Source organism: Peribacillus sp. NPDC058075 (assembly GCF_042885195.1).
Taxonomy (GTDB): Bacteria; Bacillota; Bacilli; order Bacillales; family DSM-1321; genus Peribacillus.
The window spans coordinates 91,525-322,210 of sequence record NZ_JBHVSL010000003.1 but is presented as its reverse complement, the minus strand read 5'-3'; the positions used below and the strand labels follow the sequence as shown (position 1 = coordinate 322,210).

General features: G+C 40.5%; 220 protein-coding genes, 4 pseudogenes, 5 riboswitches and 1 other annotated feature (2 of these 230 running past the window's edge). Of the genes and pseudogenes, 155 read left to right on the top strand and 69 right to left on the bottom strand.

What is annotated here, in order from left to right:
- Positions 1-475 carry the 3' portion of a hypothetical protein gene (locus ACFVS1_RS22320; RefSeq protein WP_387550559.1) on the top strand. 29 nt of this gene lie to the left of the window's left edge, so 475 of the gene's 504 nt are visible here — the last part of the coding sequence; its start codon lies beyond the left edge, outside the window; its stop codon occupies positions 473-475.
- 70 nt (positions 476-545) lie between these two features.
- Positions 546-779 (top strand): hypothetical protein, encoded by a 234-nt coding sequence (locus tag ACFVS1_RS22315; protein ID WP_387550556.1) that lies wholly within the window; start codon positions 546-548, stop codon positions 777-779.
- Positions 780-793: 14 nt separating this feature from the next.
- Here ACFVS1_RS22315 and ACFVS1_RS22310 read toward each other — a convergent pair whose 3' ends face one another.
- From ACFVS1_RS22310 to ACFVS1_RS22300, 3 genes are all read right to left on the bottom strand, one after another.
- Complete coding sequence (locus ACFVS1_RS22310) at positions 794-2,425, bottom strand: ATP-binding protein (RefSeq protein ID WP_387550553.1); 1,632 nt, start codon at positions 2,423-2,425, stop codon at positions 794-796.
- 114 nt (positions 2,426-2,539) lie between these two features.
- Entirely contained in the window at positions 2,540-3,196 is a 657-nt protein-coding gene (locus tag ACFVS1_RS22305; RefSeq protein WP_387550550.1) for a TVP38/TMEM64 family protein, read from the bottom strand.
- 123 nt (positions 3,197-3,319) lie between these two features.
- A complete protein-coding gene (locus tag ACFVS1_RS22300; RefSeq protein ID WP_048686195.1) occupies positions 3,320-3,805 on the bottom strand; it encodes a QueT transporter family protein in 486 nt (161 codons plus the stop codon).
- Between the two features lie 6 nt (positions 3,806-3,811).
- Positions 3,812-3,856: riboswitch (PreQ1 riboswitch) on the bottom strand.
- 170 nt (positions 3,857-4,026) lie between these two features.
- On the opposite strand from ACFVS1_RS22300, the gene ACFVS1_RS22295 reads away from it, so the two are divergent.
- Both ACFVS1_RS22295 and ACFVS1_RS22290 read left to right on the top strand, forming a co-directional pair.
- Positions 4,027-4,548, top strand: a complete 522-nt coding sequence (locus ACFVS1_RS22295; RefSeq protein WP_352926810.1) for a YbaK/EbsC family protein — start codon at positions 4,027-4,029, stop codon at positions 4,546-4,548.
- Between the two features lie 137 nt (positions 4,549-4,685).
- Positions 4,686-5,498: a hypothetical protein gene (locus tag ACFVS1_RS22290; RefSeq protein ID WP_241590112.1), complete on the top strand. Its 813-nt coding sequence runs from the start codon at positions 4,686-4,688 to the stop codon at positions 5,496-5,498.
- Between the two features lie 81 nt (positions 5,499-5,579).
- On the opposite strand, the gene ACFVS1_RS22285 is transcribed toward ACFVS1_RS22290, so the two are convergent.
- Positions 5,580-5,876, bottom strand: a complete 297-nt coding sequence (locus tag ACFVS1_RS22285; protein ID WP_101224982.1) for a DUF3892 domain-containing protein — start codon at positions 5,874-5,876, stop codon at positions 5,580-5,582.
- A gap of 275 nt (positions 5,877-6,151) precedes the next feature.
- Between ACFVS1_RS22285 and adhP the strand changes: the two genes are divergently transcribed.
- Positions 6,152-7,165 carry an alcohol dehydrogenase AdhP gene (gene adhP, locus ACFVS1_RS22280; protein ID WP_387550687.1) on the top strand — a complete coding sequence of 338 codons (1,014 nt, stop codon included), beginning with the start codon at positions 6,152-6,154 and terminating at the stop codon, positions 7,163-7,165.
- Between the two features lie 42 nt (positions 7,166-7,207).
- Here the strand turns inward: adhP and ACFVS1_RS22275 are convergent, their stop codons facing one another.
- Genes ACFVS1_RS22275 through ACFVS1_RS22265 form a run of 3 tightly spaced genes read right to left on the bottom strand, consistent with a single transcriptional unit; the run spans position 7,208 to position 11,420 of the window.
- The gene (locus ACFVS1_RS22275; RefSeq protein ID WP_387550544.1) at positions 7,208-8,638 is read right to left on the bottom strand and encodes a sigma-54-dependent transcriptional regulator; all 1,431 of its coding nucleotides are present in this window, start codon (positions 8,636-8,638) and stop codon (positions 7,208-7,210) included.
- Positions 8,639-8,642: 4 nt separating this feature from the next.
- A complete protein-coding gene (locus ACFVS1_RS22270; RefSeq protein ID WP_387550541.1) occupies positions 8,643-10,259 on the bottom strand; it encodes a GAF domain-containing sensor histidine kinase in 1,617 nt (538 codons plus the stop codon).
- A 12-nt stretch (positions 10,260-10,271) separates the two neighbouring features.
- Entirely contained in the window at positions 10,272-11,420 is a 1,149-nt protein-coding gene (locus ACFVS1_RS22265) for an iron-containing alcohol dehydrogenase (RefSeq protein ID WP_387550538.1), read from the bottom strand.
- A 271-nt stretch (positions 11,421-11,691) separates the two neighbouring features.
- Between ACFVS1_RS22265 and ACFVS1_RS22260 the strand changes: the two genes are divergently transcribed.
- From ACFVS1_RS22260 to ACFVS1_RS22185, 16 genes are all read left to right on the top strand, one after another.
- Positions 11,692-13,095: a M28 family peptidase gene (locus ACFVS1_RS22260; protein WP_387550535.1), complete on the top strand. Its 1,404-nt coding sequence runs from the start codon at positions 11,692-11,694 to the stop codon at positions 13,093-13,095.
- Between the two features lie 234 nt (positions 13,096-13,329).
- Positions 13,330-13,755, top strand: a complete 426-nt coding sequence (locus tag ACFVS1_RS22255) for a YwqH-like family protein (protein WP_387550532.1) — start codon at positions 13,330-13,332, stop codon at positions 13,753-13,755.
- On the top strand, positions 13,755-14,045 hold the full coding sequence (locus ACFVS1_RS22250) for a YwqI/YxiC family protein (RefSeq protein WP_352924892.1): 291 nt from the start codon (positions 13,755-13,757) through the stop codon (positions 14,043-14,045). The genes ACFVS1_RS22255 and ACFVS1_RS22250 overlap by 1 nt, the downstream gene beginning before the upstream one ends.
- A complete protein-coding gene (locus tag ACFVS1_RS22245) occupies positions 14,042-15,967 on the top strand; it encodes a ribonuclease YeeF family protein (protein ID WP_387550529.1) in 1,926 nt (641 codons plus the stop codon). The genes ACFVS1_RS22250 and ACFVS1_RS22245 overlap by 4 nt, the downstream gene beginning before the upstream one ends.
- A 15-nt stretch (positions 15,968-15,982) precedes the next feature.
- Positions 15,983-16,369, top strand: a complete 387-nt coding sequence (locus ACFVS1_RS22240) for a type 2 periplasmic-binding domain-containing protein (protein WP_352925173.1) — start codon at positions 15,983-15,985, stop codon at positions 16,367-16,369.
- A gap of 346 nt (positions 16,370-16,715) precedes the next feature.
- Positions 16,716-17,492, top strand: a complete 777-nt coding sequence (locus ACFVS1_RS22235; protein ID WP_387550526.1) for an RNase A-like domain-containing protein — start codon at positions 16,716-16,718, stop codon at positions 17,490-17,492.
- A gap of 17 nt (positions 17,493-17,509) precedes the next feature.
- On the top strand, positions 17,510-17,809 hold the full coding sequence (locus tag ACFVS1_RS22230) for a contact-dependent growth inhibition system immunity protein (protein WP_387550523.1): 300 nt from the start codon (positions 17,510-17,512) through the stop codon (positions 17,807-17,809).
- Positions 17,810-17,987: 178 nt separating this feature from the next.
- Complete coding sequence (locus ACFVS1_RS22225; protein WP_387550520.1) at positions 17,988-18,893, top strand: hypothetical protein; 906 nt, start codon at positions 17,988-17,990, stop codon at positions 18,891-18,893.
- A gap of 16 nt (positions 18,894-18,909) precedes the next feature.
- On the top strand, positions 18,910-19,344 hold the full coding sequence (locus tag ACFVS1_RS22220; protein ID WP_387550517.1) for a hypothetical protein: 435 nt from the start codon (positions 18,910-18,912) through the stop codon (positions 19,342-19,344).
- Positions 19,345-19,479: 135 nt separating this feature from the next.
- On the top strand, positions 19,480-19,710 hold the full coding sequence (locus ACFVS1_RS22215; protein WP_387550514.1) for an Imm59 family immunity protein: 231 nt from the start codon (positions 19,480-19,482) through the stop codon (positions 19,708-19,710).
- A gap of 205 nt (positions 19,711-19,915) precedes the next feature.
- Positions 19,916-20,155: a hypothetical protein gene (locus ACFVS1_RS22210; protein ID WP_387550511.1), complete on the top strand. Its 240-nt coding sequence runs from the start codon at positions 19,916-19,918 to the stop codon at positions 20,153-20,155.
- 388 nt (positions 20,156-20,543) lie between these two features.
- On the top strand, positions 20,544-21,563 hold the full coding sequence (locus tag ACFVS1_RS22205; protein ID WP_387550508.1) for an ADP-ribosylglycohydrolase family protein: 1,020 nt from the start codon (positions 20,544-20,546) through the stop codon (positions 21,561-21,563).
- A gap of 109 nt (positions 21,564-21,672) precedes the next feature.
- Complete coding sequence (locus ACFVS1_RS22200) at positions 21,673-22,101, top strand: hypothetical protein (RefSeq protein ID WP_387550505.1); 429 nt, start codon at positions 21,673-21,675, stop codon at positions 22,099-22,101.
- Positions 22,102-22,153: 52 nt separating this feature from the next.
- Complete coding sequence (locus ACFVS1_RS22195) at positions 22,154-22,432, top strand: hypothetical protein (RefSeq protein WP_387550502.1); 279 nt, start codon at positions 22,154-22,156, stop codon at positions 22,430-22,432.
- A gap of 24 nt (positions 22,433-22,456) precedes the next feature.
- Positions 22,457-22,843, top strand: coding sequence for a hypothetical protein (locus ACFVS1_RS22190; RefSeq protein WP_387550499.1), 387 nt, complete (start codon positions 22,457-22,459; stop codon positions 22,841-22,843).
- Positions 22,844-22,987: 144 nt separating this feature from the next.
- The gene (locus ACFVS1_RS22185) at positions 22,988-23,179 is read left to right on the top strand and encodes a hypothetical protein (RefSeq protein ID WP_352925165.1); all 192 of its coding nucleotides are present in this window, start codon (positions 22,988-22,990) and stop codon (positions 23,177-23,179) included.
- Between the two features lie 437 nt (positions 23,180-23,616).
- On the opposite strand, the gene ACFVS1_RS22180 is transcribed toward ACFVS1_RS22185, so the two are convergent.
- Positions 23,617-24,873 (bottom strand): DUF445 domain-containing protein, encoded by a 1,257-nt coding sequence (locus ACFVS1_RS22180; RefSeq protein WP_387550496.1) that lies wholly within the window; start codon positions 24,871-24,873, stop codon positions 23,617-23,619.
- Between the two features lie 279 nt (positions 24,874-25,152).
- On the bottom strand, positions 25,153-26,115 hold the full coding sequence (locus ACFVS1_RS22175) for a bile acid:sodium symporter family protein (protein WP_387550494.1): 963 nt from the start codon (positions 26,113-26,115) through the stop codon (positions 25,153-25,155).
- A 318-nt stretch (positions 26,116-26,433) separates the two neighbouring features.
- On the opposite strand from ACFVS1_RS22175, the gene ACFVS1_RS22170 reads away from it, so the two are divergent.
- The 4 genes from ACFVS1_RS22170 to ACFVS1_RS22155 all read left to right on the top strand — a co-directional run bounded on the left by ACFVS1_RS22170 (position 26,434) and on the right by ACFVS1_RS22155 (position 30,362).
- Positions 26,434-27,111, top strand: a complete 678-nt coding sequence (locus ACFVS1_RS22170) for a response regulator transcription factor (RefSeq protein WP_387550491.1) — start codon at positions 26,434-26,436, stop codon at positions 27,109-27,111.
- Positions 27,108-28,487, top strand: coding sequence for a sensor histidine kinase (locus ACFVS1_RS22165; protein WP_352925158.1), 1,380 nt, complete (start codon positions 27,108-27,110; stop codon positions 28,485-28,487). Before ACFVS1_RS22170 ends, ACFVS1_RS22165 begins: the two co-directional genes overlap by 4 nt.
- Before the next feature lie 97 nt (positions 28,488-28,584).
- Positions 28,585-29,688, top strand: coding sequence for an ABC transporter permease (locus ACFVS1_RS22160; protein ID WP_387550488.1), 1,104 nt, complete (start codon positions 28,585-28,587; stop codon positions 29,686-29,688).
- Positions 29,688-30,362: an ABC transporter ATP-binding protein gene (locus tag ACFVS1_RS22155; RefSeq protein WP_352925154.1), complete on the top strand. Its 675-nt coding sequence runs from the start codon at positions 29,688-29,690 to the stop codon at positions 30,360-30,362. The genes ACFVS1_RS22160 and ACFVS1_RS22155 overlap by 1 nt, the downstream gene beginning before the upstream one ends.
- Positions 30,363-30,766: 404 nt before the next feature.
- Here ACFVS1_RS22155 and bioC read toward each other — a convergent pair whose 3' ends face one another.
- From bioC to bioF, 3 genes are read right to left on the bottom strand one after another with little or no spacing between them, the layout of a single operon-like run.
- Positions 30,767-31,606, bottom strand: coding sequence for a malonyl-ACP O-methyltransferase BioC (gene bioC, locus ACFVS1_RS22150; RefSeq protein ID WP_387550486.1), 840 nt, complete (start codon positions 31,604-31,606; stop codon positions 30,767-30,769).
- On the bottom strand, positions 31,603-32,346 hold the full coding sequence (locus ACFVS1_RS22145; protein WP_387550483.1) for an alpha/beta fold hydrolase: 744 nt from the start codon (positions 32,344-32,346) through the stop codon (positions 31,603-31,605). Before ACFVS1_RS22145 ends, bioC begins: the two co-directional genes overlap by 4 nt.
- Positions 32,343-33,542: an 8-amino-7-oxononanoate synthase gene (gene bioF, locus ACFVS1_RS22140; protein WP_387550480.1), complete on the bottom strand. Its 1,200-nt coding sequence runs from the start codon at positions 33,540-33,542 to the stop codon at positions 32,343-32,345. The genes ACFVS1_RS22145 and bioF overlap by 4 nt, the downstream gene beginning before the upstream one ends.
- A gap of 411 nt (positions 33,543-33,953) precedes the next feature.
- On the opposite strand from bioF, the gene ACFVS1_RS22135 reads away from it, so the two are divergent.
- The 10 genes from ACFVS1_RS22135 to ACFVS1_RS22090 all read left to right on the top strand — a co-directional run bounded on the left by ACFVS1_RS22135 (position 33,954) and on the right by ACFVS1_RS22090 (position 43,761).
- Positions 33,954-34,793 (top strand): YitT family protein, encoded by an 840-nt coding sequence (locus ACFVS1_RS22135; RefSeq protein WP_387550477.1) that lies wholly within the window; start codon positions 33,954-33,956, stop codon positions 34,791-34,793.
- A 154-nt stretch (positions 34,794-34,947) separates the two neighbouring features.
- Complete coding sequence (locus ACFVS1_RS22130) at positions 34,948-35,133, top strand: hypothetical protein (RefSeq protein WP_309078962.1); 186 nt, start codon at positions 34,948-34,950, stop codon at positions 35,131-35,133.
- Positions 35,134-35,494: 361 nt separating this feature from the next.
- Complete coding sequence (locus ACFVS1_RS22125) at positions 35,495-36,784, top strand: ABC transporter substrate-binding protein (protein ID WP_352925146.1); 1,290 nt, start codon at positions 35,495-35,497, stop codon at positions 36,782-36,784.
- Positions 36,785-36,950: 166 nt separating this feature from the next.
- On the top strand, positions 36,951-37,811 hold the full coding sequence (locus ACFVS1_RS22120; RefSeq protein WP_241590091.1) for a carbohydrate ABC transporter permease: 861 nt from the start codon (positions 36,951-36,953) through the stop codon (positions 37,809-37,811).
- Positions 37,811-38,629 (top strand): carbohydrate ABC transporter permease, encoded by an 819-nt coding sequence (locus ACFVS1_RS22115; RefSeq protein ID WP_352925144.1) that lies wholly within the window; start codon positions 37,811-37,813, stop codon positions 38,627-38,629. Before ACFVS1_RS22120 ends, ACFVS1_RS22115 begins: the two co-directional genes overlap by 1 nt.
- Positions 38,630-38,686: 57 nt before the next feature.
- On the top strand, positions 38,687-39,721 hold the full coding sequence (locus tag ACFVS1_RS22110) for a LacI family DNA-binding transcriptional regulator (protein WP_387550684.1): 1,035 nt from the start codon (positions 38,687-38,689) through the stop codon (positions 39,719-39,721).
- Between the two features lie 227 nt (positions 39,722-39,948).
- On the top strand, positions 39,949-40,677 hold the full coding sequence (locus tag ACFVS1_RS22105; RefSeq protein WP_387550472.1) for a ThuA domain-containing protein: 729 nt from the start codon (positions 39,949-39,951) through the stop codon (positions 40,675-40,677).
- 13 nt (positions 40,678-40,690) lie between these two features.
- Entirely contained in the window at positions 40,691-41,713 is a 1,023-nt protein-coding gene (locus ACFVS1_RS22100) for a Gfo/Idh/MocA family protein (protein ID WP_387550469.1), read from the top strand.
- Between the two features lie 17 nt (positions 41,714-41,730).
- Positions 41,731-42,771 carry a Gfo/Idh/MocA family protein gene (locus tag ACFVS1_RS22095; protein ID WP_034305944.1) on the top strand — a complete coding sequence of 347 codons (1,041 nt, stop codon included), beginning with the start codon at positions 41,731-41,733 and terminating at the stop codon, positions 42,769-42,771.
- Between the two features lie 21 nt (positions 42,772-42,792).
- A complete protein-coding gene (locus ACFVS1_RS22090) occupies positions 42,793-43,761 on the top strand; it encodes a sugar phosphate isomerase/epimerase family protein (RefSeq protein ID WP_387550466.1) in 969 nt (322 codons plus the stop codon).
- Positions 43,762-43,800: 39 nt separating this feature from the next.
- Here the strand turns inward: ACFVS1_RS22090 and ACFVS1_RS22085 are convergent, their stop codons facing one another.
- Complete coding sequence (locus tag ACFVS1_RS22085; RefSeq protein WP_387550463.1) at positions 43,801-44,070, bottom strand: hypothetical protein; 270 nt, start codon at positions 44,068-44,070, stop codon at positions 43,801-43,803.
- A gap of 300 nt (positions 44,071-44,370) precedes the next feature.
- On the opposite strand from ACFVS1_RS22085, the gene ACFVS1_RS22080 reads away from it, so the two are divergent.
- The 4 genes from ACFVS1_RS22080 (at position 44,371) to ACFVS1_RS22065 (ending at position 46,759) form a co-directional block, all read left to right on the top strand.
- Positions 44,371-44,691 carry a PadR family transcriptional regulator gene (locus tag ACFVS1_RS22080; RefSeq protein WP_387550460.1) on the top strand — a complete coding sequence of 107 codons (321 nt, stop codon included), beginning with the start codon at positions 44,371-44,373 and terminating at the stop codon, positions 44,689-44,691.
- Positions 44,692-44,762: 71 nt separating this feature from the next.
- Complete coding sequence (locus tag ACFVS1_RS22075) at positions 44,763-45,116, top strand: DUF1048 domain-containing protein (RefSeq protein WP_352925135.1); 354 nt, start codon at positions 44,763-44,765, stop codon at positions 45,114-45,116.
- Between the two features lie 131 nt (positions 45,117-45,247).
- Entirely contained in the window at positions 45,248-46,009 is a 762-nt protein-coding gene (locus ACFVS1_RS22070; RefSeq protein ID WP_387550458.1) for an ABC transporter ATP-binding protein, read from the top strand.
- Positions 46,010-46,759 carry an ABC transporter permease gene (locus tag ACFVS1_RS22065; RefSeq protein WP_352925133.1) on the top strand — a complete coding sequence of 250 codons (750 nt, stop codon included), beginning with the start codon at positions 46,010-46,012 and terminating at the stop codon, positions 46,757-46,759. It abuts the gene before it with no gap.
- On the opposite strand, the gene ACFVS1_RS22060 is transcribed toward ACFVS1_RS22065, so the two are convergent.
- The 5 genes from ACFVS1_RS22060 to brnQ all read right to left on the bottom strand — a co-directional run bounded on the left by ACFVS1_RS22060 (position 46,717) and on the right by brnQ (position 51,295).
- Positions 46,717-46,920, bottom strand: a complete 204-nt coding sequence (locus ACFVS1_RS22060) for a hypothetical protein (RefSeq protein ID WP_387550456.1) — start codon at positions 46,918-46,920, stop codon at positions 46,717-46,719. The genes ACFVS1_RS22065 and ACFVS1_RS22060 overlap by 43 nt on opposite strands.
- A gap of 104 nt (positions 46,921-47,024) precedes the next feature.
- Positions 47,025-47,732, bottom strand: a complete 708-nt coding sequence (gene rluF, locus ACFVS1_RS22055) for a 23S rRNA pseudouridine(2604) synthase RluF (protein WP_387550454.1) — start codon at positions 47,730-47,732, stop codon at positions 47,025-47,027.
- 114 nt (positions 47,733-47,846) lie between these two features.
- Positions 47,847-48,746, bottom strand: coding sequence for a DMT family transporter (locus ACFVS1_RS22050; protein ID WP_387550452.1), 900 nt, complete (start codon positions 48,744-48,746; stop codon positions 47,847-47,849).
- A gap of 165 nt (positions 48,747-48,911) precedes the next feature.
- Positions 48,912-49,844, bottom strand: a complete 933-nt coding sequence (locus tag ACFVS1_RS22045) for an aldo/keto reductase (RefSeq protein WP_387550450.1) — start codon at positions 49,842-49,844, stop codon at positions 48,912-48,914.
- Positions 49,845-49,963: 119 nt separating this feature from the next.
- Entirely contained in the window at positions 49,964-51,295 is a 1,332-nt protein-coding gene (gene brnQ, locus ACFVS1_RS22040; protein ID WP_387550448.1) for a branched-chain amino acid transport system II carrier protein, read from the bottom strand.
- A 98-nt stretch (positions 51,296-51,393) separates the two neighbouring features.
- Positions 51,394-51,640: a binding site (T-box leader), on the bottom strand.
- 207 nt (positions 51,641-51,847) lie between these two features.
- On the opposite strand from brnQ, the gene ACFVS1_RS22035 reads away from it, so the two are divergent.
- The 5 genes from ACFVS1_RS22035 to ACFVS1_RS22015 all read left to right on the top strand — a co-directional run bounded on the left by ACFVS1_RS22035 (position 51,848) and on the right by ACFVS1_RS22015 (position 59,206).
- The gene (locus ACFVS1_RS22035; protein ID WP_164468807.1) at positions 51,848-52,021 is read left to right on the top strand and encodes a hypothetical protein; all 174 of its coding nucleotides are present in this window, start codon (positions 51,848-51,850) and stop codon (positions 52,019-52,021) included.
- A 449-nt stretch (positions 52,022-52,470) separates the two neighbouring features.
- Positions 52,471-55,212, top strand: a complete 2,742-nt coding sequence (locus ACFVS1_RS22030) for a GTPase domain-containing protein (protein ID WP_387550446.1) — start codon at positions 52,471-52,473, stop codon at positions 55,210-55,212.
- Between the two features lie 94 nt (positions 55,213-55,306).
- Positions 55,307-55,412, top strand: a riboswitch (SAM riboswitch).
- 115 nt (positions 55,413-55,527) lie between these two features.
- Positions 55,528-56,640: a sugar ABC transporter substrate-binding protein gene (locus ACFVS1_RS22025; RefSeq protein ID WP_241590077.1), complete on the top strand. Its 1,113-nt coding sequence runs from the start codon at positions 55,528-55,530 to the stop codon at positions 56,638-56,640.
- Positions 56,641-56,697: 57 nt separating this feature from the next.
- Complete coding sequence (locus ACFVS1_RS22020; protein ID WP_387550443.1) at positions 56,698-58,200, top strand: sugar ABC transporter ATP-binding protein; 1,503 nt, start codon at positions 56,698-56,700, stop codon at positions 58,198-58,200.
- A gap of 1 nt (position 58,201) precedes the next feature.
- Positions 58,202-59,206, top strand: coding sequence for an ABC transporter permease (locus ACFVS1_RS22015; protein ID WP_352925121.1), 1,005 nt, complete (start codon positions 58,202-58,204; stop codon positions 59,204-59,206).
- Positions 59,207-59,569: 363 nt separating this feature from the next.
- Here the strand turns inward: ACFVS1_RS22015 and ACFVS1_RS22010 are convergent, their stop codons facing one another.
- Positions 59,570-59,794 (bottom strand): hypothetical protein, encoded by a 225-nt coding sequence (locus ACFVS1_RS22010; RefSeq protein ID WP_387550441.1) that lies wholly within the window; start codon positions 59,792-59,794, stop codon positions 59,570-59,572.
- 262 nt (positions 59,795-60,056) lie between these two features.
- Between ACFVS1_RS22010 and ACFVS1_RS22005 the strand changes: the two genes are divergently transcribed.
- Together ACFVS1_RS22005 and ACFVS1_RS22000 are read left to right on the top strand one after the other, a co-directional pair.
- Positions 60,057-61,040 carry a ketoacyl-ACP synthase III gene (locus tag ACFVS1_RS22005; RefSeq protein ID WP_387550440.1) on the top strand — a complete coding sequence of 328 codons (984 nt, stop codon included), beginning with the start codon at positions 60,057-60,059 and terminating at the stop codon, positions 61,038-61,040.
- A 485-nt stretch (positions 61,041-61,525) separates the two neighbouring features.
- Entirely contained in the window at positions 61,526-61,978 is a 453-nt protein-coding gene (locus tag ACFVS1_RS22000) for a helix-turn-helix domain-containing protein (protein WP_387550438.1), read from the top strand.
- 141 nt (positions 61,979-62,119) lie between these two features.
- On the opposite strand, the gene ACFVS1_RS21995 is transcribed toward ACFVS1_RS22000, so the two are convergent.
- Entirely contained in the window at positions 62,120-62,476 is a 357-nt protein-coding gene (locus ACFVS1_RS21995; RefSeq protein WP_352925116.1) for a hydrolase, read from the bottom strand.
- Positions 62,477-62,663: 187 nt separating this feature from the next.
- Between ACFVS1_RS21995 and ACFVS1_RS21990 the strand changes: the two genes are divergently transcribed.
- From ACFVS1_RS21990 to ACFVS1_RS21955, 8 genes are all read left to right on the top strand, one after another.
- Positions 62,664-63,341, top strand: a complete 678-nt coding sequence (locus ACFVS1_RS21990) for a hypothetical protein (RefSeq protein ID WP_352925115.1) — start codon at positions 62,664-62,666, stop codon at positions 63,339-63,341.
- Positions 63,342-63,538: 197 nt separating this feature from the next.
- The gene (locus ACFVS1_RS21985; RefSeq protein ID WP_352925113.1) at positions 63,539-64,774 is read left to right on the top strand and encodes a S1C family serine protease; all 1,236 of its coding nucleotides are present in this window, start codon (positions 63,539-63,541) and stop codon (positions 64,772-64,774) included.
- A 562-nt stretch (positions 64,775-65,336) separates the two neighbouring features.
- Entirely contained in the window at positions 65,337-65,648 is a 312-nt protein-coding gene (locus tag ACFVS1_RS21980; protein ID WP_352925111.1) for a hypothetical protein, read from the top strand.
- Positions 65,649-66,673: 1,025 nt separating this feature from the next.
- Positions 66,674-67,603, top strand: coding sequence for a cytochrome aa3 quinol oxidase subunit II (qoxA, locus tag ACFVS1_RS21975; protein ID WP_352925109.1), 930 nt, complete (start codon positions 66,674-66,676; stop codon positions 67,601-67,603).
- A gap of 73 nt (positions 67,604-67,676) precedes the next feature.
- On the top strand, positions 67,677-69,623 hold the full coding sequence (qoxB, locus tag ACFVS1_RS21970) for a cytochrome aa3 quinol oxidase subunit I (RefSeq protein WP_387550434.1): 1,947 nt from the start codon (positions 67,677-67,679) through the stop codon (positions 69,621-69,623).
- The gene (gene qoxC, locus ACFVS1_RS21965; protein ID WP_387550432.1) at positions 69,623-70,219 is read left to right on the top strand and encodes a cytochrome aa3 quinol oxidase subunit III; all 597 of its coding nucleotides are present in this window, start codon (positions 69,623-69,625) and stop codon (positions 70,217-70,219) included. The genes qoxB and qoxC overlap by 1 nt, the downstream gene beginning before the upstream one ends.
- Before the next feature lies 1 nt (position 70,220).
- Complete coding sequence (gene qoxD, locus ACFVS1_RS21960) at positions 70,221-70,505, top strand: cytochrome aa3 quinol oxidase subunit IV (protein WP_096338881.1); 285 nt, start codon at positions 70,221-70,223, stop codon at positions 70,503-70,505.
- A 273-nt stretch (positions 70,506-70,778) separates the two neighbouring features.
- Complete coding sequence (locus ACFVS1_RS21955; protein WP_352925105.1) at positions 70,779-71,228, top strand: YfmQ family protein; 450 nt, start codon at positions 70,779-70,781, stop codon at positions 71,226-71,228.
- A gap of 282 nt (positions 71,229-71,510) precedes the next feature.
- Here the strand turns inward: ACFVS1_RS21955 and ACFVS1_RS21950 are convergent, their stop codons facing one another.
- Together ACFVS1_RS21950 and ACFVS1_RS21945 are read right to left on the bottom strand one after the other, a co-directional pair.
- Positions 71,511-71,768, bottom strand: coding sequence for a BA3454 family stress response protein (locus tag ACFVS1_RS21950; RefSeq protein WP_352925104.1), 258 nt, complete (start codon positions 71,766-71,768; stop codon positions 71,511-71,513).
- Between the two features lie 125 nt (positions 71,769-71,893).
- On the bottom strand, positions 71,894-72,730 hold the full coding sequence (locus ACFVS1_RS21945; RefSeq protein ID WP_352925102.1) for an EamA family transporter: 837 nt from the start codon (positions 72,728-72,730) through the stop codon (positions 71,894-71,896).
- A 154-nt stretch (positions 72,731-72,884) separates the two neighbouring features.
- Positions 72,885-72,930: riboswitch (PreQ1 riboswitch) on the top strand.
- 104 nt (positions 72,931-73,034) lie between these two features.
- Between ACFVS1_RS21945 and queF the strand changes: the two genes are divergently transcribed.
- Together queF and ACFVS1_RS21935 are read left to right on the top strand one after the other, a co-directional pair.
- Positions 73,035-73,535 (top strand): preQ(1) synthase, encoded by a 501-nt coding sequence (queF, locus tag ACFVS1_RS21940; RefSeq protein ID WP_061461394.1) that lies wholly within the window; start codon positions 73,035-73,037, stop codon positions 73,533-73,535.
- 203 nt (positions 73,536-73,738) lie between these two features.
- Positions 73,739-75,085, top strand: a complete 1,347-nt coding sequence (locus ACFVS1_RS21935; RefSeq protein ID WP_387550428.1) for an aspartate kinase — start codon at positions 73,739-73,741, stop codon at positions 75,083-75,085.
- Between the two features lie 412 nt (positions 75,086-75,497).
- Here ACFVS1_RS21935 and ACFVS1_RS21930 read toward each other — a convergent pair whose 3' ends face one another.
- Entirely contained in the window at positions 75,498-76,058 is a 561-nt protein-coding gene (locus ACFVS1_RS21930) for a nitroreductase family protein (RefSeq protein WP_387550426.1), read from the bottom strand.
- A 446-nt stretch (positions 76,059-76,504) separates the two neighbouring features.
- Here ACFVS1_RS21930 and ACFVS1_RS21925 point away from each other — a divergent pair, with 446 nt between their 5' ends.
- The 9 genes from ACFVS1_RS21925 to ACFVS1_RS21885 all read left to right on the top strand — a co-directional run bounded on the left by ACFVS1_RS21925 (position 76,505) and on the right by ACFVS1_RS21885 (position 88,857).
- On the top strand, positions 76,505-78,253 hold the full coding sequence (locus ACFVS1_RS21925; RefSeq protein WP_387550424.1) for an ABC transporter ATP-binding protein: 1,749 nt from the start codon (positions 76,505-76,507) through the stop codon (positions 78,251-78,253).
- Complete coding sequence (locus tag ACFVS1_RS21920; protein ID WP_387550681.1) at positions 78,207-80,018, top strand: ABC transporter ATP-binding protein; 1,812 nt, start codon at positions 78,207-78,209, stop codon at positions 80,016-80,018. Before ACFVS1_RS21925 ends, ACFVS1_RS21920 begins: the two co-directional genes overlap by 47 nt.
- Before the next feature lie 357 nt (positions 80,019-80,375).
- Complete coding sequence (locus tag ACFVS1_RS21915; RefSeq protein WP_352925196.1) at positions 80,376-82,433, top strand: carbon starvation CstA family protein; 2,058 nt, start codon at positions 80,376-80,378, stop codon at positions 82,431-82,433.
- A gap of 12 nt (positions 82,434-82,445) precedes the next feature.
- Positions 82,446-82,649: a YbdD/YjiX family protein gene (locus tag ACFVS1_RS21910; protein ID WP_241590054.1), complete on the top strand. Its 204-nt coding sequence runs from the start codon at positions 82,446-82,448 to the stop codon at positions 82,647-82,649.
- 303 nt (positions 82,650-82,952) lie between these two features.
- The gene (locus tag ACFVS1_RS21905) at positions 82,953-84,167 is read left to right on the top strand and encodes an ammonium transporter (RefSeq protein ID WP_387550421.1); all 1,215 of its coding nucleotides are present in this window, start codon (positions 82,953-82,955) and stop codon (positions 84,165-84,167) included.
- Positions 84,168-84,182: 15 nt separating this feature from the next.
- Complete coding sequence (locus ACFVS1_RS21900) at positions 84,183-84,545, top strand: P-II family nitrogen regulator (RefSeq protein WP_352925094.1); 363 nt, start codon at positions 84,183-84,185, stop codon at positions 84,543-84,545.
- 583 nt (positions 84,546-85,128) lie between these two features.
- Positions 85,129-85,779: a LytTR family DNA-binding domain-containing protein gene (locus tag ACFVS1_RS21895; RefSeq protein WP_098370453.1), complete on the top strand. Its 651-nt coding sequence runs from the start codon at positions 85,129-85,131 to the stop codon at positions 85,777-85,779.
- 131 nt (positions 85,780-85,910) lie between these two features.
- A complete protein-coding gene (gene scpC, locus ACFVS1_RS21890) occupies positions 85,911-87,437 on the top strand; it encodes a succinyl-CoA:acetate CoA-transferase ScpC (protein WP_352925091.1) in 1,527 nt (508 codons plus the stop codon).
- Positions 87,438-87,750: 313 nt separating this feature from the next.
- Complete coding sequence (locus ACFVS1_RS21885; protein ID WP_352925089.1) at positions 87,751-88,857, top strand: AI-2E family transporter; 1,107 nt, start codon at positions 87,751-87,753, stop codon at positions 88,855-88,857.
- Between the two features lie 54 nt (positions 88,858-88,911).
- On the opposite strand, the gene ACFVS1_RS21880 is transcribed toward ACFVS1_RS21885, so the two are convergent.
- From ACFVS1_RS21880 to ACFVS1_RS21860, 5 genes are all read right to left on the bottom strand, one after another.
- On the bottom strand, positions 88,912-90,330 hold the full coding sequence (locus ACFVS1_RS21880) for an NAD-dependent succinate-semialdehyde dehydrogenase (RefSeq protein ID WP_387550418.1): 1,419 nt from the start codon (positions 90,328-90,330) through the stop codon (positions 88,912-88,914).
- Positions 90,331-90,533: 203 nt separating this feature from the next.
- Positions 90,534-91,802 (bottom strand): dicarboxylate/amino acid:cation symporter, encoded by a 1,269-nt coding sequence (locus tag ACFVS1_RS21875; RefSeq protein WP_387550416.1) that lies wholly within the window; start codon positions 91,800-91,802, stop codon positions 90,534-90,536.
- A gap of 227 nt (positions 91,803-92,029) precedes the next feature.
- Positions 92,030-92,941, bottom strand: a complete 912-nt coding sequence (locus tag ACFVS1_RS21870) for a ketopantoate reductase family protein (protein WP_387550414.1) — start codon at positions 92,939-92,941, stop codon at positions 92,030-92,032.
- Between the two features lie 156 nt (positions 92,942-93,097).
- Positions 93,098-93,655, bottom strand: a complete 558-nt coding sequence (locus ACFVS1_RS21865) for a 3D domain-containing protein (protein WP_387550412.1) — start codon at positions 93,653-93,655, stop codon at positions 93,098-93,100.
- A gap of 619 nt (positions 93,656-94,274) precedes the next feature.
- Positions 94,275-95,339, bottom strand: a complete 1,065-nt coding sequence (locus ACFVS1_RS21860) for a M20 family metallopeptidase (RefSeq protein ID WP_387550410.1) — start codon at positions 95,337-95,339, stop codon at positions 94,275-94,277.
- Between the two features lie 163 nt (positions 95,340-95,502).
- On the opposite strand from ACFVS1_RS21860, the gene ACFVS1_RS21855 reads away from it, so the two are divergent.
- The gene (locus ACFVS1_RS21855) at positions 95,503-96,009 is read left to right on the top strand and encodes a general stress protein (protein WP_352925081.1); all 507 of its coding nucleotides are present in this window, start codon (positions 95,503-95,505) and stop codon (positions 96,007-96,009) included.
- Between the two features lie 49 nt (positions 96,010-96,058).
- Here the strand turns inward: ACFVS1_RS21855 and ACFVS1_RS21850 are convergent, their stop codons facing one another.
- The 3 genes from ACFVS1_RS21850 to ACFVS1_RS21840 all read right to left on the bottom strand — a co-directional run bounded on the left by ACFVS1_RS21850 (position 96,059) and on the right by ACFVS1_RS21840 (position 100,228).
- The gene (locus ACFVS1_RS21850) at positions 96,059-98,053 is read right to left on the bottom strand and encodes a methyl-accepting chemotaxis protein (RefSeq protein ID WP_387550408.1); all 1,995 of its coding nucleotides are present in this window, start codon (positions 98,051-98,053) and stop codon (positions 96,059-96,061) included.
- A gap of 208 nt (positions 98,054-98,261) precedes the next feature.
- Positions 98,262-99,734 (bottom strand): PH domain-containing protein, encoded by a 1,473-nt coding sequence (locus tag ACFVS1_RS21845; protein WP_387550406.1) that lies wholly within the window; start codon positions 99,732-99,734, stop codon positions 98,262-98,264.
- A complete protein-coding gene (locus ACFVS1_RS21840) occupies positions 99,731-100,228 on the bottom strand; it encodes a PH domain-containing protein (RefSeq protein WP_387550404.1) in 498 nt (165 codons plus the stop codon). Before ACFVS1_RS21840 ends, ACFVS1_RS21845 begins: the two co-directional genes overlap by 4 nt.
- A gap of 303 nt (positions 100,229-100,531) precedes the next feature.
- On the opposite strand from ACFVS1_RS21840, the gene dacB reads away from it, so the two are divergent.
- The 3 genes from dacB to bluB all read left to right on the top strand — a co-directional run bounded on the left by dacB (position 100,532) and on the right by bluB (position 103,576).
- Complete coding sequence (dacB, locus tag ACFVS1_RS21835) at positions 100,532-101,953, top strand: D-alanyl-D-alanine carboxypeptidase/D-alanyl-D-alanine endopeptidase (RefSeq protein ID WP_387550677.1); 1,422 nt, start codon at positions 100,532-100,534, stop codon at positions 101,951-101,953.
- Between the two features lie 290 nt (positions 101,954-102,243).
- A complete protein-coding gene (locus ACFVS1_RS21830) occupies positions 102,244-102,849 on the top strand; it encodes a uridine kinase family protein (protein ID WP_387550402.1) in 606 nt (201 codons plus the stop codon).
- Positions 102,850-102,934: 85 nt separating this feature from the next.
- Positions 102,935-103,576: a 5,6-dimethylbenzimidazole synthase gene (bluB, locus tag ACFVS1_RS21825; protein ID WP_352925075.1), complete on the top strand. Its 642-nt coding sequence runs from the start codon at positions 102,935-102,937 to the stop codon at positions 103,574-103,576.
- Between the two features lie 132 nt (positions 103,577-103,708).
- Here bluB and rpoN read toward each other — a convergent pair whose 3' ends face one another.
- Positions 103,709-105,070, bottom strand: coding sequence for an RNA polymerase factor sigma-54 (gene rpoN / locus ACFVS1_RS21820; RefSeq protein ID WP_387550399.1), 1,362 nt, complete (start codon positions 105,068-105,070; stop codon positions 103,709-103,711).
- Positions 105,071-105,446: 376 nt separating this feature from the next.
- Here rpoN and ACFVS1_RS21815 point away from each other — a divergent pair, with 376 nt between their 5' ends.
- The 3 genes from ACFVS1_RS21815 to ACFVS1_RS21805 all read left to right on the top strand — a co-directional run bounded on the left by ACFVS1_RS21815 (position 105,447) and on the right by ACFVS1_RS21805 (position 109,963).
- Positions 105,447-106,772, top strand: a complete 1,326-nt coding sequence (locus ACFVS1_RS21815; RefSeq protein ID WP_352925073.1) for an aminotransferase family protein — start codon at positions 105,447-105,449, stop codon at positions 106,770-106,772.
- Between the two features lie 18 nt (positions 106,773-106,790).
- The gene (locus ACFVS1_RS21810) at positions 106,791-108,224 is read left to right on the top strand and encodes an aldehyde dehydrogenase family protein (RefSeq protein ID WP_387550674.1); all 1,434 of its coding nucleotides are present in this window, start codon (positions 106,791-106,793) and stop codon (positions 108,222-108,224) included.
- Positions 108,225-108,442: 218 nt separating this feature from the next.
- Positions 108,443-109,963: an aldehyde dehydrogenase family protein gene (locus ACFVS1_RS21805; RefSeq protein ID WP_387550397.1), complete on the top strand. Its 1,521-nt coding sequence runs from the start codon at positions 108,443-108,445 to the stop codon at positions 109,961-109,963.
- A 104-nt stretch (positions 109,964-110,067) separates the two neighbouring features.
- On the opposite strand, the gene ACFVS1_RS21800 is transcribed toward ACFVS1_RS21805, so the two are convergent.
- Entirely contained in the window at positions 110,068-112,116 is a 2,049-nt protein-coding gene (locus ACFVS1_RS21800; RefSeq protein ID WP_387550395.1) for a molybdopterin oxidoreductase family protein, read from the bottom strand.
- Positions 112,117-112,267: 151 nt separating this feature from the next.
- Here ACFVS1_RS21800 and putP point away from each other — a divergent pair, with 151 nt between their 5' ends.
- From putP to megL, 4 genes are all read left to right on the top strand, one after another.
- Entirely contained in the window at positions 112,268-113,737 is a 1,470-nt protein-coding gene (putP, locus tag ACFVS1_RS21795; RefSeq protein ID WP_387550393.1) for a sodium/proline symporter PutP, read from the top strand.
- A 115-nt stretch (positions 113,738-113,852) separates the two neighbouring features.
- A complete protein-coding gene (locus ACFVS1_RS21790; protein ID WP_387550391.1) occupies positions 113,853-115,178 on the top strand; it encodes an ATP-binding protein in 1,326 nt (441 codons plus the stop codon).
- Between the two features lie 47 nt (positions 115,179-115,225).
- Positions 115,226-116,362 (top strand): DEAD/DEAH box helicase, encoded by a 1,137-nt coding sequence (locus tag ACFVS1_RS21785; RefSeq protein WP_352925067.1) that lies wholly within the window; start codon positions 115,226-115,228, stop codon positions 116,360-116,362.
- Positions 116,363-116,559: 197 nt separating this feature from the next.
- The gene (gene megL, locus ACFVS1_RS21780) at positions 116,560-117,735 is read left to right on the top strand and encodes a methionine gamma-lyase (protein WP_387550388.1); all 1,176 of its coding nucleotides are present in this window, start codon (positions 116,560-116,562) and stop codon (positions 117,733-117,735) included.
- Here megL and ACFVS1_RS21775 read toward each other — a convergent pair.
- Positions 117,732-118,469 (bottom strand): TspO/MBR family protein, encoded by a 738-nt coding sequence (locus tag ACFVS1_RS21775; protein WP_387550386.1) that lies wholly within the window; start codon positions 118,467-118,469, stop codon positions 117,732-117,734. The genes megL and ACFVS1_RS21775 overlap by 4 nt on opposite strands.
- A 293-nt stretch (positions 118,470-118,762) precedes the next feature.
- Here ACFVS1_RS21775 and ACFVS1_RS21770 point away from each other — a divergent pair, with 293 nt between their 5' ends.
- A complete protein-coding gene (locus tag ACFVS1_RS21770) occupies positions 118,763-118,981 on the top strand; it encodes a hypothetical protein (protein WP_352925064.1) in 219 nt (72 codons plus the stop codon).
- A 127-nt stretch (positions 118,982-119,108) separates the two neighbouring features.
- Here the strand turns inward: ACFVS1_RS21770 and ACFVS1_RS21765 are convergent, their stop codons facing one another.
- Positions 119,109-119,393, bottom strand: coding sequence for a CotD family spore coat protein (locus ACFVS1_RS21765; RefSeq protein ID WP_352925063.1), 285 nt, complete (start codon positions 119,391-119,393; stop codon positions 119,109-119,111).
- A 795-nt stretch (positions 119,394-120,188) separates the two neighbouring features.
- On the opposite strand from ACFVS1_RS21765, the gene ACFVS1_RS21760 reads away from it, so the two are divergent.
- The 5 genes from ACFVS1_RS21760 to ACFVS1_RS21740 all read left to right on the top strand — a co-directional run bounded on the left by ACFVS1_RS21760 (position 120,189) and on the right by ACFVS1_RS21740 (position 122,794).
- Entirely contained in the window at positions 120,189-120,446 is a 258-nt protein-coding gene (locus tag ACFVS1_RS21760) for a holin (protein ID WP_352925194.1), read from the top strand.
- Positions 120,447-120,668: 222 nt separating this feature from the next.
- Positions 120,669-120,929 (top strand): D-alanyl-D-alanine carboxypeptidase family protein, encoded by a 261-nt coding sequence (locus ACFVS1_RS21755; protein WP_352925062.1) that lies wholly within the window; start codon positions 120,669-120,671, stop codon positions 120,927-120,929.
- 31 nt (positions 120,930-120,960) lie between these two features.
- Positions 120,961-121,542: a cupin domain-containing protein gene (locus ACFVS1_RS21750; RefSeq protein ID WP_387550383.1), complete on the top strand. Its 582-nt coding sequence runs from the start codon at positions 120,961-120,963 to the stop codon at positions 121,540-121,542.
- A gap of 331 nt (positions 121,543-121,873) precedes the next feature.
- Complete coding sequence (locus ACFVS1_RS21745; RefSeq protein WP_387550381.1) at positions 121,874-122,287, top strand: hypothetical protein; 414 nt, start codon at positions 121,874-121,876, stop codon at positions 122,285-122,287.
- A 6-nt stretch (positions 122,288-122,293) separates the two neighbouring features.
- On the top strand, positions 122,294-122,794 hold the full coding sequence (locus ACFVS1_RS21740; protein ID WP_387550379.1) for a hypothetical protein: 501 nt from the start codon (positions 122,294-122,296) through the stop codon (positions 122,792-122,794).
- A gap of 308 nt (positions 122,795-123,102) precedes the next feature.
- Here ACFVS1_RS21740 and ACFVS1_RS21735 read toward each other — a convergent pair whose 3' ends face one another.
- Positions 123,103-123,417, bottom strand: coding sequence for a hypothetical protein (locus ACFVS1_RS21735; protein ID WP_387550377.1), 315 nt, complete (start codon positions 123,415-123,417; stop codon positions 123,103-123,105).
- 61 nt (positions 123,418-123,478) lie between these two features.
- Between ACFVS1_RS21735 and ACFVS1_RS21730 the strand changes: the two genes are divergently transcribed.
- On the top strand, positions 123,479-124,384 hold the full coding sequence (locus tag ACFVS1_RS21730; RefSeq protein WP_387550671.1) for a YolD-like family protein: 906 nt from the start codon (positions 123,479-123,481) through the stop codon (positions 124,382-124,384).
- Between the two features lie 103 nt (positions 124,385-124,487).
- Positions 124,488-124,709: a hypothetical protein gene (locus ACFVS1_RS21725; protein WP_387550375.1), complete on the top strand. Its 222-nt coding sequence runs from the start codon at positions 124,488-124,490 to the stop codon at positions 124,707-124,709.
- A 482-nt stretch (positions 124,710-125,191) separates the two neighbouring features.
- Here ACFVS1_RS21725 and ACFVS1_RS21720 read toward each other — a convergent pair whose 3' ends face one another.
- A complete protein-coding gene (locus ACFVS1_RS21720; RefSeq protein ID WP_309559627.1) occupies positions 125,192-125,344 on the bottom strand; it encodes an aspartyl-phosphate phosphatase Spo0E family protein in 153 nt (50 codons plus the stop codon).
- 231 nt (positions 125,345-125,575) lie between these two features.
- Between ACFVS1_RS21720 and ACFVS1_RS21715 the strand changes: the two are divergent.
- The 7 genes and pseudogenes from ACFVS1_RS21715 to ACFVS1_RS21685 all read left to right on the top strand — a co-directional run bounded on the left by ACFVS1_RS21715 (position 125,576) and on the right by ACFVS1_RS21685 (position 130,536).
- Positions 125,576-125,991, top strand: a pseudogene (locus ACFVS1_RS21715) (class I SAM-dependent methyltransferase).
- A gap of 167 nt (positions 125,992-126,158) precedes the next feature.
- Positions 126,159-126,455 (top strand): hypothetical protein, encoded by a 297-nt coding sequence (locus ACFVS1_RS21710; protein ID WP_352925054.1) that lies wholly within the window; start codon positions 126,159-126,161, stop codon positions 126,453-126,455.
- A gap of 2 nt (positions 126,456-126,457) precedes the next feature.
- Positions 126,458-126,655 carry a DNA-binding protein gene (locus tag ACFVS1_RS21705; protein ID WP_387550373.1) on the top strand — a complete coding sequence of 66 codons (198 nt, stop codon included), beginning with the start codon at positions 126,458-126,460 and terminating at the stop codon, positions 126,653-126,655.
- Positions 126,656-126,861: 206 nt separating this feature from the next.
- Positions 126,862-126,992: riboswitch (FMN riboswitch) on the top strand.
- Between the two features lie 145 nt (positions 126,993-127,137).
- The gene (gene ribE / locus ACFVS1_RS21700) at positions 127,138-127,776 is read left to right on the top strand and encodes a riboflavin synthase (protein ID WP_352925053.1); all 639 of its coding nucleotides are present in this window, start codon (positions 127,138-127,140) and stop codon (positions 127,774-127,776) included.
- A gap of 18 nt (positions 127,777-127,794) precedes the next feature.
- Positions 127,795-128,433, top strand: a pseudogene (ribB, locus tag ACFVS1_RS21695) (3,4-dihydroxy-2-butanone-4-phosphate synthase); the annotation flags it as partial.
- Positions 128,434-128,511: 78 nt separating this feature from the next.
- A complete protein-coding gene (gene ribH, locus ACFVS1_RS21690) occupies positions 128,512-128,982 on the top strand; it encodes a 6,7-dimethyl-8-ribityllumazine synthase (protein ID WP_048685088.1) in 471 nt (156 codons plus the stop codon).
- A gap of 387 nt (positions 128,983-129,369) precedes the next feature.
- A complete protein-coding gene (locus ACFVS1_RS21685) occupies positions 129,370-130,536 on the top strand; it encodes a DHH family phosphoesterase (protein WP_352925052.1) in 1,167 nt (388 codons plus the stop codon).
- Between the two features lie 62 nt (positions 130,537-130,598).
- Here the strand turns inward: ACFVS1_RS21685 and ACFVS1_RS21680 are convergent, their stop codons facing one another.
- From ACFVS1_RS21680 to ACFVS1_RS21655, 6 genes are all read right to left on the bottom strand, one after another.
- On the bottom strand, positions 130,599-131,465 hold the full coding sequence (locus tag ACFVS1_RS21680) for a YihY/virulence factor BrkB family protein (protein WP_352925051.1): 867 nt from the start codon (positions 131,463-131,465) through the stop codon (positions 130,599-130,601).
- A 122-nt stretch (positions 131,466-131,587) separates the two neighbouring features.
- Positions 131,588-132,031, bottom strand: a complete 444-nt coding sequence (locus ACFVS1_RS21675) for a hypothetical protein (protein WP_352925050.1) — start codon at positions 132,029-132,031, stop codon at positions 131,588-131,590.
- Between the two features lie 110 nt (positions 132,032-132,141).
- A complete protein-coding gene (locus ACFVS1_RS21670; RefSeq protein ID WP_352925049.1) occupies positions 132,142-133,368 on the bottom strand; it encodes a cation:proton antiporter in 1,227 nt (408 codons plus the stop codon).
- Between the two features lie 6 nt (positions 133,369-133,374).
- The gene (locus ACFVS1_RS21665; RefSeq protein ID WP_137017835.1) at positions 133,375-133,872 is read right to left on the bottom strand and encodes a cation:proton antiporter regulatory subunit; all 498 of its coding nucleotides are present in this window, start codon (positions 133,870-133,872) and stop codon (positions 133,375-133,377) included.
- Positions 133,873-133,924: 52 nt separating this feature from the next.
- On the bottom strand, positions 133,925-134,488 hold the full coding sequence (locus tag ACFVS1_RS21660) for a tyrosine-type recombinase/integrase (protein ID WP_352925048.1): 564 nt from the start codon (positions 134,486-134,488) through the stop codon (positions 133,925-133,927).
- A gap of 506 nt (positions 134,489-134,994) precedes the next feature.
- Positions 134,995-135,567, bottom strand: a complete 573-nt coding sequence (locus ACFVS1_RS21655) for a VanZ family protein (RefSeq protein ID WP_387550368.1) — start codon at positions 135,565-135,567, stop codon at positions 134,995-134,997.
- A gap of 818 nt (positions 135,568-136,385) precedes the next feature.
- On the opposite strand from ACFVS1_RS21655, the gene ACFVS1_RS21650 reads away from it, so the two are divergent.
- On the top strand, positions 136,386-136,586 hold the full coding sequence (locus tag ACFVS1_RS21650; protein ID WP_387550366.1) for a hypothetical protein: 201 nt from the start codon (positions 136,386-136,388) through the stop codon (positions 136,584-136,586).
- Positions 136,587-137,428: 842 nt separating this feature from the next.
- Here ACFVS1_RS21650 and mreBH read toward each other — a convergent pair.
- A complete protein-coding gene (gene mreBH / locus ACFVS1_RS21645) occupies positions 137,429-138,436 on the bottom strand; it encodes a rod-share determining protein MreBH (RefSeq protein ID WP_352925044.1) in 1,008 nt (335 codons plus the stop codon).
- 295 nt (positions 138,437-138,731) lie between these two features.
- Here mreBH and ACFVS1_RS21640 point away from each other — a divergent pair, with 295 nt between their 5' ends.
- Entirely contained in the window at positions 138,732-139,829 is a 1,098-nt protein-coding gene (locus tag ACFVS1_RS21640) for an AbrB family transcriptional regulator (protein ID WP_387550364.1), read from the top strand.
- A 20-nt stretch (positions 139,830-139,849) separates the two neighbouring features.
- Here the strand turns inward: ACFVS1_RS21640 and ACFVS1_RS21635 are convergent, their stop codons facing one another.
- Positions 139,850-140,071 carry a hypothetical protein gene (locus ACFVS1_RS21635; protein WP_387550362.1) on the bottom strand — a complete coding sequence of 74 codons (222 nt, stop codon included), beginning with the start codon at positions 140,069-140,071 and terminating at the stop codon, positions 139,850-139,852.
- A gap of 251 nt (positions 140,072-140,322) precedes the next feature.
- On the opposite strand from ACFVS1_RS21635, the gene motA reads away from it, so the two are divergent.
- From motA to map, 5 genes are all read left to right on the top strand, one after another.
- Entirely contained in the window at positions 140,323-141,114 is a 792-nt protein-coding gene (motA, locus tag ACFVS1_RS21630) for a flagellar motor stator protein MotA (protein WP_101224885.1), read from the top strand.
- On the top strand, positions 141,107-141,862 hold the full coding sequence (gene motB, locus ACFVS1_RS21625; RefSeq protein ID WP_241590007.1) for a flagellar motor protein MotB: 756 nt from the start codon (positions 141,107-141,109) through the stop codon (positions 141,860-141,862). Before motA ends, motB begins: the two co-directional genes overlap by 8 nt.
- 44 nt (positions 141,863-141,906) lie before the next feature.
- Positions 141,907-142,182 carry a late competence development ComFB family protein gene (locus tag ACFVS1_RS21620; protein WP_230177842.1) on the top strand — a complete coding sequence of 92 codons (276 nt, stop codon included), beginning with the start codon at positions 141,907-141,909 and terminating at the stop codon, positions 142,180-142,182.
- Between the two features lie 125 nt (positions 142,183-142,307).
- Entirely contained in the window at positions 142,308-142,823 is a 516-nt protein-coding gene (locus ACFVS1_RS21615) for a type 1 glutamine amidotransferase domain-containing protein (protein WP_350301150.1), read from the top strand.
- A gap of 105 nt (positions 142,824-142,928) precedes the next feature.
- A complete protein-coding gene (gene map / locus ACFVS1_RS21610; protein ID WP_101224883.1) occupies positions 142,929-143,675 on the top strand; it encodes a type I methionyl aminopeptidase in 747 nt (248 codons plus the stop codon).
- Between the two features lie 41 nt (positions 143,676-143,716).
- Here map and ACFVS1_RS21605 read toward each other — a convergent pair whose 3' ends face one another.
- From ACFVS1_RS21605 to ACFVS1_RS21590, 4 genes are all read right to left on the bottom strand, one after another.
- Positions 143,717-143,959, bottom strand: coding sequence for a DUF2164 domain-containing protein (locus tag ACFVS1_RS21605; RefSeq protein ID WP_352925040.1), 243 nt, complete (start codon positions 143,957-143,959; stop codon positions 143,717-143,719).
- An 11-nt stretch (positions 143,960-143,970) separates the two neighbouring features.
- A complete protein-coding gene (gene mobB / locus ACFVS1_RS21600) occupies positions 143,971-144,486 on the bottom strand; it encodes a molybdopterin-guanine dinucleotide biosynthesis protein B (RefSeq protein ID WP_352925039.1) in 516 nt (171 codons plus the stop codon).
- Positions 144,474-145,739 (bottom strand): molybdopterin molybdotransferase MoeA, encoded by a 1,266-nt coding sequence (locus ACFVS1_RS21595; RefSeq protein ID WP_387550357.1) that lies wholly within the window; start codon positions 145,737-145,739, stop codon positions 144,474-144,476. The genes mobB and ACFVS1_RS21595 overlap by 13 nt, the downstream gene beginning before the upstream one ends.
- A gap of 97 nt (positions 145,740-145,836) precedes the next feature.
- Positions 145,837-146,061, bottom strand: a complete 225-nt coding sequence (locus ACFVS1_RS21590) for a DUF1128 domain-containing protein (RefSeq protein ID WP_034305672.1) — start codon at positions 146,059-146,061, stop codon at positions 145,837-145,839.
- A 221-nt stretch (positions 146,062-146,282) separates the two neighbouring features.
- Here ACFVS1_RS21590 and ACFVS1_RS21585 point away from each other — a divergent pair, with 221 nt between their 5' ends.
- Both ACFVS1_RS21585 and ACFVS1_RS21580 read left to right on the top strand, forming a co-directional pair.
- Complete coding sequence (locus ACFVS1_RS21585; RefSeq protein WP_352925036.1) at positions 146,283-146,672, top strand: YtxH domain-containing protein; 390 nt, start codon at positions 146,283-146,285, stop codon at positions 146,670-146,672.
- 16 nt (positions 146,673-146,688) lie between these two features.
- Positions 146,689-147,528: a YihY/virulence factor BrkB family protein gene (locus ACFVS1_RS21580; protein WP_352925035.1), complete on the top strand. Its 840-nt coding sequence runs from the start codon at positions 146,689-146,691 to the stop codon at positions 147,526-147,528.
- Positions 147,529-147,762: 234 nt separating this feature from the next.
- On the opposite strand, the gene ACFVS1_RS21575 is transcribed toward ACFVS1_RS21580, so the two are convergent.
- Together ACFVS1_RS21575 and ACFVS1_RS21570 are read right to left on the bottom strand one after the other, a co-directional pair.
- Positions 147,763-149,682 (bottom strand): heavy metal translocating P-type ATPase, encoded by a 1,920-nt coding sequence (locus ACFVS1_RS21575; RefSeq protein WP_387550354.1) that lies wholly within the window; start codon positions 149,680-149,682, stop codon positions 147,763-147,765.
- A 330-nt stretch (positions 149,683-150,012) separates the two neighbouring features.
- Entirely contained in the window at positions 150,013-151,179 is a 1,167-nt protein-coding gene (locus tag ACFVS1_RS21570) for an MFS transporter (protein WP_352925033.1), read from the bottom strand.
- 189 nt (positions 151,180-151,368) lie between these two features.
- On the opposite strand from ACFVS1_RS21570, the gene cax reads away from it, so the two are divergent.
- Together cax and ACFVS1_RS21560 are read left to right on the top strand one after the other, a co-directional pair.
- The gene (gene cax / locus ACFVS1_RS21565) at positions 151,369-152,427 is read left to right on the top strand and encodes a calcium/proton exchanger (RefSeq protein WP_387550668.1); all 1,059 of its coding nucleotides are present in this window, start codon (positions 151,369-151,371) and stop codon (positions 152,425-152,427) included.
- A gap of 471 nt (positions 152,428-152,898) precedes the next feature.
- Entirely contained in the window at positions 152,899-153,711 is an 813-nt protein-coding gene (locus tag ACFVS1_RS21560) for a YfkD famly protein (protein ID WP_387550352.1), read from the top strand.
- Positions 153,712-153,745: 34 nt separating this feature from the next.
- Here ACFVS1_RS21560 and yfkAB read toward each other — a convergent pair whose 3' ends face one another.
- Complete coding sequence (yfkAB, locus tag ACFVS1_RS21555; protein ID WP_352925031.1) at positions 153,746-154,873, bottom strand: radical SAM/CxCxxxxC motif protein YfkAB; 1,128 nt, start codon at positions 154,871-154,873, stop codon at positions 153,746-153,748.
- Between the two features lie 150 nt (positions 154,874-155,023).
- Between yfkAB and ACFVS1_RS21550 the strand changes: the two genes are divergently transcribed.
- A complete protein-coding gene (locus ACFVS1_RS21550; protein WP_101224874.1) occupies positions 155,024-155,209 on the top strand; it encodes an SE1561 family protein in 186 nt (61 codons plus the stop codon).
- Positions 155,210-155,501: 292 nt separating this feature from the next.
- Positions 155,502-157,070, top strand: a complete 1,569-nt coding sequence (locus ACFVS1_RS21545) for a fumarate hydratase (protein ID WP_387550349.1) — start codon at positions 155,502-155,504, stop codon at positions 157,068-157,070.
- 48 nt (positions 157,071-157,118) lie between these two features.
- Here the strand turns inward: ACFVS1_RS21545 and ACFVS1_RS21540 are convergent, their stop codons facing one another.
- Complete coding sequence (locus ACFVS1_RS21540; protein ID WP_352925029.1) at positions 157,119-157,256, bottom strand: hypothetical protein; 138 nt, start codon at positions 157,254-157,256, stop codon at positions 157,119-157,121.
- 111 nt (positions 157,257-157,367) lie between these two features.
- On the opposite strand from ACFVS1_RS21540, the gene ACFVS1_RS21535 reads away from it, so the two are divergent.
- The 6 genes from ACFVS1_RS21535 to ACFVS1_RS21510 all read left to right on the top strand — a co-directional run bounded on the left by ACFVS1_RS21535 (position 157,368) and on the right by ACFVS1_RS21510 (position 163,369).
- Positions 157,368-157,553 carry a hypothetical protein gene (locus ACFVS1_RS21535; RefSeq protein ID WP_101224872.1) on the top strand — a complete coding sequence of 62 codons (186 nt, stop codon included), beginning with the start codon at positions 157,368-157,370 and terminating at the stop codon, positions 157,551-157,553.
- A 615-nt stretch (positions 157,554-158,168) separates the two neighbouring features.
- On the top strand, positions 158,169-158,954 hold the full coding sequence (pdaA, locus tag ACFVS1_RS21530) for a delta-lactam-biosynthetic de-N-acetylase (RefSeq protein ID WP_387550346.1): 786 nt from the start codon (positions 158,169-158,171) through the stop codon (positions 158,952-158,954).
- A gap of 121 nt (positions 158,955-159,075) precedes the next feature.
- The gene (locus ACFVS1_RS21525) at positions 159,076-159,960 is read left to right on the top strand and encodes a DNA-3-methyladenine glycosylase family protein (RefSeq protein WP_387550344.1); all 885 of its coding nucleotides are present in this window, start codon (positions 159,076-159,078) and stop codon (positions 159,958-159,960) included.
- The gene (rlmD, locus tag ACFVS1_RS21520) at positions 159,957-161,345 is read left to right on the top strand and encodes a 23S rRNA (uracil(1939)-C(5))-methyltransferase RlmD (protein WP_387550342.1); all 1,389 of its coding nucleotides are present in this window, start codon (positions 159,957-159,959) and stop codon (positions 161,343-161,345) included. Before ACFVS1_RS21525 ends, rlmD begins: the two co-directional genes overlap by 4 nt.
- A 406-nt stretch (positions 161,346-161,751) precedes the next feature.
- The gene (locus ACFVS1_RS21515; protein WP_352925025.1) at positions 161,752-162,714 is read left to right on the top strand and encodes a tRNA dihydrouridine synthase; all 963 of its coding nucleotides are present in this window, start codon (positions 161,752-161,754) and stop codon (positions 162,712-162,714) included.
- A gap of 127 nt (positions 162,715-162,841) precedes the next feature.
- Positions 162,842-163,369, top strand: coding sequence for a YehS family protein (locus ACFVS1_RS21510; RefSeq protein WP_352925024.1), 528 nt, complete (start codon positions 162,842-162,844; stop codon positions 163,367-163,369).
- Between the two features lie 167 nt (positions 163,370-163,536).
- On the opposite strand, the gene ACFVS1_RS21505 is transcribed toward ACFVS1_RS21510, so the two are convergent.
- Positions 163,537-164,436 carry a 3-hydroxyacyl-CoA dehydrogenase gene (locus ACFVS1_RS21505; protein WP_387550339.1) on the bottom strand — a complete coding sequence of 300 codons (900 nt, stop codon included), beginning with the start codon at positions 164,434-164,436 and terminating at the stop codon, positions 163,537-163,539.
- A gap of 285 nt (positions 164,437-164,721) precedes the next feature.
- Here ACFVS1_RS21505 and ACFVS1_RS21500 point away from each other — a divergent pair, with 285 nt between their 5' ends.
- Complete coding sequence (locus ACFVS1_RS21500; RefSeq protein WP_387550337.1) at positions 164,722-165,990, top strand: S-adenosylmethionine decarboxylase related protein; 1,269 nt, start codon at positions 164,722-164,724, stop codon at positions 165,988-165,990.
- A 225-nt stretch (positions 165,991-166,215) separates the two neighbouring features.
- Here the strand turns inward: ACFVS1_RS21500 and ACFVS1_RS21495 are convergent, their stop codons facing one another.
- Entirely contained in the window at positions 166,216-166,356 is a 141-nt protein-coding gene (locus tag ACFVS1_RS21495; protein WP_241589992.1) for a hypothetical protein, read from the bottom strand.
- Between the two features lie 371 nt (positions 166,357-166,727).
- On the opposite strand from ACFVS1_RS21495, the gene ACFVS1_RS21490 reads away from it, so the two are divergent.
- The 6 genes from ACFVS1_RS21490 (at position 166,728) to ACFVS1_RS21465 (ending at position 174,250) form a co-directional block, all read left to right on the top strand.
- Positions 166,728-167,918, top strand: a complete 1,191-nt coding sequence (locus ACFVS1_RS21490) for a glycine C-acetyltransferase (protein ID WP_387550335.1) — start codon at positions 166,728-166,730, stop codon at positions 167,916-167,918.
- A 44-nt stretch (positions 167,919-167,962) separates the two neighbouring features.
- Complete coding sequence (locus tag ACFVS1_RS21485) at positions 167,963-168,922, top strand: L-threonine 3-dehydrogenase (RefSeq protein WP_352925021.1); 960 nt, start codon at positions 167,963-167,965, stop codon at positions 168,920-168,922.
- Between the two features lie 330 nt (positions 168,923-169,252).
- The gene (locus tag ACFVS1_RS21480) at positions 169,253-170,647 is read left to right on the top strand and encodes an amino acid permease (RefSeq protein WP_241589990.1); all 1,395 of its coding nucleotides are present in this window, start codon (positions 169,253-169,255) and stop codon (positions 170,645-170,647) included.
- 178 nt (positions 170,648-170,825) lie between these two features.
- A complete protein-coding gene (locus ACFVS1_RS21475) occupies positions 170,826-171,119 on the top strand; it encodes an RNA polymerase alpha subunit C-terminal domain-containing protein (RefSeq protein ID WP_352925019.1) in 294 nt (97 codons plus the stop codon).
- Between the two features lie 95 nt (positions 171,120-171,214).
- Complete coding sequence (coaA, locus tag ACFVS1_RS21470; protein ID WP_352925018.1) at positions 171,215-172,135, top strand: type I pantothenate kinase; 921 nt, start codon at positions 171,215-171,217, stop codon at positions 172,133-172,135.
- 609 nt (positions 172,136-172,744) lie between these two features.
- Positions 172,745-174,250 carry a malate:quinone oxidoreductase gene (locus ACFVS1_RS21465; RefSeq protein WP_387550331.1) on the top strand — a complete coding sequence of 502 codons (1,506 nt, stop codon included), beginning with the start codon at positions 172,745-172,747 and terminating at the stop codon, positions 174,248-174,250.
- A gap of 352 nt (positions 174,251-174,602) precedes the next feature.
- On the opposite strand, the gene ACFVS1_RS21460 is transcribed toward ACFVS1_RS21465, so the two are convergent.
- Complete coding sequence (locus ACFVS1_RS21460) at positions 174,603-175,655, bottom strand: ion channel (RefSeq protein ID WP_352925016.1); 1,053 nt, start codon at positions 175,653-175,655, stop codon at positions 174,603-174,605.
- Between the two features lie 903 nt (positions 175,656-176,558).
- On the opposite strand from ACFVS1_RS21460, the gene ACFVS1_RS21455 reads away from it, so the two are divergent.
- From ACFVS1_RS21455 to ACFVS1_RS21440, 4 genes are all read left to right on the top strand, one after another.
- Entirely contained in the window at positions 176,559-177,896 is a 1,338-nt protein-coding gene (locus tag ACFVS1_RS21455; RefSeq protein ID WP_387550329.1) for a YjiH family protein, read from the top strand.
- 489 nt (positions 177,897-178,385) lie between these two features.
- Positions 178,386-179,162 (top strand): transporter substrate-binding domain-containing protein, encoded by a 777-nt coding sequence (locus ACFVS1_RS21450; protein WP_352925014.1) that lies wholly within the window; start codon positions 178,386-178,388, stop codon positions 179,160-179,162.
- 64 nt (positions 179,163-179,226) lie between these two features.
- Entirely contained in the window at positions 179,227-179,871 is a 645-nt protein-coding gene (locus tag ACFVS1_RS21445) for an amino acid ABC transporter permease (protein ID WP_076370951.1), read from the top strand.
- Positions 179,868-180,602 (top strand): amino acid ABC transporter ATP-binding protein, encoded by a 735-nt coding sequence (locus ACFVS1_RS21440; RefSeq protein WP_048685183.1) that lies wholly within the window; start codon positions 179,868-179,870, stop codon positions 180,600-180,602. Before ACFVS1_RS21445 ends, ACFVS1_RS21440 begins: the two co-directional genes overlap by 4 nt.
- 229 nt (positions 180,603-180,831) lie before the next feature.
- Here ACFVS1_RS21440 and ACFVS1_RS21435 read toward each other — a convergent pair whose 3' ends face one another.
- Positions 180,832-183,339: an NEW3 domain-containing protein gene (locus ACFVS1_RS21435; protein ID WP_387550326.1), complete on the bottom strand. Its 2,508-nt coding sequence runs from the start codon at positions 183,337-183,339 to the stop codon at positions 180,832-180,834.
- Positions 183,340-183,593: 254 nt separating this feature from the next.
- On the opposite strand from ACFVS1_RS21435, the gene ACFVS1_RS21430 reads away from it, so the two are divergent.
- Genes ACFVS1_RS21430 through argH form a run of 5 tightly spaced genes read left to right on the top strand, consistent with a single transcriptional unit; the run spans position 183,594 to position 190,221 of the window.
- The gene (locus tag ACFVS1_RS21430; protein WP_387550324.1) at positions 183,594-184,820 is read left to right on the top strand and encodes an ROK family transcriptional regulator; all 1,227 of its coding nucleotides are present in this window, start codon (positions 183,594-183,596) and stop codon (positions 184,818-184,820) included.
- A complete protein-coding gene (locus ACFVS1_RS21425) occupies positions 184,820-185,911 on the top strand; it encodes an extracellular solute-binding protein (RefSeq protein WP_387550322.1) in 1,092 nt (363 codons plus the stop codon). The genes ACFVS1_RS21430 and ACFVS1_RS21425 overlap by 1 nt, the downstream gene beginning before the upstream one ends.
- A 15-nt stretch (positions 185,912-185,926) precedes the next feature.
- The gene (locus ACFVS1_RS21420; RefSeq protein WP_352925010.1) at positions 185,927-187,036 is read left to right on the top strand and encodes an ABC transporter ATP-binding protein; all 1,110 of its coding nucleotides are present in this window, start codon (positions 185,927-185,929) and stop codon (positions 187,034-187,036) included.
- Complete coding sequence (locus tag ACFVS1_RS21415; protein ID WP_387550320.1) at positions 187,033-188,721, top strand: ABC transporter permease; 1,689 nt, start codon at positions 187,033-187,035, stop codon at positions 188,719-188,721. The genes ACFVS1_RS21420 and ACFVS1_RS21415 overlap by 4 nt, the downstream gene beginning before the upstream one ends.
- 15 nt (positions 188,722-188,736) lie before the next feature.
- Positions 188,737-190,221: an argininosuccinate lyase gene (gene argH / locus ACFVS1_RS21410; RefSeq protein WP_387550318.1), complete on the top strand. Its 1,485-nt coding sequence runs from the start codon at positions 188,737-188,739 to the stop codon at positions 190,219-190,221.
- Positions 190,222-190,951: 730 nt separating this feature from the next.
- Here the strand turns inward: argH and ACFVS1_RS21405 are convergent.
- The 3 genes from ACFVS1_RS21405 to ACFVS1_RS21395 form a co-directional block, all read right to left on the bottom strand.
- The gene (locus ACFVS1_RS21405; RefSeq protein ID WP_387550316.1) at positions 190,952-192,430 is read right to left on the bottom strand and encodes a sodium:solute symporter family protein; all 1,479 of its coding nucleotides are present in this window, start codon (positions 192,428-192,430) and stop codon (positions 190,952-190,954) included.
- Positions 192,427-192,627, bottom strand: a complete 201-nt coding sequence (locus ACFVS1_RS21400; RefSeq protein WP_048685209.1) for a DUF3311 domain-containing protein — start codon at positions 192,625-192,627, stop codon at positions 192,427-192,429. The genes ACFVS1_RS21405 and ACFVS1_RS21400 overlap by 4 nt, the downstream gene beginning before the upstream one ends.
- A 259-nt stretch (positions 192,628-192,886) precedes the next feature.
- Positions 192,887-194,230: an amino acid permease gene (locus tag ACFVS1_RS21395; RefSeq protein WP_387550313.1), complete on the bottom strand. Its 1,344-nt coding sequence runs from the start codon at positions 194,228-194,230 to the stop codon at positions 192,887-192,889.
- Between the two features lie 206 nt (positions 194,231-194,436).
- Positions 194,437-194,515, bottom strand: a riboswitch (glycine riboswitch).
- Between the two features lie 497 nt (positions 194,516-195,012).
- Between ACFVS1_RS21395 and ACFVS1_RS21390 the strand changes: the two genes are divergently transcribed.
- The gene (locus ACFVS1_RS21390; RefSeq protein ID WP_352925005.1) at positions 195,013-196,401 is read left to right on the top strand and encodes an amino acid permease; all 1,389 of its coding nucleotides are present in this window, start codon (positions 195,013-195,015) and stop codon (positions 196,399-196,401) included.
- A 157-nt stretch (positions 196,402-196,558) separates the two neighbouring features.
- On the opposite strand, the gene ACFVS1_RS21385 is transcribed toward ACFVS1_RS21390, so the two are convergent.
- Complete coding sequence (locus ACFVS1_RS21385) at positions 196,559-196,873, bottom strand: hypothetical protein (RefSeq protein ID WP_387550311.1); 315 nt, start codon at positions 196,871-196,873, stop codon at positions 196,559-196,561.
- 245 nt (positions 196,874-197,118) lie between these two features.
- On the opposite strand from ACFVS1_RS21385, the gene ACFVS1_RS21380 reads away from it, so the two are divergent.
- Positions 197,119-198,468, top strand: a complete 1,350-nt coding sequence (locus ACFVS1_RS21380) for an FAD-binding oxidoreductase (RefSeq protein WP_387550309.1) — start codon at positions 197,119-197,121, stop codon at positions 198,466-198,468.
- An 88-nt stretch (positions 198,469-198,556) separates the two neighbouring features.
- Here ACFVS1_RS21380 and bioA read toward each other — a convergent pair whose 3' ends face one another.
- Genes bioA through ACFVS1_RS21365 form a run of 3 tightly spaced genes read right to left on the bottom strand, consistent with a single transcriptional unit; the run spans position 198,557 to position 201,206 of the window.
- Positions 198,557-199,939 carry an adenosylmethionine--8-amino-7-oxononanoate transaminase gene (gene bioA / locus ACFVS1_RS21375; protein WP_387550307.1) on the bottom strand — a complete coding sequence of 461 codons (1,383 nt, stop codon included), beginning with the start codon at positions 199,937-199,939 and terminating at the stop codon, positions 198,557-198,559.
- Complete coding sequence (bioD, locus tag ACFVS1_RS21370; RefSeq protein WP_352925001.1) at positions 199,936-200,643, bottom strand: dethiobiotin synthase; 708 nt, start codon at positions 200,641-200,643, stop codon at positions 199,936-199,938. The genes bioA and bioD overlap by 4 nt, the downstream gene beginning before the upstream one ends.
- On the bottom strand, positions 200,622-201,206 hold the full coding sequence (locus ACFVS1_RS21365) for a biotin transporter BioY (protein WP_241589970.1): 585 nt from the start codon (positions 201,204-201,206) through the stop codon (positions 200,622-200,624). Before ACFVS1_RS21365 ends, bioD begins: the two co-directional genes overlap by 22 nt.
- A gap of 500 nt (positions 201,207-201,706) precedes the next feature.
- Here ACFVS1_RS21365 and bioB point away from each other — a divergent pair, with 500 nt between their 5' ends.
- From bioB to ACFVS1_RS21345, 4 genes are all read left to right on the top strand, one after another.
- On the top strand, positions 201,707-202,690 hold the full coding sequence (gene bioB, locus ACFVS1_RS21360) for a biotin synthase BioB (RefSeq protein WP_352925191.1): 984 nt from the start codon (positions 201,707-201,709) through the stop codon (positions 202,688-202,690).
- Positions 202,691-204,012: 1,322 nt separating this feature from the next.
- Positions 204,013-204,711 (top strand): polysaccharide deacetylase family protein, encoded by a 699-nt coding sequence (locus tag ACFVS1_RS21355; protein ID WP_387550665.1) that lies wholly within the window; start codon positions 204,013-204,015, stop codon positions 204,709-204,711.
- Between the two features lie 17 nt (positions 204,712-204,728).
- Complete coding sequence (locus tag ACFVS1_RS21350; protein ID WP_387550304.1) at positions 204,729-205,328, top strand: DedA family protein; 600 nt, start codon at positions 204,729-204,731, stop codon at positions 205,326-205,328.
- Between the two features lie 102 nt (positions 205,329-205,430).
- Complete coding sequence (locus ACFVS1_RS21345; RefSeq protein ID WP_387550302.1) at positions 205,431-206,597, top strand: MGDG synthase family glycosyltransferase; 1,167 nt, start codon at positions 205,431-205,433, stop codon at positions 206,595-206,597.
- A 94-nt stretch (positions 206,598-206,691) separates the two neighbouring features.
- Here the strand turns inward: ACFVS1_RS21345 and ACFVS1_RS21340 are convergent, their stop codons facing one another.
- A complete protein-coding gene (locus tag ACFVS1_RS21340) occupies positions 206,692-207,612 on the bottom strand; it encodes a substrate-binding domain-containing protein (RefSeq protein WP_387550300.1) in 921 nt (306 codons plus the stop codon).
- Positions 207,613-207,760: 148 nt separating this feature from the next.
- Here ACFVS1_RS21340 and modA point away from each other — a divergent pair, with 148 nt between their 5' ends.
- A complete protein-coding gene (gene modA / locus ACFVS1_RS21335; RefSeq protein ID WP_387550298.1) occupies positions 207,761-208,564 on the top strand; it encodes a molybdate ABC transporter substrate-binding protein in 804 nt (267 codons plus the stop codon).
- Positions 208,565-208,794: 230 nt separating this feature from the next.
- On the opposite strand, the gene ACFVS1_RS21330 is transcribed toward modA, so the two are convergent.
- The gene (locus ACFVS1_RS21330) at positions 208,795-209,577 is read right to left on the bottom strand and encodes a COG4705 family protein (protein WP_387550296.1); all 783 of its coding nucleotides are present in this window, start codon (positions 209,575-209,577) and stop codon (positions 208,795-208,797) included.
- Positions 209,578-209,912: 335 nt separating this feature from the next.
- Between ACFVS1_RS21330 and ACFVS1_RS21325 the strand changes: the two genes are divergently transcribed.
- The 16 genes and pseudogenes from ACFVS1_RS21325 to ACFVS1_RS21250 all read left to right on the top strand — a co-directional run bounded on the left by ACFVS1_RS21325 (position 209,913) and on the right by ACFVS1_RS21250 (position 223,526).
- Positions 209,913-210,611 carry a response regulator transcription factor gene (locus tag ACFVS1_RS21325; protein WP_352924995.1) on the top strand — a complete coding sequence of 233 codons (699 nt, stop codon included), beginning with the start codon at positions 209,913-209,915 and terminating at the stop codon, positions 210,609-210,611.
- Positions 210,612-210,614: 3 nt separating this feature from the next.
- Positions 210,615-211,976, top strand: coding sequence for a sensor histidine kinase (locus ACFVS1_RS21320; RefSeq protein WP_387550294.1), 1,362 nt, complete (start codon positions 210,615-210,617; stop codon positions 211,974-211,976).
- Between the two features lie 69 nt (positions 211,977-212,045).
- Positions 212,046-212,750 carry a polysaccharide deacetylase family protein gene (locus ACFVS1_RS21315; RefSeq protein WP_387550292.1) on the top strand — a complete coding sequence of 235 codons (705 nt, stop codon included), beginning with the start codon at positions 212,046-212,048 and terminating at the stop codon, positions 212,748-212,750.
- Between the two features lie 19 nt (positions 212,751-212,769).
- On the top strand, positions 212,770-213,369 hold the full coding sequence (locus ACFVS1_RS21310; RefSeq protein WP_387550290.1) for a DedA family protein: 600 nt from the start codon (positions 212,770-212,772) through the stop codon (positions 213,367-213,369).
- A 260-nt stretch (positions 213,370-213,629) separates the two neighbouring features.
- On the top strand, positions 213,630-214,796 hold the full coding sequence (locus tag ACFVS1_RS21305) for an MGDG synthase family glycosyltransferase (protein ID WP_387550288.1): 1,167 nt from the start codon (positions 213,630-213,632) through the stop codon (positions 214,794-214,796).
- 187 nt (positions 214,797-214,983) lie between these two features.
- A complete protein-coding gene (uptA, locus tag ACFVS1_RS21300) occupies positions 214,984-215,586 on the top strand; it encodes an undecaprenyl phosphate transporter UptA (RefSeq protein ID WP_214790074.1) in 603 nt (200 codons plus the stop codon).
- Between the two features lie 596 nt (positions 215,587-216,182).
- The gene (locus ACFVS1_RS21295) at positions 216,183-216,683 is read left to right on the top strand and encodes a hypothetical protein (protein WP_387550285.1); all 501 of its coding nucleotides are present in this window, start codon (positions 216,183-216,185) and stop codon (positions 216,681-216,683) included.
- Positions 216,684-216,828: 145 nt separating this feature from the next.
- A pseudogene (locus ACFVS1_RS21290) lies at positions 216,829-217,352 on the top strand (GrpB family protein).
- Between the two features lie 13 nt (positions 217,353-217,365).
- Positions 217,366-217,905, top strand: coding sequence for a GrpB family protein (locus tag ACFVS1_RS21285; RefSeq protein ID WP_387550283.1), 540 nt, complete (start codon positions 217,366-217,368; stop codon positions 217,903-217,905).
- Complete coding sequence (locus ACFVS1_RS21280) at positions 217,886-218,491, top strand: YdbC family protein (protein WP_387550281.1); 606 nt, start codon at positions 217,886-217,888, stop codon at positions 218,489-218,491. Before ACFVS1_RS21285 ends, ACFVS1_RS21280 begins: the two co-directional genes overlap by 20 nt.
- 107 nt (positions 218,492-218,598) lie before the next feature.
- Complete coding sequence (locus ACFVS1_RS21275; protein WP_387550279.1) at positions 218,599-219,354, top strand: AAA family ATPase; 756 nt, start codon at positions 218,599-218,601, stop codon at positions 219,352-219,354.
- Positions 219,355-219,415: 61 nt separating this feature from the next.
- Positions 219,416-220,240, top strand: a complete 825-nt coding sequence (locus ACFVS1_RS21270) for an SDR family oxidoreductase (protein WP_352924985.1) — start codon at positions 219,416-219,418, stop codon at positions 220,238-220,240.
- A gap of 167 nt (positions 220,241-220,407) precedes the next feature.
- The gene (locus ACFVS1_RS21265; protein WP_241589958.1) at positions 220,408-220,788 is read left to right on the top strand and encodes a GntR family transcriptional regulator; all 381 of its coding nucleotides are present in this window, start codon (positions 220,408-220,410) and stop codon (positions 220,786-220,788) included.
- Complete coding sequence (locus ACFVS1_RS21260; protein WP_387550277.1) at positions 220,785-221,471, top strand: ABC transporter ATP-binding protein; 687 nt, start codon at positions 220,785-220,787, stop codon at positions 221,469-221,471. Before ACFVS1_RS21265 ends, ACFVS1_RS21260 begins: the two co-directional genes overlap by 4 nt.
- Positions 221,468-222,298: a hypothetical protein gene (locus tag ACFVS1_RS21255; RefSeq protein WP_387550275.1), complete on the top strand. Its 831-nt coding sequence runs from the start codon at positions 221,468-221,470 to the stop codon at positions 222,296-222,298. Before ACFVS1_RS21260 ends, ACFVS1_RS21255 begins: the two co-directional genes overlap by 4 nt.
- A gap of 28 nt (positions 222,299-222,326) precedes the next feature.
- Positions 222,327-223,526 carry a hypothetical protein gene (locus tag ACFVS1_RS21250; RefSeq protein ID WP_387550273.1) on the top strand — a complete coding sequence of 400 codons (1,200 nt, stop codon included), beginning with the start codon at positions 222,327-222,329 and terminating at the stop codon, positions 223,524-223,526.
- Positions 223,527-223,586: 60 nt separating this feature from the next.
- Here ACFVS1_RS21250 and ACFVS1_RS21245 read toward each other — a convergent pair whose 3' ends face one another.
- Positions 223,587-224,786, bottom strand: coding sequence for an MFS transporter (locus tag ACFVS1_RS21245; protein ID WP_352924981.1), 1,200 nt, complete (start codon positions 224,784-224,786; stop codon positions 223,587-223,589).
- A 12-nt stretch (positions 224,787-224,798) separates the two neighbouring features.
- A complete protein-coding gene (locus ACFVS1_RS21240; protein ID WP_352924980.1) occupies positions 224,799-225,227 on the bottom strand; it encodes a MarR family winged helix-turn-helix transcriptional regulator in 429 nt (142 codons plus the stop codon).
- A gap of 166 nt (positions 225,228-225,393) precedes the next feature.
- Between ACFVS1_RS21240 and ACFVS1_RS21235 the strand changes: the two genes are divergently transcribed.
- Positions 225,394-225,795: a hypothetical protein gene (locus ACFVS1_RS21235; RefSeq protein ID WP_352924979.1), complete on the top strand. Its 402-nt coding sequence runs from the start codon at positions 225,394-225,396 to the stop codon at positions 225,793-225,795.
- Positions 225,796-225,962: 167 nt separating this feature from the next.
- Positions 225,963-226,265: pseudogene (locus ACFVS1_RS21230) on the top strand (VOC family protein).
- A gap of 104 nt (positions 226,266-226,369) precedes the next feature.
- Here the strand turns inward: ACFVS1_RS21230 and ACFVS1_RS21225 are convergent.
- Positions 226,370-227,041, bottom strand: coding sequence for a DUF6944 family repetitive protein (locus ACFVS1_RS21225; protein ID WP_387550270.1), 672 nt, complete (start codon positions 227,039-227,041; stop codon positions 226,370-226,372).
- A gap of 170 nt (positions 227,042-227,211) precedes the next feature.
- Between ACFVS1_RS21225 and ACFVS1_RS21220 the strand changes: the two genes are divergently transcribed.
- The 4 genes from ACFVS1_RS21220 to ACFVS1_RS21205 all read left to right on the top strand — a co-directional run.
- Positions 227,212-227,589: a DUF4306 domain-containing protein gene (locus ACFVS1_RS21220; RefSeq protein ID WP_387550268.1), complete on the top strand. Its 378-nt coding sequence runs from the start codon at positions 227,212-227,214 to the stop codon at positions 227,587-227,589.
- A gap of 265 nt (positions 227,590-227,854) precedes the next feature.
- Positions 227,855-228,502 (top strand): pentapeptide repeat-containing protein, encoded by a 648-nt coding sequence (locus tag ACFVS1_RS21215; RefSeq protein WP_387550266.1) that lies wholly within the window; start codon positions 227,855-227,857, stop codon positions 228,500-228,502.
- Positions 228,503-228,740: 238 nt separating this feature from the next.
- Positions 228,741-229,445 carry a VOC family protein gene (locus tag ACFVS1_RS21210; RefSeq protein ID WP_387550264.1) on the top strand — a complete coding sequence of 235 codons (705 nt, stop codon included), beginning with the start codon at positions 228,741-228,743 and terminating at the stop codon, positions 229,443-229,445.
- A gap of 207 nt (positions 229,446-229,652) precedes the next feature.
- Positions 229,653-230,686 carry the 5' portion of a M20 family metallopeptidase gene (locus ACFVS1_RS21205; RefSeq protein ID WP_387550262.1) on the top strand. Its footprint extends 247 nt past the window's final position, so the window shows 1,034 of its 1,281 coding nt (coding positions 1-1,034); it begins with the start codon at positions 229,653-229,655; its stop codon lies beyond the right edge, outside the window.

Here is a 230,686-nt window from a genome sequence, read left to right as displayed (position 1 = left end):
TCCCTCCATTATAACCATAGTATTGGTTGGGGATTCCGCTTTGCACCAAAGCCATCAAAATTATCCTCAGAAAAAATCATCTTTAACATCAGCAGAATCCTCGGATAAGGAGAGTAAATCATCATTAACATCAGCGGAATCCTCGGGTAATCTAAAACCAAGCAGTGGTGCCAGCCAATTACCGAAAAGACAGCAACTTGAAAGTAGTTCAACACAAAAACTGAAAACGGATTCTATAGAGAAGGTAGCGTCAGCAGATTCTTTAGGTGAGGAAGGAAATAATGCACCAGTGTTGAACAATCTTACTGTACCAACCGGAGTATGGAACAAATCTTTTGAATCTAATGAGCATACCTATCATATCGAGGTCGATAATTATATTTCTTCAGTCGAAATGGATGCAGCGACAAATTCCAGCGGAGCAACGATTGAATATGACGGTGAGAGCAGTAAACACGTGAAGATCAAGGATTAAGCGAAGACGGCCATTTCCGTTACCGCGCCGGACTTACGTCCTTGTTTTTGAAAAGGATATGGAGGTGGAGATGGATGAGGAAGAAACCGTGGATGATGTCAAAACAAAAGAAGCTGAAGTTGAGGCAACACAAATGAGTACGGCTGGCAAGAAAGTTAGCGATACATCCAATGATATAGAAGGCCAGGTTAATGTGAAACAGCCTGTCGAGACTGTGTCATTCTTTGGGAATATAAAGGAGGATTTCTTCACTCTCAGCTTAAATAGGATCGTTCTGAATCCTGCAAAAAAGGACAAGGTTTAGGCTTGTCCTCGGATTCAAGATTTTATGGGCAAAATGATTTGGACCTCGGTTCCGTGGTTTAGTTCGCTGTTAAAGCGGACCTTTCCCCGATGCGCCTCGATGATTCGACAACTGACTGTCAGTCCTAATCCGGTTCCTTTTTCTTTAGAAGAATAGAAAGGTTCTCCAAGATGCTTTATCCGGTTTTTTTCAATTCCGCTTCCATTATCTTTGATGGTGATGGAAAGGTTATTGTCCATGCGTTCGAAATCAATCCAAATGTGATCGGCGGATGCCTCCATTGAATTTTTGAGCATGTTTATGAAAACTTGTTTTAGTTGATTTCCCTCACATAATAGATGCGGTATTTCGTTTTTAACAGATATTGATATTTGGGTGGGGTACGAGTCCGCCTCTGGTTTCAACAAGGTTTTGACATCATTCATCAGGTCGATGATTTGATGTTTGCTGAATGGAAGTTCCTGTGGTTTTGCCAGAACGAGTAACTCGCTTACAATAAGATTGATCCGGTCCAACTCACTTAACATGATTGTGTAGTATTGTTCATAGGGATGGTCGCTCTTTTTAAGCAGCTGGACGAAACCTTTTAAAGAAGTCAGCGGGTTTCGTACCTCGTGGGCCACACTTGCGGCAAGTTCGCCGACTATCGATAATTTTTCGGTTCTTCTTAAGCGTGCTTCGGTTTCCCGGATTTGAGTGACTTCTTTAGCATAAGTAATGATTCCGACTAAATCCTCGCCAACCATCATCGGGACAAACGTACAAGAAAGTAAGATGGGCGTCCCGTACTTCGTCAGAAATTCTATATCTTTCCCTTTTTTGATCCCCTTATGATTTTCCATGACATATTGGCAAGATGTACGGATCAATTCCGCGTCTACTGCGGAAAAGTTCAAATTAATGAATGAGGCTCCATGTATTTCTTCCTGTTGAAAGCCTGTTACCGTTTCAAATCTAGGATTCACGGTCGTGATCATTCCGTTTAAATCAAGCATCAGCATCGGATATGGGTTGTGTTCAAACAATGATTTATAGCGTTGTTCACTTTCGAATAATTGATTCTCCGCGACAACCCTTTCAGAAATATCCCTGCCAATGACGACTAAGCCTTTTCGTGAACCATCCTCATTGAACAAGGGAACCTTGATTGTATCAAAGGTCTTGTGATTGCCATCGGGAAGAGGGATGATTTCCTCACACCGTGTGATTTCCCCTTTTACCCACGTTTCTTCATCGGAAACTTCACAGTAGATCAACGACTCTTTATAAAATTCCGAGTATTCTGCGAGCTCACTGTCTCTTTTTCCCTTATAATCTACATGCTCCAATTGAAATAATTGCAGCCCGAAGGTATTGGATTCAAGCCATCGGCCATCACCATCCTTGAAGTTAACGAAATCCACCATTGAATTGATGAGTGTACGCCGACGTTGTTCCGCTTCTTTTAATCGTTTGAATTCTTCTCTTTTAGCTAAATAAAGATATAAGACCAAGCCTATGGATAAAAGGAAAACAAAGCCTTCCACTCTTTGAAGTTGAATAAAGACCTCTTTGTTTTGGATATTTGTAATTAAAAAGTAGTCGAACACGACTAATGTAAGAATCCCGGATAGGATATATATTGCTAAGATGGAGCTTTTGGACATGGAGATTCTCCCTGATTTTAAGACGTTTCAAAGGTGAAATTACATACACATTTTAACAAACTATCGGAAAAAAATATATGCAGAATCCTAAATAAAAAAACAGGGCCAATGTGGTCACCTGTTTTTTCTGTAGAAGGTAAGTTTCTTTTTCTTTTTTGCACGCTTATAGATAATGAAAAATAGTAAGAAGAGGAGTGCGAGTGCAGCTAGCGTGTATTGGTTCATTTCAACAGATAGCAGTCCATAGGGAATCAGCGATAGGAAGAAAAAGTATATAAGGTTGCCAAGCGCCGTCGCTAATAAAAAATCCTTGTACGTGACAGTGCTGACGCCAGCTGCCAAGTTAATTAAGCTTGTTGGGATAAGCGGGAAAATCCTGCCTGTAAAAACGTACATGAAGCCATGCTCCACAACGGTTTCTTGCCACTTTTCGCCAATCTTCTTTAAGAGAAGCTCCTGAAACCAGTTTCTTGCTGCATAAAAAATGAATCCTGAGGCAACAACACTTGTAAACCAACTCCATAGATAGCCATATATGAATCCGAATATCGTGACATTGATAGTCAGGAGTAAAATTAAGGGGATGATTGTAAAAGAATTTTGTACAAACATCAATACGAATGTCACAATAAATGTAAGCAAAAGGTTTTCCTTCAATATGCTAATAACAGAATCCAGGTCACTTTTCCAAACCAAAGTGAACAGATCTGCATTAGAGTATATAAATATTGCAATTACAAGCAGACCGATTATGGTCAGGACTTTTTTCAAAGGGCCACCACCATTCTTGCTAATAGTTTATCATTTTCGAGTTCATTGGTGAAAAAAAAGAGCTGCCGCATCATGCAGACAGCTCTTTTCCATTATAGTGGCTTAAAGGTTCGAAGATTCCTTTTAAAGCCACTTTTCAAACTGAATTCTTTTGTTCATTCCATAAATGATTGGAGCTCCAATCAGGAGGACAACGAACTCACCGACAGCCGTGGTCATCCAGCTTAGCCAGAATGGCAAGCCAAAGGCAAGGTTCAGTTCAATTGCAATTAAGAACATTGTGAACGTGAAAAAGATAATCGTGGCGATCATCCGTCCTTTAATGCCTTTTATGAAACGAGAAACATAAATGACAAGCAATAAGGCAAGCAGGGATTGCCCCACTCCAAAAATCAAATCATATGGCACCATCGGTGAAAAGAGAAGATTCGATATGAAGACTCCGCCAACGATACCGTAGATATACTTTTTATTGAATACAATCAGATGATTCAGCATTTCCGGTACTCGGAATTGGAACATCTCAAAAGCTATTGGTTTAAACACCAATGAGACCGCCACATACAAGGCAGCCAATAACCCGTTTATCACGAGTGTACGAACATTCATTTTACTCTCTCCCTAGTTTTTTATCGTGGGATGGTTACGAACCACGTGTAGGCGTTTACCCAATGTTTAATAGTATCGCATGTACGCTTGTTTCGTCAATTTGTAAAGAATGGTTTTAATTTATAAGTTTCCAAGCAGGAGAAGTAGCACAATGGGATTTTGATTTATTGCAATGAAGGATGATATTATTTCAATATGTATGTCAAAGGAGTGAGTATAATATGTCGATCGAGAGTGTCAAAAGCCATTTTAAACAATGGAATCGGGAAGGCGACGTAAAGGAGTTCGAAACATCGAGTGCTACGGTGATTGAGGCAGCGGAAACCATCGGTGTTATACCAGCGAGGATTGCTAAGACTCTTTCCTTTAAAGGGGAAGGTGAACACGCGATTTTGGTAGTTGCCGCAGGGGACGCCAAAGTGGATAATAAGAAATTTCGTCAGACATTCGGCTTCAAGGCACGAATGCTTGCGCCTGAAGAAGTGCTTGCACAGACAGGCCATGCAATCGGGGGAGTTTGCCCGTTTGGTCTGGCAAACGATTTAGCTGTTTTTCTAGATGTATCGATGAAGCGCTTCGAGTCATTGTTCCCGGCTTGCGGAAGTGCGAACTCTGCAATAGAACTTACACTCGCTGAATTGTTTGAATATTCAGGTGCGAAGGATTGGGTGGATGTTTGTAAGGGCTGGGAAGAAAGGGGGAATGAGGAAACGGCAGTAGGCAATGCAGTTGATGGCATTTGATTAATGGGTGCCAAAAAATTAGATCCACATGATTGGGATTGAGTCCACTGCAGTGGACTTTATTTGTGGGGGCCGCATGCATTTCTATGATTAAAGCGGAAAAAGGGCAGAAAGTGTTCCTGAGCGGAGGTTGAAAGATGTTAAATGGAAGCGAAAGAAAAAGCAATAGTAGCTATCTTAGTCTTAAAACACTTTATGAAGAAAATATAACGGTTAAGAGCATTGCCCAGGAGCTTGAGTTTTGCCATAAAAATGATCTGGCACTGGATATTCAGAAAGCATTGGAAAAAAAGAATTTTGATATATTGGCAGTCCAAGATCAAGGGGAAATCATCGGTTATATCGAAAGACAAGAACTAGGTGAAGGAACTATTTCTGAATATTTGAAAAACTTTTCACCAAGGGAAATGGTTTCGGATTCAACCCCTTTGATCCAGCTTCTCCATATTTTTAAGAATAAAACAAGGGTGTTCGTATTGGAGAATAATTCAATTAAAATGTTGATTACCCATGCCGACCTTCAAAAGCCTCCGATCAGGATGCTGATATTCGGATATATTACCTTATTGGAAATGAGGATGAGTGATATCATCCTGGATAGATTCGGCGATGGCAGCTGGTATCCAATGATCAGCGAAGACCGTTTAGAAAAGGCAACCGAATTATATAGAAGGAGAATCGATAAAAATGAGGATATCAATATAATAGAGTGCCTGCAAATCAGTGATAAATTCGATATTATACATAAAGATAAAGAGTTGAGGTGCTTCTTCCAAATCCCGTCGAAAAGTAAAGGGAAGAAGGATGCGAACGCCATCCGGAAATTACGGGATAAGATTTCCCATGCTAATGAACTGGGGCTGGACATGTCATGGATGGAAATCATCGAGGTTGTCGAGTCCTGCGGCCGACTGCTCGAAATCTCTGAATCCTATCCTTACGAAAAATAAGATCCGGCTAATCACGCTGGTTCTTTTTTTGCTCATCCAGACAGAAAAAAACTGCCCATATCAGGCAGTCTCCCCGAAAATTCAAAACTCCGGCAGTTGATCCAGGTTATTTTCCTTTATCCCATCGGGCTCACTCCGCAATATGTCACGTCCATATTTATGAAAGACGTCAACATTGGCCAGGTTGCCCGCCTTTGCTTCCGCAAGGGCAGTGGGGTAGTCGAGTTCGCGGCCGGAGTTCGTCTTGATGGCGATAATATTGTCCTCTTCATTTTTCCTTACGGCGATGATTTCTTCTTTTCCTGCTGAATCAGGTTGGTTTGCTTGCGGTGTTCCCTGCTGTTTATATGATTCATAGGCTTTTTCAAATTGGTCCATGTTTTAGACACCTCCTATTTATAGGGTGAGCCATTTTTTCTGCAATATACAAACCGGATTTCGTCCAACTTGAGCCGTTAATTCGTCCAAATGGGCCGATTTTTCGGCACTTTTTTTTTGTGATTGTTGTCTTCTTGGCCTTTTTGCAGTGGCATGGCACTTGCATCTTGTAAGTAGTAGTAAGAAATAATATCCACTGGATTAAGGGAGGAAAATGGATCATGAATGTAAAACAAGGGGCAAGCACTGTAAATGCGAAACAACAGGTCAAGACAATGAAAGCGGCGGTCGTCAATGAATTTAACCAAAAACTTGAGATTAAAGAAGTTCCCATCCCAGAGTTGGAATATGGTGAGATATTAGTGAAAATTAAAGCCTGTGGCGTGTGTCATACCGATTTGCATGCGGTACATGGTGATTGGCCGGTAAAACCCAAGCTTCCGCTTATCCCCGGACATGAGGGTGTGGGCATTATAGAAAAGGTGGCAGAAGGCGTAACTTCCTTGAAAGTGGGTGACCGTGTTGGGATCCCATGGCTTTATTCGGCCTGTGGTGATTGTGAATATTGTCTGACCGGAAGGGAAACGCTTTGCTTGGATCAATTGAATGCAGGCTATTCCGTGGATGGCGGGTATGCTGAATATTGTAAAGCACCTGCCAAATATGTGGTGAAGGTTCCTGAAGGGCTTGACTTTGCGGAGGTTTCACCAATTTTCTGTGCAGGTGTAACGACCTATAAAGCTCTTAAAGTATCGGAAGCAAAACCTGGTGATTGGGTAGCGGTTTATGGAATTGGCGGATTGGGACATGTTGCGCTGCAATACGCAAAAGCGATGGGCTTTAATGTGATTGCTGTCGATATTCAAGATGATAAGCTTGATCTGGCAACGGAACTTGGGGCGGATTACACGGTTAATGGACTGAAGACCGATCCTGTACAGGCCATAAAGGATAAAGTCGGCGGTGTGCAGGCGTCCATTTCTGTAGCGGTTACGAAAAAAGCTTTCGAACAGGCTTACAGTTCAATCAAGAGGGGCGGCACACTTGTCGTAGTCGGTTTGCCGAATGATGAACTTCCCATCCCGATTTTTGATACAGTGTTAAATGGGGTAACTGTAAAAGGGTCCATCGTCGGGACGAGAAAAGATTTACAGGAAGCTGTTCAATTTGCGGCTGAGGGTAAAGTCAGAACGAATATTGAAACAAGAAAGCTTGATGAGATCAATGACGTGTTTTCAATGATGGAAAAGGGAGAAATCAACGGACGCATCGTATTAACGCTAGAATAGGAAAAGAAGAGGAAGCCCTGGAACGGGGCATCCTCCTTTTTATTATGTCTGGCTCTTCTCATTTAATATATAACGTAATTTCCTTATGGATATCTGCAAGCATTTGGCAGCTTCATTCCGGTTGCCGTAGGTTTTTTGCAGTGCCTGCATGACGAGCTCCTTTCCGATTGTTGATTGAAGCTGTTTGATTTCCGTAAGGATGTCTTCAAGCATCAGTTCATCCTTCTCATTAAAATCAGCCACCAGCCTTTTTCGCCACTCTTCAAGAAGGTTTTCAGTTGACTGAATCGCATTAGGTGACACATTTTTGTCAGGAGTGATCTGACTGTTGGATAGTGAGATATCATTGGCGGTTATTATCGACTTATGGTCTGCAAGAGTTAGCGTGCGCATGACCACATTAGAAAGTTCGCGTATGTTGCCTGGCCAGTTGTATTGCTGTAATTTTTCAATGGCTTCATTGGAAAAAGAAATATCTCCATGACCATTTCTCTCAACCAAGTGACGGACAAGCAAGGGAATATCCTCTTTTCGGCTCCTTAATGGCGGGATATCGAGAGTCACGACGTTCAGTCGGTAAAATAGGTCTTCCCGAAATTTATTTTTGTCCACTGCCTGCTGCAGATTTTCATTGGAGGCGGCCACTAACCGGGCGTTCGTCCGTAATGTCCCGCTGCTGCCAACCCGCATGAATTCCCGCGTTTCCAAAACCCGAAGCAATTTGACTTGAATGGCGGGACTCGCATCCGCAATTTCATCAAGGAAAAGCGTCCCATTCCCAGCAATTTCGAAAAAACCCTTTCGCAGCTGGGTCGCTCCTGTGAAAGCTCCCTTTTCATGACCGAATAATTCGCTTTCAAGCAGGGATTCAGAGATTGCTCCGCAATTGATGCCGATAAAAGGTTCATGGTTTCGGGGGCTGGCAATGTGGATGAAGCGGGAAAGCACTTCTTTTCCGCTTCCGGTTTCTCCTTCAATTAATACATTGACGGATTTTTGGGCCACCTTGAAAGCCGTTTCAATCAAATTCTTCATTAAAGGACTTTCACCGACAATGAGTCCTGAATCCTCGGCTAGCTTATGGATGAAATGCTGATTCAAAGCTTCATTTTCATTCAATAGGTTGTCAATCTGCCTTTCCAGTACTTCAATATCCACGAAAGGTTTTTCCATGTAATCACTCGCGCCGAGCTTCATGGCATCAACGGCGGTCTTGACGGTGCTGTATCCGGTCATGATCAGTACCTTGCAACGCGGCTGCAGTTGTTTTAGATGCTGCAGGAGGGAAAGACCATCACAATCCGGAAGCTTCAGGTCTATCATTGCGACATCAAAACGCTGCTGATTCCAATCGATCTCATGAAACTCCGTCCCGCTATTCACAACTTGAACGAGGTAACCTTTCATCGTAAAAAGGCGGGATAAAAAAGTCCCAACCTCTTTCTCATCGTCTACCACAAGTAAATGAACCACCTTATCATCCCCTTTCTTCGTCTGCTTGTAAGGGAAGCCTCAGGAAAAAAGTGCTTCCTTGCCCTGGTGTGCTCAAAACGTCGATCCTTCCGCCATGGTCTTTGGCGATGCCGAGGCTTACAGACAGCCCCAAACCCGTACCTTTTTCACGGTCTTTAGTCGTATGAAAGGGATGGAATATGAAGGGCAGGCGTTCTTTTTCAATCCCCGTTCCGTTATCAGTCACCTGAACCACCATGAACTTGTTTTCTGTATAGGTAGTTATTGCAATCGCTTTTTCCGTTTGGCCGGACTCATCCAATGCGTCCTTGGCATTCAATAGCAAGTTGATGATGATTTGTTCGATCTGCGGCTGGCTGCCCTTAATGAAAGGAAGGTCTTCCTGAAGGGTAAGATGGAGGGAAATCTGCTTCTTCCCAAGTTGGAACTTCAATAGGTTCAGGACCTGGTGAATGGCTTCATTAATAGAGTAATAGTGGAATCTATACTCATCCTGCCTTGAAAAGGTAAGCAGGCTTTTCACTATTTGCCTGCATCGATCTCCGCAAATCTTGATATCATCCAATAGCATATAATCCAGATTGTCCTGTGGGGTTTTCCGTAATAAAATTTGCGAGTTACCAAGAATGGCCGTTAATGGGCTATTCAATTCATGGGCAATCCCTGCTGCTATTTCACCAATCGCCCCAAGTTTCCCGGCATGCAATAGCTGGACTTCCATCTGTCTTCTTTCGGTGACGTTTTTATAATAAGCAATGACCCCATATACTTGATGCTCCTTATTCTGAATCGGGTAGGCATGCATTTCCAAAATGGTATCATGCTGAAGGAGAATTTCCTGAAACCCTGGCTTATTACACGTAAAGGTATCTTGAATCAGAGATTGGGATTTTTCAATTAAAGCAAGCAGGTCGGAGAAGTCCCTGGCTGAATCATTGGATTGATAGACCGTTCCTTTGTGATCAAAGACGAGGATCATGTCTTCAACTGCCTTGAATGTATCCTCCCATTCCTGTTTGGAATGAAGAACTTCCTTATAAAGCTGGGCATTCTCCAAAGTTAATGCAAGCTGGTTGGATAGTTGCTCAAGAAATTCGAGTTCATCTTCAAGCCATGTGTTCTTTTTCTTCCTGCCGAACGTCCAGATTCCGATTTTTTTACTTTTTCCGTATAAAGGGACTAATAGAAGTGATTCGATCTCAAGGGATAATAGACGTTCCTTTTCCGGCAAGTCCGGTAACTGGTTAACTTCCACCTGAATCGGCTGCTTTTCCTTCAAGGCCAATGAGAAATCCTGAAAACGATGTAACAAGTTTTTGGGATCCATTTCAAGTTCGCAGTGCCCATTAGGGGAGATGTGAAGCAGGGCAGGTTCTTCCTCATGCAATATGACAAAATGACTGTCATCGAAGGTAATGAGCTGTTTAAGTTTTGCAATAACATTTCGAAGAATCTCTTGGATGTCGATGTCCATATTCATATTTTTTGTGATGTCATTCATGATTTCAAGCTGCATATTCTTCTTCTTCAGCTGATCCACGGTTTTCTTAAGTTCCGTGTAATACGTTTTCTTTGCAGATTTCACACCTGTCATTAAATCTATCAATTCAAGTTTGTTCATGCGTTTCACCTCTTAAAGGGCAGTAAGAAGCAGATGATTAATCTGTTCTAATGACATATCACGAGGATTCGTGATCATGCAGGCATCCTCAAGAGCGGTCATCCCAATGGGATCTATCATTTCTTTCGTAATGCCGACATCACTTAAACTTTTGGGAGCCCCTATATCCTGTGATAATTCCCTTACGAAGCTAATGGCTGCCATTCCTGCTTCCTGCTCGGTCAATGCCCGTGTATCGATGCCCATGATGTCGGCAATCTCGCTGAATCGCCTTGGTGAGGCAATTCGATTGAAATACATGACATGGGGAAGGAGTATCGCATTGATTTCACCATGCGGAAGGAGGTACTTGCCGCCTAGGGCATGTGAAATGGCATGGGCAGCTCCCAAAATGGCATTGGAAAAGGCGAGTCCAGCTTGAAGGCTCGCCATCGCCATCGCTTTTTTTGCTTCCTCATTATGCCTGGATGCAACAGAGGGGCGTAAGTGGCGGGAAACGATGGAAAGAGCGTTTTTGGCTTGTACATCTGTCAAAGGTGTCGCAGCGATTGAAACATAGGATTCGATGGCGTGGGTTAAAACATCCATTCCCGTAGCTGCTGTCAAATCCGGTCCCAAGGTGGTTAAGGTACCAGGGTCGACTATTGCAATATCGGGGACGAGTGATTTTGAAATGATCGTCATTTTTTTCTCGCGGAATGAATCGACGATCACCGAAAACTGAGATACTTCCGAACCCGATCCTGCAGTGGTCATGATCATCACCATGGGCGGGAGGGGAGAGTGGACTTTATCAACCCCTTCATAATCACTGATGATGCCGCCATTCGTTACTAAAAGGGCAACCCCTTTGGCGACATCCAAAGCACTGCCTCCACCCAACCCGATGATGGCATCACATTCTTGTTCTTTAAATGCCAAACAGCCGGCCTCGATCTCCCTGTCCTTCGGATTGGTCGTCATTTCAATGAAGGTAGCAAAAGCAAGGCCTGCATCTTGGCAGGATGTAATGACTTTATCTAACCAGCCAGCATTGGCCACCCCGGAGTCGCTTACTATCAGCGCCTTTTTGGCACCTAGCCGCAAGCATGCCTCGCCAGCTTGTTCAATCGAACCTTTTCCAAAAATCACTTCCGGCATCACAAATTTTGTTATCGACATCTTTGCGCCTTCTTCCTGTAGAAATTCTATCTCTTCTGTATTATTTTCCCGAAAAAGAGCGGAAATCCTGTTTGGATTACAGGTATTTTTATATAATATGACAAAATATCGATTGGGGGAGAACTTTTGGCGCGTGCCAAACCTCCTATTCATTTCTTTAATTTGTAAATTCGGTACTTTAGACATGCATAAATAGGGATAAACCTACCTAGTTCGTATTTTTTATATATTGTAAAATTATGGAGGAATCTATTAAACTGGGAGGCAATCTATGAAAAAACAATTTATGTCGGTAACATTAATCGCAGCATTGACACTCGGGACAGCCGGGGCAACCACCGCATTATCAGCGCCACATTCATCGCCGGTGTTATCAGCGCCATCCACGGACAAGCAAGTCATTAAAAGAATCGATGCCGATAAAATCTACAAGAATATTGAATACCTCTCACAAACACCTCGGGTGGCCGGTACGGATTCTGAGTATAAAGCCGTCCAATTCATCAAAAAGCAATTCCAATCTTATGGCTATAAAGCCGATATTGAAGAGTTCAATTTTTTATCTTATACAGACCCAAATCTGGTCGAGCTGTCTGTTGCCGGAGTTGATGGCGAAATCAAAGCGAATAATTTAACCTATTCAGTTAATGGGGACCTATCCGGTGAAGTGGTATATGCCGGTTTAGGAACGAAAGAAGACCTTGAGGAAACCGACGTTGCAGGGAAGATTGCCCTTATACAAAGAGGCAGCCTCACTTTTGCAGAGAAAGTATTGAATGCAGCAGAAAAAGGAGCATTGGGTGTCATCCTGTTCAATAATGCTGATGGGGAATTAAATGGGACACTCGGAGGGGCTAATGACAAATATATTCCATCCGTCACGATCACCAAAAAGGATGGAGAAGCCCTTCTGGAAAAACTGAATGCTGAAGTCAAATTGACAGCCTCATTAAAAATCGAAGGAGCTTATTCTGGAGAAAAAACCTCTTATAATGTAGTGGCAACGAAAAAAGCAACAAAGAACAATAAAGCAAAAAAGAGCGATATCATTTACATTACTGGACATCATGATTCCGTCGCGGGAGCACCCGGAGCGAATGATGATGCATCAGGAACATCCGTCACCCTTGAACTTGCACGTGTTCTGAAGAATCTTCCTACAGACACGGAAATTCGCTTCGTCACCTTTGGGGCAGAGGAAAATGGATTGCTGGGTTCAGAGCATTATGTGAGCAATCTCCCTGATGATGATATCAAGCGGACCATTGCCAACTTCAATCTCGATATGGTGGGAAGCAGGGATGCCGGAGATTTGGTCATTTTGACTAATGATGGAGAAATGAACCTTGTAACCGAGCTTGCCCAGGCATCAAGTACAAGACTGAATGGTGAGCCGACTCCATATGGACAAGGCGGGAGAAGTGACCATGTATCCTTTGCTGAGGCTGGAATTCCCGCTGCTTTATTCATCCACAGTCCATCAGAACCTTGGTATCATACACCAGATGATACCATTGATAAAATCTCAAAAGAAAAGCTTCAGGATGTTGCTGAAATTGTCGGCACGGCCGTTTATGACCAAGCTAAAATCGAAGCCAAAAAACCTGATCTTAATCATAAAAAAGGGAAAAAGGTGAAAGTTCCACATTTATTTGACGAAAAGGAATTCAAATAATGCAGTAAATATTTAGAGGGTGCAGCTTGCACCCTCTTTTTATGTTAAAAATGGAAAAAGAGGGGTAATAAGTCTATTTCGGAAATGGTGCCTATGGGAAGGATTCCCTGAATACCTAGCATAAATAGCTTATTTATCCCTATTTAACTCTAATACTATAATCCTTATAATGAAAATTATGAAAAATATGACAGTCTACATAATGAGATCAGTATGTTTGAGGTGATTTTTTAAGTGTATGCAAATTCATTGAGTGAAATTCACTCAGCCCTCTCCAGCAAAATGTCCGATGTTAATGAAAAAATCAATCGTTTGGAGCAGGCAAAAAGACAAATCAAAGAAGAACAGAATGCATGTCTGGGGGAAGTTGCTAAAATTAAAAATCCGGACCTGGGTAAAAGCTGGACGGGAAACCGTGCAGAAGACTTTCAAGATGCCCGCAGTGATGCATACAAGGCAATGTCAACGATCATTCATGATGATTATGACGACTATCAAGAGAAAATCGACGGTAAAATCATGCTGCTTAATATAGAGAAAAAGGCTCTAAGTGCAGCGGGTACGATAGCACATGAAGCGGATGTTCTTTTAGGTAAAGGGGAAGCCGTCATCGATCAATTGGAAAGAAAAATATCATATTTAAAAGGGTGGTTGTTTTAATGACGACAATCAAACTGAATCATCCCGCCGTAACGAAGCAAGTCGATCAGGTGAAGACGGCACTTGGTACAGTCACGCTTGGAAATTTGCCGGCAGGCGAGCTTGGCAACAATAAATTGGAATTCACCTCGAAATGGATCGACCGGGAAACGAACCTGGAGAAGGTCTTCGAGCAATATATCAAAATCGTCCAGAAAAATGTGGAAGATACCCGTGCCAACATTGACTTATTAAAAGAGCAGGATGAAGCCATCGCCCAAGCGTCTTCACATGGGTATCCAACGCGATGAAGATATATGAAGCCGAGACATTGACGGCCGCTACCAAGTCGCGCGCCAAGCAATATGAAGAACTAAAGAAGGAAGTCACAGCCCTGAAGAAAGAATTTCAGGGCATCGTCGGCCTGGATAACGAGTTTCAAGGAGCCGGTGCTGCCGCCATCAAAAGCTTCTATGAAGCACAAATCGAAGTGGCGGATGCCTGGATGGAACTATTCACGACCCAAATCAGTTTTTTGGAAGGCATACCGGCCACCTTGGAAGAGGCGGATCTCTCCGGAAATACGGTGGTCGAGGTTCCCTTTTTAGATGGCGAAGTCTCAAACGGAATCAACCAAGCGAAGTCGCTTGTCGATGAACAAGCGAACGATCTCCAAAGGATCTTGAACAGCATTGACGATATCCTGCCTCTTGATAGGTTCGACCAAAAAGACTTTAATGAAAAAATCACGCTGGCCGGGCACAGGCTGGATGACACCGTGACAAAGGTCGAGAATGTCGACCGGCAATTGGTCGAAGAATATGATGTGTCCATCGGGCAGGAGAACGTGGCCGTTGGCCTTTTCCGTGCCTTGCTTGATGCCACCAAACAGGACGGCAACGTTTCGCCGATGACCTTCAACCAAACGGCATTCAAAAATAGTGACGTCTATCAAGTGAAGGATGAAGTCGCCGGTCAGATGAAAGACTATCAAACCTTCAAAAAGCAGCAAGCCGAAGCCCTGAAAATCGAACGTGAAATGGAAGAACTCGAAAACCGCCCATGGTACGAAAAAGCCTGGGATACGACAAAAACCTTAACAGGGGAATTCACGGGATATTATGATTCAATCAGGGCCTCAACAGGAGTCGATCCAGTAACCGGCCGCAAGCTGTCCGATGCCGAACGAATCGCAGCCGGCGCCATGGCGGCCGCTGGATTCATCCCCGTTTTCGGCTGGGCCGGCCGGGCCATCAAGGGCGGCAGCGCCATCTACAAAACGGCCAAAGGACTCAACGCAGCGAACCACGCGCTCGATGCCTATAAAACGACAAAAGGCTTTAGCCTCCTCCAGAAAACTGAATACGGGATATATGGGCTCCTCGCAGCCAACGGCCTCGGTGAAGCAGTCACCGGCAAAGACATGTTCGGCCATCAACTGACCGAGGAACAGCGCCAGAACGGCCTGTTGATGGCACTCGGAATCGGTGGTGTGGCAGGTGCGGCTAAGTATGTGGATAGTCGACAGCTTAAAAATATTAGTGAACAAACAACTAACGGTAGAAAAGTTAAAACCCAATTTGACTCAAAAAAATTAAAGGACTTACAAGGCTTTAATAGTAAAATAGATGATGTACTCAAGAATGTAGGTATGACCTCTTCAGAATTTAAAGAATTAAAATTAAAATCTCATGATGAGTTAACCGATTTGGAAGTAGAAAAATTAAAAACAATTAGAGAAGCTGTTCCACCTATTACAAGGAAAACTATTTTACAAAAAACCATTCCAGGTCAGGATATAGAAAAATACTTAGATGGCACATATTCTGAAATTGGAGGCTACGTTGCAAAAGCCGAAGATGTACATGATATAAAGCTTTATGACGATTTCGTTGAAAGTTTGAGGCTAGATTATACGGATTGGAATGGGAAAAGACCATTTCCAGAAGGAGGAAGTACCTACGGAGTAATAAAATTTATGACAAATGAAGTGGATTCAATATATGTGCCATATGGTAAAAGATTTGGAGGTACTAATGAAGATGCTCCACCATGTACACTAAATGGTTTTACTGCGTCTAGAAATGATACAGTTGTACCGGAGTTTAGATTTGATAATTATTATCCTCCAAAGCATGGAGCAGAACTTTACCAAGTTATTGAAGGAAAAGAAACTTTAGTTGGAACATATAATCAAATAGAACAGAAATTTGTTAAGGAAATAGTGAGTTAAGGTTGGAGGATTACCATGATAAAAAAAGGTGAGCATACTATCTATAATGGGAAAGAGTATAGGTTTATTGAATCTGAAAGAGAAGGCTTTATAGAATTAATAAGCAATAATAAGGAAGATATTATTTATGGATTTATCCATTATAAAGATAATATTTATACAAAAGTTATTTCCTTAAATGAAGTAGAAAAGCTATACTTAATTCATTCTTTTGCAAAATATAAAGGAGAGTTGTTTGGAGCTTCTAATGGCGAGAATGGAAAAGTTCTTCTATCAACTCCTCATTTAAAACTGGCCGAAAAGTATGGATTTGAACGTACTGATAAATATCTTTATTCTAAAAATGTTAATTTAGATGAAGTTGAAATAATAGAAGAGCGAAAACCGTTTTCGTTAGATTAAACAAAAATGAAACAATCAAGAAATCTTTCGTAGTGATGCAGAAGGTCTAAGTGTATTCAAATTAAAAAAATAAGAATTAATCGAACGTGATACAAATGAACCTAAAGTGGGTTTATCAGATTATTTTATTTGGCATTAACTATGACGCGAGAATGGTTACTAGAAACGAATTAGATGGAGTAAAAGGACCTTAACATAAGTTGTTAAGGTCCTTTTATAATAATGACTGAAGGATTATAGCCTCCTTCAGAAAACCGAATAGGGGATATACGGGCTCCTCACCGCCACAGGCAAAGACATGTTCGGCCATCAACTGACCGAGGAACAGCGCCAGAACGGGCTGTTGATGGCACTTGGAATCGGCGGTGTGGCTGGTGCGGCAAAGGTCGCAGATAAAGTAGCAAGTGGAACAAAGTTCGTCCCTTACAGTAAGGAATTTGCGCAAAAGCAAGTTCAGTACGCAAAAGCTACAATAACAGGCATAGCGAGATCAGGAAAAACCACGTTAAAAAATATAGGTGAAGCAATAGGTAAAAAAGAAATCCCTAAACGGATAAGTATGGAACAAGTATCCCTCGCAGGAGGACCAACCCTTCGCCAATTTATGATGGAAAAGCAGACAATTAAGGAAACCTATCAGACATTCACTGTGAAGTATAGCAAAGTAGAGGGTGTTTCAGGAGAGAAGATTTCTAGGGGCATAGATCATGTTAAATCAGGAGATAAGAGTTCTCTTGCACCTGGTGGTGGACTGGCTATACATGAGTCAAGAGGTGGGCATTTGATTGAAAGACATGTTGGGAAAACTGATGAAGAATTATTAGAAAGAATAAGAAATAATCCAAGAATTACTGGTTCTTCTACTTTTATAGATAGGGCAACAGCTGAGAAAGTTGCTTATACTGTCTTAAACAATCCCAAAAATATTAAGAAAATACAAAAATGGCTTTCTGACCCTAATAGTAGACCTACATTACCATTAAGATACAAGGGTGATGGAGAGATAATTGGTAGAAGTGTATCAAGAAACTCCGAAGTTGCAGAGAATGTTACAAACGCAAAAATTGTACTTAAAAAGGATTTAAACGGCAATTTTATACTAACAGGATATCCAGAAAAATAAAGAAGCGAGGAATTTAAATGGATGAAAGTTATGATTACTTAGAAGAGTTAGAAGATTTTTTAGGTGGAACATTCCACCAGGATATTAGTTCGCCTGAACAAGCATTAGATGAGTTTATAAACGAAGCTAATAAAGAGTGTTTGCTTTTTACGGTAAAGTATTGTGACGAATTTTTAACTAGTAATAGAACAAAACAAGAAAAGGAAAACTATATTCGAACTAATGCTGAAATTTATTTTCCTGCAATTGGATTAACTCCTATACAGTGGCTTAATAAAGTCGTAGAACAAATAAAAGAAGCTGTGAACTCAAAATAGAATTTTTTTCCTAGAAAACTTTGGGTGGAAAATAAAAGGACCTTAACATAAGTTGTTAGGGTCCTTTTATTATAAATAATTGAAGGACTTTAGCCTCCTCCAGAAAACCGAAGCCGTCACCGGCAAAGACATGTTCGGCAACCAGCTAACCGAGGAACAGCGCCAGAACGGCCTGTTGATGGCACTCGGAATCGGCGGTGTGGCAGGTGCTGCCAAGGTCGCAGATAAAGTAGCGAGTGGTACAAAGTTCGTCCCTTACAGCAAGGAATTTGCGCAAAAGCAGGTTCAGTACGCAAAAGCATTCGGCCGGCAAATTGGTAATGTGGAAGTACCTCTTCGTATCAGGGTCGAAGAGGTAGCCACGGCGTATGGAAACAACTACAAGCATGTCACTTTTGATAAAACGACTATTAAGGATATAGTACAGAAGTTTGCGGTGAAGAGTGGTGGTGGTGGTAAGGGTGCGGATGTTAAGGGAACTGGGGCTATTAAAAGTGTGCAAAGAGGAAAATATGCAGATAGATTAGAATATTTATACAATAAATTTGGAAAGATGACAACAGCAGAATTACATAAAGAAATTAACACTCCAAAATTAAGGAGAATGGTAAAAGATTATAGTCCCTCAAAAGTTGCTCAAAATTGGCAGGGCTCATATCCGTATGTTGGTGTTGATGATTATGTAGATAAACTGTATAAAAAAGGGGATATTTTTTATGCTGGAGAGCCTTACCCAACAGGATACTTTACTACAAAAGAAGCTATCCTAAACGCTGGAAATAATTCGAAAACCATATTTGAAGGACTACAGGTTAAACCCTATTGGGAAAAGGGAATGCAAAAGGCGATTTATAGAAACAAAATGGGAGCTTATGAACTAAATGTTGATATTATAGGGGGGAATGGTATAGCTAAAAATAATCCTCAATTTGGAAAAGGTGGTATGGAACAAATTTTTATGGCCGACTTCAATGAATTATTACACAATAACTATATAAGGAGATTAAAAAATGAAGAAATTATTCTAAATAATTCTGAAATCTCCTTTGAAGAATATAGTAAAATAATGAATTCTATTAAATGAAAATGAGGTTTTTAATTTGAATGGATTAAATGGTGATATTTTAGTGAAAGGAAAAATACTTAATGGAAATACAAATAAACAGGATTTTTGTATAAATTTTCAAAATGAACTACTATCAAGCGATATATCTAATAATATGTTTGTTTTTAAGGACGCAATTATGTTAGATGGAATTTATTTTTGGGTTGTGGTTAACTTTCAAAATGATAGAGTTTCTCGTATTGAACTCGAGAATGCTGATGAAAATTTGAAAAATACTTATAATAATTGGGCTAATTATAAAGCTAAAAAAAAGAAAGAGATACATGATAAATGGGTAGAAGAGATATTACTTAAACCAGATATTAAAAAAGGAGACTCATTAATTTATAATAGAACTTGGGGAGAAGTCACTTCATTTGAAGATAAGAAAAGTGGACAAGTAGAGATCTGGATCAGTTATAAAAAATGATACATGAAACCGAATCTTGATAGAATAAAATAAAACCTTGAGTGGCTAAAGCCATTCAAGGTTTTTTTATGAAATGGGATGGAAAAATATCAAAAGATATTTATATATATTTTTATATTAAAGGAGAATAAACAAATGACACAACTGGAAGCGAAAGAAATAATAAGGCAAAAGAAAATAAAACGTTACAATTGGTTTAATGAACAGCTACAAAGAGAAAATGAGGTAGGAATTAGAGTTGATAGTGATCAATGGGTAGTATATGTAACTGATGAAAGGGCTAGCGTGGTTACAGGTTCTATTACAAAATTCAATAATGAAAGTGATGCTTTAGATAACTTTATAAAAAGATTAAGAAAAGAATAAATTGTTTTAGTCTCCAAGAATAGCTAATGATCGTTTAAGAGAGTTTACCCAGTGCTGAATATAAACAGCTTTCAAACCTAAACACCTACCTAAGGAACCCGTATAGAAGTTTCTTCAATTGTTTTACCGCACTTTCAAATGCTTGAAATTTTTTAATAATTATAATGGTCAAGATGCGGAATTTGTCCAATGGGGTAGTGGTAAAATGACACGAAATGAATATGAAAATAAAATAAATGAGTTAGGTATAGATTTGCAAGAATTTAATATTGTTATTGGAAGAGCAACTAATGTACCATTTTCAACAGGTTGTTACTTTGAAGATGGAAGTTGGATATTGTATGACGTGGATGAAAGACAAAACTCTTCAATTATCGAAAAGGGTAACGAGGATCGAATTTTCAAATTTTTATATATGATAACGATGGGGAAAATAGGGAAGTAGAATTATTAGAGATAATCCAATTGATTTGAAAACCAGACTACTTATCCAAAGCACCAAAACCATTGCATGCCGTGGTAATAGTTAAGATTATCGAAAAAGTAATCCGTATTTCTCTAGAATAAAATGAAACCTTGATTGGCTAAAGCCATTCGAGGTTTTTTATTAAAATGGACAGTTTTAAATCTTTGTATGATACCTACGATGGTTAGCAGGTAATTTGGAAATACGAACTGATTTTGCTCTTGTATTTAAATGGAAAGATATTATAGTGGTTGTAGTATAGGTGTTAGCATACATAAAAACAAAGTATTAATTTAATCAATCAAGTAGGACATATGTTAAGCAAGGTACTGAGAAATGGTACTTAAACAAAAAGTAGGTGGAATGAATGACAAGCAGAAGAATGGTAGACAGATGGGAAGACGATAGTAAAAGTTTTTTGAGATTTAATCTAAAAAAAAGAATGTTACCAAGTCTGTATGGCGGTATTGTTGGAGACTTGCTTGGTGTTCCAGTTGAATTTAAAAAAAGAGGGACTTTTGCTATTAATGATATAACGGGATATGGAACGTATAATCAGCCGCCAGGCACTTGGTCGGACGATACTTCATTAACTTTATGTTTAATTGAAAACTTAATTGAAGAAAGCGAATCAGCTGAGTTAATGCAAAAATTCGAATATATGGAATCTGGCTATTGGACACCACATCATGAAATGTTTGATATTGGAAGAACGACCAGTGAAGCCATAATCAAGTTTAAAAATGGAACGCCAGCGTCGGAATGTGGTGGAAACGCCATGTTTGATAATGGGAATGGGGCGTTGATGAGGATCGCTCCAGTAGCATTTATCCTCTTTAATAACTTTAATTTCATTGAAAAAATCCAAACCATTAAAAAATATACGGAAGTAACACATGCACATCCGCGTTCTGTGATAGGTTCCATTATTTATGTCGAGTTTTTACTTAGACTTTATTATAATAATTCTCCTGAAGTTTCAAAAAGGGAAGTAAAAGAACTTTTTGATGAGAATTTTGATAAAGATCATATATACCAAAAAGAGCTGCAATCCTATTCAAGGATTTTTGAGGAAGATTTCTTTTCATTACCACAAGAAGAAATTCAGTCAGATGGTTATGTCGTTCATACGTTAGAAGCAGCCATTTGGTGCTTAGGAAATTCAGATTCATTTAGCGAAGCCGTTTTAAAAGCAGTGAATCTAGGGGATGATACGGATACAGTAGGTGCCATAACAGGAACAATGGCAGGTATGTACTATAAAATGGACGACATTTCTAAAGAATGGCTTGAGAAAATTATAAGAAAAGAAGATATTGATAAGTTAATCGAGCAATTCCATAGTTTTTGTGCAGATAAAGCAATTAAAGAAGAGTATGGAGATTGATGTAAATCACCCATATAAACATAAAAAACCCCCTATAAAATCCATTATAGGGGGGGGGGTTATGACCAGAATCCAGTTTATGCTATGTTAAACGGGAAGCAGTTTGAATTTGGGTGATGGAAAATTAAATAATGGAGTGAGTGGAAAAATGATAAGAAAAGGTGAGTATACGATCTATAATGGGAAAGAGTATAGATTCATAGAATCTGATACAGTGGGAGCTATTGAATTAATAAGCAATGATAAAAAAGATATGGGCAATGGCTTTACTTATTATAAAAATAATATTTACACGAAAATAGTAGGCGTAAATGAAGTTAAAGAATTATATTCTATTAATCCCTATGCTGTATATAAGGAAGAGCTGTTTCCAGCATCAGAAGAAAGAAAAACTGGTAAAGTATTGTTGGTTACAACAAACACTGAACTTGCTAAAAAGATGGGGTTTGAACGAACAGATAAATATATGTACTCCAAATCTGTGGAACGGGATGAAGTGGAGTTAATTGAAGAGAGGAAACCTTATTCATTAGATTAATTTCCTAATTTCAAACGCAATTATTATTTGTTGCACTATATAGGAGAATAAAATGGATAATAAGAAAAAGCAGTTAATCAATCAAATAAAAGTTGTAATAAATAATCTTGAAAATGATTATTATAATGAAATTACTAACGGCGTTTTACAACTTATATATAAAAGATATAAGAATGCATTGGATGTAATGGAGAATAATAAAGATATAAGAGAATTAAATATAATTGGTGGCATAAGGGCTTATACGGATAGTTATAGTAACTATCAAAATCCATTATTAGAAGAATTACATAAAGCTGAAAAATTACATAAAGAAATATTGAATACTTGATAAATTTTGAAAATGGAGGAACCTATGATAAGAAAAGGAAAGTATGCAATGCATAATGGTAGCGAGTATAGTTTTAGTCTACTGGAAGATAAGTCTATAAGGTTAATAAGTCATAAAAAAGCTGATCTATCTCAAGACTTCAAATATTTAGATGAAAATATCTATATAAAAAATGTTTCTGTAGAAGAGGTAGAAAATTTATTTAAGATAAATTCAAGGGCAAAATATAAGGAAGAGCTGTTTCCAGCATCAGAAGAAAGAAAAACTGGTAAAGTATTGTTGGTTACAACAAACACTGAACTTGCTAAAAAGATGGGGTTTGAACGAACAGATAAATATATGTACTCCAAATCTGTGGAATGGGACGAAGTGGAGATAATCGAAGAGAGAGTGCCCTATTCGTTAGATTAATTTCCTCATTTAAAGCGCCTACATAAAGTAAAAGCGATTATTCCTTCAATAAGTGGGTATAAAGTATTGAGCGGTCTTTCATTTAATATCTAGCACTAAGTTTTCTTTATGTTGTATAAGGAGAATTTGGTGGGAGGTGATTAAATGAGGAAAGCCTATGGTATAAAAAGTTTAATGATTTACCTTGAGTCGGTAAATTATCCAATTACCGAAGAGGAAATCAATGATCTAATATTAAATAAAAAGATCCCCCATCTCAGACCCATTGATAATTTGCTGATTTTTAATTTAGATCATATGGATGGCTGGCTTAGTGATCAGCAATTCAAGCCTTAGTCAATTGAAGCCCTGCTTTAAGTGGGGCTTTGATGAATATGTTGTACAAAAAGAAAAGCTAGCCAAGGTGTTTCTTGAAAACCTTGGCTAGCTTTATGTTTAAAAAAGGCTCTTTTCGTAAAGATTGTTGTTTTTAAAACGAAACGATTTAAGGTTGATTGGAGCGGAAGTGCGAGACTCCTGCGGGAGCAGCGGGACAGGTGAGACCCCACAGGCGTTCACGCCGGAGGCTCACCGCCCGCCCCGTGGAAAGCGAGCATCTGGAGGGGAAATCAACCACACCGCATTATTTGGTAAATAGCAACAAAGTATGCAAAAACAGCCTTAAAAAAAGAGGGCCCTGCATATTAACGGCATACTAATGGTAACGAATCAGCACCAGTTGATTTGGTAACAACAGTATACTGCAGTTACCAAACCGGCCGAAGTTGCCTGAATTATAACAACTTAAGCAGAGCCTGTGCACCTGTTAGGATAAGCCCTATTATAAAACCGCAGACCGCTCCGTTCACACGAATCCATTGTAAATCTTTTCCTACACCATTTTCCATCATATCAATCAGCGTTTCGTTATCTAGCTTATCTAAATTTTCTTGTACAAGATTGCCGATATGCGTATGATTATTTTCAATGAGAACAGTAATTTGTTTCTGTATCCAATTATCGATGTGCGTGCTATTTTCTTTTATATTGTCCAGTACGTGCTGAATCATTGGAGTAAGATAAGTATCCATGAAATGTTCATCTTCGACGAAATCCAATGCTTCTTGTTGAATTTGTTGTAGACTTCCCTTTATTGTCGCCTCAGGCTCCCATTTTGTCAGAAGTTGATTTTTCCATTTTTCAACTCCTTCTAACAGTTCCGGGTTATGGTTAATGCCTTGTATCTCTTTCCTGATATATAAGATTAAAGCCTCTCTATTTGGTTCTTTCTCGTTTTGTAAATTACTTACGACACTTAATAACAGGTTTTGTATGATATTCCCAAGTTTCTCTTCGTTAAGTAGGCTTTGAATGGATTTAACGGCAAACTGAAGCATACCTTCCAGTTCAATCTTGCTTAGTACATCCATGGAAACAGTGCCAAGTCGGTGACTGGTTTGTTTTTTTCCTAACCAATCTTCTGCTTTTTTCAAAACATGATCCAAAGCCTTCTTATCAAACTCTTCGTTAAGTAACTGTGAAGTTACTAAATGTAGAATCTTGCTCATGTCTACGTTAGAAAGTGATGCTTTCATTTTTTTTGCAACGAAAGGTGTAATCTTTTCTATATCTATATAACCAATCATTTGCTTGATTAGTTTAATCAGGACTTTTCTAAACGTATCACTTTGAATCTCTTTTACTAAAATAGGGATCAATTTTTCAGTAAAAGGAATATGTTTTACTTTGTCCTGAATACTTTCCTTAGAAAGCCAGTCGTTTTTTAACATCGAAACAAGTGCATTTGTCATTCTTTTACGATTGTTGGGCAACAGCGCTGTATGGGGGATTGGTAATCCAAGCGGATGGCGGAATAATGCAGTGACTGCAAACCAATCTGCCAATCCGCCGACTAAACCAGCCTCAAACCCTCCATGTAATAAATCTAAAGCCAATGAACCTTGAAATGGAGTGGTTGCAATATAACCCGCCCCCATGATAATTAGTGAATATCTAGCTATTTTTCTTGAAGATTTTATTTTTGGTGACATTATATTCCCTCATCCTTAAATGATAGTCAATTACTATAACCCGAATCATTAGTAAATTTTATAACTTACTTTCATCTAGTAGTATAGCAGGTAGTTCAAAAAAATAACCACAACAAGGCAGTAAGTTCATTAATTTTGGGCATTGAATATTTGTTATGTTCCCTTGAATGTTCCATATTCAGATGGTTAATGCATAAAAAAAGCCGATTCATTCAATCGGCTCAATTCACTAATTTAATTAAGGAGTCAAAAAGCTTTCCGGATTATTTGTTGAACCTATTATGATGCGTCTGTTTTTATCGAATTATTTGTCCCTGCATTTTTTTTATCTTTCATACGACTGAAAATAAAGGCCAGAACGGAGCCTGATATATTATGCCAAACACTGAAGATGGCGCTAGGAACAGCGGCCAAAGGCGAGAAGTGGGCTGTTGCTATCGCTACACCTAATCCAGAGTTCTGCATACCAACCTCCATTGCGACAGCTTTCTGTTTCGCTAAATCCATCCCGCATAAACGAGCAAAGAAAAAGCCGAGAAGAAAACCAAGAACATTATGAAGAACGACGACTGCAAAAATCAGCAAACCTGTTTTAGCCAGCTGCGCCTGGCTGCCAGCTACTACGGCAGATACGATCAGAACGATGGAAATGACAGATACTAGAGGTAAAGCCTTTGCACCGGCCTCTGCTTGTTTGCCGAAAAACTTTTTAACAATGAATCCAAGCAGCAGTGGGATGATCACCACTTGAATGATCGAAATGAATAATGACCCAATACTGATATTGACCCATTTACTTGCCAAGAGCAGAATAAGCAGGGGAGTTACGATAGGCGCTAGAATAGTGGAAACAGAAGCAATGGCAACTGCAAGCGCAACATTTCCTCTCGCAAGAAACACCATGACATTTGAAGCTGTTCCACTAGGGCAGCATCCAACCAAAATAACACCAACGGCCACTTCTTTGGGCAAATCGAACCCTATTGCTAATACAAATGCCAATAAGGGCATAATGATAAAATGTCCTAGTGCCACTTCTTTCGGACGTCGGAAAACTTCTTTAAAATCCGATGCTGATAATGTAAGGCCCATGCCAAACATGACAATTCCTAATAATGGAACAATATAGGCTCCAATCCATATAAAATGATTAGGTAAGATATACGCAATAACGGCAAATATAATGACCCATAAGGTAAACGTTTTACCAGCAAATCCGCTGATTTTCTCTACTACTCCCATAGTGACCCTCCTAGATGTTTTAAAATAAAACAATTATAGTTTATATTCAGAATTTTTAAAACCCTTTTGAGCAATAAAAAATATCAATACGTTTTCTATCAGCCTTTTTGGTAGTTTCATGATGGAGAGTCATATTGAAATAAATTCTGTTCGCTTTTTTACTTTATCTTTTAATAAAAAATAAGAGGGTGCTGTATATTAGTGGCAAACTAGTTTATAAGGATCTGGAGATTGAATTAGTATTTGTTGTTTTACAGGATTGAATATTGCTATTGTATGTTTAGCCAGGTTTATAAAAGAAGTGGAGATGTGGTTTCTTTGATACATATATTAATTGCGGATGATGACCGGCATATTCGGGAGTTGCTGAAATTTCACTTGGAAAAGGAAGGGTACATGGTAACGGAAGCGAAGGACGGGAATGAAGCTTCCTTGCTACTGGAGAAGGAACGGGTCCAGCTGGCTGTTGTCGATATTATGATGCCGTATAAAAACGGACTGGATCTTTGTAAGGAAATCCGGGATCAATATGATCTGCCCGTCATTTTATTGACAGCTAAAGATCAACTTATCGATAAGGAAAAGGGGTATTTTGCGGGTACTGATGATTATCTCGTAAAGCCATTTGAGCCAAGGGAACTTCTATTTCGGATAAAAGCGCTATTGCGAAGGTACCGTATGGTGAATTCTGAATCCATCTCATTGAATCAAACGGTGATTGACCGTAAAAGTTACGAAGTGCGAATAAAGGGGAATACGCTGCTCCTGCCGCTTAAGGAATTTGAGCTGCTGGCTCAGCTGGGAAGTTTTCCTGATCAGGTCTTTACGCGTGATCAGCTTATTGAACTGGTGTGGGGTGCTGATTTTGAAGGGGATGATCGAACGGTTGATGTCCATATTAAACGGTTGAGGGAACGTTTTGCCGGGCGGACCGAAGATTTTGTCATAACGACTGTCCGTGGCTTAGGTTATAAACTGGAGGTCAACAAGAAGTGAAAACACTTTATTTCAGGATAGTTATTCAAACCATTTTGATCATGGTGCTTGCCAGTGTCATTGCTTTTTTAATTTCCAATGTCTATTATCATCAGGTTCAAAAACCCTACAATGGTGAGAAGATAAGCAAAGTCGCAAGTGAGATCGTTTCCTTATATGAGGAGAATCCTGATCAGGATATTGATGCGTATTTAAATCATATTGCAGGTTTGCACTATCAAATGTATCTATTTAATGAGCAGGGTGAAGGAACGTTATATGGCGAGCCGTTTCGGGACACGAGTTTAGATCGCGACACGATTTCAGGAGTTTTGAATGGGAATACCTATCAAGGGATCGCCAATTATAATAATGGGCTATTCATTACCGGTTTTTTTGAGGATGTATTAATTAATAGCATTGGGGTCCCGATGGACGTGAATGGCGAAAAACATGCATTGTTTGTAAGGCCGAATATAGAGCTGCAGTTTGGTGAATTTCGCTTTTTCCTTGCCGTTTTGCTCGTACTGACGCTACTTCTCAGTTTTTTATTTGTGATCATTAATACGCGTTTTATCGTTAAGCCGATTACGAAATTAACGGAAGCTACAAAAAGAATCGCCGATGGGGATTATAGTAGTGAATTGAATGTCTCCCGAAGCGATGAAATCGGGGATTTGGCACAGCACTTCTCGAAAATGACTCAAAGCATACAGCGCTTAGATGATATGAGGCAGGAGTTCGTATCGAATGTATCTCATGAAATTCAATCTCCGCTTGCATCCATCCAAGGTTTTTCTCAAACCCTTCAATCGGAGGAATTAACAAAAGAACAAAGAAATCAGTACTTGTCCATCATTGAAAAAGAAAGCAGGCGCATGTCGTCGTTAAGCAAACAGCTGCTCATGCTTGCTTCGTTGGATAAAGAAGAAGATCCGCTGCAACGGTCCAATTTTGATTTAGCGCTGCAAATCCGGCAAGTGTTGTTCATGCTGGAATGGAATTGGCGGGAAAAAGATATGGTGATCGAAATGGATTTGCCGTCAACCGTCATTTCTGCAGATGAGAAACTATTAAATCAAGTTTGGACGAATTTGATAACCAATAGCATTAAATACTCGGAAAGCGGCAGTTCGATTAATATTCGGATTAAAAGTATTGGCAGTACTGTTGAAGTGATGATCGCGGATACGGGCATGGGAATTCCAGAAGAAGACCTCCCTTATATCCTTGATCGCTTTTATAAAGTAGACAAAGTGAGGAAGAGGAGTGAAACAGGCAGCGGATTAGGACTTTCGATTACGAAGAAGACGGTTGATCTTCATGGGGGAACGATTGAAGTTCAAAGCGAACTTGGTAAAGGGACCACTTTTTATATACGGCTGCCCCTTATGTAATCAGTTGTTCATCTTCCATTCATATTGATTGTTTACAATCGAGTCATACCGAATCAAGTAGGGCTTGATAGGTAAAAAAGGAATGGGAGATGAAATAATGTTTTTGGCAATACGTGAAATAAAGCATTCAAAGTTACGTTACCTGCTGATTGGACTGATCATGGTATTGGTCGCTTTGCTTGTCTTTATCATTTCAGGATTAGCTAATGGACTTTCTTCGGATAATACTTCATCCATACAAAACATGAAGGCCGACTATTTCGTAATGGAGCATGACTCCAAAAATAAATTGAACCGATCGATCATATCCATGGAAAAGCTGGATGAAATCCGGGCTTCTGCGGATGTTAAAGCAGCCGAAGGTCTGGGGCAAATGATGATCACATTCAATAAAATCGGATCATCGGAGAAAACGGATGTCACCATTTTTGCGACCGATGCCAGTGGTATTTTAGCACCGAAGGTCATTGAAGGAACGAATTATGACAATGAGAAACAAGGTGAAGTCGTAGCAGATCGTTCTTTAAAAGAAGTGGGTTATAAATTGGGTGATTCACTTAAAGATGACCTATCAGGTAAGGTTTTCACCATTGTTGGTTTTACTGAAAAGCAGTCTTATAGCCATTCACCTGCAGTTTACATGAATGTTAAGGGATGGCAGGAGATTAATCCTGGATTGAAAAATCAGAAGAATTCAATCAGCACGATAGCCGTGCAAATGGATTCGAAGGCAGAAGAAAATGTACGTAAATCATTGCCTGAAGGCTTAACGCTCATTTCGAAAGAAGAATCCCTTCAGAGTATTCCAGGGTTCAAAGAGGAACAAGGTACATTGACGATGATGATTGCCTTCTTGTTTGTGATTGCTGCATTCGTTTTGGCTGTCTTCTTTTATGTGATTACCTTGCAGAAGACGAATCAATTTGGAGTCCTTAAAGCACTCGGGGCCAATACAGGCTATCTGGCAAAAAGTATCGTTGGTCAAGTCATGCTGCTTGCCGTGATATGCATAGCCATCAGTGTTGCACTGACATATGTCGTCACTTTAATCATGCCAGAAGGAATGCCATTCGAATTGAGTGCCGACTTGGTCATTAAATACTCCGTGTTACTTTTGGTTGTAGCCATATTGGGTTCGCTGCTATCACTATACCGAGTAGCGAAGATAGACGCAATCGAAGCAATAGGGAGGGTATCCTGATGGGGAATAAACTATTATTTGAAAACGTTAGTAAGATTTATGGGGAAGGCGTTAATAAGGTGACAGCCCTTGAAAATATTTCCCTTAATGTGAGAGCGGGAGAATTCGTCGCAATCGTGGGTCCTTCAGGCTCAGGAAAAAGTACTTTTCTTTCAATAGCGGGTGCGTTACTATCTCCGAGCGAAGGTCGCATACTGCTGAATGATGAAGATATTACAACACTATCCCCAAAGGAATTGACTAGAGTTCGCCTTGAAAAGATCGGATTTGTATTCCAATCATCGAATCTTGTGCCATATCTCACCGTACGAGATCAGCTTCTGCTACTTTCTGAACTGATTGGCAAGCGAGATAAAAAAACTGTGAAAAAAGCGGACGAATTGCTTAGCCACCTTGGACTTGGACATCGGGCAGATCACCTCCCAGAAGCACTGTCGGGCGGTGAGCGGCAGCGTGTAGCCATCGCCCGTTCGCTAATGAATGATCCAGAAATCATTTTAGCGGATGAACCGACCGCAAGTCTTGATTCCAAAAGAGGCAGGGTTGTTGTTGAAATGCTTGCACATGAGGTGAAATCAAGAAATAAAGCGGCCATCATGGTAACCCACGATGAAAGAATGTTAGATTTATGTGATCGAGTGGTCAATATTACGGATGGCAAGGTATTTGGATGAAGTTATACGTAAATGGCCGTCGCCTCTCCAAAGGAATTGGGAGTGGCGACGGCCTGAATTGCTTGAATGGGAACCTGGTTAATCGACAGTAAGCCGTTGGAATACAGTCGTTACTTTATATAAACGATTTGCATTATGTATAATATTTTGCTTGTATCCCAGATGGTTATCTTCGGATTAATCATGTTTTTTTATTTGGCTGTTTTCGCATACTTAGTTGCTATTTACTGCTATTTACCAAGTAGTGCGGTGTGGTTGATTTCCCCTCCAGATGCTCGCTTTCCGCGGGGCGGGCGGTGAGCCTCCTCGGCGTAAACGCCTGTGGGGTCTCACCTGTCCCGATGCTCCCGCAGGAGTCTCGCACTTCCGCTCCAATCAACCTTACAACCTTAAATCGTTTTGTTTTAAAAACAACAATCTTTACGAAAAGAGCCTTTTATTTTAAAGAACAAACAGTGATAGGTTGCTTTCACACCTGATTCATTTCGGTAGTCTGTGTCGTATATGCTGATTAACTCTCGAAAAAAGGATGGGCGCTGGCAGTAGTTTTCTTGGTTGCTGTTAGCAGCACCAATCTTTTTAATGGAAGTGAAAAATTCACGTACTGTCTGAAAGTACTCCAGTTCAAGCTTTTCTATTTTTGTAACCTCGATTGGAACTGCTGATGAATAGGGCATTGCTGCTTCACAAATCTGGGATAATTCTTCCAGAGTGTAAAACATTTGGCCTGGTGAACTATCCATGGAAAGTTGAAGCTTTTCCTTTGCATGTTCATATGAGCTATGAAGCTCTTGAAAGGTATCGATTCCGAACGTTGAAAATATCAGGCTTCCTTCAGGCGTTAATCGTGTACACAGTTTTTCAAGGGTTGCAGGAAGATCATTCAGCCATTGAAACGTTGCATTGGAAATAATCAAGTCGTAATTTTCATTAAGCGCCATTTCTTCAATATCCGTACATAAAAATGTAACACGGTCTTCCTTTGTCATTCCTTTCGCCACTTCAACCATTCCTGGTGCAATATCAACAGCCGTAATGACGGCATTAGGGAATGTTTGGATGAGTAACCTGGTTAAGTAACCGGTGCCGCAGCCAATTTCAAGAATATTGATTTTATGATTGGTGTTTTTTTGAGGAAGCAAATCCACTAATTGTTTTGCCATGTTTTTTTGAACATTGGCATACGCATCATATGTTTTCGCGTGTTCACTGAACCGCTTGCTTAACAATCGTTTATCTATCATGAACGTACTCCTTTTGAATAAATGTTTTTTATATGCTCCATACATTCCTGTGGTTTTGTGAAAAATGGAATATGACCAGCACCTTCAATAATATGAAGCTCGGCTTTCCCACCAAGATTTTCTTTAATGAAGGAGGAGGCTTCAAGTGGACAAATTTTGTCTTCCTTCCCATGAAGCAATATAAAAGGGGCTTCAATCCGGTCGAGTCTTGCTCTAGCATCTTTCTGAAGTAAATAATCCAAACCAATCAGAAGCGAAAACACATCATCTCCTTGAAACTCGCGTTGAATTGTCTTGATGAATTGATGATAAAAACCTGCTTCTTTTTCAGCATCGGAAAACATTGCTTCATAGAAGGAAGTCAAAGTCTTCTCTTTATTGCGCTGCAGTTGTTTTTTCATGCGCTCGACCATTCGCGGATCCCAGCCAAATGAATAATTTTCTCCTGTGGTGAACCGACTTGTTGCACCAAAAAGGATAAAACCTTTTATTTTTTCCCGAAACGAACTTGAATATTCAAGTGATACTAGTGATCCTAATGACCAGCTCAGTAAATAAACAGGACCATCGAGGGAAGTGATTGTGTCTATGACACGTTCTTCAAAGTCATTTAGTGCCTTCATATCTCTCCAATCTATAAATGAAAGGTAAAAAAGTTCTGACAGCGGTTGGATTAAGGGTTGAAACGCCTCTTTTTCCATTCCCCAGCCAGGAAGCACGACTAAATTCGGCTGTTTCATTTAACAACACCCATTTCCTTTCCAATGATTGAAATCTTTTCAACTGCCCAATCAAGATCTTTCTTATCGTGGAGAGCAGTTACGGTAAACCGGATTCTCGCTTCATTTTCAGGAACGGTCGGCGGCCTGACAGCAACAGCCGCAATTCCTTCTTTCTGCAAACATGCAGCAAATTCCATCGCTTTTTCGTTTTCGCCGATGACGATAGGAACAATTTGTGATTGGCTTCCGCAAATATTAAACCCGTAATATGTGAGTTCTTGTCTAAAGTGTTCTGAGTGTGTTTGGAGCAGTGAGCGGCGTTCTGGTTCTTGCTGTACAAGTTCAATCGCTGTTTTTATAGCACCGAGTATGGCCGGGGGGAGTGCAGTTGAATAGATGAATCCGCGCATGCGATTTTTTAAATAGTCGATGAGCCATTTTTTCCCGACAACATAGGCCCCGAATGAACCGAGCGCTTTACTGAATGTTCCCATTTGGATATCTATTTTATTTTGAAGATGGAGGTGACCGGCATAGCCTTCACCGTTTTTACCGTAGATGCCGCTTCCATGTGCTTCATCTGTCATTAACAGTGCGTTATAACGTTCCTTTAACCGAACAAGGTCTTCAAGAAAAGCGAAGTCACCATCCATACTGAAGACCGTATCCGTCACGATTAATTTACGTGCTTCAATCGGTGATTTTTTCAAAAATGCTTCTAAATGATCTAAATCATTATGACGATAGCGCATATGCTTTGCACGGCTTAAAAGAGCTCCATCGACAATGCTTGCATGATTCAATTTATCGCTATAAATAATATCGTTACGGGACAGAAGGGTGGAGATTATTCCAAGGTTTGCGTTATATCCACTGTTGATGATGAGTCCTGCTTCGGCTTTCTTCCAATCGACAAGAGCTTGTTCCGCCTGCTCGTAAAGAGGATGATTGCCAACAATTAAACGTGAAGCCGTTGCTCCTGCACCATATGTATGTACTGCATCAACCATAGCCTTTTTCAGCCGTTCATCTCCTGCATATCCTAAATAGTTATTAGAAGCTAGATTAAGCATCCTGCACCCGTTGATCGTAAGCCAAGGCTGCTCGGCACATACAGTTGATACGAGCTCACGCTTTTGCGAAATCTCTTCTAAATGAGCCAGTTCATTTTTTATTTTTTCTTCCCAACAAGGTAATCGTTTTTCACTGTGCATGGCCATTCTCCTTTTTATATGTCAACTAAAATTAATATAGGTTAACATATAAAACATTCTAATTCTGACTCAATGAAACTGTCAAGCTTTGAAAAGATGCATGAGAATAAATTAATCATCCGTTAATCTCTGAGAAATCAAGGGAAAAAGCTGGCTGTTTATTATGATCCAAGCCAGGAACATTTAAGGAGAAACGGTCAGCGGAGTTGTTAAGCTAGTGTATAAAAAAGCTTAATGAAAATTGGTGCCTTTATGCATTAAGCTCGTTCATTGAAGATAATCTAACTTGCAAGGTAGTCTTTTTGTTAAACCTTCAAATCTTTGAAGGATTAAATGGAATTCCATGTTACTATAGAGCAGTGAAATTTAACAGAATTCACATTAACCATTACATAAAGGAAGGGTATAAATATGAAAAAGATTTCTTTGGATGTTTTCTTTATATTAATAGGAGCTTTTATTTTCGCTTTGGCAATAAATCTTTTCGTCATTCCCAATGAGCTTGGTGAGGGAGGGGTCACGGGGATAACCATCATTTTGTTTTATCTTTTTGAATGGTCACCAGGGCTGTTAAGTTTAATCATTAACGCTGTCCTGCTCATTGTCGGTTATAAATTTTTGTCGAAAATAACAACGGTATATACAATCGTAGCCGTTGCATTTAATTCACTTTTCCTTCATTTAACCGAAAGTTGGACGATTTCTTCAGATGAATTGGTCATTAATGCGATATTTGGCGGGGTTTTTGCCGGTGCCGGAATTGGCATGATCATCCGTGTTGGGGGCACTACTGCCGGTACGACGATCCTGGCGCGAATTACGAATAAGTATTTGGGATGGAGCTTAAGCTATGGACTTCTGTTTTTCGATTTAATCGTTGCGTTCTCATCTTATTTCATCATTGGTGCAGAAGGCCTGATGCTCACTATCCTTATGCTTTATATTGGTACAAAAACGATGGAATTCATCATTGAGGGATTGAACCCGAAAAAAGCAATTACCATCATTTCAAATGAAGCGGACCAGATTGCAAAACAAGTAACCGAATTGATGGATCGGGGCGTCACTGTTTTTAGTGGGCATGGATACTATACAAAAGCATCCAAGGATATTTTATATATCGTTATAAGTAAGCAAGAGGTACTAAAGTTAAAGAGAATAGTGCAGTCAACGGATAGCAATGCTTTTATAGCCATACATGACGTTCGGGACGTATTTGGTGAAGGGTTCCTGGATATCTCTAAGTCCTGATGGTAATAAGGTATAAACGTAATGAAAAGGCCTAATTAGGCTTTTTTATTTTGTAATGCAAAAAATCTGTAAATTCCGAATAATTTGTTATATTATGTAAGTAAGAAACCACACACCCTGAGGAGTGCAGCCATTAAATGTGGAGGTGTCCAAGATGATCCTTTTAAAAGTGGATGACAGAAAGTTTGGGAAAAGCAATATCAAGTACAGTATCGTTGATAAGGAAACGAATGAATTGATCATTAGCGGTGTGTTTAAGGAATTTGGACAAGCAAGCGATAAATATTATGAATTGAAGGATGAATACGGTCCTTCCAATGTGAAAATGATATTGAAGTGAAAAGAGGGGGACCGTCGGGTTTCCCTTTTTTCGTATAATGCCAGGAATGAAAATGGCCCGTACGATAAATAATCGGATAAAGGAATAATCAAAGCTTTCTGAATCATATAATTAGATTAAGAGAGTTCCTAACATCCTTTTTTTACAATATACTACAATTTTATTGTAAAGTATGGAATTTGGTGGTAATATAAAGCGCATAAATGTAAACGTTTGCAATGAATTTTGTGAGGAGGTGATGTAAAAGAAGTACGCTAGACTATCAATTTTATAGAATGAATGGCTTTTATTTTACTAATTTTATGCAAACGTTTTCTTAGAATTGCATGAATATTATGAGAAAAAGGGAGAGTGGGTAGGCATGAGGCGTAAAAAATGGTACGGGGGAATTCTGACTGTTTTATTGATTTTTAGTGTGATTTTGGCTGGATGCTCTTCTTCAACTGGCGGAAACAGCGACTCAAAGGATGTCGTGACGCTTGATATATTTCAATTCAAGGTAGAATTCAAGTCGCAATTCGAGACATTGGCAAAACAATATGAAAAAGAAAATCCAAATGTGAAGATCAAGGTATCGACAGTCGGCGGCGGAAATGATTATAAATCTGCCATAACAGCAAAGTTCGCTTCAGGTGAGGAGCCAGCGGTTTTTAACATTGGCGGACCGGTAGATGTCGCACAATATAAAGATAGATTAACAGATTTAAAGGACACGAAGGCTGCTGCTGCAGCGCTTGACGGTACTTTGGATGGTGTGGAAGAGGACGGGCAAGTCCTTGGACTTCCATTTAACCAGGAAGGATACGGCTTGATTTATAACAAACGAATCTTTAAAGAAGCCGGAATTAACCCTGATGAAATTACAAGTTATGAAGCCTTAGAGGCGGCAGTTAAGAAAATCGATTCACAAAAAGACAAATTGAAGATCGAAGCAGTTTTCGCATATCCGGTAAAAGAGAAGTGGGTGACAGGAAACCATTTATCCAATGTATTCTTATCACCGGAGTTTGATGGGAATGTGTTAGAAGCAAGTAAGGCACCAACGGTTAAATTCACGGATGGTGACAAGTTTAAACAATTGGTCGATATCCAAAATAAGTATTCCGTTCAGCCGACAGCGAGTCTTGATTATTCCCAACAAGTGGAGGAGCTGTTCTCTCTTGAAAAGGTTGCAATCATTCAACAAGGTAACTGGGTGTATAACACAGTCTATGATATGGACCCTGAGTTAGCTGAAAAGGGAATTGGCATCATCCCGATTCCTAATGGAGACAATGCAGGCATGCCGGTCGGCGTACCGAACTATTGGGCAGTGAACAAGAAATCGGATGAAAAGGTACAAGAAGCAGCGAAGAAGTTCCTCGACTGGATGTATACATCCGAAGCAGGGAAAAAAGCCGTTTTGGAAGACTTCAAATTCATTCCTGCTTATGAAGGATATGATGTAGAAAAAATCGCCGATCCAATTTCAAAAGAAATTTATAAATACTCCCAAGAAGGAAATACGATTGGATGGGTGTTTAATGGATATCCGGTCGGTTGGAATGATGATCTTGGTGCAAGTGTCCAAAAATACGTAACTGGTAAATTGACTTGGGAGGAACTTGTCCAACAGAACATTGAAAATTGGGAGAAGATTCATAGTAAATAAGTGTTGGGAAATGCAAGTGACCAATCGGCATGAAAAATGTGTCGATTGGTTGTTCCTTATTATAGAAAAGCCTTAAGGGGATTTGCCTCAACAAGGGATTCATCAAATAACACAGTCATGATCTAAATCCATTAACTATTATATCATTTCAAGGAGGTCGGTTTCGTTGAGAAATCGGGATGCCGCATATTGGCTGTTTTTGACACCTGTTCTTGCTGCACTCATTTTGGTTGTGATCGTGCCGCTCATCTACGGATTTTATTATTCCTTTACGAACTGGAACGGTTTAGGGACTCCGGATTTCATTGGTCTTAAGAATTATATAGACTTGTTTACCGATAAAGGGTTCCTTGATACATTTTGGTTCACCATTAAATTTTCCGTAGCGGCAATTGTGGTAATCAATATCATCGGATTAAGTTTGGCCCTCATCGTGACTTCGAAAATTAAATCAAGCAACATATTGCGGACGGTTTTCTTTATGCCCAATTTAATTGGCGGCTTGATTCTCGGCTTTATTTGGCAGTTCATTTTTATTAAGGTCTTCGGTGCGATTGGTGATTTGACTGGGATCGAAGCATTTAATGGGTGGTTATCAACGACTGATACAGGTTTTTGGGGATTGATCATTTTAACGTCTTGGCAGATGGCCGGATATATCATGATCATTTATATTGCCTATCTGCAGGCTGTTCCTGAAGACTTGATAGAAGCAGCAAAAATTGACGGAGCGAACAGCTTCCAGCGTTTTCGCCATATAACATTTCCACTAGTGGCACCTGCTTTTACCGTCAGTTTGTTTTTGACGCTTTCCCACTCGTTCAAGATCTATGATCAAAACCTTTCTTTGACGAATGGAGCTCCCTATAATTCAACTGAAATGGTTGCGATGAACATTGTAAAATCCGCCTTCACCGAAAACGATATGGCATATGCACAGGCAAAAGCCGTTATCTTTTTCGTAATCGTGGCGGTCGTTTCGCTGACACAAGTCTATATCAATAAAAAACGGGAGGTTGAGCTGTAATGAGGGGAAAATGGAAATTGTGGCTGGTTGGATTCATCGGATTCATTTTGGCCATATTATGGCTCACTCCGTTTTATTTAATGCTTGTCAATGCTTTTAAAATGAAACGGGATATATTTGCCGATACACTGGGACTGCCTGAGACCTGGACATTCGAAAACTTCACTCAAGCTTTCGAGCAATTGGATTTCCTTCGGACTTTATTCAATTCTTTATTGATATCGGGCGTCAGTGTAGTCATCATCATCATCTTTTCTGCGATGGCCGCATACGCTCTTTCCCGAAACAAAAGTAAAATAAGTTCCCTGCTTTTCTTTGTGTTTGTAGCCGCAATGCTGATCCCGTTTCAGTCTGTGATGATACCGCTCGTTGCCCAATTTGGACAGCTGGGGATGTTGAACAAGGCCGGACTGATTTTCATGTATTTAGGTTTTGGCTGCAGTCTTTCCATATTCCTTTATCATGGTACTTTAAAAGGGATTCCCCTCTCACTTGATGAGGCAGCAAAGATTGATGGTGCAAACCGCTTTCAAGTATTTTGGTATATCATATTTCCATTATTAAAACCGATGTCCATTACAGTTGGGATTTTAAATGTCATTTGGATATGGAACGACTATTTGCTGCCATCCCTTGTTATTGGCGGCGCAGGGTCGGAGACCATCCCACTTAAATTATTCTTCTTTTTCGGTCAATATACGAAGCAATGGCATCTTGCCTTGGCTGGACTTACTTTATCCATCATTCCAGTCATCATTGCGTACTTTTTTGCTCAGAGGCAAATTATCAAAGGAATTGCAGATGGAGCCGTTAAATAACTATTTAAATATAGGGAATATTAAACCATGTGCGGTGAACGGGGAGTGTTGATGAATTTGTCTGTTACTATAAAAGACGTTGCCAAAAAAGCAAATGTCGCTCCATCAACGGTATCGCGTGTAATCCATAACAGCCCGACAATCAGTGAAAAGACAAAGCGTAAAGTACGCAAGGTATTAAAGGAAATGGGCTATCATATGAATGAAAATGCCCGGAACTTAGTCACGAAGTCAACTAAGGCCATAGGGATCGTCATGAAAAGTTCGGCAAGAGAATCACTTTATAATCCCTTTTTTCCAGAAGTGATCCGAGGAATCGGGGATTTCTGTAATAAAGAAGGGTACAGTCTTTCCCTGACAACCGGCGAGACGGAGGATGCCATCTTTGAGGATGTCGTGAAAATGGTTCAGGGCAGAAGAGTGGATGGCATGATTGTTTTGTACTCTAAAAAGGACGATAAAGTGGTGCCATATTTATTAAAGCAGGGTTTCCCGTTCGTTGTGATCGGGAAGCCAAGTACGAACATGAGCGGAATCACGTTCATTGATAACGATAATGTTCAAGCGGCCAGGGAAGTATCAGAGTTTGTAATAAGTCTTGGACATGAGAGAATCGCCTTTTTAGGGGGCAGTCCCGAGTTTGAGGTGATCCAGGACCGCTTGACAGGTTTTCAACAAGCGATGGAACAGGCCGGGCACGATGTGCGACAGGAATATATCAAATTGATTCCTTTAAATCGAACGGATGGAATAAAGGCCATTGACGAATTGCTGGAATTGAAAGAGGCACCAACCGCATTTTTGGTTATGGATCTTTTATTGGGTGTTCTCTTGCTTGGAGTGTTAGCTGAAAAGAATTTAAAAGTGCCACAGCAAATTAGCGTCGTCTGCTTTAACCACTCAGAATTCATAGAATTTTTAAGTACACCGCTGACAACGGTTGATATCCACACGTATCAGTTAGGGTATGAGGCGGCAAAATGTGTGTTCGATTTAATTGCAAATCCGGAAATGATGGAAAAGAGTATCAGTATTCCTACCAAAATCATAAAGCGGGAGTCACATTTTGTTGCCGAAAAGGAAATTAAATGAAAAATGTAGAAATGTTTTTCTAATTAAAGCTTGATTTTTGCTAACATAAATTTACAATATAGATTATCACTATTATTTTTGAAAATTCATACTTACTGAAGTCAATTAGTATGTTCTTATATTTTGAGACACACCGAACGCAAACGTTTGCGTTATGGATAAAGAGGTATAGTTTAACATACAAAGCAAGTTGCCTTGAAATGAATCTTGAATGGAGGAGGGTGTTCATGAGAGTCCTGGTTTGGAATGAGTTTCGTCACGAGAGAACAAAGCCTGAAGTAGCAAAAATATATCCGGATGGTATCCATGGTGCAATTGCAGGCTTTTTACAAAGTGAGCAGGTCGAGGTGAGGACGGCTACTCTCGATGAAAAAGAGCATGGATTAACCGAAGAAGCATTGGAACGAACCGATGTACTACTTTGGTGGGGGCATGTTGCACATGATGAAGTTCAGGATGAAATCATTGCAAGGGTTCACAAGCGGGTACTCGAGGGCATGGGTCTCATCGTCCTCCATTCCGGTCATTTTTCAAAAATCTTCAAACGGCTTATGGGCACGACTTGCGATTTGAAATGGCGGGTCGCAGATGAAAAGGAACGGCTTTGGGTTGTCGATCCCAGTCATCCTATTGTTGATGGAATCGGAGAATATATAGAGCTTCAAAAGGAAGAGATGTACGGGGAACATTTTGATATTCCTGCACCAGATCAATTAATATTCGTCAGTTGGTTTGAAGGCGGGGAAATATTCAGAAGCGGTTGCACATATCAACGGGGAAAAGGGAAGATTTTCTATTTCCGTCCAGGGCATGAAACATATCCTACTTTCCATAATCCGGAGATTCAACGAGTAATTAAGAATGCCGTTGATTGGGTCAAGCCGGAATTTGGAGTCGTAACGAACTATGGGAAAGCCGAGCCGTTGGAATCCATCTCAGGCAAAGAGTTGAAGTGAAGGAGAGAACAAAATGGGCAAAGTGAAGGTAGGAGTCATTGGATGCGGGAGTATCGCAAAAAACAGGCATTTTCCGGAGTATGATGCACATCAGGAAACGGAGATCATTGCCGTTTGTGATATTGTGCAGGACCGGGCGAATGCAGCAGCACAAAGGTATGGCGCCCAAGCATATACTGATTATATAGAACTTTTGAAGAATGAGGAGATTGAAGCGATCAGTGTATGTACACCGAATTACCTGCATGCACGCATTACGGTTGCGGCCTTGGAAGCTGGTAAACATGTCCTTTGTGAGAAACCAATGGCCACTTCTTTGGTGGACGCTGAAAAAATGAATGCAGCAGCAGCGAAAAGCGGCAAAATACTAATGATTGGTCATAATCAGCGTTTTGTTCCTTCTCATCAAAAAGCGAAACAGCTTATTGAGAGCGGTGAGCTAGGGAAGGTCTATAGCTTCCGGACGGCTTTTGGACATTCCGGGCCGGAAACCTGGAGCGTGGACGGACTGGAAAGCTGGTTTTTTAAGAAGGATCAGGCAGTCATTGGTGCAATGGGCGATTTAGGCGTTCATAAAGCTGATTTATTACGGTATATCCTTGGAGAAGAATTTGTTGAAGTGGGAGCCTTTGTGGAAACGACTGCCAAGAAAAATACAGACGTTGATGACATCGCGGCCTGTATCCTCCGGACGGAGAGCGGTATCATCGGAACTCTTACCGCCAGCTGGTCTTATGCAAAAGAAGACAATGCTACGGTCATTTATGCGGAAAAAGCGGTATTGCGCCTTGAAGACGATCCGAAATACTCACTGATTATCCATCATGATAATGGAAAGACAGAAACCATCCAATTAGGAAGCATCCAGACTAATGACTCAGAAGGACAGCATGATTCCGAAGTGATCAGCCATTTTATAAAATGTGTGGTGGACAATGAGGAGCCTCTTGTCTCAGGAGTTGAAGGGTTAAAATCATTAAAAGTCATTCTTGGCGCGATGGAATCAAATGCATCCCGAAAAATCATCCGCTTATAAAGGGGTTAAAAGTCATCATGTACAAATTAAAAATGGGTATTATCGGTGCTGGCGGAATTGCCCAAAAAAGGCATATCCCAGCTTTTCAAAAATTTCAAGATAAAGTGGTTTTATACGCCATTCAGGATATAGACGAAATGAAGGCGCGAGAAGTGGCGCGTGAATTTCATATCGAAAAGGTTTTCACCAATTATGAAGAAATGTTTGCTGAAGTGGATGCTGTTACGATTGCAACGCCAAACAAGTTCCATGCGGAGATTTCCATTGCTGCTCTGCAAGCGGGTGTACATGTGTTATGCGAAAAGCCGATGGCCATTACAACTGAGGAATGTTTAGCGATAACCGAGGCTGCAAACATATCGGGTAAAGTGTTATCGACTGCTTATCATTACCGCTTCATGAAGGAGGCCCAGGCTGCAAAGAAAATGATTCAGGCTGGTGAAATCGGTGAACCGTATGTAGCGCGTGTACAGGCAATCAGACGACGCAAAGTTCCTGGATGGGGAGTTTTTACAAGCAAGGAATTGCAAGGCGGGGGAAGCGTGATCGATTACGGCTGCCATCTGCTTGATTTGGCATTATGGCTGATGGATGACCCAGAACCGATTGAAATCGTAGGTTCGACATATAATTATGTCAGTAAGGGTGTCGATCAGGTCAATTTATGGGGGAATTTCGATGCCTCGGTATTTGAAGTGGATGACCATGCCACGGCATATATCAAATTTGCCAACGGAGCATCTCTATTATTCGAAACATCATGGGCAGCGAATATCCGTGAAGAAGCAACAGTTTTGAGTTTATCCGGAACGCAAGGCGGACTTGATGTGTTCCCTTTAGTCCTGAATCAGGCTAAACACGGCATGCTTTTAAATAGTGAAGCAGTATGGATGCCAGGGGAGGATACACCAGACCTGCAACAGGCAGAGAACTTTATCAATAGCTGCCTGGGGTTGGCTGAACCATTGGTAAAACCATCGGAAGCCATGAAAGTATCAAAAATAATCGAAGCCATTTATCAAAGCTCGGCTAGTGGGAAGGTCATGAGTATAAATTAAGGAAAAGGTGAGGTGGGGCATGTGAAATTAGGGATCTTTACAGTACTATTTGCTCAAAAATCATTCGAGGATATGCTTGATTATGTCGCGGAGTCCGGATTAAAAACAGTTGAAATCGGTACAGGCGGGTATCCAGGGAATATCCATTGTCCACTCGATGAACTGCTGGAAAGTGAAGAAAAACGCCAAAAATACCTCGAAGCCGTTCAAGCAAGAGGGTTAACGATCAGTGCATTCAGCTGCCACGGCAATCCAATCTCTCCAGATCAAGCATTCGCTAAAGAAAGTGATGAAACACTGATTAAAACAATCAAGCTTGCTTCCTTACTGAACGTCCCGGTCGTCAATACCTTTTCCGGTACAGCAGGTGATCACGAAGGAGCTAAATATCCAAACTGGCCCGTCGCCCCATGGCCGAATGAGTATACAGATGTGCTCAAATGGCAATGGGAAGAAAAATTGATCCCCTATTGGAAAAAGACGGCCGCCATTGCCGATGAACACAATATAAAAATCGGCCTTGAACTGCATGGGGGCTTTCTTGTGCACACACCCTACACCTTGTTAAAACTTCGGGAAGCTACATCTGATGCAATAGGCGCCAACCTTGATCCAAGCCATCTTTGGTGGCAGGGCATCGAACCAGTCGGGGCCATCAAAATCCTCGGGAAAGCGGGAGCAATCTACCACTTCCACGCAAAAGACACATACTTGGATCAGGATAACATCAATATGTATGGGTTAACCGACATGCAGCCATATGGAAATATCCAGAGCCGTGCCTGGAACTTTCGCTCTGTAGGATGCGGCCACAGCCTGCAAGAATGGTCAGACATCATGAGCGCCCTTCGCATATACGGTTACGATTACGTCGTCAGCATCGAACACGAAGATCCGCTGATGTCAGTTGAAGAAGGGTTTCAACGGGCTGTAACCAATCTGAAAACTGTACTCATCAACGAAAGCCCAACTGATTTATGGTGGGTATAATTTAGAGCCGATAACGAGCAGCCTAATGCAGGTTGCTTTTTATTTTTCGCCCATACTCGTGAAAAAAAGGAATTCACGAGTAAAAGCGTGAAACTCACGAGTAAAAGTGCGAAACTCCCGAGTAAAAGCGTGAAACTCACGAGTAAAAGTGGAATTCACGAGTAAAAGCGTGAAACTCACGAGTAAAAGTGGAAAACTCACGAGTAAAAGTGGAAAACTCACGAGTAAAAGCGTGAAACTCACGAGTAAAAGTGAATTCACGAGTAAAAGCGTGAAACTCACGAGTATGATAACACTCTCCTGTTCCATAAAAGAAATCAGCTGTATCCAATGGGGGTAGCTGGTTTTTTAAAAAAAATCAAATTACAGTCACCCTACTACGTGTTACAGCATACTTTGTAGTAAGTAACACTGGATACCAACAGCACTGAATAGTGAAGTTGGAAAAAATTATTAAGAATAAAGTTGACACCTCTGCTACTCGGTGTTACAGTTTAGTTGTAATAAGTAATACCGAATAGTGTGATTGCATTTCCAAAAGCTATTCAGTGAAAATTCCCCTCGGAACTACGTTATAATATAAGTCACAAAATAGAGGAGGCTCTGAACTTGGAAAATTTAACTGAAATGCTGAAAGGTTCGCTGGAAGGCTGCGTGCTGGAAATCATCAGCCGCAATGAAACCTATGGCTACGAGATTACCCGCCGCCTGAACGACCTCGGATTTACTGAAGTCGTGGAAGGGACGGTCTACACCATACTCGTGCGATTAGAAAAGAAAAAACTGGTGAATATAGAGAAGAAACCGTCAGATATAGGGCCGCCCCGTAAGTTTTACTCACTGAATGAGGCTGGCCGCCAGGAACTTGAACTGTTTTGGAAAAAATGGGATTTTGTATCATCGAAAATCAACGTCTTAAAGTCAATCTAGCTTCATAAGATATTCCGTACGATATTTTGGGAGTGTCTTGTTCAGCTTTATCAATAAGGAGGAAAAATAACATGTTGGAAATGTTCAAAAAAATGATTGGTGATAAAAAAGAGTATAAAATGATGATGGCCCGAGTTGAAGCCCTTCCAGAGGACTATCAGTTTGTATTTAAGAAAATTCAAAGCTACATGTGGAATTTCTCAGCCGGCAACGGGATGGATATGCTGCACATGCAGTATGAATTAATCGATTTGTTCGAAGCTGGAGCGTCGGAAGGCAGGCAAGTGCTGGAAATCACTGGGGAAGATGTGGCGTCCTTTGCCGACGAACTAGTGGCAAATGCTAGAACCTATTTCGCCAAGTATCGTGAAGATTTGAATGAAAGTATCATGAAGCGATTGGGAAAAAATAAATTCGATAGATAATTCCGACTGAATAGCTGGTTACAAATGTGAATTGCCACCTTCGCTATTCAGTTATATTTTTAACTCGGTAGTAAGTAATACAGATTATCAGTCAGACTAAATAGAAGAGAATAGGATAAGGAGGAAAAAGTATGAGCATTGCAGCGATTTCTGTAAAAGGGTTAAAAAAATCCTTTAAAGACAATGAAGTTTTAAAGGGGGTGGATTTTGAGGTACGGCGTGGCGAAATTTTCGCACTGCTGGGCTCAAATGGAGCGGGCAAGACGACGATGGTCAATATTCTCTCGACGCTGATGAAGGCCGATGGCGGCGAAGTAGGCATTTGTGGCTTTGACGTCCAGCGTCAACCGGATCATGTTCGCCAGAGCATCAGCCTGACAGGGCAGTTTGCAGCTTTAGACGGTATGCTCACCGGGCGGGAAAACCTGATGATGATCGCCAAGTTGCGGGGAGTTTCCAATCCTGCTCAAGGCGCCGACAATCTGCTAGCGAGATTCAGCCTTACTGATGCGGCCAACCGCCGTGCGGATAAATATTCAGGCGGGATGAAGCGCCGTCTTGACATCGCCATGAGCCTTATCGGGACGCCAGCAGTCATTTTTCTCGACGAACCGACGACAGGGCTTGACCCCGAAGCGCGGATTGAAGTCTGGGATACCGTCAAGGAGCTTGCCGATGGCGGCACGACAATTTTGCTGACGACCCAGTACCTGGAGGAAGCCGAACAACTGGCGGACCGTATCGCCATCCTGCATGGCGGAAAAATCATCTCGACCGGGACCCTTACCGAACTCAAGGAGATGTTCCCGCCAGCGAAAGTGGAGTACATCGAGAAGCAGCCGACATTGGAGGAAATTTTCCTCGCGATCATTGGCAAAAAGGAGAAGATGTAAATGAAAAGCAAAACATGGGTATTATTAGGACGTTTAATGAGCAACATCATGCGCAGTCCGGATACAATTATCACGGTGGCTATTACTCCGATTATGATGCTGCTGCTATTTGTCTACGTATTTGGCGGCGCCATAGAGACAGGTACGGACAATTACGTCAATTATTTATTGCCAGGAATTTTACTGATGGCTATCGCATCCGGGGTCGCTTACACTGCCGTGCGGCTGTTTACTGATGTAAAGAGCGGTCTGATGGCGCGTTTCATTACCATGCCCATCAAGCGCTCGTCGGTATTGTGGGCTCACGTGTTGACCTCGCTTGTTTCCAATGCGCTTACTGTCGTGGTGGTTATCCTTGTCGCGCTCTTAATGGGCTTCCGTTCCAATGCTGATATCCTGGATTGGATCGCGGTAGCTGGGATACTCGGGCTGTTTACGCTAGCGTTGACATGGCTTGCTGTCATACCCGGATTGACAGCGGGGTCTATGGAAGGCGCGACAGCCTTCTCATATCCGTTGATTTTCCTGCCGTTTATCAGTTCGGCCTTTGTCCCTACCGAAACCATGCCTAAAATTGTTCGTGCGTTCGCTGAGAACCAGCCCGTGACTTCAATCGTGAATGCGATTCGCGCCCTCTTGTATGAAGGGACTGTTGGCAACGATATTTGGATCGCGCTTGCCTGGTGCGTCGGTATCATGGTCATCGCTTACTTCTTCGCCAGTAAAGCATTTAAACGCCAGTTAGGGTAAGAACAAAAACTCACGAGTAAAAGTGCAAAACTCACGAGTAAAACCGCAAAACTCACGAGTAAAAGTGCAAAACTCACGAGTAAATCCTTAAAACTCACGAGTAAAACAGCAAAATTCACGAGTAAAAGTGCAAAACTTACGAGTAAATCCTTAAAACTCACGAGTAAAACCGCAAAATTCACGAGTAAATTCGCAAAACTACACTTGCTGAAAATTCTTCTGATTAAAAAAAGATGCCCCCGGAACTCTGGGGGCATCTTCATTATCATCTTTGCCTTGGGGTGTAATCCAATTCCTTAAATAGCTCTGTCAATTCATCTTCGGTCAGGTCGCGCCATTGTCCGTTCGCCAGTCCGTCCAGATGGATGTTCATGATCCGGATTCGATGTAAATCACGGACTTCATACCCCAGTGCGGAGCACATACGGCGGATTTGTCTGTTCAGTCCTTGCATCAAAGTGATGTTAAATGTATATTGGGTCAACTGCTTAACCTTGCAAGGAAGTGTTTTCGTATCCAAAATCTCCACTCCGGAGGACATATCTTTTATGAAGGACGCGGTAATTGGCTTATCCACGGTTACGATGTATTCTTTTTCATGCTTGTTTTCTGCCCGAAGGATTTCATTTACGATGTCTCCGTCATTTGTAAGAAGGATCAGACCGCTTGAGTCTTTGTCCAGCCGTCCGATATGAAAAATGCGAAGCGGATGATTTACAAAATCAACGATATTCCCTTTAATGTGTTTTTCGGTCGTACTTGTAATCCCTATCGGTTTATTCAATGCAATATAGACATTTTGCTGTTCGACTTTTATCGGCTTGCCGTCTACACGGACATCATCGCCGGGTTCAGCTTGGCTCCCGAGCTCAGCTACAGTGCCATTAATCGTCACACGGCCCTCGGCTATCCATTTGTCTGCGCCTCGTCGCGAGGTAATTCCGGATTCACTGATAAATTTATTGATCCTCAACTAAAGCACACCTTTACATTCAGATTTTCTTCTTTAAAGAATAACGTAAATCATGGTGCATAGACAAGGGGGAAAGACAGAAAGCGTTCGTTGGTGAGAATTACTGGATGTTCTTTACATGTTCTTCGTGACAGCTGCCGGATATCCCTTTTTCTTTTTGCTTGTCAGGTAGACGCCAATAAAGACAAGGATGCCGCCGAGGATTTGGATGATCGTAATCGCATGACCTAAAACTAGGCTAAGGATGGCGGTAAATACAGCAATCAGATTCAGGTAAATTCCAGCCTGGCCGGCATTAATCTGGCGAAGGGAGATATTCCAGAAAATAAATGAGCCGACAGACGGGAAGATTCCAATATATAAGAGACCTGTGATGGCTTTACTGCTTAAATCAAGGTTCATTCCCGAGCCAATGGCAAATGGAGCGACGAGAATCAATCCGAGAAATACAGAAACGGCAGTAGCAGAGATGATTGGAATGCTTTTCAGTTTTTTACTGATTATTGAATAGAAGGTCCAAACGAGAATCGCCAGGATCATCAATAGGTCGCCTTTATTGTAAGTGAGCTGGAAAATATCTAGAAGGTGTCCTTTTGTCAAGACCAATAAAACGCCGAATAAAGATATGATAAGTCCGAGTGCATGAAGGAATGAAATTTTCTCCTTTAACAGCAAAGCGGAAAAAAGAACAATTAAGGCAGGGTTCATGGAATTGACAAGAGCGGCATTCATGGAAGTTGTATAGGTCAAAGCCCAATAAAGGAAAAAATTATAACTGATGATTCCGAGCACACCCAAGACCAATAGTAATTTCCAGGCTTTCCATACACTCTTCCAGTCTGGTCTTTCAATCCATTGGGCTAAAGGAAACAATAAGAAAATGGCAATTAGCCATCGCATGAATGTTAGCTGGATCGGGGAAAGTTCGGTCACAACGTACTTTCCGAATATGTAATTACCAGCCCAGAACAAATTTGCCAAGATAAGAAATAAAATAACAATAGATTTTTTCATCAGACGGCCTCTTCCTTAATTTATGGAATATTCACTAAATATAACAAAGTAGAGGTACCTAAGCAATACAGAGAGCCTGGCCGTCAATTTTTGTACAAGGATGAGCCACAGAGCAGGATAAAAAGGCCGTTCAGCAAAAGCTGAACAGCCTTTTCACATCTCTAATTAAGCGAAAATGGCACTGATTTCGGCGATTTCATCCATGGTTAGATCGACATTCAATGCTTGTAAGTTGCGTGTGACCTGTTCTGGCTTTTTCGCTCCGGGAATCAGTACATCGATCGAGTGCCGAGTTAAATACCAAGCTAGTACGACATCGGCGACTTCGGTATGCTTCCTGTTGGCAATCGCCCGCACTTCTTCCACTTTTTGCAGGTTGCTTACAAAGGCTTGTCCTTGGAAAAGCGGACTTTTTGCCCGGCCGTCCTCGAATGTTGATTCCTGATTATACTTGCCGCCGAGCAGACCGGAAGCAAGGGGGAAATAAGGAATGAAGGAAATATCATTTTCGGCTGTATATGGCAGCAGGTCTTGTTCTGCCTCCCGTTTGAATAGATTGTACTCGGATTGCAGGACATCGACATAGCCGTCTTTATTCGCTTCCTTCAATTGTTCGTACGAAAAGTTCGAGACGCCGATTGACTTGATTTTGCCTGCATCTTTCAATTCCTTTAAGGCACCTACTGCTTCATCTTTAGGGGTATCGCCATCGGGGAAATGGATATAAAATAAGTCAATGTAGTCCGTTTGTAGCCTTTTTAGACTTGAGTCGACGGCATTTTTCAGAAAAGCCGGAGAGTTATCAAAGACGATGCTGCCATCGACAAATTTATGTGCCCCTTTAGTGGCAAGGACTATGTCATTGCGTCTGCGGCTCTCTTTAAGGATTTCACCAATAAGTTCTTCTGAACGCTCAGGACCGTAAATGTATGCTGTATCCCAAAAGTTGATTCCCTCTTCCAATGCCGTTCGCAAAACATCCCTTCCTGTATCCTCGCTTAGATTAGGGAAGAGGTTATGTCCGCCAATTGCATTCGTGCCAAGGCCAATCGGATTTACATACAGATCTGTTTTACCAATACGGGTTTGCTTTGACATATTACTTATCATCTCCTTTGACCCCATCATAACAAAAAGTGGATGCTGATTTCCAAAATAAAGCAATGCAGGCGTGCACAAAATAAGCAGATGATTTGTAAAATCACCTGCTTACTTCATTATAGTGTTTCGATTTCCAACTCCTCAGCTGGAGCTGTTTGTCCGATTTGACTGAGCAGAAAGCCAAGGGCTGTACCGACGAGAGCAGGGATGATCCACTCCATGCCGTAGGCGGAAAGGGGAAGGATATCACTTAAGGTTTGCACGGGTCCTAATTGTAAGCCGAAAGCATTCAGTCCATCCATCAAGGCGAAAACTCCTGTGAAAGTCATTGCACTGCGATAAACCTTCTTCGGGTTTTTGAAATGACGGCTGAAGAATGTCAGGACAATCAAGACGATCGTTAACGGATAAGCCATTACAAGGAATGGTACCGATACTTTCAGAATTTGATTCAGACCCATATTTGAAAGGATGAAACCGACGATTGTTACGATCAGAATGACGGTTTTATAGTTTAGCTTCGGGAAAAGTTTTGAGAAATACTGTCCGCAAGCAGTCGTCAATCCGACGACGGTGGTGAAGCATGCTAAAGTGAAAATGATGCCAAGAAGGACCTTTCCGCCAGTTCCAAGCAATAGGGTCGATGCGACAGTGAGGATATCCGTTCCGTTTTCGAATGAACCATCGGCTGCCATGCGTGCCCCGATTACTCCTAAGGAGATATAAACTAAAGAAAGCAAAACGCCAGCGATGAGACCCGCTTTTACTGTATATCTCGTCAATTGCTTTCGTTCGGAAATCCCCCTTTGCTGAATTGAAGTAAGGATGACGATCCCAAAAGCCAGAGAAGCTAGAGCATCCATCGTGTTGTAGCCTTCAATGAACCCTTTTGAAAATGCTCCTGCAGCATATGCTTCGGTTGGAGCTTGGAAAGGAGCATCAAGCTTTACGAACCCAACGACACAGAGAATGACCATCGACAAGAGAAGAACGGGTGTAATCCAGCGTCCCATGAAGGTTTCCATTTTTTCCGGATTCAATGAAATGGCATAAACGATGATGAAAAATACGGTTGTGAACAAGAATAGAAATAGTGATTGATTCATTGAATCACCAAGATACGGCTTGAAGCCCATTTCATAGGCAACATTCGCATTCCGTGGAATGGCCAGAAACGGCCCGATGCTTAAATAGATGGCAACCATGAACAACGTGCTGAATAGTGGATGTACACGGGCACCGATGGTTTGTGCCCCGCCTTTAACAAGTGAGACTGCAAGAAGCACCAAAACTGGCAGGCCGACTCCGGTGGCGACAAAACCGGCAATGGCCGGCCAGAAAGAAGTTCCTGAGGATGCTCCTAAAAGTGGAGGGAATATAAGGTTTCCCGCTCCGAAGAACATTGAGAAAAGCATAAGGCCGATAAATAATGTGTCTGTTTTTTTCATGGTGATTTCTCCTTTTTTTTAAAATGATAACTCTCGCCGACTGGCCTAAAAAAGGCTAATGAAAGTGTTTTGTGCAAATAAAAAACTCGCCCCTGAAAATCAGGGACGAGTTTGTGCTCGCGATACCACCCATATTCCGCACTACAAAGAAGCTGCGGCACTCAGTCAACGTACGAATTCATACGTGATCCATTGTAACGGCGGAAACCCGTCAAAGCCTACTGCATTTTCAGCTTTGCATCTCAGAGATGATTTTCGGATAGGCCTTGGACATCGACTTCCACCACATGTCGACTCTCTGTGGAACAGGGTTCTCATCTTACTCTTTCTCTTCATAGATTTTATAATATAATGACAATTTAGCAAATTCTGATTATGAAGTCAACATATTTTATCATTAATCCTTTAAAAGGAGCAGGAAATTAGTCCCTCGTTGGCGAAATTTCCTTTATCCAGAGGATTTTTTAAAGAAGAATGGGCTATTACTCCCTATTATCTTTCTAATCGCAACTATATTATAATAGAAGGCAGAACACTAAAGGAGACAACAGTATGTCTGAAAATAAAAAATTAAGCCTGGCCGATGCAGTCAAACAAAAACTGGCTCAAAAGCAAGCGGGATCAAGTAAAGATAAACTGGAAACAGGCGTAGTGAAGAAAACGAAACAGCTTAAAAGCCAGTTGACCAAAAAGCCGAATAACCAACGTAAGCGTACAGGGGTATAATCCTAATTTGTCAAAGGACAAGTACTGTTCGGAGCTTATCAGAGAGCAGTTACCTTTTATGAATGAGGGTACTGCTTTTTTATATGGATGAGGCAGGGTGATTTTGCTTTTTACCGTTTATAGGTATGTTGAAGGGGTGGGCTTCTGGTCATTTAGAGGGATAATGAATGGTGCGCTCACCTCTAGAAAAAACATATTTTTCGAAAATGGAAATGACATCTTTGTATCGGTTTATTAAAAACATTACAGTTCAGATTGTTTCTGTTTTAAAATTGTAAGAGTGGTGACATGTTGTTACCATATTGTTTTGCTAAAATAACATTTTAAGGTTTTGTAAATGATTTTTTAACTAAAGGAACCTATAGATTGAATGTTAGGTCTGCTAGAAGGCTTATAGAATCAGTGATTATCCTTTAATTGAAAATATGAAATATATCGGGGGAATAAAGATGGACGAACGTCTGATCGGAAAAAAATATTATGAAACGATGATTGAGGATACAAGGAAGCACCCCATTCAAGCTTTGGGTGAAATGTTTCTCGTGGAACAAAAAAAGGAAAGAGCGGATTTAACCGCAATTCGATTCGCTCAAGGAGAAGTATATTTTCAGCATCATGACTATGAGGCAGCCATTTTTAAATGGGAAAACATAGAAGGGGAACTTGGTTCATGGGCGAAGAAAAACATCGCTGATGCTTATTTTGAACTGGAAATGTATTCAACCGCAGAGGATATCTATAAATCCGTCAAAACGGATGAAGCGGTCTTGAAAACAGAAGTTCTTTTGCAACTGTTTTCCCTGTACATAGTGGAATCGAGAAATGACCTGGCTTCCAATGTCGTGAAAGAAGCAGTCGAGTTCCAGCCGGACTACCCGAATGTCACGGAAATTGCACGCGCCTTTTTTGAAGAGCAAAAGGATTGGAACAGTGCGGTTGTATTAGCGGCGAATGAAAGTATCCGTACAGAATCAATGGGCTGGTTTGATGTGCTGAAAACGTATATCCAGCAAGGTGTTGCCCAATCGATGGATCCGGATTATTTTTCAACCGTCCTTGGTTCGCTATACAACCTCGACCAGGAACGTTTCGAAAAGGTGACGGTTGCCCTGTGGAAAAACTATAAATATACGGATTCTTATTTTGAATGGCTGAGAGTGATTAATAACTTGATAGATACCATCGAATTGAACCATGCGGATGTATGGGATGAGCTTTCCGTCTATTACAGGGATGCATATGCAGGTCTGTTAGAAGGAACGCACCTAATCAAAGAATTAAGTCCTGTCGTGCCAAGGTTGCTGGAAAACTGGCTCAAAATCGCAGACGGGGAGCTTTCGCTGTTTGCGGCGGCATCCGCGTTGTCCTGGAATGAAATCTTCCCGGATACGATCAATGCGCTGGTCATTCAGGATGCAGAGAGCCTGCTTTCGAAATCGCCTAAATTGGGTGGTGGACTGGAAGCGGGAGAGAAACTGTTCAATTCCATTATCCAGTGGGCTGAAGATAATGATTTAAAGGTTGGCAATAAGCTTAAATGGATGGTAGACGGGCTTAAGGATACTCGGAATTTCAATCTTCTTCTTGCAGGAAGTACAGGAAATGGCAAGACATCCTTTATTCAGTCAATCGTTGGCGAGAGCATTGCGGCTGAAGACCATTCTTCACTAGTCAGTGTCAAAGACGGGGATGATTTGGAAATACTTGAAATTACCGATACAGATAGCAAAGTTGTCGAAGAGCTAACTGATTTGGATGAAACACGCCGTCAGCGCGGGACTATTGTCGATGTGACAATCATCAGTGACTACCTAAGAAACAATCATCTGCGGTTATTGGATACACCGGGGTTCAATGGGGAACAAAGCGTGGAATCCGATTTTCAGGGCTATTTACATGGCAGTGATGGATTGATGTTCGTTCTTGACGCCCGTGCGCCTTTCACCGGCAGCGAACGGGATCTGTTATTGGAAATTCAAATGATGGCTCCGAAACTGCCGATTCATTTCTTATTAAATAAAATGGATACGATATACAGTGATCAGGTCGCAGTCCGGATGGAAGACGAAACATGGGATAAAGTGAATGCATATTTCCCGAATGCGAAAGTATTCGCTTTCTCCAAACATTATGACAGCCGGCAGCAATTGAAGGACCTTTCAGCCTTCCTGCAATCGAATTATCAAGATGATAATTGGAAGGAAAGAAGATCTGAAAAAATCCTGGCATTCATTCGTAAAACTTTATCTTATCTGTTAGAAAAACGGGCAGCCAATGAGCGGAAATGCGAGCATTCCATCTCTTGGAATGAACAGATGGAAGTCAAGCTGAATGGAGCGGTCAATCAACTGGCTGATCTGGAAAAAGAAAAAAGTGAAAATATCATAAGGTCGTATCGTTCGCTTAAGGACGAAGTGAAAAATCAGCTTTATTCAAAAATTCCTGAATTACTGAGGGATTGCTCTAAATCGTTAACGGAAAGCAGTGATTTCAGTCAGGTCCATGTACAGTTAAACCAGGAAATGAATGAGCGGATTCAGAACTTCATTTCTGACAAAATCATGCCTCAATATTACCGTTCTCTTCAAGACTGGATTGCCAGTTCCCAAATGGAGTTCACACAAAGCCAGCAGTTCATGGATGAGATGAGTGCCGGATTCAATGAATTATACAAAGAAGAACGGATTACGCTGGCAGGCGACTTCAGGGTATTGGATGATTGGCGCCGTGATGCCGACCGGATGACAAGCAGTATCCGCATCGAAAACGTCAATATCCTTTTGCGCAGGACTCCATCTCAATTGCTGCTTAAAGGGGCAGGGAAGCTGTTTGGGGCGATACCGCAAAATAAAGCCAATATGTACAATCGTTATAAGAAATACCTGGAAAGTGAAGATTACCTGGATGTTGCGGAAATGATCACGGAACGTTTCCTTACCCAATTTGGATTGTTTGAAAAATCATTGGATCGTGACATCTCCCTTTTCTATCGCGGTTCATTTGCTTTACTTCAAAAAACGATAGAGCAAACGCAGACTGAAATTAAAGACTACCAGGCTGCATTGGAGCATATGAAAGAAAATCCGGAAGTTTACCGTGACCCTATCACCTTGTTCGAAGTGAAATTAAGGCAGTTGGAGCGACTTGAAAAGATTGAGAAAAAGCGTCTAGCCCAGCTACAAAGAAAATAAAAAATAACGGGGAACATTTCAAATATTCAAAAATCTATTGACTTTACGACTATATCCCTATAAAGTGATAATTACGAAAACGTAACACATATATCTCTTATCAAGAGTGGCGGAGGGACTGGCCCTAAGATGCCCAGCAACCGTTCCATTAGGAATTGGTGCTAAATCCTGCAAAACAGAAATGTTTTGACAGATAAGAGAGGGACAAGTCTGCAAAACAGCCGATTAAACCTCTCTATATTAGAGAGGTTTTTATTTTGGAATTTACACCAACTTAACTGATAAGACTAATAAGGAAAAATGGAGGGAAACAAAATGAAAAGGTCTATTAAAGGGATATTCATTTCAACCATCGCTTCGGCTTTGCTTTTAACGGGTTGCTCTACAGGTCAGAGCTCCACAGAGTCGAAGAAAGAAGAAAAAGTATCATTTGAAAATGTTCCGGAAAGATTTGCTGATGGAGATGGAGCCAGAATCAAAGTGATCCGTAAAATTGGCGGTGATGATCATACGGCCCAATACCTGGCGGGGGCGAAGGAAGAAGGAGAAGCACTGGGGTTTCAAGTGGATACGTACACAGCCAATGGTGATACGGCTAAATTCCATGATGCGATAGCGCAGGCTTTGGAGGAAGATTATGACGGCTATATCATTTCACATGGTGATGATGCAGCAACTGTGAATGATGTTCAAAAGTTGGTTGATGCAGGTAAAAGCGTTGTCACATTCGATTCAATAAGCGATTTATCTAAAATAGAAGGCGTGACATTAACTTCACAAGATGATGAAGCGTTGGCAACTCTGGCTTTTGATAAACTGATAAAAGAACAGAAAGGTGAAGCGTCGATTGCCTATCTTTGGGTGGATGGATTTCCTCCAATGGTACGAAGAAATGCAGTCTATCAGGAAAAATTAAAAGAAAATCCTGGGATTAAAGAAGTTGAAAGATTCGGAGTGGCCTCTGCTGATACTTCGGTTCAGACACAAAATGCTGTAGCGGCAATGCTGAATAAATACCCTAAAGGTAAATTGGATGCCATTTTCGCAACATGGGATGCCTTCGCTATCGGTGCAGCCCGGGCGATTAAAGAGGCGGGCCGAGATGAAGTAAAGATATATGGAATAGATGTTTCGAATGCAGATCTCCAGGAAATTCAATCGGCTGATAGCTCATGGTCCTACACGGCAGCAGTCGATCCAAAGTTGATCGGTGCAGTGAATATGAGGATATTGGCTAAAAAATTAGCGGGCGAAGAAACGCCGCAAACCTATGACTTGGAGGCTTCACTTATTTCACAAAAGCAAATCCAAGCGTCAAAAGAAGCGGTGAACATGGCAAATCTATCTGGTATTGTCGATGGCTGGGGTGTATCGACTGAATTTGAAGAAGATTGGATGAAAGTTTTGAAAGATCATTATAAAAAGTAAAAAGAGACACTCTCTTTCAAGTAAAAGGGAGTGTCTGTTCAATAAGGGGGAATGGACATGGGCACGCAACTAGAAATGAAGAAGATTTCGATTGAATTTCCGGGGGTGAAGGCGCTGAGTGATGTTGATTTTTCCGTAAAATCAGGGACAGCCCACGCATTGGTCGGTGCAAACGGAGCAGGGAAATCGACGTTAATGAAAGTATTATCGGGAGCCCATGTTCATTATTCAGGTGACATTTTTATGGATGGGATGAAGCAGGATATCCGCTCGCCAAAAGCGGCTCAAGAACATGGCATCCAAATTGTATATCAGGAAGTGGATACCGCCCTCATCCCTTATTTAACGGTTGGGGAAAATGTAATGTTGAATGATATGGTCCAAAACATGGGAAAAAAACAGATGGTCCAATGGAAAGAGCTGCATAACCAAGCCGCTTCTATTCTTGAAGATATGAAAATTCGTGTCCCTTCGAAAAAGCTGGTAAGAGACCTTACTTTGGCTGAAAAACAGATGGTCCTGATAGCAAGAGCCGTTTCGACAGAATGTAAATTCCTGATTCTCGACGAGCCAACTGCTCCCTTAAGTCATACGGAGACGACAGAACTTTTCCGAATTGTAAATGAATTAAAGCAAAAAGGCGTGGGAATCATTTTCATTTCACACCGTCTCCCCGAAATTTTTGAAATCTGTGAGGAAATTACGATCATGAGGAATGGGGAGCGTGTCACTTGTCGAAAGAAGGAAGACATAACCCGTACCGAAGTGGTAGAGAACATGCTTGGGAAAACCATGGATGAACAGTTTCCTGAAGTGAATGCTTCGATTGGCGACGTTATTCTGGAAGTGAACGGATTGTCAGATGCAGAGAAAGTTAAAAATGTCAGTTTGAATATTAAAGCAGGCGAGATAATCGGCTTGGCAGGGTTGGTCGGGGCTGGGAAAACGGAGCTGTGTAAAACCCTTTTCGGTCATACCTCGATCACAGCGGGTGAGGTCATACTGAATGGTCGAAGGCTTTCCTTGAAATCACCGCACGAAGCAGTAAAAAGCGGTCTGGCGCTTGTACCTGAGGAACGCAGGAAAGAAGGGGTCCTTGTTCAGGAATCAGTCTCGGCTAACTTGACGGCAGCTAGTCTTGGCAAATTCTCCAAGACATTCAGCTTCGTGAATCGCCAGGCGGAAAAGGAAAGAGCGAAGGAAATGATCGCAAGTCTAGGAATTAAAACTCCTTCAGGGGAAGTGAATGTCGAAAACCTTTCAGGTGGCAATCAGCAAAAAGTTGCCATCGGGAAATGGCTTATGGCCGATGCGGATGTATACATATTCGATGAACCAACGAAAGGGGTCGATGTTGGAGCCAAGAAGGATATATTCGAATTGATTGCAGAGCTTGCAAGGAATGGGAAAGCGATCATTTATGCATCATCCGAGCTTTCCGAAATCATTGGCATTACAAACCGGACATATGTGTTATATGACGGGAGCACTGTCATCGAATTAGAAACAAGCAAAACGAATGAAGAAGAACTACTATTCTATTCAACAGGAGGAAAATAGGATGAGCATACCCATTCCTGTTACACAGAAAGCGAAAGCGAAGAAAAAGGTGGAACTATTCGACTTTTTCTATAAATACGGCACCATATTGACGATTATCATTCTGATTGGAATTTTTGCCGTTTCCAACCCATCTTTCATTCAAACTACGAATCTGGTCAACATCCTGCGTTCCATTTCAATCGTGACCATCATTGCGATCGGCATTACGATATCCCTGACCGTGGATGGCTTCGACCTTTCCGTCGGCTCCGTCGCATCATTGGCCAATGCCATCGTCATCTCGATGTTTGTCTGGTTTTCACAGGATACATTAATTGCTATATTAGCTGCAATCGGTGCCTCACTTGTCGTAGGGGCTTTGAATTCATTCATGATCGTTAAATTGAGAATTCCCGACATGCTGATGACATTGGCTACCATGTTCATTATCCAGGGAATTGCCCTTACTTATACAAAAGGGGCAACGGTTTCGCAAAATATGGTCATGCCCGACGGGACATTCGCAACAGGACTGATCAGCCCATTTTTCGCCAAAATTGGTCAGGTACCATGGATAATCCTGATCATGGCCGTCATTGTGATTGCGACCCATATCTTTTTGACTTATACGAAGCACGGTCGTTATATGTACATTATTGGGGGAAATAAGGAAGCGGCGAGACTTTCCGGGATATCGGTCAATAAATACAAAATCCTTGCCTATCTGCTTTCGGCTCTATTAGCTGCAATCGGAGGGATCGTCCTTGCTTCAAGGGTCATGACATCGGAAATCAATTCAGGGTCTCCTTATTTAATGGATGCCGTTGCGGCAGCCTTCATTGGATCATCCGTTTTAGGTGCGGGAAAACCGAATGCCTTTGGAACCTTTGTCGGAGCAGTCTTGATCGGAATCCTACAAAATGGGCTGATCATGATGTCCGTTCCGTATTATGCGATGGATATCGTCAAAGGAACAGTGCTGGCACTTGCGCTCGCTGTAACTTATTACAAACAAAAACACTAAAATGAATCCGTTACGTTACATTGAGGAAATCCAAAATTATGAAAAAAAATCCTGTTGAATATGCAACAGGATTTTTCCTTTTTAAAAAGGGACGGGGTATGGATATAAATTATCTCCATTTTTACTTAATAATATTTATTAACGCTAATATGGGGCAGCCACGATAGCAAAATTTTATAGGAAACTTACTTTACCTTTTAAGATTGATAATGATCTATTGTAAAGTATGAACATTCATATCCTAACCAAAGGAGAGTGTTAAGCAGGCATAAAACATTCAATCTATTGGATTATTTAATCTATTGGGAGATTTGATATATTATTTATTCGGAAAAAGAAACGAATATTAATAAACTTGAATTGTTACGTTACGGAGTTTGTAGACAAAAGGATATCCATCTGAATTTTAAACCGAAGTTGATTGGAACGGAAGGTCGAGACTCCTGCGGGAAAAGCAAGTCCAAGGGAGACCCCCGGCGAGGAGGCTCCCGGACCCCGGACCGCCCGCGGAAAGCGAGTGCCTGGAGAGGAAATCAACGATTTTGCAAACTCAATTAATATCGAGTTTGTCTCCTCTTGTGGTATCACTCGTCACTTCCAGAGTTTCTGCATTAAATGTTATATCACTAATAATTGCGTAACAGGATGTTCTTGCTACGATATAGCATACTATTTAGGAGCAGAATCTTCTTAATTATCAGTAGCGATCGTTCTTTGTCGTTCAGCTCTTTTTCTTATGGGTTTATAGGAATCGGAAGTTGCATAAGATTTTATTTGCTTTATAATTAGTACCAGGTGTTAATATCAAGTTATAAAATGATGCAATTCATACACACGAGGTGGCTATTCTATGTTCAAATCCAAAGCACGTATTACTGCGATAGGTTCGTATGTTCCTGAAAAAAGGTTAACAAATAAAGACTTAGAAAAAATGGTTAAAACCAATGATGAATGGATTGTTAAACGTACTGGTATTAAAGAACGAAGAATTGCACATGAAGAAGAGTTTACTAGTGATATAGGTTATAAAGCTGTAAACGATTTAATGGAACGGTATGATAAATCTGTCGAAGATGTTGATATGATCATTGTCTGTACCTTTACACCTGATTTCAACACTCCAAGTGTAGCATCTTTAGTCCAAGCGAAGCTAGGTATTAAGAATACTGGAGCCATTGATTTAAACGCTGCCTGTGCAGGATTTACTTATGGGTTGCATGTAGCTAATGGATTAGTAACATCTGGCTTAAACAAGAAAGTTCTTGTTATTGGAGCTGATACTTTATCTAAACTTATGGACTATGAAGATCGAGCCACTTGTATTTTATTTGGAGATGGCGGAGGAGCAGTTCTTGTAGAATATGATGAAAAACAGCCAAGTTTTATTTCTTCACATTTATATTCTGAAGGAGAAGGCGGGAAACATTTATATAGTACAAACCTATCGACACGAATAAATGGTGAAGACTTGAATAATAGTGGTAACCTTGTTCAAAATGGACGTGAAGTTTATAAATGGGCTGTTACGACTGTTCCAAAAGGAATGCAAACTGTGATGCAAAATACTGAATATCAATTGAATGATGTTGATTGGTTTGTACCGCATAGTGCAAATTTAAGAATGATTGAGTCAATATGTGATAGAAGTGGTTTTCCAATTGAGCGAACTTTATATAGCTTAGTGGAGTATGGAAATACTTCCTCAGCAACCATACCATTAGCTTTAGATCAAGGAATAAGTGAAGGAAAGCTCAATAATGGTGAGAAGATTTTATTATATGGTTTCGGCGGTGGGTTAGCACAAGCAGGATTGCTTATCAATTGGACTTTATAAAACTTTTTTCTACAACTAATAACTGAGTTTGTACTTTAAGAAGGCCTCTCATTGGGGGCCTTCTTAAAGTATGATTCTTTGCAGAAGTATATATTCAAGGTAAGTAAAAAATATCTTTAAAACGATGCAGAAACATGACCTTCATTTGAACTGCAAATAAAGAGGAAATGAACAGTTTCCGTTATGTTTTTTACTCACGGAATCATCCTGAAGATGGGGAATTGCAAAAGCCACAAGAGCAAAAAATGCTTCGTGAAATTAAGGAAGCGATCTTACAAGGCTTTTCTCTGCCACTTTCGTGTTGGCTGCAATTTTTAATAATTTCACCTTTCTACAGCAGTTCCGGAAAATTAATCTGATTCCCTTGTTATATCTAGGTTTTCTTCGATGTCACCCATAAGTTGCATAGTAATGCGCTTATTACTATCTTTACTTTGCATAATTCATCTCACAATACTAGGAGTAGGAAAGGCGATGAACTGATTATGATTTTTAGCGAACGATTAAAAAAAGAACGGGAAAAAAGAAATTGGTCACAAAATGATCTTGCAGAGAAAATTCATGTGAGTCGCCAATCTGTGTCCAAATGGGAAACGGGGAAAAATTATCCCAGTATTGAAGTACTCATTAATTTAAGTGATTTATTTCAAATTACGGTAGATGAATTATTAAGGAGTGACGAGGAATTGAAAGAAAAAATAATAAGGGAAAGTAAGCAGTTAGCATTTCCAAAAAGGAAAATGTTTTTTGATATCGTGTTAATAATAGGAGCAATTTTGTTAGTGTCTAAATTGATTATTTTTGGACTTAATAAATTTGCCGGCACAGATATTACCATATTAAAAAGCATGCCAGTTTTATCGAATTTTTTACCATTAGCTTTGATGGTTATTGGCGGTATCGGTTCAGATTATTTGAAGGATAAATATGTAGATTGAAAGAACTCTGCTTATAAAACTTTATAATGAATCACAAAACGGAATCTTGTATTTCCCTTTTATCGGGGGCAGGAAAACTTTTTGATGGAACTTGATCATAAAAGAACAGAACCTTTGAATTTCAGGTTCTGTTCCTATTTCTTATTTGAACTTTTGCACTTCTTCTTGTCCCTCGAATTTGTTATCTTTCAAAATGCCGATTTCTTCAATATGGTTTCGTGCCGTTTCATCCCCTAATTTATAAATGAGGGCATAAAGCCTTTTCATGGCTGCATCGTATTTATCATTTGCCCGGTCATGATGATAGAGAAGGTAGGGCACATGTGAACGGGCATATGTCTCCAGGTCATCTGTCCGGTGTTCCTCCAAGCACTGTTTCAATTCTGCAAGTTCCTCATCAGTTGCGTGTACAGTGAAGCTTGGATTCTCTTCAAGTTTTTGTCCGAGTACGTCGCCGCTGACCAAATCGACATGATAGGTCTGTTTTTCTTTCATCATTCTGTGATCATCCTTTCAAGCGTTTATCTATTCTGTACCACTATTTGTAAAAAGTTAATCATCAATGTAAACATTTCCTTAATGAAAAAGATAGGAAATAGAGGTATCGGATTTCTTATCAAATGGTATAAGATGAATTTACAGAATAATTGGGAAATCAAGGAGTGATAAAGTGAAGAGGTCAATCATGGTTATTTTTTTGGTGTTGATTGCTTCAGGCTGCGTAACAAGGAATTATGATTCCAATATGGATTTAGGGAAAAGTCAGTTGAATGAGGAAAATTATTTAGAAGCCCATGAGGCATTCGAATTAGCGTATAAAGAGGCAAAAACACCGGAAGCAAGGGAGTTAATGGATCTTTCAGGTTTTCTGGCGAGTGGAATGAAGAAATACGAGGAACAGGATTTTGATTCAGCCAAAAGCGAATTTGAAGAGGCAACCGCATATAAAGCGAAATACCGGGAAGGTAAACGAATGGTTTCAAAGGCGGTGGAAATGCAACCGGTATCAGACTCCGCCACGATAGAAGCAGTAGAGGGAAATGGTGAGGCGGAGCCGGCGAAGGAAGCAACCAATGGATCCAATTTAGAAGATGAGGCGGCAACGGATACAATAGGCAAAGAAGAGAGTAAGGCTTCGGTTAGTACATTAAGTAAATCTCAGGCAGAGAAGCTTGTGAAGGATTATGTGGACACGGAGAATTTACCTAATTTGCATATTGAATATGATCATGATGCTGAAAAGGGAGATTACATTTTTCATGTTTTCGAGGTGGATGAACCTAGTCAAAAAAGTGGCCACAAAACCACTTGGGGCTGGTATGGCGTGAATAAGAAGACTAAAGAAGTTTATGAAGTCTTGTAAGGATAACTGTATGGAAGAATGGAAGGCCCCTGTTGAGGCCTTTTTATTTTGCAGCCCGGCAAAGTACAGGATTCGATAAAATTTTATACTTTTTGTAAAAAAGTCGCCCTATTCTTTATTTCTTAAGAATTTTTTAATATTTCCTGTTTATGATGGAGTCAAGTAAAGGATAAAGGACAATCATAGGAGGGATAAAGATGGAAAATTATAATGGTGATGAGCAAGTCAGAGTGAAGGCAGAACGGAAAAAGGGTAAGTCTCTTTGGCTAACTGGCCTTGTTTCCGGAACGGTTGCTGCTATGGTTACATCGTCTGTATTTTTATTTGGCGGGGACTTTATAGATCAAGGGAATAGTTCAGTGAATGAGTCAACCGAAACGGCAGGTGTACAGCAAACGGAAAGTGTTGAAAAAGATAAAAGTGTCACGGCGGAAAAGTTATCGACGAGTACGGATTCAAATGATAGGGCAGAGATGGTTGAATCAGCATCCAAATCGATTGTCGGGGTCGTGAATTTACAGGAGATGCAAAACCAGAACCCGTATCAGCGGCAAAGCACGGAAAGCGAAACGGTTGAGAGCGGCACTGGTTCAGGGGTCATTTACAAAAAAACTGGTGGGAAAGCCTATATCATCACGAACAATCATGTTATTGAAGGAGCTAAGGAAGTCGAAATTTCATTGTATGATGGACAAAAGACAACAGCAGCTGTTGTCGGGGCTGATGCTTTGACGGACTTAGCGGTTTTGACAATTGATGCCTCGAAGGCACCTGAGGGAATTAAATTCGGGAATTCCGATAGCATGCGTCCAGGTGAAGAAGTATTGGCAATTGGCAATCCTCTTGGACTTGATTTTTCACGATCGGTTACACAAGGGATCGTCAGTGCGACTGGACGCTCCATTTCAGTGGATACAACGGACGGGGAATGGGAACTTGATGTCCTTCAAACGGATGCAGCGATCAACCCCGGAAACAGCGGCGGTGCATTGATCAACACTGCTGGGGAAGTGATCGGGATAAACAGTTTGAAGATTTCCGAAAATGGTGTAGAAGGCTTAGGGTTTGCCATCCCTAGTAATGATGTGATTCCAATTGTTACAGAACTGATTAAAAATGGAAAAATCACGCGGCCATATTTAGGAGTCAGCTTGGCCAGTATAGAAGAATTGCCGCAATATTACCTTCAAAATGTTCCAGAAGCTGCAAAATCCGGTGTAATGGTGATGAGTATAGAGGCGGGTTCGGCTGCGGCGAATGGAGGGCTTATGCAACAGGATATCATCGTTGAGATTGATGGAACGAAAATAAATACTGCTGCAGAATTAAGGAAATACTTATATTCAGATAAGAAAATTGGCGATAAAGTAAAGGTTAAAGTATATCGAGGCACTGAAGAGAAAACGGTAACGATGACCTTGCAAAAACGATAGAAGGAGGTAAGGCCCCTGATTATTCATCAGGGGCCTCATTTTTTAGGCAAAAGGGGTTCAAGGTTAATCCAAACATTTTTTGAACTCCCTTTGAATTTTAGGCATTTTTGGAACTTACCATGTCCACATGACCATCATCTTTAAATTAAGGGCAGTGAAATTAAGCATCGCCTGCATCAACAATTTTTAAAGTCTTCTTCAAGTAGTCCAACATATACTCTTTTGTACCAATAAAGATTTAGGCAAAAAGTTTTGTCTAAAAGTTAAAACAAAGATTGGAACGAAAGATGCGAGACACCCGCGGGGAAAGCGAGTGCACTACGTTCCAATCTACGTTTAAATTATACACTCTTCTATTTAATAGGATATAAAAGGCTAATACCAGAAAAAAAGATAGTGTTTTTGCACTGTTTTTGCAGTTTTTTCAAATAGTCTTTAATGCCTAAAAGTGAATGGTGGCGCCTTCTATTTGTCAAGGTTTTCATCGTGGATATGTTAAAAAATAGAAAAGATTTGACAAATTTGTGAAATGTCATAAAATAGAAAGAAAGGGGATGAAATTATGGAAACTAATCAGAAGATGTTAGATGCAGTGAAATGGGTATCAGGCACAGGTTGTGTAATCGGAATTATTATTTTTGCTTTAAGTTTCTTTGTAAGCGATTACAATAAGGATTATATATTTACCGCTGTTGGAATCGCCATCACATTAAGCGCAGCTGCCATTTTTCTAGTTGGTATATTTTTTGTCCTGACAGAAGAAATGGTAATGAATACACATAAAGGCAAAAGAATTGAACCGGAAACGACTAAAATCATAAAAATGAAAACAAAGGCTAAAGCTCCAACAAACAGTACAGAATTCAGTAACTAAAAAGAGGGATATAGCGCAATATACTGTTTTTCTAAACAGAACTAGTTGTTCCTTTGCCTAACTTGCTGAAATTGAATCAACTTGATCTCAATCAATGAATGCGCTTTCATTTTATGGATTGTCAGAATCGAATGACCGATTTGTTACATTTTACTTCAATATAGTATGTATACTGCACTCGTCATGTCCAAACACACGATGTGTTTGGACATCCAAACCAACTGCAGACACGCCCTGAAATTCTCATTTACATTTTAAACTATATCCACGAGAAAAGGACACTTTTAAGAAGTCCTTTTTTTGTGGATTTTTTTCATACAGGTATCAATATGGGGTTATAGGTCAGTGGGTTTTGCTAAAGGAGGATTTGATAGAAACCTGAATGACTTCTACCACGACTATTGCTACACGGCTGTTTAAAAATACTGACAGGGCATAAGGATTTGTGAGAGAACCCAATACCATTTCAAACTCGTTGTTTCCTTATATATATATAATATTGACCTGCGTTGGATCATAAGGGGATTGAAGCATGGATACAACATCGTGTCCAATGTGTCTGCCATTTACCAACCTCCATGGCCGAGTGAAAAAAATCCATTTTACATCATGTTTTCTAACGAATAGATACCTAATTAACAGGATAGGTAATATAATTCATAATCTTTATAAGTCTTAGGTCAATAAACGCGGTGAATATAATGTGAAAATTTCATTTCATTATATTAGAGTAATATTAAACGGAAAGTGGCCGAACTGTCAGCAATCCTGTACTAATAAGTGAATTTTCCAGAGGTAATATATTAAACAATTATTATATTTCATTTGCTGAAGATTTTCGAACATTTCTGTTCATTTACCATCTTCTTACTGCTCTTTATTGAACTTTATGTGACAGATGTCACTTTATATTGTCTTTTTTTACACTTGGGATTAATATTGGTATGTCGGGTTTGTGAACATGGTAACACTTTGTCCGAATAATTACCAATTGGAATTTTATTATGTAAGAAAGGGGTAGTACTATGAAAATAAAATGGGCTCTATTAACTATACTTTTTACAATTGCCACTGTGCTAACCGGTTGCGATAACCCATTAATGGTCTTGGACCCTAAAGGGCCAGTAGCTGCAACACAAGCAGATGTTATTATGATTTCGATATGGACAATGGCCTTTGTCGTCCTTGTCGTTATGGTACTGTATATCTTCATGATAATGAAATATCGTGCTTCCAAACAGCGTGATGATTATGAACCACCTCATATTGAAGGAAGTAAGGTTCTTGAAATAATTTGGGTTGCGATCCCAATTTTAATCGTCGCATTCCTATCCGTTGTTACTGTTAAAACAACAAATGAAGTTGAGGCAACACCTAAAGGGTACGGAGATCAAGAACCTTTAGTGATTTACGCTTCATCTTCCAACTGGAAGTGGCATTTTAGTTATCCGGAAGAAGATATCGAAACGGTCAACTATCTGTTTATACCGACTAACCGACCAATCGAATTTAAACTTTACTCATTCGGTCCAATCTCAAGTTTCTGGATTCCACAACTTGGAGGACAAAAATACGCGATGTCGGACATGGTAAATACGTTGCACTTAGCAGCTGATGTACCAGGTGAGTATATGGGTCGAAATTCTAACTTCAGTGGTTCAGGTTTTGCTCAGCAAACGTTCAACGTTAATGTACTGTCTGCAAAAGAATACGATAAGTGGGTAGATGAAATTAAAGCTACTGCTAAACCGATTACTGAGAAAAAATTCAAAGAATTATTAAAACCTGGTCATGTGGGACAATCCACTTACACTGGAACTCACTTAGAGTTTTCACCAGCTCCTGAAGGGGAAAATGCTGGTCATGACCATGGATCTTCCGATACGGAAGAAAATGATTCCAAGGATTCACACGAGGAACATTCTGAACACAGCAACATGAATCATGATAACTAAGAATTAATTTCGTTCGATAAAACAACTAGGTTTACAAGATAAGGAATATTTTCCTGAAAGGAGTCACAAAAGTATGGATTACTTTGATCGATTTGCCGTACCTCATCCAAGTCCTGCGATTTATGCATCCATGATTGCCATTGGTTTAACCATGATTGCGGTTGTTGCCGGAATTACCTATTTTAAAAAATGGGGTTACTTATGGCGTGAGTGGTTAACAACGGTTGACCATAAACGTATTGGTATCATGTACATCTTGGCAGCACTGCTTATGCTTTTCCGCGGTGGCGTCGATGCTCTTATGATGCGTGCTCAAACGGCTATTCCAGATAACGGTCTTTTGGATGGACAGCATTATAATGAGGTATTTACAACACACGGGGTCGTCATGATCCTGTTCATGGCTATGCCATTTATCATTGGGTTAATGAACATTGTTACACCATTACAAATTGGAGCGCGTGACGTAGCATTCCCACGTCTGAACGCAGTAAGCTTCTGGTTATTCTTCATGGGGGCAATGCTATTTAACATCTCTTTCGTAGTCGGTGGTTCTCCTGATGCAGGTTGGACATCTTACTTCCCGCTGGCAAGTAACGATTTCAGTGAATCAGTCGGTTCGAACTATTACGCGATTTCACTTCAAATCGCTGGTATTGGTACATTAATGACTGGTATCAACTTTATCGTAACCATCTTGAAAATGAGAGCACCTGGCCTGAACTTAATGAAAATGCCAATGTTCACATGGTCTATCTTGATTACAAACTTCATTATCGTTTTCGCTTTCCCTGTATTGACAGTGGCACTTGCGTTGATGACAATGGATCGTCTATTCGGAACTCAATTCTTTACGATGGCCAATGGCGGCAGCGATATGCTTTGGGCAAACTTGTTCTGGGTTTGGGGACATCCTGAAGTTTATATAGTTATTCTTCCAGCTTTCGGTATTTACAGTGAAATCATTTCGACATTTGCACGTCGTAACCTGTACGGGTATAATTCCATGGTTATCTCCATGGTGGCTATCTCTACACTATCTTTCATTGTATGGGCTCACCATTTCTATACAATGGGCCACGGTGCAATGGTTAATGGCATCTTCTCGATTACCACGATGGCGATTGCCGTCCCGACTGGTGTTAAGATCTTCAACTGGTTGTTCACACTTTGGAAAGGTAAAATCGTGTTTACCGTTCCAATGCTATACTCTTTAGCTTTCATTCCGATTTTCACGCTCGGTGGGGTAACAGGGGTTATGCTTGCCATGGCAAGTGCTGACTACCAATACCATAATACAATGTTCTTAGTAGCTCACTTCCATTACGTTTTAATCCCTGGTACTGTATTTGCCGTACTTGCCGGTTTTACGTACTGGTGGCCAAAAATGTTCGGCTTCATGTTGAGCGAAAAAATTGGAAAATGGTCGTTCTGGTTCATTATAGTTGGCTTTAATGTAACATTCTTCCCGATGTTCATCACTGGTTTAGATGGGCAGGCACGTCGTATGTATACGTACTCTGAAGCAACAGGATATGGTCCATTGAATATGCTTTCTTTCGTTGGAGCGATTGGTTTAGCAATAGGTTTTGCACTTATTGTGTACAATATCTATTGGAGTACTCGTTATGCGTCAAGAAATATCTCAAACGATCCATGGGATGCACGTTCTCTAGAGTGGGCTACACATACACCAATCCCTGAATATAACTTTGCAATTGTGCCAACAGTTGATTCTACAGAAGCATTCTGGGATTCAAAGAAAAAAGGCTTTAAATTATTTAGCGGTAAAGTAGAAAAGATTCATATGCCAAATAACAGTGGCGTGCCGTTTATCATGAGCTGTATCTTCTTCGTTTGGGGCTTTGCATTGGTATTCAGCATGTGGATCATTGCAATCATTGCAACGATCGGTATCTTTGCTTGTATGATTCACCGTTCATTCGAAAAAGATCACGGACGTTATATCTCTGTTGAAGAGATCGAAGAAACTGAAAATAAATTGCGAGGTGCTAAGTAATGAAAATAGATAACTCGCTGCCACTAGAATATAGCACGGAAGAAAATCGCTTAAAGATTTTTGGATTCTGGATTTTCCTAGGAGCAGAAATAGCTCTTTTCGCTACACTGTTCGCCACTTATTTTGTCTTAGTTGGTGGTACTGGAAATGGTCCAACAGGGGAACATCTTTTTAAAGTCCCAACACTAATGTTTCAAACAATCTTTCTTTTAACCAGTAGTTTTACCATAGGTCTTGGAATCAATGCAATGAGACTTGGCAGACAGAAGGCAACGATTGGTTTCTTCATTATCACCCTTATTCTTGGTTTAGGCTTCTTGGGAGTCGAAATTTATGAATTCGTGGAGTATGTTCATGAAGGAGCAACCATTCAAACAAGTGCTTTCTTATCTAGTTTGTTTACATTACTAGGTACGCATGGAGCTCACGTTACACTTGGTTTATTCTGGGGAACCTTCATCGTCATACAGATTAAAAAACGCGGTATGACTCCACAGACAACAAACAAAGCTTTCATCTTTTCACTTTACTGGCATTTCTTGGACGTTGTCTGGATTTTCATCTTCAGTTTCGTCTACCTGAAAGGAATGATGTAATATGAAAGAATTATTCCCACGGGGCCAAGTTATGGGATTTGCTTTTTCGCTAGTCCTGACTTTGGTCGCACTATCAGTTATTGTGTTTGATCTCTCACTTAAAATGGCTGTGATCATCCTACTTGTTACAGCTTTCATGCAAGCAGCACTTCAATTTGTTATGTTCATGCATGCGGGAGAGTCTGAAGATAAAGCATCGATTTACACAAACGTTTATTACGGATTGTTCGTTGCATTGGTTACAATTTTCGGTACAATGCTAACAATGATTTGGGGATATCAATAATCGATTCCGGAAAAGCTGGGTGTCTTGATGACGCCCAGTTTTTTTGTATATTAATAAGTATAAATTTGTTAAGAAGGATTTGGATGCATTTTGTTTAGTATAACCAATTCGGAACATTATATTTATAAAGGGGAAATTTTGTTTAAGTACAATGTTTTACCAAAGTAAAACGTTAATAGAACGGACACATTTTCTAAGAAAAACTGCCAGCCATATTGATATAATAAGGTAGATAGGAAAGAATTAATTTAAAAATGTAGCGGAGATGATGAATTGACATTGCCGGTTTTGATTTTGACAATAATCTTGAGTTTGTTAAAAATATTGGTTTCCTGTCTTCCAACCGATGCTGTTAATTGGATTATCAGCAAATTTAAAATACACTCAGAAATTAGTGGCGGGAATGCGATCGTATCCTTTGACGGAAAACGTTTGGAAGGTGATGAAAAAATTCAAGTTATTAATCATTTTAATAACGCCAGATTTCTGAAGAAAAATCATATATTCCCGGGTAACGAGCAATTGTTTTTACATCCAGAGGACAGTGGGACTCCATTAGTCATTGATACTAAAAAAGGCAAAATGGATGTTAAGTTATTTGTGTACATTTACAATGACCGCGTGGATGTAGTTAAACAGTTCAAAAAGAAAGTCATTTCTTATAGTCTGTTTTCCGATAACCTCCAAGAACGTTCCATGCCATTAATAAGAAATTTAGTTTAAAAGAACATTAAAAAGACGGTCCTTAAAAGACCGTCTTTTTTTATAAGTCTTTTATTGTATAATCCCATTTCATTTAGGTGCTGTTTTCATTTAAATAAAATTTTAAATTACTTGTTATTCAGAGGTTAACGTACACAAACTGACGACTGAATGTTAGTGTCTTTGTGTTTTTTAGTAGGAGGGAATTGCTGCAAGAGGGTCTTTCATCGTGCATATGAAAAATATTTTGGATATGATTTAATGGTAATAAAAAAGCAGGTATCTATTGCGATGCCTGCTTTTTTATGCTTTCCATTGCTTTTCAACTTGATGAAGGGCTTGTTGTAAAATTACTTCATGATCTGTACCCGGTTTAGTAAGGACGTTAGTTTGATAAGATTTTCCTTGGAAATCAACTGTTACTGTAACTTTTACCATTATGCATCTTTCCTTTCTTGATTCAGAATTAAATGAGATGGTTGTACCTATTTCTTTAATACCCGTGGCAGAGGATTTTTCAAACATTTCAAAAGCTGTAAAACCTAAAGAATTAATATTCAAAATTATCTGTTATTTTTATGGATGTGTCAACATTTTTTTTAAAACTACCGCATTTCCCGGTTAAATAAAAAACGACCTGGCTTGTACACATGACAGCCAGGTTGATTTTTGTAAACGAACTATATTCATATTTTGGTTAAAATAATACCGATTAATGCTGCAAGAACACCGGCAATTTGATAGGTTTTTAGTTTTTCCTTGAATAAATAACATCCAGCGAATACGACAACTAAACAGTTCAGGCTGACGACAGGAAAAATGATGCTTGCGATTCCGGTGTTTAATGCAAAGAAATAACATCCATAGCCTATCATGCTTAAAAAACCTACTAAGGAACCGATTTTGACTTCCTTTAGCTTGATTTTTTCTTTTTTAAAGGCCAGAGCCGAAAGAAGATAAAGCATTCCGCCTCCGTACATCGATACTAAGATATCAAGGGAGTTTAAATGAAGACGTGTTGATGTCGTCATTAGAATTCCGAGCACACCAAATGATAAGATGGAGAATAATGTGTGCATGATCCAAGGGATATATTGATGGTTACCTTTGGCGTTAGGTGTATACTGGATGACTAATGTAGCGAGAAACATGCAGACTATTCCACTCCACTGCAAGGAAGAAATATGTTCGTGAAAAATTAAAGCTGCACAGAGTATGGGGAATATTGCATTCGCTGCGATTAATGGTGATGTCAAGCTTGCCGGCCCTTTTTCAAAGGCGCTTGCCATCTGGATGTTACCATTAGCGTTCAGTACGCCAATTGCTGCACCAAGCAAGATGGACAGCCAGTTCAGTTGCAAACCATCCATAAATACTCCATAAACAATGGACAAAATAAAAGCTGAAAAATAAAAGAAAAATTGGATATGTATCTTGGAATAGCCTTTTCCGCTGCTCCATTTGAAAATGCTGTTATTGATTCCGAAACATAAGCTGGTGATGAGTGCTGCAAAAATCCACATGTGTATATTCTCTTCTTTCTAATAGGTTGAACCGCTTTTTCCATTTTAAACTGAAAATATAAACGAATCAAACCCAATTTTAAGAGAGTTGCATTGACAGATTGACTATTTTTTTTTATATTTACTAAGACAATTATAAAATATTTCCCGATAAACGGGAGAGGTTCATAGCATCACCCTCTTAAAAAAACTATGGCTTTGATATTTTTCGCGAATCAACCATATCTTTGAGGAGATATGGTTTTTGTTATATAGAGGCCCATTTTATGAATCTCCCTGAAACGTGGGATTAGGAGGACTTTTCATGTCTGGAAGAAAAGAAGAAGAATTAAAAAAAGATATCACACTGCTTGGGAATCAAGGAACAAAATATACATTTGACTATGCGCCTGAAATCCTTGAGTCATTCGATAACAAGCATCCGAACCGGGATTATTTCGTCAAATTCAATTGCCCGGAATTCACTAGCTTATGTCCGATAACGGGCCAGCCGGACTTTGCTACCATTTACATCAGCTATATTCCCAGTGTGAAAATGGTGGAGAGCAAGTCTTTGAAACTTTATTTATTCAGCTTCCGCAATCACGGTGATTTCCATGAAGACTGCATGAACATCATCATGAATGATTTAATCGAATTGATGGATCCTAAATATATTGAAGTCTGGGGCAAGTTTACACCTAGGGGCGGAATTTCCATCGACCCTTACACGAATTATGGGAAACCAGGTACGAAGTATGAGGAAATGGCGGATTACCGCTTGATGAACCATGACTTATACCCGGAAACTGTGGATAATCGCTAAAGAATGGGAGAGACAATGGGCATATGCCCGTTGTCTTTTTCTTTGTTTTAGCCATTCTTGATCAGTTGTCCTGATGATTTGTCCTTTTTAAAAATACAAATGTCCTCCTATAATGGAATTTCCACTTGATTGTTTCGAGAAAAAGCGTAATAATAGGGAGAGTTGATTTTGACAGAATATTTACGAAAATAGGGGATGTCGAGATGAAAGTTGCAAAGTTTGGTGGAAGTTCACTTGCGTCAGGTGAACAGTTGAGGAAGGTATTCGAAATTGTGGTTTCTGATCCAGAGAGAAAGATTGTAGTCGTTTCGGCTCCAGGGAAACGCAATTCCGATGATATAAAGGTGACGGATTTATTGATTGAAGCTGCGGAACAGCAGCTGCGCGGGGATAACGGAGAGCATTTGATAGAAGATGTCGTATCCCGCTATGCGAGCATTGCTGAAGAGCTGGATATATCCGAGAGTGTCATCACTGGAATTCATGAAAATTTAATGGCACTGCTGCATGCAGACCAAACTAACCCAAAGCGCTATCTGGATGCCTTGAAGGCCAGCGGCGAGGATAATAATGCGAAGCTGGTCGCAGGCTATTTCCAAAGCCGTGGTGTAGAGGCGCAGTATATAAATCCAAAGAAGGCCGGCTTGTTCGTAACGGATGAAGGTGGATTTACCAAGGTGCTGCCAGAGTCTTATGATCGGTTATATGCTCTGCGTGATGAGCCTGGAATCGTAGTATTCCCAGGGTTCTTCGGTTATACGTTAGATGGTGATGTGTTAACTTTCTCAAGAAGCGGGTCCGATATTACTGGTTCGATTCTTGCGAATGGGGTCAAAGCTGATTTGTATGAGAACTTTACGGACGTGGATGCCGTGTACGCGGTGAATCCAAATGTGGTTTCCAATCCGAAGGGAATCCGGGAATTAACCTATCGTGAGATGCGTGAGCTTTCTTATGCAGGTTTCTCGGTATTTCATGATGAGGCGCTGATTCCAGCATTCCGCGCGGGAATACCTGTGCATATCCAGAATACGAACAATCCGGCTGCACAAGGGACCCGCATTGTGAGTACACGGGATAATACGAACGGGCCCGTTATTGGAATTGCGAGTGATAAAGGATTTTGCAGCATTTACATTAGCAAATATTTGATGAACCGGGAAGTTGGTTTTGGCCGGAAACTGCTGCACATTCTTGAAGATTATGGAGTTTCATATGAGCATATTCCATCAGGCATCGATGATGTGACGCTAATTCTAAGGCAGGACCAGATGAAAGGTGAAGCCGAGAAGAAAATCATTTCCCGAATCAAGAAAGAGCTTCATGCGGATGAAGTGAATGTGGAGCATGATCTTGCCTTGATCATGGTTGTAGGGGAAGGAATGCGTCATAATGTCGGTACAACGGCAAGAGCGTCAAAAGCCTTGGCCGAAGCTAAGGTGAATATTGAGATGATCAACCAGGGCTCTTCGGAGGTAAGCATGATGTTCGGTGTGAAAGGGCATAACGAAGAGACGGCAATTCAGGCGTTATATCACGAGTTCTTTTGAGTATCGGCGTACAGGGACCTCATTGGAATGAACTGCACCTCCATTGTCAGACATCATTTAACAATGGGAGGTGCAGTTTTCCTCTTTAATTTATATAATCATCTTTAAGGAAGGCTCTTTTCGTAAAGATTGTTGTTTTTAAAACAAAACGATTTAAGGTTGATTGGAGCGGAAGTGCGAGACTCCTGCGGGAGCAGCGGGACAAGTGAGACCCCACAGGCGTTAACGCCGAGGAGGCTCACCGCCCGCCCCGCACTACTTGGTAAATAGCAGTAAATAGCAACAAAGTATGCGAAAACAGCCTTAAGGAATTATGATAACCGGAATCAACATTTCCCCGCTAATCATTGTGTTTCTCATAAAACATAAAAGGAAAGCCTCCAATCTTCTATTTGGAGGCTTTCCTTTTATATTAGTCCATAATGGTCAGGAGTTGATTGATCGCGTTCCTTGGACGCGGGGCAGGGATCATATCGGGATAGCCAACGTGAAGGCTGCCGACGATCTTCTCGCCAGGTTTCACGCCTAAAGCTTCACGAAACTCCATGCTGTGTATCATGCCGTATGTTTCCCATATCATCCCGATTCCCTGTTCCCAGGCAAGCAGGCTGAAATTCTGGATCAAGGCACTTGTAGCCGCATAATCTTCTTCACGTGTCATGGGATTCGGATTCTCTTCCATGATCACTGCGACAAACATCGGTACATCTATAAGTTTATTATATCCTCGCTGTCCTGCTGCTTTTTTCTTTTCAGGGTCCTTCTCTTTGCCTTCCATGAATGCACGGGTTGCTTCTGCAAGTTTTAAGCGGCTATCACCTTGCACTACGACGAAGCGCCAAGGTTGGGTCATTTTATGGTTCGGTGCCCATGTTGAAGTTTCCAATAATGATTGGATGGTATTGATAGGAACAGGAATGTCCTTAAATCGTTTGATGCTGCGCCGTTCTTTAATGATATCTTCTAGTTTCATGACCATCCTGCTCCTTTATTCATATATGTAAGTTTATAGTTCAAAAAAAATAATCCCCGGCTGCCTAATATGCTTCCAACGTGAATAAATTACTTGAATAAAGAGGGGGCAATATTCTAGTGACTTGCATTCGCTAATGAGCATATAATTTTACTAGGCACAGAGAAGCCGGGGCGACATTGTATCTATGTACAATATCAAAAGGGTACGATAAGAGAATATCGTAATTGCTTATCAAATTTCAGAGATCAATAATGAAATTGAAAATCATTATCAATTAGAATTTTCGCTTATTTCCTGTTATTTGTCAAGGGTATTTATAAAAAAAATCAAGATATTTACCAATCTCTTAAAACAGTTAAATTCTTTTAAAAAATCTGTATAAAAATGTATAATGAGAGGATAAAAAAATGCTATCTACATAAGAAGAATCGAAGGTGTCATAGATGGAAAAATTGTCCTCATTTCTTAAGCCGTACTGGCTTTTGATCATTCTTGCTTTATCCTTAATGATTGTCGAGCTCGGGGTAGAGCTGTTACAACCTTTGTTTATAGCAAAAATAATTGATGATGGCATTTTGCAGAAAGATTTATCGGTGGTGATTAAATGGGGAAGTGTCATGGTTGGGCTTTCCGTTTTTTCATTTCTTGGCGGGATCGTTAATTCCTTTACGGCATCACATGTAAGCCAAAGCTTTGGACATGATGTCAGGAAAAGCCTTTTTGGTAAAATACAGGCGTTTTCTTTTGCGAATTTGAATAATATCCCGACATCCTCGTTGATAACAAGGATGACAAATGATGTGACACAACTTCAAAATACGGTTTTTATGGGCTTGCGTATCATGGCGAGGGCGCCATTGATCGTAATCGGCGGAGCAATAATGGCAATTGCGGTGGATTTGAAACTATCACTTGTTTTGGTCATTTCCATTCCGGTTCTTGTTTTCTTCCTGAGATGGGTTATGAAACGAGCAGCCAAGCTGTTTAAGCTCGTACAGAAAAAACTCGATAATGTCAATGGCGTCATGAGGGAAAACCTGATAGGCATGCGCTTGATCAAGGCTTTTCTTCGTAAGGAGCATGAAATCGGCCGATTTGACGATGCGAATGAAGAGTTGAAAAGAAAGACCGTGACTTCGCTTCGTTTAATAGAAACGACAATGCCTGTACTGATGCTGGTCATGAATGTGGCGATTCTAATCATTCTCTGGCTTGGAAGCGAATTTATAACAACGGGAGATATACAGGTAGGGGAAGTTGTGGCGATTGTCAACTATGCCACTAGGATTGCTGCTTCCCTTTCCGTTTTTTCATGGCTGATCATGGTCATTTCCCGTGCGAAGGCTTCAGCGGAGCGTGTGACGGAAATATTTGAAACCCCGATAGATATTGATGAAGGTAAGGCGGAAAGCAAGAGCGGGGCCGTCAATGGGGGAGGCATCAAGTTTTTGGATGTATCTTTCCGTTATCCTGGATCCGATACGCCGATATTGAAAAACCTGACCTTCTCCATCGATCCGGGAGAATCGCTTGCCATCTTAGGAGCGACAGGATCGGGGAAAACATCTCTGTTTCAGCTGATTCCGAGATTATACGAAGTTGAAAGCGGCTCCATTCAAATTGATGACCAGGATCTGAAAGATATTCCCTTACATTCACTGCGGAAAAGGATTGGCTATGTACCGCAAGAGGCGCTGCTTTTTTCAGGAACCATAAAAGATAATGTCGCTTGGGGAAAAGAAGGTGCCTCGATGGAGGAAATCATGGCAGCGGCAAAGCATGCTCAGGTGCATGAGACCGTAATGAAAATTCCGAAGCAATATGAAACCCAGTTAGGGCAAAAAGGGGTGAACCTGTCCGGAGGGCAAAAACAGCGCTTATCGATCGCAAGAGCATTGGTGCGCAGACCGAAGATTCTCCTTCTGGATGATAGTACGAGTGCGCTGGATTTGAAAACGGAAAGTAAATTGCTTGCCGCTTTAAAGGACTATACATGCACAACGCTCATCATTACACAAAAAATCAGTACAGCCATGGAGGCGGACAAAATCTTGTTGCTGGAAAGCGGTCGGGTCCTTGCGCTGGGGAAACATGAGGATTTGCTTCAAACAAGCGATCTTTATCGAAAAATCGTTCACTCACAGTATGGGGAGGAGGGGATTTCGCTTGAGTCAAAGAATAGTTCCCGATAAGGCAAAGTCTAAACCGATCAACTCCTGGAATACGATAAAAAGGATCATTCCGTATTTAGCAACGAATAAAAGCCTGCTATTTTGTGTCCTTTTCATGGTGCTGATCAGCTCGTTTTTGGGATTGCTTGGTCCCTTTCTTGTGGGGATGGCCATTGATGATTTTATTGTCACAAGAGATAGCAGGGGGCTGATCAGCCTTCTTTTCGGACTTCTAGGAGTCTATATATTCTATTCGCTATCCATGTGGCTTCAGAATTATTGGATGATCGGAATCGCGCAAGATACGGTTTATGAAATGCGCAATCAATTATTCAAAAAGCTTCACCAGCTGTCCATCCCCTTTTTTGACAGGCGCCAGCATGGGGAATTGATGAGTAGAGTCACGAATGATATAGAAAATGTCAGTTCCACTTTGAATAGTTCCGTCATCCAGATTTTTTCAAGTGTGCTGACACTGGTCGGGACGATTGGAGTCATGCTTTATTTGAGCCCTTTATTAACTGTTTTAACCTTATTCATTGTTCCTCTTATGTTCTTCGGCCTGAGGTGGATAACGAACCGGACGGGAAAGCTTTTTAAACAACAGCAGAAGAACCTTGGGGAACTGAATGGGTTTATAGAAGAAACGATTTCCGGACAACGGATCGTAAAGGCTTTTTCACAGGAAGATAAAGTGATCCGGGACTTTATCATCCGGAGTGAAAACTTGAAGAAGGCCGGCTTCCTATCACAATCATACTCTGGGCTGATTCCAAAACTGATGAATTTACTGAACAACTTAAGTTTCACCATAATAGCGGCTGTCGGCGGGTTTTTGGCGCTGAGTGGCATAGGAACGGTCTCCATCGGGGTAATTGTCATCTTCACCGAGTATTCAAGGCAATTCACCCGTCCGCTCAATGACCTGGCTAACCAATTCAATACACTCCTCTCAGCTGTTGCCGGTGCAGAGCGGGTTTTCGCCATACTTGATGAAGAAGAAGAGGAAGTGGATGAGAAGCAGGCCTCTGAACTTCGTGATGTCCGCGGTGAAGTGGTCTTTGAGGGTGTTTCCTTTTCGTATAATGATGAGGAGCAAACGATATATGATGTTAATTTCCATGCGGAAAAAGGGGAGACCATCGCGCTTGTAGGTCCCACTGGGGCCGGTAAGACTACGATCATTAATCTTCTTGCCCGTTTTTACGAGCCGAACAGCGGCCGGATAATGATTGATGGCCAGGATATCCAACAGGTGACGAGATCCAGTCTCCGCAAGCATATGGGCTTCGTTTTACAGGATTCCTTCTTGTTTCAAGGTACGATTCGTGAAAATATCCGCTACGGCCGACTGGAGGCGGAAGATGAAGAAGTGGTGAATGCAGCCAAGCTTGCCAATGCCCATTCCTTTATCATGAAACTGCCAGATCGATATGATACCATCTTGAATCAAGATGGCAGTGGAATAAGTCAGGGGCAGCGCCAGCTATTATCGATTGCCAGGGCTATTTTAGCCGATCCCGTTCTATTGATTTTGGATGAAGCGACAAGCAGCATAGATACGATTACCGAGCTTAAAATCCAGGAAGCATTACATCGCTTGATGAAGGGAAGGACAAGTTTTGTCATTGCCCACAGATTGAATACAATTCAGCAAAGTGATCAAATCCTTGTACTTGATGAAGGAATGATCATTGAAAAGGGATCCCATGATGAATTGTTGCGGCAGAGGGGTTTTTATTACGACCTTTTTCGTAGTTCTTTAAGGGGAAATCAGATCGGATGAAGAAAGAATGTGTGCCGTCAGGCGCACTTTTTTTGTTGGTCCCATTACTAGGACAACTTCCGTTTCATTCAATGATGCACCTAAAAAAGTTTTTTTTACCTGATGCGGTTTTTTATAAAGAGTGTGAATTGAAAAACCATATATGTGGGAAAAGAGGCAATTATCGACAAAATAATGGAAAATACATTACAAATTGACTAATTTGCTATTGCTAAAAATCCTAATGGTAACATATAATTCAGAATATATATAAAATTCTTTCAATTTAATGGGCCGTGGGGTGGAATACAGCTAAGGCCCCTTATAAATGAAGGATTTATAGTTGTAAAATAGTTCAATGGAGGGGAGATGGAAAAAATGAAAGCGCTTAAGTCGGTTATACTTTGGGGGATCATTTCTGCTTTGGGTGCGGTGAGTTTTGGTTTCGTCGCGCTAAACCGGGGGGAAAGCATCAATGCCATGTGGATTGTCACTGCAGCACTCTGTGTTTATTCAATTGCATACCGCTTTTATAGTAAATTCATTGCACGGAAAGTGTTTGAGCTAGATGACAATCGCCAGACTCCATCGGAAGCGAATAACGATGGGAAGGATTATGTGCCTACAAACAAATGGGTGTTGTTTGGCCACCATTTTGCGGCAATTGCCGGAGCTGGCCCTCTCGTAGGTCCCATCCTTGCAGCGCAGATGGGATATTTGCCAGGGACGCTATGGCTTGTAGTCGGAGTTGTATTGGCTGGTGCCGTACAGGATTTCATCATTCTCTTCGGGTCGATGCGCCGTAACGGCAAATCATTGGGAGAGATGATCAAAGAGGAAATTGGACCGATTACTGGATTGATAGCGATGATCGGTATCCTGGGTATCATGATCATATTATTAGCGGTACTTGCCCTGGTTGTCGTAAAAGCGCTGGTGGGCAGTCCGTGGGGGATGTTCACGATTGCCTCGACCATACCGATCGCGGTCCTTATGGGCATTTACATGCGTTATATAAGGCCGGGTAGGGTTGGTGAAGGATCGATTATCGGAATCATACTATTGATGCTGGCTTTATATTTAGGCCGCTTTGTAGCTGAGAGCGCCACATGGGCGCCAATGTTCACATTCAGCGGGGAAACAATTGCCATCATGTTGATTGTATACGGATTCGTTGCTTCCGTTTTGCCTGTATGGATGTTATTGGCACCGCGTGATTACTTAAGCACATTCTTGAAAATCGGTACGATCATCGGACTTGCGCTTGGTATCTTTATTGTCATGCCGAGCCTTGAAATGCCTGCCGTCACTCAATTCATCGATGGAACAGGACCTGTATTTTCCGGAAATTTATTCCCGTTCCTATTCATTACGATCGCTTGCGGCGCGGTATCGGGATTCCATGCACTCGTTTCATCAGGTACAACTCCTAAAATGATTGAACGCGAATCGCATTCCCGCCCAATCGGATACGGGGCGATGTTGACTGAATCCTTTGTAGCCATCATGGCGATGATAGCAGCCTGTGTATTGACGCCAGGTATCTATTTTGCCATTAACAGCCCGGGGGCCGTTGTGGGAACGGAACCTGCGCAAGTGGCTGCAACGATATCGGATTGGGGGTTCATTTTGACGCCTGAGATGATTACCGGCCTTGCAGAGGATGTTGGGGAAGAGACCATTATATCCCGTACTGGAGGAGCTCCAACCTTTGCTATCGGTATGGCCCATATCTTCTCGCAAGTGATTGGCGGATCGTCCCTGATGGCATTCTGGTATCATTTCGCGATCCTGTTCGAGGCATTGTTCATATTGACCACCATTGATGCGGGAACCAGGGTAGGGCGTTTTATGATACAGGATATCATCGGCACGTTTTACAAGCCATTTGCCGAAACGAATAAATGGCTGCCCAATATTATTGCGACAGCCATTTGTGTAATCGGTTGGGGGTACTTCCTTTATCAAGGGGTCATTGATCCTCTTGGCGGAATCAATACCCTTTGGCCGTTGTTTGGAATTGCGAATCAGATGCTTTCCGCCATTGCATTGCTGCTTGGGACGACGGTCCTTTTCAAAATGGGCAAAAAGGCGTACACATGGGTCACACTCGTTCCTACTACATTCTTGTTGATAGTGACCATGACGGCTGGGTGGCAAAAGCTGTTCCACGAAAACCCGGCTATTGGCTTTTTAGCTCATAAGGATAAATTTAGTGCAGCCTATGATAATGGGGACATTCTTGCTCCGGCAGCAACTCTAGCCGAGATGAAACGGGTCATCGTCAATGATTATGTCGATGCTGCCCTTTGTGCCATCTTCATGATCGTTGTAATCACTGTCCTGATTTCTGCCATAAGGTTGTGGATAAAGGTCTTGAAGAATCAAAATACAGATTTACATGAATCACCTTATGTATCTAGAAGGACATCATAAGGGGGGGTGACAGTGTTGAAAAGATTGATTAAGATTCTCAGCTACAGAAAACAGTTCGTCAGTTTGCTCGTCGGCGTGCCAAGTTATGATACGTATGTGGCACATATGAGAATGCATCATCCTGGGGATCCCGTGAAAACCAGGAAAGAATTTTTCTGTGAAGCCCAGGATGAGCGGTATAATGCAAAGGGTGGGAAAGTGTCTCGTTGTTGTTGATTGAATATTTTTTGTGGGGTCCTCTATAGGAGGGCCCTTTTTTTATTGTTTTTTGGAAGCGGGACATAAGTAGAGGGGGAAATGTAACAGTGATGGAGTCTTAAAAATGTGGAAAAGTAATTATATACCCAAAAAATCAAATTATCTAAGTCTTTATTCATATTGATGTTATATATCCTGACATTTTTTTATAAAGTATAAAAAAAGAAGTTGAATTATTAGAAAATTAAGTATATGATAAAAAACATAACATAATAGTGTTAATAAACATAACATATATAAAAACAAGGGGGAAAAAACAGTATGGAAATGGCAGATTCGGTATTCATGTTTTTGGCGACAATGATGGTTTGGTTAATGACTCCAGGAATTGCCCTATTTTATGGAGGGATGGTAAAAAGTAAAAATGTCCTGAATACGGCAATGCATAGTTATATGCCATTGGCTGTCATTTCGATTCTTTGGGTTTTGATTGGGTATTCATTATCATTTTCACCTGGTAATACACTTCTGGGCGGTCTGGACTGGGTTGGCTTAAAGGATGTAGGCTTTGCACCTGGACCATATAGCGAAACAATTCCTCATAGCTTGTTCATGTTATTCCAAATGACTTTTGCCGTATTAACCGTCTCGATCATTGCAGGTGGCATTGCTGAGCGGATGAAGTTTTCGGCATTCCTGATCTTTACGATCCTTTGGTCTTTATTCGTATACGCTCCCGTTGCACACTGGGTATGGGGAGGCGGCTGGTTAGCGGAACTGGGTACACTTGACTTTGCAGGCGGCAACGTTGTTCATATATCTTCAGGGGTTGCAGGTCTGGTTTTAGCGATCATGTTAGGTAAAAGGAAAGAGTCGGGGGACAGTGCGCCGCATAATCTTCCTTTAACTTTCCTTGGCGGATCATTAATTTGGTTCGGTTGGTACGGCTTCAACGTCGGAAGCGCACTGACAATCAATGAAGTGGCGATGAATGTATTCGTCAACACAGCTGTTGCAGCCGCTGCTGGTATCATAGGCTGGCTCATCTTTGAATATATGGCTAATAAAAAAGCAACATTGCTAGGTGCGGTATCCGGAGCTATTTCTGGATTGGTGGCCATAACACCTGCTTGCGGATTCGTAACCCCTGCCTCTTCCATCATCATCGGGGTCATTGGCGGTGCCGTATGTTTCTGGGGCGTATTCTTCCTGAAGAATAAACTGGGTTACGATGATGCACTCGATGCTTTTGGATTGCATGGGATCGGCGGGACATGGGGGGGCATCGCTACAGGTTTATTCGCGACCACTTCCGTTAACGAAAACGGTGCAGATGGTTTATTCTATGGAGATTTCAACTTGTTGTGGAAGCAGCTTGTAGCGATCATTGCGACATATATCTTTGTTGCCGTGGTCACTTATATCGTTGCTAAAGCCATTAACCTTTTCGTACCGTTGCGTGTCAGTGAAGAAGATGAGTCAATGGGGCTTGATCTTACACTTCATGGAGAAAAAGCTTATCACGAATCCATTTAAAAGGGGGGTGCACATATGTCCGAGGTTTTAACGAAAATAGAAATCATTACACGTCCGATCAATTTTGAACAATTCAAAGCGGAACTTGCAAAAATAGGGGTAAGCGGAATGACTGTATCGGAAGTAAAAGGAACGGGTCTTCAGAAAAGTTATGTGGAAACCTATAGAGGCAGAAATCGTGAAATGTCACTACATGACAGAATGAAAATCGAAATCGTCGTGTGTGAAGTGCCAGTTCAGGATGTTGTGGATGTGGCTCGGAAATTCTTGAGTACAGGTAAACCAGGAGACGGAAAAATCTTCATTTATGAATTGGCGAATGTTGTGAATATCCGTACCGGTAAAGAAGGTCATGATGCGTTAAAGAATGATATCTGATGCTGTGATTATTTCGGCCGAATGTGCCGGATACAGTAGATTAAGGAAAGGGAGCTGAAAATGGGGAGACTGGTCCGAATTGTTAATGCGAAAAAACAGAAGATCGTTAATACGCTCATTTCAGAGGATGTATATCAACCTGATGACCGACCATTTTTATTGGAATTGCCACTAAAAAACTTAGAAGAGATAATATCCCTTCGAATAAAATCCTCGTTTCAAAATCCCCGTTTTAAAAAATAACCTTTCGGCCGTTATCCCATTTTGGGAGAGCGGCTTCTTTATGCGTATGATGCCCAACCTCGGCTGTGGAGTTTAAATGTTAGTCATAAGGAAACCTTTTTCTAGAATCCCCCATGGAAATCAGGGAGATTTCCAACTATAATAAATAAGGATATAAATTTAAATACGATTTTTTTGCTTTTTTTGACACTTTTCGCTTAGTTACTTCCATTTTTCTTTATTTTACGAAAAGTAAATTCAAAAAAATGTAAGTTTTCCAAAAAACGATCAATTATTTCATGCATGCCCTGTTTAATAATAAGGGAAATTATTAATATGTTCTTTTAAGAGGTGAAAGGAAATGGATCAATTTACGGTCGAATCCGTTTTGAATATCATCAGGGAGTTTGTACCGAAGGATGCTTCAATTTCTGTGGCTGATTCTGAAAAATACATTTATTATCAACCGAGCAAACAAGTTGACTTAAGAATAAAACCGGGTGATTTATTCAGTGAAAAAACAGCGACATATAAAGCGCTGAGCGTTCGTAAAAAAATAGGGGTGCAGGTAGAAAGCAATGTATTTGGCGTACCTTACTATGGTCTGAGTGTTCCTATCATGGACGAGGGCAATCCTTTAGGAGCGGTAACGGCCATCTTGCCGTCAAAGCCATTAATCTTACCTACATCATTCTTGACCATTAAAACAGATGACCGCTGGATACCGCTTCCATATGATGAAATTATGTATTTGGAAGCTCAAAATAGGAAAACTAAGATTCAGTCAGAACGTGTGAGTGGATTTCATAAAATGAACTTAAGTGAATTGGAATTCATTTTACCTAGTGATTTATTCATTCGTGTGCATCGTTCGTACATCGTCAATATAAATTATATACAAGAAATCCTTCCCGATTTTCATTCTACATTTTTATTGATCATGAAAGACAACTCCAAAATCCAGGTCAGTCAAACATATGCAAGTCAATTTAGAAGGGCTTTGGGGTTTTAGTTATTCTCCTTTATGTGAAAAAAATGCTGGTTTATGCTCTATTTAAGGCTTTTCATTCAGAATCGAATGTGATGATTACACAGGATTGGTAAAATTAAGTGTAAGAAAAGCGAAAAATGGGGGTCTTTTGTATGAACGAAAGCGTTTTCAAAAAAATTCGCAATGAACAATTTAAGGGGAAAGTCGTTACAGCGGAAGAAGCAGCTTCATGGATTAAAGATGGGATGAAACTCGGGATGAGTGGATTTACCCGTGCTGGTGATGCTAAAGTTATTCCGATGGCTCTAGTTGAAAAAGCAAAATCTGAAAAATTCAAAGTTGACGTTTATACTGGTGCTTCATTAGGACCGGAAGTCGATCAACATATGGCGGAAGCCGGTATCATAAACAAACGTTTGCCTTTCCAAGCGGATAAAGGCATTCGCAATAAAATAAATGCTGATGAAGTCACTTATGTAGACCAGCATTTATCACATACAGCTGAACAAGTTCGTCAAGGCATTGTCGGACCTATAGATTTTGCAATCATCGAAGCATTGGCGATTACGGAAGAAGGATTGATCATCCCGACAACTTCTGTAGGTAACTCAGCCATATTCGTTCAAGAAGCTAAACATGTAATCATTGAATTGAACGTGTCCCATCCAGAAGGATTGGAAGGGATGCATGATATATATACACCAGCTGAACAAGGGCAACGCGAACCGATTCCTATGACTAAAGTTAGTGATCGCCTTGGATCGATCGGTATTGCGGTTGACCCTGAAAAAGTAATGGGAATCGTCATTTCTACAGATCTTGATGCACCTTCTACAATCGTGCCGCCGGATGAAGAAACTGCAACAATTGCCAACCACCTCATTAACTTCCTTCGTGAAGAAATCAAGGCTGGACGTTTAACTGAAAGCCTTGCTCCGCTTCAGTCGGGTGTAGGTTCAGTGGCAAATGCAGTATTCGCTGGCTTCCTTGATTCTGAATTTAAAGATTTGGAAGTTTATTCAGAAGTGCTGCAAGATGCGGTTTTTGATTTAATCGATGCTGGAAAAGTTAAATTCGCTTCAGGTTGTTCGATCACATTAGCTGAAGAAAAAGGTAAACAAGTTTACGGTGAGCTTGAAAAATACCGTGATAAACTAGTTCTTCGTCCACAAGAAATATCTAACCATCCTGAAATCATCCGCCGCCTTGGCTTGATTTCAATCAATACAGCGTTAGAGTGCGATATCTATGGGAACGTGAACTCGACACATGTTTCTGGGACAAGAATGATGAATGGAATCGGTGGATCGGGAGATTTTGCCCGTAACTCACGCCTAGGCATTTTCGTAACGAAATCATATGCAAAAGGCGGCAAGATTTCCAGTATCGTTCCTTTCGTTTCTCATGTGGATCACACTGAACATGATGTGGATGTATTAGTGACAGAGCAAGGGATCGCTGATTTACGTGGTTTGGCACCAAAAGAGCGCGTAGAGTTAATCATTGAAAATTGTGCGCATCCTGACTACCGTCCACAGCTTCGCGCATACTTCACTGAAGCTGTTGCGCAAACTGGCGGGCATCAAACTCCACATATTCTTGAAAAAGCATTTTCTTGGCATACAAACCTAGCTAAAAACGGTACGATGCTTGAAACAGTACTTCAAGATCAGAAATAAGACTCAAAACCACCCCGCCAATACAGCGGGGTTTTTTTATTTGGTACCGTTTCCCGTATTGGGTGGAAAACCATGAGTCTTTCAATTTGCATGATGGTGCATATTAATTTTTTCCTCTAACATATAGATGCTTAACCATCAAAAAGATAGGGAACTGTATCTTTAGGCTTTTTCTTTTATTTTTGTATATAATTATACATTCAAGTTATAGAAGTATGGTAAACTGCTAACAATGAAGGATTATCATACATAAATTTTTTCGTTTCCTTAGAAATAAGGAGTCATATAGAATGCTTATAGTGGAGGAGATTATTTGTTCAAGCAAAAACTGCATTTTTGGACGTTAGAGTTATTACTATTGTCTTTACTTTTTTATGTTGGTACAAAAATTTCTTTTCTTTTTGAACCAATCGTGATTTTTACCTCGACATTGTTCTTTCCAATCTTGATTTCAGGTTTTCTTTACTTTTTGTTCAACCCTACCGTTGATTTCCTCGTTAAAAGGAGAATGCCAAGGGGATTGGCGATTTTATTGCTTTACGTATTTTTCCTTGGGTTGATTAGTTTATTGGTCGGTCTGGTTGGTCCATCACTTTCTAAACAGGTTACGGACTTAATCAATAACCTTCCGGATTATTTCAATCAAGTAAGGAAGTTCATTGAAGATTCAGCTGATTCAAAATGGTTCTTGTGGACGGTTGAACAAGATTATGTACCTCTGCAAGAAGTGGGGGATTCGCTGCAAAAATATTTGACGAACTTACCTAGTAATATAACGAACAGTTTGTCTTCGGTTTTCAGTGTGGTCACGAATATTACTTTAGTGATCGTAACGGTTCCTTTCATCCTGTTTTATATGTTGAAGGATGGAGATAAGCTTCCGGCCGCCATTATGAAATTCGTACCGGTTCGCTATAGGAAACCGGCGTTAACAGTACTTCAGGAAACTGGCGGGACGCTTACTACATACATACAAGGGCAGATTCTTGTTTGCATGTTTGTCGGGATCGGAACGTTCATCGGGTATTTGATCATTGGTTTGCCTTATGCGTTCTTATTCGCGCTGATTGGTGCTGTAACCAATATCATTCCATATGTAGGTCCGTTTATCGGAGCCGCTCCTGCCGTCATTGTGGCGTTGATTCATTCACCGGGCGAGGCGTTATTGGTCATTCTGGTTGTAACGGTCATTCAGCAATTGGATGGTAATTTCATTTCACCGTTAGTCATCGGGAAAAAATTGAACACACATCCGCTTACCATCATCATCCTTTTGCTCGTGGCCGGAAACATTGCCGGTATCATCGGTATGATTTTGGCGGTTCCGACTTACTCCGTTGTTAAAACGATTGTATTGAATATCGTAAAATTCATCAGGATCCGCAAAGAGGAAAAGCTTGAAGAGGATATATTGGAATGAAAAAACGGGCCCGACTCAATTGAGTCGGGCCCGTTTTCAGTGCGCCTAAATAGGTCACAAACCTAAGGAAATATATTTTACTTCCAGGAATTCTTCGATGCCTTGGTGTCCGCCTTCACGGCCGAGTCCGCTTTGCTTGAATCCGCCAAATGGAGCTTGCGGAACGGAAGGAAGTCCATCGTTCAAGCCAACAATTCCGAATTCAAGTGCCTCGGTGAATTTGATGCCCTTGGTGATATTTTCAGTGAAAACGTAAGCTGCCAAACCGAAGATGGAGTCATTTGCCCTCTTGATTGCCTCTTCATCAGTCTTAAAGGAGGCAATGGGAGCTAGAGGACCAAATGTTTCTTCCTTCATGCAGAGCATGCTGTCATCAATGTTGGACAGTACGGTTGGTTCAAGAAAAAGACCGCTTATCGATTTACCGCCAGCTTCGAGCTTAGCGCCGCTGCTGATTGCTTCATCAATTTGTTTTTGAACCTTATCCACTGCATTTTGATCGATAAGCGGACCGATATCGACGCCATCTTCCAGTCCGTTTCCTACCTTTAGTTCTTTGACCTTGGCAACGAGCTTTTCGATGAAGGCTTCTTGAATGGCTTCGTGGACATAAATGCGATTAGAACAAACGCATGTTTGTCCTGCGTTACGGAATTTTGAACTGATGATGCCATCAACCGCTTTATTAAGGTCGGCATCCTCAAGGACGATTGCTGGTGCGTGACCTCCGAGCTCAAGCGAGATTTTCTTTACCGTGTCAGCTGAGCCCCTCATAAGGGTTTTGCCGACTTCTGTAGAACCGGTAAACGTCAATTTACGAACCCTCGTATCTTGAAGCCACGTTTCGCCGATTTCTGATGATTTTCCTGTCACGACGTTGATGACTCCTTTTGGAATGCCAGCTTCTTCAGCTAATTCAGCCATTTTTAAAGCTGTTATGGGAGTCAGGTTTGCCGGTTTAATGACGACTGTGCAGCCGACGGCAAGCGCTGGCGCGACTTTTCTTGTAATCATGGCTGCAGGAAAGTTCCAAGGCGTAATGACAGCTACAACTCCTACAGGCTGTTTAGTCACAAAAAGCCGCTTATTGGACACGGAAGCGGGAATCGTTTCGCCGTACACCCGTTTACCTTCTTCGGCAAACCAAGATAAAAAGCCGTTTGCATATGTCATCTCACCAAGAGCCTCTTTAAGGGGCTTGCCTTGCTCTTCAGTCATGATTTTGGCCAGTTCTTCTTTATTTTCATCAATCAATCGATGCCATTTCCAAATTAGTTCAGCACGTTCGTAGACCGAGAGTGCAGCCCAGCCCGAAAAGGCTTCATATGCGGCATCTGCAGCCTTCAACGCTTCAGTTGCACCGCCTTTAGGAACGGTGGCAACTATTTCATCCGTTGCCGGGTTTCTCACTTCAATTTTATCCAATCCAAAATCCGACCACTCACCGTTAATAAATAATCCGTAATCCTTCATGATAAAACCTCCTAATTTGGTTAAATCCATCAAACTACTAAAACTTTTAACTTTATACTTTTACCTGTTACATAAAAGTATAAACACTTTTCACTGATTCCGAAATTTATTTGATTGGCTATTTATAGAAAATTGGCTAATTGATAGAAAGGGAGCAAAGAAAAAAGAGGTGCAAGCTGCACACCTCTTCATTCAGGGTTCGATTATTTTTCCGATGAGACAGCCACTTCACTCATATCACCTGAGATGGCTTGGTTTGGATTGAATTCACCTTCTGATTTAGAAATGACAACTGTAGCAACACTGTTACCGATTAGATTGGTGATGGCGCGTGCTTCAGACATGAAGCGGTCTACTCCCAGTAATAATGCCATTCCTTCAACTGGAATCATTGGGAAGGCAGCTAATGTTGCAGCAAGTGTAATGAAACCGGATCCCGTTACACCAGCAGCACCTTTGGATGTTAACATCAAGATTCCTAGAAGGGTCAATTCCTGCCAGATGCTTAAATCGACACCATAGGCTTGGGCGATGAAAATCGCAGCCATGGATAAGTAGATGGATGTGCCATCAAGGTTGAAAGAATAACCGGTTGGGACAACCAACCCGACTACTGATTTTGAGCAACCGTATTTTTCTAGTTTTTTCATCACGCTTGGCAGGGCGGATTCCGACGAAGATGTTCCTAAAACTAAGAGGATCTCTTCTTTAATATAGGCAATGAACTTGAAAATATTAAAGCCGTACATTTTTGCGATCGAGCCAAGGATTAGTATGATGAATAGTGCCATGGTGATATATACGCTACCCATTAATTGTCCTAACGAGGATAAAGAACCAAGTCCAAACTTACCGATTGTATAAGCCATTGCTCCAAATGCCGCCAATGGAGAAACTTTCATGATCATACCTACGATGCCGAAGAAAATGTCGGCAATATGCTGAAAGAAAGAAACGACTGGCTGCACTCTCGGCCCCATTGCCGCCATTGATAATCCGAATAATACGGCAAAGAATAGAATAGGGAGTAAGTCTCCGCCAGCCAGTGCTGCAACGGCATTTTCAGGAATGATATTAGAAATGAAAGCAACGGCTCCATGTTCCGTTTCGGAAGCGGCAGTTGTATATTGTGATACATCTCCGCCCTCGACGGAATCGATGTTAAAGCCTTTACCAGGTCCCAGCAGATTGACCACGATGATTCCGATGGCAAGTGCGAAAGTGGTAACGATTTCAAAATAGAGCAGGGCCTTTCCGCCGATGCGGCCAACCTTTTTCATATCACCCATACCGCCAATTCCGATTACGACGGTTAAGAAGATGATTGGTGCAATGACCATTTTAATCATTTTAATAAATAAATCAGCTAATATCTTCAGTTGTTCACCGAAAGCAGGGAAGAAGAAACCGACTGTTATACCCAGAATGATACCGATGATGACCTGTACTGTTAGATTTTTTAATATTTTCAAGGGGCATTCTCCTTTGTTATATGATAGCGCTTTCTAAACTTTGTTATAGTGTAACAGAAGAAAGAATCAGAATATTCTTTTGGTTATATTGTTTTCTTTTTGTTCTTTTTGGTCTTGGATTTTAATAACTGAAGGATGGAAGAGGGATTAAAGTGTCTATTAGGGTTCATGATAGATTAATAAACTGCAATAAAAAAATACCGGTGGGGCGCCGGTATTGGGGAAAATCAATTTTCGAATGGTTTTATGAGTGCATATAGAGTTCCGATCACAGGAAGTCTCAAACCTGCCTTGTCGGCAAGCCGCAGTGCACCGCCCTGTAAATGTTCCACTTCCAGGGTTAGGCCCTTCCGGCGGTCCTGGTGCATGGAAGAGGTGGATTCGTCAGGTAAACCTGCCATGTTTTCCAACGCTTGGGCAATATTCTCCGCAGTAATACCGACGTCATAAGCATTTGCAAGCTCCTTCATTTCAACAAGGACCTTTTCCAGCAATCCATTGGTTTCCGGGAATCTCCGTATCGTGCCGATAGGGAGGTTCGATGCAGTTGTCACACCGGAAAAAGCGGTGATGAACATATATTTGATCCACATCCTGATCAATATGTTTTCCGTTCTGCTTGCCTTCGTGATAGCTGATCCGGCCGCCTGTTCGAATTCATCACAAATCTTTTTTTGTGAAGGATGAAGCGGGCCATAGATTAAATCGTGATTTTCATTGGAGTGAATGACATGACCTTTTTCATCAAGGGTAGCTATGATGAAGGCGCTTCCTCCCAAGACGGCTTCTTCGCCCAGTTTGTCCTGTAAAATGGATACATGTTCCAACCCATTCAAAAGCGGGAGGACCTTTGCGCCCTTTTCAACAAGGACCTGTAAATCTGTAAGGGTGCCTTGCAGATGCTGTCCTTTTACCGCGAGAATCACGAGATCGACCTTTTCTATATCATTTACATTCTCTGTGATATGAAGGTCGTTGAATTGGTAGTTTCCATGTGGGCTGGTTATGCAGATCCCGTTTTCTTTCAATTGTTTGGCGCGGTTTTTTCGGACAAGGTATTGAACATCCTGCCCGGCCTGCTGCAACCTGCCCCCAAAGTAGGAGCCGAGTGCCCCAGCCCCTATAATGACAATATTCAAAGCGCACACCTCTCTTTTGATTAAGATGTACTAATCATAACATTGACTGAAATTTCAGTAAATATTTCCGTTTGAAAGTCAACTGGTTGTTTAGATGTTTGTAAGAATGGGAAAAACAAAAGACCAGCCTGAAAGGTTTCAGGCTGGTGCTTATCATTATTTATAGATTTTTACTTTAACGGTTTTTCTGCCCCAATTGATAGCTTTTGAGTGAGAAGAGTAGAATACGTCAATTTTATTTCCTTTGATTGCGCCGCCTTTATCTGCCGCAATGGCATCCCCGTATCCTTCTACATGAACTTTTGTTCCAAGTGGAATGACTTTAGGGTCAACTGAGATGGCTTTTACGTTAGGGTTTTTCTTTAAGTTAAGACCTGATGCTGTAACCCCGCTGCAGCCTTTGCAGTTCGCTGTGTAAGCTGTTGCCTTCACCGTGATCGTTTTATAATTTTTTGATGATGATGATGTTTTAGCTTTAGGCTTAGCGGAGGTCGATGTTTTCTTGACCTTTAAAACTTGTTTTGGATGGATGTTATCTTTTTTCAGGTTGTTCCAACTTTTGAGTTGATTGACTGTTATATTATGTTTATTGGCGATACCCCATAGTGTGTCGCCGCTTTTAACTTTGTATGTAGTAGTAGCAGCCGATGAAACTCCGGAAAAACTAAATACCAAAAAGAAAGCCGTGAATAGTGGAAGTAGTATTTTTTTCAAAATGAATAGTCTCCTTTGTTTTAAATCGTAGACTTAGAATAACAGGTCTTTATGACAATAATGTTTCGGTGGAATAGTAATTGTGTTACAAAAAGGTTTCCCTTGATAAATAAATGTAATATAAACTAGGCCAAAAGTACTTATCTAATAAATGTAAATATATTATTTATTATGTCAGTATAAGCGTATTTTTGCTAAATAGTGTTGATGGAATGGCGTATCCTGTTTAATGAGGCAATATATGGATGTTAAATCCCTGGTTTTAAAGTCCTGGATATTTTGTAAAAAAACAACGTAATAATAGACAATTGCGTGCTGTTTATTTTAGTAGGAGAGGATATTCGGAACATGGAAAAAGCCGACATCTATGTGATGCCGGTGACAGTTTTTTGAGAGTATGTAAAAATTGGAGGTTTACTTCCATTCCAGGCACCCGCTTTCCGCGGGCGGTCCGGGAGCCTCCTCGGCGCTTTTGCGCCTGTGGGGTCTCCCTTGAACGCGCTTTTCCCGCTGGAGTCTCGCACCTTCCGTTCCAATCAACTGTATTTTATAATGGAATGCCTATTATCTACAAACGGATCCGACATCTATGTGATGCTGGCTTTTTTCATGTTTTGGATTAATGTAAAACAAATTCAGAAGCGAAATCGACTAGCATTTTTTGATAGACTGCTACCGATTCAAGATTAACGCATTCCTTATCTCCATGCCAGTTCTCACCTTTTGGTCCGAATTCAATCGCTGGGATACCATATGCCGCAAAAAAGACGGTATCTGCGGAGCCGTGTTGTCCAAAAATGACAGCGTCTTGCTTGGTGTTTCTTTCGATAATCGGACGGAGCAGAGTGATGAATGGGTCTGACTCTTCGGTTTTTACAGGTTTACTGTACATATTAAGATGAACATTATTTCCTGTCACACTTTCGATCTGAGCAATGATATCTTCCATTGTTTGCGTAGGAAGATAGCGAATATCAAGACTTAGTAAACAGGCATCCGGTACCTTATTATAGACCTCCCCGCCTTTTATTTTTGCTAGGTTAAGTGAAGGGGAAGAGTAAAGGGGAGTATGATCCCGGGTGAAAGGAAGTTCCTTTATTTTTTGATAAAGATCATAAGCCTTTTCAATTGCATTCACACCTTCCCATGGACGGCTTCCGTGTGCGGATTTGCCGGACACTTCAATATCGAGACGAAGGGCACCTTTTGCTTGGAGCCCGATTCCCAATTGCGTCGGTTCAGCACAGATCACAAAGTCCCCTCTATAACCATGTTTCGCTAAATATCCGGAACAGTTCAACCCGCCAATCTCTTCATCCGATACGATCTGAAGCTGGATTTTCAAACCTAAGTCCTTATCTTTCAGTTCGGTAAATGCACACATCATCCCTGCAACTCCAGCTTTCATATCGGCTGTCCCGCGTCCATATAAGTTTCCTTCATGAACCTCAGGGAAAAATTGATCCGGCGTTCCGCTGACAACATCAACATGGCCATTCCAAATTAGTGTTTTATCTCCGCTGCCAATCTCGCTTACAAGCATCTTATAACCGTTATTTACGATCACATTCACGGTAAGTCCTTGATCTTTAAGCCAGTCCGCACAGTAATCAACTGCTTGGTTAGCTCCTTCTTTCGATGAACTGTCGATAGATACTAAATCTTTAAGTAACTCGATGAGCAAAAAGAAAACCTCCTAAAAATATGCATACTATGATTATATATACCCTTTCTGAGTAAGGGTTAACTTAAAATTTTTTTCCTGTTAAATAACGTTTAGCACTTTCATCCTCTGGGGTATGTAAAGGGGGAGCGACAATTTACATTCTTTAAGGAGGATGATAGATATGGATAAACGCATAATTGGTGTATATGAAACTGGAGAAGAAGCCATAAAGGCTGTTGAGTCATTACAGGCCCAAGGATATGATCGTGAAGATATTTCGGTGGTAGCTAAAGATAAAGAAGAATTAAATGCAGTGAATGAAAAAACGGGTACAAAAGTTGAAGAGGGACTCGCAGCTGGTGCAGCGACCGGAGGTATTTTGGGCGGTGCAGCCGGATTATTAGCAGGTGTGGGTGCATTGGCAATTCCGGGAATCGGACCGGTACTGGCAGCTGGACCGCTTGCTGCAACATTAGCCGGAGCGGCTGTAGGTGCTGGTACAGGCGGATTGGCCGGTACATTAATCGGTATGGGCATACCTGAAGACGAGGCGAATCGTTATGAAGCGGATGTAAAGAGTGGCAAGCTGCTTGTGTTAGTCGATTCGGATGCGAGAAGAACCAGTTCTTCTTACTCAGGAATAACGGAAACCGATGAAACGCTAACGAACGGTAGAAGAACGCTATAGGCCGTAAGTTAAAAAAGGACGGGTCCCTTAGGACCCGTCTTTTTTGTGATTAGAATGTGAACTTCTTTATTTCTTTGTGCATTTCCTGGGATAGGGCATCCAATTCACTAGCCAGGGCATTTAATTGTTCCATGGAAGCATTCGTTTGTTCTACGGAAGCAGATACTTCTTCAGTTCCTGCTGCAGTTTCCTGACTGATCGAATTTAATTTTTCTGCATTGCTTGCCATCCGTGTGACCTCGTTTACCATATCGTTCATCATCTTTTTGATTTCGTCAAAATTGCTGAATGTGTTCGCGATGATGGATGCAATGTGACTGAAGGCAGTTTCCGTATCCGTTACAGAAGTATCCTGAAGATGGATTTTTTGATTGACTTGATCAATCAAATGCACGGTATTGGTTGTATCGGTTTGCATGGCTTGAATGATTTCAGAGATTTCTTTCAGTGAGTTTTCCGTCTGTTCGGCCAATTTCTTCACTTCATCGGCAACAACTGCAAACCCTTTTCCGTGCTCACCAGCCCTGGCCGCTTCGATGGCAGCATTCAGAGCGAGTAAATTCGTTTGCCCTGCAATCCCGCTTATGGTCTTTACGATCGCACTAATATCATTGGATCGTGCATCCAATGATTTGACTGCCGTACTCATCTTATTGGATATCAGGGACGTTTCATTGAATTGTTGTTTCAGGCCTTGTACTTGAGTGATTCCGTTTTCGGAAGCCTTGAACATATTATCGGATTCCGTGGCCATTTTGCCCGTTTGCGCCTCAAAATCATTGATTTTGTCAGCCAATAGCTTTACGGCCATTTCGTTATTCTGCCCGACCTCGATTTGGTCTATGGCACCGGCCGCTATTTGTTCCATTGTCATGGCCACCTCGTTAGCTGCAGCTGAATTTTCATCGGCACTAGCCACTAGCGTCATGGAGGAATCCGATACTTTATCGGAAAGGTTGTTGACAACGCCTAACATATGACTCATATTCCTGGTCATTAAGGTGGTGTCTTCTGCAAGTTGGCCTATCTCATCTTTCCTTGAAATGGAATTCTTGGAGGTGAAATCGCCGTCAGCCATTTTCCTTATGGATTCCTGCAGCTTTTTAATAGGATTCGTTAAAGAACGTGTGATGAAGATGGCAGATAGTGCAGTGACGGTAAAGACGATCAAAAGTGTGATGATATTATCGATTATCATCGGGCTTGTACGGACTAACACTTCATTTTCATCCATTACCCCTGCTATTTTCCATCCGGTGGTAGGATTTGTGGCGTATCCGACGATCCTGCTTTGGCCTTCAAATTCCTCGATCATTGATCCAGATTCACTTTTCATTTTTCTGAAAATATTTTCCTTTGATATATCCTGTTGAATTTTTTCCTTGTCTGGATGTGTAACGAATGACCCTTTCTTATCCAGCAAAACCGTATAGCCCGTTTCGCCGAATTTCGATTGATTGACCATTGTGATCAATGTATCGATCGAGATGTCGACACCGAGCACGCCTATTAATTCATCTCGATCATCATATATGGCTTTTGCTGCCGTAATGACAAGTGTATCCGTCGCCTGATCCGTATAAGGTTCCGTCCAAATGGTCTTATTTTTTTGTTTCAATGCGGATTGATACCAGTCCCTTTGTCTTGGGTCGAAGTCAGCCGGCAATTCAGCTTTTGGAAATATTAATGTTTTTCCATCTTTTTCTGTGCCAAGGTATAAACCATTTATTTCAGAACTGCTTGATTGTGTATGGGAAAACTCATCCATTATGGATTCGGGGTTCTTCTCATAAGTACTCATGATAGGATATTTACTGATTCTATCCAATTGATTTTCCGTTTTTTGAAAAAAGATTTCGAAAGAATCGTTCATTGACTTGACTTGCTCTTCCGTCGTTCCGGTAAGTTCCTTTGTCGTCAACTCGATACTATTTTTATAGCTCATGTAGGAGATGGCCAATCCGCTTATCATGATCAAAGCTAAAAAAGGAATCAATATTTGTTTTTTTAGCGAATTAAAATACCAGTCTGTCAGTCTTCTCATTTGGATCAATTCTCCTTCTTATATACCTCAAATTAATTTAGGCTTCTATAGATATTTCGGTCTGCTTTGACTTTTTTGAAGTTTCAAGTTAGAAAATTCCCAATATTAATTTTAAGGTAAGTTGGCGACATCCATTCAAGGTGTGAGGGGGATATAGAGGATAAAAAAAGAGCTGACTGCCTCCGTCAACTCTTTCGTTCAATGATAACTATTCAACTTGGATATTTTTTGTCCTGTCCATATACCATGTGTAAAACTCGTCTGCATATTCAACGGATACATCTTGGAGCTTTGTATGGTGTACAGGCTTGGAGCGGTTGATCGTTTCAATTGTGGCAAGCCCGAAAAGCTTTTGCAGCTTCGAACGCCCCACCTCAATTTGAATGACCTTGCTTCTTTTGGTTATGAATAGTGATGTTTCCAAACTTCCGGCTTTGAACTGAATGAACTCATCATTTATTAAGTAACGGCTATTTTTGTAATCCATTATTCTCAATGTATAAATGAGGATGAGTAGAATCAGTGAGATATACCATAGCGAGGGATTGAAATAATAGATCGCCAATGTTGTGAGAATCCAGAAAATGCTGGGCCGAAGCATTCGGATTTTGAAGGCCTGATTCGATAGTGACTTCATTGACCGTTCCACTTTATAAGCGGGTAAAATCTCTTCTACCATCCCATATGCCCGTTCAATTGATAAAAAAGGATAGAGGGTGTTCGTTTCCAGCTCTTCATCACCGGTGCTTCCTGCACTGATCAGTTTCACTTCTGCCAACCCTAGCAATCTTTTAATGATTGATTGGGTGATTTCGACTGCTTGTACTTTTTCTTTCCGAATGGAAAAAGCAGATTCGTCCAGTACTCCTTTCTTTATATATATGCGCTCGTGATCGGATGAAATTTCATATTTTCCATATTTAACGAATGTGGAAGCGATTCCGAAGGCAACGGCGACACAGATGAGTCCTGTAATAACGATGGTAATGATCCACCATGTATCCAATAACTTGGCAAGAAACCCTTCGGCATTTTCCAAATCGATAAAATCATCGAGTGTATTATATAACGTAGCCAATATCGGGATAAGAGCCAGAAAACTGAGTGATGTAAAGGAAGCTTTCAGAACATCTTGTTTGCTTGGCGTGAAGTGAATCGTTTTTTCATTTACTGGTTCCGTATCCTCAACAATTCGTTGTTCGGGAATATCGGCTTCAATTACTGGAATTTCCTGTTTTGAAGCATATTCCCCCTCAAGCCGTTCGGCCTCTTTTCGGGAAATCATCTCGAAAGGTACACTACCCTGATCACCGGTCATCCCCGTTTCGAATGTTAAAGAGGTCAATCTGAAAATCTTATGAAATAACGTCGTTCGTTGCTGGACATTCTGAACCTTATGAAGCGGGACAGTTCGATACGATTTCGAGACAAGCCCTGAAGTAATATGTAAGGTACCTTCTATGATTTGGTATTTATATGTATACCATTTAAGGATGACAGAAATGACTTTCCAAATCAGATAAACCAGAAAGCCGATTTGGAGTACCTTCATATACATCTTTTCAGAACCGAAATTCAGGACATAAAGCATGATTATGAAAAATAGATTTCCTTTCACCAATTTCCAAAACTCGAAAGGGATTTTGAAAGGGTGTAATCGTTTTGCTTGTTCTTCCATCATTCATCCACTTCCTTAATTTTTGCGAAATGGGCAATTTTATCTCGTAATTCATACGCCTCTTTCTCGGGGATCGCTGGTATGTCATGAGAGTCGCCCATTGTTCCGATGCTTAGGGAATAAAGGTTATACTTTCGCAAAAATGGTCCCTGGTTCAATTTGACGGATTGAACCTTCGTCATCGGAATGAGTTCATGCGTTTCACTCCAGGCTCCACGTTTTGTTTGAATGAATTCTTCGTTCACGTCGTAACGCCAATACTTTTGCAAAAGTATCGGTTCAATGAAGATGGACCAGATAGCATGGAAAAAAGATAATACGATGAGTCCGTTTAAAATCCATCCAATCCATTCTTTCCAAGTGAAATAATCATCAACAAATAATAGGCTGCCAAGGACGACGAGGATAATGAGATTGGTAATGGCTTCAGTCATCCGCCACACCTTCACTGATTCTTTGGATATTTTCTTCGTTGGTGGCTGTATCTTGGAATACATAAATTCACTCCTTACTATGTCTTTATACGTATACGGATGATCCTGCAAAAAAGTTCCCTAATATAGGAACATGTAAAGCGATTATGCAGCCGCAAACCATGGAGTGGCGGCCGAATAATCCTGCAGTATCCCGAGTATGTATAAATAAGGAGTTTTCTTGTGGTCCTTTTCTTTTATATGACCGAAAAATGGACAAGATAGAAGTGGTGAGTTTCTAGAGTGGGAGTGATAGGTTTGACGTATAAAAGGAAGTTGAGTTTTATTTTCTTCCTGTTTTTGATTTGTTTTTTTAATGGAGAATCGATGCAGGCTGCGAATGATGATGGAAACCTAGGGCAGGAAATTCAACGAATATTGGAGCATTCGCCAGGATTGGCTGGGGCGTTGACGGGAATTTCCATCCGTTCAGCTGAAACGGGGGAAATGATTTATGAGCGGGGATCGCAAACGAGATTGCGGCCTACTTCGAACCTTAAGCTTTTGACTGCAGCAGCCGCGCTGGAAACTTTAGGGGAAAATCATGCTTTTCAAACGGAACTATACATAAAAGGGGTGCAGGTCGGACAGGTTCTGCAGGGCAATGTATACCTGAAGGGAAAAGGAGATCCCACATTATTGGAAAAGGATTTTAATGAGCTGGCCGCTTCACTGAAGCACAGGAAAGTTAAGTTCGTTCACGGGGATCTTATAGGCGATGATTCTTGGTATGATAATGTCCGTTATTCCCAAGACTTAGTTTGGAGCGATGAACAGGAATATTACGGTGCAGCCGTTTCGGCTTTAACCGCTTCCCCGAATGAAGATTACGATACCGGTACCATCATCGTGGAAATGACCCCTGGGGGAAAGGCTGGGAAGAGGGCAACGGTGAAGCTGGTGCCGGATACCGATTACGTGAAGGTCATCAACAAAACGAAAACTGTATCGGCAGACGCTACTAAAAAAATAGAAGTCGAACGGTCTCATGGCACACAAGTCATTACGGTGACCGGGACCATTCCGGAGCATTCCGGTGTGACCAAAGAGTGGATTTCAGTGGAAGATCCCACAGGATATGCGCTGAGCCTATTTGAAAAATCAATGAAAAAACATGGAATTAAAGTGTTGGGAAAAAGGAAAAAAGGGAAAACGCCAGTAGGAGCGGACATGATTGCCACTCATCGGTCCATGCCGCTTTCACAGCTGCTTATTCCTTTCATGAAATTGAGCAATAACAGCCATGCCGAGGTTTTGGTAAAGGAAATGGGCAAAGAGGCAGAAGGGGAGGGAAGCTGGAAGGATGGTTTGAAGGTTACTCGAAATCAGCTGAAGAGTATGGGTCTCGATATGCAAACGATCGTGATGCGTGATGGATCTGGAATTTCCCAAGTCAATATGATTCCAGCGAATGAAATAACGAAGCTGCTTTATGCCGTTCAGGAAAAAACGTGGTTTCCTGCTTATTTGAATGCTTTACCGATTGCAGGCAACGAAAATCGGATGGTGGGCGGTACGCTTAGAAAGAGGATGAAAGGGACACTTGCAGCCGGGAATGTTCGCGCTAAAACAGGGACGATTTCAGGAACGAGCTCCTTATCAGGTTATGTGACGACCAAAAGAGGGGAAAAAATCATATTTTCAATCATCTTGAATAATTTTGTAGAAGAAAAGGGAATTACGGCAATCCAGGATAAGATAACCGTAATGCTCGCAGAACAGGAAAACCTATTGGGAAGAGGCCATTAGTATCCATGAAAGGCTAAGTTGAATTTCAGGATTTGCGAGAAACAGGTCGATATCTGTAAAATCATTTTTATATAGTTTCCGAAACGACTGTTAGTGAGACGCCTGTAATCCAAGAGGGGTCTACCCTGTTCAGCTTCCTTCTGTTCGAAGAATCTTAAACGTTTTTCTTTAGTGAAGGACCTAATCTCTTATTTGTTTGAAACTAATAACCGTACGTTTTTTCATTTTATCCCCTCTAGGAAGGAATTTAAGGGAGGATGAATAGAAATAATAGTATAGGGGGAATGCCTATGAACTTTCCAACACTTAATGGACCGTATACGATTAGCAGTCTTATAGCTGAAATTCACGAAATTTCCAAAGAACGATCTCTCTATATATTGGCCATAGATGGCCGCGGCGGGTCTGGAAAAAGTACACTCGCTGCCCGTATCCAAGCAGAATGTCCGGGCAGCGTGGTCGTACATATGGATGACTTTTATTTGCCATCATCGGATAGGGTTCAGCTGCCTCCATCCCAAAAGCCGATTGGAGCGGATTATGATTGGGAACGGGTTTGTAACCAAATCCTAAAACCGCTTACAGGGGGGGGAGAAGCAAGATATCAAAGGTATGATTGGGAAACGGACACGATGGCCGATTGGCATGAGGTTCCTGCTGGGGGCCTTGTCATTATAGAAGGAACTTATTCTATCCGTAAAGAATTGGCAAGGTACCATGATTTCACGATTTGGGTGGAATGTCCCCGTGATCAGCGTTTGAAACGTGGCCTTGAGCGGGATGGTGAAGATGCGCGTCAAATGTGGGAAGATAATTGGATGGTTCATGAAGATCTCTATGTGGGTGCGCAAAGGCCTCAAGAAAGAGCGAACCTTGTTTTGGACGGAACGAGCTGAGGATATTTTAATTGTAGGGGTTTACCTATAATATAGTGTATATGTTTAGATGAATTTCTGGGGAGCCGGAAACAGGGGGGAAACTATGTTTACTAATGAAGAACAAGCTGCCGTATATAAAGCCATTTATAACCGAAGAGATATCAGGAGTTTTTTGCCAAAGCCCATTTCAAAGGATATACTCCGCAGAATTTTGGATGCTGCACATCATGCGCCGTCTGTAGGGTTCATGCAACCTTGGAGTTTCATCGTAATTTCATCTCAGGAAACCAAGAACAGTTTGGCATGGGCAGCGGATAAAGAAAGAAGGGCACTCGCTATTCATTATGAAGGAGGTAAAGAAAATAAGTTTCTTAGTTTGAAAGTGGAAGGATTAAAAGAAGCACCATACACCATTTGTGTTACATGCGACCCGACACGGGGCGGCTCCCATGTCTTAGGGAGGAACTCCATTCCGGAAACCGATATTCTATCAACGGCCTGCGCCATTCAAAATATGTGGCTGGCTGCCTGTGCGGAAGGATTGGCAATGGGATGGGTAAGCTTTTATAAGAAAAATGATATTCGTGATATTTTAGAGATTCCGCCACATATAGAACCCGTTGCACTCCTGTCGATTGGCTATACGGATCAATATCCGGATAAACCCATTCTTGAACTTGCTAATTGGGAAAAAAGAAGGCCGATGGAAGAGCTTATTTTCGAGGATAAATGGGGTAATAAATAAAACGATATATTTAGAATCCAAAACTGTTTATTAAGCCCCTGGTTCAGGGGTTTTTTGTTGTGAGGAAAATATAGAAGACTCTTACAAAAGATACTTCTTCTGAAAGAGTCTTTGTAAAAATTTGCTTTGATTTTAAAACCTGCGCCGTTTTGAAGATCCCGGAATACCGAGATCTTCACGGTATTTTGCAATAGTACGGCGGGAGATCTTCGTTCCTTCATTTTCGAATATTTGACAAAGTTTCTGATCTGAAAAAGGCCTTATCTTATCTTCATCGGCAATCAATACCTTTATTTTTTCTTTGATGGTGGCCGTTGATTCGGTTGCTTGGCTGTTCACGCGGTGTAACCCTCTAGTAAAGAAGTTTCTTAGTTTAAAGAGGCCATGCGGTGTCTGGATATATTTATTGCTAGTCGCCCTGCTGATCGTTGATTCATGAAGCTGAAGTTTTTCCGAAATGTCTTTCAGTGTCATAGGTTTTAATCCCGTAATTCCCTTCCTGAAAAACTCTCGCTGTTCGTCCACGATTGATGCTGTCACTTTGTAAAGTGTCATTTGCCGTTGTTCGAGCCCTTTTAAAAGTAATTGGGCATCATTTATGTGCCCTTTTATATAATCTTTAGCTGGATTAACAGATTTCATAGTAACGTGGTTCTTGTAGTAAGGATTGATGGACAGTTTAGGTGTGAAGCTATCGTTGACCGTTATCAGAAAACCCTCTTTATCTTTTTCCACGTAAACGTCCGGAACGATGTAATGAGTCATATCATCGGAAAAGTGACTGACTGGACGCGGGTTTAACGTACGGATGAAATCCGATGCCTCTTGTACTTCCTGAACGGTAACTCGGTAAAGACTGGCAATTTTCCTGTAGCGTTTTTCTGCTAAATCCGTTAAATGCTTTTTAACGATCTTATATGCCAATTCATTGTAATCCTCATGCTCACGCAGCTGAATGAGTAAACAGTCGGTCAGATCTTTAGCCCCGACTCCAATCGGGTCAAGGGACTGCAATACTTGAATCATACTTTCGATTACTTCCACGGACACGGAAAAATGCGAGGCAGCCCAATGGGCATCCAATTCAAGAAATCCATATTCATTTAAGTTCCCAATCAAATATTGGAGAATTCTCTTTTCAAATGCTTTCATCGAACTTAGTAAACTCAATTGTTCGAGTAAATGGCTTTCCAGTGTTTCTGTGTTGATTGAATAATTGTTGATAGGATTGTAATCATTGTCTCCGTTGAAACTTTTACTTTTATAGGACCGTATCCGAGAATTTATCTTATGTGTATGATTGCTGGATTCAGAAAGTGATGCGAGGGGTTCTTTAAAGCTAATTTCGAGAACGGGATTTTCATAAGCCTGTCGGTTCATGAAATCTAACAGTTCATGGGCGGAGTATTGAAGGATATTGATCGATTGCTGTAATTCAGGGGTTAATGACAATTTCAATGTTTGTTTTTGGTACAGTTCTAATCCTACCTGCATATATATCAACTTCTTTCGTTTAGAATTAACATAGCGGATCAAAAGGGATGAAAAAATATTAACATGATAATAATACAAATCTTCCGAAAATTCAATATTTCGTGTCAGGTTTTGTAACATCAAACTGAAAATAAAGAGGGGGATTCAAATTAATAGTTAATTTAATGAATGGGAGTTGAATGATTCAAATTCGAATCGAATGATTTGAATATGAATCAACTTGCACTCCTGATGATTCGGATATGAATCATATTAACTTGAATACCTTTAATATAAGGCTCATATAATTTGGCATGCATCTTGCAATATCTAAATATATAAATAAAAAAATAAACTAGCTTGAAAAAAATCCATACATGAGAAGGGTGTTTTTTACATGATTAAAGAGACGACGGGTATTCAGGAATTAATCGATTTGGATAAAAAGCATTTTATCCATCCGACTACGGCAATTGAACAACAGCAGGCAGATGGTCCAAGTTTCATCTTTAAGGAAGGAAAGGGAATATATCTTACGGATGTCACGGGCAGGACTGTCATTGATGGCATGGCTTCACTTTGGAATGTGAATATTGGACATGGACAAGAAGAGATGGCTGATGTCGCGAAGGAACAAATGGCGAAGTTAGCTTTCACCTCAAGTTTCGCCACTTTCAGCAATGAGCCGGCAATCCGGTTGGCAGCCAAAATCGCTTCCATCGCTCCTGGGGATTTAAATGCAGTTTTCTTCACTTCAGGTGGATCGGAGTCGAATGATACGGCTATCAAGCTTGCTCGACATTACTGGCTTTTGAAAGGGCAGCCTAATCGTCAAAAAATCATTTCCCGCTCGAAATCTTATCATGGAGTGGCAATGGGAGCCACAAGTGCAACTGGCCTGAAACCGTTCCGAGACTTCACGAATTCAATCGCACCGGATTTTTATCATGTGGACGGTTCCTCCATTGAGGAGTTGCGTAAGGTCATAGAACAGGAAGGACCGGAAACGATTGCGGCATTTATCGCTGAACCGATTCAAGGGGCAGGCGGCGTGAACCTTCCTCCTGAAGGCTATTTTAAAGAAGTAAGGGAGATTTGTAATGAATACGGCATTTTAATGGTGACAGATGAAGTCATTACAGGTTTCGGAAGAACAGGGACTTATTTTGGAATTGAACACTTTGGTGTTGTACCTGATATGATGTGCTTTGCAAAAGGTGTGACAAGCGGATATGCACAGTTAGGCGGGGTTGTCCTGAATGATAAGATGCATCAGGATTTCATTGCCCTTTCAAAAGGCACGCTTTTACACGGCTACACATATAGTGGCCATCCTATGGCTTGTGCGGTTGCTTTAAAAAATATTGAAATAATTGAACGTGAAAACCTTATAGAAAACTCGAAAAAGCGTGGTGAAGAGTTGCTTGCCGGCTTTAAAAAGCTTCAAAGCAAACACCCGATTATTGGTGATGTCAGAGCACTTGGATTAATTGGGGGCATCTCCATCGTAAAGGACAAACAAACAGGCGAAGGCTTTGAGACACAGCTTGCTCCAAGACTGGTTGCTGAAGCGGCGAAGAATGGTTTGATCTGCCGGTCTGTTACGTTTGATCAAGATACACTCGTATTCGCACCGCCTTTAATCATTACTAAATCGGAAGTCGAAAGAATAATTGAAATCCTTGATGAGACATTTACTGCTGTCGAAAAAGAAATTTTATAAGAGGTGAAAGTGATGGTCATGACGGAAACGCTGAAAAAGAAATTATTCATTAATGGTAAATGGCAAGAAGCTGAAAAGTTCACGACACTAAAGTCTCCTTATAGCGGGGAAGTTCTAGCGGAGATTCCTTCCGCAAGTCTGGAAGATGTCGAGTCGGCAATAGAATCAGCCTATCAAGCTAGAAAAACAATGGCAGCTTTACCTAGTCATAAACGTGCTGCCATACTTGAAAAGCTTGCGGGCCTTTTGGAAAGCCGCAAAGATGAGGCAGCTGAAATAATTGCTAAAGAGGCAGCAAAACCGATTAAAACGGCTATGGTTGAAGTATCCCGGACGATTGCCACATATAAATTTGCAGCAGAGGAAGCAAAACGGATTCATGGAGAAACATTGACGATGGATGCTACAGCTGACGGAGAAGGAAGAATAGGATACACAGTCCGTGAGCCTTTAGGTGTCGTGGGTGCGATTACGCCTTTTAATTTTCCGATGAACCTGGTTGCCCATAAAGTAGGCCCGGCGATTGCTGCCGGAAATACACTGGTCCTGAAACCTGCGAGCCAAACACCGCTATCTTCGCTATTTCTTGCTGAATTATTAGCCGAAACGGATTTGCCGGCAGGTGCGTTTAATTTAGTTACCGGAAGCGGCTCAGTGATCGGTGATAAATTAGTCACCGATTCACGGGTGAAGAGCATTTCATTTACAGGAAGTCCGGCTGTCGGAATCGGGATCCGGAATAAGGCCGGTTTAAAGAAAGTGAGTCTTGAACTAGGTTCGAATGCGGCTGTCATCGTTGATAAAGGGATCAATATCGATAAAATCATCCAACGCTGTGTATCGGCAGCATTCGCTTTTCAAGGGCAGGTCTGTATTTCCTTACAGCGTGCATATGTTCATGAAGAGGTGTATGATGAGTTCGTCAAAAAATTCACAGAAGCAACGAATGGCTTGAAACTTGGAGATTCCTTGGACCCGTCAGTGGATATTTCGGCATTGATCAGCGCTGGCGATGTACAGCGAAGCCTGGATTGGATCGCTGAAGCTAAACAACACGGTGCGATTGTTGCAGCAGGAGGAAAATCTGAAGGAAATATCCTGCATCCAACTGTGTTGCTGGAAGTGGATGCAATGCTTAAGGTATCTTGTCAGGAAGTTTTCGCTCCAATTGTTTTGATCAATAAGGTTTCTTCCGTCGAGGAAGCGATTGAGTTGGTCAATGATTCCGAATTCGGATTGCAGGCCGGAATTTACACAGAAAATATCAATCTGGCTCTTACTGCCGCAGAAAAATTGGAAGTCGGCGGTGTTATCATTAATGATATCCCAACTTACCGTGTCGACAACATGCCATATGGCGGAGTCAAAAAAAGCGGAACTGGCCGCGAAGGGCTGAAATATGCCATTGAAGAAATGACGGAAATGAAATTGGTCGTTATTAACCGGAATTAATCAGAAAAGAGGTGAGCAGCTGCTCATCTCTTTTTTTCTATGAATCTTGAAAGAGGTTGGCTCATGAGTTATGCAAAAATGAATAGGTAATTCACGGCTGAATTTAAATGAGGCAGGAAAGGGCAAAAAACCGTGAGTTACCTAATATTTCAAACTGGCATGAATCTTGCTCATATCTAATATATAGGTAGATAACTTAAAACCGAGGAGGAAATTACATGCAGGAAACTTTGCAAAATAACAAGAAAAAAGAAGGAACGGGAGCACTGGACTTAAAGATGTTCATCAATGGGGAATGGGTGAATTCGACTTCAGGTGAGAAGAGGGATGTATTGAATCCGGCAACAGGGGAAGTTATTGCCAAAGCTGCGGAAGGGACACAGAAAGATGTGGATGCAGCGGTCGAGGCAGCAAAATATGCTTTCTATGAAGGTGGTTGGTGGGGAACTCCTGCAGTGGAAAGAGCTCGCATTTTATTCAAAATAGCAAACAAAATAGAAGAAAAAGCTGAAGAACTAGCTGCGTTGGAAACATTGGATAATGGGAAACCATTGCGTGAGGCTCGTTATGATATCGCTGATTCAGCAGCCTGTTTTAGATATTATGCAGGTTTGGCTACAAAACCGACAGGTCAGACTTTTGAAGTTCCTGACGGCCAGCAAGCGATGGTCGTAAGGGAACCGATCGGTGTATGCGGGCAGATCGTTCCATGGAATTTCCCTCTAATGATGTCAGCCTGGAAACTGGCCCCGGCGCTTGCAGCAGGAAATTCCGTTGTATTCAAACCATCTGAGATCACTCCCGTGACAGCAGTCAAACTATTTGAAATCATGGATGAGGTCGGATTGCCGAAGGGTGTCGCAAACCTTGTGTTAGGAGCGGGGCCAGTTGTCGGACAAGCCATTGCCGAACATGAGGAAATCGATAAAGTAGCCTTTACAGGAGGAACGGCAACAGGACGTAAGATCATGGAGGCTTCACTGGGTAACCTCAAGAAAGTGACATTGGAGCTCGGCGGGAAATCGCCTAATATCGTATTTGCGGACTCTGACTTTGAGACTGCAGTTGATTATGCTCTATACGGGATTTTCTGCAATCAAGGACAAGTGTGCTCAGCAGGGTCCCGTTTACTATTGGAAGAGTCCATTTACGATCAGTTCATTGCAAGTCTTACTGCGAAAGCGAAAAAGATCAAGGTAGGTTCAGGTTCTGATGAGAACAGCCAGATGGGACCTATCGTTTCAGAAGCCCATATGAACAAAATATTATCGTATATTCAAATCGGAAAAGAAGAAGGTGCCAAATTAATCGTCGGTGGAAATCGAATGAAGGAAGAAGGCATGGATAAAGGTTACTTTGTTGAACCTACTATTTTTGTTGATACGACACCGGACATGCGGATTGTACAGGAAGAAATTTTTGGGCCGGTGCTTGTCGTTCAAAAATTCAAGGATGAAGCGGAAGCTCTTCAACTGGCCAATGATACGAAATATGGTTTAGCGGGAGCGGTGTTCACGAATGATATCGCAAAAGCATACCGTGTCATTAAAAAAGTGCGTGCCGGCATCACGTGGATAAACTCATATCATCCGACTTATAACGAAGCTCCTTGGGGAGGGTTCAAGCAAAGCGGAAATGGACGCGAACTGGGAACTTTCGGTTACGAAGCTTATACGGAAGTGAAGCAAATCAATAACAATTTGGATATCCAGCCAACAGGCTGGTTTGATGAAGAGTAAATAGCTTGACGAAAAGGCTGTTCCTTAGGGAACAGCCTTTTTTTGTGGAATCGGAGATTTATTTCTGAAATCACAGCTATATTCAAAGATCGCTCAACGTTGATCTACTCTTTTTGGACTTTTTCAAGATCCACCCGTCCTGAGAAGAAAACGGCGCCATTGCCCATATCTGCGAGGCGATCTGGGGTAAGGGAATTGATGTGTTGCTTCGTTTCGGGCGTATTCTGCCACAAGCCTTGGCTGACAAGAACGCCTGGTAACACATTTTCACCGGGAGCAGCGGTAAGCAAACATTCACCGCGACCGTTCCAGATTTTAACGATATCCCCGGGGGCTATCCCCATTGTTTTGGCATCGGCTGCATTCATGTGCAGTTTTGGTTCCTTTTCCATGGAGATATGTTTGGCATTATTTGAAAAGGTTGAATTCAAGAAATTGTGATTAGGTGCCGGAATGAATAAAAATGGCAGGTCGCTGTCTTTTATGATTGGCGTATATGTTGGCAAAGGCTCGTATCCATCCCGCTTCATCCGTTCGGAATAAAGTTCGATTTTACCGCTTGGTGTCGGGAGTTTACCTGGGAACAACGGCCGCATTTTGGCTTTGACAAATTGATTTCTTGAAAGGGAGTCATAGTTGATGCCTTCCAAATGCGGGTTGTCAGGAAAATCCAGCGCCTGCCGTATCATATCTTCCTCTGAATCTCTAAACTCTTGTTCTCCAAATCCCATCCCAACAGCTAACAGTTTGAACAATTCAACATTCGATTTCGATTCGCCATATTTTTCGACTACAGGTTTTTGTATTTGGACGTAATTATGCCAGTATGAATTATAAAAATCCTCCGTTTCATAAGATGACGTGGCAGGAAGGACGAGGTCGGCAAACATGGCCGTTTCGGTTAAGAATAGATCATGGACCACTGTGAATAGATCTTCCCGCATTAGACCTTCCTGTACCTTATTTGCATTCGGTGCGACAAGTGCTGGGTTGGAGCCGTATACCAACATGGAGCGAATCGGGTTTTCTTTTTGCAGAAGAGCTTGACCGATTTGGTTCATATTAATAGTCCGGGTTGCTTTATTTTGCAATAAATCCGGACGTCTTAAGGCATTTGTGTTAAACGCGAGATATCCTGAATTCCCTTTGATGGCTCCTCCGCCTTCCGCCATCCATTGGCCGGTAAGTGCAGGCAGGCACGCAATGGTGCGTACTGCCATGCCGCCATTGTCATGGTGCTGCAGGCCATTGCCTATCCGTACGAATGATGGACTTGTCGTGCCGTACATTCTGGCTAATTCATATAAGTCATCAATTGGAACGCCAGTGATCACGGAGACCGTCGCAGGGTCATATTGGCGGACGTGTTCGCGCAATTCAGCAGCACCCACTGTGTATTCATCGAGAAAGGGCTGGTCGACTAGATTCTCAGCATATAAGATATGCATTAATCCGAGGGCGAGCGCACTATCTGTACCAGGCAGAATCGGAATGAACCAATCCGCCCACTTGCCGGTTTGGTTTTTATGTACGTCAATGACAACTACTTTAGCCCCGTTTTTTCGGGCTTGCTGGGCAATCGTTACTTGATGCATATTTGTGCTCACAGCGTTAATGCCCCACATGATGAAAAGTTTTGTATGAATCGTTTCTTCGGGGTCGGTGCCAAATGAACCACCCATTGTATAGCTGTATCCGACTGAGCCGGCCGCGTTACAAATGGAACGTTCGAGTATGCTTGCACCTAGCTTGTGGAAAAAACGGCGGTCCATCCCCTCAGCGCTAAGATTGCCCATGTTTCCGTAAAAGCTGTAGGGAAGGATGCTTTCCGGACCGTGCATTTCGATCAGGTCTTTCCATTTGGAAGTGATTATGTCAATGGCCTCTTCCCAGCTGATTGGAGCGAATTTCCCTTCACCTTTCGGCCCGATGCGCTTTAATGGCTGCTTTAAGCGATTGGGATCATATAGACGGGCAGTCATGTTGCGGACTTTGTTGCAAATATTCCCTTTTGTGACTGGATGATCAGGGTCTCCTTGAACTTTAATGATTTTCCCGTCTTTTTTGTGCAGCAGTAAACCGCATTGATCAGGACAGTCGAGAGAGCAAACAGAGGGAAAGACTCCATCTGGCTGATTGATAAAGGATTGCATGGCGTATTCCTCCTAATAATTTAATCTAGTAAAATGAATTTTCTTAATTATATTGAAAGTGAAATCGATGAAAGGTGCAAGAACTTCTTAACATATGTTTTTTTTTCTGCTAAGCTTACAAGATGAAAAATTAACCTAGGGGGATTCATTTTTGGATTACGGAATTATAATATCAATTGGAATATACATGGCCGGCATGCTGTTAATTGGTTATTTGGCCTATCGGAAAACGGCAAACTTAACTGATTACATGCTTGGCGGACGGAACTTGGGCCCGGCTGTAACTGCATTGAGTGCAGGCGCTTCCGATATGAGCGGCTGGCTGTTGATGGGACTTCCGGGTGCAATGTACATAAGCGGGTTGACTGCTGGCTGGATTGTCGTCGGCCTGTGTGCAGGGTCTTATTTAAACTGGCTATTCGTGGCACCAAGACTTCGGACATATACGGAAGTGGCCGGCAATTCGATTACGATTCCCGACTTTTTGGGAAATCGGTTCAAGGATGGCTCCCGGATCTTAAAAGTGGTATCGGCATCGGTCATTTTAATTTTCTTCACCTTTTACACATCTTCAGGCATGGTAGCTGGCGGTGAGCTTTTCCGCACGGCATTCAATTTGGATTACCGGTGGGGCATCTGGCTGACGGCGAGCGTCGTTATTCTTTATACATTATTCGGCGGATTCCTTGCTGTTAGCTGGACGGACTTTGTACAAGGTACGATTATGTTCATTGCCTTAATTCTAGTACCGGTTGTCACGATTGTAAATATTGGTGGCTGGGATCCCACCTTCAATGAAATAAAATCGATCAACCCGAATTTATTGCATGTGTTTGAAGGGACATCAACCATTGGCATCATATCTCTTCTGGCTTGGGGCCTTGGTTATTTCGGACAGCCTCATATCATCGTTCGATTCATGGCGGTTTCATCTGTTAAAGAATTGAAAAGCGCACGTCGAATCGGTATGGGCTGGATGATTTTTGCCATCGTCGGAGCGATGTTCACCGGGTTGGTGGGGATTGCTTATTTTAACCTGACAAGCAGTCCTTTAGGGGAAAAAAATGCTGAGTCCGTCTTCATCATTTTAGCTAAAGAACTGTTTCCTTCCCTAATTACAGGCTTTTTGTTGGCTGCGATTTTAGCAGCTGTCATGAGTACGATTGCATCTCAGCTTTTAGTATCGGCAAGTGCCCTGACCGATGACTTCTATAAGCAGTTCATTCGGCCGAAAGCATCTGATAAGGAATTAGTACTGGTAGGTCGGTTTGGAGTATTGGCGATATCTGCCATCGCCTTATTATTGGCGTTCAATCCGAGCGGTACGATCCTTAAATTGGTGGGTTATGCATGGGCTGGTTTCGGAGCGGCATTCGGTCCTGTCATTCTATTAAGCCTGTACTGGAAAAGGATGACGAAATGGGGAGCCTTGGCGGGAATGATTGTCGGTACGGCAACCGTGATCGTCTGGGATATGATCGATAAGTTCGCTGAAGTATACGAAATCATTCCTGGTTTCATTGCTGGTTCAATAGCGGTGGTCGTTTTCAGCTTATTATCGGCCAAGCCTACAAAAGATATAGAAGAAGAATTCAATCAAGCCATTAAAAACCTCTCTTGATCATTGAAGGCCGAGTTAAAAATGCTCTGGATTTTTTAGCGATATAAAACAATGATTGCAATATATATGGTACAATATCGATAGAGTCCTTATGTTGAAAACATGAGGGCTTTTTTTGAGTGATTTGGGAATAATAAACCAAAAACAATACAAAGGAAAGAATATGAACCAATCTCATAAAATTGCATGTAAAGTGGCTTTTATATATATAATCATTGGGGTCTTATGGATTGTCGTTACGGATTACATCTCTATGACACAGGCAAGGGCAGATGTTCAGATATATGCAATGTTTCAACATTCCAAAGGATGGTTGTTCATTTTCATAACCGGGCTTTTCCTATACTTCATAATCAGGTATTGGACGGGGAAAATGTTGAGGTCCCAACAGGAATTCATTCTGAAGGATGAACAGTATCGGTCGCTGTTCAAGCATAACCCGGATTGTGTGCTTGAGTTGAATCTCGAAGGAAATGTAGTTTCGCTAAACCCGGAAGCTGAGAAACTGTTGGGTCACAATAGTGCCAATTTGAAAGGAAAGAATGCGAATCATCTCCTCAACTGGAATGAAAGTGATAAAGTATCCGAACTCTTTTTACAGTCCCTTCAAGGGGAGGCTGTTAAATTCGAAACGACCATCCAGAATAGCAGTGATGAAAAAAGGATAATCCGTGTGACTTTTTTACCGATCATCGTTCACGCTGAAATGCTAGGGGTATATGCAATCGTTAGGGATATTACTGAATTGCGGCGCGAAGAGGAATTGATGATCATGTCTGAAAAGCTATCTGTTATCGGACATCTGGCTGCCGCAGTCGCACATGAGATAAGGAATCCACTGACATCGTTAAAAGGATTCGTACAGTTAATGGATATGACCCAGGAAGTGAACCCGCTGCATTCCGATATCATGTTGAAGGAAATTGACCGAATCAATATTATCTCAAGCGAACTTTTGGTTCTCGGGAAGAAACAGGATGTCGCATTTCGCAGGATCGATCTTGCTGACAGTTTACAGCAGGTATTCACGTTGATGAAAGCAGAAACGAATTTGAATAATATCGAAATGGGGTTCAGGGTTAAAACTGCCGAACCGATTTATATTATGGCTGATTCAACTGAACTTAAACAGTTGGTAATCAATATCATAAAGAACAGCATTGAAGCGATAAAGGATAATGGGGAAATTGAAATTTCGCTGCAAATCATCGATGGTCAAGCTGTAGTCAGCGTGCGTGATAATGGCATGGGAATGGAACCTGAGCGCCTTGAACGAATTGGTGAGCCTTTTTACTCCACGAAGGAAAAGGGCACAGGGATCGGGCTTGCAATTTGCCGGAAGATCGTTCATCGCCTTCAGGGGGAAATGCATTTTGAAAGTGAAATAAACAAAGGGACGACGGTTACAATTCGCATTCCGTTGGCTACTGGCCAAGAATAAATGGTACTATGAAAGATAGGAAAAGTTTTATATTAAAGGAGAACGATATGAGCGAATTACCTGCATTAATAAACGATAGAAAACCATATATACAAGAGGTCTGGAAAAAGTCCGGATTCGGACAACTTACCCCGATTCAAACGAAGGCGATTCCCGTGATTGTCGAAGGAAAAGATATCATGGCCGAATCACCGACAGGTACAGGAAAAACATTAGCATATTTACTGCCATTGCTGGAAAAGATAGATCCTGAAAAAAAATCGCCCCAAGCCTTGATTTTGGCATCATCACGAGAACTGGTCATGCAAATCAATGAAGAAATTCGCATTTGGTCGGAGGGAAGCGACATTACGGGTGCAGCATTCATCGGCGGTGCTAATGTGAAAAGGCAGTTGGACAAACTGAAGAAACGTCCACAGGTGATTGCTGGAACACCGGGACGGATTTACGAATTGATTGCCCAAAAGAAATTGAAGATGCATGAAGTTAAGACGATAGTACTTGATGAAGGTGACCAATTGATCACTCCGGAGCATATGGGAACAATCAATAATATTATCAAAACAACGCTAAAAGACCGGCAAATCATGGTGTTTTCAGCGACCCTGCCGGAGGAAACGGAAAAAGCGGCAAGGGGATTCATGAATGAACCCGAAATGGTCAAGGTTGATAAGCATGAAAAAATGGAATCAAAGGTGGATCATCTTTACTTTGTTGTTGAGAGACGGGAAAAATCAAAGATTCTCGAGAAAATAACAAGACTTAAAGATGTGAAGGCCCTTGCCTTTCTGAATGATATTGCAGAGCTGAGCGTCTTACATGAAAAGCTGAGCTATAAAGGTATTGAAATGGGCGTGCTTCACGGCGAATCCAATAAAGTTGAAAGGGAGAAAGCGCTGCGCAAGCTTCGTTCCGGAAAATCCCCGATGCTGATAGCAACGGATGTAGCGGCAAGGGGGCTAGATATTAAAGGCCTTACTGCGGTCGTCCATATTGATATGGCTGACAACATCGAACAATATATCCATAGATCCGGGAGAACTGGGCGTGCAGGTGCAGATGGCACGGTCATTTCAATCGTAACGGAAAGAGAAGAGCGAGAGTTGAAAAAAATGGCTCGTGAACTGGAGCTACCATTAACGAGAGTAACCTTCTATGGTGGAAATATCGTAGTCGATGAATGATTCGGGAAAAGGGACGGCCATGACGGCTGTCCCTTTTTTTTTTCGAATGCCCGTAGGTAAATCCAACTCTCCAGAAATCATATAATATTTACTAAATTCAGGGGTTCATTAATGGGTGATAATCATGAATGAAAACGCTTCCTTTATATGGGTTTTTGACATATGATAGCAATAGACATAGGTTAGGAGGAGACGGTATGACAGGAAAGTATAAACAGTTTGAAACGGCAGTCATCCATGAAGGATATGACTCGAAGCAGCATTTAGGAAGTTTGGCAACACCCTTATTCCAAACCTCAACATTCACTTTCGAAAATGCCGAGCAAGGGGAGAGGCGTTTCGCCGGTATGGAAGATGGATATATATATTCACGACTTGGAAATCCAACGGTACAGGTGCTTGAAGAAAAGATTGCGGCTTTGGAAGGCGGGGAAGCTGGCCTTGCTTTCGGATCAGGCATGGCTGCCGTTTCAGCTGTGCTTTTTGCGTTAACGAAAACAGATGACCACATCCTGTGCTCACAGGGGTTATATGGTTGTACATTTGGCCTTCTGCAGCTAATGAAAAATAAATACCGCATCACTCATGATTTTTGTGAAATGGATACAGAAGAACAGGTAAGGAAAATGATCCGGCCGGAAACGACCTGCATCTATGTAGAAACCCCGATCAATCCGACGATGAAAATGATTGACTTACAGATGGTGGTGAAAGTTGCGAAGGAATATAATGTGACGGTCGTAGTGGATAATACGTTTTCAACGCCATACCTGCAGAGACCGCTTGAGTATGGCTGTGATATCGTCCTTCATAGCGCTACGAAATATCTTTGCGGGCATGGGGATGTAGTTGCAGGACTTGTCGTAGGTAAGAAGGAATTCATGAATCAGGTAGCTGGGACTACACAGAAGGATATCGGTGGAATCATTTCACCTTTCGATGCCTGGTTACTATTGCGGGGGTTAAAGACCTTGCCTGTCAGGATGGACCGTCATTCGGCCAATGCAGTGGAAATCTTTCATGAACTTAAGAAACATCCAAAGGTGAAAAAGGTATATTATCCAGGTGATGAAGCTTCATCGGATCATTATATCATGCAAAAACAGATGAAACATGGCGGCGGCCTTATCTCTTTCGAATTACATGGCACAAAACAGGATGCACAGGAATTCCTCAATAAATTGAAACTAATCAAAATTGCCGTAAGTCTTGGGGATGCCGAAACATTGATCCAGCATCCCGCTACCATGACGCACTCTGCCGTTCCTGAAGATTCCCGGAAACTAATGGGCATCAGTGACCAGCTGGTCCGTCTCTCAGTTGGCCTAGAAGCTTGGCAGGATGTCTGGCAAGATCTTCAGCAAGCATTTTAAGCTACCATTTTCCTTCTATTTTTAATGAAGATGGTGATGGATACGATAAAAGTGATGACTGCCAGAATATAAGAAATGTCCGTAATTACCGGATAGGCGGAGCTATTTCGTATCCCGATGCCTATGAACGCCCAAACGAATACGAGAGGATAGCACCAATCCCGGTTTTTACCTGCAAAGACTAAAGCCAGGATTGTTGCTGCAATCAGCAGGACGATCGTCCAGGCTAACCTTGAAACCCCAAAACCGTCCCATTTGATAAACGTGAGGTAATAAGAAATGTCAGTGATCGTAGCAACACTTACCCAGCCTGTATAAACGGAAAATGGAAATAGGTCGAAAGGAGTGTGCTCCACCTTTTTTATGCTTGTATAAATGACCATTAAAGTAGCCAAAAGAGCAATGATAATGAATACGGATAACAAAAAGAGTTCATAGTGCCAAGCCAAAAGCCAGGCGCCATTCAAGGCACAGCTTAAAGCGAACCAAGGGAAGGCTGCCTTATAAGCAGGACTGTTTTGATGTTTGCTTAAGAACTTCCTGAATACCCAGATGGCGAGCAGGAAATAGATCAAGCCCCATATGGAAAATACATATCCGGCAGGAGTGAAAAGGACATCAAGTTTATCGGAAATCTCTCCTGATGTCTGGCCGTTCAATGGCAGGAAATTAGCTAAAAAATTCATCGTGACGACGAATAGATAGAAAATCAAGTTGATGATGGAAATAAGCATTAAGGCTTCCTCTTTATATGAATTGTGATTCTCTAACCCTATTCCACAAATGTAGCCTGAGTAACCTATTTGGAGCACATCTACCTTCTAACCATCTTGCTGTTGGAGTACCTGCGAAATCAAAACCCATAAAATTAGATATAGCTAAGTGAATGTCACGTTCGGAACATACCATGAGGTTAATGAACTTCCAAAAAAATTTAATTACATCTGGGCTTTTAGGGTATGATTAATAAGTCACTCCTCCTTTGTTTTGTATTACCTTATTCAATATAAAATTAGGGGGTTCTACAATGAATAATCATTTTGAAAAAACTTTGAATAGCTTACTTGTTGATCTTAGTCAAACAATAACGGAGTATAATCCAAATGATTTACGAATAGCGACTGCTAGCTTCATGAAATTTGTAAGTAAAATGGATAGGTCAACTTATAATTCTAGTTATTATTTTGACGCAAAGAAAGTTCAGCATATTAAGAATTTTATTCTCAGTTATTATCAAATGAAATGAGTGACGAAGCTTACTGCCTTTTAGGAGTGAGCTTTTTTAAAAATGTATTAATTGCCGTCAGGTTGGAACAAACTGTGCGGAATTATCGTATGTATGAAGATAAGGGCTAATAAGCCCTTATACAGCATTAGTATCCGAAATGCTTAGGCGGACAGCATGGATTTTGCGGTGGCGCTCCACAAATCAGGTTTTCAGTATAGCATTCGTTCACCACGGATTGAGTGTGAGGAAAGTAATGCTTATACGTATTCACGTGTTTATTGACAGTTGTAGTATGTGATGGATGAACGACAGGAATCACTGTGTTCGATACATTAGTATTAACATATTGCTGAGTTGGAGAGACTTGTGCTGGAGCAACTTGAGTAGGAAGTGTTTGCGTTGGGCAATGTTGTACTGGAGACGCAGGCATTGGACTAAAGGCTCCCATTACGTTGGAATGTTTACCGGTTGATGCGCCCATTACTCCAGGTGAGTTCCCGAATGCTCCCATTACATGGGGGTTATTTCCTCCACTATTACGATTACGAAAAAACATTAATATTACACCCCTTCATTAAGATTTCATTACACTTGTAGTTTATGAAAAAAGGGTAGGTTTGTACTAATGACAAAGCCTTTTAATACAAGAACAGGCATAAAACACTTTTTGTTAATTTAAGAAAGTAAGCATAACCGTACAAAGGGAAATTTAAATACTGATACAATTCAAGTCGTCCCAAAAGGGCGGCTTTTTATTATGTATAAAATCATCCTAGACATACAGAGATAGAGAGAATTTTTATGTTAAAGGTGGTTATGGACATTGGAGGAGATGGACATGCCACATAGATTAGATAATCATGAGCAACGTATTTCGCAATTATAAACCAATTATGGTGAGGTAATTTAAGAAATATCAATTATAAAACAAGGTCAGGACCAGATTGAAAAAACTGTTTTGCAAGCCTCGAATTCTCAAAAAGATATATTGGTTTCACAAAATCAAACAATGCTGCAGCATTTACTAACCATTAATCAAAAGAAAGAAGAAGTAAAAGGACAGGTACAGTTAACAAAAATCGCAGCAGAAAAGGACGTCACTGTAGCGAAGATGTCAAGTCAAGAAAAGATCCTCGTAGCGCTCCAGGGCTATTGTTAGCAGCGTTTGAATATATACCATTAATCATAAGTTCGTTTGGAGGATAAAACTATGGAAAATGAAGTCATGCAACAAGTATTACTTTTTACAACAATATTGGCACCAATTGTGGTCGCAATGGTCCAGGTGGTTAAACAGACGGTTACTTTGCCAAACAATGTACTGCCAATCTTAAGCTTGGTAATCGGTCTGGGAGTAGGTTCTGTTGCTTTTCCATTCACAGAAATGGATTTAGTTTTAAGGTTATGGGCCGGGGCTTTTGCTGGTCTGGGTGGAACAGGCCTTTATGAGTTAGTTGCCAAAAGAGAAGGATCTTCAAAATAAGCTGCCCATTGGGTGGCTTTTTATTTTAGGCTCTTTTCGTAAAGATTGTTGTTTTTAAAACAAAACGATTTAAGGGTGATTGGAGCGGAAGTGCGAGACTCCCGCGGAAAGCGAGCATCTGGAGGGGAAATCAACCACACCGCACTACTTGGTAAATAGCAATAAATAGCAACAAAGTATGCGAAAACAGCCTTATTTTAAATTAAAAGGAGACGATGTGAAATGAAAGTAGCATTGCGAACATTATTGGATCGTTCAATTAAAAATATGGGTTATGGTATCAATTCAGTGGTGAAGGATTCAGCATTAGAAATGATTAAGCGAGCATATAAAGAAGGTATTTATGCTCAAATCAGTGCAGGTTATCGCTCCATGGATGAACAAGCAGCCCTATATGGTCAAGGTCGATTATATTATAGCTACCGTGGTAAACGAGAGGGGCTTTTCTGTTTAATAGTACATTTACTTAACAAGTGCATATGATAATTTCAAAAACTGTGAAGGGTTGAGAAAAATGTACTATGTTCCTTATATCCATTCCAATCAATATCAAAATCCTTATTATGTTAATGTGCCAATATATAACTATGTAAGAAATCCTGATTATGGGTGTGTTAATAATGCGAACCATTTGGGTTTTTTACAATCATCAAACGGAAGAAATAATATTGAGGTTAAAGATTATGGAACAAAACCATTTGTAGTGGATATCAATGAAGCTACAAAACAAAATACTACCTACCGTACCGCATTATGGACAGGAAAACATTTGCAAGTTACATTGATGAGTCTTAATGTTGGTGAAGATATTGGTTTAGAAATTCACCCTAACGTTGACCAATTTTTGCGTATTGAACAAGGTCAAGGGGTTGTTCAAATGGGGAATAGACAGGATAATTTAAACTTTGTAAAAAACGTATATGATGATTATGCAATAATGATACCTGCTGGTACATGGCATAATGTAACCAATACAGGTAATATCCCCCTAAAACTTTATTCGATATATGCTCCTCCTAACCATCCATTTGGCACTGTTCATGTTACCAAGGCAGACGCATTGGCTACGGAAGAAGGGCAGCGGTTGTGGCAATAGATCAACTCTAAATAAATACCCTTCTCCTTAATCGAGAAGGGGTTATTTTATGTAGGATGAATAATTAGAAAAGTTAATTGACAGAGTATAACTATAGTACAAACTCCACGTGGTACCCTCATTTCAAAAAGCCCTTACTCATTGAGTAGGGGCTTTTTTTGTTGCAAATCTAAGATGGGGTGAGTGTTCTTGAATATCACATCATAAACACCAATTTTATTAATGATTTTTTGAAATAATAATCTCCTCTAATGAACCATTTAATTTCCTTTTACATACATTATCTAAGCAAATAGCCCATTGTCATTCGGTAAATCCAGGAGGGGTTCGTATGAGAAAAAATTTCAAGCAATACGGCCAAACTCTCCATTTGGTCGGAGGGAACTTAGTGTATATTTCCAACATGATTTACTCTGTCTATTCAAATGGAATTATTTCTGATTATCAACAGTATTTTTTGGATATAAAAAATGCAAAAATTGTTAGTCAAAGCAGTATACAATCTCTTGAGACAATTTCTCCTCCATTTATTTTGGAAACGGAACATGGATCATTAATTAAAGCATTTAAAGATATATTAGATTGTCTAAACAGTTTAATATTAATGAGTGAAAATGTCACACCCATCGATATAAAGGAAGCTGATATCTTGAATGAGATTTCTATATTAAAAGTCATCCAGCAGGAAATAACTGAAACTACACTCGGTTTGATCGAAAAGCTAAATTCACAACCAAGAAGGTGAGAAGCTTTGAACCAAGGATTTGATGAAAATGATATATTGTTATCGTTACCTACTAATACTGCGGATAAGATAGATTTTTTTGGGGCAATGATCGTGAATATAGGGAATATTATCACGGTTCTCGGAATTGCAGTAGAAGATCAAGAGGTCAAAGCGGTCGAAGAAGGTGAAGAAGGAGTAGGAGGAACTAATAACGCGAAAAATACCTCCACATCCGGTTCAGAATCTGATGCAGGTTTTATATTAGCACTGATTGGGTCTATACTGGTGACAGTTGGAGACTTGGTATCTACAGGAGCTACTGCACTCGCAATTGAACAAACAGCATTATTAGAAAAAAAAGCAGAACAAGAAGCGAAGGAACAAAGTAATAAAATGAAAAAAATGGAAAAACAAATAAATTCCTTACATCAGGATATGAAATCTTTAATATATATTACAGAATCGCTAAAAAGAGAAGTGGTCGTCTTACAAAATTTTATTTATCCCCATTTTTATCAACAGTGATTTTTGCATGTATTAATATAAATTTATTCGGTCGGGGGGCAATAATATGAATAATGATCATTCAATTATTGAAGAAGCAAAAAACACCTTAATAGGAAGGTTGTTTACACTAGGAGGCTCTGCTTTATTTCTTATTGCGGAGTGGTAGTAGCTTATCAAGCATATAATAAACTTATCCAAAATTAAATGAATTTTTTGTGATGTGTAATTTCAAAATTTATTAGTTAGGATGGGTGGTTATGAATGTTTATGGAAACATCTATCCTGGCTTTTAAATAAGAATATCTTTACATTTTTGACCATTTTTCTCAATAAGTGTCGTATGAATATGAGTATGGATATGGAGCATATCCGGGATATCCATATCCACTGTATCCACCATAATAGGGCTCTGTAAGCAATGCTCCACCTGTGAGACCTCCTGCAAATGGAAAACCATAGCTAATACCAATACCACCATAATCTCCAATGGAGCCAACACCACCAATACCAACGGGAATATGAGTAATGTGTCCAATGCGTCCAATCCCTCCGATTGGGCCAATTCCACCTACAGTAATTCTCCATAAATCATCTGTAAATAAACCTGCATTTAATTCATACATTTCAAGTAATTCCTCCATAATAATTTAGTTCCTTTAGATTATGTATAGATATGGAGAATGATTAGGTTCATAACTAGGAATAATAATTTCCCTAAACAAAAAACCTATCCTTGATGAATACCAGATTGAAGAGTTTGAAAACAACATTCATTATGCGATGGAATATCATTTACCAATAAGTTTTACAATACATAATGAGAGAAATCCAAAAGAATTGCATGGATACTGTGTGTACATTCATCCTGTAACGAAAGAGTTACGAATCCAGAAGAAAGATAGCTCCTTTGAGAAAATTCAGTATAGAGCGAAATGGAGGGAGACCTTTGCTTTAGTTATACGATCCAAGAACCAATATTTTAAAGAAAAAAACTATAAAGAATTGGAATTATTAACAGGAAAATCGTTTTCAAGCCTAGCTACTCATAAATCAAGAAAGATGAAGCTATCAAACGTTAATTGCTATATAGCCGACCATAAAACGACTGTACAGCAGCGAAAAGATTGGTATGTAAAGGAAAAATACCATAATGAAGTGTGGAAAGCTATCGAAGGTTCAGACGGAAAATTCCTAATTTCTAATTATGGTCGTTTCAAGCGTTTATACAAAAAGTTAGAAATGTTTTTGCTTCCTTATCTCCATAAGCGTAGTGGGAACTTAATGATAAAGGTGCTTTTTAAGAACAAAGTCAATAAATATAAGATTTCACATTTGGTTGCTCATCACTTTGTAGGTAACGCCAAGCAAGGTGAAGTATTGCATCATAAGAATTTAATTAAAACAGATAATTATTTTGTGAATCTTGAATTTATCACCAAAAAGGAACTTGGCAAAAAGACAGGATTTAAGTCTACAAGTAAACCAGTTGTTAGGCTTGATAAAGATACAATGGAGATTTTGGAGGAATATAGATCGGTACGTGAAGCCGGTAGAAAATGCTTCTTTTCATATCAAACCGTTTTAAATCGCTGTAAAAATAAAACTTAAAAAAGTGATGGTGATATGTTTATGTTCGCTGAAGAGTATGAATCACTTGGATCTGACTTATCGATTGCTGAGTAACAATATCGCAAGTTAAGGAGTGAGAAGGATGAGAACAATTTCAGAATTCACTAATCACCTTAAACATTGCATCCAGGAAGAACACGGTACAGGACTAAGTGAAAAGGCCGTGAAGGACATTAAAAAGACAATTGAAGGAGCCGTTAAAGGCGCGGTACAAAATCAAAAGGCGGCAGAAAAAAGGTACTATGAGCAAAAATATATTACTGAAATGTTAATCGATAAAATCGGAATGGTGCTGAAACAGTAGACGAAAATTTTTGACATTAGGGGTTTAGGAATAATATTGACTCTTCATGACACTCATTTTACATCTTGGACATGTTACTTTTTCGTAATGCATGAATCTAATCTTCCTAAGATCTTGTCTTGTTAACAAAGGAAATACATTGTATCTGGCTCCACATTCAACAGTATTCTTGTCTTTAACTATGTGTCTATCATCTGTATTAGTTGAGTAAATAGTAGGGATTAACATATTAAAAACCTCTTTTTAATAGATTATAAGCCATCAAAAAATATCTTAACACCTGAGCTTTGCGACTTATACTTTGCAATTCCACAATTTTATCATGGAAAAACATCTGAATAGGATTTAAATAAAAACTTAACATTTCTATTACAATTACTATCCAAATGACTGAATATTTGACACAAACTGCGACATAAAGGGGAGATGAAAATGTTAATTCGTTCGATAAAGAACATTGATTGCTGTAAAACATTAAGTATTTAATAATTACTTATTAGGGATTGCTTAAGAATCAACTTGTCTAGCTTTTCACTATATTTAAGTGTTTCTTGATGATTTAGACCTTTTTTAACACCAGTTTCTATAAGTAATTTTCTTAGGTTCTTTATATTTAATTCTAACTCCCTATACATTTTTATTTCGCACATTTGAATACTCCTTTTTAGGTAAGTAATTTCTATTTTAGGATTATATTACAATTATTTAATTATTAAAATATTTTCTCCTAAACTTGTTAATAAATAGGGAAATAGACATAAAATTATCCTGCATTACGTCACAGTTCGAATAAATGGTGGACACAAATTGTGAAGGAAGGGGGAGATTAGGTGCAACGTATTTTGGATGCATGCTGCGGTAGTAGAATGTTTTGGTTTGATAAACAAAATGATGATGTAACGTACATGGATAATCGTCAAATAATGAAAGTCTATGTGATGGTCGAACTTTAAACGTCAATCCGGACGTAATAGCGGACTTTAGAAATATGCCATTTAATGATGAATCGTTTTATCTGGTTGTATTTGATCCTCCACATTTAATCAAAGCTGGTGAAGATTCGTGGTTGGCCAAGAAGTACGGGAAATTAGATGAGTTATGGGAATTTGATATAAATCAAGGATTCAAGGAATGCATGAGGGTTTTAAAGCCAAACGGAACACTGATTTTTAAATGGAACGAGGACCAAATCTCATTGAAAGAAGTCCTTAATGCTATTGGGTTTGAACCGTTGTTTGGAAATAGAAGAAGTAAAACGCATTGGTTAGTTTTTATGAAGTAATGAATAGTCCGAATAAACCGTGACATAAAAAATGTACCTATCCCGGCCAAAGATAGTTTTACTAATCCGAAAGGAAATATAAAATGTAAGCACCCAAATTAAATTATATGTTAGCAAAGGACAGGAAGTTCCGATAAATATTTAATGCTGAAGGAAGGAGTCAATTCATGAAAGAACTAGCCGAGCTAAGAAGAATTGTGGACGGTCAAAAGACAGTTTCAACAAAACGGTTAAAGCCTTTGCTTGATGAGATTCAAAAGTCATATATCCAAACGGCCAATAAGGTTAAAAGCCAGAAAGAAACGATCAAAAAAATCAATACAAATTACAGTGTTGCAAATTCAAAGGCGGCTAGGTTATCGGTACATGTCCAGACTCATGAGGATACAAAAATTCGTTGGAAAGCTTTTTATAAGTTGGCTCTTAATTTAAACATAGCAGTATTAAATAGGAGGGGAGAATAAGGATGGCTACACCAAGCAGAGACGACCTATCAGAAGCACTGGAACCCAAACACGTTCAAGATATATTGTGTATAGGAAGAAGCCAGACATACGAATTATTTAAAAACCCACCTTTTCATGTCATTAAGATTGGGCGAATTTACAAAGTATCGAAAGTGACATTTTTTAAATGGCTTGATGGAGAAGAGCATGGAGATTGAATCCTTGTTCTTTTTATTTTGTCATGGTAATATGTCATTAGTTAAAAGCGAGCACAGTGGTAGGTTTTTGGTAGGATACTTGGTAGGAATGAGCAATAACTAAAAGAACTACAAAACATTTCGATAAGTATCATACACCGTTAAAACCCTATTACATAGGCTTTTAAACAACAACATAATACTAGAAAGCACAGCAATGTGTTGATAGTGTCCTTCGGGGTCGGGTGAAAATCCCAACCGGCGGTGATGAAGAAATTCTAAGCCCGCGAGCCTGTTAAAGGCAGGATTTGGTGAGATTCCAAAGCCGACAGTAAAGTCTGGATGGGAGAAGGACGTGTGGAACCCAAGTGTATACGTACGCCTAATTTTTCAAAAATGAAAATATTAGGCTTTTTAGGTATACAATTTTTTCACTCATTTCTCCTGCTAACTCCTTAGGTCATCCTAAGGGGTTTTTTATATTTTATAAAAGGGGGAAAAATATGTTTACGGGAATCATTGAGGATATCGGGACCGTACATTCCATGAAAAAAGGAAAAAGCAGTATGGAGTTATCGATTCGTTCTGAAAAAATCCTTGAAGATGTTCATCTGGGGGATAGTATTTCAGTCAACGGGGTCTGCTTAACGGTAACGTCCTTCACGAAAAGTCTGTTTACGGTCGACGTGATGCCGGAAACGGTCAAAGCTTCCACGATCCGGACTTTGAAATTGGGATCATCTGTGAATCTTGAACGAGCCATGAGTGCACAGGGAAGGTTTGGCGGTCATTTTGTTTCAGGTCATATCGACGGAACCGGAACGATCATAAAAAAAGAACGGAAAGAAAATGCCGTATATTATGTAATCCAATTGGAAGAGGGGCTCAGTGCCTTTTGCATTCCAAAAGGATCCGTGGCCATTGATGGGACGAGCTTGACGATATTTGGGATCGAAAGGAACCTATTGACTGTATCACTGATTCCATTGACTCATCAGGACACCATATTGGGACAAAAAGCGGCTGGCGATATAGTTAACATTGAAAACGACATGATAGGGAAATATATAATACATCAAATGAAAAATGGAAATCCAAAACCAGGACTGAATTTAGAGTTTTTGGCAGAGCATGGATTCTAATAAAAGGGCGGTGTAATGATGTTCCATACAATAGAAGAAGCGATAGAAGATTTGAAGGCTGGCAAGGTAGTAATCGTATCCGATGATGAAGACCGTGAAAATGAAGGGGATTTTGTAGTGCTGGCCGAAAAGGCCACACCGGAAGCGATTAATTTCATGGCGACTCATGGACGTGGTTTGATTTGTACAACCATCACTGAAGAACTGGCAGCGAAATTGAAACTGCATCCTATGGTAGGAGAAAATACCGATCATCATGGCACTGCTTTTACGGTAAGTGTCGACCATAAAAGCACCTCTACAGGAATCAGTGCTTTTGAAAGGTCCTTGACCATCCTTGAGCTTCTTAATGAAGATTCGGTCGCTGAAGATTTTCAAAGGCCTGGTCACACTTTTCCGATAGTCGCAAAAGAAGGCGGCGTATTAAGGAGGGCAGGACATACAGAGGCATCGGTGGACTTGGCGAAATTATGCGGTGCTGCTCCAGCTGGTGTCATTTGTGAAATCATGAATGAAGATGGATCGATGGCTCGGGTATCCGATTTAGAAGTCATCGCTGATAAATTCAACCTGAAATTCATTACGATAGCCGATTTGATTCGGTATCTTCAACAAAATGATACGAGCGGGAAACAGGAGCTTGAACTGAACATCCCGAAAGCTTGAGGATTTAAGGAATTAATCTTAACAGAACAAAAAAATTATATTGTTTTTTAAAATTAGGAGGAATTGGACATGGGGAAAACTATTGAAGCACAATTAATCGGATCAGGATTGAAAGTCGGCATCGTGGTAGGAAGATTTAATGAGTTTATCACAAGCAAGCTTTTAGGAGGGGCATTGGATGGCCTTAAGCGTCATGGCGTTGATGAGAATGATGTTGACATCGCGTGGGTCCCGGGTGCTTTTGAACTTCCGTTAATTGCAAAAAAACTTGTTAATACAGGTAAATATGATGCGGTAATCGGTCTTGGAACGGTAATCAGGGGTGCCACTTCACATTATGATTATGTCTGCAATGAAGCAGCTAAAGGCATGGCTTCCGTTTCATTGGAAACAGGTGTACCGGTTATCTTCGGTTTGCTGACAACTGAAAATATTGAACAAGCGATTGAACGTGCAGGAACTAAATCAGGTAACAAAGGCTATGAAGCGGCGGTTAGTGCCATTGAAATGGCCAACCTTGGAAAATTGATTGAACAGTGATTTGGCTTAAGGAAGCCGCAGGGAATAATATCCCTGCGGCTTTTTTTGATGTACCGGTTCATTTGCATTGGAGCAGCTTTCTTAAACCATTAAGCAAATTCTTCAAAGTTCCTAGCTAGTTGATCGATTAGTGAATGCTGATCTTCAACTCTCACAGCAACCTCTTCAATGAAAATACCTCGATTTCAAAGTAATGTGTTTTTAGGTATAAATCATGGAAAATAAAGAATCATTAGGGAATTTCAAAAAAAAAAAACGAACAAAAGCATCACGTAATGGAAGCATGATAAAATATGCGGATATGATTATGCTACAATTGTAAAGATTGCAATTGAAATTCATGTCTTTAGGGAAAAGTAAATTTATTAGTTACTAGGAGGGGTTTGTGTGTACCATCTCTTTACACATAATGATTTAGATGGAGTCGGCTGCGGCATTATAGCTAAGTTGGCCTTCGGAGAAGAAGTAGTGGTAAGTTATAATTCAATTGGTCGCCTTAATCAGAACGTAGGCGCATTTCTTGAGCAAGCAAAGCTTGAAGATACATTGATCGTTACTGATTTATCGGTTGATGAAGATAACGAAAAAATGATTACTCAGTTTGTGGAAGATGGAGGCAAAGCGCTGCTGATCGATCATCATAAGTCAGCATTGCATTTGAACGAACATGATTGGGCATCTGTAACTGTCGAACAGGAAGATGGTAAACAGACAGCAGCGACATCATTATTCTATCAGTATGCAGTTGAAAATAAGTACCTGGAACCTTCAAGCATTGTCGCTGAATTCGTTGAATTGGTCCGACAATACGATACTTGGGAATGGGAAGTCAATAAAAATACAACGGCAAAACGATTGAATGACCTGTTTTTCATGATTCCGATTGAGGAATTCGAAATGAAAATCGCAAACAAGCTGTCGACTGCTGAAAGTTTTACTTTTGACGAAGTGGAGCAAACCCTTCTGAATGTTGAAGAGAGTCGGGTAGATCGGTACATAAACAGGAAAAAAAGAGAAGTCTATCAGGCTACGGTCGGTCCCCATACAGCTGGTGTGGTCCATGCAGAGTCATATCACTCAGAATTGGGTAATGAACTGTCGAAAGAGTTTTCGCATCTTGATTATATAGCGATCCTGATGGTTGGAAGTAAAAGAATCAGCTTCCGGACAATTCACGACGATATTGATGTTTCTGAAGTTGCTGGCAAGTACGATGGAGGCGGCCACCAAAAAGCGGCAGGTTGTACCATGTCCGAAAAGGCATATAGCCAATATGTCGAAAAGACCTTCTTTGCCGAGCCCCTTAAACGAGACGCACATAAGAATCAACTGAATGTAAAGGAATCCCCAGAGGGCTGCCTATATTCAACGAGAGACAAACAGGACATATTCATCTATGAAGATGAAGAAGAGCAATGGATTATTGAAATCAACGGAAAACAACAGAAAAAAACATTCGATACATTTGCGGAAGCGGAAAAATACATGAAGCGGAAATACGCGGCATGGCTGGCCCATGATGAAAGATATGAAGAGTTTGTCAACAAGGGATGAATAGGAAAGCGGCTGTCCAAATGGGACAGCCGCTTTTCTATCTTTTGTCGTAATTCATGATTTTACCTTTTAAGAGGGACAGGATGGACGATCGTGCGGGACGGTTTTTTTGGAATGGAGTTTTGGCGATGAAGAATTGCATTGATTTCTCCGCCGATCACAAAAATCAGACCACTCAAATACAGCCATAGCATCAAGATGATGACGCCTCCTAAACTGCCGTAAGTGGAAGAATAGTTGGCAAAGTTACTGACATAGAATGAAAATCCAAGTGATATTCCCAGCCAAAGTACAGTTGCGGTCACTGCCCCAGGGATGACATGTTTAATGGGAAAACTTTTATTCGGTGCAAAGCGATATAAAAAGGCCAGGACAAGTGAGATGACCACAACGGCGATAACCCACCGCAATAAGCTGAATAATATTTGCGTTTCTTCAGGGATAGGTATGACTTGCTGTACTAAATCGATGATGACTTTCCCGAAGACAGGGAGACCCAACATGACGATGAATGCTACAACCAGGCCTAATGTCAATATAATGGAAATGAGACGGGCTTTAATGAAATTCCTTGTTTCTTCAACATCATAGGCAATATTCATGGAATGGATGAACGCATTCATTCCATTGGAAGCGGACCATATGGTGCCAAGGAAACCAAAAGTAAGTAAGCCGCCGTTCCGCTCAGACAATATGTTGATGATATTTTTCTCGATGACTTCCATCGTTGCCGCGGGCATGAAGGTTTTTATCGTGTCAAGGGCTGTCTGAATATCGATGTTCAGATAAGGCAATAAGGACAGCAGTAAGATGAGCAAAGGGAATAGTGCCAGTAGATAGTAATAAGCTTGTTCAGCCGCCAGCCCGGTTACACGATCTTCCTTTATTTCTTTAATCAGATTCTTTGAAAATTTTATCGACTTATTCATCTGGGCATCACTCCTGAATAGTTACTTAGGTTATCTGCTTCTTTTCCCTCTGTTACTGTAAGTTAATCCTCAAAAGAAAAGAAATCGAAAGGCGCTTCCTAAAAATCAATTTCCTTTCATTTCTAATCCGCGAGCTTGTAGAAACTTGTGACAAGGATATAGCCTGCAACTACTCCAGTGATCGAAAGTAACATGGTTGAACCATTTGCTCCGAAATAACCAAAAACAAATTTGGAGAGAGGCAAATCAAATTTAAATGCTTCAGTAAAGTATAAAATCGGAATGATGGATAGGTAAAGAAAGGGCAAGCCAAGGATGCCCAACCTTAGCCCATTCACTTTCCAATGCCCTTTTTTTGAAAAGTTTTGCAGAAGCCGGGGAATGGCAAATATCATGCCCAGGAAAACTGGGAGTGAAGATTCGTACAGCAAGTATCCCTTAATCTCGTATGTTTCACGACTAACTGTAAATAGGTGCTGTTCATATTTCAAGCCAATGAATAATACGCCCAACACTACTACTAGGTATGTTAAATAACTAATGGCTCTTTTTAAAGAAAGATTCATGATTTATGCCCCCTTTATAACAAGTATATAATTAGCCGGTAAATTATGGAATTAAATTATAAAAGGTAAATAGAAAAACGGCCAGACATTGCTTTCTGGCCGTTTTTTCTCTATTGCACTTCTTTTCCTTGTTCCTTTTGAACCTTCAGAGGGGTCCATTTAAATACTTTATTTAGGAGATTATAGATGTGTTTGGATTCTTTGGTAAGGATCGGCCCTAGAATCGCCAAGGTTAAAACATAAAGTGCCGCAAACGGGGTTAGTATAGGCATTAAACCGCCTGCAATGCCTAAGTTGGCTAAAATGATGGAGAATTCGCCGCGTGAAACGATCGTTAAACCGATGTTTGCGGAAGCTCTGTGCGATAAACCGGATTTGCGTCCGGCGATCATACCAGCTGCAAAGTTACCGATTATGGTGATGATGACGGCTCCAAGAACCATCCAGACTGCTCCGCCAAGGGTCGTCGGATCGATACTCAAGCCAAAGCTGAAGAAAAATATGGCCCCGAAGAAGTCTCGAAAGGGAATGACAAGTTTCTCGATCCTGTCGCTATGTTCCGTTTCAGAAAAGACTAGGCCGAGCAGTAATGCACCGATGGCTTCCGCAACATGAATCGTTTCCGAGAAACCGGCAATGAAGAATAGTAAGGCGAACACGACGATGATAAAAATCTCATCGGAGGATATATTGAATAATTTGTTAAGGACTCCAGATGCTTTCCGGGCGATAACGAAAAATATCAGCATATACCCAATCGCGATAAATGTAGAAAGTAATGTTCCCCAAACGGAACCAGAAGAGCTTAATACCAATCCGGATACGACTGATAAATAAACAGCGAGGAAGATATCTTCAAACATGATGATGCCAAGGATTAGCTCCGTCTCATTGTTACCGGTCCTTTTAAGGTCCACAAGCACCTTTGCCACTATGGCACTTGAAGAAAAACTGATGATCCCAGTTAATATCAGAACCTCTTTCAATGGAAGACCGAGCAGGAAACCGTACAGCAAGGCCATTCCCACGTTGATTAAAATGTAATAGGTTCCGCCTGTCACGATATTTTTCCCGGATTTCATAAGCTTTTTGACGGAAAACTCAAGCCCTAGGTAAAACAGAAGGAATAAAATACCTACCCGACCGAGGAATGCTATGATTTCATCGCTTTCGATGAAACGCAGGTCAATTAATCCGAAGTGCGGGGCATGGGGGCCAACGAGCATCCCGATGATAATTAATAGTGGAACATTCGATATTTTGAATTTACCTGCTACGAGAGCAGCTAATGCCACTAGAAGTAGGGCAGTTCCCACTTCAAAGACTAAATGGTCCATATGAGCTTAGTCACTCCTTTCGTCGGTCAATAATTCTCTTGTGAGGTTGCGGATATCTTTTCTTTCACCTGATATCACAAGGGTGTCGCCTGTTTCGATGATGGAGTCAGGGCCAGGATTATTCAGTTGTTTTTTTCCTTTTTTAGAATGGGCGATGACGGTCACGTTATAATTGCTCCTGATATCAATCGAACCGATCGTTTGATTGATGGCCTTTGAACCTGGTTCGACTTTGAACCATTCAATCACCAAGTCACCCAATGACATTTCAATCGTTTCAAGTGCTTGAGGTTTATAAACCATGCCGCCTATGATGGAAGCCATTTGCCGTGACTCTTGATCGTTAAGGGTGATGCTCGAAATGACGTCCTCATGTTCATTATCAAAATGGTATAATTCCCGACGGCCGTCATCATGAATGACGATTACTAACTTTTCATCATTTCTCGTTATAATTTCGAATTTTTGGCCAATACCAGGAAGTTCACTTTCTCTAATTCTCACTGGAATTCCTCCTTAAAATGTTGGTTAGAGTTAATAGAAGATGGCAAAATGTTTATAAGTTAACGTCAATATTCGTATTGAATTTCTTCTCCTTTGATATGCCGATGTATTTTAATGTCTCTGATGGACTGGAATGATGGTAATGCTTCTGTATCAATGCCAGTGACACTCCTTGTTTATAGGCATGGTAGCCAAAAGTTTTACGCATCGAACTTGCTCCGAATTTGCCTGTCAGCCCTGCACCTTCCACAGCATCATGGATGATTCGGTGCGCCTGTTGACGTGTGATCGGCTTTTTTGTCTTAGGGGAAAGAAATAAAAATTGACCTTCGATAACCTTCGAGCCTTTAAGGTATTCTTGTAAGGCGGTACGGACTTTCAGGTTCAAATAAATTTGATTCACTTCGTCATTTTCCGTCCGCTGCTCATAGAACTCCTTGATTTTGCCCGTTTCATCCAGAACGCTGGAGACGGTGATTTCGAGCATTTCATTTATCTTCATACCTGTATTGATGCCGAGTACAAACAATAAATAATCCCGACTGGAGTGAGAGCGTAAGTATGTTTTTATTTTGCTGATTTGATTGATATCCTTAAAGGCTTCTACATATTCCATAGATCTTCTCCTCTTACCAATGTAACATAATTACATTATAACACAAGTTATGTTACATTGCATGCATTAAGTCCTATTAAGGCTTCTCCAAAAAGCAAAGTACTGTTAAACCCAAAAAGCTTTTTCTTATTCTCTACACAATCAAGTGAAAATATATCCGTTTCTTTTAAAAGCAAAAAGGGGTTTGTCTACACTTTTTTATGGCTTGTACAATGTGGGCGTGGTTGTAACGAGAGGCACTATGCTTTCCAGAGGCGGTACGGGAGCCGCATCGGCTTTCAGCGAGGCTGATGATAGAGTTATTGTTTTTTTTACAAAAATAGATCACTTCCTGTACGATAATGAACAGGAAGTGATCTATTTCTTTCATATTTAGTTACTTTTTTGCTTTGATTTTCGTGAAAGTTCGTTTGAGATTGACTGCGAAAATGGCTGTTGCTCTCACACCCGTGTCTGTGTAGTCGGATAACGATTTGAAATGGCGTTTTTCACAGGATAAATCGTTATTATGTATTATTGATATGTTTAACTATGGAATTAAACTTTATATGCCACTTTCTCACAAGGAAATGAAACGTTAATTTAAATAACTTAAATAAAATGAAGTATCCTAATAATGTCCCTGATATATTAAAAATTACATCATCAATATCAACAAATCTAAAAGTATATCCTGCATATAAAGCTGTTAGTAGTTGACCTGATTCGAGAATTATTCCAGTTAATACACCAGCTATTAAAATTTTCTTAAATGAGGCTTTAAATAAGAAGGGTAATCCAAAGCCTAGTGGGACAGTCATTAAAATATTAAAAAAGCTCAATTTAGTAAATTCATATTTAAATGGGATTAAATTCATTTCTCTCCAAACATTTTGCCCCCCAAATGCTTCTCTTTGATCATCATCTACATAAATGGGAAATTGAGTGAGGTTTATAACATTACATAAATAAACATACATAATTGTATAGAATAAAAGGTAGGTATAACTTTTTTTGAAACTTAATTTTAGTAATAGTGCCAAAATGATATATAAAATTATAAAACTGTAAAGAATCCAACCGCTGAAATGATAAACCATTTTAGAGACTCCTATCGTAAAATATTATATTAATAAAGAAAGAACTTATAAAGAATTATAAGCTCTTTCCAGTTGTTTAATTTGATATTTTTCCTGAACCTTTTATATTTCTACCGTCATCAACTCTAAAAATTTGCAAATAATACTTAGTACCCCCACCTAGACCAGAATAGCTGCCTGACACACTAGAAGAAGTACCATTTTTATTAGGTGTAGCTTTTAATGTACCAAAACTGTTACCTGAGGTCTTATTCCATAATTGATAAGTTATGGGGTTAGGACCTACAGGGCTAGGGTCAGAGCTATATTGATAATGTGTACCACTTAATTTTGCAGTTCCTTTATTTAATTTAAAATATTGACCGTTTTTATACTTCCATCAACTATACGAAGATTCATTGTAAAGCTATAAGCGTTAGTTTCTGCAAAAGCAAAAGAGGGCATTACTATTATAAGTGATCATACACATAATACATTATATGTGACCAAATATTACCTATTAGTTAACAAGGACTATAGTATCGTAAATATCCAAAATTTACGTCCCAATTTTGAGATGTTCTGTTTTAGAAAAGAATAATAGTATAAAGTGAAAAAATAATGAAATGATGATTGGATATTTAATTTAATTTTAAAATTCATGGTGAATAATGATTGTAAGTTAATGAACAACAGGTGTATTAAAGGAAGTGGTTGTATCGCAGATAAATCAAGTTTATCGAGGTGAGGTATAACCATGAAAAAACAATCTTTTACATAATCACTATGTTATTTATCAGCATACGATTTTAGTAGTAAAGAAATTAAGGTGAAATTTAATGATGTTGAGTGTTAGAAATCTGGGCTATGTGTCAAATATCAGTATTTATGATAAGCCTAAAAAAGTCGCAATTTTAGAAAGCGTTATTAATAATCAGCAACCTGCATTAAATGGACAAATTGTTGCTAAATATGACGTAATTAATAAAAAAATTATACGAAAGATTTATATGGTCATGGAACTCCAATTGCAAGCATAATTGCCGCAAAAGGAAAATGAAGAAACTGTGCAAGGAATTAATCCTTTAGTGATTGATGCTTTGATGTGTGTGATGAATTTCATCTAGTTGTTAGAAACGATATGGGTTCGATACGAGGGTTAGAAGAAATAATAAATAAGTTAAAAGCATCATTAATAGAATTGAGATGCGAGTCAACATGGGCTAGTACCACTCTTGGTGATGATCAAACAGCAAATGTTTATTATTTTCACGCTGACGAGAATGCAAAGAAAATTATTATAAGATTGATTACAAAATCGCTTTATGAGTGGGAAATGTTAAATTAACCTGAAGATTTGTCATCTTTTAAACAAGGAAAGTTTTGGTTTGGCAACTTCTTCGCATGAAAAACAATGCTTATTTATCCTGAAAATGATACCGAAGCTTCTAGGATTAAGGATATTGAAGGCTTAAGAATTCAAAAATTGGAAGATTAACAAATGGGAGTTTTCCTTGATAATAAAATAAGGGTGAATCCTATATACCTTTATGCATGAAAGAGTCTTAACTTAAATGTTGAGGTCTTTTTTCTTTGTATTGGATACGCAAAAAAGGTTGCTGGAGGACGGCGCTATGGGGATAGGCGTATCACCTTAGAATTACGTAACCAAGGTGCTCGCATGGATGAAACAAGTCCTTCCATTTCATGTTTTAGATAGCGACCCATCTTTTCAGTGGGGGTAAACCTCATGTCTTTCTTGTTTTTTTCCTTCTAAGTACTCTAAATTTTGGTCTGTCGTATATTTAGGAAAAAAACTGCACCTCCAATTGTTAAATGTTGACTAACAATTGGGGTGCAGTTCAAAGACAGCCATTTATTTTTAGTACACGGCTTTTTGTAATTTGTGAATGACCTCAAGTGAAAGTCCAGTTCCGATGGCAACTGATTCAAGCGGGTTATCCGCAAGTCGGACAGGGACGACGATTTCATTCGTCAGCCATTCCTGTACCCCGTTGAGAAGTGCACCCCCGCCGGATAAGATGACACCTTGATCGACGATATCCCCGCTCAATTCAGGAGGACAATCTTCCAAAGTGGCCCTGATTGCTTCCAGTATATGAAGAAGCGATTCCTGGATGGCTTCCTGGACGTCAGTGGATGATATTGTAATTGGCTTTGGAAGACCCGTTACAAGATCGCGGCCTCTGACTTCCATGGTAATCACGGAATGTTCAACGAGTGCGTAGCCGATTTCTTTTTTTATTTCCTCGGCTGTTCTTTCCCCAATCAGCACATTATGTTTTTTTCTGACATATTGGCTGATATCTTCATCCAATTGATCTCCGCCAATTCTGATAGAATTGCAGGAAACGACGCCGCCATAAGAAATGATTGCGACCTCAGTCGTTCCGCCGCCGATATCAACGATGACATTGGCAACGGGCTCTTCGACAGGCAAGCCTGCACCTATTGCTGCTGCTACTGGTTCCTCGATAAGGTGGACCTGTTTCGCTCCGCAGCTTTTGACTGCATCCTGAATGGCCCTTCTCTCAACTGATGTGGAACCTGATGGTGTACAAACCACTACACTAGGTTTGCGAATCGATAATCCTAGGGCCTTACTTGCTTTTTTCATGATTTCCCGAAGCATTTGTGCGGTCACATTAAAATCCGCAATGACACCATCCTTAAGCGGACGTATTGCCACAATATTTCCAGGTGTTTTCCCGATCATGTTTTTTGCATCCACACCGACTGCCAATACTTTATTAGTCTCTATATCAATGGCCACCACAGATGGCTCATTAAATACGATTCCTTTATTTTTACTATAAACTAGCGTATTTGCAGTTCCTAAGTCAATGCCTATTTCTGTATTTGATAACATCTAGTCACCCCTCCATAAGAGTTTGACCCCTATATACTCATTCTACCTTTTATAGCGAATTTGTGGGGGTGGGAAATCTAGTAAATAGTGGAAGTGCCGGGTTGTTCCTTTCATAGAGCGAAAATATGATGAAATATAAAAATGCACTGGTGAGAGAGGCGCGCCAAAAACGGCAAATGTCCAATGGACATCCTGACACTGGAATGGTGAAAACCAGCGTGGATGCAGCTTTGAATACGCCTATTTTATGTTAAGATAAAGAGGAAAATCCGCTTAAATAAAGAAGGTAATATTTGTGAGTGTAAATTTACTCGAGAGTAAGAGTTTTAGAGTCATCTTTACTGCTTTTCTAGCTTTCCTGGGTGGTTATGCGTTTGATAGCCTTGGAATATACCTGCCATGGATGCTTGGACCATTATTCGTCGTGATGATTGCTAAAGTGAAATTAAGGAAGTACTTGTATTGGTCTAAAACCTTTAGAAGTACTGGATTGGTCATTCTAGGTTTACAACTGGGCAGTTCATTCACGAAACAATCTCTAAATGAGATGATTGAATATCTGCCTGTTATGCTTTTTACGACAATTGCAATCATTTCATTTACAGTGTTGACTGGGTGGTTTGTCGGAAAGCGAATGAACTTATCCTTGGGCACATCGATGCTTGGCAGTTTTCCGGGAGGCCTTTCCCAGATGGTGGTCTTAAGTGAGGAGATGAAGGATAGTGATGAAACGGTTGTAGGTTTCATGCAAACACTTCGGGTCATCCTGGTGATATCCATTGTTCCTTGGATTGTGACCCATGTAATGTCAGTTGAATCAGGGGCGGTAATGGCCGTATCGGAGCGGCCGTTTTTCTTATTTGAATATGATGGGAAATTAGCACTCATGATGTTGGTAACATTGTTGATATTCATCTTCATCACAAAGAAAGCGAATTTTCCGCTGCCCTTTTTGCTAGGACCTCTCATGGCCGCAGCACTATTCAATTTAGCGGGCCCAGGTGCCCCGCAGATTCCTGACTTTTGGTTGAACCTGTCGCAATTGTTGATCGGCGCACATTTAGGCTACACATTGAAGGTTGATAACCCCCGACTTTTCAGAAAGATGTTTGGCGCCGTATTCGTCAGTAATGTCCTATTGATTGGATTTTGCTATTATCTTTCCATTCAGTTTGCCCCAATCCTATCTTTACAGGCGAACGAATTATTTTTGAGCATGGCGCCAGGCGGCGTCGCCGAAATGGCAGTCACAGCCATGTCTGTGCATGTGGATTTATCCGTTGTCACAAGCTTTCATTTATTCAGGATCTTATTCATTTTATTTTTTTTGTCACCCATCATAAAATGGCTGGCCGGAAGAAACCACGGGAAACAAAAACAGGGACAAAGCTGACAGGCTTTGTCCTTTTGGCGTTAAGCGGAATTCATGCGTAAAATGCAGAATTCACGAGTAAAGTGCTGAAACTCACGAGTAAAAGTGCGAAACTCACGAGTAAAGTGCTGAAACTCACGAGTAAAAGTGCGAAACTCACGAGTAAACCGCCAAATCACGAGTAAAAGCGCGAAACTCACGAGTAAAAGCGGAAAACTCACGAGTAAAAGTGCGAAATTCACGAGTAAAATGCTGAAACTCACGAGTAAATGCTCCTATTCCAGACGTATTGAGATAATTTCGTACAGAATAGGCTGGTAATTCCATTCTCGAAAGAAGATTGTACCCAAACCTGTGAAATGTACTGTTGATTAAGCTCATCTAGGCAATAAAGTTGGAAGATTTTGTGATGATTTAGTGAAAATTGAATTCGAATAGTAAAATAATCCTCACTTTTTTTGAACTTCATCCGATATAAGGAGGAGACGAGACTTTAAATGAATGGGTGAGTATTATGGATATAACATCAGTTTTGGGCGTAGTTCTGGGTATCGTGGCCATCTTGGTCGGAATGGTGTTGAAAGGCGTTAGTGTAACGGCGCTGATTAACCCCGCGGCTATTTTGATCATTATTGTAGGGACGATAGCTGCTGTCGTAACGGCTTTCCCTTTGTCGGAATTAAAAAGACTACCAAAAATATTCAAGATTTTATTCTTTGAACAAAAATTGACAAAGCCTGAAGATTTAATAAAAACCTTTTCTGAATGGGCGGTCATTGCCAGGAAAGAAGGCTTATTGGCATTGGAAAGCATATCTGATCAAGTGGATAATACTTTTTTGAAAAATGGCTTGAATCTTGCAGTCGAAGGTCAGAGTGCCGATTATATTCGTGATATTTTAGCAGAGGAAATAGATGCGATGGAAGAACGTCATCTAAGCGCGGCAGCGATTTTCAGTCAAGCCGGTACATATGCACCGACGCTGGGTGTATTGGGTGCGGTAATCGGGTTGATTGCTGCATTGGGGAATATGGCCGATACGGAGGCTTTGGGACATGCCATATCTGCCGCGTTCGTCGCAACCTTGATGGGGATTTACACGGGGTATGTGTTATGGCATCCATTTGCCAATAAGCTAAAACGGAAGTCGCAGCAGGAAGTTCGAATCAAAGAAATGATGATAGAAGGTATTTTATCGATCATCGAAGGGGAAGCGCCGCGAACGATTGAACAGAAATTAACATCATATTTGCCTGCTGGAGATCGTAAAAAGTGGTTAGAAGGCGATGTGAGAGAAGATGGCTAGGCGCAAAAAGAAACAAAGGCATGAAGAGCATATCGATGAATCATGGCTGGTTCCCTACGCCGATATCTTAACATTGCTTCTCGCGCTTTTTATCGTCTTGTTCGCTTCAAGTTCGGTTGATGCAGTAAGGTTCCAGCAGTTGTCCAATGTATTTAACCAGGTTTTTACAAGCGGAACGGGTTTTATGGAGTTTCCAAGTGATTCCCCCAGCAATGAGCCAACGTCACCAGAACAAAGAACAGGTGCGGAAGATCTTGAGAAGCTAGGGAAAAACGAGCAAGAAGAACTTACGGAAGTTCAGGAGCGGGTAAATGCCTACATCCAAAAGAATGATTTAACGGATAAATTGGGAACGAACCTTACGGATGAAGGCATGTTGATTTCAATTAGGGAAAACGTGCTGTTCGAATCGGGTGTGGCTGAGGTGAGAAGTGAAAATCGAAAAATCGCCAAGGAAATCTCGGATTTGCTGGTGATGGATTTACCCAGAAACATTATCGTAAGCGGACATACCGATAATATTCCTATAAAGAATCACCAGTATGAATCCAACTGGGATCTGAGCGTGATGCGATCTGTGAATTTTATGAAACTTCTCCTCGAAAATAAAGAGTTGGATCCTGAAATGTTCAGCGCTAAAGGACATGGGGAATTCAAGCCGGTTGCTTCCAATGAAACGAAAAAAGGAAGGGCGAAAAACCGGAGAGTTGAAATCCTGATTGTTCCACGGACAGCAATAAATGAGTGAAAACCTGTCAGGAATGGACGGGTTTTTCTTTTTAAGGAGAATATATGGAAAGAGAATATACAAATGTGATGGAAGAAATTGTCGTGACTTGGGTGCAGGTTTTAATGTCAGGTATGGAATACCAAACATTTTGTTCATGCGGTAAATGTAAAAATGACATCATTACATTATCATTGAATAACCTGCCTAATTACTATGTAACCACGGAAGAAGGGCGGAAACGGATATTTGGAAATTTGAATACAGAAGAAAACAGGAAATGGATCAATAAAAGAATCATCAATGCGATACACGTTGTTGGCCAGTATCCTAAACATTGATTTGCTTTGGGAGTAGGCTAAATAAAGCACTAACGTTAATTATGTGTTTTATTTATGGTGGCAGAGGGAACATAAATAAAGTGCAAGTAGTTTCATTCGATCAAAAATTGAGGAGATGAATGATTATGGGTAAAAATATCGCATGTGTAGTAACGAATATGTTTGAGGACTCGGAGTATAGTGAACCGGCAAGGGCATTTGAAGAAGCCGGCCATACGGTAACGACGATTGAAATGATAAAAGGGAAAACTGTTAAAGGGAAGCAGGGGGAGGTAGAAGTCGAGATTGATGAAAGCATCGACTCAGTGAAACCGGAAAATTTCGATGCATTATTCATCCCCGGTGGGTTCTCGCCTGATCAGCTGCGTGCTGACGAACGCTTCGTATCTTTCGCCAAATCGTTCATGGATGATAAAAAGCCTGTATTTGCGATCTGTCATGGACCGCAATTGCTGATTACAGCCAAAACACTTGAAGGTCGCCACGCAACAGGATATACATCCATTAAAGTCGATATGGAGTATGCAGGTGCCACATATTTGGACAAGGAGGTCGTGGTTTGCGGCAACCAGCTTGTAACCAGCAGGACACCTGAAGATCTTCCAGCATTTAACCGTGAATCGCTCAATCTATTGAAATAATGAAAAATCCCGGCAGCTGCCGGGATTTTTCTTTTAAAGGATTCATATACTTCCATCTTTACAGTAAAATAAAAGGAGAGACGAAATAAAAAGGAAGTGTCACGATTGATCGTATTAAAATCTGCACGTGAAATTCAAGCGATGCATGAATCGGGTAAAATTTTGGCAGCTTGTCATAGGGAGATTGCTAAGTTGATTGTTCCTGGGGTGACAACATGGGAAATTGAAGAATTTGTTGAAGGATTCTTAAAAAAACATGGTGCGAAGCCGGAACAAAAGGGTTACAAAGGTTATGAGTATGCGACATGTGCCAGCATCAATGAAGAAATCTGTCATGGTTTCCCACGGAAGACCCCTTTGAAAAATGGAGATATCGTAACGATTGATATGGTCGTCAATTATAACGGGGCCCTGGCCGATTCAGCTTGGACGTATACGGTCGGTAAGGTTTCAAAGGAAACCGAGCATCTGGTTCATGTGACGAAGGAATCTTTATATAAGGCGATTGAAGTATGTGTGGAAGGCAATCGGATTGGAGATATTGGTCATGCCATACAAACATATGTCGAGGCGGAGGGCTTCTCTGTCGTTCGTGATTTCATCGGCCACGGGATAGGAAGTGTCATTCATGAAGAGCCGCAAGTTCCGCATTATGGACTTCCGAATAAAGGTCCGCGTCTTAAGGAAGGCATGGTATTCACCATCGAGCCAATGGTAAACGTAGGTACATATAAAGCAAGCCGGGATCCGAATGGATGGACGGCATCCACTGCAGATGGGAAATACTCGGCTCAATATGAGCATACGATTGCCATTACGAAAAACGGTCCGCTTATTCTGACCGAACAATGAACATGAAAAAACAGCATCGATTATGATGCTGTTTTTTCATGTTAATCAATTGGCCGTTCCAATGAATACAAATCTTCTTCGATATTTCCTAATCTGTCCTCCATGACTTTTTTAGCATCTTTGATACCTTCATTATAAATATATGGAGCAATATTTTCGAAAATGAACTGCAAGTGATTCTCAGCAGCGATTTCTCCGATTTCCTTGCCATGTTCCTGATATACATATTCTTGGATACTTTCGATCATCTTGCGGCGTTTTTCTATGGGAAATTGAATGAACATTGTGCCCTCCTTCATATTTGTTCTAAAAACCATTTAATGAATGAATCCGAATCCAAAGGGAAGACGGGTACAGAAGCATGATTCCTGGTTCGTTCCAGGCATGCGGGCCAAGCTACCGCTGCTTTGACATTAGTAAGCCGTTCCAATAACACCAGGTCACTTTCTTCCTTGATTAAAATGACCTTAGGAAAGTCCTCTTGCTTATAACCCTCAATTAAAATCACATCAGGGAGAAATAGACACAGTAATTGAATCAGCTCAGTTATAGGGGCTTTCCCCTTGAAATTGCCGAGCAGCTCGATTGTTCCATCACCTTCAACAAGAGAAGCTGCGGCCCCAGCTTGAAAGTGTTTATTGGAATCCTTCATACCGTTGACATCCGGTTTTCCGCCATGTCCATGATGTTTTAAAACGGCTGTCTCCAATTTGGCTTTGCGAAGCTTTTCGATAATATTCGTTATGAAGGTCGTTTTTCCTCTATTTTGGTAGCCAACCACCTGAAAAATAAAAGGCTTCACCAAGGCCATTTGCATCCTTCTTGGTCTTCAAGGAGCAGGATGTCCACGAGATCTCCCGTTTGGAAACCACGGGTCCCTCCAGGTAAAACGGTCAGTGAATTGGCACCTGCCAAGCTTGTTGTAATATTGGATTTATCTACACCGCTAGGAATTACCTTCAACTGGCCGGATTCGTAAAATAATCGGGTCCGAAGCAGACGTGAGAATGGATTCGGTTTTAAGAAGTCTTCTGCCAATTTGGCCGTCTCTTTTCGTAAATGCGGAAGTTCCGAAAACAGCATGGTGCGGATGATTGGTCTTGCAAATAGTTCAAAGCCGACATAACTGGCGGAAGGATTGCCGGATAAACCGAATAAAAATTTGTTATTGTATACCGCTACGGTCGTCACGCTGCCGGGGCGCATTGCCACTTTGTTGAATAAGACTTCAGCACCCATTTTTTGATAAATATCCGGGAGAAGGTCAAAATCTCCGACAGAAACCCCTCCAGTTGTAATGAGCAAATCAACTTCCTCCAAGGCAGTTGAAATGGCCTCGTAGCTTAATTCGAATTCGTCCTTAAGCTTTCCATAAAAGCGGACTTCTCCTCCGGCCCTCCGAATTTGGGCGGAGATGGCATGTGAATTGCTGTTGCGGATTTTCCCAGGCTGCAACGGTTCGTTAACATCAAGGAGTTCCGAACCCGTAGCGAATAATCCGACGACAGGTTTCTTGGCAACTGGGACTTCGGCATATCCGAATGTTGCCAGCAAGCCAATGATCCCAGGATTGATCGCTGTTCCTTTTTTTACAAGAACATCGCCTTTCCTTGCATCCTCTCCTTGAAAAGAAACATTTTCGCCTTCTCTAAGTGAGCGTTTAAATGATATGTACTTCTTTCCGTCCTTTTCGAATTCCTTTGTGAGCTCGAGCATGATTACGGCATCACACTCAGCTGGCATCTGAGCTCCAGTCATGATTCTCGCCACTTGATTTTTTTGTACAGGGATAGTCGATACCATCCCCGCAGCAAGCTCTTCAACCACTTCGAACTCAAGAGGGTTATTTATGGAACCCTCTGCCGTATCCTTGGACCTGAGGGCGAACCCATCATATGGAGAGCGGTTAAAATGCGGAACATCATTTGTAGCTACAATATCTTGAGCCAAAAACCGGTCTTGGCTTTCCTCGAGGGGAATCAGTTCCGCATGTCCTATTAATTTATGCTTCATCACTTTTTCCACTGCTTCTGCAATACTTATGGGTGTTCTTCTTTCTACCATGCTTACAACTCCTGTCGGGTTTCAATTTCTATATCAAATGTATCAGAATTATTTTATAAATGAAAAAAATCCTCACCGGTATGGGAGGATTTGAATGTTACTTATTACGCAGTCTTCCAAGTTCTTCGGCGATCGCTTCCATTTCACGGACACTGAAATTCGTTTTTTTCATCACCATTGTATAAATATCGTGCAGCTCTTCATACATTTCGATATCAAAATGGGTTGATTTGATTGCACCGAAGTTCATCACTTTTAATTTATCCTTGATTGCTTCGATCATAAACTCGACACTTTCGGCTGTGTTTTGCGTTAAATCCATTTCCTTCATCCTTTCATACATTCCTAAATTATTTTCATCTTTGCATGATTACCGCTGGAAGTCAATGAATATTACGAAGCTTGATCCCCAATATACTTGGTCATCTTCACGTTTTAAACGGAGGGAGTTTGGGAAAAGATAGGAAAAAACTTTTTTAAACATTGTATAATGGAGATAGCTACCAATATCCATCAACCAATATATGACGAGGAGGAGAATATATGAGCAACATTCGAGAAGAATATAAGTGTGACAAGAAAAGTAAATTTATGCAAGCGGTCTTTATTGGGGCGTTAGCAGGGGCTGCGATAAGCCTATTTGACAAGGATACGCGTTATTCTGTATTGGAAAACAGTAAAAGCTGTATGAGTAATATGAAGGAATTCGTGAAGAATCCCAATGGGGTGCTTACACAAGTACGTGAAACATCATCCAAGGTCCGTTCCACTGTTGAAAAAATTTCCGATGATGTATCCTTCATTTCCCAAAAGGTGGAGGAAATGAAAGATATTCCATCGCAAGTTGCCCAAGTGGTGATGGAGACAAAGGAAGTTTTTGCTGCAGAGCAAGATGAGTCATCTTCAAGTCACCATGAACGGTCCTTAAATTAGAAAATGGGGTGGAGGTATGGCCAATAAAAAAGAATGGCTGAAAGGCTCATTTTTCAAGGCTTTCATAAAACGGTTACAGATGGATGATGTGTCGGGGCTTGCCGCACAGCTGTCTTATTTCTTCTTACTTTCCCTGTTTCCGTTACTTATTTTTTTATTCACTTTATTGGCCTATCTGCCATTTTCCCAAGAAGATATATTAAATACCGTCCGTACATATGCGCCTGACGATTCGATGAAAATCATTGAGGCCAACTTATCTGAAGTAATGGAAGCGAATGGGACTTTATTGTCGATTGGTGTCATCGGAACGATATGGTCGGCATCGAATGGGATGAATGCAATCATTAAAGCATTTAACCATGCATACGATGTAAAAGAAAGTCGAACTTTCTTTATTTCCCGGGGAATGTCGATACTTCTCACTTTAGCGATGATTTTTGTTTTTATTGTCGTTTTATTGCTGCCGGTATTCGGAAAACAGATAGGAGTATTCCTATTTGCCGAAATAGGACAATCCGATGAGTTTCTTACGATTTGGAACCAGCTTCGCTGGGTGATCAGTACGCTTGTATTTTTAATTGTGTTCACTATCCTTTATTGGATTGCCCCCAACGTAAAGCTGAAATGCATAACCGTACTGCCCGGTGCTATTTTTGCAACGGCAGGATGGAGTCTTGTTTCCTTTTTGTTTTCTTTTTATGTGGAGAACTTTGCTAATTATTCCGCAACATATGGAAGTCTTGGAGGAATCATCGTATTAATGGTCTGGTTTTATTTATCGGGGCTCATCATCATATTGGGCGGGGAAATAAATGCGCTCATAAGTGAAAGGCAAAAACCAGAATGTGCATGAGCTTCCTGGAGTTCCCGTAATAGCGGACAATCATGCTGCAGATACTATTCAAGAAATAACAACTTTTGAAGAGGAGGAGTTCTTTCATGAGTAAAAAGGATGGCAGCACAAAGCAAAAAGGAAAAAATAAAGGTTCGAACCATAAAACATCAGGTTCTGCAAATGGTAAGAACGGATATCACTAAATGAAACGATCATAAAAAAAGGGAGCCTTGGAGGGCTCCTTTTTCATGCTTAGTTTCTCAAAAGTCTTAAGCTGTTCAGTATAACGAGAATTGTGCTTCCTTCATGTCCAATGACGCCGTATGGAAGGTCAAGGAATTGGAAGAAATTGGATGCGATCAGGATCATGATGACCGAAATTGAAAAGATGACGTTTTGTTTGATGATTCGATTCATCTTCTTGGATAATTTTACTGCTTCCGCGATACGCGGCAGGTCATTCTTCATCAGAACAACATCCGCTGTCTCCAAGGCAACATCCGTGCCTTCACCCATTGCAATTCCCACAGATGCTGTTGCTAGTGCAGGTGCATCATTGATGCCATCCCCAACCATTGCTACAGTGCCAAAATGTTCTTTCAGCCTTTTCACTTCAGTGACTTTGGTTTCTGGCAGGCATTCGGCAATATATGCATCAATATGGCTTTCAGACGCTATCGCTTTAGCCGTTTTTTCACCATCGCCTGTCAGCATGACAGTATGGATGCCCTCATTTTTCAAGGCTTCGATGGCTGTAATGGTTTCTTCACGCACGACATCCTTCAAAGTGAGAATACCGGCAATCCCTTGATCATCCTTTGCATAAACGATTGTCTTACCTTGTTCAGCCAATGTCAGTGCAATGCCATTTTGAAATCGTTCTGCTTCACTGCGACCGACGAAATCAGCTTTTCCGACTTTCCAAAGCACGCCATTGATGTATGCTTGAACCCCATTGCCTGAGATATCTTCCATGTTATCCGGTTTAATGATGTCTCTTTGCAATTTTGTTTTGGCATAACGTACGATCGATGTTGCCAAAGGGTGGTTGGAATAATTTTCAACAGATGCAATATGAAATAAGAAATCATCTTCGTTTAAATCTTTGCGGATAATGACATCCGTTACTTCCGGTTTTCCTTTTGTCAATGTACCGGTTTTATCTAAAGCAATTGCCTGCAGGTTACCTAAATTCTCAAGATGGACGCCGCCTTTAAATAAAATGCCATGACGAGCACCATTTGAAATGGCAGAAAGCGTAGCTGGCATAATAGAGGCCACAAGTGCGCAAGGAGAAGCGACAACGAGCAGGATCATCGCTCTGTAAAATGTTTCGGTCCAGCTCCACCCCAATATGAAATGGGGTACGAACATCATCAAACCGACAACGGTCAATACCACTTTTACATAAGTCCCTTCAAACCGTTCAATGAACAGCTGGGAAGGGGACTTTTCACTTTGTGCGGATTGAACGAGCGTGATTATTTTTTGAAATAATGTTTCACTTGCTGGTTTGGTGATTTCCACGGTAATCGTACCACGGAGATTAACAGTTCCGGCAAATACTTCATCATCCAATGATTTGCTGACCGGTATGGATTCACCAGTGATGGCGGCTTCATCGATATTGGTTCGGCCGTCCGTGATTTTTCCATCTGAAGGAACTCTCTCACCTGGTTTCACTAAAATGAGATCTCCGACATGCAGCTGTGAAACGGATACGGTTTCCTCATATCCATTAGTGATGCGCAGTGCTTCCTCAGGCTGTAAGTCCATAAGTGCCGAAATTTCTTTATGGCTTTTATTCATCGTGTATGTCTCAAGGGCACCGCTTAAAGCGAAGATGAAAATCAATATGGCACCTTCCGTCCAGTATCCGATGACCGCAGAACCAATTGCCGCAAAAATCATCAGCATCTCAACATTCAATTCCCGGTCGGCTATCGTATCTTCAATTCCTTCTTTTGCCTTGGCATATCCGCCAATCAAGAAAGAAGCCAAGTATATGACGATGGAAGTGGACTCCATTCCGTTCTTTGAAAGGACCCAGCCCAACAAGATTAATAAACCGCTGAATAATGCAGCAATAAGTTCTAGATGAGGTTTTGCTTTTTCCAACCAAGTGGTTTTGCATGTAGCCGGTTGGGTTAAATGTTTAGTATCTGAAGTCATAAGATTCCCTCCCACATTCTTCTCTATTTTGTGTAAATGATATAGATTATCATTTGTTCGATATCTAATTGAGAAAGATAATCAACGTCATTTCTCTGGATAAAATATGAAAGCTGCCACCGTAATTGCGATGACAGCAATGTTTTCAAAGGTTTTTAAACGTAATGTCCCTTTTGTTATTATTATAATACCACATAACCTAATTAGAAATAAAGAAGAATGATTCTAATCTAGTAAAAAATATAAAGTATCTCCTATCCAATAAAAAGTCTATTGATAAAAACAGTTCAAATTGAAAAATAAAAGAAGTAGTCCAGATAAAAAACTATACTACATAACTGAAGCAGGCATTTTTTCCTTAAACAAGGCCAATGATATGAAGACAAGGATAAGCATGATACTGATCATATAGAAAAAGTTCCCTCCATCAATGTGTTCTATAACCAGGCCGCCAAAAAACGGTCCGCCGATGCTGCCGAGGCTAAAGAAAATACTGCATAATAAATTTCCAGCAGGTAATAGGTTGCGAGGCAAAAGGTCTGCCATATAACTGATTCCCAGCGAGAAAGTCGAACCAACCATCATTCCACCAAACATAAAGCAAATGAATAGACCAAGCACCGAATAAGAATAAATCCCTGCAAGAGTGAATATGGCAAACCCTGAAAAAAGTATCGTCAGCAAGGTCTTTCGCCGGCCAAAACGGTCACTTATCATCCCTAAGGGAATCTGGGTAAGCAGGGTCCCCGCGGAAAATGCCGGAATGATGATGGATACTGCGGTTAAATCGATTCCGGAGCGCAGGGCGAATACGGGAAAATTACTATTCAATGATGCTTCAAGCACGCCAAATGTGAACGGAAGTAAAAAAGCGACCCAAGCTATGCGGCTAACTTTCGTAAACCTTTTGAGTGTGCCAAGAAATGATGTGCTTTCAGAATCATCCTGTTCAGGAAGCTCATTTCCAATAAGGAAAACAGTGGACCAAGCTAGAAGACTAAGTATGGATGTGATGATGAAAGGCAAAGACTGATTAATCTCGAGAAGCTTCGTCATCATTGGGCCAACCATGAAGCCAAGACTGAAGAAAAGTCCATAAATGGCAAGATTCCTTCCGCGCTTCGTTTTTGGTGAAATGGCAGTGATCCATGTCTGGGTTGCAAAGTGAAGTGTATGATCGCCAATTCCAATGAAGAAACGCAGGACGAACCAAAACCAGAATGATTTCCAAACAGGAAATAAGGCAAGCGATAGAATGACCGTTATCCCGCCAAATAATATCAATGGCTTATAGCCGTATTTACGGAGCGGGGCTTCCATAAAAGGGGAAATCAACAGAATTCCAATATAAAGCGAGGCTGCATGAAACCCGTTTAGGGATGAGCTAATTCCGTCATTTTCAAAAATGATGGCTATGATCGGCAGAAGCATCCCTTGAGAAAACCCCGATATGCCGACAATTAAGATTAAAACGCTAAAAAGCAATTTATTATTCATAAAATCATGTCTCCTAAGAAATGTATGCCTTCTTGATGTTACATCTTAGGAAGAGGATTAAGCAATAGAAATTTGGGTAAATATTGACAAGAAAAGAGAGGATGATAAAATTTTCCTTTGTCATCGCCGGAAGATTATGTATGATAGTTTTTGTTACATAATAAGAACTATAGGATTGTGAGGAGAAGTATCGTGAATAAAATATTTTTTGGGCTTGTCCTGTTAGGCGTCCCTATATCAGTCATTGGGTCATTATTGCATTGGCCGAGTGTCATCATGTTCATCGTATATTGCTTAACCATCGTCGCGCTAGCAGGATTCATGGGCCGTGCGACTGAAAGCTTAGCGATCGTTATGGGACCAAGGATTGGCGGTCTCTTGAATGCAACCTTTGGAAATGCAGTGGAATTGATCATATCCATCTTTTCATTAAAGGCGGGGCTTGTGGGGGTCGTGTTGGCTTCTTTGACTGGTTCCGTATTAGGAAACTTATTGTTGGTGGCAGGACTTTCATTCTTTGTCGGAGGGACTAAATACAAAAGGCAGAAATTTAATGTATTCGATGCGAGGCATAATGCCGGTCTATTGATTTTTGCAGTTATTGTAGCCTTCGTCATACCTGAAGTATTCACACAAGATATGAGTGAATCAAGCACGATGTCGTTAAGTGTAGGAATTTCCATTATATTGATCTTATTATATCTAGCTGCATTATTCTTTAAATTGGTTACTCACCGAGGTGTATATCAGCATACGGAGAAATCCGAGGAACATGGAGAGGAAGTACCGGAGTGGAGCAAGAAAAAGGCAATTATAATACTTGCTGTCGCTACATTGGCCGTTGCGTATGTATCGGAGAAACTTGTTCATACGTTCAGTGAAGTGGGGGAAACCTTTGGATGGTCTGAGTTATTCATCGGTGTCATTATCGTTGCAATCGTGGGGAACGCGGCAGAGCATGCGTCAGCCGTCATAATGGCCTATAAAAACAAAATGGATGTCGCAGTGGAGATTGCCGTTGGTTCCACGCTTCAAGTAGCGATGTTCGTTGCTCCTGTACTCGTACTTATCTCATTAATGTATCCAACGCATATGCCGCTTGTTTTCACAATGCCAGAACTGATATCAATGGGTACAGCTGTCTTTCTGATGATCATGATTTCGAATGACGGGGAAACGAACTGGTTTGAAGGCCTTACCTTATTGGCCGCTTACTTCATTATGGGAATTGGATTTTACTTATTATAAGAAATGCAGGCCTTCCGATGCGGGAGGTCTTTCTTTTTATATAACTGAAAAATAAAAATGACTCTGCTCAGGTTAGATTTAGCAGAGTCATTTCTATATTAGTAAATTACCATTCATAAGTTGTTCCAAAATTTTTCATCATGCTTTTGTAAAAGTTGAGAAAATATTCTAGAGTGTCACACCATCCTTTTACATCAGATTTAAGTATTGGCGAATTCGTTTTCTGTCATCCTTTAAAAGGGCGTCATGGATTGTTCGATAAGCATACCTCCTGAAGGTTTAATAGGTATGAACGATTTTCGCCTCCTTTTTATAATGTAAAATAAGTATAACCGATTTAAATAAAAAAGTAAATATTCTGAACTTTACAAATTTATTACAAAATCGAAATAAGAATGAAATGTATAGAATGTTGGCTAAAAACAAAATCTATAACAAAATGATTGAACCCCTCAAAAGGAGTGCGACAGCATGAGAAGAACAATTCTTGTTACGATGATTGCCCTGATTGCCTTCATTCAGGCGAATGTAAGTTTTGCAGCTGATATTCCAGAAGGCAAAGCAAATCCGAATAAGGTGAATATCCCACCTTCCGTTTTGAATATTGCAAAGGAGAATACGTATCCGAACCCAACCCAGGATCTTCCAATGTTGCAACCGAGTAAGCTTGCTGAACAATTGATCGATTCGTCGGATATCAAGATTGAAAATCCAGAACTCATCCATATGTTGAATGAATCGGCAATTGCGAAAGCTCCGCTTGCCTTTGGTTACAGGGCGACGATTTACCTTGGCCATTGGGCATTGAATTATGAGTCTTCGGAAACGGCGCCAAACTGGGAATACCAAAAAATCAATACGAATTACTACGATAATCGCGGCGGTGAGGTTCCATACAGGATCCGTTATGTCCAGGAAAGTCAGAAGGCAGTGAGTGGCGGTCTTACAGCAAAAATCCCTAAGGCAGAGGATGTTCAAAAGATGATGCTGTTAAAAGCCACTGAGAAAACGAATTTGCCATTGGCTTTTGAAACGATCATTGGAGCTGGTACGAAAAAAGATGAAGTATACAATGTTGCTTCTAATAGGATAGGTTACTTATCCAGTTATGCTTCCGCCGTCAATGAAAAAGGGAAGGTCACATATGGGGAAGTGTATTTGAACCTAAAAGGAAATAAAAGAACCATTACGATAAAGAACATCACTTCACAAGGCATCGGTGCATGGATACCGGTTCAGGACCATGTTTCCTTCAGCTTCACAGTCTCTCAGCAACCTAGGTAAATTGAAAAACTCGCCGGATTGGCGAGTTTTTTCTTCATATCGATGATTTCCTGATCCTAAAGTCATCCTTCGGGTAGTATGCATTTTTGACGAGAACATTGGGGCCTAGACATTTGACTGCCGGGCAGTGGCAATTCAATTCATTGGCCAGTTTCGAATTCATCCATGTTTCATAGGATTCGGTCAAGGGCTGGTCTTTGATATTCCCTAATGTAGGTGCGTCCCCAAAATCGGTCACGATCACTTCCCCTGTGAAAATATTGATGTTCAACCGGGAACGTCCATCCGGGTCATTACGAACCGTCACTTTATGTGAACCATATAGGCGTTGAAGCAGCTTTATATCCTCTTTATTGTTATTACAAGGATAAAATGGCAGGGTACCGAAAAGCATCCAAACATTTTCATCACGGATATCAAGCAAATGATGAATCGCTTCACGCATTTTGTCCAATGATAAAGTTTCAAGTGCCGAAGCGAAATCGCTTGGATACATAGGATGAATTTCATGCCTTTGACATCCCATTTCATCGACGATCTGTCTGTGAATATGCTCAAGATGCGGCAATGTCCGTTTATTAAGCATCGTTTCTGCAGAAACCAGCACACCAGCCTTTGTCAGGGCCCGGGAATTTTCGATCATTTTATCAAATAATTTCTTTCGCTGTTCCCGAGATGGTTTTCGGTCCATCATGGCAAAGCCGATATCAATGAATTCATCGATTGTTCCCCAGTTATGGGAAATGTGCAAAACATCCAAATAAGGAATGATTTCCTCATACCGTTCCAGGTCAAGGGTCAAATTGGAATTGATTTGTGTCCGGACCCCGCGGCTACGGGCATATTTCAATAGAGGCAAAACATAATTCTTCACTTGTTTTCTTGAAAGCATCGGCTCCCCGCCAGTGATGCTAAGCGAGCGAAGCAAAGGAATCTCTTCGAGTCGCTGAATCAGTAATTCCAGTGGAAGTGCATCCGGGTCCTTGGGCTGGAGTGTGTAACCGACGGCACAATGCTCACAACGCATATTGCAAAGGGTGGTGGTGGTGAACTCCACATTGGTAAGGCTGAGTTTTCCATATTGTTCAACGTCCATATATGCTTCCCAAGGGTCATACTTGGGTGAAATTGGTGTTAAAAGATCTTGCTTGATTATTGACATATTTAAAACTCCTTACGTAATAATGCACTAACCCATTATGAACAATGGGGACAAAAATTGTCAAATGGCGGAGAGCTGCATTTATAGCTTGCCATTGCACTTTCAAGCAGATTTCGTTACGATGAAAGAAGAACGGAAGGAGAGTGCCTCATGGGAAAATCCATTACAGGTAAAAACGAACAATTAACATACTTAAAAGAACGCCTCACGATGTTCATGGAAGTTCTTGATCATATCGAACCGGAAAATACGGAGTTGGAAGATATAGACCGCTTAATCGGCATGTTAGATGATTTGGAAGGCAAAGTGGAACAATTCAAAACACGCGAAGACTAATATCTGTTTCGATAGTATGATTTTTTCAATGTTAATATTCATGAAGGATGACGGGAAAACTTCGTCATCCTTTTTTGATGGAAATGATTGGTGATTAAATTTAACTCATGGGCTATTTCTGGCTCTTAGCTCATTTCTCTCGAAATTGCTTTTCATTATGAAAAATAATTACTTGTTTTCGAAAGATTATGTTAGATGTATAATAAAACGGGTGTTATATCATTCGCTATTTATAGAGAAGCAGGGAAATGATTAAATCTAATCTAGGGGAAATAAGAGGGGGAAGAGAAATTTGGATATTCAAAAATTCCAAGAAAGTATGTACAGTCTAATCGTTGAAACTTCAACGAATCTTCCAAAGGATGTTCGTCGTGCGGTCAAAAGTGCAAAACAACGTGAAAATGCAGGTACTCGTTCTGCATTGAGCCTGACCACCATCACGAATAATATAACAATGGCTGACGACAATGTATCACCGATTTGTCAGGATACTGGTCTGCCGACTTTCAAAATAAAAACTCCAGTTGGCGTGAACCAACTTGAAATAAAAGAAGCAATCCGAAATGCAATCATATTAGCGACTAAAGGCGGAAAGCTTCGTCCAAACGCCGTTGACTCTTTATCGGGTGAAAATAGCGGGGATAACCTTGGGGAAGGTCTTCCAGTCATGAAATTCGATCAATGGGAAAAAGACTATATTGATGTCCGTCTCATCTTAAAAGGCGGCGGCTGTGAAAATAAAAACATCCAATACAGTCTGCCTATGGAGCTTGAAGGATTGGGAAAAGCGGGCCGTGATTTGGACGGGATCCGTAAATGTGTCCTTCACTCTGTGTACCAAGCTCAAGGACAAGGCTGCAGTGCAGGCTTCATCGGAGTAGGTATCGGAGGGGACCGTTCATCCGGATACGATTTGGCAAAGGCTCAACTTTTCCGCAGTAATGAAGATGTGAATCCGAATGAGGATCTTCGTAAACTTGAAGATTACATCATGGAGACAGCCAATGAATTGGGAATCGGCACGATGGGCTTTGGCGGGGAAACCACGCTGCTTGGCTGTAAGATCGGCGTCATGCACCGTATTCCGGCAAGCTTTTTCGTATCCGTTGCTTACAACTGCTGGGCTTTCCGCCGTTTAGGAGTGAAAGTGAATCCAGAAACAGGCGATATTAATGAATGGTTATATCAAGATGGTGAGAAAATCGACTTTGCTCTAGAAGCAGAAAAGGCCGCAAAGGAAGAAGTGGCAGCAGCTGTAGAAACAGACGTTGAAGCTTCCCGTGAAATCACCCTGCAAGCACCAATTACGGAAGAACAAATCCGTGAATTGAAAGTTGGGGACGTAGTCCATATTAACGGTAGAATGTATACCGGCCGTGACGCAATCCACAAGCACTTGTCTGAAAACCCAGCACCAATCGATCTTGATGGACAAATCATCTATCACTGTGGACCAGTTATGCTGAAGGACGAAGAAGGTAAATGGCATGTGAAGGCTGCGGGACCAACTACAAGTATTCGTGAAGAACCGTACCAAGGCGATATCATGAAACGATTTGGCATCCGTGCAGTTATCGGTAAAGGCGGAATGGGGCCAAAAACACTAGAAGCCCTAAGCGAACACGGTGGCGTTTATCTAAACGCGATCGGCGGAGCTGCTCAATATTATGCAGACTGCATTAAATCTGTCGAAGGTGTAAACTTCACTGAATTTGGTATTCCAGAAGCAATGTGGCATCTGAACGTTGAAGGATTTACAGCTGTGGTTACCATGGATTCACATGGAAACAGCCTGCATAAAGATGTTCAGCAATCTTCATTGGAAAAACTTGCTCAATTCAAAGATCCAGTATTTAAATAATAGTAAGGAAAAAGACGCTCACCAATTGGTTGAGCGTCTTTTTTATCCTTAATCCTCTATATCCGGCAATGGATCAATCCTTGATGCATCCTCTAAATTCAATCCACTTTTTACAAAATGAACAAACACTCCAGCACCTAAACCAAGACAACCAATAAAACCTATGGTTATTATCCATTCCAGCATCGGATTCGCCCCCTTGCTAATGTATATGAAAAAAAAGGCGATAATTACCTCAAAAAAGTACAATCTTTTGGAAAGGTCGCACATACATTAGAAGAGAAAGGGGGGATTTTCATGCAGAATAACTACTTCTTATTCTTTATGGCCATGCTAACTGGTTTTGCTTTCATCAAACTTCCTGTGGCAAACACGATTTTCTCCGGACTTGAAACATTCCTTGACGTAATCGGAATTGTAATCGTTCTCATTTTCGCTATCGCCATTATTTGGAAGGCGGCACAAGCGTTATTTAAAGGATAAACAAAACATGGAGGGCCGATCCTTTTCGGAGGAGAGGTCCTTTTTTGCGTCGGATTATAGATACGAATTCGGCCTCCGGAGCGTTAATTTGATCCAGAGCGAAATTTTATTCGACCGACGTCGGCAATAATTCGACCCATGGAGGGGAAATTCGACCAACGTCGGCAGTAATTCGACCCACGGAGGGGAAATTCGACCAACGTCGGCAGTAATTCGACCCACGGAGGGGAAATTCGACCGTCATTGGCAATAATTCGACCCACGCGGCGAAAAATTCGACCGACGTCGGCAATAATTCGACCCACGGAGGGGAAATGGCCGTTATTGGCAGTAATTCGACCCATGGAGGGGAAATTCGACCGACGTCAGCAGTAATTCGACCCACGGAGCGAAAAATCGACCGACGTCGTCGGTAATTCGACCTTCGGAGCGAAAAATCGACCGACGTCGGCAATAATTCGACCTTCGGAGGGGAAATTCGACCGTCGTCGGCAATAATTCGACCTTCGGAGCGAAAATTCGACCTACGCGGCGAAAAATTCGACCTTCACAATATCATGCATATAAATCTCCATGTTCCAAACAATAAGAAAAAAGGACATGGGGGATATTCCAATGAAAAAAATGGTGATTTTATCCGCTTTTATTTGCTTGATATGCTCTTTGGCAAGCCCGGCTTTTGCAGAATCCTATAACTGGGGTTTCAATAAAGGAAAAAATGGGACACCTGCCGATGCCGGTAAAAAATTCAATGAAATGCTGCCTGAATATGAAGCGATTTATAAGGGGGATACAAAGAAGAAAGTCGTTTATTTAACATTTGATAACGGTTATGAAAATGGCTATACGGCTCAAATTTTAGATGTTCTGAAGAAACATCGTGCTCCTGGAACTTTTTTTGTTACGGGGCATTATTTAAAAACGGCACCTGAGCTTGTTGTCCGTATGGCTAATGAGGGGCATATCGTTGGAAACCATTCATGGAACCATCCGGATATGACCAGCGTGACGGACGATGTGATTCGCACGGAGCTTGAGAGGGTAAAAGAAGCAACGGAAAAATTAACGGGGCAAAAGGGAATGAACTATTTAAGGCCGCCTCGTGGGGTATTTAATGAGAGAACAATGAGGATTGCACAAAAAGAGGGGTATTACCACATCTTCTGGTCACTGGCATATAGAGACTGGATTGTTGATCAACAAAAGGGTGCTGCGTTCGCACACGATGAAGTGCTTAAGCAGATTCATCCAGGTGCGATTTTATTATTGCATACCGTATCGAAGGATAATGCGGAAGCATTGGACTCGATTCTGACGGATCTTGAAAAACAAGGGTACGCTTTCGGTAGCCTTGATGATTTAATGATTGAGAAGCAGTTGCCGAACCGAATGCTTTATTAAATGAGAAGCGGGTCCTGAAGAGATAATTCAGGTCCCGCTTTTTTCCATTCTCCTCAAATTCAAGTAATATTTCAGGAAACATGCTATAATACGTGGAAAACTGCTAAAGGATGGATCGCTTGTGTGGACAGAAAGATTACAGGTTCAAGGACCCTATAATTTCGATCTAGTTCTCGAACGATTATCGTTAGACCCACTTCAGGTAGTTGATTTTACTAACAGGACGGTAAAAGTTCCGCTATATATAGAAAAAGAGCCAATTGTTTTGCAGGTTCAGGCAATAGGAAATATCGATGAACCATCTTTTATCATCAAAGGTCATTCAGAGGTATACAAGTCAAAAGCAATCGAACGGTTAAAAAAGGTTTTTCATTGGCATCAGCCATTAGAAGGCGTTTCCCGGCATTTCCGGGAATCCGATTTGCGGAAAATCTTCGAAGAACACCGCGGTACTGCCATAGTCTTGGACTTCGATTACTACAGTTGCCTCGTCAAATGCATCATACATCAGCAATTGAACTTATCCTTTGCCCATACGCTTACGGAACGATTCGTTAAAACCTTCGGCTACCAGATGGAAGGTGCCTGGTTTTATCCGACGCCGGAAACAACCGCCCAACTTAAAATCGAGCAATTGAGGGCCATTCAATTCAGCGGGCGGAAAGCGGAATATGTCATCGGACTTTCCGAGCAGATCACTCAGGGCCATCTCGACCTTGATATAATGGAAAGGCTATCCGATCAAGAGGTTATGGATACACTAATAAAAATACGCGGTATCGGTAGATGGACGGCTGAAAACTTCCTGCTTTTTGGACTTGGCCGGCCGAACCTATTTCCTAAAGCCGATATTGGCATTCAAAATGCCTTGAAAATATTATATGGCTTACCGCAAAAGCCAACCCAAGAAGAAATGGAGTCCTATAGTGAGAAATGGGCTCCATATCTAAGCTACGCTTCCCTCTATTTGTGGAGAAGCATTGAAAAACGGAGTGAAAAGAAATGACAAACATTCAAGATACAAAACTGGAAGTGAACCAAACCCTTCCCCTTACGATTAAAAGGCTTGGCATTAATGGAGAGGGAGTCGGTTATTTCAAAAAGAAAGTCGTCTTCGTTCCAGGAGCATTGCCTGGTGAAGAAATTGTAGCTTTGGTCACAAAGGTGCAGCCAAACTTCACCGAGGCGAAAATAAAAACCATCCGTAAAGAATCACCGCATCGCATTGCAGCGCCATGTCCGGTTTACGCTGAATGCGGCGGATGTCAGTTACAGCATTTAAGCTATGACCAGCAGCTTATCGAAAAGCGTGATATCGTCATTCAAGCGATGGAGCGCCATTCAAAATTACCGGTTTCTTCATTAAATGTAAAAGAAACGATTGGTATGGAAGATCCTTGGAATTACCGAAATAAAAGTCAGTACCAAGTCGGCCAAAAAGATGGTAAATTGATTGCTGGCCTTTACGGCTTGAATTCCCATAATCTGATTGATATCCCGAATTGCCTTGTACAGCATAAGGCAACAAATAAGGTAACACGTACAGTGAAAAAGATATTAAAGAACCTGAACATCTCGATATATAACGAAAGAAAAAGAAAAGGTGTTATTCGTACGGTCATTACACGGGTAGGCTTTGAAACAGGTGAAGTGCAGGTTGTCCTTGTTACAGGTGCAGAGGAAATTCCACAAAAAGATCAGCTGCTTAAACAAATACGTGACCAATTGCCTGAAGTGAAATCGGTCGTTCAAAATATTAACAACCAAAACACGTCGCTGATCTTTGGCGAAAAAACGATTCACCTGGCAGGCGAAAAAGTCATCAACGAAACATTGGGTGACCTATCATATGAACTTTCAGCCCGTACATTCTTCCAGCTTAATCCGGTCCAAACTGTTCGCTTATATGATGAAGTGAAAAAAGCAGCAGCTTTAACCGGCACAGAAAAAGTCGTTGACGCTTATTGCGGCGTTGGAACCATTGGACTATGGCTGTCTGAAAATGCCAAGGAAGTCAGAGGAATGGACGTCATTAAAGAATCGATTGAGGACGCCAAGAAAAATGCCAAAAAACATAATCGCAACAATGTATACTATGAAACAGGCAAAGCCGAGAATATCCTTCCACGCTGGACGAAAGAAGGCTGGAAACCGGACGTGCTGGTCGTCGACCCGCCAAGATCTGGCTGTGACCAATCCTTACTTCAAACAATCTTGAAAGTTAAACCAAAAACCATTGTGTACGTATCTTGCAATCCGTCTACTTTGGCGAAGGACCTCCAAGAATTGAGCGCATTATACGAAGTAAAATCCATGCAGCCTGTGGATATGTTCCCGCAGACGAGCCATGTGGAGTGTGTCTCGCAACTCATTTTAAAAGAAGGCAACTAACGAATCGCTAGTTGCTTTTGTATAGAGATTTTACATCTGATGTAGATGGATAAATATATTGGAATCACGTATTGAATATAAGGGAATAAAATACTGATTTTCTGAGAACATGTTTTATTAAAACATGTTCTCCTATTTTTTATTCTTCTTCATAATGTAATTCTGGTGGGTTTGAGCTATAAATACGTTTTGGGTATTCAGGTCCGCCTTCAATTCCATTCAGGATCAAAATTCGTTAAAATAAACATTGAATAGTTCTTCACAATTATAAATGTCCAAAATGTACTTGTGTTTGATAATGAGTGTTTAAGCATGATATAAGTGTAAAAGAAGTGGAACAATTAGCTTTATATTTTTTGACCTAGTGTTTGAAGTTGTATCCATAGTGAGAGGATTTGAGTTTGAAATGATAGATAATTTTTGGCGTGATTTACCACGACCATTTTTTGTACTTGCACCAATGGAAGATGTGACCGATGTTGTTTTTCGTCATGTAGTAAGTAAAGCCGGTCGACCGGATGTATTTTTCACAGAGTTTACAAACTCGGATAGCTATTGTCATCCAGAGGGCATGAAAAGTGTGCGTGGCCGTTTGACTTTTACAGAAGATGAACAGCCTATGGTGGCACATATTTGGGGGGATAATCCCGAATATTTCCGTCAAATGAGTATTGGCATGGCAGAGCTAGGATTTAAAGGCATCGATATTAATATGGGCTGCCCTGTCCCGAATGTGGCATCGAGAGGGAAAGGTAGTGGCCTTATTCTGCGTCCAGACGTTGCGGCAGAACTTATTCAAGCAGCAAAAGCGGGCGGACTTCCTGTCAGCGTGAAAACACGACTTGGCTATAATGATGTAAATGAGTGGGAGGAGTGGCTGACGCATATTTTACAACAGGATATTGCGAACCTTTCCATTCATTTACGTACAAGAAAGGAAATGAGCCAAGTAGATGCGCATTGGGAGCTAATTCCGGAAATCAAAAAATTACGTGACCGTATTGCACCCAATACGCTACTAACAATCAATGGAGACATTCCTGATCGTCAAACTGGGCTGCAGCTTGCTGAACAATATGGTATTGATGGCGTTATGATCGGGCGAGGTATTTTTAAAAATCCTTTTGCTTTTGAAAAAGAGCCAAAAGAGCATAGCAGTAAAGAATACCTTGATCTTTTAAGATTGCAGCTTGATCTTCAAGATCAATATGCGGAAGAATTGCCACGTTCAATCACAGGGCTTCATCGTTTTTTCAAAATTTATGTTAAAGGATTCCGTGGAGCTGGTGAATTAAGAAATCAATTGATGAACACGAAATCAACAGATGAAGTGCGTGCATTGCTTGATAACTTTGGAAAAGAATATTGATGGGTGCAATAAGCAGAGTGATCCGGGAATCTGTAAAAGGTTCTCGGATTTTACCCTGCGTTTATTTCCATCCATTTGTGAAATAATGAAAGTACTGTGAATAGAGAAATACATAGGAGGTTTTTGGATGCATAATCATGATATATTAATTCGATTAAGATATGCGCTTGATATTAAAAATAAAGATATGGTAGAGATATTTAAACTTGGGGAGATCGAAGTGACAATGGAAGAAGTCATGCAGATGCTTACAAAACCAAAAGATGATTATTATGATGAATATGAAGAATATGATGATATGGTTGAAGAGGAAGATGGGATAACCTGCAATAACATGATGTTAGAGTCCTTTTTAAATGGTTTGATCATTTTTAAAAGAGGGAGACAAGAGCCAAAACCTGGTCAGCCTCAAAGTCAGGCACCTGCTGTAAAGAATAAGGAAAGTGTGAATAATATCCTTCTGAAGAAACTGAAAATAGCCTTATCATTAACAAGTGAGGATATGATTGATATTTTGGAGGAAGCAGGAGTCATGATAACCAAAGGGGAATTAAGCGCTATACTAAGAAAAGTGGGACATAGGAATTATAAAGAGTGCGGAGATCGATACGCGAGGAATTTCTTAAAAGGATTAACTTTGAGATATAGGGAATAAGTGTTCAGTAACTGTTTTTATCATGCACATCATTACAATTAGGCCTTGATTTCGTGAAAAGTACTTTTCCGATTTCAGGGTCTTTTTTCGTATGAACGTTATGGAAGGGATAGAAAGTGCGAAATAATAAAAAAACAGAAGGCACCCTCAAGGCACCTTCTGAATCATTAACCTTTTAAGAAGTCTGGTTTTGCGAAATTGGGGTTGGGATATGTATAGAAGCCTTCTCCAGCTTCTCTTCCGATTTTCCCTTTATCGATATACTCTGTTTTCAATAAGTTAGCCAGCTTTTCAACCTCTGGATCACCTGTCGCTTTCGCTTTTGCAAGTGAAATATTATAAGCGGTATTGATTCCTACCACGTCCAATATGGCGAAAGGACCAAGAGGTGCCCCTGTTGCGACCATCCACGTTTTATCGATGGTTTCCGTATCAGCCACTCCTTTTAATAAGAGCATTTGGGCAGCATCCAAAAGAGGAACCAATAAGGAATTTAAAATATAGCCTGGCTGCTCTTTATGTAAAGGCAGAGGTACCATTCCAATCGCTTTTGCAAAATCAATCACTTCATCGAACACTTCACTATCCGTTCCAGGATGCTTCATGATTTCTGCCGTATTGTTTTTCCAGATTTCATTAGCGAAGTGTAACGCCAGGAATTTTTTTGGACGGCCTGTTGCTTCGGCAAACTGGCTTGGTAATAATGTAGAAGAGTTCGTGGCGAAAATTGTTTTTTCAGGTGCCACTTTTCCTAACTCTGTGTAAAAATCGGTTTTGATTTGAATCACTTCCGGAATCGCTTCAATTACAAGATCAGCTTCGGAAACGGCAGCAGATAAATCACTGTGGAAAGAAATGCGGGAATAAGCAGTATTGAGATCTTCCTCCGTTGCGCCTATGTCTTCTTTATAGTATGGCTTTAAATTAATGATCCTATCTTTTGCACGTTCTATCGCTTCATCATTGATGTCATATACTGATACGTTAAATCCTTTGAATGCGGTTTGAAATGCAATCTGACTTCCTAAAACGCCGCTGCCGGCAATCGTGATATTCAGATAATTCATAGTCATTCTCCTTTATTTCTTTTGGATATCTATACTTGTTAATTATTTCACTTAGCTTGTAAATAGATGCAGGAATAGTTTAGGATATATAATGTTTTCCCTTCAAGGGACCCGATAAACGCATATTAAAACGTAACACCCCTTCTTAGATGCAGGAATTTCTTCATACCTTCCTATCATTTTGGGTTGATGATAGCTTGTACGCATTGATCATTTTATCAGTTGCCCATTGCATTTCATCCAAAACTACATAGTTTAAAGTAAAAGGTTGGACGAGGTGTAGAAATGGATGATAACAAAAAGGTGATAACCATTCTAGGAAGTGCGGGAGGGGCTGCAAAATCAATACTTTCCATATTGAATAAATCAGTTATTGATAAAAAGGATCCCATCCATCATTTTATTTCTAGTTGTACTTTACATTTAATCGATATTAAACAAAAACAAGAAAAATATTATCTTGAATTATTTCCACAGCTAAAAAATTACTTTGTATTACATCAACTTGATTTAAAAGATACAAAGAGGTTTACTAAGCATCTTGAAAGCACAAAAACATGTTGTGTAATAGATCTATCACGGGCGGATACGGTTGAAATATTAGATTGCTGTAATGCATTAGGTGTAAATTATATTAATTCCGCTTTAGAAAAAACAACGGTCGATGAAAAGGAAGAATTATCTCATGGATTTCCTTTAATTGAACGATTCAGGCATTTTGAAAAGCATAAAGATCATTTTTCAAATTCAACAGCCATCATTGGTTCGGGAATGAATCCAGGTGTGGTTCAATGGATGGCCATTGAACTTTTAAAGAAAGATTCAGAGGAACGTCCGATTGGCTGTTATATTGTAGAGCATGACAATTATTTTTTTAAGGACAAAGCGAAGGCAAAAAAGGACGTCATTTATACAACTTGGTCGCCAGAAGGCTTTCTGGATGAGGCCATATCAAGCTACCCGATGTTTATGAATCACCATACGCCGCTCTTTTTATATGAAAATGTTTATGATGTGGATTTCAAAGTCACTTTAGGGGACAAGCAGTTTTACGGTTGTTTAATGCCTCATGAAGAAGTATATACCTTGGGCAAATTGTTTGATATGGAAGGCGGCTTTTTATATAAGGTAAATGACCATACGACGGAGTTAATCCGCTCGAAACTGGATGACGTAGATCAATTATGGGACCATGAAATGGAGGTTCTGGATCCGCTTAAAGACGAACTTGAAGGGGAAGATCTAGTGGGCGTCCTTATTGTTTATCAACAAAAAGAGCATTATATGTACAATGTACTAAGTAATGCCGATATCTTTTCCAAATACAAAACCAATGCCACATACTTTCAAGTGGCCTGCGGTATATATGCTGCCTTATCGGTGTTGCTAATGGATCAAATCCCAAAAGGAGTTTATTATGTAGATGAGTTATTGTTAAAAACGAATAATCATTATGGACAATATTTGACCTACTATATGACGGATTTTGTAATAGGGGAAAATAATCATTCAGATGGTCCTTTACTTCACAGAATGAAAAAGATGAATCAATAATTTTCAACTATATAAAGTTGTGCACAAGGTGGGGGAAAGGAATAAGGAAAAATCCTTATTCTTCAAATTTCCCTTCTGAATGTGCATAACTTTTTTTGTTTATTAATCTTCTTTTTACGTGAACGTTACGGCAATATCCGGAGCTGATCAGCAGCTCTTTTTTTATTGTTGTAATGGAATTTAGCGTCCATAAGTACAATGAAAAACAGACAAAAAAGAGGATAATCAATCCCCTTGGTTGTCTTCATTTGTTTGTTCGTCAGATTTTTGGACGATTTCTTTTAATTCACCAATGTCACCTTTTGCATTGATAATCTCAAAAATCTCATTTAAGCCTTCTGAGGTTTTTTCATCTTCCGTTTTCACTATACCCCTCCTTAATTAGGTTAATGGTTAAGGTATCCAAAAAACCAGTAGATAAAACATCGGTTGCCTTGGAAAATTGATGAAATTCTCTTCGCATTTTTATTGATATAAACGCATTTTAGGCGGATGTTGATTGTAAAAACTACAAAAATTCAAATTTTTTTGTCCATGCAATATGGACAACGATAAAATTATCTATTATTATGATTGTTATAACACTTAGTATAAAGGGATTTTCGTTAATATCTAGTGTATTTTTGAGGAAGACACGTGTATTTTTAAAAAAGGAAAAAATACAATGTTTTTTAAATAGGGGTAAAACATAAAAAGATCCTGCATTTATTCCAACCATCAAAGAGGGGGTATATTAAATGTCAAGTGAAATATTAAATAAATTTTTGAAAGAAAATTTGGAAGATTTAAAAGAAAAGGGGCTTTACAACGTTATTGATCCGGTGGAAGGTCCGAACGGTCCGGTAATCACCATTGCAGGCAGAGAGCTTATAAATTTATCATCCAATAATTATTTAGGTTTAGCAACAGATAGACGATTAATAGAGGCTTGCATAGAAGCGACGAAAACATATGGAGTCGGTGCCGGTGCGGTACGTACAATCAACGGAACGTTAGATATTCATGTCAAATTAGAAGAAAAGCTTGCCGAGTTTAAACATACAGAAGCAGCCATTGCTTATCAATCTGGATTTAACTGTAATATGGCAGCGGTTTCAGGAGTGATGGATAAACACGATGCCATTCTTTCAGATGAACTGAATCATGCTTCCATCATTGATGGTTGCCGATTATCCAAGGCGAAAATTATTCCCTTTATCCATTCCGACATGGACGATTTACGGACAAAAGCACGTCAAGCAAAGGAGTCCGGATTGTATAACAAAATCATGATTATTACCGACGGAGTGTTCTCCATGGATGGGGATATTGCGAAGCTTCCTGAAATTGTGAAGATAGCAGAAGAGTTCGATTTAATCACGTATGTTGATGATGCGCATGGTTCGGGTGTATTAGGTAATGGTGCAGGAACGGTAAAACATTTTGGATTATCGGATAAAGTGGATTTCCAAATTGGAACATTATCCAAAGCCATTGGTGTTGTTGGAGGCTATGTAGCAGGAAAGAAAGATTTGATTGATTGGTTAAAAGTAAGAAGCCGTCCATTTTTATTTTCAACGGCTGCCACACCGGGAGCAGTTGCAGCTAGTATAGAAGCCATCGATATATTGATGAATAGCTCGGAACTTCAAAATAAGCTGTGGGAAAACAGCGATTACTTGAAAAAAGGCCTAATAGAATTAGGGTTTGATATCGGGGAGAGCGAAACACCGATTACACCTTGCATTATAGGTGATGAAGCAAAAACGCAGCAATTCAGCAAGAGGCTGAATGAAGAAGGTGTGTATGCCAAGTCCATCGTGTTCCCTACCGTTCCAAAGGGAACAGGAAGAGTAAGGAATATGCCTACTGCTGCTCATACAAAAGAGATGCTGGATCGTGCAATGGCCATTTATGAAAAAGTAGGAAAAGAGATGTCGATCATATAAGAGATTGCTTGTTTCGGAGTTTAAAACATGGGGAGGGATTTTTGATGAAAAAGGTCTTGGTAACGGGGGCTTTAGGTCAAATTGGTTCAGAATTGACGCTGAAAATGAGAGAGATTTATGGAGCTGACAATATCATTGCAACGGATATTCGAAAAACGGACAGCGATGTTGCTCAATCAGGTCCATTTGAGATATTGGATGTTACGGATGAAAAAGCGATGTATAACATGGCAAAAAAACATGAAGTCGATACGATTATACATTTAGCCGCTTTATTGTCGGCAACAGCTGAAAAGAAGCCGCTTTTAGCTTGGCATTTAAACATGGGCGGATTGGTCAATGCTTTGGAATCTGCTCGAGAACTCGATTGCCAATTATTTACACCTAGCTCCATTGGTGCGTTTGGTCCAACCACTCCTAAAGATTGGACACCGCAAGACATCATTCAACGGCCGAACACGATGTACGGCGTGAACAAAGTATCCGGAGAGTTATTATGTGATTATTATCATCATAAATTTGGGGTTGATACGAGAGGTCTTCGATTCCCGGGACTGATTTCGTATGTGACACCTCCTGGCGGCGGAACTACCGACTATGCAGTAGAAATTTACTATGAGGCGATTAAAAACAAGCGATATACTTCTTACATTGATAAGGGAACGTATATGGATATGATGTATATGCCGGACGCTTTAGCAGCCATCATTACATTAATGGAGGCGGATGCCTCAAAATTGAAACATCGGAATTCTTTCAATGTTTCTGCCATGAGCTTTGATCCGGAGCAAATTGCAGCCGAAATTAAAAAGCATCTTCCGGAATTTGTCATGAATTATGAAGTCGATCCTGTTAGACAATCCATTGCAGACAGTTGGCCAAATACAATTGATTCAACTTGTGCAAAGGAAGAGTGGGGATTCAAGGCGGAATATGATTTGGAGAAAATGACGAATGATATGTTGTTAAAGCTGAGATTAAAGTCCCTTTTAGTAACAGCATAATAAACCTGCCAGCCGAATAAAAGAATTGCAATACTCTTTTATTCGGGTTACTTTATTCAGGGGAATTTTTAATGTTTAAGGGGTGAGCTGTTATAAAGGGTAAAAAGTAAGCGCTTTCTATGAAACCTTGAACAGAATTAAGAAATAACATGAAATTTGATAGTGATCTTTCTAACTGTCAGGAATGCTTAAAAGTGAAGAATGATTTTATGAGGCAGCTTTAAGAAAGGGTAAAAAAGTGGAGCCTGCTATATCATTTCTATACTAAATAGGGAGTGTATTAAGCATCTTGAAAAAATTTCGACTATTAGTAGTGTAGGGGGAAATGGAATGGCAAACAAAGATTTGAATAGGGACTTGAAAGGCCGTCATATTCAGATGATCGCTTTGGGCGGAACGATTGGTGTCGGTTTATTTATGGGTTCAGCCAGCACGATCCAATGGACAGGCCCGTCTGTAATGTTAGCTTATGCGATCTCTGGGCTTTTTATATTCTTGATCATGCGCGCAATGGGGGAAATGTTGTATCTGGAGCCAAGTACAGGCTCATTTGCAACATTTGGTTATAAGTACATTCATCCATTGGCAGGGTATATGACAGCATGGAGTAACTGGTTCCAGTGGGTTATTGTCGGGATGGCAGAAATTATTGCAGTGGGGACGTACATGCAGTATTGGTTCCCTGATCTCCCTGCTTGGATTCCAGGTTTAATCGCAATGGTGATTCTGGGAGCAGCGAACTTAATTTCCGTTAAATCCTTTGGGGAAATTGAATTTTGGTTTGCATTGATTAAAATCGTGACGATCATTTTAATGATCGTAGCAGGATTTGGACTTATCTTCTTTGGAATCGGTAACGGAGGGGAAGCCTTAGGATTATCGAATCTTTGGGAGCATGGCGGTTTATTTACAGGTGGCTGGAAGGGCTTCTTCTTTGCTCTTTCACTGGTGGTTGCCGCTTATCAAGGTGTAGAATTAATTGGGATTACGGCTGGTGAAGCAAAAAATCCGCAAGAAACGATAACGAAAGCGATTCAAAGTACCATTTGGCGTATTTTAATCTTCTATATCGGTGCAATTTTCATTATTGTAACCGTTTACCCTTGGGATCAATTAAGCGAGATTGGCAGTCCATTTGTTGCGACATTTGCGAAGGTTGGTATTACGGCAGCAGCTGGAATCATTAATTTTGTCGTAATCACGGCTGCTATGTCTGGATGCAATAGTGGTATTTACAGTGCTGGACGCATGCTTTACACATTAGGGATGAATGGACAAGCACCAAAATTCTTTGCTAAAGTATCTAATAGCGGTGTTCCTTTATTCGGTACGTTCGGAGTGATAGTCGGGTTAGGAATTGGGGTTGTTTTAAGTTATATTGCACCAGAAAATTTATTTGTTCATGTATACAGTGCGAGTGTACTTCCTGGAATGATTCCATGGTTTGTCATTCTGATCAGTCAAATTAAATTCAGGAAAATCAAAAAAGCTGAAATGCACAATCATCCATTCAAGATGCCGTTTGCACCTGTTACAAACTACCTGACCATCGCTTTCTTGGTCATGGTATTAATCGGTATGTGGTTTAATGATGACACACGTATATCACTTATGGTTGGAATAGGTTTTCTGGCTATCGTTGTAATTAGTTATTTCGCTTTTGGAATAGACAAGCGCGTACAAGCCAATGCTCAGGCAGAGGCTCGGGAAGATAAAGTGGGTTAATCTATCATTCACTTTGGGGTTTACAAAGGGTTGCTGCGGCAGCCCTTTTTCAATGAAACCAAAAAGGCAGTTCAGTTTTAACAAGAGATGATAAAATGGAATGAAAGGATTGCTTCATTGTGAAGGGTGAACTTTTTATGTTCGGACTTAAAAATCATAAGAAAAGGGGAAGTTGAGATTGACAACTTCAAAGAAGAATATGAGGACTTGCGAAAAGGGGCACAAATACGATAAATCCAGCGACTGTCCGACCTGCCCCGTATGTGAGCAGGAACGAAAACCTGACACAGGATTTCTTTCGGTGCTCTCGGCACCAGCCAGACGTGCATTGGAATACAATGGGGTAACCTCTTTACAACAGCTCTCAACATATAGTGAAAAAGAGATTTTGAAATTTCACGGTATGGGACCAGCTTCTTTACCTAAACTTAGGGCTGCTTTGGAAACAGGCGGGTTATCATTCAAAGATTAATCATTTACGTGGATAAGGGATCAGGAACATCTTTTTTATGATCATCATCCTTGTTAAACTGATAGTAACTCTAAAAAGTGAGGTAACGAAAAATCATGAGTTCCTATACTCCCTATTTTGAATTCAATCGAGAAATGTGGGCATCTCTGCGAAACCATACTCCTCTTCCTTTAACTGAAGAAGAATTGGATAACTTAAAAGGAATAAATGAAGAAATATCCATTGTGGAAGTAGAAGAGGTTTATTTGCCCTTGACTCGTTTGATAAATTTACATGTTGAAGCATCTCAGCAGCTTAACACAGCCACCGCTTCATTTCTAAAAACTGATGCTAAAAAAGTACCTTATATCATTGGGATTGCAGGGAGTGTTGCTGTAGGAAAGAGTACGACAGCAAGGTTGCTTCAAACTTTATTATCTAGATGGGATAATCACAGAAACGTAGGTCTTGTCACTACCGACGGTTTTTTGTACCCAAATGACCTTTTAGAAGAAAAAGGACTCATGAAAAGAAAAGGGTTTCCTGAAAGTTATGATACCCAAAAATTAATTAATCTTATCGGAGATGTAAAAGCAGGAAAAAATAAAGTGGAAGTTCCAATCTACTCACATTTGAAGTATGACATTTTGCCAAATGAAGTACAGACTATCTGTAATCCGGATATTTTAATAGTGGAAGGTGTTAATGTTCTTCAAGTCGACAAGGAAAACCAAGTATTCGTCAGTGACTTTTTTGATTTCTCACTGTATGTAGATGCAGATGTAAACGATGTAGAACGATGGTATGTTGAAAGGTTCCTTTTACTTCAAAAGACCGCATTTCAAAATCCTGAATCCTATTTTCACCGTTATATTAACTTGTCTAAGGAACAGGCCATTAAGCAAGCCACTCAAATTTGGGAAGAAATTAATTTGAAAAATTTACATGAAAATATACTGCCGACAAAAGGACGGGCAAAACTCGTCTTGAAAAAAGGTTCAGAACACAAAGTTGAAAATATCCTTTTGCGAAAATAATAAAGATTGTGTATTAGAATAATATTTTTTTGTAATAGCAATAAAGTAAGGAATTTTATTTATAAGGGACTTTGCAATTAGTCTTAAAATTAGCAATATGATCAATGATTTTACCTTATATTGGTTTAATTATCAGTAATTATGGGTATTGTTATAATATCTAATAATTGGGTGAAATTTATGATACAAGCTAAAAAGGTAGGAGTTTAACATTTTCAGGAAGGTCCTTATTTTTTAGGGAAATGGTTACAGATCTTTCTAATTTCACTCCTGATTTTGTCAATAAAATGTATATTTTCGTCGCTTTTTCCGATCTGTCAATATTATTTCACTAACAGTTTCTTCCTTCAATAAGGGGAAGTTGCTGAAGAAATCTTTTAATGCGACTATCGAGGCGGATAAGTTTAAGCTAATTTCTTCACAAAATCAATATTTTAGCAAAAAAAGTAATAGTAGAATATTTTAATCTATGAAATAATAATAATAGACTATGATATAGTTATAAGGAGACAGAAAAGGTGTGTTCCTTGTTCGTGCCTGGCTTTTTGTGACACCTAAGCAGGAGCGCCTACATCTTTTTTGAAAATATAGGGGATAAGGAAGGTTATAATGAGCAACATACAGAAACAAACAGACGTTATCTTAATTGGCGGCGGAGTCATGAGCGCGACTTTGGGATCATTACTGAAAGAGTTAGCACCGGAATGGGAAATCAAAGTATTTGAGAAGCTTGCAAACGCAGGAGAAGAAAGCTCTAACGAATGGAATAATGCGGGTACGGGTCATTCTGCACTGTGCGAGCTTAACTATACATCCGAAAAATCTGACGGATCTATAGATATAAGCAAAGCAATTAAAATTAATGAACAGTTCCAAGTTTCATTGCAGTTTTGGTCGTATCTTGTAAACTGTAAGCTGATTGATAATCCGCAAGACTTTATCATGCCATTGCCTCATATGAGTATGGTACAAGGGGATAACAATGTAGCGTTCTTAAAGAAACGTTTTGAAGCGCTGTCAAAAAATCCTCTGTTCAAAGGTATGGAGTTTTCCGATGACCCAGCAAAACTGATGGAATGGATTCCACTTATTATGCAAGACCGTCCATCAAATGATTCTATAGCGGCAACAAAAATTGATTACGGTACAGACGTTAACTTTGGTGCTTTGACACGCATGTTGTTTGACCACCTAAAGACTAAAAACGTCGATATCAAATATAAACATAGTGTGGATAATGTTAAACGGGCTAGCGATGGCACATGGGAATTAAAAGTGCGTAATGTCGATACTGGCAGCGTAGAACGCCACAATGCTAAATTCGTCTTTATCGGAGGCGGGGGCGGAAGCTTGCATTTGCTGCAAAAATCCGGCATTCCTGAAGGAAAGCATATCGGCGGATTCCCAGTTAGCGGATACTTCATGGTATGTAATAATCCGGAAGTTGTTGCGCAGCATCATGGAAAAGTATACGGAAAAGCTAAAGTTGGTGCTCCACCAATGTCTGTTCCGCATCTTGATACACGTTTTATCGACAATAAAAAATCGCTGCTTTTTGGACCATTTGCAGGCTTCTCTCCGAAGTTCTTAAAAACAGGTTCAATGTTCGATTTAATAACTTCCGTAAAACCGAATAATGTTTTAACTATGTTGGCGGCTGGCGCAAAAGAGATGCCATTGACAAAATACCTGATCCAGCAAGTTATGTTATCGAAGGAACAGCGCATGGAAGAGTTACGAGAATTCATCCCGAACGCTAAGAGCGAGGATTGGGATTTAGTAGTAGCTGGCCAACGTGTACAAGTTATCAAAGATACTGCTGAAGGCGGCAAAGGTACACTTCAATTTGGTACGGAAGTTGTCAGTGCATCCGATGGCTCGATTGCAGCATTGCTAGGTGCTTCTCCAGGGGCTTCTACTGCTGTTCATGTTATGCTTGAGGTAATTAATAAATGCTTCCCGCAACGTATGAACGAGTGGGAACCGAAAATTAAAGAAATGATTCCTTCTTATGGAGAGTCTCTAATGGAAAATACAGAGCTTCTGCACGAAATTCAAACTTCAACATCAGAGACGCTTGGTCTAAGCAAAAAAAAAGAGTTAGTTTATAGTTAATTTTTGGATACTAAAGCAACATTGAAATTAAAAACAACAGAACCTTTAATCTATCATTGATTGAAGGTTCTTTTTTTGTTTTAAAGCTTATTCAATTAAGGATGCATATTTGTAGACAAGCTCGATGAAAATTGAGTTTGTCTACATTTTTTATGCGAAATCTTTTGGATGCTTTCATTGCATCCTCAGTTTGTAGATGAAAGGGCTCTATCTAAAAGTTAAAACTAAGTTGATTGGAGCGGATGTTCGAGACTCCTGCGGGAAAAGCGCGTCTAGGGGAGGAGGCTCCCGGACCGCCCGCGGAAAGCGAGTGCCCTTCGTTCCAATCAACGTCCAAATTGTACAAGAGCTTCTAATGTATATCTGAATTTATTCGGGAAATGGTCTCTTTATTGCAAATAACGAAAAGCTGTGCATCATCAGGAATTCGTGCATCTAATTTTTGGTTAATGTTAAGATCACCACGATCCGCTACCAGTGTGGCTCCTTTGTTAAGAAGGTCTATAAACGCATCACGATAGGTTAGCCATTCATCTTGTTTAGGAATCTCATACATAGTTTCATCATATTTTGTGCTCATAAGTTCTGAATACATGTGGGTGACTCCATGAGAAAATAATGATCGTACTGCTGCGTGGGAGATCATTTCTTGCGTAGGAATAAACTCATCCACCATTACACGCTCGAATAAACGAATATGCTTTTGATTGATCACCTCGGCTGTGACATGGATGGACGTATTCGTCCTTTCTTCAATGGCCGTTATGGCAGTGGCAACTAATAATGTCTTTCCATCGACAAGTAACGGATCCTTTGTAGCATAATTATCTTGTGTTATTTGGTCAGCAAAAATGATAACTCCTTTTGCTTTAGGCAGATTTGCACGGAGTAATGTTTCTTCATCGGTGGCATCCCCGCGAACATAAAACAGACGCTCCTCCATCATAGGAGCTTTTTCCAAGTTATCAATGATTACAATATCAATGGTTTCATCAGATTTAAAAATTTCTTGGAGTGCAGATTTTGACTTATCACTCCAACCAATCAAAATAATATGATTTTTACCTGTATATTTCATTTTTCCACCAACTTTACGTTTTTCGATAAGATATACAGATTTAATGGTTTTTCCAATAAAAAGACTAACAAGCCCAATGCCCGTGATGTAAAGTCCAATGGTAAATGCTTTTCCAAGATCGGTGACCGGTGCATAGTCCCCAAAACCAACCGTAGCAAGCGTTGTAAGAACCCAGTAAACTGAGGTTAAATATGATTCGAACGTCTGTGGCTCAATAGAAAAAGCAACATATGCAGCAACTAATATGTATAAAATGGCAAATGGTATAAAGATTCTACCTCTTAATTTAATCAGGTAATATATTATTTTTTTTACCTTAATTCTCATCATACCCATCCTAGTTTTCAAGTCATCATCGATTAAATTTATATTTCCCCAATTAAACAATTAAATAAACGTAAGTGTTAAAAAAACTATTTTTTACCGAAGAAGTGTGCAAGAAGCAGAAGAGAACTATTTAAAATAAGGTTCAGCTCTTTTTCTTATGCAAAAAAAAGGAGGATCTTTGAGAATTCCATTCAAGCTTAATGGACCACACAACCAGTTATAGTATTTTGCAGCAGAACCATGTATTTTGCTATTAAATTCAGTTCTCATTTTAATATAGATTATAAAATGGACAATATTAGATGAATCTTTGTAAACAAATTATAAAATTATCATCAAAAAATAAAATTATTATTAGAATTTTCAGTATACAATAAATGTTAAATAACGAGGAGGGACAATAAAAGCGGATACAATAAATAGAATAACTACTTTACGAAGTAACAGGATTGCATACAAAAGACAGTACTCCCCATATTAATGAACGACCGGAATATAGTTGAGCATCCAGATGGCAGTGTAAGGCAAGATTGGAACGCGGCACATAACTGGGAGTGTTTTGCTTCGAATCCTCCATAAGAGCTGGAAGAGGGTGAAAACTCTGGGGAATCCTCATGCACTACGGGCAATGGGCATTGTGAAACAGGATTGGCCCATGAATAAATTAAGTTTCAAGCCCTTTCTCCCCATATTTTGCTTGTTAGCTATGGGGGCGTGCCAAATTTGGAGATTTTTAAACGATATGGGGCAAGCGGAGAACTAAAACCCCTATCGTAATCGAAAGTTGTATTCTATCCCTGTTGCCTCACCAAATCGTGAGACAGAAGCGATAAAGAGGATCGGATATGGGTATGAAGCCAAGAATTTACCCAGCATGCAATTATATAATAGGGGGGAATAATTATGGGATCATCAAATGTGGCGACAAATACGAAACAAGAGAAGCCGCAAATTCAATCAACTACCAATATACTGAAGTTCATAATATATAGTTTAATAGGAAGTTTTATGTTTTTTATTCCTATTACCATAAATGGTGTTTCAAGCATACCGATTGATCATATAGTAACCTGGATCAAAGTAACCCTGCCGTCAGCCGTTCCTATTTATGCTCTTATTGTCATTTTATTAGGAGCTGTTTATCCATTCATTTCAAAAAGTTGGAGCAAGGATAAGGTATCAATCGTTTTTTCTTTCTTAAAAGTAATAGGTGCTGTTGTTGCGATCTTAATATATTTCAAGATTGGGCCAGAATGGTTAATGGCCCCAAGCATGGGTCCTTTCCTTTTCGAAAAACTTGTCATACCTGTTGGTCTTGTCGTTCCTTTAGGTGCTCTATTTTTGGCGCTTCTCATTGGATACGGGCTTCTCGAATTTTTGGGTGTACTGATGCAGCCAATCATGAGGCCGATATTTAAAACGCCGGGGCGTTCAGCAGTTGATATGGTCGCTGATATAGCAGGAAGCTACTCCATTGGTATGCTTATTACGAATCGACTATATAAAGAAGGAAAATACACGCTTAAAGAAGCCGCTATTATTGCAACGGGTTTTTCAACCGTTTCAGCAACGTTCATGATCGTAGTAGCAAAAACTCTCGGTCTTATGGACATATGGACTTTTTTCTTTTGGGTTTCTTTAGGGATCACGTACCTTGTCACTGCCATTACCGTACGTATTTGGCCATTAAATAAAATGAGCGACGATTATTATTCGGATAATGCCGATCCAGAAGAGGTTATCAAAGAAGGACTTATCAAAAATGCCTGGAGCAGTGCGATGGTGGGAGCGAATAATTCCGTAAGTCTTGGCAGAAATTTATGGGATAACTTAAAGGACGGTTTTCTTATGACAATGAGCATTCTGCCGTCCATTTTATCCGTTGGTCTCATTAGCCTTGTATTAGCGGAGTATACTCCAGTATTTAACTTACTTGGCTATCTTTTTTACCCATTTACTTGGGCATTGCAAATACCTGAACCATTTTTAGCTGCAAAAGCTTCAGCTATAGGAATTGCAGAAATGTTCCTGCCGGCGCTTCTCGTAGTTGAAGCACCTCTGGTAACTAAGTTCATTATTGCCGTGGTTTCTGTATCATCGATATTGTTCTTTTCAGCGACGATCCCTTGTATCCTATCAACCGAAATCCCAATCAGCATTACGAAGTTGATTGTAATCTGGTTTGAACGGACGCTCATCACGTTAATCATTACTGCACCTATCGCAATATTGCTGCTTTAGTACAAATCAACGAATCTTAATTCGATCACAGATCGAACGGGTGCGTTCGTATTATAAGGTCGACCAGTAAAAAGTACTGGTTGACCTTTTTTGATAGAATCTTTTATTAAAGCTAGGGGTCGTGGAGGTGGAAAAACAATTACTATATTTATGAGCATCCAAAAGATAATTGATTTAGTATTTTTCTTATGCAACTAAAGGGGGGGATTTCCTATGTAGGGATGACTAAAATCACCCTGGTGAATACCGCCCTCTAATGGTCTTGTTTTACAGTATAGATGGCATGATCGGTTATTTTTTTAGTGAAGGATTCCATATCCTTTTTTGATTTTCCACCACTGAAACAATATTAGGAAAAACATCCATAAAAATTATTTGAAGAAAATAATATTTATTCTAAAAATTCATATAATAATACTTTATTCTTATGCTATATTATAGGGAGAATTATTTATTATCACGTATAATTTAAGAATTGGAGTGATTTGAATGAAGAAACTTGGTTTACTTAGTATGTTTTTGATTCTAACTATCTTTATCTCGGCTTGTGGAACCAATGAAGAAAAAAATGCAGGTGAGGAAAAGAAACCTGAAAAGGTATATAAAGTTGGTGTGGATACGACTTATCCTCCTTTTGAATTTAAAGAGGGGAACGAATATAAAGGCATTGATATAGAATTAATCAATGCAATCGCAAAAGACCAGGATTTTAAAATCAAATTGTCTCCAATGGATTTCGGAGGAATCATCCCGGCTATGCAAGCCAATCAGCTTGATGTGGCCATTGCGGGAATGAGCATTACAGAGGAAAGAAAAAAGGTAGTGGATTTCTCAACACCGTATTTTGATGCAGGATTAACGATAGTTGTTAAAAAAGAGAATACAAGTACTAAAACTGTTAAAGATCTTAAAGGAAAAACCATAGCAGTGAAAAAAGGAACAACAGGTGCTAAATATGCACAGGATAATGCTACGAAACTAGGAATTAAAGTTGTTCAATTCAATGATAGTCCAGCGATGTTCCAGGAAGTGGCCAACGGCAACGCCGATGCCCTTATAGAAGATTACCCGGTTATCTCCTATGCGATTGCCCAAAAAGATCTTGGGTTGAAAATCGTAGGTGACCGTTTGAATGGTGACCAATATGGAATTGCTGTATTGAAAGGGCAAAACGGGGATTTATTGAAGAAAATAAATGATGGTCTTGCTAATCTTAAAAAAGACGGCACGTATGATGAAATTATAAAAACGTATCTTGGTGAATAAACAAGAGATTAAAGCTCAATAAGCGCGCTTATGGCGCGCTTTCTTTTTCAAAGGGGTGAAAGAAATGGATATAATTGTTGCGGCATTGCCCATTTTATTAAAAGGACTTCAGGTGACACTTTATATCTTTGTGATTGCCATTATCTTAGGTTTTTTGATTGGTTTACTTGTTGCATTGCTGCGACTTGCCCCCATCAAAATCTTGAACTGGATTGCAAAGGTTTATGTGGATGCGATACGAGGGACACCGTTCATCGTTCAATTATTTTTTATCTATTTTGGTGTGAATTCACTGAATTTGATTTCTTTGGACAGTACAACAGCTGGTATAATTACCGTTGCAATCAATGCAGGGGCATATTTTGCTGAAATAATAAGGGCAGGGATACAATCCATCGATAAAGGACAAACGGAAGCGGCTAGATCCATTGGGTTCACTGGAACTCAAACAATGAGATATGTGGTGCTTCCGCAAGCTTTCAGAAGGATGCTCCCTACCATTACGAACCAATCGATCATCAGCTTGAAAGACACTTCACTATTATCGGTCATTGGTATAGCCGATTTAACCCAGCAAGGTCAGATTCAAGCTTCGGCAACCTTTGAAGCATTCAAGATTTGGCTGGCAGTTGGTGTGATTTACTTTATCATCATCTATTTGTTGACCCTAATTGCTAATTTCATAGAAAGGAGGGTACAAGTTCGATGAGCATCATTACTGTAAAAAACCTGAGAAAATCATTTGGAACTGTCGAGGTTTTAAAAGATATCAATGCAGAAGTGCAGGAAAAGGAAGTAATTTGCGTAATAGGCCCTTCTGGATCTGGAAAGAGTACCTTCCTGCGTTGCCTGAATCTCCTTGAGGAAGTTACGGGCGGTGAGGTGGTCATTAACGGACATGATATAACCGATCCTAAAAGGAAAATCAATATAAACAAAGTCCGGCAAGAAGTTGGAATGGTTTTTCAACATTTCAATCTATTTCCTCATAAAACCGTTTTGGAGAACATAACCTTGGGTCCTATTAAAATTCGTGCCACCGATAAAGCGGAAGCTGGAAGATTAGCGCTTGAGTTATTGGATAAGGTTGGTCTAAAGGAAAAAGCAAATAGCTATCCAGGGGAACTTTCCGGCGGACAAAAACAGCGGGTCGCCATCGCAAGGGCATTGGCGATGAATCCGAAGATCATGCTATTTGATGAACCGACTTCGGCCCTTGACCCTGAAATGGTCGGCGATGTTTTGGAGGTAATGAAACAACTTGCAAAAGAAGGCATGACAATGGTCGTTGTTACGCATGAAATGGGCTTTGCCCGGGAAGTCGGGGACCGGGTGATATTCATGGATGGAGGGTATATCGTGGAAGAAAATGAGCCGAATGAATTATTCGGTAACCCTCAGCACGAAAGAACGAAAGCATTCTTGAGCAAAGTACTTTAACGGGATGCCCTATAAGGGATCATGGTAAATCATGAATGAAGTTGTGCATGAAGTGTGGACAAAGGAATGTGGGAAATGAGGGGAAACCCAAACGCATGAGCCTTTTCCTCGTCTTTGTGCACAACTTTTTTGATTTTTAGAGCAGAAATCAGTCAGGTGATGGCCTCGATTGGCAAACCTCAAAAAAAGAAACCTATGCATTCGACACATGCATAGGTTTTTTCTTTATTTACTTGGCACCGTAACTAAGCAAGTTCGTCATGATTCGATATCCGCCTGGAACCTGTCCTTGAATTTGCCTGTATAGCACAAGGTTGGTGTAGAGGTAGGTCCCATTACCGTATTTAGCCATGAGGATTCCACCATCAAATGGTTCTTCTTTTGGATCAGCCATGGAAATGAATGTTTCATACCGTTCATCCCATTCCATTGGGAAATACAATCCTCTTTCTTGGACCCAATTGCTCCAGTCTTCGCTTGTTATTTTATTTGGATAGTTAAAAAGCGCTGATTCTGGTTTCGACACGTTTACCGTGGCTTTTTCATCGGTTACCCGCCAGCGAATGGAAGGATTCCCGAGGGTAAGGGGATATGGAGCTGTCTTCATGGGATCCCATCCATCACCCGGTTTATGGTATTGCACGACGAGATGACCGCCGTTTTCCACATATTCAAGTAAGCGCGCGTTATTTGCCTTTAAATCTTCCCTTGATAGATAGGCACGGATGCCTGTAACGATCGTGTCATATTGGCTCAAATCACCTTCAGCTAAATCAGCTGCAGTTAACTTCGTGATGTTCAGCCCTGCATTGCTTAAGTAATCTGCCACTTTATCGAATCCGCTTTCAATGTATCCCACTTTTAATGAAGCTGGCTTCAAAAGCTCAAATGCAACGGTGTTGATAGCTGCAGGGTATTGGTAATAGAATGTTCCGATATGGTCATAGGAAATTTCCTGAATGGTCGAATCAAAGGTTTTTCCATTGACAGTAGCAACTGCCTTCACCTGATATTCACCATTTTGAACTGCCTTCGGTGGTCTGAGGGTGAACTTCACTTGTTTTTCTTCCGATTTTTCTTTAAATGATACAGTGGCATTTTTTGGATGAACTCCCCAATTTTCAGGGACTTTTAAAGCGATCTTAGCTGATGCTTTTCCTTCTGTATAGTTTTTCAAGGTAACCGTCACTGGGATTTCCTCTTTTACATCTGCTGTATTTACGACGATATCTTCAGGAGATAGGGTAAGGCCAACGTCGGGAAGGACAGCGATCGTTCCGTCCAATTCTTCCTTGATAGCCGTTTTTGTACTGCCGTATTTATAAGAAATGCTCGTTGTAATGGTGGATTCATCATAGGCATGGTAATAGGCAGCATCATCAGGAACTTCAACCAGATAGGTCATTGTCGCTGATTTATTTGGTGCTAGATTGACATCTTTAGCTTTTGTTTTGGTTTTCCACCCTTTAGGCACGTTCAATGCAGCAGCGACTTTTTTCAAGGTTTGTTTCCCGTTATTCTTCACGGTTACGGTTACGTACGTTTTTTGACCTTTCGTGAGGATCGTTGAAGCTGCTTTAGCTTGAACTTCGAGTCCTGAGGAGACATAACTGACGTTTTGCAATTGCTCTTCTTTTAATGAGAGCTTATGAAGCAAGTCGTTCTTAATGGCAGGGCTTAGTTTTGCCCTTTTGACTTGCGCAGTAATTGACCGAACATTGGAGAGAGCTGTCTGGGATGTTGAAAAAACTCGTTTTTCATTTGGATAAGCCTCAATAACGGCGTCCAAATTCCGTTGCAGGTATCTAAATTCACCTTTTAATTTTGAAGCTGAGCGGGGGAGTTTTTCAGCCCATTCAGTAAAATTGTAAGGTACACCTGCAAAAAGGCCCGACTGTTTTTTTGTATCAACGGCGCTTTGCTTCAAATCCAGATGGATCTGACGAGGGGCTGCCGGGATATCAGAACCCATGCCTTGGCTTTTATGCAGATAGCGGGATTTTTCTCCAAGCTGGGGGTAAGTCATATTGTATATTGGGTCATATTTACCGATTTCAATTGAAGTGGTTGCTTGATCTGCCGAGGAAACGGGCAAATATAACTTCTTCACTTGCCATACTGATAGCCCTTGTTTCAAATGTTGAGGAAACACAGTCGGGTCAGCCGCATCCTTAAAGGCACGTTCACTTAAGATTGTCATTGTTCGGTGATGTCCATGCTGGGTATCATCATTCTGAAAGGATGGCATCAATATATCCGGCTGATATGTCCGAATAAAGCGGATAAGCCGTTCATAGGTGAGTTCTTCGCCCCATTTTTCTAATGTTTCCTCTGGTGTTTTAGAGAAGCCGAAATCATAAATGGGATCTGAGGTAGTTTCACTTAGATGATAGGCCTTCACCCCGGTGATTTTCGCAGCTTCAATCATTTCCCTCGAACGGATGATTCCAAGAGCATTGTCCAGTTCATCCCCAATTTCATTTTGTCCGCCTTCTCCACGGTTTGCAATCAGGCTGGATGTCTTCACCCCTAACCCTCTGGATAGATAAGCGAGAAAGTCACTGCGTTCATCATCTGGATGGGCACCGCTATTCAAGAATGTCACGGTCGTCTCGAGCGGCTTGACCGCATTCCATAACTCAACGTTGGCTTCCTCAGGATTTGCAGCGCTACCTCCAAGCGGCAATAATGCAAGAACCAACAAAAGGGAAAGCAACGATAACAGAGCTTTTTTCATTATTCCTTTAACCCCCTTCAACTTTATAAGACACTTAAAAAAATGTAGGTTAGTAATATTTTCTAACTAACCACACGAAAAAACTTATCTAATAAATAGCATTTATGGTTATAAATGTAAATGATTCGAAGTAACTATTAAAAGTTGAACATTTTAAATGTTCGGAAAAATAACTTGTCTGCTGTATTTTTTTAAGTTATATTTTTACTTAATTAGGAAGATTTACTAACTAAATGATGTAAGGCCGTGATGTGATGAGTTTTAAAAGACCACCCAGTCATCAAAAGTATGTCAATAAAAAAAGAATCATTCAATGCATCCAGGAATGTTCACCCATTTCAAGATCTGAAATCGCCGTTAAGCTTCAGCTAAGTAAACCAACTGTTTCTCTGGCTGTGGATGAACTTATACAGGAGAAATGGGTAATTGAGAAAGGAATAGGAGAATCCTCCTCTCAAGGCGGGAGGAGGCCCATCCAGCTCTTTTTTAATGAAAAGGCAGCCTATATCATTGGGGTCGATATAGGCGGGACGAAAGTGAAAATCATTTTAAGTGATTTAAGCGGCAACATTCTCGCCGACACTAGTTTTTCAACAAACACTTCTTTACATTCAGGGCTTCTTAAACAAATGGCGATTGAAACGGAACGGTTAATTGCAAAGAACCAAATTGCGAAAGGCAGGATATTGGGGATGGGAGTCGGGATTCCTGGTATAACGCAAACGGCAAGCGGATTAGTAATAGAGGCACCGAGTTTAGGCTGGGTACAATATCCGTTCATAGCTGAAGCGAAGCGGTATTTTGATTTCCCCATTTTTCTGGACAATGATGTAAACGCGGCTGCATTAGGTGAACAGTGGCTGGGTAATGCCCAAAATAAGCGGAATTTGCTGTTCATTGCGGTTGGCACGGGGATTGGAAGCGGCATTATCTTGAATAACCAGTTATACAGAGGGGCCTCCAGTGCAGCTGGGGAAATGGGATATATGGTAACGGACAAAGAGGATATGAAGCGTGAATTCAAGCCGATTTTCCATAGATACGGCTATTTGGAAAGTGTTGCAGGCGGCAAGTCGATTGGCGCTCATTTTACAAGGGAGGTCCTCAACGATCCTCATCATCTTTTATTCGAACAGGCCAAATCTTCCGAATTATCGGGGGAGGATGCCTTTTTGTCAGCAAAAAATGGAGACACGGTTGCTATGGCCGTCATAAATGAAGCCATCGAACATTTAGCGTGCGGAATTGTCAATGCGGCAAGTTTGCTAAATCCAGAAGTGATCATTTTAGGAGGTGGTGTATTAAAGTCATCTGAATACATTTTACCTAGAATTCGGGAGATCGTTGATCGATATCTTCCAAGTTTAGTAGAAATGAAAACTTCACAACTTGGAGAAAACGCAGGAGTACTAGGAGCGGTTTCCTTATTCTTAAGGGAGCATGATGGCATTTTGAATTTTCGGGATGAGGGGGAGTATTAGTGAAAAATAAGAAAAAGTCATTTGTTTCAGTGATGGCCTTATCGGCAGCACTATTGATTTCGGGATGTAACGGTACAGATACGAAAACGAATTCGGATGCTGGCGGTGCCAAGGGAAAAAAGGGTGATCTGGAGGATAAAATCGTTGTTTATTCACCGCATGGCAAAGATATTTTATCAAAATTCGAAAAGCAGTTCGAAGAAGAGTATGGCATCGATGTTGAGTGGCTTGATATGGGGTCGCAGGAAATCCTTGACCGCGTTCGATCAGAGAAAAGTAATCCACAGGCAGATGTTTGGTGGGGGGCACCTTCCACGAACTTCAATCAAGCAAAGGGTGATGGGCTGCTGGCTGCTTATAAGCCTAGCTATTCCGATAGTCTTGATGAAGGATTCCACGACCCGGAATGGTATTGGACGGGAACGAGCCAGACACCGGAAGTCATCATGTATAACAGCAAAGAACTATCAAAAGACGAGGTACCGAAAGATTGGGATGAGTTGCTTGATCCGAAGTGGAAAGACGAAATCATCATCCGCTATCCGTTAGCCTCCGGAACGATGAGGACAATTTTTTCTGCGATGATCTATCGTACGTATAAGGATACAAATGATCCAAAAGATGGGTATGACTGGTTAAAGAAGCTCGACCAAAACACAAAGGAATATTCGGCAAACCCGGAAATGATGTATAACAAGGTAGCCAAAGGAGAGGGCTCACTTTCCGTTTGGGCAATGCCGGATGTCGTCATGCTGAAGGAAAATAAAAATTATCCGTTTGAGTTCGTCATTCCAGAAAGCGGAACACCAGTATTGACTGAAGGTATCGCCATCGTTGAAGGTGCCAAGCATCCAAAAGCGGCAGAAGCCTTTTATGAATTCGTGAATTCACCGGAAGCGGCAAAAATTTTGGCAGAAGAATTTTACAGGATTCCGACCAGAAATGATGTGAAGGATTTACCTGAATGGATCACGGAAACGGAAATTAAAGCGATGGATATTGATTGGAATGCATTCGAGGAAAAAGGTGACGAGTGGATGAAATATTGGGACGAAAATATTAAAAGTGGAGATAAAGAAATTAAAGAATAAGGAAGTGTCGTTGGGATGGCGTCAATAAAAATAGAGAATGTCCAAAAAGCCTTCGGGAAAACGATAGCTGTCGACCATTTAAATCTGGAAATAAAAGAAGGGGAGTTTTTTACCTTTCTTGGTCCAAGCGGCTGCGGTAAAACGACAACGCTTCGGATGATTGCCGGTTTTTATTATCCGACAAAAGGTGTCGTCCGATTTGGCGACAAAGATATGACGCGTGTACCTCCGGAGAAAAGAAATACAGGCATGGTTTTTCAAAACTATGCCCTCTTTCCCCACATGACTGTTTTTGAAAATGTAGCGTTTGGCTTGCGTGTAAGAAAGGTTTCTTCTGCTGACTTAAAGAGGAGAGTGCTGGATGCCCTCCAAAAGGTCAGGCTGGAGAGCTACTCGGATCGTCAAGTGAGCCAGTTAAGCGGAGGGCAGCAGCAGCGGGTGGCCCTTGCGAGAGCACTGGTCATTGAACCGGAGATATTACTGCTGGATGAACCATTAAGTAATCTGGATGCCAAGCTTCGTGATGAAATGAGGGTGGAAATCTTAAGGCTGCAGCGTGATTATAGAATTACCACCATTTATGTCACACATGATCAGGCCGAGGCATTATCCATGAGTGATCGGATCGCTGTGTTCAATTATGGTGTATGTCACCAGGTCGGGACACCGGCAGAAATTTATAATCAGCCGGCCAATGATTTTGTGGCGAGTTTTATAGGCGAGATTAATCTATTGCCCGTTCAAGTCGAAAAAGTTCAGCAAGAGAATGTAGTGGTTGCCCTTAAAAATAGTGAACAACCGATTAAATTGAATGTAGAAAATCAAGCTAGTGAAGGAATTTCAATCGTACAGACTGATGACCTTGCTGTTTCGATTCGTCCTGAAGCAATCAGAATTCTGGATGTAGCCGAAGAAGGAATGAATATCTTTAAAGGTCAAATAAATTCCGTCCAATTCTTTGGATCTGTTGTGAATGTCATCGTGGATGTTCAAGACGTGTTACTAAGGGTCGATGTATTCAACACTCAGGATTTTGGATACTTTTATCAAGGAAAGGAAGTGTATGTCCAGCTTCCTGAGAAACAGCTGCGTCTTATCCCTATCATAAGCGGTGAAGCTCCATGATTAAAAATCGTGATACTAGATTGACGATTTGGCTCCTTATACCAGTGGCATTGGTGCTCGTAGCGTATGTTCTCTACCCATCGTTGAGGACCTTTATCGAAAGTCTTCAAAAAGACGGAACGATATCCCTTGGAAATTATCAGGACTTCTTCGTACAGGAATCGAAAACGAATTTAGAGGCTCTATGGAATTCTGTTTATATATCCTTATTGAGTGTATTGGTCAGTGCCTTGATTGGCATTCCGCTCGCATTTATTTTTAACCGTTATGATTTTCCCGGCAGAAGCTTCTTTTCATCAGCAGCGATTTTGCCGATTGTCCTTCCATCATTGGTAGGGGTCATGGCCTTTATGTTTTTATATGGAGAATCGGGATTGATACCAAATGCCATCAAGGACCTGTTTGGACTCGATAAAGTTCCGTTCAAGATTGGCGGGGTATCGGGAATCCTTATCGTTCATGCCTATACGATGTATGTTTATTTTTATATGACCGTATCCGCTGCAATCAATAAAATAGATCCGTCCCTTGAAGAAGCGGCTTATAACTTAGGCGCAAATAAAATCAAGGTTTTTTGGAAGGTTACATTTCCATTATTGACACCTGCCATCGTTGCCGCTTCTCTACTTGTTTTCATGATATCGATGGCGTCTTTCAGTGCCCCGTTTTTATTAGCCGGCGGATTCAGGGTGTTGAGCCTGCAAATTTATTTTTCAAAAATCAATGGTGATATGGAAATTGCCGCTACTCAATCCGTCATTTTATCCATCGTTTCGATTTCATTTCTATTATTCATGCGTTGGTATCAGAATAGGAAGGATTATCGCATGCCTTCGAAAGGAATTGGCGCACACAGGAGTGAAGTGAAGAACCCGTTTACGAAATGGGTGATGGTCTTGACGGGTATCATCGGCGTAATTATTCTGCTTTTGCCGCACTTTACGATTTTATTGCTTTCATTAGTGCCGGATGGAACCTGGACATTTCAAACTTATCCAACAGTATTTAATATGGAAAATTACCGGCTTTTGTTCGAAGACCCTAATATCTTCAAACCGTTACGAAATAGTTTACTGATGGCCGTTATTGCTACGTTGGCAAATTTGGTGTTTGGGGTCATAGCGTCCTATGTGCTTGTCAAACGGAAATTCATCGGGAAAAGCTTTGTCGATATTCTAGTCATGATTCCTTGGGCGTTGCCTGCAACAGTCATAGGGATGAACTTGATATTCGCATTCAATGAACCTAGCGTTTTTTCCTTTGGTCAAATATTGGTAGGAACATTTTGGATTTTGCCTCTTGCCTATTTCATCAGGCATATTCCACTCGTTGTCCGCTCGACCAACGCCGTTCTGGAGCAGCTCGATGATTCGATTGAAGAAGCAGCCAGAAACTTGGGGGCAAAGTGGTTTTATACCTTCAGAAAGGTCATATTCCCGATTATTATGCCTGGCGTTTTATCAGGGACATTATTGGCATTTATCGAATCTGTGGGGGAATTCCCTACCTCGGTCCTGTTGTACACAATTTCAAACAGGCCCATATCCATTGAAATCATGAATCAGCTTCGGATGTTCAATATGGGGCAGGCAGCTGCCTATGGGATGATTCAAATCACGCTGATTGTAATCGTTCTCTTTATTTCGAACAAGTTTTTTGGAATCAAAGCGGAAAAAGCTTTATAAATCGGAGGTTCAAAGATGAGCAGGCTTGAAGAATTTATCAAAAATGAAGGTAGTGTCTTTCCCGGAAAAACATATGCTACAGAGCTTCTGATGCCTGTTTTTAATGATCAAAGAGATTACTTATTTCATGCAATGTTCGATATTCATCGGGCGCATGTCATCATGCTTTCGGAACAAAAGATCATTAAGGAAGAAGAGGCAAAAACCATGCTTGATGGGATTCGGAAAGTGGCCCAAACAGATCTCAAGCAGTTGACCTATCAGCCCCAATTCGAAGACTTATTTTTCATGATGGAGGCAAAGATCGGTGAGGAAATCGGTCATGAACTTGCAGGAAAGATTCATATCGGCCGCAGTCGTAATGATATGGGAGTCGCGATGTACCGACTTGTTTTGAGAGGCCATCTGCTCCAATTGATTGGCTATGCAAACCATTTGAGTGAGGCATTCCTGGTGCAGGCTGAAAAACATACAGAAACCTATATAACTGGTTACACGCATACCCAGCCGGCTCAGCCGACTACGATAGGACATTACTTTTTAGCCATTTATGATGTGCTTCAAAGAGATATTGGCCGGTTATGGGCAGCCTATGAAACGGTTAACCAATCGCCTTTGGGCGCTGCCGCGTTAACGACCACCGGTTTTCCAATCAGCCGGAACCGTACGGCCGAACTGCTTGGGTTTGATTCGGTAATCGAGAATTCCTATGACTCGATAGGCGGGGCGGATTATTTATTGGAAACCGCAACGGCCATCATGACGTGCATGGTCAATGCAGGGAGATGGATTCAAGATTTCCTGCAGCATGTGACAAGGGAGTTTGGAACCTTTCATGTGGCGGATCCTTATGTTCAAGTGAGCAGCATCATGCCGCAAAAAAGAAATCCAGTTTCCATTGAACATTCCCGTTCGATTGCAAGCAGTGCGTATGGTGATGCACTCGCTGCAATGAATATGATCCACAATACGCCATTTGGTGATATCGTCGATACGGAAGATGATTTACAGCCTCATTTATATCGAGCTTTTTCGAATGCAGGACGTGTCATGAAATTAATGTATGCCGTCATATCCACTTTGAAAGTAAATGAAGACCATACAAAGAAAATGGCTGCAAAATCCAGTATAACGGTTACTGAATTAGCGGATACCCTATCAAGAGATTACGACATATCCTTTAGAAAGGCCCACTCCATAGCCAGTCATATTGCAAAACGGTCGATTAGTGAAGGGAAGGAGCTATATGATTGGGACACACAAGAAATCAACAAGATCATCAATGAATTCGTTTCAGTGAACATAGCAGAAGATGAATGGAAAAAAATAATCTCTCCCGAATACTTTGTGGCGATTAGAAGCATACAAGGCGGGCCCTCCCCAAAAGAGGTTACGAGAATGATTGTAAATAGAAAACAAAAACTGGAACAAGAGATGCAGGAATACAAGGTAATGGTCAAAGCATTGAATGATGGCAGGAAGGCTTTAGTGGATTACTGAAGGTATGGTGTTAAAGGAAAATGAGTCTTAACGCGCATAAAACTCACGAGTATATGCGCCAAACTCACGAGTAAAAGTGTGAAACTCACGAGTATATGCGCCAAACTCACGAGTAAAAGTGTGAAACTCACGAGTAAAAGTGTGAAACTCACGAGTATCTGCACCAAACTCACGGGTAAAAGTGTGAAATTACGTAGTATTTGCTCCAATTTCACAAGGAAAAGCGTGAAATTAGAGTATTTGGACCGGAAGCATTACGATGCATTTTATGTGCCAACTGCTAAAGCTCATATTTCATGATATATAGTCATTCTTTATTAGGGTGGCTATTTATTTTGAATTTTTATCAATCATAATATATGTATAGTATTTGTAAAATACATAATGTAAGGCGGAATGTTAATGTCAAATAGATTTCAGTTCGGTTTTATCCTGATTTTAATAGCTTTTGTAATATCGATTACTTTTTGCTTTAACCCTAAATTATTAATACCTAGAGGATATGATTTAGGTATTGATGGCCTCGTAGTATCCAGAAACTTGATGATTATTTTTTCGTTGTATTTATTACTTAAAATAGGGGATTTGATTATAAACAAAAAAGATCAGTAGCCTGAATTGAGACTTCCTATAATCAATCTTGAGATGCTTTGGGTGTCGATAATAAAGAAGGCTCAGTCTTTTGACTGAGCTTTCTTTATTATCCAAAATAACCGGTTTCAAATTAGTTTCATATATCGTTAACGGATTTAGGTTCCAACAGAACCGAGTGCTTTCTGAAAGCAAGACTTACCGTGATCATCACAATGAAATTAACTGCCAATGCGATGATTCCCACATTCAAATCTTTCGCTGCTTGCGGCAAGGATGGAAACAAGGTCCCTATTGTCGAATGACTGAGTGTAATGCAGATTACGATGGCCAATCCTGTAATGATACCGGCGATTGCGCCAAATTTATTGATCGGATTATTCCTTTTCAGACTAAAGAGAAGGGATGGGAAAAGCTGTGTGATGAGACTATATCCCATAAGAATTAATGCTGACATCGTTTCACCGCCTTTTAAGGTGAAGTAGACGGCTATAAGGGCAATGACTGGAACAAGGAACTTTGCCAATCGTACAACGTGGCGATCGGACACTGCAGGTGCAAAATCCTTATAAACGTTTTTCGCGAGCAGTGTAGCGACGCTCATCAAAAGCATGGATCCCGGCACCAATGCGGTCAACAATCCAGCTCCGCCGATTATGCCTATAAACCATGGATCAAAGGTCTCAATCGAAAGGCGCAGCAATGACAGGTCTGCATCTGCCCCAACAAGTCCGGGCACTTTTAATATAGCTGTAAACCCAACGAAAAAGACGAATAACAGCATGAGAGTATATAAAGGGCTGATGATGGCATTTTTTCGAAATACCTTGCCGCTGCGTGCTGAATAGACTGCGCTGAAAACCTGGGGCCACATATAGAAACCGAATACGAGCAATATTACCGTGGAGATGAACCATGATACGCTAAGTCCCTGATCTGGGAACTTTAGAAAACCAGGCTTGGCCGCATCAATCGCTTCAAACATCGGCTGAAATCCGCCAAAATAATGAATCGGCAGATAAATCCCCAGAAATCCTATTATGGCGACCATCATGATATCTTTAATGACCGCTGTCCAAACTGAACCGTGTATACCGGAGATCATCACATAAATGGTAAGGCTGATCGCCCCCATCCAAACTGCCTCAGACATGGAAATGGCACCATAAGACGCTTCTGAGACAATGATCCCCAATCCTTTCAGCTGCACGACGATCACTGGAATCATCGACACCACACCGACAAGCGCAGCCAAAATTCCTAAACCGGGACTCTTATATTTGCTTACAAAGAAATCGGATTGAGACATCAGTTTATTTACTTTGGCATATCTCCATATTTCCGGTAGGAGCCAATAGGATAATACGTAAGACAAAGTAATGTAAATTAGAACATATAGAGCGGGTGCGCCCTTGCCATATGCCCAGCCGCTGCCGCCAAGGAAGGAGAAGGTCGTATAGATTTCCCCGGCCATCAGCAGAAAGACGAATATCGCACCAAAACCGCGTCCGCCCACCGTCCATTGTTCCAAGTCCATATCTTTTCCTTTTGAAGAGCGTAGGCCTAAAAATATCGATAGAAGTAAAAATGCTAAAATGATTAAGAGAGCAATATTCATTCCTGGTCACCTTCCCGATTCCTGGGATCCAGCTTATACATGATGCCCAGTATGGCAGAGGTAAGGACCACCCACATAGCCATCCAGAACATATTGAAAGGCATCCCTAATACATATGGTTCTATTTTATTAACAAAAGGCAGAAATCCTAGTATGCCTATAAAAGGAACTAGAGTAAGAATATAGATAATCTTCATAAACAAACCCCTCCGTTTTAATAAAGTGAAACGCCCATCAATGGGGGTTATTCTTCAATGCCATTGATGGATGGGTGAACCAAACCGGGATGAAAAATTCATACATGACGGAAAAGGTCCGATAATATATATTAGCTTACACTATTTTGATATAAAATTTAATGCAATTGCCGGATATATTTGAGCAACAGTGCGCACTGATATGTTCATTAGACAGATAAAGCCTTGAATTCATAGTGAGTTCAAGGCTTTATTTCCTTTAGCTATATTTTTTCCGATAGTTATATAGTATCACCAATAGTATGAACCAGAATGGGGTCAAGAGCAGTGATAGTCGTGTAGCTTCAGCGAATAGCATAACAATAAGGATGAACAGGAATAATCCTAAAATGGCGTAATTGACAAATGGTGTAAAAGGAGCCTTGAAAGTCGATTTTGCTCTTAGGTCAGGCCTTGTTTTCGAATATTTGATATGGGAAATCAAGATAATGCTCCATACCCATATGAAACAGATGGCACTGATGGTCGTCACGACGGTAAATGCCTGTTCCGGTATCAGCTTGCTTAATAATGCCCCTATTGATACAACGATTGTGGATGTTAATAAGGCATTGCTCGGAACAGACTGTTTGTTTAATTTTTCCAGTTTAGCAGGAGCTTCTCCATTCCTGCTTAATGTATAAAGTATTCGGCTCGTTGAAAATAAACCGCTGTTGCATGCAGAAGCAGCGGATGTCAAAACGACGAAGTTGATGATCCCTGCAGCGACAGGAATGCCGATTAACGCAAAGACCTCTACAAATGGGCTGCTCGTGGCATCCAGTTGTGTCCATGGGTTGACGCAGAGGATGACGAATAGTGCACCAACATAGAAAAGTAAAATCCGGACAGGGATTTTATTGATGGCAGATGGAATGTTCTTTCTCGGGTTTGCCGTTTCTGCTGCGGAAACACCGACCAATTCGACACCGACAAATGAGAAGACGACCAGCTGTAATGATAATAGGAATCCGGAAATGCCATTGGGGAACATGCCCCCATGATTCCATAGGTTCGTTACGGAAACCGTTCCGGTATTGGTATTGAAGCCGATGATCAAAAGGATGATTCCCACGATGATCAAGGCGATGATCGTGATTACTTTAATGATGGCAAACCAGAATTCCAATTCACCAAATAACTTAACGGTCAATAGGTTCAATCCTAATAGAATGACTAGGCATATTAGAGCCGGCATCCATTGAGGGATATCAAACCAATATTGTATATAGACGCCAACAGCTATGATATCGGCCATTGCGGTCATGATCCAACAAAACCAATAAGTCCAACCTGTCACGAAGCCGGCCCATGGACCGACATATTCGGTCGCAAATTCTGTGAATGATGTATACCCTGCATTGGATAAGAGCAATTCCCCTAGTGCCCTCATTACAAAAAACAAGGCAACCCCTATTATCAGATAGGAAAATAAAATAGAAGGTCCTGCCAATTGTATGGCTTTTCCGGAACCTAAAAATAATCCGGTTCCAATGGTTCCTCCTATTGCAATCAGTTGTACATGTCTATTTTTTAAATCTCTTTTTAATTCTTGTTTAGCCAATTCCTACGCCCCCGTTTTTTTATAGTCTTGGTAGTGAATGAGTTTACCTGCATGGTCTTGGAGAGAGGGACGTGATTTATTCGTCCAGCTTGCCTTTCCCATTGGTTTTAAAGCTGTTGTTTTTAGTCCAACCACAAATGGACAATAAAAAAAGAGATTGGATAATACCAATCTCTTAAAGGGTTCAGAATAACAATTTTATCATTCGTTACTCTTCTGTCCTTTTGCCTGAGATTGTGAATCCTTCGGCGCTGCATCTTGTACAGTCTCTCCAGAAGCTGCTCCTGCTATAGTGTCATCCATAGCATTCATTGCTTGCTTGTATGCGGTTGTGAATAAATGTCGTCAGTGATAATCTACCACTGCTGAATCATTCATTATGCTTATAAAATAATATTGGAATTCTATCATCTATTTTTCGGTAGGTCAACAAGTTTTTTTGAAGTGAAAATGGCCATATCTGCAGTTTTATAGTGGTCTTAATTTTTATTAAGGTACTTGAAAATTTTTTTTGGGATGATCACTATTATGAAATATTGATCATCATTTTTTTAAAAAGATATTTTTAGATTAGGAAAATTGCCAAGATATATTTGGTAACTGTTTATTTCAAAAATACAATTGTATTTTTACAGAATATTTACTATTATAAGATAAGAAAACATAATTGAAGTGTTATTGATTTTTTTTAATAGAGCATTTCTAACCGCAATAATTAATAGAGGGTCGTTCGTGGTAAGGATAGAAAAGCATTACCGATATTGCATCTGGGGGAGTTAAACATGTCGAACAAGGAATTAAAGAGAGGGCTGGAAGCACGTCACATTCAAATGATAGCTTTGGGCGGAACCATCGGTGTCGGGTTATTCATGGGATCTGCGAGCACGATCAAATGGACCGGGCCCTCTGTAATGCTTGCTTATGCCATCGCAGGTATTTTTATATTTTTCATCATGCGTTCCATGGGTGAGATGCTTTATTTAGAACCGACTACAGGTTCTTTTGCAACCTTTGCGAGCAGCTATATACATCCTTTGGCAGGTTATATGACTGCTTGGAGCAATTGGTTCCAATGGGTAATTGTCGGAATGTCCGAAATCATTGCGGTTGGGTTGTATATGCAATATTGGTTCCCGGATTTACCGGCTTGGATACCAGGTGTGGTGGCCATGATCATCTTGGGGGCGGCCAACCTCATTTCAGTTAAATCCTTCGGGGAATTTGAATTCTGGTTTGCGCTTATAAAAATCATAACGATTGTATTGATGATCGTTGCCGGCCTAGGCCTTATCTTCTTTGGAATAGGGAATGGCGGGGATGCGATTGGATTATCGAATCTTTGGGCGAATGGCGGCTTTTTTACGGGAGGCTGGACAGGATTCTTCTTTGCGCTTTCCCTTGTCGTGGCATCCTATCAAGGCGTTGAGCTTATCGGCATCACAGCCGGAGAAGCGAAAGATCCAACGAAGACTGTAACAAAAGCGATCCGATCAATCATATGGCGCATATTAATTTTCTACATTGGCGCCATATTCGTCATCGTGACAGTCTTCCCTTGGGATCAACTGGACGACTTAGGAAGTCCATTCGTTTCAACCTTTGCCAAAATAGGTATCACAGCAGCAGCAGGAATCATCAATTTTGTCGTAATCACTGCGGCAATGTCTGGATGCAACAGTGGGATTTTCAGTGCAGGGCGTATGCTGTACACACTGGCATTGAATGGCCAAGCTCCGAAAATCTTTGCTAAAGTGTCTAAAAATGGAGTGCCGGCATATTGTACGATCGCTGTACTTTTAGGATTGGGCATCGGGGTTATCCTGAATTTCCTTGCCCCGCCGCAATTATTCCTTTATGTGTACAGTGCGAGTGTATTACCTGGGATGATTCCATGGTTTGTCTTACTTATCAGTGAGCTTAAATTCAGAAAGGTGAATGCCGCTGAAATGGAGAAGCATCCGTTCAAGATGCCGTTGGCCCCTTTCAGTAACTATGCGACAATAGCCTTTTTACTGATGGTGCTGGTCGGTATGTGGATCAATCCTAGTACAAGAATTTCCTTGGTTGTCGGAATCGTTTTCCTAGCCTTGGTCGTAGCAAGTTATTACATGCTGAAAATGGATAAACGAACACCATTGGATGTTAAATCCGATGATGAAATTTCGGGATAAGAAACTCTATTAGAAAGCCCTTCTCTTAATTCGAGAAGGGCTTTTTTGTCTTTGGGGATCAATTGTTGGAATTCCACGAGTAAAACGGTGGAATTCACGAGTAAATCAGCGGAATTCACGAGTAAAACAGTGGAATTCACGAGTAAAACAGTGGAATTCACGAGTAAAGCTGCGAAACTCGAGTAAAACAGCGGAATTCACGAGTAAACCAGTGGAATTCACGAGTAAACCATCGTAATTCACGAGTAAAACGGTGGAATTCACGAGTAAAACGGTGGAATTCACGAGTAAAACGGTGGAATTCACGAGTAAAACAGCGGAATTCACGAGTAAACCAGTGGAATTCACGAGTAAAGCTGCGAAACTCGAGTAAATCAGCGGAATACACGAGTAAATCAGCGGAATTCACGAGTAAACCAGTGGAATTCACGAGTAAAACAGTGGAATTCACGAGTAAAACAGCGAAATTCACGAGTAAAGCTGCAAAACTCGAGTAAAACAGTGGAATTCACGAGTAAAGCTGCGAAACTCGAGTAAAACAGCGGAATTCAAGAGTAAAACAGCGGAATACACGAGTAAACAAGTGAAACTCACGAGTAAAGCCAATTAGACGCCGTAACTAGGGATGCCAGCAGGGGGACACTTATGGAATGTGTCTTCCTGTCAGCTTTTTTCATAGGATGTAACATCATCTTTACCCGAGGAAGGGGTTATATTTTGGAAAGAGCAAAGCTTACCGGGCGGGTCGTTACACCTAATGATGCTGAGTATGAGCATGCCAGGATAAATAATAACTTAAGTTTTTCTAAATTCCCAAAGGTCATTGTGTTTTGTCAAAATTCCAATGATGTGTTGAACTCATTGAAGTGGGCCCGGGAAAATCATACACCTTTCCGGGTTAGGAGCGGCAGGCATAGTTATGAAAATTTTTCATTAGTGAATGGCGGTCTAATCATTGATATAAGTGAAATGTACAATATCAAGGTCAACCGTGAAAAAATGATTGCAAAAATCGAAGCCGGAGCTGATTTAGGTCAAGTATATAATACGCTATGGAAGTATGGCACGACGATTCCGGCTGGGACCGAAAGCAGTGTTGGTCTTGTAGGCCTTACGCTCGGCGGTGGAATAGGTATGTTATCGAGACGCTTTGGACTTACTTGTGACAATTTGCTTGAAATAGAAATGGTAAGGGCATGCGGAAAGAGGGGCGCCAAACTCATTAAAGCAAATAGGAAAATTAATAGTGATTTATTTTGGGCATGCTGCGGGGGAGGAGGGGGAAACTTTGGCATAATCACTTCCCTTACCTTCATGGTACACCCAGTATCAAGGGTATCTATTTTCTCCGTCACATGGGGATGGACAGATTTTGAAGCGGTGTTTGAAGCCTGGCAGGATTGGGCCCCTCAAGTTGAAGAGTGTTTAACTTCTGAAATCGAATTCAAGTCAAAGGAAGTAAACCAAATTATCGCTCAAGGTGAATTTGTTGGGCCGTCATATAGGCTGCAGCAGCTTCTAAAGCCTTTGACGAGAGCTGGTTCTCCAACAAATATCATGATAAAGGAAGTCCCGTACATTGATGCTGTGCAATTTTTTAATGATCCAAGTGGAAATCGACCGGCCTATCGCAAGCGGTCGGGGTCTTTCATTGAAAAACCTTTTCAACGGCAAGCAATCTTGACGATGAAGCATTTTCTGGAAAACGCTCCAAATGAAAATGCAGCCATTTGGCACCAATCCCTAGGAGGGGCAGCTGGCCGTGTGGCCCCATATGAAACGGCTTTTTATTATCGGGACGCCATCATCGCCCAGGAGTATCTCGCTACATGGACGGATCCAAAAGAAGAGCGGCAAAACATCCAGTGGATCAAAGAACTTAAATGCGCTTTGTCACCATATACTACAGGTGACTACGTGAATTGGCCGGATATCCTCATCGAAGATTGGCCAACTGCGTACTATGGAGAAAATTTCAAGCGGCTTCGGGAAGTGAAAACGAGATATGATCCATACAATACGTTTAAATTCCCTCAAAGTATACCGCCTTTTAAGAAGTGGGTCTGAAAAGAAGTTCCTATAGATATAGTTCTAATATCACAATTAAAAGAATAGAAAGAACCGGATGAGCTCTGCTCTTCCGGTTCTTTGTGCATCAGTTAGCTGCTGGAATCAAACCTTTATGAATGGAGACTTCCTGGATGGCATGGTAGACGGTTTCGACCATGAAATCGAGTTCCTTTTCTGACATGGAAAGGATCGGCATCATCGTGATGACAGAACCAAGTTCCCGAATGATCAGGCCATTTTCCCGTGCTGTATGGATGATTCCGGAAACGACATTCTCTTGGAGGGTGAACGTTTCTTTTGTTTGGCGGTCTTTAACGATTTCCACTCCCATCATGAAGCCGCGCTGGCGGATATCGCCGACTATCGGGAGTTCGTATAGCGCTTGCAGTCTTTGTGATAGGTATTTAGATTTTTTCTGGATGTCTTTAATGAGATTGCGGCTTTCCATTAGCTCGATATTCTTCAGGGCCAGTGCACAGGCTAGCTGATTTCCTGTATAAGTGTGGCCGTGATAGAAGGTTTTATGTTCTTCTCTTTCCCCCAAAAAGGATTGAAAGATTTGCTCGGTCATGATGGTGGCTGCAAGTGGCATATATCCCCCAGTGATCCCTTTGCCCATGCACATGATATCGGGGACGACATCTTCCTGTTCGCAGGCAAACATTGTACCGGTGCGACCGAATCCTACGGCCACCTCGTCACAAATTAAGAGGATATTGTACTTTTTGCATAATTGTTCGACCTCTTTCAAAAAGCCATGCGGATGGGTTATGATGCCTGCTGCTCCCTGCACGAGCGGTTCGATGATCAATCCTGCAATTTCCTCTGATTGTTGTTGCAGTAACTTCTCCAGTTCCTTCAAACAATGGTTTTTCACCGCTTCTTGATCTCCATACTCAGTCATGTGATAGACATATGGTGAAGGGGCGGAAATCCGTTGAAATAAGAGGGGCTTAAAGATTCTATGGTATAGATCCATTCCGCCCACACTCACAGCTCCGACAGTATCGCCGTGGTATGCTTCGTCAAGGGAGACGAATTTGTTTTTATTCTGATGCTTGATGGGATCGATATTTTGCCAATATTGATAAGCGACTTTAAGGGCGATTTCAACTGCGGCAGATCCCGTATCGGAGTAGAAGACTTTCGATAAAGAACCGGGAGTGATCTCGGCCAGTTTTTTCGCCAGTAAGATCGATGGTACATTCGCAGATCCCAGCAGCGTGGAGTGCGCGACTTTATTCACTTGTTCAATTAGGGCGCCGTTTAGTTCCGGCTCGTTATGGCCGTGCACGTTCACCCATAATGAAGCATAGCCGTCGAGGTAGCGTTTGCCATCCACATCAATCAGGTAGCTGCCTTCGCCTCGCTCGATGATCAGCGGTTTGCTTTCCCGATACGTTTTCATTTGTGTGAACGGATGCCATACATATTCCTTATCCCATTGTTCTAAATCCTGACTGTTCATGCGTTGAACACCTCTTTCAGTTGTTGGGTATAATCTTGATCACTAAGTAAATCAAGGATGCAGATCCTCAAGTCTTTTCTAACATCGGCCAGTGTTGGGATGCAGGCGAGGCCATTCAGCCCAGTCAGCTTTTCAATGGTTTCGATATTGTCTTGATGAATCCGATCTTCCGGCCGGAAATGATTATACAAAATGGCTTTCACGTTTATATCGTGGACTTGGGCATAAGAATGGGTCGTCACGACATCATGAATCGCCCCTAAACCGCTTGTGGATACGAAGAGGACAGGCATGCCGCAATCCTTTATGAAATCCGCCGTCATATAGAAACCTTCCGTTCGTTCAATAAGTGGCACAGCCAATCCGCCAGCGCCCTCGACTAATACGATGTCATACATTTCCTCAAGTTCATGAACCCTTTCTACGACTTTCTTCTCATCGATAAGACTGCCGGTTAATTTAATCGCCAAATGTGGGGAGGTTTCCGGTTTCAGTGTGTAAAACCCTGAGTCCTTTACACCGAGTTCCTGCTCAAACCAAGATATATCCGGGTATGTATGATTTTCCTCATTGATTCCAGTTTGAAATGGCTTGAAAATCGTGACGCTTTTTCCCAATGTTTGAAGAGACAGATAGAGTGCACTCGTGACGATGGTCTTTCCAATATCCGTGCCAGTTCCGGTTATAAAGTAGGCTTGGCCCATGGATGATTCAGCTCCTTTACGTTTATATATCTTGCAATGCGCGGACGTACTTGTTGAATGATGACAGCACATAGAATGCATAGTATTAAATCACCGGGTACAGGTAACAAGAAGCCGTAAAGAATTGTCTGGTTGATGGAAAGCGGCGTTTCAACAATCCACTTCATCGCACCATACAGCCAGATGCAGCCGAAAAGGTAAACTGTCAGTAAAGAGGCGGCATTAGCATAGAATATGGAACGAATCGTGGAGAGGGAAAACCGGTTGATCAGCCATCCATTTACATAGGCTCCCAGTATATATCCGAGCAAATAGCCGAATGTAGGTTTGAATATATAGCCGAATCCCCCGCCTTCAGCAAACACGGGCACCCCGATAAGTCCAATCAAGACGTAGCATAACTGACTGAGCATTCCAAGCCGGGGCCCCAATAATGCGCCTGCCAAATAGACTGCCAGAATTTGCAGTGTAAATGGTATGTAAGGGATAGGTATCTTAATAAAGGCGCCAATGGCAGTTAACGCAGTAAAAAGGGCCACATAGGAAATCGTCCTTGCTTTCAAGTTTTTAACCTCCTTTTATGAAAGTGCTGGCAAAATGCCCACTATTAGTTTGCCTGATTCCTATTTTATATGTCAACTAATTTATTATTTAGTTAACATAAAAAGGCCAGCTTTATCGGTATTTAAAGGGCATACTAGGAAAATATTGAAAAAATACCATTGAATAATATTTTGTTAGTATGTTATTATTCTATCGATATGTTAACTTAAAATATTTTAGGTTAACATATTTATTTGAATCGCCAGGCAGTATTGATACTGCTAAATGTTAAGTGCTGCCCATTGTGGTTAATGGTGCACATGTGACCAATTGGTTGGAAGGGAAAGTGGATTGGGGATGGAGACGCTCACGGTTGGAGCATCAGGTGGATATATTGCAGGCAGCTGGTCTTTATTTACCAGACCGGGTTATGCTCCTTTTCTAGGAATTGCATAGTCAAGGAATCCATAAACCAGCGATTCGGCACACAATAAAGAAAAGAGGGATAGGTTTGGAAACAATGGTAAGGGACTGGAAGATGTTAGCGGAGAACGTTATCAAAGGATATAAAGTGACGGAGGAAGAGGCATTATCCATCGTACAAGCCCCAGACGAAGAGGTTTTGGAAATTTTGAATGCAGCCTACTTGATACGCAAGCATCATTATGGGAAAAAAGTTAAATTGAATATGATCATCAATACGAAATCAGGATTATGTCCCGAAGATTGCGGCTACTGCTCGCAGTCGATCGTGTCGGAAGCCCCGATCGATAAATATGCTTGGCTGACGAAAGAAAAGATTGTCGAGGGAGCACAAGAATCAATTCGTCGCAAAGCCGGTACTTATTGCATCGTTGCGTCTGGCCGTCGTCCGACCAACAGAGAAATCGATCATGTCATTGAAGCGGTGAAAGAAATCCGCGAAACGACGGATCTTAAAATCTGCTGCTGCTTAGGTTTCCTTAATGAGGAACATGCGGGCAAACTAGCGGAAGCAGGCGTTCATCGCTACAACCACAATTTGAATACATCACAGGAAAACTACAGTAAAATTACATCGACGCATACATATGAAGACCGAGTAGATACAGTCGAAGCTGTGAAAGAAGCCGGAATGTCCCCATGTTCTGGTGCCATTTTCGGTATGGGGGAATCTGAGTCGGAAGCGGTGGAAATCGCCCTATCCTTACGCAGCCTTGATGCAGATTCCATTCCTTGTAATTTTCTCAATGCAATTGACGGAACGCCGCTTGAGGGAACTTCCGAGTTGACCCCCACTAAATGCCTGAAATTGATTTCGATGATGAGATTCGTTAATCCGAGTAAAGAAATCCGTCTGGCCGGCGGTCGTGAGGTCAATCTCCGTTCCATGCAGCCCATGGCACTTTATGCAGCCAATTCCATCTTCGTCGGCGATTATTTAACGACAGCGGGTCAAGAACCCACAGCCGATTGGGGAATCATCGAAGACCTTGGATTCGAAATTGAAGAATGTGCTCTTTAATTGGAAACTTTTAAAAAACACCCTCAGGGTGTTTTTTTTTTTCGATAAAATACTGTTTTATGAAACCCTTACTGAATTGAAGAAATGAACTGAATGTCTTTTTTGAAGGGTTAGTTAATATAGAATGTTGATTTCCGCTCCAGGCACTCGCTTTCCGCGGGCGGTTCGGGAGCCTCCTCGGCGCTTTGCGCCTGTGGGGCTCCCTTGGCCTCGCATTTCCCGCAGGAGTCTCGCGCCTTCCGTTCCAATCAACTGGAATGTTTTTTATAAAAATCTGCAGGTAAACTTATTGGATTGAAGAAAAGGTCTGAATGTCTTTTTTGAAGGGTTTTTTTTATATAGAATGTTGATTTCCGCTCCAGGCACTCGCTTTCCGCGGGCGGTCCGGGAGCCTCCTCGGCGCTTTGCGCCTGTGGGGTCTCCCTTGGCCTCGCATTTCCCGCAGGAGTCTCGCGCCTTCCGTTTCAATCAACTGGAATGTTTTTTATAAAAATCTGCAGGTAAACTTATTGGATTGAAGAAATGAGCTGAATGTTTTTTTTGAAGGGTTAGTTAATATAGAATGTTGATTTCCGCTCCAGGCACTCGGTCCGGGAGGCTCCCCGGTGCTTTGCGCCTGTGGGGTCTCCCCTGGCCTCGCATTTCTCGCAGGAGTCTCGCGCCTTCCGTTCCAATCAACTGGAATGATTTTTTAAAAATATCTGCAGGTAAACTTATTGGATTGAAAAAATGAACTGAATGTCTTTTTTAAAGGGTTTCTTTTATATAGAATGTTGATTCCCTCTCCAGGCACTCGCTTTCCGCGGGCGGTCCGGTAGCCTCGCATTTCCCGCAGGAGTCTCGTCACCCGCTTCAATCAAATTTGTTTAAAAAATTCAGATAGAAACCCATTTCGATAATAGGAGGCTCGGATTGAGCTCACCCTGAAACACCCTTATTGGATGGAAGAAATTTGCGACACTCCTGCCGAATAACTGGCTAGCCAAGACCCCACAGCCGTTTGCGGTGAGGAGGCTTAGCAGACAGTCGGCGGAAAGGGAACGGATTTCTGAAATCAACTAAACACCTTTCAAGAAAAAAACAGCAGGCAAACTCACTCTTTATGGTTTTGCTGTAAGCGGGCTATTGGTCTGTCAATCTTTACAAAAATAAAAAAATGATTGATAAGTGAAAATAATGAAAAAAAAATGCTAAATTGTAAGGAGAGGTTTTTTAACGAATTACCTCAATACGATAATATTTGCAGTATTGTGGTAAATGAATATGATTTAGGGAAAGAATCAGTATTGGTAATATCAATAATGAGAGGATAGTTTTGTGTGATGCATATATGGCTGATTAGTTTTATTATTTTATTATTGCTATTAATTTTTTATACGATTATCCCAACGGTGGTTATTCGTGTATGCAGTCTGGGAATAACAAAGAAAATCAATTCGAATAATGGGATTGCGCTAACTTTCGATGATGGCCCAAACCCTGAATATACAATAAAATTACTTGACCTTTTAAAAGAGTATGAGATAAAGGCTACATTTTTTGTTGTTGGAAGTAAAGTGAAAAGTAATCCTGAGATTATTAAAAGGATCCATGAAGAGGGACATACTATCGGTATCCATCATTTTCATCATGTTTCAAGTTGGGTGTTATCACCAATCCATCTACGGAAACAGTTGGAAATGACTGAAAAGGCGATAAATGAAGTTACGAATGAAAAGGTTATTTTTTATAGACCGCCATGGGGCCATTTTAATCTATTCACCCCACTTTTCAGTAAGAAATATAGAGTGATAATGTGGTCCGGCATCTTCGGGGATTGGAAGGCCGAAAATTGCAAAAATACTCTGCTTGATCAACTGCGAAGCACTTCGACGGAAGGTTCCATCCTGTTGCTTCATGACTGTGGTGAAACCTTGGGGGCGGATAAAGAGGCACCAGGCTATATGATTGAAATGTTGAAAATTTACCTGCAGGAAAGTAAGGGAAAAGGAATACACTTCATTACTTTAAAAGACTTATAATTAATTCTGGGGGTATTATGAATATAGATACGCTTTTACATTTTATTGATACATATGGATACCTGATCATTTTTCTTTTTTTATTCTTCGGCATTGTGGGAGTGCCTGCTCCAGAAGAATCACTTTTATTTCTGATTGGGGTGTTGGTAGCACAAGGTAAGCTCTCACTGGGTTTGGCCATGCTGTGTGCAATTCTCGGTGCCTTTATCGGAATGCTTGCAGCTTATGCATGCGGAAAATATGTGGGGTATCCATTTATAAATAAATATGGAAGATTCATTGGGATTACGACTGAACGCTGGGAGAAAGCAAAGAAAAACTATACGGATAATGCACAAAAAACATTGGTATTGGGATTTTATATTCCGGGAATAAGACAAATTAGTCCATATTTCGCAGGAATCTCTTCTATACCTTTTCGGAAATACTTTCTATTTTCACTATTAGGCACTATTCTATGGACCGTCCCTTTTATAGTGGCCGGTTATTATATCGGGGATGCTTTTGATGTTAATCCCAAATATGTTCCATATTTAGGTGTTGTATTTTTAATTATTTTTGTACTATATGTTACTATCAAATACGTGAAAAAGAGAAAACTAATGTCCAAAAGTTGAGTCGGATCCTTATTATAAAACGTTGGAAATTTATTGTAAGAGGAAGATATCATGAACTATATATTTTGTATTTTCAGAATGGTTTCTTAGGAGATGACACATATGAAGAAGGTTTTGTTTTTACCTCTCTTTCGAATGCAGTCGGGACATCATCAAGTTGCAGAGGCATTAATGGATATGTTAAAAAAGCATTCAAATGGGATTACTTATAAGAAAATCGATCTAATCAGTTATACCAATACCTCTCTAGAAAAAATCATTGTAACTAGTTATCTAACATGGATCCGTTATGCGCCGGAAACCTATAATCTTGCCTATAAGAATCTGTTTTATGTGCACACTCCAAAGGAACGGATATTTAAGTGGTATCAGCAATTATTCATGAATAAATTAGAACAATTGATAGCAGAAGAAAAGCCTGATTTAATTGTGTGTACACACGGTTTCCCTTCCTATCTTTTAAGTCAGCTAAAGATGAAAGGGAAGTGCGGCACACCGGTGATAAACGTGTACACGGACTACTTCATTAATAATGTGTGGGGAAGCGAAGGGATAGATGCCCATTTTCTTCCTAGTCAAGAAGTAAAAGAAAAGCTGATGAGTAAGCGTCAAATACCAAAACAAACGATGATGGTCACTGGCATCCCCGTGCACGAGGAAATCACTAAAATTGCTCGTGTCCAAAGAAACACAGCACGGCCAAAAATTTTGATATCCGGAGGAAATAGCGGTCTGGGAGGGATTTTAAACTTAGGTGATGAGTTAAAGAATTCAACCGACTTTGATTATTTAGTCCTTTGCGGAAATAACAACAAGCTATATGAAGAAATCGAAACATGGAACTTACCACATATCAAACCATTGCCTTATATCTCATCAAGGTCTGAAATGAATAAGCTTTATGAAGAAGTTGACGCAATCGTTACGAAACCGGGCGGTGTCACGATCAGCGAAGCATTGCGAAAAAGGCTTCCCATATTTGTTCATTCGAGGCTTCCCGGGCAGGAGGAAATTAATCTGCAATATTTAAAACAACAAGGACTTGTATTTAAACTTAATCAGATAACGCCTTTTGAAAAACAATTGCTGAGTATATTGAAGGATCAGAAAAAAATGAAAAAGTGGAACACATCCATAGAAGCTTATCATCAGGAAATAGAGTTGGAGAAACCTGAGGGAATAGTGGAGGTCATGAAATTGATCCTTAATCTTAATCAAAACGGAACACCTTCCTATCTAGCCCGACAGCCCAAACTTCTTTATAGCTGATCTCAGTAAGAAAGGCCTTTTATGCTAGTGAAGTCATTGACCATAGTTTGATGCATACTTAACAGGAAGGCTGCTGAATCAGTAGCCTTCCTGTTTAAAATGTCTCGCAAATGATAGAGCCTGTCTGAGAAATATCATAATCACCTAAAGCTTTGATTTCAGCTTGAAATGAATTCAATGATAAAATGCGCTTAACAACGTTTATGAGCTGTTCGTTTTTAGGAGATTTTAAAATAACAAGGTCATAACGTTCTGTAATTAATGGGACAAAGTCAATTCCAACGATTTTTGCAGCTTTTTCAATTCCAACACCCACATCCGCTATCCCAGCAGAAACAGCTGAAGCCACACTTAAGTGGTTGGTCTCTTCGTTTTCATATCCCTTAAGATTTTTAGAAGATATACTGTGAATTCTTAGCTGCTCATCAAGAAGAATTCGTGCTCCCGATCCTCTTTCTCGATTGATGATGGCCAAGTCTTTATGTTTTAAATCAGTCCAAGTTGTGAGGCCAAAAGGATTTCCCTTTTTAACATATAAACCAGCTTTCCTTGAAACAAGATTAAGTAAAATATAAGGATAACCCACCAAAATCTTTTTTATATAAGGAAGATTATATTCCCCAGTATCTCCATCAAACATATGCAAACTAACGATGTCGGATTCCCCATTGTACATGGATATAAGACCGCTGAGACTACCTGTATTAGATCGTAATGTTTTATAGCTGGTGTCCTTCTGAATGTACTGCCCTAGTATATCTAACACCATGTCTTGACCGCTTATGACAAGGGAATCCTTCACTTCGTTTTTAGGGGAATCGGCAACAGGAACTGGGGATGTACTGGACTTATGGTTATAAATATACAACTCCAAGTCTTTTGCATCCATTCTCATCTGCCTTCCCACACGGAATACTGGGAGGTCCCCTTTTTTAACAAGATCATAAATTGTCAATTTAGATACCTTTAAAAGCTGTGCCACTTCCTCGATCGTATAGGAAAGCTCTTTTGACATGTGCATCCCTCCGTTCTTTATTGTATCTTAGAGTTCTTAAAAAAGTAAATTCACAGCAAAAAGGGCATTGATTAAAACCTTTTATACGTCTTATACTAGTTATAATTAGATATAACTAATTATAACTAGTAAGGAAGGAAGAGGGACTTTGAAAAAAATATACCTTTTGATTTTTTCGATAATGATGCTTGTGATAGTGGGGGCAGGGTGTTCAAGTGATGAAGAAAAGGGTACAGAAAAGCAGACGCAACAAGCTGACGAGAAAGTGGAACTGATGGTTTCGGCAGCTGCAAGTTTGCAGGATGCCTTAAATGATATAAAGAAGTCTTTTGAAAAAGAGAATGCAAATGTAGAAGTTCATTATAACTTTGGAGCCTCTGGAGCTCTTCAGCAGCAGATATCCCAAGGCGCACCTGTCGACCTGTTTTTCTCAGCTGCAGAAGATAAATTTGATAAATTAGTAGAGGAAGATCTTATTGAAGAGAAAAACGGAATCGATTTAGTCGGCAATGATCTGGTGCTGGTGGTTCCAAAGGACTCTGATAAAGGGATAAAAGCGATAGAAGACCTTACTAAATCTACTAAAATATCCATCGGTACCCCTGAGTCAGTACCTGCAGGACAATATGCAAAGCAAACATTAGAAAAACTAAACCTCTGGAAAGAGATTGAAGGAAAACTGGTCTATGCTAAGGATGTTCGTCAAGTGCTTACATATGTAGAAACAGGAAATGTGGACGCAGGACTTGTTTATAAAACAGATGCCTTAAGCTCAGAAAAAGTAGAAATCGTTGCAGTGGCTGATAAAGAAGTGCACGATCCTATTATCTATCCGGTAGGTGTGATTAAGGAAAGTTCGCATCCTAAAGAAGCCCAACTATTTTACGAGTATCTCCAAAACAAAGATTCAAAGAAGGTTTTTGAAAAATACGGATTTGGAAATTTGAATTAATGCCGCAGTTTTGTAAAATAAAGATAAATTTCATACTATAACAAAGGCCACCAATTTGGTGGCCTTTTCTTTTGTGTGTCCTGCATGGGTGAAATCTACAGGGTGCAACCCGAATATGAAAGCCATATCAAGTAAATGTAGGAGAAAGATCGGGGAAAGATTGTACTTTCCCCAGAGGTCTGTAACCTGTTCGGTGATGGACAGCTGAATTATCAGAACTTGATCTACCTCTACTCCACAGCCTTGCTCTCATCTTTTCTTGTTTTGGTCAAATAGAATACCAAGCCTAAGATAATTACGAGGAAGATCAAACTGGTTCCCGTCGTACCTAGACCAAGGCCACCCTTATCACGAGGTTGTGACAGATAGTCGCCAAGAGAGGCGCCGAGAGGACGAGTCAAGATGTAGGCGATCCAGAAGGAAAGGACTGTATTTAGTTTGAAACCGTAGTGGGCGATGGTCACCACCCCAATCAATGCCGCAAACATAAGTGCTGACTTCCAATAGCCCATGTTGAGACCTTCTGCTATGAGATCACCAGCTGCGGTACCCAAGGCGAAGGTGAACAAGATGGCCAACCAGTAGAACGCTTCTCGTTTGGACGTGTAGATAGAGTGAATGGACAGTGTCTTCTCACTCGCATACCAAGCCGCAAACGTCGCAAGCATCGCAACTGTGAAGATGATAGTTGTGGTCACCAGACTGACCCCAAGATTGTCCACGAGGTTGTCGGTAATTAGCGTGCCTACAACACTAATCATCACTACCGTAAACCAGTAAATCCTTGGCACATACTTACTCGCTTTGAATTGGAAGAAAAGCGTTATGATCAAAAGGACACTCATGATTAAAGTTGTGTTGGTCAAGCCCAATTTCAGATTTCCAATCAGGAAGTCTGCGGCCGTCTCGCCCACAGTGGTTGCCATTATTTTGATGATCCAGAAATAAATGATGACTTCAGGAACCTTGTTCAACATCTGACGCCCGATGGATGGGCTTTTTGTATCATTCATTTATGAATCCTCCTTATCTTCTTTTGTTTTATTTCGTTTTCGATATATTAACCATATCAAGTCAACCTTAACGCAACTTGAAAAAAGGATTAAAAATCAATTAAAAGGCGAAATTAAAAGCAAAATAATGCTAAATTGTAGAAAGAGCATTTCAATAATTAGTAAAAGCGAGTAATATGCAAGACTTTGGAGCAAATATAGAAGGGTATTGAATGATAAGAGGACGACAATTTTCTGTATTTAGGATGGAACTAATATTCCTAGCTAAATTCGATAAATACATGTGGATGTGGCTTCCTTTCCATATTGCACGCACTCAAATAGGAGGGTTTTAAATGAAACAGCGTATTTTGGTTGTAGAAGATGAAGTCCAGATAGCAACGATATTAAAGATAGAACTCGAGTACGAAGGGTATGAAGTGCTTGTGGCCCATACTGGTAAGGCGGGGTTGGAAGCTGCATTACAGGGGGAATTAGATTTAATACTTTTAGATGTTATGTTACCTGAAATGAATGGTATTGAAGTTTTAAGAAGAATACGAAATGAAAACACTTTACTGCCAATCATCCTATTAACAGCTCGTAATATTACGATGGATAAGGTGACGGGACTAGATCAGGGAGCCAATGACTATATAACGAAGCCTTTTGAAATCGAGGAGTTATTGGCAAGAATACGTTCTTGTATTCGTCAGAATTCAATAGCTGCCAAAGCTTCAAAAGTAGAAGAATCGATCTTATCAATTAAGGATCTATTCATTAATCTCGATACTAGGGAGGTTAACAGGGGCGGTTTTTCTATAGCGTTAACCCCGAAGGAATTTGATTTACTCGTTTATTTACTAACCAATAAAAATAAAATAGTGACACGAGAAAATATCTTGATAAATGTATGGGGTTATGAGTATGAAGGGGAGACCAATGTAATTGATGTGTATATCCGTCATTTAAGAAAGAAAACGGAAGAAGGTTTTTCTGATCCAACGATTATTCAGACGATAAGAGGAATTGGCTATACAGTAAGGGAGAATTAAGTAATGAAAATTACTACAAAAATTAACCTGATCACGACTGCTTGGATACTCTGTGTGTTGGTTGCCGTTAATACAGTTGTATTTTTTTCTTTTATGAAAATTACTGTAAATATGGAAGAGGATATATTAGTTCACAAAGCGCAAAATATTATTGCTGAAATTCAAAAGGATGATTCTCCTCAAGAGATAGAAAAAAAATTAACAACATATTTAACGAATCATTCATTTATACGGATCATTCAACCTGATTCTCAAATTAGTAGTGAAGTATCCAGTGACCATTATTTGATTACCAAATTTAAAGGGGAATTTTCAAGCGAACAAGAATCGCAAAGAAGTACAATTAGACAAGCTCTTAAAGAAGAGCAAATATTAATTGTTAGAGTTCCTATCCTATCTAAAGGTAAAGTTGTTGCAACTTTAGAAATTGGAGATAGATTACTAGGACTGGAATTAGGGAAGGATGTATTACTTTCCATTTTGACATTTTGTACCCTATTAGGGGCGGGGTTATCGTTGCTAGGCGGCAGGTGGTTATCGAATGTAATTATGAGACCTATTTCCAATATGATTAATACGATGGAGGATATTGAACAAAGCGGTATACCAAAAAAAATCATCATCCAACATGAAACAAAGGATGAACTGCAAAAAATGGCTGTTACATTCAATCGGATGATGGGCAGATTGGATGCAAATTTGGATAAACAGAAACAATTTATTTCGGATGCTTCCCATGAAATAAAGACCCCGCTTACGATTATAAAAAGTTATGCTGACCTACTGCGAAGACGTCGTATACAAAACGAAGAGAAAGCAATTGATGTTATAAATGTAATTCATTCAGAGGCAACCCGTATACAGAAAATGACGGAAAGACTGCTAGAATTAGCCGATACAGAATTGGAAAATACTTTGGATTATAAATCATTGAATGTAATAACTTTATGTCAGAACGTGTTTAATCAATTCAAAGAAGTCTATGATCGTGAAATAGATTTTCATTATCAAGAAGATTCCATTATGGTTATAGCGGATGAATTGAAGATAAAACAGGTGATCATTATCCTTTTAGATAACGCAATCAAATATAGTACTGACAAAATTGATGTGTATGTAAAGGATCAGTTATACTCTACGGTCATTAGGGTAAAAGATTATGGGATTGGAATACCTGAGAATGAAATAGAAAATATCTTCGAACGTTTTTACCGGGTGGATAAGGCTAGAAGCCGGGAGACAGGTGGAACAGGGCTAGGTTTGTCGATAGCCAAAAATATAATGAATCAACATAATGGGGATATTAAAGTGGTTAGTACCGATGGAAAAGGAACAGAGGTGGTATTGTCCTTACCCAAAAGGTAATCTGCTACTTGCTAAATGATTAAGAAGGGGCAAGATAATTTGCCGCTAAATACAAGAATGAGGTGTTCTGTGAGTGACACTACTATGATGATTAGCTTGAGTATCTTATTATTGCTATTTCTCATTTATACGATTGTCCCAACGGTATTTATTCGTGTATGCGGACTGGGCATAACCAAAAATATCAAGAGGAATAATAGGATAGCCCTAACTTTTGATGATGGACCTAACCCTGAATATACGACACAATTACTTGACCTTTTAAAAAGGTATAAGTTAAAGGGTTCGTTTTTTGTTGTGGGCAGTAAAGTGAAAAATAACCCAGATATCATTAAACGAATGCATGAAGAAGGACATACAATTGGAATCCATCATTTTGATCATATTTCAAGCTGGGTCCTTACGCCATTTCATTTAAGGAAACAGTTAGATATGACTGAAAAGGCCATAATGGAATGTACCAATGAAAAGGTCACTTTTTACAGACCTCCATGGGGCCATTTTAATATTTTTACGCAAATTGCCAGTAAGAAATTTCAAGTGATCATGTGGTCAGACATTTTCGGAGATTGGAAAGTGGAAACATGCAAAAATGACCTACTTGATCAATTGCGAAAAACGTCAACAGATGGTTCCATTCTCCTGCTCCATGACTGTGGGGAAACCTTGGGGGCGGATAAAGAAGCGCCTCGATATATGATTGAAGCCTTGGAAGTTTACCTACAAGAAACAATAAAAAAGGGAACACAATTTATTACATTAAAGGACTTATAAACTGATTCGAGGGGATTTTATGAATATAGATAGTATCTTACATTTTATTGACTTATATGGCTATCTGATCATTTTTCTTTTTTTATTCATGGGCATTGTGGGAATTCCCGCCCCAGAAGAATCTCTTCTATTTCTAATCGGAGTCTTGATTGGACAAAATAAGCTCTCTTTTGGTTTAGCCACGCTGAGTGCAATCCTTGGAGCCTTTATAGGGATGCTTATCGCTTATGTATGTGGGAAATACGTTGGATATCATTTTATAAATAAATTTGGGAAATACGTGGGCATTACAAATGATCGCTGGGAGAAAGTACAGGGAAAGTATATGAAAAATGTCCAAAAAACAATTGTGTTTGGATTTTATTTACCAGGAATAAGACAAATTAGTCCGTATTTTGCAGGAATCAATCATATCCCCTTCTGTAAATTTCTCCTCTTTTCCCTGTTGGGCACGGTTCTCTGGACTGTCCCTTTTATATTGGCAGGGTATTATATGGGCAATGCCTTTCATATAAATCCGGAATATGTTCCACTTTTAGGTGTCGTATTCATAATTTTTTTATTGATATACGTTTCCATCAATTATTTGAAGAAGAAAAAAAAGAATGCCCAAAAATAGGGCCCACTCCATAAGGATGATTCCCGTCCCGATTGGAATAACCAGTTTTTACAATTGGTTTTCTAATCGGGCTATTTAGTTTAGAGAAGGGGACTTAAGATACACTGAACGTATCATTAAAAATTGATTAAAAAGAAAGTATTTAACAAAATCAGTGATATATTGTAAGAGGAAAAAAGCTCTTGAACATGCAAATAGTCTTTTTTTCTTAGTGTGAAATCATCGTATTAAAAGAATGATTTCTATAGGAGATGACATATATGAAGAAGATTTTGTTTTTACCTCTCTTTCGCATGCAGTCAGGACATCATCAAGTTGCAGAGGCCTTAATGGATATGTTTAAAAAACATACAAACGGAGTTACTTTGAAAAAAGTGGATCTGTTAAGTTATACGAGTAACTCTTTAGAAAAAATGGTAACGACTGGGTACTTAAAATGGATCCGTTATGCACCTGAAACTTATAATCTCGCTTATAAAAACCTTTTTTACGTTTCCTTGGCGAAGGAACGTTCCTTTAAATGGTATCAATATATATTCTTGAAGAAAATGGAGCAACTGATAGCGGAGGAAAAGCCAGATTTAATTGTGTGTACACACGGGTTCCCTTCCTATCTTTTAAGCCAGTTGAAAATAAAAGGGAAATGCAATATCCCAATCATCAACGTATATACGGATTTCTTTATTAATAATGTGTGGGGAAGCAAGGAGATTGATTTTCATTTTCTTCCTACCCAGGAATTGAAAGAAAAGCTAATAATCAAGAATCAAATACCGAAACATAATATGATGGTAACTGGTATTCCTGTGCATGAGGAAATTACTAAAAGAGCCCGTGTATTAAAAAACGCAGATCGCCCCAAAATTTTAATCTCAGGAGGAAACAGTGGCCTGGGTGGGATATTGAATTTAGCTGATGAGTTAAAGAAATCAACTGACTTTGATTATTTTGTACTTTGTGGTAACAACAAAAAGCTATATGATGCAATAGATACGTGGAATTTAGCTCATATTAACCCATTACCTTATATCTCATCAAGGTCAGAAATGAACAAACTTTATGAAGAAGTGGACGCAATCGTTACGAAACCCGGCGGTGTAACCATTAGTGAAGCACTTCGAAAAAGGCTACCGATTTTTGTTCATTCAATGCTTCCAGGACAGGAGGAAATTAATCTACAGTATTTAAAAGACCATAAACTTGTATTTGAACTCAATCACAATTTATCATTTGAAAAACAAATACTCAGTATTTTAAAGGACCATAAAAAAATGGATCAGTGGAATATATCCATCGAATCTTATCAAAAGGATATAGAGCTGGAAAAACCTGAGGGAATAGTGGAAGTAATGAAATGGATCCTTAATCTTAAACAAGCAAGTAAGCCGTCATACCTAACCAATCAGTCAAAAGTTATTTATAGCTAGGGGTAATTCAGTTCCAGTAACGTGATGTTAAAATTATCTGTTCTGTATTTAATGAATCGACGGGAAGATTCGTTTAATCAGAAGCACTTTGTAGTGTGCGCAATTGGGTGTTCTACAAGGGGAATTATCAACAACGGTCGAGAATTTTTTAAGAGAAAAGCTGAAAATGAAAGAGGGAATCTGATTTATGAACGATTTTATCCAATCTATCCTACTTACACTTATGGATTATGGGTACCTTGGAATTACTCTCGGTCTTATGATTGAAATCATTCCTAGTGAAATTGTATTATCTTATGGAGGCTTTTTAGTATCCCAAGGAAACATCAGTTTTGTAGGGGCGGTTATTGCCGGAACAATTGGTGGAACCATCGCTCAGATCTTTGTTTATTTAATCGGATATTATGGTGGAAGACCATTTTTAGAACGATACGGAAAGTATATTTTCATACACAAGAAACATATTGAGCTATCGGAATCTTGGTTTACTAACTATGGACCAAGTGTCATTTTTACGGCTCGGTTCATTCCGGTTGTCAGACATGCTATTTCGATACCAGCAGGGATTTCTAAAATGTCTTTAATAAAATTCACGAATTATACGCTACTAGCCGTACTTCCATGGTCTGTGCTTTTTGTATTTCTCGGGATGAAGTTAGGAAGCAATTGGGGACAGATTAATGAGATGGCCAAGCCCTATATCCAGCCAATCGCAGTAGTTGCGGTTCTTATTATTGCAGGAATGTTCATTCGCGGGTACATGAAAAAAAAGAAAAACAAAGTTTTATGAAGTTTATGGATTTAAGGAAGGGTTGTTATGAAACATAATAGGATAATTACAAAAGCCTTTATAACAACAGGAACCGAACCGATAAACGTGAAAAACTTCACAACGGATCATCGATATTGACGGTAATAGCTTTGCAAGGGGAAATTCGATGGAAGCAACTGGGTTTTATAATATGTATTAACTAAAAAGACCACCAATTTGGTGGTCTTTTTTTATAATTTACGGGGAAATAGATTGGTATTTCTTCCTTTATTTTGAAACTTTATCGTCCGTAATCCGTATATGATGTGAGTGAAAGTGAAAAATCAAGAAAGCCCCAATTAAGAAAACACCATTTGAAATGGATGGGTTAACGGTCGTTGTTAGGTTTTCTCATAATATTAAGATTCTTTTATTTGTAAATTTGATTAATGGAAGGAATATAGAAGCAATAGAAAACACCAGTTTCAGTTGTTTTATTTTTTTTGCCTTACTATTGATTGCGAAATTTGGAATTATTCCTCATGATTCAAAACAGGGGGATTTACAGAATTGATGATGTCAGAGGATGTTCAATATTCTTGTGAATACAAATATGTAATTAAGAAAGAGGAAATATGAAAAAAATTCCGCTAACATTATTAATCATCGGAATATCCATTACCTTTGTCTTAAGCTTTGCCATGCCAGAGTTGGCAGGCAAAGTAAAAAACGATATAAGCTCTATGAAAATCCTATACTCCTACAGCGTTACAAAGTCATTCTTGGAACAAACCGAAGAAACAATCGAAATGGCATCTGTACCTAGGGGAAAAATTAAGACCCAAGATGTTAATATCCGCACAGATGTTCAGCTTGAAGAAACACCACTGAATATTCAGGGTGTAGTGAAGGAAAACCTAAACAAGCCAGAAGAGTACAAACACGAAGTCACCGTAACTGGACCCAAAAAAGGGTTTACCTATCGGAAATATTACCTTACCAAAAATTACGATAAAGGAACTTACACAGTTATACGGACTAATAAAATAACTGGAAAAGAAAAGGAGTATGCCGGAACGTACTATGAACCGAGTACTCAGGATCCTATTATCGCGTGGTCACGTGACAAAAGGTAAAAAAGGTATGTGATTGATTACAGCTCTTATTACTACGCTTATCCCATTGTTACAATAGATAAAAACGATAGTCTAAAACAAGACCCCCATTCTAGGTGGATTTTTTAATTAATGAACATGATTAACATGAAAGTCGGGGGAAAAAATGGAAAAACCAGTTACAATCGAGAATTACAACCCTAATTGGGTTACTGAATTCGAACAGGAAAAAGCAAAGATTAAGGAAGTCCTAAAGGACAAGCCTATTTGTGTTGAGCACATTGGGAGTACGTCCGTCAAAAAGGCTTGGGGGCAAAACCGATTTTGGACATCATGGCTGGTGTAAAGCAATTAGAAGAAGCTGACACGTTCATTGAACCATTGAAATCGATCGTGTATGAATTTGTCCCGCATAAGGAGTTTCCCGAAAGGCGTTTTTTTAGAAAAGGGCAATGGAGAGCGGGGACACATCATTTGCATATCTATAGATTCGGAAGTGAATTATGGAAGAACCATCTTTCATTCAGGGACTATCTAAGAAGCCATCCTGACGTACGGAAACAATATCAAGAATTAAAATTATCCTTAGCTCAAAAGCATCCTGGGGATGTAGCGGGGTACACGAAAGCGAAAGCTCCATTTATATTAAATGTCATGAAGAAAGCGAAATATCTAAAGGAATGTACATGAAAGGGAGGCATACATGAGAAAGGTCGAGGTCGTACCATATAAGAAAGAATGGTCCAAGCTATTTTATGATGAATGCCAAAAATTAGAGGATATTTTCGGGCCTGGATTGATAAAGTTATATCATATTGGCAGTACAGCCATCCCGGCCATCCATGCCAAGCCAGTAATAGATATTTTGGCAGTGGTAAAAGATGTGGAATGTGTGGCTGATTTTAATAAAGAGATGGAAGAGATAGGGTATGATGCCAGGGGAGAGAACGGAATCGCTGGACGAAGGTTTTTTCTTAAAGGCGGGGATGAGAGGTCGCACCATATACACATGTTTGAAAAAGGACATGAAGAAATAGCCAGACACCTCGCTTTTCGGGATTATTTGCTATCACACCCTGAGGAAGCACAAAGGTATAGCAGGCTGAAGCAGCGCTTGGCAGCGGAATTCCCAGATGATATTAAAGGATATGTAAACGGGAAAAATGATTTTATAAAAGAGGTTGACGAAAAAGCGAAACATTGGGCGAAGCGTGGTGATCATCATGTTAATGAAGTGGATTAAATGCCAAGTGAATGAGGAAAACAAGCGTTCATTCTCAAAGGCACAAGAGAGATGGGGGGAATTGCGCCATTGTTCTGGTTTCATGGGACAAATCGGAGGGTGGAATAGAAATGACCCCTATGAAGCAGGCATTCTCTCCGTTTGGAAAGATCTTTGTTCATATCAAAGTTTCATGCAGCATCAGCATGATGAAATAATCGGGAAGAGTGACCAAGGAAGTACATATACAAATATTTCTGTCGATATCTACGAGAGCATATCCAATATAGGAACAACGGACATTACGTATTTTTTGAACAAAGGGATATTGCTGCGAGTGGCTGACTGTTCTGTTGAAAAGGATAATCATGCCCGTTTTGAGCAGGTACTAAAAGGTGTAGGGAATAGGGGCATGCTGACAGACGCATTCTGTAAAAGGCAAAACGGCAGTTACCTGGCCGCATCATTATGGGACAATGAAGATTCACATCAACGGTACGCGGATAAGGAATTGCCTGCACTGATAAACGGATCGGGAATGAAAGGTTCAACCCAGCGCATTTCAGTAAGTTTAATTGAATTGCATCCAAAGTGGGCGGTCATTTAGTATTAAACATTATCAATCTATCAATTTGAACAGTCAATGGAGTATTGGATTGTTGCAGTCTTAATGGTATGGCTCTAAGAACATATTCTACAGAAGGGTGATAACAAATGAAACTAGATTATGATTCACAATATATCAGGGGCATCTACCTCAATAGAGACCGAATATCTTCGTATGACCATTTCCCTCTTGATCTTCCGGTTATCAGGCACCTTCAGGAAGTTGCTTTTCATCCCAGTGTTACCTATGTCATCGGGGAAAATGGAATGGGGAAGTCCACCTTGCTTGAAGGCATTGCGATTGCGTATGGCTTCAATCCAGAAGGAGGAACGTTGAATTTCAATTTTTCCAATTATGATTCACATTCCAATTTGGACGAATACCTCCGTTTGAAAAAAGGCGTATACAAGCCGAAGGATCATTTTTTCTTTAGGGCGGAAACCTTTTATAATTTAGCTACGAATATAGAGGAATTGGACAGGGAGGCATCGTTTGGGTCGAAAATCATTGATTCCTTCGGTGGAAAATCACTTCACCAGCAATCTCATGGGGAATCGTTTTTTTCTGCTTTTGTAGAACGATTTCAAGGCAATGGATTGTATATCCTCGATGAGCCTGAAGCTGCTTTGTCGCCATTGAGACAAATATCGATGCTGGCCAGGATAAATGAGCTTGCCAAACAAGGTTCCCAATTCATCATTTCCACCCATTCCCCGATCATCATGGCCTACCCAGATGCTAAAATCCTCCAAATTTCAGATGATGGAATGAGTGAGGTGACTTTAGAGGATTCCAATCACTATTTGTTAATGAAACAGTTTTTTGAAGATAAAGATCGGCTGCTTCATCATCTATTTCAGTAATTTATATAACGTTTTTTACGGATATTAATATATGTCTGTAGTATTAGGAAGGGTGTAAATCATGATATTAATTACAGGTGCGACAGGTAACGTAGGAAGGGAAGTCGTGAGGCAATTAAAAAACGAAGGGGTTTTGTGTAAAACAGCAAGTCACCGGAAAGACCAAGGTGACCGCTATTTGAACTTTGAGGATGTTTCATCTATTTCGGGAGCTTTAGAAGGGGTGCACTCCATCTTTTTAATGAGGCCTCCGCAGCTTGCTGATGCAAATAAGTATTTCCGTCCGTTCATTGAAGAAGCGATAAAGCAAAAGGTGAATCATATCGTTTTTCTTTCCGTACTGGGGGCGGATAAAAACAAGATCGTCCCACATGCCAAAATTGAAAAACTCATTGTCGAATCAAACATTCCCTATACGTTTCTGCGCCCCAGTTTCTTTATGCAAAACCTACTTACACAACATGGAGAAGAATTAAGGAAGAAACATGATATATATGTCCCGGCAGGTAAAGGAAAAACAAGCTTTATTGATGTGCGTGATATTGGCGTCGCTGCAAAGACAACCTTGTTAAATAAAGAACATCTATGGAAATCTTATGATTTAACAGGAAATGAATCATTGTCTTATCAAGAGGTAGCTGAAATCTTCAGTAATAAGACAGGGAAAACCTTCACTTATTCCAATCCAAGCATTTATGAATTTTGGAAAACATATAAAAGGAAGGGGATAAGTACAGAAAAAATAGTCGTAATGATAGGGATTTACACGACTGCAAAAATCGGTTTGGCGAAACGGGTAACAAGTGACTTACGTGATATTTTGGGCCGTGCTCCCATTTCCTTTGCACAATTTGTACAGGATAATATAGGCTTATTGAAAGATTAAGGAAAAACCAAACCCCGTCTGCACTGCGCATACGGGGTTTTCATTTTTTTGGAATTCCTTGTTGACAGCTTAGGTGTATTACGGGTATAGTACATCTATAAGGTGTATGAACCACTTAGTACATACACGTATTTTAGACCTTTTTAAATAAATAGGGGGTGGTTTTAATGAACGTAAATACCCGGGAACCGGTATATCTGCAGGTCGTTAGGCATTTTAAAGAACAAATAGCCATAGGCAAATTCGTGGCTGGACAGGAAATTCCATCGCGAAGGGAACTGGCGGCTTCACTGAACATAAATCCAAATACCGCTCAAAAAGCGTATAAAGAAATGGAGGAACAGGGCTTGATTCATACTGAACGAAATTTCCCCAGTCAAATCACGACGAATGAAACGATTTTACAGGCTGTGAGGCAGGAATTGATTTTGGCAGCCGTCGATACGTTTGTCGATGCGATTCGTCCGATTAATGTACCAGTTGAAGAACTGCTGCGTGTGGTTAAAGAAAAATACTCGGAAGAAATAAGGGAGGAGGAAGAAAAATGATAGAAGTAAAAAAGATCTCCAAGAATTATGGGCGGAAAAAGATCTTGGATAGTGTTTCATTTACAGCCAATAAAGGGGAAGTCACTTGCCTGATCGGGATAAATGGTGTCGGTAAAACGACAACACTCAAAGCGATCATGGGATTGACGCCATATAAAGGTGAAATCCTGATCGATGATCAAAAGATGACAAAGGAAAGGTATGAAAAAATCACCTTCATTCCGGACGCACCGACCATGCTTCCGCAAATGACTATTAAACAGGCCATGGTTTTCATGTCGGATTTCTATACGTCCTGGAATCCGGAAAGAGCTAACCAACTGCTGGGGTTTTTCAAGCTTAAAGAGGAGAGTCGCATTACGGAACTGTCAAAAGGGAATACAGCTAAGCTCAACCTGATGCTTGGTCTGTCACTTGACGTCGATTATGTGCTGATGGACGAACCATTTTCGGGAATCGATATATTCAGCCGCGAGCAAATCGCCGATGTTTTTGCGAGCCACCTGATTGAAGAAAGAGGAGTCATCATCACGACCCATGAAATCGGTGATATCGAGCATTTGATCGACAAGGTCATTTTATTGGATAACGGTACGGTGCTTAAAGAGTTCAATACAGAAGAAATGCGTGAAGAAGAAGGGAAATCGGTAGTCGATGTAATGAGAGAGGTGTATCAATCATGATGCGATATATAAAACTAGTGAACTTTGAAATCAACCGTTTCAGTAAAATCTATCTTAGCTTATTGTTGATAACCTTGGTTTCGCAATTTGCCGGGGTGCTGATCGTAACGAAGAGTCTTCTTAATGATGCCAAGGAAATCATGTTGCAAGAAAAACTATCGGAAGCCGCTTATGTTGCCAATTATGGAGGAATTGATTTTACCCATATCGCCAATACGCTCTGGTTTTTAGGACCGATTGCGCTGAGTGCGGTTGCCCTTATTTTTTATATTTTCCTTATTTGGTACCGTGATTGGTTTGGAAAAAATACATTCATTTATCGCATATTGATGTTACCGACATCCAGATTATCGATCTACCTTTCCAAAGCCACGGCCATCTTCTTGATGGTGTTAGGAATGGTTGCTTTCCAAATCATCATTTTACCAATGGAAAATACGCTATTTAATTCAAAAATACCGGAAGCGTTCTTGAATGAAATGTCAATTCCTACCATCGCTAAAACCAGTCCGATTTTGGCAATGATCATTCCAAACAACTTCACAGAATTCCTGCTATCCTATGGTATCGGCCTTATGGTCATGTCGATCGTATTCACAGCAATCATGTTTGAACGGAGTTTCCGCATTAAAGGAATCATATTGGGGTTGGTGTATGGCGGAGTTACTGCTGCGCTGTTTTTAGCTCCTGTTTTCATAATGGATAGTGGAATTTTCCATTTTTACTCGAATGAATTATTCAGTCTTCTGCTCACATTGGGAATCATCGTGACAGGATTATCAATTTGGCTTGGTTCATGGTTATTGAAAAACCGCGTTACCGTATAAAAACAATTAAAAAAGGAGAGTGAACAGGGTGAAACGTTATTTATGCAGCATCATTATTAGCTTGGTTGTCCTCTTAAGCATCGGGACCTATTATGTCAAAGTAGCTTCCTCCGCTTCCAGCCTTCCAAGGTATACGTTCAAGACAATTGAAGGCAGCGATATAGAGCTTGATCCGGTCATCGTACAAGCAACACTTGGAAATGGTAATTTTTATGAACCATTGACGATTGAATCCAATCGAACCACATATGGCAGCGATAGGCCATTATGGTCTGACGGATATGATCATCAAATTGAAAGATTAATAAAAGAACATCGTTCGTTTATGCGTGGCAAGGATTCCATTAGTTCTTTATATGAAGACGATGATTTTCTCGCTTACGCTTGGGTGAATAGCGATTTTACGAATAACGGGAAAATGGAAGCGGAGTTTGATATCGGTTTACTGGAGAAGAAAGACGAAGAGGAAACTTCTTTCCAAATTGAACTTCCCCATCAAGAGAGAATCATGAATGTTGATGTCAGGGATGTGCAGTTGGTCCATTCAAAACTACAGGTGTTAACGATGAATGATGTGAATTCCAACAGTGAGAAGCAAACGAAAGAAGTTCATCTGTATACGATCGATTTAGCTAATAAAAAAGTCTTGAGCGATAAAACCCTTGTATCTGAAACCTTTACTTACCCTAATCAAGTTGATTTTGAAATGCCAATTGATGTTGCTCCTTCTCAGCCGAACAGCATGGTTTTAATTTCGTTAATTAAAGGAGTAAATCATGAGGAGGGTCCCTTTGAGGAAAAACTAAAAGAAAGCAAGCTGATATCTTATAATTATGAAACGGAAAAATTAGAAACGGTAATAAAAGGACCGCTTAGCCTTGACATGGCAAGATCAGGATATGCAGACGGGAAAAACCTATATGCAGTTGAAATGAAATCAGGAAAATATCGTATTAAGACATTTGACCTCAGCAGTCGAACGTTAACGAATGATAGGGAGCTGGATATAGCTGCTAATAAGGAAGAACAATATACCGCTGCCTTTAAAAACGGGCGTGTGTACTTCCTATTAAACGAAATGAATCAAGAGGGCAAATTAAACAAGCCAGCCAAACTTCTAATTGCAGATTTAAAGACTGGAAAGACTTTATATAAAGGTGAAACAGTCATAAATAAAAAGAACAGCAAAAGTTTTGGACTTTATATCGATGACTTGGAAATAAAATAAAGACCTACTAAAGCTTTAAATGAAAAAGGGATATCCCCCAATGGGATATCCCTTTTTCATTTAAATGGAAGCCAAGTTCGTTCTGGCTGTACGTTCCTTCTTGCCGTGCAAGAAGTAGTAAAGGACGGAGGTTGCGATGACCAAAACACCCAGGATGACATAAAGTGTGCTGTAACCTGTTACCGGAATGATGAATCCCAGAATATAAGGGCCGAATCCAAGTCCTGCATCAAGCATGATAAAGAAGGTGGACGTTGCCATCCCCATTCGGTGAGGCGGTGTCAGTTTAACGGCAATCGCCTGCGAGCTTGATTGCATATTACCGAATCCGAGGCCAATGAGGAAACCAGCTGCCAGTAAAGAGAAACTATTGGTTGTCATACTTAGAAGCAGCAAGCCGATCCCGAAAACTATGAACGCCGGATACATAATGAAGTTCGATCCTTTACGGTCCATTAACGGTCCTGAGAAAGGACGTGATAACAATACAGCTACTGCGTAAACGACAAAAAAGAAGCTTGCCGTATTGACCAGATCGATTTCAATGGCATAAAAACTGATGAAAGAAAGGACACTGGAATAACAGAATGCCAATAACAGAGTGATGATTGAAATGGGCAGTGCCTTAGGTTCAATGAAATTGGAAAGCTTGAATCCTTTGCTTTCCGTAACTTTGGCCGTCACTTTCAATGCCGGAACATACAAGAAGAATGCTGTAATCAGGCTGATTACCCCTAAAGCCAGGCAGAAACTGAAAATCACTTGGAAGCTTGTATGCTGAGCCATATACAGACCGATGAAAGGACCGATTGCCGTCGCAAGTGTCGCGCTCATGCTGTAATAGCCGATGCCTTCTCCCTTTCGTGTTGCCGGGATGATCTGGGCGACGATCGTTCCTGTCGCAGTACTCGCCATCCCCATCGCCATCCCGTGGATCAGGCGGTTAACAAGCAGGAAGCCAATTCCAAGGTCCACAAAGTATAGAAGTGTTGTCATAGTGAAAAAGATCAAACCGATGAATAATGTTTTCTTACGGCCGATAGAATCAATGAAACGGCCAATGAACAGACGTCCAATCAACGTCCCGATAATAAAAATACCCGATATGAGTCCGGCTTCGCTTGTAGAAGCATCCAATTCATTAACAGCATAGATGGCAAGTGTCACCATCAGTAAATAAAAGATTAATGTTATGAAAAAATTGATGGACGAAACGATGACAAAGTCCTTCGTCCACAGTCTGGCTCTGGATTGATCCATGTTATTATCTCCTTACTTTATAATGTTATTTCTTATTTCGCCCATGATGCGTATGGCTGCAAGTTGTTCCTCTTCAGTGATTCCTTTCAAGATATCCTGTTCATATTGATCGATTGTCACGCGGACTTCGCTGTAGATCTTTTTGCCAAGCTCAGTAAGCCGCATTCTTTTCTCGCGTTTATCTTTACTGGGCACATGCTCGACATACCCCAGTTCTTCCAAGCGGGCAATGGTCCTCGTAATCGTTGGTTTTTCCACACTTTGATAATTGGCAAGCTCTACAAGCGTTGCCGAATCATAATTGAATAAGAAATGTAAAATGGACCATTGCGCCCTGTGTAAATCATGCTTACCCAGTTGAATATTAAGATTGTTTTCAAACGGACGGTACAGCAGCAAAAATTGCTGAAAGAACTTTTGGTAGATCTCTATCAGAAACACCCCTTATACACAATATATAGTTACCCTTAGTAATTGTTACCCTTGGTAACTATAATAGCAAAACAAATCCATTCTGTCCACTCGGATTTGTTTTGTTTAGTTAAAGTTAAAATCAGGTTTTTAGTTAAATCGAATGGGAATATAGGAATAGGAGATGATGTGAAGCATGAATAAATCTATGATCGCGTTGATTGCCGGTGCAGCCATGCTAACTGCTTGCAATAATGACAAAGCCGATGAAAACGGGGAAAAACCTGTGCAAACAACAGATGAAAATCAAACCCAAACTGAAAATGAACAACAAAAGCAACCCTCGCAAACAGAAACTCAAGCAAATCCTAAACATGAGAAGTGGTCTTCTTTGCCTGAATATGACAAAATCATCGAGCAAATCGGCAACGAAGACTATACCTTCAATAAGGAAACGGATAACGATGATAAACGAGTCTTCCTTATTGAGCTGAACGGTGAAAAACAATATAAAACCGTTTTCGTCAAAAATTCCAACCGCCTGAAAATTATCAAAATAAATGGCGGCGGAGAGCTTTATGACGAAATCTTAAAATAAGTGACCTGCGTAAGTGTTGTATAGAGACCTTTATTGGTATTGATAAAGGGGTCGGGGGAAAAGGGTTGTAATGCAACAGCCCTTTTTTGTTCTGCAGGTATTTTCATGAGCTGAATGTTTCAAATTTAAATTGGACCGTTGATTTTTGGGGCTGGTTTTTGGAGGAAATGAATTATGAGCCATTCCAAGGAAAGCGGGAAGAGTTGGAGATTGGATGATATGTACATTGGTTTTGTACAATCGGAATAAAGGTATCTTGACATTCCTATCATCGGGGACGAGTGGGTTTTAACTATTTAGCCTTTCACGCCACCTCCCGTCATTAGGTTGATGAGATCACCAGAAAATTAAGGGACAGAGGAATTACCATCCTCTATGCTGACAAGTACCCATTCGCCGGTGGGAAGGAACATTATGCTGTTTACTCTGAAGGCCCAGATAGGATGAAAGTTGAATTGGCGGCACCTTAAGTATTTTCGTTAATTGGTAAGATGAAGGAAAATGGCATAGCAACTGCTCTATATGATAAATAAGAACTAACGACATCCATCTTTAGCATTAGCTAGCACCTTTATCAGGTGTAGGAATAATTATTATAAGAATAGGGATAAGAATTGCCGTTTCCATGTTTCAGATTTTTCTCGTGTTCCTCGTGTTTAATGTGTTCAACCTCAAGGGTAATAGCATGAAGTAATATAAATGCACCAATAACTTGAATCCAGCTACCGATCAATAGAATCTGTTCTCCAATTACACTTTTTTCGTTTAAAACGTAAATATTACCGATCGCTGCTAAAAAAGAGCCTAAGGAAATGAAGCTATTTCCTATAATCGCAAGTTCCCTATAGGATGAATCCTCTTCAAGAAATGCACCTACTGCTTCAAAAGCTGCGCCAAGACCTTGGACTCCACTGCCAAGGGTATCTATTTTTACTCCCTCTTCCTCAGCACCATTCAGTTCAATACTTACTCCAACTGCATTTGTACTATTACCAGCAGCCTCAAGCCAAGCACCGAAGATGGTATATATTTGAGCTAGCTCCCTCTCTGGTTTTAACAGCTTAGTTCTCCCGATGGCTTGCAACGAATTTCCGAATGCTTCAATCCCATTTCCTTTTACGATTAAATCTTTCCCCTGATCGCTGTGGGTGAAAGTTTGCTGGGTCTGCCCGGTTGTATCAATAAGTGAACCAATAAATAGTATCCATGCTCCCGAAAGAATAAGATCTTCTCCACGTATAGTCATATTCCCAAACACTCCTTAAAAGAGGGTAGATTATATTATTCAGGAAAATGTGTTTGTTTACATATTGCTTTTACCGTTTAACAATTTGTTGCAAATGATTTCGCTGCATTTTTCTTCATGGTTTTTACGTTATGTACCTGGTATGAAGGCAGTGAAATTATGGATAGGCCTTGGAATGGAAGTATTCCACGCATTTCACACAAGTAAATGATGTTCAAGCGATGGAGGCAAAGGATATTTCGAATTTAGATCATTTTGTGTATGCCGCTAAATTCAAATCGCAATTTCCATTTCTTATGGTCCTTGTCGCATCGTACTTAATCATACTTACGGGATATATCCTATTTAAAAGAAGTATTAAAAAAATGGCTCTTTTCCTGTTGGGATTGGGTGTCCTTTTTCTGCTTTCAAATGGTATTGTATCCAATTCCCCGACTGTGGGAGGGAATATCTTTCATGCTTTCTTTCTGATAAGCGGTATGATGGCCGTAATAGGTGCAGCGTTATATTATTTCCTGATGCCAACAGGATTACATACTGAAGTTTAAAGTTAAAAAGCTGCCGATGTGGCAGCTTTTTTTTGCGAAATATTGATGGAAGATGACATAAAATAACGAAAAATAATAGTCGTTTTTGCGAAATTCTTAGATTGAACTTCACCGAAATATAGCTTACGGTTAGTATATTACCAGCGGTGGACCCATATCGGTTCAGACCATTAAAAAATAAATCATACCGTTTCCGGTAAAGAAGTGTGAGGCAGTTAGAAAAGGTTTTCCAGTGATTGAAGAAATAAAGTGAAAAGGTGATAAGATGTCAGGCAAAATCAAAATTGAACAGCCAAAGATCCCTCAAGACTTAACTCAAGCGAACTTTCAGGAAATATATTATCAAGATGAGCCTTATCTTGATTCCTGTATTATAACCAATAGCACGATCGATAGAGAAAAGATGGATAAAATCGTATTATCACAGATTGTTTTTAAAAGTGTGACATTCAGCGATGTATCATTCAGGAATATCGAGCTGACGGATGTTATTTTTGATCATTGCGATTTGACGAATGCCGATTTCATGGGCGGTTCCATTCATCGGGTGGAATTCAAAGAGTCCAAACTTTTAGGCATTAACCTGTCTGACGCGAGTTTAGGGAATGTTTCATTTGAGAATTGCAACTTGAATTTAAGTGCCTTTGGATATTCCAGTTTAAAGCAAGTGAAGTTCGATCATTGCTCATTGGAAAGTGCTGATTATTATGAGTGTAAATTCATCAAAGTGAAGTTCGAGACATGCAGATTAAATGAAGTGAACTTTTCACGGACACCGCTCAAAGGAATTGATATTAGCAGTTCTACATTTCAAAGGCTTACCGTATCCCCGGAGGATTTAAAAGGATGCGAAGTTTCCCCTGACCAAGCGATAGTCTTTGCAGCCATGCTTGGACTGAAAATTAAAGAGTGAACCTTTTTAGGATGTAAAATGAGCTAATGGAGAGTAAACTGCGAGATCTTCAATAAAGCTGAAGCGAGGACCACCGATTTGGTGGTCCTTTTTGAGTTGGCCTGTCGCTAAATAATTGGATATTTATTGTAAAAAAAGGAAGGGTGAATAGAATGATATAGATTTTGAATAGTACCGAATGTTTGCATAAATGCAGGATAAATTTACAATATTCGTTAAAGGGAAGGGGGATTGAACGTTGAATATCAATAAGGTCACTTTGTATAGTCATGTCTGGGATGAAATGCGGAGTTTTTACGTTGATGTGTTAGGATTCGAGTTATTATTGCAAACTGATGATGGTTTTGAGATTAAGGCTGGGGAAAGTATGCTTGAAATTAAAAAATATCATCACAAAGAAAAGCCTTTTTACCATTTTGCCATGAACATACCGATCAATTTATTTACCTCGGCAAAAGCATGGGCGAAATCAAAAATGGAATTGACTAGAGAAGATGATGATGACGAAGTTTATTTCAGCTTTTCAGACGCACATTCTTTTTATTTTTTAGACCCTTCAGGCAACATCGTCGAGTTCATATCGAGATATTCCGTATCACCCGAGTCCGAGGTTGAGTCTTTTTCAGCTCAAGGCGTCCTGTGCATCAGTGAAATAAACATAACGACAGATGAAGTCAGGGCTTTGGGAAATCAGTTGATCAGTAATGGTGTACCTGTAAGGAAGGGTGAAGCGATAAGTGAAGATGGATTGAATTTCATGGGGGAGCATGAAGCAGGTTCGTTTTTACTTTTAGGTCCAAGGAAACGGCGTTGGATTTTTTCGGATAAAGAGTCGGAGATCTTTCCGCTTTCGATAGTCATAAATCAGAAACTGGAAATTTCATTGGATGGCGAAGGATTTATGAAATTAAAACCAGTCAAGCATAATCAGGCAAATAGTTGAAAGAATTGCTGTTAAGATAACGGAGGTTAGGCAATGCCCCAATATATCTTTGGGCCTCATTAAGTTTAACTATAGTATTGAACGAGTTTAAAATAACATATATCAAATGTTTCCCATTTTTATCCTCAGAAATATGATCTAGGAACAGCACATAGAATAGTATAGAAATACTGCGGCTAATGCTGGACATGGAGGGGATGTATTTATATGAGTACCAGAATAATCCGGCAGCTGATAAGGTCAAGGCAACAGGAATTAGTCGAACTTGCTGCTTCATTTATTCGAATTCCATCTGAAAACCCATCGCCCGAGTTTAAGAAGCGGTCAGCTGAAATGGGACGCCATATTAGCCGATACTTAGCAGCAAAAGGGTTCTTGATTACCGAGCACCGCCGTAGCGAAAATGCATTGGTTACCGTGGTCTGCGATGCTCCCTTAACCAGGGTACCTGGTCCGCGGCTCCTATTTTGTGGACATACAGATGTCGTACCTGCTGGCGATTGTTCACATTGGACCTTCGATCCTTTCTCAGGAGAAGTCAGAGAGGGTATGCTTTTGGGTAGGGGAGCCTCCGATATGAAAGGAGGCTTGGCATCACTGGTTTTTGTGGCTGGACTTCTTCAGGAGTTCGCCCCCGCTCTTAATTTGAAAGGTAGCCTAGGAGTGATTGCCTCTCCGGATGAAGAGACTGGCGGCAGTGAGGTGGCCTCGCTCCTGGAACAAGGATTGATTAAAGGGGATGCTTGTCTGATTGGTGAACCAACGGACCCCCACCATCCGAATGCCGGCGAAAAGGGCAAGGCATGGATGCAGGTGATCATACCAGGTCAGGCAGATCATGGCAGCCTACAACCGCTTTATGGAATCTCCGCCATACGAAGAGGGGCAGCCGCGGTCGAAGCACTAACCAAGCTATGGGAGCTCAAGGCAACGCCTCAGGCAGAGCCTTGTCAACTTTTGTACAATACTGAGTGGCTCCTATCTCAGTATCCAGGAAACCCCTTATTGTCACAGTTACTTTATCGTCCCTCTTACAATCCAGGTGTAATCCAGGGCGGAACAAATGTGAACGTCGTCGCAGACAAGTGTATCATTAAAGTGGATATCCGGGTTCCATTCGGTATGAAGTCCGAGTATGTACTTGATGTCGCTAGGAATCTTGTTAGTGCTGTAGCGCCAGGTGCGGTTGTAGAGCCGATAGTACCCTGTACTAACCCGAACTGGACCTTAGAGAATCGTCC

What these genes read in the sequence shown, in the direction of transcription:
- ACFVS1_RS22135 (WP_387550477.1), top strand. Translation starts at nt 33,954, where the DNA reads ATGAAAAAGATTTCTTTGGATGTTTTCTTTATATTAATAGGAGCTTTT.
- ACFVS1_RS21680 (WP_352925051.1), bottom strand. Translation starts at nt 131,465, where the DNA reads ATGAATAAGTCGATAAAATTTTCAAAGAATCTGATTAAAGAAATAAAG.
- ACFVS1_RS22215 (WP_387550514.1), top strand. Translation starts at nt 19,480, where the DNA reads ATGACACAACTGGAAGCGAAAGAAATAATAAGGCAAAAGAAAATAAAA.
- ACFVS1_RS21225 (WP_387550270.1), bottom strand. Translation starts at nt 227,041, where the DNA reads ATGACTATACGTGGAGAAGATCTTATTCTTTCGGGAGCATGGATACTA.
- ACFVS1_RS21615 (WP_350301150.1), top strand. Translation starts at nt 142,308, where the DNA reads ATGGGTAAAAATATCGCATGTGTAGTAACGAATATGTTTGAGGACTCG.
- ACFVS1_RS21925 (WP_387550424.1), top strand. Translation starts at nt 76,505, where the DNA reads ATGGAAAAATTGTCCTCATTTCTTAAGCCGTACTGGCTTTTGATCATT.
- qoxC (WP_387550432.1), top strand. Translation starts at nt 69,623, where the DNA reads ATGAAAATAGATAACTCGCTGCCACTAGAATATAGCACGGAAGAAAAT.
- ACFVS1_RS21350 (WP_387550304.1), top strand. Translation starts at nt 204,729, where the DNA reads ATGAATATAGATACGCTTTTACATTTTATTGATACATATGGATACCTG.
- ACFVS1_RS21930 (WP_387550426.1), bottom strand. Translation starts at nt 76,058, where the DNA reads ATGAAACTAGAAGATATCATTAAAGAACGGCGCAGCATCAAACGATTT.
- qoxA (WP_352925109.1), top strand. Translation starts at nt 66,674, where the DNA reads ATGAAAATAAAATGGGCTCTATTAACTATACTTTTTACAATTGCCACT.
- ACFVS1_RS21785 (WP_352925067.1), top strand. Translation starts at nt 115,226, where the DNA reads ATGAGCGAATTACCTGCATTAATAAACGATAGAAAACCATATATACAA.
- ACFVS1_RS21540 (WP_352925029.1), bottom strand. Translation starts at nt 157,256, where the DNA reads ATGCTGGAATGGATAATAACCATAGGTTTTATTGGTTGTCTTGGTTTA.
- coaA (WP_352925018.1), top strand. Translation starts at nt 171,215, where the DNA reads ATGAGTTCCTATACTCCCTATTTTGAATTCAATCGAGAAATGTGGGCA.
- bioB (WP_352925191.1), top strand. Translation starts at nt 201,707, where the DNA reads ATGGTAAGGGACTGGAAGATGTTAGCGGAGAACGTTATCAAAGGATAT.
- ACFVS1_RS22190 (WP_387550499.1), top strand. Translation starts at nt 22,457, where the DNA reads ATGATAAGAAAAGGAAAGTATGCAATGCATAATGGTAGCGAGTATAGT.
- ACFVS1_RS21430 (WP_387550324.1), top strand. Translation starts at nt 183,594, where the DNA reads ATGAGTTTTAAAAGACCACCCAGTCATCAAAAGTATGTCAATAAAAAA.
- ACFVS1_RS21585 (WP_352925036.1), top strand. Translation starts at nt 146,283, where the DNA reads ATGAGCAACATTCGAGAAGAATATAAGTGTGACAAGAAAAGTAAATTT.
- scpC (WP_352925091.1), top strand. Translation starts at nt 85,911, where the DNA reads ATGAACGAAAGCGTTTTCAAAAAAATTCGCAATGAACAATTTAAGGGG.
- ACFVS1_RS21915 (WP_352925196.1), top strand. Translation starts at nt 80,376, where the DNA reads ATGAAAGCGCTTAAGTCGGTTATACTTTGGGGGATCATTTCTGCTTTG.
- ACFVS1_RS21260 (WP_387550277.1), top strand. Translation starts at nt 220,785, where the DNA reads ATGATAGAAGTAAAAAAGATCTCCAAGAATTATGGGCGGAAAAAGATC.
- ACFVS1_RS21330 (WP_387550296.1), bottom strand. Translation starts at nt 209,577, where the DNA reads ATGAATGATACAAAAAGCCCATCCATCGGGCGTCAGATGTTGAACAAG.
- ACFVS1_RS21570 (WP_352925033.1), bottom strand. Translation starts at nt 151,179, where the DNA reads ATGAATAATAAATTGCTTTTTAGCGTTTTAATCTTAATTGTCGGCATA.
- brnQ (WP_387550448.1), bottom strand. Translation starts at nt 51,295, where the DNA reads ATGAAAAAAACAGACACATTATTTATCGGCCTTATGCTTTTCTCAATG.
- ACFVS1_RS22100 (WP_387550469.1), top strand. Translation starts at nt 40,691, where the DNA reads ATGGGCAAAGTGAAGGTAGGAGTCATTGGATGCGGGAGTATCGCAAAA.
- ACFVS1_RS22020 (WP_387550443.1), top strand. Translation starts at nt 56,698, where the DNA reads ATGGGCACGCAACTAGAAATGAAGAAGATTTCGATTGAATTTCCGGGG.
- ACFVS1_RS21880 (WP_387550418.1), bottom strand. Translation starts at nt 90,330, where the DNA reads ATGAAGGATTACGGATTATTTATTAACGGTGAGTGGTCGGATTTTGGA.
- ACFVS1_RS22015 (WP_352925121.1), top strand. Translation starts at nt 58,202, where the DNA reads ATGAGCATACCCATTCCTGTTACACAGAAAGCGAAAGCGAAGAAAAAG.
- ACFVS1_RS21285 (WP_387550283.1), top strand. Translation starts at nt 217,366, where the DNA reads ATGAGAAAGGTCGAGGTCGTACCATATAAGAAAGAATGGTCCAAGCTA.
- yfkAB (WP_352925031.1), bottom strand. Translation starts at nt 154,873, where the DNA reads ATGTCAATAATCAAGCAAGATCTTTTAACACCAATTTCACCCAAGTAT.
- ACFVS1_RS21660 (WP_352925048.1), bottom strand. Translation starts at nt 134,488, where the DNA reads ATGGAATATGTAGAAGCCTTTAAGGATATCAATCAAATCAGCAAAATA.
- ACFVS1_RS21810 (WP_387550674.1), top strand. Translation starts at nt 106,791, where the DNA reads ATGACGGAAACGCTGAAAAAGAAATTATTCATTAATGGTAAATGGCAA.
- ACFVS1_RS21895 (WP_098370453.1), top strand. Translation starts at nt 85,129, where the DNA reads ATGGATCAATTTACGGTCGAATCCGTTTTGAATATCATCAGGGAGTTT.
- ACFVS1_RS21765 (WP_352925063.1), bottom strand. Translation starts at nt 119,393, where the DNA reads ATGCCTGCGTCTCCAGTACAACATTGCCCAACGCAAACACTTCCTACT.
- rpoN (WP_387550399.1), bottom strand. Translation starts at nt 105,070, where the DNA reads ATGCAGGTAGGATTAGAACTGTACCAAAAACAAACATTGAAATTGTCA.
- bioF (WP_387550480.1), bottom strand. Translation starts at nt 33,542, where the DNA reads ATGCACAGTGAAAAACGATTACCTTGTTGGGAAGAAAAAATAAAAAAT.
- ACFVS1_RS21775 (WP_387550386.1), bottom strand. Translation starts at nt 118,469, where the DNA reads ATGCTTATTTCCATCATCAACTTGATTTTCTATCTATTCGTCGTCACG.
- ACFVS1_RS21655 (WP_387550368.1), bottom strand. Translation starts at nt 135,567, where the DNA reads ATGGTTTATCATTTCAGCGGTTGGATTCTTTACAGTTTTATAATTTTA.
- bioA (WP_387550307.1), bottom strand. Translation starts at nt 199,939, where the DNA reads ATGAACAGTCAGGATTTAGAACAATGGGATAAGGAATATGTATGGCAT.
- ACFVS1_RS21235 (WP_352924979.1), top strand. Translation starts at nt 225,394, where the DNA reads ATGAATAAATCTATGATCGCGTTGATTGCCGGTGCAGCCATGCTAACT.
- ACFVS1_RS22285 (WP_101224982.1), bottom strand. Translation starts at nt 5,876, where the DNA reads ATGGACCAATTTGAAAAAGCCTATGAATCATATAAACAGCAGGGAACA.
- ACFVS1_RS22130 (WP_309078962.1), top strand. Translation starts at nt 34,948, where the DNA reads ATGATCCTTTTAAAAGTGGATGACAGAAAGTTTGGGAAAAGCAATATC.
- ACFVS1_RS21575 (WP_387550354.1), bottom strand. Translation starts at nt 149,682, where the DNA reads ATGACTTCAGATACTAAACATTTAACCCAACCGGCTACATGCAAAACC.
- ACFVS1_RS21390 (WP_352925005.1), top strand. Translation starts at nt 195,013, where the DNA reads ATGTCGAACAAGGAATTAAAGAGAGGGCTGGAAGCACGTCACATTCAA.
- ACFVS1_RS22260 (WP_387550535.1), top strand. Translation starts at nt 11,692, where the DNA reads ATGAAAAAACAATTTATGTCGGTAACATTAATCGCAGCATTGACACTC.
- argH (WP_387550318.1), top strand. Translation starts at nt 188,737, where the DNA reads ATGAGCAGGCTTGAAGAATTTATCAAAAATGAAGGTAGTGTCTTTCCC.
- ACFVS1_RS21465 (WP_387550331.1), top strand. Translation starts at nt 172,745, where the DNA reads ATGAGCAACATACAGAAACAAACAGACGTTATCTTAATTGGCGGCGGA.
- ACFVS1_RS22070 (WP_387550458.1), top strand. Translation starts at nt 45,248, where the DNA reads ATGAGCATTGCAGCGATTTCTGTAAAAGGGTTAAAAAAATCCTTTAAA.
- ACFVS1_RS22085 (WP_387550463.1), bottom strand. Translation starts at nt 44,070, where the DNA reads ATGGAACAGGAGAGTGTTATCATACTCGTGAGTTTCACGCTTTTACTC.
- ACFVS1_RS21985 (WP_352925113.1), top strand. Translation starts at nt 63,539, where the DNA reads ATGGAAAATTATAATGGTGATGAGCAAGTCAGAGTGAAGGCAGAACGG.
- ACFVS1_RS21735 (WP_387550377.1), bottom strand. Translation starts at nt 123,417, where the DNA reads ATGGAGGAATTACTTGAAATGTATGAATTAAATGCAGGTTTATTTACA.
- ACFVS1_RS21355 (WP_387550665.1), top strand. Translation starts at nt 204,013, where the DNA reads ATGCATATATGGCTGATTAGTTTTATTATTTTATTATTGCTATTAATT.
- ACFVS1_RS21320 (WP_387550294.1), top strand. Translation starts at nt 210,615, where the DNA reads ATGAAAATTACTACAAAAATTAACCTGATCACGACTGCTTGGATACTC.
- ACFVS1_RS21415 (WP_387550320.1), top strand. Translation starts at nt 187,033, where the DNA reads ATGATTAAAAATCGTGATACTAGATTGACGATTTGGCTCCTTATACCA.
- ACFVS1_RS21450 (WP_352925014.1), top strand. Translation starts at nt 178,386, where the DNA reads ATGAAGAAACTTGGTTTACTTAGTATGTTTTTGATTCTAACTATCTTT.
- ACFVS1_RS21405 (WP_387550316.1), bottom strand. Translation starts at nt 192,430, where the DNA reads ATGAATATTGCTCTCTTAATCATTTTAGCATTTTTACTTCTATCGATA.
- bioC (WP_387550486.1), bottom strand. Translation starts at nt 31,606, where the DNA reads ATGATAGATAAACGATTGTTAAGCAAGCGGTTCAGTGAACACGCGAAA.
- ACFVS1_RS21675 (WP_352925050.1), bottom strand. Translation starts at nt 132,031, where the DNA reads ATGAATCTTTCTTTAAAAAGAGCCATTAGTTATTTAACATACCTAGTA.
- ACFVS1_RS22205 (WP_387550508.1), top strand. Translation starts at nt 20,544, where the DNA reads ATGACAAGCAGAAGAATGGTAGACAGATGGGAAGACGATAGTAAAAGT.
- ACFVS1_RS21900 (WP_352925094.1), top strand. Translation starts at nt 84,183, where the DNA reads ATGTCCGAGGTTTTAACGAAAATAGAAATCATTACACGTCCGATCAAT.
- ACFVS1_RS22210 (WP_387550511.1), top strand. Translation starts at nt 19,916, where the DNA reads ATGACACGAAATGAATATGAAAATAAAATAAATGAGTTAGGTATAGAT.
- ACFVS1_RS21310 (WP_387550290.1), top strand. Translation starts at nt 212,770, where the DNA reads ATGAATATAGATAGTATCTTACATTTTATTGACTTATATGGCTATCTG.
- ACFVS1_RS22300 (WP_048686195.1), bottom strand. Translation starts at nt 3,805, where the DNA reads ATGAATGTTCGTACACTCGTGATAAACGGGTTATTGGCTGCCTTGTAT.
- ACFVS1_RS21905 (WP_387550421.1), top strand. Translation starts at nt 82,953, where the DNA reads ATGGAAATGGCAGATTCGGTATTCATGTTTTTGGCGACAATGATGGTT.
- ACFVS1_RS21805 (WP_387550397.1), top strand. Translation starts at nt 108,443, where the DNA reads ATGCAGGAAACTTTGCAAAATAACAAGAAAAAAGAAGGAACGGGAGCA.
- ACFVS1_RS21445 (WP_076370951.1), top strand. Translation starts at nt 179,227, where the DNA reads ATGGATATAATTGTTGCGGCATTGCCCATTTTATTAAAAGGACTTCAG.
- ACFVS1_RS21670 (WP_352925049.1), bottom strand. Translation starts at nt 133,368, where the DNA reads ATGGACCATTTAGTCTTTGAAGTGGGAACTGCCCTACTTCTAGTGGCA.
- ACFVS1_RS22180 (WP_387550496.1), bottom strand. Translation starts at nt 24,873, where the DNA reads ATGTCACCAAAAATAAAATCTTCAAGAAAAATAGCTAGATATTCACTA.
- qoxD (WP_096338881.1), top strand. Translation starts at nt 70,221, where the DNA reads ATGAAAGAATTATTCCCACGGGGCCAAGTTATGGGATTTGCTTTTTCG.
- ACFVS1_RS22290 (WP_241590112.1), top strand. Translation starts at nt 4,686, where the DNA reads ATGTTAAATGGAAGCGAAAGAAAAAGCAATAGTAGCTATCTTAGTCTT.
- ACFVS1_RS22240 (WP_352925173.1), top strand. Translation starts at nt 15,983, where the DNA reads ATGATAAAAAAAGGTGAGCATACTATCTATAATGGGAAAGAGTATAGG.
- ACFVS1_RS21710 (WP_352925054.1), top strand. Translation starts at nt 126,159, where the DNA reads ATGAAAGAACTAGCCGAGCTAAGAAGAATTGTGGACGGTCAAAAGACA.
- ACFVS1_RS21815 (WP_352925073.1), top strand. Translation starts at nt 105,447, where the DNA reads ATGATTAAAGAGACGACGGGTATTCAGGAATTAATCGATTTGGATAAA.
- ACFVS1_RS21855 (WP_352925081.1), top strand. Translation starts at nt 95,503, where the DNA reads ATGGATAAACGCATAATTGGTGTATATGAAACTGGAGAAGAAGCCATA.
- ribE (WP_352925053.1), top strand. Translation starts at nt 127,138, where the DNA reads ATGTTTACGGGAATCATTGAGGATATCGGGACCGTACATTCCATGAAA.
- ACFVS1_RS21990 (WP_352925115.1), top strand. Translation starts at nt 62,664, where the DNA reads ATGGTTATTTTTTTGGTGTTGATTGCTTCAGGCTGCGTAACAAGGAAT.
- ACFVS1_RS22160 (WP_387550488.1), top strand. Translation starts at nt 28,585, where the DNA reads ATGTTTTTGGCAATACGTGAAATAAAGCATTCAAAGTTACGTTACCTG.
- ACFVS1_RS21480 (WP_241589990.1), top strand. Translation starts at nt 169,253, where the DNA reads ATGGCAAACAAAGATTTGAATAGGGACTTGAAAGGCCGTCATATTCAG.
- ACFVS1_RS21325 (WP_352924995.1), top strand. Translation starts at nt 209,913, where the DNA reads ATGAAACAGCGTATTTTGGTTGTAGAAGATGAAGTCCAGATAGCAACG.
- megL (WP_387550388.1), top strand. Translation starts at nt 116,560, where the DNA reads ATGACAGGAAAGTATAAACAGTTTGAAACGGCAGTCATCCATGAAGGA.
- ACFVS1_RS21605 (WP_352925040.1), bottom strand. Translation starts at nt 143,959, where the DNA reads ATGTTCATTCAATTTCCCATAGAAAAACGCCGCAAGATGATCGAAAGT.
- ACFVS1_RS21305 (WP_387550288.1), top strand. Translation starts at nt 213,630, where the DNA reads ATGAAGAAGATTTTGTTTTTACCTCTCTTTCGCATGCAGTCAGGACAT.
- ACFVS1_RS21755 (WP_352925062.1), top strand. Translation starts at nt 120,669, where the DNA reads ATGAAAGTAGCATTGCGAACATTATTGGATCGTTCAATTAAAAATATG.
- ACFVS1_RS22235 (WP_387550526.1), top strand. Translation starts at nt 16,716, where the DNA reads ATGGCACTTGGAATCGGCGGTGTGGCTGGTGCGGCAAAGGTCGCAGAT.
- ACFVS1_RS21705 (WP_387550373.1), top strand. Translation starts at nt 126,458, where the DNA reads ATGGCTACACCAAGCAGAGACGACCTATCAGAAGCACTGGAACCCAAA.
- rlmD (WP_387550342.1), top strand. Translation starts at nt 159,957, where the DNA reads ATGACAAACATTCAAGATACAAAACTGGAAGTGAACCAAACCCTTCCC.
- mreBH (WP_352925044.1), bottom strand. Translation starts at nt 138,436, where the DNA reads ATGTTATCAAATACAGAAATAGGCATTGACTTAGGAACTGCAAATACG.
- ACFVS1_RS22155 (WP_352925154.1), top strand. Translation starts at nt 29,688, where the DNA reads ATGGGGAATAAACTATTATTTGAAAACGTTAGTAAGATTTATGGGGAA.
- motA (WP_101224885.1), top strand. Translation starts at nt 140,323, where the DNA reads ATGGATATAACATCAGTTTTGGGCGTAGTTCTGGGTATCGTGGCCATC.
- bluB (WP_352925075.1), top strand. Translation starts at nt 102,935, where the DNA reads ATGTTTACTAATGAAGAACAAGCTGCCGTATATAAAGCCATTTATAAC.
- motB (WP_241590007.1), top strand. Translation starts at nt 141,107, where the DNA reads ATGGCTAGGCGCAAAAAGAAACAAAGGCATGAAGAGCATATCGATGAA.
- ACFVS1_RS22045 (WP_387550450.1), bottom strand. Translation starts at nt 49,844, where the DNA reads ATGTCAAAGCAAACCCGTATTGGTAAAACAGATCTGTATGTAAATCCG.
- ACFVS1_RS21500 (WP_387550337.1), top strand. Translation starts at nt 164,722, where the DNA reads ATGGATGATAACAAAAAGGTGATAACCATTCTAGGAAGTGCGGGAGGG.
- ACFVS1_RS21420 (WP_352925010.1), top strand. Translation starts at nt 185,927, where the DNA reads ATGGCGTCAATAAAAATAGAGAATGTCCAAAAAGCCTTCGGGAAAACG.
- ACFVS1_RS21510 (WP_352925024.1), top strand. Translation starts at nt 162,842, where the DNA reads ATGCATAATCATGATATATTAATTCGATTAAGATATGCGCTTGATATT.
- ACFVS1_RS21275 (WP_387550279.1), top strand. Translation starts at nt 218,599, where the DNA reads ATGAAACTAGATTATGATTCACAATATATCAGGGGCATCTACCTCAAT.
- ACFVS1_RS21745 (WP_387550381.1), top strand. Translation starts at nt 121,874, where the DNA reads ATGAGAAAAAATTTCAAGCAATACGGCCAAACTCTCCATTTGGTCGGA.
- qoxB (WP_387550434.1), top strand. Translation starts at nt 67,677, where the DNA reads ATGGATTACTTTGATCGATTTGCCGTACCTCATCCAAGTCCTGCGATT.
- ACFVS1_RS21345 (WP_387550302.1), top strand. Translation starts at nt 205,431, where the DNA reads ATGAAGAAGGTTTTGTTTTTACCTCTCTTTCGAATGCAGTCGGGACAT.
- ACFVS1_RS21980 (WP_352925111.1), top strand. Translation starts at nt 65,337, where the DNA reads ATGGAAACTAATCAGAAGATGTTAGATGCAGTGAAATGGGTATCAGGC.
- ACFVS1_RS22000 (WP_387550438.1), top strand. Translation starts at nt 61,526, where the DNA reads ATGATTTTTAGCGAACGATTAAAAAAAGAACGGGAAAAAAGAAATTGG.
- ACFVS1_RS21850 (WP_387550408.1), bottom strand. Translation starts at nt 98,053, where the DNA reads ATGAGAAGACTGACAGACTGGTATTTTAATTCGCTAAAAAAACAAATA.
- ACFVS1_RS21400 (WP_048685209.1), bottom strand. Translation starts at nt 192,627, where the DNA reads ATGAAGATTATCTATATTCTTACTCTAGTTCCTTTTATAGGCATACTA.
- ACFVS1_RS21750 (WP_387550383.1), top strand. Translation starts at nt 120,961, where the DNA reads ATGTACTATGTTCCTTATATCCATTCCAATCAATATCAAAATCCTTAT.
- mobB (WP_352925039.1), bottom strand. Translation starts at nt 144,486, where the DNA reads ATGGCCTTGGTGAAGCCTTTTATTTTTCAGGTGGTTGGCTACCAAAAT.
- ACFVS1_RS22065 (WP_352925133.1), top strand. Translation starts at nt 46,010, where the DNA reads ATGAAAAGCAAAACATGGGTATTATTAGGACGTTTAATGAGCAACATC.
- pdaA (WP_387550346.1), top strand. Translation starts at nt 158,169, where the DNA reads ATGAAAAAAATGGTGATTTTATCCGCTTTTATTTGCTTGATATGCTCT.
- ACFVS1_RS22005 (WP_387550440.1), top strand. Translation starts at nt 60,057, where the DNA reads ATGTTCAAATCCAAAGCACGTATTACTGCGATAGGTTCGTATGTTCCT.
- ACFVS1_RS21800 (WP_387550395.1), bottom strand. Translation starts at nt 112,116, where the DNA reads ATGCAATCCTTTATCAATCAGCCAGATGGAGTCTTTCCCTCTGTTTGC.
- bioD (WP_352925001.1), bottom strand. Translation starts at nt 200,643, where the DNA reads ATGGGCCAAGCCTACTTTATAACCGGAACTGGCACGGATATTGGAAAG.
- ACFVS1_RS22230 (WP_387550523.1), top strand. Translation starts at nt 17,510, where the DNA reads ATGGATGAAAGTTATGATTACTTAGAAGAGTTAGAAGATTTTTTAGGT.
- adhP (WP_387550687.1), top strand. Translation starts at nt 6,152, where the DNA reads ATGAAAGCGGCGGTCGTCAATGAATTTAACCAAAAACTTGAGATTAAA.
- ACFVS1_RS21560 (WP_387550352.1), top strand. Translation starts at nt 152,899, where the DNA reads ATGAGAAGAACAATTCTTGTTACGATGATTGCCCTGATTGCCTTCATT.
- queF (WP_061461394.1), top strand. Translation starts at nt 73,035, where the DNA reads ATGTCTGGAAGAAAAGAAGAAGAATTAAAAAAAGATATCACACTGCTT.
- ACFVS1_RS21485 (WP_352925021.1), top strand. Translation starts at nt 167,963, where the DNA reads ATGAAAAAGGTCTTGGTAACGGGGGCTTTAGGTCAAATTGGTTCAGAA.
- ACFVS1_RS22250 (WP_352924892.1), top strand. Translation starts at nt 13,755, where the DNA reads ATGACGACAATCAAACTGAATCATCCCGCCGTAACGAAGCAAGTCGAT.
- ACFVS1_RS21460 (WP_352925016.1), bottom strand. Translation starts at nt 175,655, where the DNA reads ATGAGAATTAAGGTAAAAAAAATAATATATTACCTGATTAAATTAAGA.
- ACFVS1_RS21340 (WP_387550300.1), bottom strand. Translation starts at nt 207,612, where the DNA reads ATGTCAAAAGAGCTTTCCTATACGATCGAGGAAGTGGCACAGCTTTTA.
- ACFVS1_RS22270 (WP_387550541.1), bottom strand. Translation starts at nt 10,259, where the DNA reads ATGAACAAACTTGAATTGATAGATTTAATGACAGGTGTGAAATCTGCA.
- ACFVS1_RS21265 (WP_241589958.1), top strand. Translation starts at nt 220,408, where the DNA reads ATGAACGTAAATACCCGGGAACCGGTATATCTGCAGGTCGTTAGGCAT.
- ACFVS1_RS21580 (WP_352925035.1), top strand. Translation starts at nt 146,689, where the DNA reads ATGGCCAATAAAAAAGAATGGCTGAAAGGCTCATTTTTCAAGGCTTTC.
- ACFVS1_RS21590 (WP_034305672.1), bottom strand. Translation starts at nt 146,061, where the DNA reads ATGGATTTAACGCAAAACACAGCCGAAAGTGTCGAGTTTATGATCGAA.
- uptA (WP_214790074.1), top strand. Translation starts at nt 214,984, where the DNA reads ATGAACGATTTTATCCAATCTATCCTACTTACACTTATGGATTATGGG.
- ACFVS1_RS22145 (WP_387550483.1), bottom strand. Translation starts at nt 32,346, where the DNA reads ATGAAACAGCCGAATTTAGTCGTGCTTCCTGGCTGGGGAATGGAAAAA.
- ACFVS1_RS21440 (WP_048685183.1), top strand. Translation starts at nt 179,868, where the DNA reads ATGAGCATCATTACTGTAAAAAACCTGAGAAAATCATTTGGAACTGTC.
- ACFVS1_RS21270 (WP_352924985.1), top strand. Translation starts at nt 219,416, where the DNA reads ATGATATTAATTACAGGTGCGACAGGTAACGTAGGAAGGGAAGTCGTG.
- ACFVS1_RS21595 (WP_387550357.1), bottom strand. Translation starts at nt 145,739, where the DNA reads ATGGTAGAAAGAAGAACACCCATAAGTATTGCAGAAGCAGTGGAAAAA.
- ACFVS1_RS22265 (WP_387550538.1), bottom strand. Translation starts at nt 11,420, where the DNA reads ATGTCGATAACAAAATTTGTGATGCCGGAAGTGATTTTTGGAAAAGGT.
- ACFVS1_RS21995 (WP_352925116.1), bottom strand. Translation starts at nt 62,476, where the DNA reads ATGATGAAAGAAAAACAGACCTATCATGTCGATTTGGTCAGCGGCGAC.
- ACFVS1_RS21280 (WP_387550281.1), top strand. Translation starts at nt 217,886, where the DNA reads ATGTTAATGAAGTGGATTAAATGCCAAGTGAATGAGGAAAACAAGCGT.
- dacB (WP_387550677.1), top strand. Translation starts at nt 100,532, where the DNA reads ATGCAGGCTGCGAATGATGATGGAAACCTAGGGCAGGAAATTCAACGA.
- ACFVS1_RS21550 (WP_101224874.1), top strand. Translation starts at nt 155,024, where the DNA reads ATGGGAAAATCCATTACAGGTAAAAACGAACAATTAACATACTTAAAA.
- ACFVS1_RS21770 (WP_352925064.1), top strand. Translation starts at nt 118,763, where the DNA reads ATGAATAATCATTTTGAAAAAACTTTGAATAGCTTACTTGTTGATCTT.
- ACFVS1_RS21945 (WP_352925102.1), bottom strand. Translation starts at nt 72,730, where the DNA reads ATGTGGATTTTTGCAGCACTCATCACCAGCTTATGTTTCGGAATCAAT.
- ACFVS1_RS21535 (WP_101224872.1), top strand. Translation starts at nt 157,368, where the DNA reads ATGCAGAATAACTACTTCTTATTCTTTATGGCCATGCTAACTGGTTTT.
- ACFVS1_RS21725 (WP_387550375.1), top strand. Translation starts at nt 124,488, where the DNA reads ATGAGAACAATTTCAGAATTCACTAATCACCTTAAACATTGCATCCAG.
- ACFVS1_RS21455 (WP_387550329.1), top strand. Translation starts at nt 176,559, where the DNA reads ATGGGATCATCAAATGTGGCGACAAATACGAAACAAGAGAAGCCGCAA.
- ACFVS1_RS21935 (WP_387550428.1), top strand. Translation starts at nt 73,739, where the DNA reads ATGAAAGTTGCAAAGTTTGGTGGAAGTTCACTTGCGTCAGGTGAACAG.
- ACFVS1_RS22105 (WP_387550472.1), top strand. Translation starts at nt 39,949, where the DNA reads ATGAGAGTCCTGGTTTGGAATGAGTTTCGTCACGAGAGAACAAAGCCT.
- ACFVS1_RS22295 (WP_352926810.1), top strand. Translation starts at nt 4,027, where the DNA reads ATGTCGATCGAGAGTGTCAAAAGCCATTTTAAACAATGGAATCGGGAA.
- ACFVS1_RS21845 (WP_387550406.1), bottom strand. Translation starts at nt 99,734, where the DNA reads ATGATGGAAGAACAAGCAAAACGATTACACCCTTTCAAAATCCCTTTC.
- ACFVS1_RS21490 (WP_387550335.1), top strand. Translation starts at nt 166,728, where the DNA reads ATGTCAAGTGAAATATTAAATAAATTTTTGAAAGAAAATTTGGAAGAT.
- ACFVS1_RS22095 (WP_034305944.1), top strand. Translation starts at nt 41,731, where the DNA reads ATGTACAAATTAAAAATGGGTATTATCGGTGCTGGCGGAATTGCCCAA.
- ACFVS1_RS22035 (WP_164468807.1), top strand. Translation starts at nt 51,848, where the DNA reads ATGTCTGAAAATAAAAAATTAAGCCTGGCCGATGCAGTCAAACAAAAA.
- ACFVS1_RS21435 (WP_387550326.1), bottom strand. Translation starts at nt 183,339, where the DNA reads ATGAAAAAAGCTCTGTTATCGTTGCTTTCCCTTTTGTTGGTTCTTGCA.
- ACFVS1_RS21215 (WP_387550266.1), top strand. Translation starts at nt 227,855, where the DNA reads ATGTCAGGCAAAATCAAAATTGAACAGCCAAAGATCCCTCAAGACTTA.
- ACFVS1_RS21245 (WP_352924981.1), bottom strand. Translation starts at nt 224,786, where the DNA reads ATGGATCAATCCAGAGCCAGACTGTGGACGAAGGACTTTGTCATCGTT.
- ribH (WP_048685088.1), top strand. Translation starts at nt 128,512, where the DNA reads ATGGGGAAAACTATTGAAGCACAATTAATCGGATCAGGATTGAAAGTC.
- ACFVS1_RS22125 (WP_352925146.1), top strand. Translation starts at nt 35,495, where the DNA reads ATGAGGCGTAAAAAATGGTACGGGGGAATTCTGACTGTTTTATTGATT.
- ACFVS1_RS22185 (WP_352925165.1), top strand. Translation starts at nt 22,988, where the DNA reads ATGAGGAAAGCCTATGGTATAAAAAGTTTAATGATTTACCTTGAGTCG.
- ACFVS1_RS22175 (WP_387550494.1), bottom strand. Translation starts at nt 26,115, where the DNA reads ATGGGAGTAGTAGAGAAAATCAGCGGATTTGCTGGTAAAACGTTTACC.
- ACFVS1_RS21505 (WP_387550339.1), bottom strand. Translation starts at nt 164,436, where the DNA reads ATGAATTATCTGAATATCACGATTGCCGGCAGCGGCGTTTTAGGAAGT.
- ACFVS1_RS22115 (WP_352925144.1), top strand. Translation starts at nt 37,811, where the DNA reads ATGAGGGGAAAATGGAAATTGTGGCTGGTTGGATTCATCGGATTCATT.
- ACFVS1_RS21840 (WP_387550404.1), bottom strand. Translation starts at nt 100,228, where the DNA reads ATGTATTCCAAGATACAGCCACCAACGAAGAAAATATCCAAAGAATCA.
- ACFVS1_RS22195 (WP_387550502.1), top strand. Translation starts at nt 22,154, where the DNA reads ATGGATAATAAGAAAAAGCAGTTAATCAATCAAATAAAAGTTGTAATA.
- ACFVS1_RS21255 (WP_387550275.1), top strand. Translation starts at nt 221,468, where the DNA reads ATGATGCGATATATAAAACTAGTGAACTTTGAAATCAACCGTTTCAGT.
- ACFVS1_RS21920 (WP_387550681.1), top strand. Translation starts at nt 78,207, where the DNA reads ATGGGGAGGAGGGGATTTCGCTTGAGTCAAAGAATAGTTCCCGATAAG.
- ACFVS1_RS21620 (WP_230177842.1), top strand. Translation starts at nt 141,907, where the DNA reads ATGGAAAGAGAATATACAAATGTGATGGAAGAAATTGTCGTGACTTGG.
- ACFVS1_RS22225 (WP_387550520.1), top strand. Translation starts at nt 17,988, where the DNA reads ATGGCACTCGGAATCGGCGGTGTGGCAGGTGCTGCCAAGGTCGCAGAT.
- ACFVS1_RS22075 (WP_352925135.1), top strand. Translation starts at nt 44,763, where the DNA reads ATGTTGGAAATGTTCAAAAAAATGATTGGTGATAAAAAAGAGTATAAA.
- ACFVS1_RS21515 (WP_352925025.1), top strand. Translation starts at nt 161,752, where the DNA reads ATGATAGATAATTTTTGGCGTGATTTACCACGACCATTTTTTGTACTT.
- ACFVS1_RS21295 (WP_387550285.1), top strand. Translation starts at nt 216,183, where the DNA reads ATGAAAAAAATTCCGCTAACATTATTAATCATCGGAATATCCATTACC.
- ACFVS1_RS22310 (WP_387550553.1), bottom strand. Translation starts at nt 2,425, where the DNA reads ATGTCCAAAAGCTCCATCTTAGCAATATATATCCTATCCGGGATTCTT.
- ACFVS1_RS21830 (WP_387550402.1), top strand. Translation starts at nt 102,244, where the DNA reads ATGAACTTTCCAACACTTAATGGACCGTATACGATTAGCAGTCTTATA.
- ACFVS1_RS21760 (WP_352925194.1), top strand. Translation starts at nt 120,189, where the DNA reads ATGCAACAAGTATTACTTTTTACAACAATATTGGCACCAATTGTGGTC.
- ACFVS1_RS21720 (WP_309559627.1), bottom strand. Translation starts at nt 125,344, where the DNA reads ATGTATAGGGAGTTAGAATTAAATATAAAGAACCTAAGAAAATTACTT.
- ACFVS1_RS22050 (WP_387550452.1), bottom strand. Translation starts at nt 48,746, where the DNA reads ATGAAAAAATCTATTGTTATTTTATTTCTTATCTTGGCAAATTTGTTC.
- ACFVS1_RS22245 (WP_387550529.1), top strand. Translation starts at nt 14,042, where the DNA reads ATGAAGATATATGAAGCCGAGACATTGACGGCCGCTACCAAGTCGCGC.
- ACFVS1_RS22030 (WP_387550446.1), top strand. Translation starts at nt 52,471, where the DNA reads ATGGACGAACGTCTGATCGGAAAAAAATATTATGAAACGATGATTGAG.
- ACFVS1_RS22025 (WP_241590077.1), top strand. Translation starts at nt 55,528, where the DNA reads ATGAAAAGGTCTATTAAAGGGATATTCATTTCAACCATCGCTTCGGCT.
- ACFVS1_RS22315 (WP_387550556.1), top strand. Translation starts at nt 546, where the DNA reads ATGGATGAGGAAGAAACCGTGGATGATGTCAAAACAAAAGAAGCTGAA.
- ACFVS1_RS21650 (WP_387550366.1), top strand. Translation starts at nt 136,386, where the DNA reads ATGATGTTGAGTGTTAGAAATCTGGGCTATGTGTCAAATATCAGTATT.